Raw genomic sequence first — 229400 nt, 5'->3', positions numbered from 1 at the left:
TCGCTCCCGGCCAGCCGCTGCGCATCCTGCGCGTGGCCCGCGGTGATGAGCCGGCCGGCTATGCACTTTTCACGCGTCCGCATATCAGTGATCGGGCAGGAATAGCACCGGTCACCGACTGGAACGCGCTGGATGCGGGAGCCCAGTATGCGCTGTGGCAGGCGATGGCGGACGTGGACCTCGTCCGGATCGTGGAGGCGCAGCGAGTGCCGGTGGACTCTCCGCTCGTCTTCATGCTGCCCGATCCCAGGGCGGCCACTCCAGGGGTGCAGGACGACCTTTTCGCTCGCATCCTCGATCTGCCGGTCTGCCTCGCCAGCCGGCGGTACGAAGCCGATCTGGACCTTGTGCTGCAGATCGACGACCCCTTGTTGCCGATCAACCATGGCCTGTGGCGAATGGTGATCTCCGGCGGCAGAGCCGAGGTGAACCGGGCCGCAGCGGGGGCCGCGGCTGACGTGTCGTTATCGATTTCACAGTTGTCTGCGGCCTATCTTGGACGCCCGGTTCTCGCCGGAATGGCACGAGCGGACCAGATCGTCGAGCATGTGGCCGGGAGCGCCGATCTCTTGCATCGGGCGATGTCGTGGCCGGTGCAGCCTGCGGCCACCTGGGTGTTCTAGCCCTGACGAGGAGTGACACAACGAGTGGCGGTTTCTGTCACAACTTCTTCATCAACGACTTCGTTGGTCTCATTGTGAAAGGGATCATGACGAGGCGGAGGGATCAGGCGCCCTGGTCCCTCCGCCTTTCCGGAAGCGCAGTGAAGCGGTTACGGGACGACCGTCTTCCGCAGGACTGGACGGCTCACTTGAACAGCGCGAAACCGTTCGTCCAGCCGATCTGATTGGTGCCCGCTAGGAGCAGTTGGGTGTAGCCGAGAGATTCGAGTTCCGCTGCACGATCGAGGCCACCCAGGTCGTAAACAGCGGCGCCGGATGCGGTGACGACTTCGCCGAAAGTCTTCTTCGCGTCCGCGTCGTCGCCGGCGACCAGCACCGAGATCGGGGCAGACTCGACCTTGCCGGAAGTCAAAGTCGCGGCGAAGTTTGTGTTGAATGCCTTCAGCACCTTCGCGTTCGGGGCGGCGGCAGCCAACTCGGCCGCGGCGCTGCCTGCAGGCAACTTGATCGGCGTGAAACTCGAGAAATCCAAGACGTTGGTGATATCGACGACGATCTTGCCGTCCAGCTTGCTGCCCAAAGTGCCCGCGATCTCGGTGAGCGCGGTGTAGGGAACCGCCAAGACGACGATGTCGCCCTCAATGGCGGTGCTGGCCAAGTCACCATGGTTGACAACCTGAACCGTCGCACCCGCGCGGGTGAACAACGCCTGAAGTGCCTGAGACATATTTCCGGAACCAACGATGCTGATACTTGTCATCTGAGCTTCTTTCCTTTCAACGACCTATCTTGCACGACAGCACACGCAGCCGTCGTTATTCCGGGGCAGGCCGTGGAGCACACGATCGGGTCCGCAGCCCGTCGCCTATAGGCCCCTTAGCCGCGAGATGACCTCTGGAACCAAGGCTCGAAAGGCAGGACGCCACCCCAGAGACGCTCGCGGAGAGTTTACATACATTCATGTATGATACGTCCATGTATGATAAACGGCAGCCACCCTTCTATGGTCGTTCTGCAACCATCTCGACACTGCAGGATCACCTTGACGCTGTGACACACAGTGGTCAAGGCCGAATTCTGGCGATACATGGACGCAGGCAGATCGGAAAGTCGACCGCCGTCGAGCAATTCGTCCGGCACTGCGAGGCACCATATGTATTCACCGTCGCCACTCAAGGCGCCGGCGTTCGCACACAACTTGAAGATGCCACGCTCGCTCTGACCGAGTCGCTCAGGCCACTGCCCGGCGCAGATCTCACAGCCGAACTCAGCGTCCCGGGCTGGCGTGAATGGCTTCGCATCACGGAGGAAGCAGCACGTGATCATCCGATCGTCGTCGTGCTGGACGAATTCCCATGGGCCGTTGAAGCAGATCCATCATTAGAAGGAACGCTGCAGAATATCTGGGACCGCCGCCTGGAAAAGCTACCTATTCTCCTCATTCTCATCGGTTCTGATGTCGCAATGATGGAAAGCCTCAATGAACATGGACGTCCTCTTTTTGGCCGGGTGCGTCCGTTGGTTATCGATCCTTTGAATCCGGCTGAAATAGCACAGGCGATTCCTGATTCGAGCGCTACCGATGTCTTTGACGCATATCTGATGACCGGAGGATATCCACGACTCGTCACTGACCTGGCTCACGGCGGACAAAGCGCCATTCACTATGCGCATGAGGCGCTGCGCGACCCGTACAGCCCACTGGTGTCAACCGCGCGTTTCACGTTGGATGCCGAGTTTCCCGATTCTCGTGCGGCGTCGCGTGTGCTTGCGTCGATCGGGGCCGACGAAACCACGACCCCTCGATTCAACGACCTCGTTGCGAGTGACTTGAATGCCACAGAAACGGCCCGGATTCAGACCGCGACAACTCGTGCACTGCGCGTCCTAACCGACGAGAAACTCCTGGTCACCATGGAAGTACCCGCCTGGGCTTCGAATAAAGGGCGCCTGCGTCGATATCGAGTTACCGATCCCTATCTACGCTTCTGGTTTCGTTATATCGGTCGGGATTTTGAGCAGATCTCCCGCGGCCGCTCCGACCTGGTTATCTCCCGACTCGACAGGGACTGGCCGTCGTGGCGAGGCCGCAGCATTGAGCCGGTCGTCCGAGAGGCACTGCTCCGATTGGCCGCCCACGACGATCGCTTGGCCGCTGTCGAGCAGGTCTCGGCATGGTGGACGAGAGACGGACAAAAAGAGTTTGATGTAGTCGCAACCAGTCCAGATCACACCGTGTTACTCGGAACCATCAAGTGGCGCCCGGATGGTCGCGTATCTCGTCGAGAGATCGCCGCGCTTGCCGAGGCGCGCAAGCTGGTCCCCCGAAGCACGGACGCACGACTCGCTGCCGTCACTCCGGAATCCACCAACGCGGTCGATGTCGATCTCTCCTTCAACGCGGCAGATCTGCTGGCGTCCTGGCCGCAATAGGAAGGGGAACAGTTCCCCCGGCCCGAAGCCAGTTGAACACGGCAAGCCAGTTGAACACGGCAAGAGCAGTTAGCGAGTGCGGCGTCATTATCGACGCCGACACAATGCATTGGTATGAATGTCAGCCCCCAAGTAAAATTAAGTCTTCCGATAGGCATTTGATGATCGATCTCGCCGAATCGTGGTATCGCTGACTGATCGCCGGTCATCCGCCACGGAATTCACCCTGTTCGTCGGCTGCTTCACTTTTCAGCCAGCTGCTCGCGCCGACCTCTCCACAACGTCGCCGTGACCGCGACCAGCAGCACGCCGGCCCAGTCCGCCAACACGTCGCGCCAGTCACCGGCGCGTCCATCGATCCACAGCCACTGAATGATTTCCGATATCGGGGCGTGAACAAGGGGAATGCCCAGCGCCAGCCAGGCCGGCCAACGGGCGAGGATGCCTACGAGAGCGATGAGCGCAAACGACGACCCATGGACGATCTTGTCGAATCCGGGCTCTCCCATCGCCGTCGGCCCGGGCAGTGGACGAAGCAGGTCCCACAGCGACGCAAGTGCACCCGGCCCATCACCGACATCGGGGGTATACAGCAGGACGCACTGGATAGCGAACAGCACCACCCAGACGATCACCCACCGTTTACGCACATGCCAATTATCGGGCAGGCCGCGTCGCCCGAAAAACAGATCAGCATTCTCACGAGGCCTATGAACTCGCAACTCTGGATTTCCAATATCCAGGACGACGGCTTTGGTGCGCGAACGCAACAACCATCAGTTGGTCGTCCCTCGTGAAATAGACGACGCGATACGGAAATCCTCGCAGTTTCCGCGTCCGAACAACTGGCAGACGCGTCCAGCCAGGAAAAATCGGCCACGCCTCCGGATTCCGGGCAATATCTTCGACTGCTCCTGCAGCCGCCGCATCAAATTCAGCTCCGAGCCCGCGTTCTCTTTCCTCGTAGTAGCGGACCGCGTCAAGAAATTCGGCGTCTGCCTCGGGGTGCAGATTCCTCTGAAGAGTCACTTGTGCAACTCGTTCAGCAGCGCGCGTGCCTTGGCGCGGGTTTGCTCGAAACTGACCAGCTCAACCTTTCCTTCAAGGATCTCGTCAAGCCGGGAACCTATCTCTTCGCGCCAATCAGCATCAACTTCGGTGTGCGTAATGTGGTCTTCCGCATCAAGGCTTTCCAGCAAGCGGTGGGCAACCACGGCGCGTTCATCCAGATCGAGTTCAAGCCCCGCCCGGAACACCTCGTCAGCTCGTTGCGTCATACAACGAGTCTAGGACGAACGGCCGAGCCGATCCCATGCCCGAAGACACTTCACTTCTGTGATGCCCCAGGCGATGAACCTTCGCGAGTCCGACCGGCAAGTGTTCCCACAACGATGAATGCGAAGGCCGTTCCATAGACGGTCTCCGAAGTCTGACTCCCCGTCGTCGTCGGGCCTGTGGGCGAAGGCGACAACTATTCATGCACCGACGTGTTCACATACGCTTGACCGATGGACGACGAGATCACCGAGTTCATCGCCGGCGTCACTCCTATGAAGCGCCGCCGTGACGCCCGGACGCTGCTGGCATTGTTCGCCCGCGCCACCAGTGAACAACCCCGGCTGCAAGGAACGATCATCGGCTACGGCAAATACGACTACCGCTACGACAGCGGGCGAACAGGTACGAGCCCTGCCGCAGCGTTCTCGCCTCGCAAGGCCGCAACCTCGATCTACCTCGCTGATGGCACCTCCGCACACACAGAACGGCTCGCACGTCTCGGCCCGCATCGCGCCGCAGTGGGATGCGTCTACCTGACCGACCTCGAACAGAACGACCTGGGCGTCCTCGAAGAAATCGTGCGTGCATCGTTCAGGACGCTGACAGCGGGCACCTATACCAGTCGCGCCCGAGACGGCGAATGACGAAGACAAAGCCTCACAAGATCAGATCCGGCCGTACAACTCGGCCTGTACACCAGCGCCCTGTGATTCAGGCCCCATGGACGACGGGCCCGGCCGCCTACAGAACATCGACAACTGCGAGTGCACCGACAGCAAAGATCGAGACAGCGGAGATCAGCAAATAGACCATCGTCGGTGCGCCGTCTCTGATCCGTTTATCGGTCTCGGTGAACGAGAGATAGACCGTGGCGATCGCGATGATCATGAGGTATACGGCCTGTAGAATCCCTGCGAGGATGACCAATTGCAATGGCTCCTGAAACACGGTGGCAGTCAAACCCCAGCACACCGGCAAGATGACCATGAGCGTCCGCAGAACCCGGTTTCGCCGCTTGGCATCGGCCCAGTCGAACACACCGAACACCGCGAGCGAAGCCGCGAACTGGCGCGACAGATTGGGCGTCGCGGTGAACAGGGTCTTGGCCAAAGTGATGGCAGAAAGCAGCAAGAACACCGGACCGACCCAGGCTCCGAGGGTATCGGTGAAGATACGGGAAATGGTCTCGATTACATCGATGCCGGTCGGGCTGAGACCCTGCTTGTAGAGCACTGTCGCACCCAAGATGTAGAACGCCACGGTGGCCAACGTGTACACGAACCAGGACACCCAGGCGTCCTTCTTCATGACCGAGATCCAGCCGCGGGCGCGCCGTACCCAGTCGTCCGAGCCGTCGTTCGGGCCGGTCCAGGTGGCGTAGCCTTTTTCGACAACCCAGAAGGTGTAGCCGGAGATCTCGTTGGCATTCACACCTGTCAAGCCGAACATTGACAGTGCGATGCCCATCGCGCCAGCCGAGAGCTTGAACCTCATGCCGTCTGCCAGGTCGCCGGCCGTCCACGCGAACTCCGTCGCCTGGATGCCGAACACCATCACGATCACCGCTACGGTAACCAGAAGAACCAGGGCGGTCGAGACGGTCTCGATTACCGAGTAGCGGTTGAGTTGGTGAATAACGATCACGATGACCGTGAAGATCCACGACCAGATACCGATGGACAGGGCCGAGAACGGATCTCCTCCGATCGGCAGCAGCATCGACATCGCAACTGCAGACGCGCCCACGATGCCACCAAGGTTCGCCAAGAACTGTAGGAATTGGAGGATGACGAGGTAGGACGCCCAACTGCGCTTGCCAATCTTCGGCGGAACGTGGTCGTATCCGAAGATGCCGGGCTTGCCGGTGGAGATCGACCAGCGGGCGAGTTCGATCTGGACAGCCACCTTGACGACGGTTGAGACGAGGATCAGCCAAAGCAGCATCATCCCTGCCTTGGAGCCCAACGTTGTGGTGGTGATCAATTCGCCAGAACCGACAATACCGGCGGACGCGACCATTCCGGGCCCGAAAAAACGCAGGCTTGCAGCCCAACCCTTCGGGGGCTCCATCACCTTGGACGGATCCAATACATAGGGATCGGAATCGTCGCTCGCGGTCACCATGCCGACATGAGTGGAGGTTTCGGTGGCTTCGCTTTCAATTGCCGGGTCGTGGTCATCCGACGAGTGGAGCCTCGTAGTCATGGGTGTTTTCTCCGAACGGTTTGGTCGAGCTACCTTGCTTGATTCTGTGAGCGCCTCATCATCAAGGCGATCTTGCCGTCAGTTGATAAGGCTAGGGTTGAGCGGAAGCACTGTCAAATAGGATCTACGAATTTGTGAGTCCCCAGACCCGGCAGCGAACGAAGCAGATCCCAAAGTGGCGCGAGCACGCCCATACAGGAAGCGACACGCAGCGACAATTCGCCTGGGGTCCTGCATCACACCGCGTATCTGCGGTGAGCATCCCGCTCTCGCCTTGACTGGCTCGTCCGCGGTAGAACTGATGCATGACTTCACGACCGCAATCCCCGACCGCATCTGATGCCCTCACCGACGACGTGCTCGCCGAGTTCGCCGCGATCGATGATCCTGCCTTGCGGCTGGCGCTCAATGCCGTGACCAAATCGGGCATCGATGAGTCGTCGCTCGACCGCGCCAAGGTGGTCGCGACGCCGAGAGTGATCTCGAACCGGTTGGACGATTGGGCGATCACCTCACAGAAGAAGTCCGGACGCTGCTGGCTGTTCTCGTCCCTCAATCTGCTGCGCGCCACAACCCGAGCGAAACTCGGCGTCAAGGATTTCGAATTCTCGCAGAATTACGCGATGTTCTGGGACAAATTCGAGCGCGCCAATTTCTTTCTCACCGATATCATTGCGACCGCTTCCGAGCCGCTGGATTCGCGGCTCATTCAATTCTTGCTGGCCGATGTGCTGGGTGATGGTGGCCAGTGGGATATGGCGGTGTCGGTCTATCAGAAGCATGGGGTTATTCCGAAGGAAGCGATGCCCGAGACCCAGGCGTCGAGTTGCACTCATCGGATGAACACCCAGCTGCAAACGCTGCTCCGGCGAAGCGCCCTCGAATTGCGTGAACAGGTGAACTCGGGTGCTTCGTCCGAAGACCTGGCAGCAATCAAGAAGGCCGTGCTCGGCGAGGTCTGGCGCATTTTGGTCATCAGCTTGGGTAATCCGCCGTCCAGCTTCGAATGGGAGTGGATCGACGATGACAAGGCGTTTCATCGCGACGGCGTGCTGACTCCTGCCGAATTCTACGATCGTTACGTCGGCATCGACCTCACGAATTACGTCTGCTTGGTGGACGACCCCCGCACCGAGCACCCCAAGGGAGCTGCGCTAACCGTCGAGCATCTCGGCAACGTCGTCGGTGGGCGCGAGATTCGCTACATCAACGCACCGATGACCACCATCAAGAAGCTTGCCGCCGACGCCATCTGCTCGGGCGAACCGGTCTGGTTCGGTGCCGATGTCTCGAAGCAGGGCGATCGGGACCTCGGCCTGTTGGTCGGCAATCTGCACGATTATTCGGGTCTGTTCGGTGTCGATCTGTCGACGACCAAGGAGCAGCGGGTGAACACGGGCGAGTCGGCCATGAATCACGCCATGTTGTTCACCGGCGTCGACCTGGCCGACGCCGGCACGCCGCGCCGCTGGAGGGTCGAGAACTCGTGGGGTGATGAGCCCGGCGACAAGGGCTTTTTCACCATGGACGATGCCTGGCTCTCCGACTACGTCTTCGAAGTGGTCGTCAAGATCGACGCGTTGCCCGACGACCTGCGTCCGGCGGTGGCTTCCGACCCGATCAAACTGCCCGCCTGGGACCCGATGGGCACCCTCGCCTAATCGACCGATCATTGTGTGGGTTCAGCGCCCGTCATGGCGTCTGAACCCACACAATGACAAGTCCTCTGCCATCAATGCGCCCACTTCTCGCAGCCGCGGCCCGACCACATCTCACGCCTTTGCGAGTTGTGAGATTCGACCGCGGGAGACTCCGAGCACCGCGGCGGCATCTGTCACCGACAAGCCTGCCTCATGCAAGCGCCGCACAACATCACGCAATTTGGGGGCTGCTGCAGCGGTGGCCAGGTCACGCGTCGTAATGGAAGCGAGCTTGGAGGATGATGATCTCAGCATCACCAATTCTGTAAACAAGGCGATGTTCCTCGGTGATGCGACGCGACCACACCTCACCTAGCTGATACTTGAGCGCTTCGGGCTTGCCGATCCCGTCCTTCGGTGTGCGCATCGCAGCGTCAATTAATTTGTTCACTCTTTTGAGTGTGGCGCGATCAGTCTCTTGCCAGTGGCAGTAGTCATTCCAGCCATTGGCCGTAATTACCAACTTCACGCGCGGTCAAGGTCATGGCTATGCACATCACCGGCCGCCGCCTGAGCAAGGGATTCGAGCAGATGCTGCGCATTGGCCTTGGTCGAGAACAGATAACGAGTTGTCTGCCAGGCCTCAAACTCCGCTTCGGAGATCAGAACAGCATTCCCGGCCTTTGAGGTAATGCGTACCTCGGTATGATCTTCATTCACCTCGGCAATGAGCGGAAATAGCTCCCTGCGGGCCGTGCTCGCGGAGATCGTTGACATACAGCCTCCTACAGTACTGGTACCGGAAATTGTACCATCCGATGCACTGGTAGGCTGGCCACGTTCCGATTTCCTGACTAAGGATTTGTCATGCTGATCTACGACCGTCTGGCTGCGTCCATCACGCGCTGACGTCGTCGATCGTCCTGAATGGTTGGGACTCCGTTGTCAGCGCATCCACTGACAACTTTGGGAGCCCAACATGTCTATTACACAAAAGCCGGCCGTGACGCTGGCGAACCTTTCTTTCACGTGGTCGGACGGTGATCTCGTCTTTCGTGACCTGTCCGCTACGTTTGCCACGGGTCGGACTGGCCTGATCGGGTCGAATGGCACCGGCAAGACGACGCTGCTACGCGTCATCGCGGGCGACCTCACCGCGACATCCGGCTCCGTGATCGTGACCGGGCAGGTTGGCTACCTGCCGCAACACCTCACCTTGGACACGACCGCGACAGTCGCCGAGCTGCTCGGCGTCCATGATCGTCTGGACGCGTTGCGCGCGATCGAATCCGGTGACGCCGATCCGGCTCACTTCGAGGTGTTGGCCGACGACTGGGAGGTCGAGGCCCGGAGCCTTGCCGCCCTTGACCGAATCGGCCTGCCCGGCATCGAACTGGATCGTCTCGTCGGAACCTTGTCAGGGGGCGAAACCGTGCTGGCCGCGCTCGTCGGCCTGCAGCTTTCCGGGGACGAAGTGGTGCTGCTGGACGAGCCCACGAACAATCTCGATCGCGATTCGCGCCGCCTGCTGTATGAGGCGATCAGGTCGTGGAAGGGCTCGCTCATCGTTGTCAGCCACGACATCACCCTGTTGAACCTGATGGACGCCACAGCCGAGCTGCGCGATGGCTCGCTCACCATTTTCGGCGGCCCTTATGACGCGTATCAGGAGCACCTGGCCGCCGAGCAGGCCGCCGCCGAACAGGCGCTGCGTTCGGCCGAGCAACACCTCAAAACCGAGCAACGCCAACGCGTCGAGGCACAGACGAAACTGGCGCGCCGCCGGCGTTACGCGCGTACCGACTTCGAGAACAAGCGCAAGCCGAAGATAATCATGAACAACCGCAAGCAGGAGGCCCAGGTCTCGGCCGGCAAGCTGCGCGGTCAGCTCGACGCCTCGGTCGACGTCGCGAGGCAGCTGGTCGCCGACCAGGAGGAACGCATTCGCCGCGATGCCACGATCTCCATTGATCTGCCCGATCCGGATGTACCCGCGGGGCGCAGACTCGCCGAACTACGCGACGACCATGGGCACGGGTTCATCGTCCAGGGGCCCGAACGCGTTGCTCTGGCGGGCCGCAACGGGATCGGCAAGACCCGGCTCTTGGAGACCCTCGTGAGTCCCGACGACCGTCGACCTGTCGAGACGACGAGCGCACGAACTCCGATGTGCCACGCGCGCCGCTTCACCGATCGGATCGGCTATCTGCCGCAATGTCTCGACCATTTGGACGACAGCGCGACACTTCTGGATACCGTTCGTGCCGCCGCGCCCAGCATTCCGGACGGCGAACTGCGGGCAGGCCTGGCACGATTCCTGTTCCGCGGTGACGTCATCAACCGGCAGGTCGGTGACCTGTCAGGCGGGGAGCGATTCCGGATCGCGCTGGCCACCTTATTGTTGGCCGACCCAGCCAACCAGTTGCTCGTCCTGGACGAACCGACCAACAACCTCGACCTGCACAGCGTCGACGAACTCGTGGACGCACTGTCCGCCTACCACGGAGGCCTGATCGTCGTCAGCCACGACGATCGCTTCCTCGCCCGCCTGGGCATCGACACCTGGATCACCATGGACGAGGAAGGCCTGCATCAGGCCACATCACCGGAGCCATTCGCGGATGCGTGACCTCGCTACTCTCGCGTCCGCGACCCGAACCTAGTGGATTTCTCCACTTGAACCTAGTGGATTTTTCCACTGGTGCGTTCTTGATGCTTTGCCGCGAACGCTCTTGCCCGACCGAAAAGTAGCGTTGCCAAGGTAAACCGTCAGAATCACTCACGAGGAGACCCAATGACGCACGTCCCGGATCCTGACCAGCTCACCCCGACCACCCGGCCGAACCTCACGAATGTCGCCTTTCTCAAGAACCAGATCACCTCGACGTTCATCGAGGTCGGCGACTTCAGCTACGCCGACAGCGAGGGTGACCCAACCCCGTTCGAGCAGCGCTGCGTGAAGTACCTGTACGGGCCACAGATGCTGCGCATCGGCAGATTCACCACCATTGGACCCAAGGTCACCATCTTGATGCCCGGCGGTAACCATCCGATGGCGGGGCCCTCGACCTACCCATTCACGATGTTCGGCGGCGACTGGGCCGACGCCACCTTGGATACCTTTCTGGCGATCGAGCAGCCCGGGGACACCGTCATCGGCAACGACGTGTGGATCGGCCGCGGCGCGATGATTCTACCGGGCGTCACCATCGGCGACGGCGCCGTGATCGGTGCGGGCAGCGTCGTCACCAAGGATGTCGGCGCCTACCAGATCGTGGCAGGTAACCCGGCACGCCTGATCCGAACCAGGTTTACGGACGAAGAGACAGCGCTGCTCCAAACCGTTGCCTGGTGGGACTGGCCTGTTGAGACCATCACCCGTCACGCGGCCGTAATCATGGGCGGCAACCCACGCGAGCTCGCCGCTCTCGCGCCCGCCGAACATGAAGGACGATGAGCACCGCACCACGGGTTCCCGGCTGCACTGAGACTGCCGGAGGACAGCCAGAGCCCGCGGAAAGTGAGCGTCCACCAGCGGCGTAAACCGATCTCGAGCTGTGGCAAGAGTTTGGGCTTGACCTTGATCCTGCATCAACCCTGCACCCTTGTAGTGGAGCTTCCCGCCTCGGCGGTCCAGCTCCGCGATAAAGGAGGTAAACAATGTCGACAAACACTCCGACGATCCGGGTGCGAGGTCTGGAGAAGGCGTATGGGAAGCTCACGGTGCTTCGCGGGGTGGACTTCGACGTCGCCCGAGGCAGCATCTTCGCCCTGCTCGGGTCGAACGGCGCGGGCAAGACCACGGTGGTGCGAATCCTTTCCACCCTGCTGAAGGCCGACGCCGGCAGCGTGACCATCAATAGCTTCGACGTAGCCACCCAGCCGGCCCAAGTGCGCGAGTCGATCAGCCTCACCGGGCAGTTCGCAGCCGTGGACGAGATCCTCACCGGACGAGAGAACCTCGTCCTCGTCGCCAAACTCCGTCACCTGAAGAACCCCGGCGCGATCGTCGACACCCTGCTCAGTCGGTTCGCGCTCACCGAAGCCGGTGGCAGGAAGGTCGCCGAGTACTCCGGCGGCATGCGTCGCAGGCTGGACATCGCGATGAGCCTCATCGGCGACCCGCCGGTGATCTTCCTCGACGAACCCACGACGGGCCTCGACCCCGAACGACGTATCGAGGTCTGGCGAGCCATCAAGGAACTCGCCGCGGGAGGGACGACGGTGCTGCTGACCACGCAGTACCTCGATGAGGCCGAGGAGTTGGCCGACCGGATCGCGATTCTGCACCAAGGACGCATCCTCGTCGAGGGCACCCTCGATGAACTGAAGAAGCTGTTGCCGCCCGCCGAGATCGAATACGTCGAGAAGCAGCCGTCGCTGGAGGATGTCTTTCTCTCCCTCGTCGGCGACGGCAACGCGCGGGACACCGGCGGCGACCCCACCACCGAACCAGGAAAGGAATAGGACGATCATGGCCACGCATTTCTTCGCCGACACGGCCACGCTCACCGGGCGGTCGCTCAAACACATCACCCGCAGCCCCGACACGATCATCACGACGGCGATCCAGCCCGTAGCGATCATGCTGCTGTTCGTGTACGTCCTCGGCGGCGCCATCCAGACCGGGCCCGAGTCCGGCACCGGCAGCTACATCGACTACATGCTGCCGGGCATCCTGCTCATCACGGTCGCGATGGGCATCTCGTACACCGGCTACCGGCTCTTCACCGACCTGACCGGCGGCATCTTCGACCGGTTCCACTCGCTGCCGATCGCCCGATCAGCAGCGCTCTGGGCACACGTGCTGACCTCGCTGGTCGCCAACCTCATCTCGCTGGTCATCGTCGTGGGTGTCGCCCTGCTGATGGGCTTCCGGACGAATGCCGGCCTGCTCGACTGGCTCGCCGTCGCCGGCATCGTCGGCCTATTCGTCCTCGCGCTGACGTGGATCGCGGTGATCGCCGGGCTCTCGGCCAAGTCGATCGACGGGGCGACCGCGTACTCCTACCCGCTGATCCTTCTGCCGTTCATCAGCTCAGCGTTCGTGCCGACGGACTCCATGCCCGGGCCCGTGCGCTGGTTCGCCGAGCATCAGCCGGTGACATCCATCGTGAACACCATCCGCGATCTCTTCGCCGGACGACCCATCGGTGCAGACCTTGGGACAGCCCTGGTCTGGTGCATCGGCATTCTCGTGGTCGCGTATCTACTCGCCATCACGATCTATCGGCGAAAGATCACCTGAGGGACTGGAGGGACCTAAGGCAAAGTGGAGCCATGCTCACAATCAGCCAGCTCGCCGCCTATGCGGGCGTGACGGTCGCCACGGTGCGGCACTACCACAAGATCGGCCTGCTGCCCGAGCCCGAACGCAACCACTCCGGATATCGCAGCTACGATGCCGCAGCCGTGGTACGGCTGATCCGTATCCACGTCCTGGCCGGTGCAGGCGTGCCGCTGGCTCAGGTGGGAGACCTTCTCGACGCCGAGCCGGACGCATTCGCCGAACAGGTTCACGACATCGATGCGCGGCTGCGGGCCGAGGTGCGGCGGCTTCAGGACACCCGCAAGCGTCTCGCCCGCCTCGCCGCCGGTGAGCAACTGGCGCTTCCGGCCAGCGTGGTCGGCTACCTCGACCGGCTGCGCCGGATGGGCGTCCGGGAGTGGTACATCGAAAAAGAGCGGGACGCCTGGATCGTGATCGCCGCGCAGATGCCGGAGCGGATCGACGCGATCATGGCGAACAAGCACGAGGACCTGAATGATCCGGACGTACTGCGGCTTTACAGCCTTGTCAGCGAGGCGCTCGAATGGGCCGCTGACGATCCTCGCGTGGCCGAAATCGCCGATATTTTGGATCGCATGAACGCCCGATCCCTCAAGTCCGGCAAGCGGGACGACTTCGAGCTCGACCATAACGTGGCCGCCGTCTTGGACGCCGCATCGGCCGAGACCTCTCCCGTTGCCCAACGGCTGTTCGCCCTCTTGGAGGAACGAGGCTGGAAAGGGATCGTCCGATCTGAACCCATCAGCCCCGGCAAACGCCGATGGTGACCCTCACCGAGGACTATGCGCCGCTGAGCACGCCGCGCATCCTGACGGTGGGACACTCCACCCATCTCATCGAACTCGCAACACCCGGACAACTGCCCGTGATCATGTGCTCCGAAGCGGTGTGGTGGCGCTGCCACCGCCGCATCATCGCCGACCACCTCCTCGCTCGGAACATTCCCGTCGCCCACCTCATGCCTAGCGGACGCCTGACACCCGCCACTCTCACCAAGGGCGCTCGCATCGACGGCAACGGCATCGTCACGTATCCGATGAACAAGACCGATGGACGACCGGTTTGCTGATCGACACGAAACGGAGTGCTCTGAACGCCCGAAGCATTGCGTTTATCGCCGAGGTCGTCGGAACCGTTCACTGTGAGATTCAGGAGAGCTGGCCCCGACCGCGTATGCGGCGGAGAATCGAAGAGGAAGGAAAATGAGCATGAGCGAACGATTCAAAGTCGGCGACCACGTCAGCTGGAATTCCGAAGCCGGACGCGTCAGCGGACACATCACCAAGGTGCATACCAGCGACTTCGACTACAAAGGCCACACACACCGAGCCAGCAAAGACGATCCGCAGTACGAGATCGAGAGCGACAAGACCGATCACGTCGCTGCGCATAAGGGCAGCGCCCTACGGCGCCTCGCTGATTCCTGAGCTGTTCCACTGAGTGGGAGACATGAACCAGAGTCCCGACGCCCTCTTATCTGGTGGGACTCTTCGCGCTGACGATCGCAACCGGTGTCGTGGACGCATGGCTAAGCGTCGTGGTCGCGTGACCTCGTCGTCCGTATTTTGGTAACGCATGCATCATGCCGATATATCCGTCGTCGTTCGCGCCGGACGCCTACTGAGGAGCGCTCAGTCATGGCGGACGACCAGTGCTGCACCCGATAATTGAGCCAATCGGGAGACGAGGGGATAGGGCAATGGTTGAACGACTATTCGCGCGCGAGAAGCCTGAATACGACCGTGGTGTCGGCTTCTTCGACGCGATCTACGGGTTCGCGATCACACTACTCATCGCGAATATCGATCTGCCGCAAGCCGAGTCATGGCGCTCCATGCACGCGCTGTTGTCCGACGGCTTAGCCGACCAACTACTCGGCTTCGTCATCAGCTTCATCGTCATCGCAACGTTCTGGAAACGCAACGCCGAACTTCTCAGCCATTTCCTCGGGCTCGATGGCGCCCTTATCGTCGCGAATCTCGCACTCGTAGGGCTCATCGTCTTTCTTCCGTTCACGACTCAGGGCATCAGCGATCCGAAGGTCTCCGATTATCCGCTGGCGACGGTGCTGTACGCACTCAATATCGCACTCGCGATCCTTACCCAGCTCGTCATGTGGGAGATCGCTCGTTCACGCGGTCTGGTCGTCGACGATGTTCCCGGGGCGCGGTGGGCCGTGCGTATCGACGCTGCGGCCCAAGCGGCCGTGTTCCTCGTTTCCATACCGGTCGCCGCGGCGGCCGGCCCAACGGCCGGCCAGCTCACGTGGCTGCTGCTACCCATCGTTGCGATAGTGACAGGACGCTGGCGCCACCGCGTGACGCAACGTGCGCTGGGCGAAAACCCGACACAGGTGTCCTGATCTGCACCAGCGCCAGATCCCGACAGTGGAAACCCGCGAACTCGACGACGATGCAAATGTTGATCAGGGTGCCTGCGACCCGATCGACGATGGTGGCCCGGGCGGTATTCCCTCGGAGATCGGTGGCCTGCGTCCCTCGACCCACGCGAAGAACTCGTCCGATCGGCTGTGCGCCCACAGGGGCTCGAACCCTGGACCCGCGGATTAAAAGTCCGCTGCTCTACCAACTGAGCTATAGGCGCGTCACGCAACAGCACAAGATTAGCGGCATCGCCGAAAAGATGCACTCCGGGTAGTCTCACTCCATGGACCGCCGGATTGCCCTCGCCACCGCCCCGAATATGCGCGACCTGGGCGGGCTTCCGGTCGACGGCGGCACCGTGCGTCCGCGCCAGATCTATCGCTCCGCGACTCTTGCCAACCTTTCGGACGAAGACCTGGCTGCCTTCGAGCGACTCGGCGTCCGCACCATTTACGACATGCGAACCGCAGTCGAACGCGCCGCTGCCCCCGACACCGTGCCGGCCCACATCACCCAAATCGCACTCGATGTGCTTGCCGACAGCGCGATCGGGCTCGCCTCGCAGACCGCCGAGATCAGCCAGAATCCGACCGTGATTCTCGATCTTCTGGATAGCCCGGACGCGGCTCAGACCATGATGCGAAGCGAATACCGCGACTTTGTGTCGCTGACTTCGGCGCAACGCTCTTATCGGACGTTCTTTGAAAGCCTCGCCGATCCCAAACGCACGGGAACCGCACTCGTCCATTGCACGACCGGTAAGGACCGCACGGGTTGGGCGTCCGCAGCATTTCTGCTGCTACTCGGTGCGGACGAGCAGACGGTGCGCGACGACTACTTGCAAACCAACGCCGACCTGCTGCCTGCGCTTCAACCATTGGTCGACATGGCCGCCGCGCAAGGCATCGAGCCCGAGATGATCTTGCCGATTCTGGGCGTACGAGACAGCTATCTGGACGCAGCTCTCGACCAGGTCGCAATCGAATTCGGGACGGTCGAGGACTATTTCATCAACGGTTTAGGCCTCGGTACCGCAATGCTCGACGCATTGCGCTTGCGATTCGTTGACTAAGTGGGCTCTCCACCCGAGCAGGCAAATGGGCCGGTCACCTCTTCCATCCGAAGTAGGTGACCGGCCCATTCTTAAATGTGGGGGTCAGTTAAAACCTGTGGGCATGCTCGGACGCAACGCCGTGATTGACGCGGCCGGCAGATCGAAGCCCAGCTCAGAGACTACGGCGACGATTCAGGTACCAGGTTGCGCCGATGGACGCGGCGATTGCCGCGACGGCGAGCGAGATCGCCTGAACCTCAACACTGGCGGTGCTGATAAGACCTGCCAGCAGAAGAAGGGCAACAATTGCAATGCCGAAGTCGAGCCAGAACAGGTTCTCTGTTCCCTGCGATTTCACCGTCTGCTTCGCAGAAGTAGCCGATGTCGTCGGTTGCACTAACACTGCCATTTCAAGGCCCTCTCACAAGAAAAACGCGGCTCCAGTACGGAACCGCGTCGAACTTCGTATGTCCTAAAAGATACCTCCGGGCCGATTTTCGGACCAGAATCAGGGATCCTGTTGTGGCAACTGAGACGGCCTCATTAATGCCCCTGGGGGGTCACAAGCTCGCGACACCCTGCACCAGAGCCGCCATCCCGCCCACCATTGCGACGATGATGACGAGCGTCCGGGCAAGGGCTTCAGAAATGCTCCCGGCGAACGCTCCACCCATCACGAGCCCGCGGACGAGTCCGGTGCCCGCCGTTGCGGCGGAATCCACGCCATGCTCCCGGCGCTCGCTGGGTTACCTGACGTGATTCATTCAGCTCACCGATACGCGTTTCACCCGCGTCGAAAAGCCGTTGGGAAAAGCTCATCCAGGCCATCGGCCACGCCGCATTCGGTGCACGGGCCGACGATCTCGTCCGCAATCTCGCGCGCCTGTGGCACGGCGTTGGCGACGGCGACCGAGTGCCCCGCCGCCCTCAACATCGGAATGTCGTTGTGGTTGTCGCCAAATGCCACGACCTGCTCGATCGGTATATCGATCGCCTTGCACAGTCCTCGTAGGGCATTGCCTTTATCAACGCCTTTGGCGGTGAATTCCAATAAGAAATCTGCCGACAGCATTACCTCGGCCTGGCCCGCAAACTGGGTGCGCAGCCGCTCGCACAGCTCGGTGAGTTGTTGTTTTTCGCCTCCGACGAGCAACTTCACGGGCGTGAAATCGAGATTCTCGAAATCGGGCACCAGCACCGCCTCGAAATCGTTCGATTCGGCTTCGAACTGCACGCCATAGTTGTCGAGCCGGTCGGTCAGCAGTTGTCGTCCGCTGTGCACCATCACCGCTGCGCCCGCCTCGGCGCAGACCCGAGCCGCGCGCACCGCAAGATCTCGGTCCAGCTGGTGCGAAAATAGCGGCTCGTCGTCCCAGGCCTGGGCTGCCAGCCCTCCGTTGTAAGCGATCATGTAGAGCCCTGCATCATCGATCTCGTTGCGGCGCAATTGAACATGAATGCCATGTGGGCTGCGTCCGGAGACAATCGCCATCGTCACGCCCTCGGCCCGGATCCGGTCCAGCGCCGCCTTGGTACGTTGTGGAATCGTGTCGCCGATCGGGGTCAGTGTGTCGTCCCAATCGCTGACCACCATCGAATAGTTCACGACGTACTTCTCCTTTCACCGCGACACCGAACCACGGCGGCTGTGTGACGCGAACCTCGCCTTTTACCGGCAATCCCGCGAATGCGCCGGCCTGGGCACCATCGCTTCGGAGTCCTCCAAGAAGTCACCACCGCGTGCCGCTTCTCTGGAATCTCCTGGCGCCGCTGGCCCGCAGGCGAACCCTCACCCCATCGTTTCAGATTCTGTCGGCGCCACGCTCTAAACTCTCTTGAGTGGACACGATCCACGCAGTCTCAACCCAGTGCCGGCGTCGGAGGATTCGCCAGAAGACGCGGCAGCTGGTCGGGCTTAACCATCTCGGAGCCGCCCATCGGGCTACCGAACATAGGTTTGCAAAGGAGCACTCATGACAGACCCGGCGCTGGATGCCGCCATCGACAAACTCCGCGCTGATGGTGCGGCGCCATCGGTCATCGCCGCGTTCGTCGACCGTTTCCAGCGGTTGGCAAGTGGTGAGACGGGTTATCTGCATGAGGCCGACCTCAAGCCGCTGACCGATCCTCCGATGTTGGCCGATCAGCAGTTGGACGAGCATGCCGCGCAGGCACTCGCCCAGACCGCCGTGGTGCGGCTGAACGGTGGGCTGGGTACCTCGATGGGGCTCGCCGGGCCGAAATGCCTGATCCCGGTGCGTGACGGGTTGACCTTTCTCGACATCGTCGTCCGCCAGATCCTCGCCCTGCGCGAAGCCCACGGGGTGAGGCTGCCGCTGTTGCTGATGAACAGCTATAACACCTCGCAGGCATCGCTTGACGCCTTGGCCCGATACCCGGAGCTTCCGGTCGAAGACCTGCCGCTGGAGTTCGTCCAAAGCCGCGAGCCCAAGCTGCTGGCCGACACGCGCATGCCGGTGGAGTGGCCGGCGAATCCCGGTCTCGAATGGTGCCCGCCGGGCCACGGCGATTTTTATCCCTCGCTATATGCGAGTGGGCTGATCACCAAGCTGTTGGACGAAGGGTTCCGCTACCTGTTCGTCGCGAACATGGACAACCTCGGCGCGGTGCCCGATCCCCGGCTGGCCGGTTGGTTCGCGGCAAGTGGCGCTCCCTATGCCGCCGAGGTGACCGAACGCACCGACATGGACCGCAAGGGCGGGCACTTGGCTCACCGCATCGCGGATGGGCGGCTGGTATTACGCGACACGGCGCAGGTCAGCCCCGACGAGATGGACTCGTTCATCGACATCGTCAAACACCCCTGGACGCACACCAACAACCTGTGGCTGGACCTGCAGCAAGTGGTCGAGGTCTTGGACGCCAACCAGGGCGCTATCTCGCTGCCGCTGATCATCAACCGGAAGACGGTCGATCCTGCCGACGCCGGGTCGCCTGCGGTGGTCCAGTTGGAGGGTGCCATCGGGGCCGCGGTCGAGGTCTTCGACGGAGCGCAGGCGATCGGGGTGCCGCGCAGCCGCTTCCTGCCGGTCAAGGCTACCGCTGATCTACTTGTGCTACGTAGCGATATCTACGAGTTCACCGACGACGCCCTGTTGGTCGGACGCGAGATCAGTCCGGTCGTCCGGCTCGACCCCGACTACTACAAACTGATAGGTGACTTCGAGCAACACTTCCCGGCAGGTCCCCCGTCGCTGACCGAAGCCCATTCGCTGCAGGTGACCGGTGACTTCACCTTCGGCAAGGATGTGGTGGTGCGCGGCGACGCCGTGTTGACGACCGAGCAACCGCAAGAGATTCCTGAGGGCGCCGTCGTGGAGAACTAACCGACGACGACTCGGAGTCACAGCAGGGTGTCGATCGGCTGATGATCCATATCGTCGAAGTCCTTGTTCTCGCCGGCCATCGCCCAGATGAAGCTGTAGGCCTGGGTGCCGACGCCGGAGTGGATCGACCAACTCGGCGAAATGATCGCCTCATGGTTCGCGACCACCATGTGCCGGGTCTCGTTCGGGTCGCCGAGCAGGTGCAGCACCCGGGCGTCGTCCGGCACATCGATGTAGAGGTAGCACTCGGTGCGGCGGTCGTGGGTGTGTGCGGGCATGGTGTTCCAGATGCTGCCCGGATGCAGCGAGGTCAGGCCCATCACGATCTGGCACGACTGGATGCCGTCCTCGTGAATGTAGCGATTCAGGGTGCGCGCATTGGCATGCTCCTGGTCGCCGAGTTCCTTGTGGAATCCCTCACCCGGCATCACCGATGCCGTCGGGTAGCTGGTGTGCGCCGGGGCACTGAAGAAGTAGAACAGCGTCTTCTCGTCACCGGCAGCGGCGAAGCTGACATCGCGGACCCCGCGTCCGACATAAAGACAGGCACCCTTCGGCAGCTCATGGCGATCGCCGTCGGTGGTGACCACACCGGTGCCCTGAATGACGAACACACCCATCTCGCGGCCCTGCAGGAAGTAGTCGGCCCGGATCTCGGGCGGAGCCTGCAGCCACAGCGGCTCATCAACGGGAGCGGCACCGCCGAGGATCACGCGATCCTCATGGCTGTGCACCAAGGTGATCTCGCCATCATTGAACAGATCCGGGACGAGGAAGTTGGCGCGCAACTCCTCCGTGGTCATCGTGGCGGTCTCTGCCTTGCTGACCGTATGACGATTCTCCATAGTGAATGAGCCTTTCGTTGCTTCGTCCCGGCCGTTCGCCGGTGATCATTATCCGCAGCTACCGAGCGCGCCAGCTGCGCCGCCCGGTAAGGTGCATCCGGCACAATCAAATACCGCTCGCCAACCGGACGATCTATTAGTGCCCTAAGGGTATTCCGGCAGCGAGAACGCCCGCCACCTTGTTGCCAAGATGCCGGGCGTCCTTATGTGCGTGAACAGGTCAGCCGATACTGAAGCCGAAAACTCCCGCGATGGTGTAAAGGCCGAGAATGCCGATGGCGGCGCTGGAGATGACGAGCAACACCAGCCAGGCCTTGGATCCCTTGACCGAGTCCACCATCTCCGTCTTGCGCAGATACCAGACGCCGACCACGACCACCAGCAGGAAGATGCCGGTTGCGATGCCACCGATCTGCACCATCAGCACCGGCGACTGGACGACCAGGTACATCACCGCCCAGGCAATCGGCAGGAAGACGGTGAAAATGCGGATCCAGCGCATCCGGGCCTTCGGATCGTTCTTCCAGTCGAAGACTCCGACATTGGCAAAGAAGTTCGCCCAAAGCCTGGAGTGGCTGGGCATAGCGGCCCACAATGTCGAAATCAAAACGGTGAAGGCGCAGATCAGGAACGCATGCATGGCCCACGGACCGATCGAGTCGGTGTACATCCGGGCAAGCGTCGTGATGACGGCATTGCCTTCGGGCAAGAGACCTTGCGGATGCAGCACCGCCGCACCCATGATGTAGAAGGCCAGCGTGCTGACGGTGTAGATCACCCACGACAGCCAGGAATCCTTCTTCATGACCTTGATCCAGCCTTCGGCACGCGCCTGCCATTCGGGCGAACCATCGTTGGGGCCAGCCCACCGCGCATATCCCTTCTCCACACACCAGTAGGTGTAGAAGGTGATCTCATCAGAACCGACGCCGGTGATACCGAACATCGACACCGCTACCGCGAGAGCCGGCATTGCGAAGGTCAAACCGGACGCGATCTCGGCCCAGCCATAGGCGAATGGGGTGAATGGCAGCCCGAACGCGATCGCAACGGTGATGATCGTGAACGCGACAACGAAGACGCTACAGATGGTCTCCACCACGCCGTACTTGCTCGAGAACAAGATTGCAATGCTTACGGCGACCACGACAATTGTCCAAATCGTCAGACTTGTCTTATTGAGCGGGTCCCCACCGAAGGGGAAGAGCAGGCTCAGCGAGACAGCCGATCCACCGACTACCCCGCCCATCTGGGTGATCTTGGCGAGCGCCATCAGCAGCCAGGCCCAGGTCATCCATCCTGTCCGTCCGAGCTTCGGCGGTATCCGGTTGAAGCCGGTCAGGCCGGCCTCGCCGGTGGCGATCGTCCATTTTGCAAGTTCGATCTGGATGGCGACCTTGACGAAGGTGGACAAGATCACCAGCCACAGCAGGGCGAAGCCGACCTTCGCGCCGGCGACCGTGGTGGCGATCAGTTCGCCTGAGCCCACGATCGAGGCCGACATGATGAGGCCTGGCCCCAGGTACTTGAAGCTCGCCCGCCAGCCTTTGGGCGGCTCCATGATGTCGGCTGGATCGAGTTGATAGGGGTCGTGTTCTTCCACAACCGTCGTAGTGTCGGACACTGGCGCAACCTCCATTGGTTCGTCCGAATACTGCCGACCGCCCGCACTCATGCCGACTCACCCGCGAGTTTCCTCACGAACACAGCACCTTCAGTAGTTGCTCGCCCTGGGGCTCGCCACGTGGAGATCCTGTTGTTCACCAAGGCCGCTTGGTTGGGCTGCCCTTGTTCTGCAGCCGAGCCGGATGAGGTCTTGGTGAAGTTCATCGGCAGATCCGCGTCGGCGAGCCCCTTGCTCGCCATGCCGTCTCTGTTGCGCGAAATCGTACACGATCTACGACTGCGGTACTACCCCAACCATGCCTTGACCAGTTCCCCGGTCCGCGCCTCGACTTCGGACGCGCTGCGTCCTGCCTTGTAGAGCGAGCCTCCGAAGCCCGCGCCGGACGCTCCGGCCAGGGCCCATTCATGCACGGACGAAGCGTCCATGCCGCCGACCGGGAAGAACGATATGTCATCCGGCAGCACGTCACGCCACGCTTTCATGGACGCCGTCCCCAGCACGCTTGCCGGGAAGATCTTCAAATGCCGGGCGCCCGCATTGATCGCGTGGAAGGCCTCGGTGACCGTCGCCACTCCCGGGTAGGGTGTCATGCCCAATTGCACGGCCCGTGCGATGACCGCCGGCTCGCAGTTGGGTGCGACGATGATCTGCGCACCGGCGTCGTAACAGGCATTCACATCGTCAGCGGTGAGCACGGTGCCGGCGCCGACCGTTGCGCGATCACCCAGTTGCTCGCGCAGAGCGCTGATCGAGGTCAGCGGCGACGGTGAGTTGAGCGGCACCTCCAAGGTGGTCATGCCACCGGCCAGCACTGCCTCTCCGATCTCGGCGGCTTCGTCCGGACGCACGCCACGCAAAATTGCGATCAGTCCCTCGGTGCCCATCATCATTCCTTCCTGCCTGCTGCCTCTCATGCTCCCACGGCGTCGCCTGTGCGGGCTCGCGACCGCCCCTACTCGTGGACCACAGCGCGCGACCGATACAGATTCTGTCTCTTCGATATTGTCGTGCACACTCGAACGCGTCCTTCCAGACCAGCCGGATCACGCTTGCATGCTGTGGCGAGATGTGGTCAATCGACGGCTGCCGACAGTGCACCCGCCACGCGAGTACTCAATCGATCAGACCCGCGCCGGCCGCCGAACGCCACAGTCCCCTGACCGTCACATCATCGGGCGCGATGGACGCTTCGGCTCCGTAGCGCGCCAACGCCCGCACGTAGCGCTCGGTCAGGCTCGTGCCGCCGACCAACACGATCGGCATCTGCGTCAGGTCGGCCTTCGCCGCACGATCGGCCACCTCGGCACCGATCAGCAAACCGGAGATCGCGTCACGCACCTGGGTGGCAGGAAGTTGCCGGTCGAGCACCGAACTGCGGATGACGAAGGCAGCGAAGGCCAGCGAGTCTTTGATCTCGGCGCGATCCAAGCCCCAGTCAAAACCGACTCGCCAATCCTGATCGGGAGCGGCAGGTGCTCCTGCGCGTCCGATCATCGACTGATCGGCCAACAAGGAGAAAAGTTCACCTGACATCGCGGTGTCGAAGTCGAGCAGCACCCCGTCATGCACCCGAGCCCATTTCGTGTGGGTCCCGGGCATCACGACCAGCGTCGCCTGACCCGGATCCAGCTCTGGCACCAAGCCCGCGAGCTGCGTCTCCTCACCCCGGATCACGTCCGCGTTAGGTTGGCTCTTCTTCACCCCGCCGATGATGGGAAGCCTGCCATAGTGGGTATCCACCGTAGTCAATCCGGATCCGGCAGCCAGGGGTGTGGGTAACGGCTGGTAGCTTGCCTCGCGCCAGCCTTGTGCAGCGCCCACCATGCCGCAGGCGATCATCGGCAGTCCGGGATCACCCTGCAGCCAATCGGCGACCATGGATCCGAGAATCGCATTGAACGACCCGTCGCGGTCGGGATCATCGGCAGCGACCGACAAAATGCCGTCGCCATGCCGCTGGTCGAGCAGCCGGGGTGCATCGTGGCCGGCCGCCAGCAGATAGCTGCGGGCGTGGGTGGTGCCCCAATCGAGGGCGATCAGTTGAGCGGCTTCGTCGACGTTCGGCATACCCAAAGCCAACTCCGCCTGGGCTGTGCTGTCAAAGCCAAGGTGATGGGCTGCGATCGGACGCCACTTGATTGCCGGCGCGCGTTGGCGGCCGCCGATGGTCCTCGGCTCCTGCGCAACCAGCTATGACATGTGCTGCCGCACGCCTTGCCCGGCGCCGCCCGTACCCCGCTGCGGAGTCTCGTCCGATCCCTATGAGCGGACGGCAGGCCGGCTCCGACCGACCGGGGGCTGGCCCGATTTTAAGGAATCCCTTAGGATTGGTGTTTGAAGCGTGCGAAAGGCCGGGTCCGAACACTGCTGGATCAGGGCTTTTCCTTGAGCGAATGCCGGAAGGAGGCGTGATGGCTGACCAGAAACCTGAGAAGAACACTGAGATTCTTCCATCGGCCACGGGGAACAGCGACAGTCTCCCGCTGTTCAACTTCTTCGGCAAGAACACGTCGGCCCACCACGGCAGTGGTGGGTTCGTGGGGGCACTGATCGTCGGGTCTGTCGCGCTGGTGGTTGCGCTGGTCGCATTGACGATCGCCATAGGGCGCGCCCCACAGACGAGTTCGGCGGCAGCGGCCGAGCCCGTCGACACGAAAGCGTCGGCGGCCACCAGCTATGCCACGCCCACACCGACAGGCGAACGGTGGTCTCCCGAGCCCATCATTTTGGGCGTGCCCCAAAAGGAGATGACTCCCGAAGAGACGCCCAGTCCCACGCCGACCCCGACTCCCTCGTCGGCCACTCCCGACGCGTCGACCGATGATGATGACGATGAAGCGGATACTCGCTCGTCCGACCGTCCGGACGCCACCGTTATGCCGGGTTGGGGAGTCGAGACCGCCCGATAGCCGGTGACCCTGCGGGTCTAGATCTCAGGGTCTTGTTTCTTGGCGGGCTGCCCGGCGTCCAGATCGAGATCGGTCGCTCCCCGTGGATCAGCGACGTGCGTGTCGGCCTGATTGAACTGGTCTTCGAGTTCGGCGCGTGCTGAGTCGCCCGCTTCCTGCTTGCGGATCTCGGCGTAGCGCGCCTTGAAGCTCTTGCTGGGCATCGCGATTCCCAGGCCCAACAGCAGGCCCGCAACCAAGCCGAGCGCGGCACCCAGCATCACCCAGTTGCGAGGATTCGCGAATCCAGCGCTCCGATTAGCGATCGCAACCGCATGCAGCTGATTGATCTGGACGACGTCGTAGACCATCAACGCCACGAACGCGATGGCAACCACCACGCCGAGCACGAGCAGCAGATTCTTCGAAAAGCGCATCATGGACGATGACATTACCCGGCCGCAGCCCTCGGCGATCGAGGCGAACACAAGATGTCCCGATCACCTGGCTTGCGCCAGTGATCGGGACATCGATTCTGATATTTACTGCAGGGCCGCTATCGCTTGGCAGGAAACTGACGCGTCGAACGGCGGTCCCTGAATCCGGGAGGATCCTTGACTACAGAGCGTCGCTTTCGATGCGCTCCAGCGCGGCCGACCAGCGATCTTTTGCCCACTCGCGGTCGATATCCGGGCCGAGATTTGAGTGTTCGATCTCGATTTCGGTTTCGCCTTCGCCCGCAGGCTTGAGATTGAGCGTAACCATCGATGGTTTCGCGTCATCTTTGGAACGGTACGAGAAGCGGATCTCCTCCAGTGGATGGAAGCTGCGGATCACGCCTCCGCGTCCGCTATATGCCTGCCACGTATGTCCCTTGGCTCCCAGTTTCGCGCCCGGCCCCAGCAGGGCTTCGGCACCATCGTCGGTCATGAGCACATCCCAGACAACCTTCACAGGTTGCTTGAGCGTCCGGCTCACGACCACGGTCTTACCCTCGGTCTCGGCAGTGGCCTCACTTGTCTGTTCCATGGGCTTCTCACTTCTTCGTTGAGTTGTGATCCCGTATGAGATTGGTCCGGGTTGGCAGTTACCTTAGTGCCATCAAGCAGCCCAGGGGTAGGGATTGCACGATTGCCTCAGGCTTTTATGTCGGGCCTTGACGCTTTCGCGCTGCGCCGGTACGGGCTGACGCTCTTCTCTCCGGAAAGCCAGTAGCGCAAAGGCCAATCAGGGGCCTTCGAGATACCGGTACGTGGCCCTTTCATGACGCTGTGACTAGTGGTTTCACTCTGTCCATCAAGGTTGCGCGTGAGCTGTGACGAGGAAGTGAAACCACCTGGGCCCGCATCTGTTTGGTCGCGGCTGCCGGTCGAGCCGTGGCAATCAGAAAGTAGCGAGTGCGGGCCAGGTTCGAGGGTGAATTCGGCGCCCAGCCTGGCGCCGTCGTCCGAAAGAGTCAGACCGAGCACCGAGCCGAGGTTTCCCGGCCCGCTGGCCAATTTCGAGATGGGACGCGGCAATTCTGCCGTATCCCAGCCGCGTCGCTCGCAGGCCAGTTCGAGCCCGTCGATCACCTCGCCCGACCGCAGCAGCACGGCCGATGCCGAGCCGGCCGGCGAGCACACCAGGTTTGCCGCAAGATGAATGCCGTAGCTGAGATAGACGTAGAGGCAGCCCGGTTCGCCGAACATGGTGGCCGCGCGGCCATGGGGGCCGCGGTAGGCATGCGAAGCCGGGTCGTCCATGCCGAGATAGGCCTCGACCTCGGTGAGACGTATCGCTACCGGCCCGCGCCGCAAGACGGCTCCCAGCAGCGCGGGGGCAACCTCGTCCGCGCGGCGGCTGAGATCGATGGGGCACATAAACCCACGGTAGCCTGCACTATGTGACGGCACGCAGATTCACTCTCGCGCCGGCCATCGCCCTGGCCGGATGTTTGATGCTGTCGTCGTGCGCCATGCCCTCCCCTACGGCGCAGTCGTCGCCGACAACAGCGGCGTCCACGCCCAGTGCGTCTGCCTCGGTGCTGGCGGCCGAATCCGATCTCTATTCGCCGGGGTTGGCCCAGCAGGTGGTCTCCGAGCTGGTGGACGCGACCGGCGGCGAACCGATCGTCCGGGTAGTGATCAGCCGCACCCAGGCGCGGGTGACCTACATCGGTTCGGGCGATCGGCCGAGTTCGATGGTCTGGTCGAACGGCGTGATCACTCCGAGCGATGACGGAACCGACCTGGTGGCCGCGACCAGCTTCGACCCCAATACCTTCGATCTCTCCGATATCGCGGCGCTGTTCACCGAAGCCGCTCTGCTTTCGGGATCGAACGAGAAGCAAGAGCTGCAGATCAACGAGTACGACCACGGCCAAGTGCTGATGACCGTGACCACGACCCCCGAATCGTCCACCGTCTTCTTCGATCGTGACGGTGCGACCATCCCCCGGCTCGATCTCACCGACGACGCCGATCTTGCCGCGGGTCTCGACGATGTCTATGACACGCGATTACTCGTGCTCCAGGTGGGCGTGACCGTCTCGGCCGGCAACACCGCCGGAGTGGGCGACCAGGTCTGGGCCGATGTGGTGACGACACCCGACGTGGTCGAGCGGCGGATCCGCACCGCAACGGTGCCGATGTTCTTGACCCAGCGCCACGAGACGCCCTCGAACCAGCAGTTCGATCAGACGTTGATCGACCCCGCGGTCATCGCCCAACTTATTCGCACGGCGCCCGTGCAACTCGAGCAACCGGACGCCACCGACGTCACCATCACCGTCGATCAGCCCAATGACGCCGCCGCTCCACAGATCACCGTTGCCGCGGGTGGGCAGCAGATGATCACCGACCTCGATGGGGTGAAAATCGAGTCGTGAGCCACTTGATGGGTCATGCCATGATGGGCCTATGAGGATCATAGGAGTGCTGGCACCTGGTGCCGAGGTCTCCGTAAATGCGATCCTCGCCCACGGCGAAGACCCCCGTATGCTGCTGTGGCATCACGGATTTTTGCTCACGCGCCCGTTGAGCGCCCGGCTCGATGATGACCAGATCGTGCTGACGACCCAAGTCAGAAAGCGGACGAAGGGTTCGCGGGCGCCGCGGGTGAAGTCGCGTGGACTCGACCCGGCGTTGCAGCTCGCACCCGGCGAACGTCCCGTGCCCCATCAGCGGATCGCGGCGTATGCCATCGTCCGTTCGCGGCGTGGCGTGCTCGGCACCCAGTGCTCCGACCGGACGGCCATCCCCGGGCTGTGGCAGCTGCCCGGCGGCGGGCTGGAGGCGGGCGAGACACCCAGCGAGGGCGTCGTCCGCGAGATCACCGAAGAGAGCTCGCAGCAGGTTCGCATCAGGCGGCTGATCGATGTGCAATCCGATCATTGGGTCGGACGCTCACCCACCGGCGTGCTGGAGGACTTTCAGGCGTTGCGCATCATTTACACCGCTGTCTGCCCCGACCCGACCGACCCCGAGGTACTCGACGTCGGCGGCACCACGATGGCCGCAAGCTGGGTTCCGGTGCGCCGCTGGCGGGCGCTGCCGTGGACCTCGGGTGCCCGCTCGCTGCTCGACCGGCACCTGGATCAGATCCGGCTGCGCTGATTGCCCAGGTGGCGGGCGAGGTAGCGTCCGGTGAGCGATTCGGGGGCGTCCATGACCTGCTCGGGAGTACCGGAGGCGACGATCCGGCCGCCCTCGGCTCCGCCGCCCGGCCCCATATCGATCACGTAGTCGGCGTTGGCGATCACATCGAGATCGTGCTCGATGACGATCACGGTGGCTCCCCGGTCGGTCAGGCGCTGCAGCACCTGCAGCAGGGTGCGCACGTCGAGCGGATGCAGGCCCACGCTCGGCTCGTCGAGCACGAAGACGGCGTCGCTTTGATTGCGATGCAGCTGATTGACCAGTTTGAGGCGCTGCGCCTCGCCACCCGACAGCGCCGGGGTCGCCTCGCCGAGCGTCAGGTAGCCGAGCCCGAGATCGTCGAAGGTGCGCAGTCTGCGGCTCACGCCGGCAATGTCGGGGATGGCGTCGATCGCTTCGCGGATGGTCAACCGGAGCAGCCCCGGCAACGAGATGCCGTCGATCACGAACTCGTCTGCGGCGGGCGCGAACCGGGAACCATGACAATCCGGGCACGGAATGTCGATGTCGGGCAAGAACTGCACGTCGAGCGAGATCTCGCCGGTCCCCTGGCATCTGGGGCAGGCCAGCGAGCCCGTGTTGTACGAGAAATCGGACGTCGTTAGCCCCTTCTTGCGGGCCTTATCCGTTGCCGCATACGCCTTGCGCAACTCGTCCATCACCCCCGAGTAGGTGGCGACGGTGGAGCGCACATTGATGCCGATCGGGGTGGCGTCCACCACATGCACCTTGGTGCCGGGCGCGGCGTCGAGAGCACGCACATGCGGCGGAAGTGCGCTATCTTCCCGATCCGATCTGGCCGCCAATGCCGGCACCAGGGATTCCAGGATCATCGTCGTCTTGCCCGATCCGGAGACCCCGGTGATGGCGGTGAGACGGCCGACAGGAAAGCTCACCTCAAGCGGATGCACGGTATGCACGGCATCGGTGCTCAACCTGATGCGTCCGAGATCGAAGACGTGGTCAGCGCTCGCGCGAGACCGGACGATGACATCTTCGGTCCCGGCCAAGAATCCAGCAAGTCGCGAGCCGGAGCCGCGGCCGCCCAGCCGGGTGCCCGTGTTCGTTGCAGCTCCAGCATCCGACTCGGATTCGGAGTAGTGCTCCGCGTCGAGACTGATGCCGGTGCCTCCATTCGGGTCGGCTCCGGGCTTAGTATTCGAATCAGAAGATACTTGCGAGGCGACCAGGTCGTCCACCGTCCCTTGGGCGATCACCTGACCGCCCTCGTAGCCGGACCCAGGGCCGATCTCGATCAGCCAACCGGCCTCGCGCAGAATCTGCACATCGTGGTCGACGAAGACCACCGAATTGCCGTCGGCCAGCAGATCGCGCATCACGCCGATCAATCCGTCGACATTGGCCGGGTGCAGGCCGATCGACGGCTCGTCGAGCACATAGAGCACACCCGTCGTCCGGTTGCGAACCGCCCTGGCCAACTGGACGCGTTGCCGTTCGCCGGTGGAAAGCGTCGAACCGGCCCGGTCGAGCGACAGGTAGCCGAGCCCCAGCTCAACCAGCCGCCGGGCCATCGACTCGAACGTATCGACCAGGCCGCGCGCCATCTGCTGCATTTCTTCCGGCAAGGCCTGAGGCACGCCGGGCGCCCAGGCCAGCACCTCGTCCAAGGTGAACGCCGTGACCTGGGCAAGGTTAAGGTCGCCGATCAGCGGAGCACGCGCTGCCTCACTCAATCGGGTGCCGCCGCAATCGGGGCAGGTTCCCTCGCTCAAGAAGCGGGAGACGCGTTTCAGCCGCTTCTCGTTATCGGCCCGTTTCAGCTCCTCGGTGACCGTCAGTCGGGCGTTGCGGAAGGTGAAGTCGAGCTCGTGTACGCCCTTCTTGCTGGTGATCGTGATGTGCTTCTTCTCCTCGGGACCGTCGAGCACGATTTGACGCTCCCAGTCGCTGAGGTCACGCCACGCAACATCGGTGCGCACGCCGAATTCGCGGGCGATATCGGGTTGCACGTTGAACCCGAACATCTGCCAGGGCGCGACCGCCCCGTCGTCCAAACTCAGCGATGCATCCGGCACCAGGGCGGCATCGTTGACGGTGCGCACGACCCCTGTTCCCTCGCAGGTCGGGCAGGCTCCGGCGGAGTTGAAGGCGAGCGATTCCGCGCCGGGGGCACTCACCTCGGCGCCACAGACCGGACAGTTGATCGGACGCTCCGCAGCCACATTGATGGTGGGCGGCACATGGTGCCCGTTGGGGCAGACATGGGATGCCAGGCGCGAAAACATCAGCCGCAGCACATTCAGCAACTCGCTGGAGGTGCCGAACGTCGAGCGCACCCCGGGCACTCCCGGACGCTGCCGCAACGCCAACGCGGCGGGCACATGTTCGACCAGTTCGACCGCGGCCCTGGGGGCCTGGGCCATGCGCCGCCTGGTGTAGGTCGACAACGCTTCGAGATATCTGCGGGCACCTTCGGCATAGAGCACGCCGAGCGCCAGCGACGACTTGCCGCTGCCCGAAACCCCGGCGATACCGACCAGGGTCCGCAGCGGAACCTCGACATCGACGTTCTTCAAGTTGTTGACGTGAGCACCGTGCACCCGGATGCGATCAGGCAATTCGGCCGCCGATCCCCGCTCCCCGTCGGTCGTCGGGTTGGCTCCGAAATGAGTAATCGAGGGCATTCCGACACGGTCGCCCTGTGAGGAATCGATCACCGGCTCAGGCCCTGTCTCATTTCTTGGCAAACTGGGGTCGGCTGATTCTTTGCGTCTGGTTGGGGTGTTCGTCTCGCTCACGGCCTCCAGGCTAATGCGGGTCAAATACAAAACCACCGACCCGGGGGTGACTCCGGGTCGGTGGTGAAGGTGTAATCGGCGGTATCGGATCGTCCGCCTATGTCGTGCAAAGGGTTTATCTCAGTTCCGCCGCGCGGCGCTTACCGCGTCCCATCGGCGAAACCGGCGATGCGGCGCTACGCCCTAGTTGCGGAAGAAGCTCAGGATCCGCAGCAGCGTGGTGTACAGCCAGACCATGGTGACCAGCAGACCGAAGGCGCCGCGCCACGACTCAGAATCAGGAGCGCCGGTGCGTACACCCTGCTCGATCGCGTCGAAGTCCATCAGCAGGCTGGCCGCGGCGAGCACCACGCCGAGCCCTGCCGAGATCCAGGAGAGCGGGCCGGCGCTGGCGCCGATCGCTGCCCAGCCGAGATTCACCCCGGCGAAGATCAGCATCAGGTTGATCAGCGACATCACCGCGTAGGCGATGATCGAAACGGTCACGATCTTGGCGATGCGTCCGCGCACTCTGGCGCCCAAGAACTGGTAGGCACCCAAGACGACGAATGCCGCGATGAAGGTGCCGATCACGGCCTGCAATACGAGACCCGGGTAAAGCGATTCGAAGATCTTGCTCCATGCGCCGAGCATCAGGCCCTCGATGATCGCATAGGCGAAGACTCCTGGCACCGACACCTTGTGGCGCATCGACACGATGAAGACGGTCACGAAGGCGACCAGCGAGCCGGCGATCGCCACCGGATACAGCATGGTTGCCGGCAGCAAGATCCATGACACGCCGGCGGCGGCGACGAGCGTCAACATCAAGATGGCGGTCTTCGTGATGACATCATCGATGGTCATCCGGCCGGTCACCTGCTGAGGCTGGGGGGTGTAGCCGTTCGCGGTCTGGTACCCGTAGGCGTCGGTGGCGTAGCCGCCTTGCTGATTCGGGTTGAAGTACGTAAACGAATTGCGGCCTGTCAAAACGGGATTACTGCTCTGCACCGGGGCCTCCTGATCATCCTTCGACACCGCTTTCCGCGATGCCGCTGCCATCTTATTAGAGGAAAGTCACGTAACAAATGAGGGATTTCCCGGGCGGAGCAGGCGACGGCTTCGTCCCATGGACGCAGTGTCAGATCACCTGACGTCTGCCCGCAACGCCCCGAGCGCTACTGCAACCGCGCCGACATACCGTTATTGGGTTCGTTCTTGTGCCCGATGCGAACCAAAGCGAACCCAATGACCGAAGCAGCCTGGTCACGGCGGCGTTCTCTATCGCTGATCAGCCTCCCTGGCTACCATCGGATCATGTCGATGCAGACGCTGACCGATGCCGAGGCATTCCGCTCGGTACGCAAGCCGATCCCCAGCCGCGCCGAGTCCCGCGCCTACGGCAAGTCGCTGCGGGTGAAGGTGCCGCGCTCGACGCTCGGGTTCTGGCATCCCGCCGACAATCGTCCGGACCCCGTCACTCAGATCATGGACGCCCACCTCGGGCGGGTACCGCGCCTGATCGGCGTCCGCGTGGCCCGGATGACCGAGTCGCCGTACGGCTTTCTGCGTGGTGCAGCGAATGTCTGCGCCAGCGATTGCGCCTCACTTCCTGCCAGCGGCATCAGTGCGATCATCTGCGGGGACGCGCACCTGGGCAATTTCGGCTTCTATCGCTCCCCCGAGGGCGAGCTGGTGCTCGACCTCAATGACTTCGACGAGGCCCATCCCGGCTTGTGGGAGTGGGATATGCGGCGGCTCGTGGCGAGCGTCCACGTAGCCGGACGGCAGAACAACCTGAGCGAAGCCCAGTGTTCCGACGCGGCCAAGGCCTGCGTGACCGCCTACCGTGACGAGCTGGCACATCTCGCCCAGGTGCCGCTGCTTGCCAGGAGCTTCCTGAGAGTCGATCTCAACCGGCTCAACGAGACGGTCATCGAGCCGTCCTTGCGCGACCAGGTCGCTCGCGCCGCAGACAAGGCGAGACAGCGCACCAGTGATCGTGCGCTCCCGAAGCTCACGTCGAGCGACGGCGGAGCGCTGCAGATCAAGGCAGACGCCCCGCTGCTCACCAAGGTGTCGGATTCCCGGTTCGAGCAGATCACCCAGGCCCTCGACGACTACCTGGGCACCTTGCCGTTGCAGTGGCGACGGGTCATCGGCGGCTATCGGCTGGTCGACTGCGCACACAAGGTGGTCGGCGTGGGCTCGGTCGGATTGCGCGCGTTCCTCGTCCTCCTGGAGGGGTCGGCACCCGACGACTTGCTCTTTCTGCAGCTGAAACAGGCCGGACGATCGGTGCTGGCTCCCTTCATGCACGGCTCGCAGGCCTGGCACAAGCATCAGGGCCAGCGCGTCGTCGAGTACCAGCAGTCACTGCAGACCGTCAGCGATCCACTGCTCGGCTGGGCCACGCTGCCGGCATCCACCGATCGCTCGACCGCTACCTATCTCGGCCCTTACACCGAGATGCCGGGCTCGCCCGCCTTGCAGGTATACATCCGCCAGTACCGCAATATGAAGGGTGCCGTCGTCATCGACGGTCTGGACGCGGGAGCGGTTGCCGACTACGCCCGGGTGCTCGGCCTGCTGTTGGCGAAAAGCCATGCGCGCACCTCCGGGGCGTCCAGAATTGCCGGATATTTGGGACGATCGGACGCCGCAGCCGAGGCGTTCGCGAATTTTGCCCGGGCCTATGCCGACCAGACCGAGGCCGATCACGCTGCGCTGGTGAAGGCGGTGACCGACGGCAAGCTGCCGATCGACACCTCGGCCGCCGGCTGAGCGCTAGGCTCAGCCCATGACTTCTTCTCTGGTGTTGCTGGGCAATTCGAAAGACGGCACGATCAACACCTTTGATCTAACCGGGGACACGTTGACGCCGCTCGCGGTCAGTGAAGTCGGCGTTCCGGGGCTGCCGCTGGCGGTCGATGCCCGGCGAGATCTGGTTTTTGCGGGCACCACCAAGCCGGGTGGTGTCACCACCATGAAGCTCGATCGCGCCACCGGGACCCTCGAAGCGGTCGGCCGGGTGGAGGCACCGGGCGCGATGGTCTATCTCCGGTTGTCTGATGACGGTTCCAGGTTGTTCTGGGCGTCCTACCACGATGGCGTCGGCGGGGTTTTCACGGTCGACGAGAGCGGTGCGCTGCATCCGCTCGGCGACGAGATCCACTACCCGAACCTGCACAGCGTGCAAGTCAGCGCCGATGGCCGGTTTGCCTACTTTGTGTCACTGCACGACGATCTGATCGCCCAGTATTCGGTGACCGATGCCGGCCTGGCGCCGCTGGACCCGCCGACGGTTGCAGCGCCAGAAGGATCGGGGCCCAGGCACATCATCGTGACCCGCGATCAGGAGTCGGTGTTCGTCAACACCGAGTATTCGGGCGAGGTGCTGCACTACCGCCGCGATCCGGCGTCCGGGACACTCGACTTCATCGCCTCCCAGGTGTGCATCCCGACCGACCGGGGGCTCACCCACAGCCGCTTCGGCGCGGATCCGCGCGCCGAGGACCTGATCTGGGGTGCCGACCTTCATCTGGACGATTCGGAGACCCGGCTCTACTGCTCGGAGCGCACGCGAGCCACCATCACTGCCCTGGACATCGCGTCGCACGGCGTGCTGGGCGAGATGATCGCGCATTCGGACGTCGTTGCTCAGCCGCGCGGCTTCGCGATCCTGCCGAATGGCGATCTGTTGGTCGCCTCCGAGATCGACCGGATCGTCGGGCAGTACCGTCCGGACGGCGACTCTGCCCTGAGCTTGGTGGCGAGTTTCCCGGCCGGGCTGGGTGCCTACTGGATCGAAGTCATCGACCGTTGAAATTGGGCGGTGCCTGGTAGTCGGCCCGGGTGACATCCTGAGGACCCTTCGAGGGTCTCTCGAAAACCAGCTGAATCGCCTGGCCGTTTCCTTCATTGGATGGCACCGACACGACATGTGCGAGCCGCCAGCCCTGCTCGGCGTATTGCCTGGTCACTTCCGCGTAGTCCACCTTGGGCTTGAGCAAGAGTGTGAACGGCACCAACTCGAAAGCATATTCATACATGGTCTGACCCTATCTGCCGGTGAGGCGCAACAGGCCCGAAGGCCCGACAGACCAGCAGCACGACGACCACCACCAGCAGAACCGGCCAGCCGCCCCACCCCATGATCGTCCCGCTCATGGTGTCGACGGTGAAGTCTGCGTCCGCGAACATGAGCATGAACGATCCGGCCGCCGCGTTGAGCGAGCCGTGTGCCAGTGCCGACGGCCAGATCGAGCCACCCTTTTGCCGTAGCCACGCGAGGATTGCTCCGATGCCGATGGCGAAGACACACATCGCCAGCAGACCCAGCCCGGGGTTCGACGGATAGTTGTAGCCGAGCAAGATCAGCGGCGCATGCCACAGTCCCCAGATGACACCAGAGATCAGCAGCGCGGGCAGCGAGCCGGTCAGCTCGAGAAGCCGAGGGAAGAGATATCCCCGCCAACCGACCTCCTCGCCCGCGGCAGGGATCACGTTGATCACCGAGCCGATGACGACATTGACGAACTGCAGCGCCCAGACCAGCCGCAGCGGCATGCCCAACGATTCGACCGGCGTGCCGCCCGCGTCCAGTTGCGAGTCGAGCAGCATCCGGAACCCGGAAAGGTCCGCCAGATCGAACTTGTAAGTGCCGAACAACGCGCTGGATACCATCCCGAGCAGCACTACCGCGTAGATGACCACCATGGCGAGCGCGAGAAAACCGATCGTCCGCCCGGCCGAGGCATTCGGTTTGATGCCGAGTGCGGACCAGATTGGACGATGCTCAACGAATTTCGTCACGATCACCGCGGCAATCGTCGGGGTGAACATCATGGTCACCGAGCAGACCAGGAACGCCGGGCTGGTCAGGCCTGATCCGAGCCACAGCGGCAGCGCCGCCAACCAGGCGAGCGCGTAGGCGACCACACAGTAGATGATGACCGGACGCCAGCTCGGCGCCGACGCAGTTCCGGTTCCCGAACTCGGCCTGGTGTCAGTGCCCGGCTGCGCCTCAGAAGGCAGCACGGCCTTCGCTTGCAGGTCCTCGTCAATCTTCGGCCGCAGGTGCGCTCGTGTCCGAGGAGCTTGCGGGTCTCCATCCGGCCGCAACGCATCATCCCCGGACGCGCCCTCATCAGTCTTTCTCGGCCGCCGTGGGACTTGTGGATCCTCCTCTGATTGCATGGATGCCGGATTCTGCTGCGAGCTGGTTGCAGCGCCGTCAGATCGAACGCCCTCGGGATCCTGGATGCCATCCGATCGCGCCTCCTCGCTCCACTTTTCGTCCGGCTGCCGGGCATCGCTACTCATTTCTCGTTTCTCCTATTGACAAGCGTGTTCACCGCTGCCGCGGCGGATTCTGCGTCCTGCACGGTAATGAGGAATGCGCCCTCGTCTCCTCGGTCAAGCCTGAGCGCGGGGCCGGACGCCGTGATCACACCATGGCTGCCATCGCGTCCGAGCCGACGACCCCAGCCACCGAAATCGGCGAGCGGCCTGACCTCGGCGACCGTCGCTCCGGCGATCGAATCCAGCGGGATCGTGGCCCAGGAGATAGCGCCGAGCGAGCGTACCCGCAGACCCCGGGCGTCAACGGTCACGGTTCCCGACAGTGCAAACGCACTCAATGCGATAAACGCGGCCAGTATCAGTAGAAGGAGCCCAAGCCCGACCGAGCCTGCAAGAAGCGTCTGTATCGCCGGGATCGCCACTGCCAGCACGCCGAGCCCCAGCACCGCCCACATCACTGCGGAGGACCGAGTTCGTCCGGTCCAGGCAACACGAACCGAATCATCCACCATCAGGCGCGGCGCATCGCTGGCGGCGACTTCGTCCGCGCTCATGCCCCGCTGCATCCAGACACTGGCGTTACTCAATCCGGCGATGAACACCGCCATACCTATAGCGAATGCTGCCGTATACCGGACTTGTTGTCTCATCACCACACCGAGAAGAAGCAGCAAGCCGAGAGGTGCCAGCGCGCTGAGGAGCAGGTTTTCCACAAACACGCTGCCGAGCGGGGCGAAACTGTCGGCTTGACCGCTGCTGCCCCAGTGAGTTGCAACCGCAGCGGGCAGCTGATCACGCACACTCCAAAGCGTCACGGTCATCCCCGCCGCCACGATGATGATCACAACAGCGCTTATCGCGAGCGCCATCAGATCACCGTGATCGAGGCGGCGCTTCGAGTCGCTCCTATTACTCACCGTTGTCTCCTTTCAGAATCATCCGGACGAGTTCGTTCCGACTGACGCCCAGCCTCGCTGCCTGAGCAACCAGGTCGTCGGTCAACGTGGTGAGCTTCGACATACCGGCATCGGACGAAATCACCACCGCGCCCCGGCCGCGGCGAAGTTCGATCAGGCCTTCATCACGCAGTTCCTGATAGGCCTTGAGCACCGTGTGCAGATTAATATCCAGGCTTGTCGCAAGTTCTTTCGCAGCGGGCAACCGATCGGAAGGTTTCAAAGATTGCTCAGCGATGGCACGCCGCACGGTCTCAGCGATCTGCTCATAGATCGGCTGCGGATCTCGCGGATCAACCTGCCACAACATACTTCTATAATAACTAGAACAAGTTCATCCTAAATCTTGCTCGGCGTTGAGGTAGGCGTACCCGAGGTTCTGCGATTCCCGTCGTTTACCCGGACCCAGGCATACGGGACGCTATTCGGACGAATCGACGAACCCTGTACATACCGATGCTCAGAACCAACCCCTGCCTCGTGTCTCCTGCCCTGCGGAGTGCGAGATGCGAGGGGTCCGAGTGTCGACGCCACAGCCAAGGCGTCCACCAAGAGACCTGCCCGGATACGCAGGCTGCCCCAGACCTCCATCAATTGACGCTCACAAGGGTTCGAGCGGACATGTCAGAATACGCGGTGCCCACATCACCAGCGCGCACATAGGCTGAAACCGTGAACGATCCGATCCTGTTCTCCCCTATCACTCTTGCCGCCGCCGAAGGCCCTGGAATCCAAGTGCGCAACCGTGCATTCATCGCGCCGATGTGTCAATACAGCGTGGAAGCAAAAGACGGCGTGCCCACCGATTGGCATCTTCAGCAACTCGGCTCGTTCGCGGCAGGTGGTTTCGGACTGGTCACCACCGAGGCAACCGCCGTCGAGCCGCACGGTCGAATCTCCCCTCGTGACCTGGGCATTTGGAACGACGAGCAGCTCGATTCCCATGCCAGGATCGTCGCCTTCGAGCACTCCCAGGGGGCGATCGCTGCCGTTCAACTGGCGCATGCCGGCATGAAGGCCTCCACCTATCCCGGGTTACCGGGATTCACACCGGGCTATGTTCCCGAGGCCGAGGGTGGCTGGCAAACTCGCACCCCGGAGAACCTTAGCAAGGACGACATCGCCGAGATCGTAGGCAGGTTCGCTCAGGCGGCACAGCGGGCCGACCAGGCCGGATACGACGTCGTGCAATTACACGGCGCGCACGGCTATCTCATGCACGAGTTCTTGTCTCCGCTCACCAACAAGCGCACCGATGAGTACGGCGGTGACGAAACCGGACGCAGCCGCTTCGTCCGTGAGATTGTCTCGGCCGTGCGTGCGGTGTGGCCAGCCGGCAAGCCGCTAGGTATCAGGTTCAGCGCGACCGACTGGGTCGAGAATGGCTGGGACGTCGACGCGACCGCCCGGCTGGCGCAAGTCTTGGTAGCCGACCACGGCGTCACCTGGATCGATGCGTCGTCCGGCGGCCTCGGCAATGGCACGATTCCGGTGGGTCCGGGCTATCAAGTACCACTCGCCTCCCGCATCAAGACCGCACTCGACGGCACGAATACCGTTGTCAGCGCGGTCGGATTGATCACTAAGGCGCAGCAGGCCGAGACCATCCTCGCGACCGGGCAGTCCGACGCCATTTCCGTCGGACGCGCTGCACTGCGCGATCCGCACTGGGCTGCGGCCGCCGCTGCCGAGTTGGGCGTCCCGCGGGATCAGTTGCCCAGCGCGCCCCAGCTGCACCGCGCAAACTGGTGATTCCCGAAGGCGCCTCGTGAGCCCGCTGCATCGTTCAATCGTGCAGAATCTTCCGCAACCGGCCGACCACACCCACATCGCCCAGCGTGTCGGCGCCCTTGATCTTCGAATCGCGGAAGGTTCTGCACGCCGTCGGCCGGCAGCGTCCCTATCTGGCCACCGATCAAGCCTCCCGGGCAAAAGTGCCAGACTGGAAATCGTGAGTGATGCAGCGCCCGGGCCCCAGTCCAGGGCGCAGTGGGCGCGAGTGCTGATCGCGATCTACGGGCCCACCTTGCTGGCGTCCATCGGATTCGGTGCGATCATCCCACTGATCCCGCTGCAGGCGACCGCGCTGGGCGCGAGCCCAGGGGTCGCGGCGTTCATCACCGCGATCCCCGGCATCGGCATGCTGATCTTCGACCTGCCGGCCGGGACGATCGCCGCCCGCCTCGGGGAGCGACTCAGCATCGTGCTCGCCTGCCTGTTGGACGCCGCCATCATGGTCTGCGTCTATCTCGCCGGCTCGATCACCGTGCTCGGGCTCGCCGTGTTCATTCACGGCATGACCGGCTCCATCTTCCAGCTGGCCCGCCAGACCTATGTCACCGATGCGATACCGCTGAAGTATCGCGCCCGCGGCATGTCGAGTCTCGGCGGGGTCTTCCGGATCGGCAGCTTCATCGGTCCGCTCGCGGTCTCGGCGCTGATCAGCGGCGGTGAGATCCGCAATGCCTTCGTCTTCGCGTCCTGTACCTCGCTGGTGGCAGCTGCGGTGACCATGCTGCTGCCCAAGCTCTCCGCCGACCGCGCACAGCAGGTGAACGCGGCAGGTGAGCGCCCGCACACCTTCAAGGTGTTGGCCGACCACAGACATTCGCTGCTGACCGTCGGCATGGGATGCATGGCCCTCATGATGTTGCGCACCGCCCGGCAGACGATCATCCCGCTATGGGGTGAGGCCAACGGCCTTCCGCCACACACCGTCAGCCTGCTCTACGCGGTGTCCATGGGTTTCGAGGTGCTGCTCTTCTTCCCCGGTGGCATGATCATGGATCGCTTCGGCAGGTGGTGGGTCTGCGTGCCGACCACTTTCTTGCTGGGCATCGGGCTGGCGCTGCTGCCGGTCACACATTCCGCCGGTTCGATCGCCATCCTCGCGGCCATCTTGGGCATGGGCAACGGCATCAGTTCCGGCATCGTGCTCACCTTGGGAGCCGATGCCGCACCCCGATTCGGACGCTCCCAGTTCCTCGCGGGCTGGCGTGTGCTGTCCGATTCCGGCCAGTTCTTGGGGCCGATGGTGATCTCGGCGGCCACCGCATTGTCAGGCCTGGGTGCCGCGTCCGTTGTGATCGGCGCCCTCGGGGTGCTCGGCGGTGGTTGGCTCGCCAAGTGGGTGCCGCGCACTCCCGACCAGATCGCCGACTTCCGGCCGAAGGATTGACTCCGGTTTTGGCGACTCCCGCGCCACGGCCCCCATCTTCCACATCCATTCCACCTGGCATCCACGCGCCTTGTGCCGGGAACAACATTGATGGACACCCATCGCTGGGCTTGGCCGCGTTTGGAGCGGGCTCCTGATCGAAGGCGAACCGATTCGGGTTTCGTCCACAAAACTGGGCAGCATCTGAAACACTGCCGCCAAAGACGAAAGGAGAAACACCTTGCGAGTTCTCATCATCGGCGCCACGGGCGCCATCGGATCGCTCGTCGCTGACACCCTCGAGTCGCGTGACCACGAGGTCATTCGCGCTTCGCGCCACTCCGAGGTCACTGTCGATCTCGGCGACCCGGATTCAGTTCGCTCCCTTTTCGAGCAAGTGGGGTCGGTGGACGCGGTCGTCGTCGCTTTCGGTCCGACACCGTACAAGCAGGTAACCGAGCTTGATCGCGACGACTTTACGGCAGCTTTCAATTCGAAGGCACTCGGGCAACTCGGAGTCGCAATTGAAGCTCTTAAACACGTCAATGACGGTGGATCGATCACCCTGACCAGTGGAGTAACCGCCCGCACACCGATCGCGACCTGTGCAGCTGCTGCCTTCGTCAACGGCGGCCTGGAATCGTTCGTGATCACCGCGGCCGCCGAGGCTCCCCGGAGCATCCGCGTCAACGCGGTATCCCCGGATGTGCTGGAGCGTTCGCCACAGTTCTATTCGTCGTTCACCGGGCATCGTCCGGTCAGCGACGAAGAGGTCGGGCGAGCCTATGTGCTCGCCGTCGAGGGCATCGTGAACGGCCAGATCATCAAGGTCGGCGACCAGTACTGATCCTCCGATCGGATCAAAGAAATGCCTATCGACTGGATGAGCCACCCGAACTCGAGGCTGATTCCGCAGGACGCCCATCGGGTGGACGAGTCAATCACGCTCAAGACTGAAGGGTGATGCCTCGGGAGTCGGCCTCGGCCTGCAGAATCCGGACGGCTTTCGGGCCCACGCCATGCAATGCCAGCAGCTCCTTGCGGCCCATCGTGGCCGCCTGCTGAAGAGTCGTGACCCCGATCGCCAGCAGCGCACTGTTGGCCGGACGCCCGATAGGCGGTAGGTCGCCGATCTGCGCCGGCACGTCGCGGGTACTCATAGCCCCAGAGTAGGCCTGGCCGGCACTGTGGCAGCTTCAGGCCGAAGAACCGGGCAAGCTAGCGACGACTGGATACTGATCACGATTGGGCTGCGATATCCGCGCGACAAGGGTAAATGTTCTAGTCGATCGAGGCTCGGGTCGGCTGGCTAAAAGACCTTGTCGTCCAACCCCTCGTAGACGTCGACGAACCGTTGGAAGGCCTCATCGTAGGCGGCCGCCGTCGAAGGCTCCGGTTCGAACCGGTCGACGACGGCGACCGCCCGATCGGCAGCCTGCTCGCACGATTCGTACAGTCCCACGCCGACACCGGCATACATGGCGGCGCCCAAGCAACCGGCCTCGGACGTGCGCAGGATCTCGATCGGACGCTGGAAGATGTCGGCGAGCATCTGCGACCACATCTTCGACTTCGCGGCCCCGCCGACCAACCTGATCGTCTCGATCTCGATACCGGCCGCCGACTGAGCGTCCAGCACATCGCGCATCTCGAAACTGACGCCCTCCAGCACAGCCCTGGCCACGTCGCCCTTGGTCGTGGCGAGCGTCATTCCGTTCAGGTTGGCCCGGGCGTCCGGGTTCTGCCGGGCACCGGACGCACCACCCAGATAAGGCAAAAAGGTCACGCCATTGGCGCCGATCGGTGAACCACCGGCCTGCTTGGTGATGATGTCGTACGGATCGACGCCTGCGACCCTGCCTGCCTGGCATTCGATGTCGCAGAAGGTGTCGCGATACCAGCGGAAGGACGACGCCGAGGTGGTCGAGAACGCCTCGATCGTCCAATTGCCCATGCCGTGATTGGGTTTCACCACCAATTTGCGGGCCGGGTCACGTTTGGGTTCGTCCATCACGACGTAGCACGACCCGAAGGTGCCCATCACCATCACGCAGTCACCGCCGTGCACGGCCCCGCCGCCGAAGGTGGAGCAGTTCTGGTCGTGCGCGCCCACACACAACGCGGTGCCTTCGGCCAGGCCGGTCTGACGGGCGAGTTCGGGGCCGATTGAGCCGACGACCTTGCCTGGTTCGGCGGCGATCTTGGCCCGTTTGCTGACCGGTATCCCGATCAGCTCGTGGACCGGCTTCGACCAGCTCATGGTGTCGACGTCGAGCATGCCTTCGCGAGAGGCGGACGACAGGTCAGTCCAGTACTGGTCTGCTCCCCATTCGGCGAGCAAGAACTCCTGCTCCGACAAGAACCATTCGGTCTTCGCCCAGTTGTCAGGCTCGTTGTCTTTGAGCCACGCCCACTTCGGTGCGGCGGTGTTCGTCCCGATCGGGTCGCCGGTCTCGAGGTAGAACTTCTCGGCACCGTAGGCCTCGCGCAGCTTCGGGATGTACGGCGCGCCGCGCAGATCCTGCCACGAGACGAATGGACGAATCAGTTTGCCGTCGCCGCCGATCATCGCCAGCAGCGGCGCCTGGGACGAGAAGGCCACGGCCTTGATCTGCTCCGCCGGCACCCCGGACGCCTCGATGGCGGCGCGGCAGGAATCCATCAACGGCGGAATGATGTCGTCATAGGTCTGCTCGACCAGGCCCGGAGCCGGAAAGACGGACGGATATTCCCGGTAGTCCTGCCCGCAAATGGTGCCGTCGAGATCGAAGACGATGGTTTTGCAGCCGGTCGTCCCGGCGTCGATACCCACGAGGTAGTCGGTCATGGTTCATTCCTGCCCGAGATAGGCGGCGTACTGGTCGACGAGATCGGCGGCCGAGCGGGTGCCGATCAGCGAGACCCCGAGCTTCTCGATCATCCACAGTGTCGCGGGCAGCGTGAACGTGCGCGGCACACCGGAGACCTTGAGTTGCGTCGCGGGGTTCGTGATGTTGTCGCGCATCACCTTGACCTGGTGTTCGGTCGGGAATCCTTCGGAACCGGTCGCGGTCTTGACGTAGTCGATGCCTGCGTCGGAGCAGATCCTGGTAAGTGTGGCGATCTCGCCGTCGGTCAGAAAACAGACCTCGAATATCACCTTCGAGATCGCCTTGCCCTGAACCCGCTCGGCCAGGCCCTCGACCTCGTTACGGACGAAGTCGTTGTCGCCGGCACGCAATCGTCCGATGTTGACGACCATGTCGACCGCAGTCGCCCCGACCTCCAGCCCTTCCTCGATCTCAGCGAACTTCATCGCCGTCGATGTGCAGCCATAGGGGAAGGAGATGGCCGTTCCCACCCGCAGATCGGAGCCCTTCAATTCTTCGGCGACCACCGGCGTCCAATAAGAGCTTGTGTAGCAGGCGGCGACATTGGCCTCAACGGCGTGGCGGGCGTGCGCCCTGATGTCGTCCTCGGTCGAGCTCTGCAAGTGCAGTGCCATATCGAAGTGCTTCGCGTATTCCGCGACGGTCATTGTCATCTGATGCCTCCTGGCGTCGGTGCCCGTGGATGATCGCCGGAACCCCACTGCCCCGGCGAACACTCAGATCGTTCCTTGCTGGCTCTATCCAGTATGGCCGCCGCACCGAGATTTCTCATCCAGCTAAGGTAGACATCATGACGTCGTCCTCTGCTGATTCTGTTTCCCCTCGCCCTGCCTGGCAGCGGCCCGTTCCGACCATCGGGGATCAGACCTCTGCCGCCGAACGCGACGACGATCTCACCGGCTGGGCTTTCGATGCGGACACCCGGGCGGCCCTCGACAAGGTGATCGGCGCCCGGCGCGACATCCGGAGGTATCGTCCGGACGATGTCCCCGACGAGCTGGTTCGCGAGGTATTGAACGCGGGCCATGGAGGTCCGAGTGTCGGTCACTCGCAGCCCTGGCGTTTCATCGTCGTCCGCGATGCGCGCACCCGCGCCCGGGCCGCCTGGATGGCCGACCGGGAGCGCCTCCGCCAAGCGAACCAGCTCCCCGCCGCGCAGGCGAGCCGGCTGCTCGATCTGCAGCTGGAGGGAATCCGCGAGGCCCCGCTGGGCATCGTGGTGGCCTGCGACCGGCGCACTCCTCCCGGAGCGATTCTTGGACGCAACACCTTTCACGATGCGGATCTGTGGAGTTGTGCCTGCGCCATCGAGAACATGTGGCTGACCGCCCGGGCGGCGGGACTTGGCATGGGGTGGGTGACGCTGATGCGTCCCACGGAACTCATCGATCTGCTCGCGCTACCGCAAGGCGTGGAGACTCTCGGTTGGATGTGTCTGGGCTGGCCGGACGAGCGTCCACCCTATCCGGGGCTGGAGCGGCGGGCTTGGTCGAAGAAGGCTCCGCTCGACGACGTGGTGCTCCACGAGAGCTGGCCTACCCGTGCTCCCCAACCACCCGCATCGGCGCTGGTGGCGGTGCCTGCAGGCCACATCGAGCACGAAACCGCGCCACGGCAGACTGCAGACCCAAGCACAGCGTCCTCTGTCCGAGAAAACAATCCGGAGCCAAAACAGAACTCGATGATGGCTCAGCCGGCCGGTCATCTTCACGCCGCTTCCGACTCCGATGCCCAGGCCCGGCCGATCGTGGCGCGGTCAGCTACACCGAGCAATAAAGAAGATCTCGCAATGCCGCAGCATTCCGGCCGTTTTCCCATCGTCACCGGCCCCGATTCTCCGCTCTGGTCAGAGGTCGCGGCACCGAGCCAGCGCGACGTCGTCCGGGCGAGAGATGCCGCGGACGCGATCCTCACCCCGCCCGGCTCGCTGGGCAAACTCGATCAGGCCCTTGACCGGCTGACGGCGGTCTCGCCTGACTTGCCGCTCGGCGGCACCTTGGTGCTGGCCGGCGCCGATCATCCGATCGCTGCTCTCGGAGTGAGCGCCTTCGACCAGTCGGTCACGCGCGAGGTGATGGAGGCCGCGGTGGCCGGGCAATCGCTGGGCGCGCTTGCCGCGCACTCGGCCGGATTGCAGACCGTGATCGTCGACTGTGAGGTGCATGGCGACCCGATCGCTGATGCCCGGCAGGCCCGGCCCAGCGAAATTCGCGGCGATCTGGCGAACTCGGCCGCGCTCACCCAGCCAGACCTTGCCGATCTGATCGCACATGGACGACAGATCGGTGCCGAAGCCGCAGCCGATGGAATCGTTTGTCTCGGCGAGGTTGGGGTGGCCAACACCACCGTGGCGACTGCGCTCGCCTGCGTGTTCACCGGTTTGACCCCGGCCGAGGCCGCAGGCATCGGCGCAGGCTCGGACTCCGACATGATCGCGCACAAGGCGTCGGCCATCTCCAGTGCTCTCATGCGGGTGGACGCCGAGGCCCTGCGCCGCGATCCCGAACGCGCACTGGCCGAGTTGGGCGGCCCCGAGTTCGCGCTGCTCGCCGGCGTGGTGCTCGGCGCGACCGAATCGGGAGCGCCCGTGGTGCTCGACGGGCTGGCCACCTCGGTCGCCGCACTCGCGGTGGTCGAAGTCAACCCGGCGATCCAGCCCTACCTGATCGCCGGACACGCCAGCCGTGAGACGGCCCATGCGGCGGTGCTCACCGAGCTGGGCCTAGAGCCGCTGCTCGATCTCCGGCTGCGCGCGGGCGAGGGGGTCGGGGCCTGCCTGGCCGCGCAGCTGCTGCTGACCGGGCTCACCGTGCGCCGAGGTGCCGCACGCACTCTTCCCCGATAGCGGCAGTTCACTGTCAACTCGGCTCAGCACCGATCCACATGGGCCCTGCATCTGCGGGCGCGCGGGATCGCCCGAACCCACAACCCGCTGATTAAGAGTCAGCGGCGCATCTGCGGGCGCGCGCGGGATCGCCCCCGGACGGGGGTCTCGATCCCCTACATGCACGTGCGCGTGGGATCGCAGCAGTCGCGAAAGCCAAGACCGACTACTCGGCGCCAGCATGCACGTGCCCGCGGGGTCACCAACCAAAAAGGCGCCCGAGCATGCTCGTCCAGCAAATAGGCGGGTATCCGCAAGGCTTGGTTGAGCGCTAACATTCTGACCACGGAACTCGGATGCGGGCAATGATCGAGCCCACCGGTCAGCGCGATAAGGCCCTGGCAGCGAAAAGGCCGAATGGCCATCGGTGACAAACGGTCGGACGCCGGGCGGGTCCTTGGTCCTTACTGCACAGCTCAGGCACGACCTGCGAACCTAGAGGAGCTCGTCCATGGGCATCGAGCGAGCCGGGCGGCCGCCGTCCATGATGGATGTCGCAGCTGCTGCCGGCGTTTCGCATCAGACCGTCTCACGGGTGCTCAACGGCAGCGACAAAGTGACTGCTCAGACAAGACAGCGCGTACAACAAGCGATCGACGAGCTGGGATACCGCCGCAATTCGGTAGCGCGAGCACTCGTGACGCGCAGGTCGGGCATCATCGGCATCATCACGACGACCTCCGTGCATCATGGTCCGAGTTCGATCCTGCTGGCCATTCAGTTGGCCGCGCGCGAGGCCGGCTATTTCACCGGCGTTGCGCCGCTCGAGGTCTCGACGCCCGAGACGCTGCGCCGCGCGGTCGATCACTTCCTGGGTCAAGCCGTCGAGGGAATCGTCATCGTGGCTCCGTTGGTCGAGATGGCCGAGAATGTCGACTTACTGGACGTCCCGGTGCCGGTGGTCGCTGTTCGCTCGCCCATGGTCGCCCAGGCCGCCGGCGTGTTGTCGGTGAGCGTCGACCAGGAAGGTGGTGCCCGACAGGCCGTCCACCACCTCATCGAACTCGGCCATACCGATATCGCGCATGTACCCGGCCCACCCGATTGGTCGGAGGCCCAGGCACGAGAGTCCGAATGGCGCCGCGTGATGAGCGAGGCCGGACTGCCCGTCCGAGAGCCGGTGGCCCGGGGCTGGAACTCCCAGACCGGCTACGACATGGGCCTCCAGTTCGTCCGCGAGGGTGTGCCCACCGCGGTCTTCGCCGCCAACGACGAGCTGGCGCTCGGCCTTATTCGTGCCTTCCACGAATCCGGGCTGTCGGTGCCACGCGACGTCTCCATCGTCGGTTTCGATGACATCCCGACGGCGAAGTTCTTCATCCCGAGCCTGACCACGGTTCGCCAGGACTTTCACGAACTGGGGCATCAGGTGGTCACCACACTCATCGACGCCATCCGCGGAGATCAACCGCTCAGCCCGATATCGCTTCCGACGCAGCTCATCATCCGGGAGTCGACCGCGGCTCTGACGGACTGAGGTCACATCCCCGAGCCCCAGCTCGACTCAAGCATCCTGCCAAAGGCCACTTGTAGGCCGCTTTCATCTCCCCGGGTTCGATCTCAACCCGAGCATCCCGCAGGACCGGCGGATAGGGCCGACTCGCCATCGGTCACAACAGAGCCGAATCTCACCCGAGCACTAGACGCATCATCTGCCTCCTGACACGCCACGGCCGGTAATCCACTGCCGCTAGTGCATTCGCCCTTCGATCCCCCAATTGAGAAACTTCCTTAACAAACTGATACCAAATCGAGACCTTCTGGGCGGCAACTGGTATTGCCCTTCACAGGCAAGGATGTTAGCGTTCTCAAAAGGCGGATGAGAACGCTAACATCTGCGGGTTCATGACATAGCAGTCACAACGAAATTCAACGAGGAAGAGAACTCATGAACATGCGTCACAACTTTGGACGGCGCGCGAAGACCTTCGCAGCCGCTCTGGCCGTGGGTGCGCTCGCGCTCACCGGATGCTCCGGAGGAGGCGCCGGAAGCGGCGACGGAGGGGCCGGCAATGGCGACGACGAAATCAAGATCGGTGTCGCAATGCCCACGCAAACCTCCGAGCGCTGGATCGCCGACGGCGATGCCGTGAAGACCGCGCTGGAGGACGAGGGTTACACCGTCGATCTCCAGTTCGCCAATGACGACATCCCGACTCAAACTCAGCAGATCGACCAGATGATCACCAACGGCGCAGACATCCTTGTCATCGCCGCAATCGACGGCACCGCACTGTCCAGCCAGTTGGACGCCGCGGGCGCCGCGAACATCCCTGTGCTGTCCTACGACCGGCTGATCCGCGATAACGAGAACGTCGACTTCTACGTCTCGTTCGACAACTACAAGGTCGGCGTCGCCCAGGGCACCGCGCTGCTCCACGGACTCGGCCTTGTCGACGAGAACGGCACCGAGGTTGCCGATCGTCCGACCGGACCGTTGAATATCGAGCTGTTCGGCGGATCGCCCGACGACAACAACGCCGGCTTCTTCTTCGAAGGCGCCATGGACACCATCCAGCCCTTCATCGACGACGGCACCTTGGTCGTGCAGTCCGGCCAGACCGACTTCGACACCGTCGCCACCTTGCGCTGGTCGCAAGAAGCCGCCCAGAAGCGCATGGAGGATCTGATCACCTCCACCTACGCCGGTGGCAGCACCGAGCTGGCAGGCGTGCTCTCGCCGTTCGACGGCATCTCCCGCGGCGTCATCACCGCGCTACAGGGCGCCGGTTACGGCACTTCGCTGGAAGACGGTCTTCCGGTGGTGACCGGGCAGGACGCAGAGATCGCTTCGGTCAAACTGATCAACGACGGCGTCCAGCAGTCGACCATCTTCAAGGACACCCGGACGCTGGCGGCCCAGGCCGTCGAAGCCGTGAAGGCGATGGCCGAGGGCAATGAGCCCGAGGCGAATGACACCGAAACCTACGACAACGGCGTAAAGGTGGTTCCGTCCTATCTGCTCGAGGTCGAAACCATCTACCAGGACAACATCCAGGAGAAGATCATCGATTCGGGTTACTACACCGAAGAAGAGGTCAACTCCGGAGTTGCCGGCTGAGTGACCAATATGGGCGCGGACTTCGGTAAATGAGCCTGAAATAGCCCTCCTTCACCGGTTGCGGCCGACAGCTGTCAGGCCGGAACCGGTGAAGGAGGGATCGGGAACAGTCGTCGTCCGCGCCCCATATTGTGCCTATTCACTAACGCACTCAGAAACGGAAAGACATGACGTCAACAATCTTGGAGATGCGCGACATCAACAAGGATTTCTCCGGCGTAAAGGTACTCAAGCACGTCAATCTGGATGTTCGTACCGGCGAGATCCACGCAATCTGCGGTGAAAACGGCGCAGGAAAATCAACTCTGATGAAGGTGCTGTCCGGCGTTTACCCGCACGGCGACTATCAGGGCACGATCGCTTTCGATGGCGAAGAGGTTGAATTCGCGTCCATCAAGGATTCCGAGAACAAGGGCATAGCGATCATTCATCAAGAACTTGCCCTGGTTCCTTATCTGTCCATCGCCGAAAACCTCTTTCTCGGCACCGAGAAGCCGACCCGGGGCCCGCTCAAGCTGATCGATTGGAATGCGGTCAACCGGCAGGCAGAAGAACTGCTGGCGAAAGTCGGGCTGCGCGAGAACGTGACCACTCGCATCAACCAGATCGGCGTCGGTAAGCAGCAGCTGGTCGAAATCGGAAAGGCGATGGCCAAGGATGTCAAGCTGCTCATCCTGGACGAGCCGACCGCCGCACTCAACGACAACGACTCGGAGGTGTTGCTCGATCTGGTCCGGGAGCTGCGCGATTCCGGTGTGACGATCATCATCATCTCGCACAAGCTCAACGAGATCGCTTCGGTTGCCGACCGGACGACGATCCTGCGAGATGGCCAGACCATCCAGACGCTCGATATGGCCGATCCGGCCACCACGCAGAACAAGATCATCTCGCTGATGGTGGGTCGTGAACTCTCCCAGCGCTACCCGGACCGCGAGCCTCACATCGGCAGCGAGTTGCTGCGCGTCGAAGACTGGACGGTCCTGCACCCCACCCAGGATCGAGTCCTCATCAAGGACGCCTCCTTCAACGTCCGGCACGGCGAAGTCATCGGTATCGCGGGCCTGATGGGCGCCGGCCGCACCGAGTTGGCCATGAGTATCTTCGGACGCTCCTATGGCCGCTACCAGTCCGGCCGCATCTTCAAGGACGGTCAGGAAATTCACACTCGCACCGTCAAGGAAGCCATTCATCACGGCATCGCCTATGCCACCGAGGACCGCAAGGTCTACGGGCTGAATCTCATCGACGACGTGCGGCACAACATAGCCATGGCCGGCAAGGACAAGATCTCAAGCTCCGGCTTCGTCAATGGAAACGAGGAGCTGGCGGTCGCCGAGAGATACCGCGAGCAGATGAATATCCGCGCGCAGTCGGTGCTGCAGATCGTCGGATCGCTTTCCGGAGGAAACCAGCAAAAGGTGGTGCTCGCCAAATGGCTGTTCACCGAAGCCGACGTGCTGATCTTGGACGAGCCCACGCGCGGCATCGACGTCGGCGCCAAATATGAGATCTACACGCTGATCAATTCCATGGTCGCAGCCGGTAAGTCGGTGATCGTCATCTCTTCCGAACTCGAAGAGGTGCTCGGTATGTGCGATCGTGTCTACACACTCGCCTATGGGCGCATCACCGGCGACTTCCCGATCGCCGAAGCAAATCAGGAAAAGCTCATGGAGTACATGACCATCGAGCCGGCCAAGGAGCCAGTGAAATGAGTGGAAAATTCAATTTGAAGGAAATGCTGTCGAAGAACGTGCAGCAAAGCGGTATTCTGCTTGCCTTCGTCGTCATCGTCATCCTTTTCTCCGCGCTGAATCCCTCATTCCTCAGCCCCGGCAATATCACCAATATCGTCCTCCAGTACTCCTACGTGCTGGTGCTCGCTATCGGCATGCTCTTCGTCATCGTGCTCGGTCAGATCGACCTGTCAGTGGGTTCGGTGGTCGCGGTGACCGGAGCGCTGTCGGCGGTACTGGTCATCAGACAAGGCCTGCCGTGGTGGGTGGGAGTGCTCGCCGCCATCGTGTTCGGCCTGCTCATCGGGGCCTGGCAGGGATTCTGGGTCGCCTTCGTCGGCATCCCGGGATTCATCGTGACGCTGGCCGGCATGTTGCTCTTCCGTGGCCTGACCTACCAGATCCTCGACAACGTCTCGCTGTCGCCGTTCCCCAAGCCCTATTACAACGTGGCCAACGGCTTCTTGAACGGGCTGCTCGGCGGCCCGGGCTTCGACGTGTTCACATTGGTGATCTTCGCGATCGGTGCGGCCGGATTTGCCTATTCACAGTGGCGCACCCGGCAGGGACGGATTCGCTATAACCAGGCCGTCGAGGCCATGTGGATCTTCGTGGTGAAGATCGTCGCGGTCGCCGCCTTGGTGATGTGGTTCGGCAATCAGCTGGCCAATTCTCGCGGTCTCCCGATCATCTTGATCCTGCTGGCCGTCCTCGTGCTCATCTACGGCCTGCTGGCCGGTTCCACCACTTTCGGACGCAACGTCTATGCGATCGGCGGCAACAAGACCGCTGCGGCGTTGTCGGGCATCAACGTCAAGATGGTCTCGTTCTGGACGTACGTCAACATGGGGTTCCTGGCCGCGGTCGCCGGCGTCGCCTACTCGGCGCGCATGAACGGTGCCCAACCGGGGGCCGGCAACATGTTCGAGTTGGACGCCATCGCCGCCTGCTTCATCGGCGGCGCGTCCACCACCGGTGGTATCGGCAAGATCTCCGGCGCTCTCATCGGTGGCCTGATCATGGCCGTGCTGTCCAACGGCATGCAGTTGATGGGTGCCTCCACCTCGATGCAGCAGATCGTCAAGGGCCTCGTGCTCTTGGTGGCGGTCGCATTCGACGTCTACAACAAGCGCCGCGCCGGCGGCCAGTAGACCATCAGGAAGCTCGATCTGGTTTTCCGACTGATTACTTCCGCAAACCTCGACCGGGACGCTACCTGCAAAGGTGGCGCCCCGGTTCTGTTTGGTGCCGTTTTGTTCGGTGCCGGCGGCGTGACACGAGGCTGCGCAAGAATGGACGCATGATCAGTGATGCCAGAAGACCTTCGCTTCTCGAACATGACACCTTGGTCATGCAACAGGTCACAGCCTTCATGGCGAACGATTTCGAGATCTACGGGCCCGACGGTGTGGCCATCGGAGTGATCACGACTCAGGGCTCCGGAGCGAGCCGGTTCTTCATGGGCAGTCGCGACCTCGATGTGTGCGAGCTTGACGGCACGCCGCTGGTGCATGTCAGCGACCCTGTCGATTTCGGCCTCGATACCTTCAACCTCACGCTGCCCAGCGGCGAACCGCTCGGGACACTGACCAAGCGGCTCACCTTCCTCAAGACCAAGTTCGACATCGACGTCCTGAACGCGCCGCCGCTTCAGCTCGAAGGAGATGCGTTCGGATTCGAGTTCGAGATCCGGACGCCCACCGTCGTTGCCGCCCGGGCATCGCGGCAATGGGCCGGTATCGCTGCCAGTTTCCTTGGTCACAGCCGCTACGCGGTCGGCGTCGATCCGCAGGCACCCCGCAATATCAGGTTGGCCATCATCGGCAGTCTCGTCGCCCTGGACCTCGCCCGTGCCAAGGCGGAGCGCAGCAACAACAGTTAGGGCCTTCCGAAGAATCATCGCCTGCCCGTCACTTCCTGGTCTTGGCGCTTGGTCGCGACGCACGTTGACCATCCGCCGCGACCAAGATTTGTCACGTGCTGCACCGTCTCTTCGCGTTCCGGCACAACGGTGGAATGCGAAGAGACGGTAGGCAGCCGAGGCGAGCGAGTCGTTGCAGCATTCGCAGCGATCAGGCGTCCATGCCACCGGTCTCGCCGGTGGTTCTTTCCTGTATACGGCAAAAGGCGGTCAGCACGGCGAGGATTTCTTTAGAAAGTGAGCCGCACACTCAACCTCTTGCAACATGTAGGCCGATTCTCCGAGGCAGGCACCGCCGGCTATGCCTGCCGGGCCATGTGCCGTCCACCGCGCAGGCCGAACACCGCGGCCGGTGCGATCGTCGATCCCGGCCCGGGATAGGTGTGACCCATCACGGTGGCCGTGGTGTTGCCTGCCGCATACAGGCCTTCGATGACCGAACCGTCCTCGCGCAGCACCCGGGCATCCTTGTCCGTGATCAGTCCGCCCTTGGTGCCCAGATCGCCCGCGACGATCTTGTATGCGGTGAACGGCCCCTTTTCGAGCGGCCCCAAACAGGGGTTCGGACGCACGGTCGGGTCACCGTAGTAACGGTCGTAGGCCGAGTCCCCCTTGTGGAAGTCCTGGTCACGTCCGGTTCTCGCGAATCCATTGAAGCGCTCGACCGTCACGCGAAGATTCTCCTGGGGGACGCCGAGCTTGCGCGCCAACTCGCCGAGCGTCCTGGCCTTGTGCAGGAAGGCCTTGTCGGTCATTCCCTTGATCAGTCCGGGTTGAATCGAGAAGGTCCGGAAGTAGCGGAGGTTGTAGCGTCCCTCGGTGATCATCCAGTAGCTGCCGCCACGGTCGTGGTCATTCATGTGGTGGCCCAGATCAATGTACGACTCGGCCTCGTTCGCGAAGCGTCTGCCCTGCCCATCGACGATCATCATGTATGGCAGCGCGCGCTCCCCCACCAGGAAGCCACCTGCCGGCCCGTCGTTGAACGGCGCCAAAGTGGCACCCCACCAGGCATCGTCCATGTAGTCGACGGCCGCCCCGATCTCCTGGGCGAATTCGATCGGTTTACCGAGATTGCCGGGACTGCCCGAGGTGTATCCGATGACGTTCTGATAATTACGGCGCCAGGCCTGGTTCGACTCGAAGCCTCCGGCGCCGAGCATCACTCCACGCCGTGCCCGCAGCACACGCTCGCCCTCCGCGTCCTGGACGCGCACCCCGACGACCCGCTCACCGTCAATTTCCAGCCCGACGGCAGGCGTCGACAACAGCAGGGGCACCCGGGCCTTCACCAGCACCGCATGAGCGTATTGCGCGGCCAGCGCTCCGCCGAGCCCGACGAGCTTCTTGCCTGCGACAAGGCCACCGATCGTCCGGAAGACGAACTGTGCGCCCCGCATGAAGCCGTCCGGTGTCGACCAGGCGCGTCCCAGCAGCCAAATATCATTGGTGCGCACCGGCAGGGGGATCACGCCTCGCTGGGTCGCGGCCCAGTCACCCAGCTTCTTGATGTCGAAGTTCATGCCTTCGATCGCCCGGCCGATCTTTCCGCCCGGAAGCTCGGGATAGTAGTCGGGATAGTCGGTGTCCCGCATGAATTCCATACCGTGCCGCTCGGCTGTCAGCACGAAATCGTCAATGCTGTCGACGAATGCCTCGATCCGCTCCTTCGACGAGGCGGGACCCGGCTCCCCGATGGTGGCCAGCATGTACTCGAGGGCCTCCTCGCGAGAGTCCCCGGCGCCCTCGCGCCTCATCAGCGGATTGTTCGGCAGCCACATGCCGCCGCCCGACATGGAGGTGTTGCCACCCCACTGGTCGGTGCTTTCCACCATGATGACGCTCAACTGTTCATCGACGGCGGCCAATGCCGTGGCGAATGCCGCCGCCCCGCTTCCCACGACAACGACATCGTAGGTTTCTTGCACGTTCTCAGACATCTTCGAACCACCCCATTGTTGTCGGCCGGCGAGCTGTTGCAGTGAGGGCCGCGGGCAGTCGAGGCTGCTCGAATCAACGAGCCCGACGAAGCAACAGCAGGTGCGAAGCGCCGAGTGCCGGATCATGTTGTCGACTTCCAGTATGTCAGGTGAGTCAGCCGCGTGGCGCGCCGAGAATGCGCTTGAGCGGCCCGAGCACTGTGCCAGTCTTGAATCATGTCTGAGTCACAAACGCTGCCGGATGAGATCTCTCGGGAATTGCGGGCCGTCATCGCCGAGGCCGGTATCACGCAGAACGCAAGCCTGATCGAGCGAATGCTCGTCACGGCGCTTGGTCTGGGCTCGGATCAGACGAATAAGCTCGATCTCAAAATCGCGAGTTCCGCGCTCACCGAGATGCGGGCCGCGTTCTCGCTCTTCGCGCCGTTCGCCGATGTTCCCAAGGTCACGATCTTCGGGTCGGCACGCACCCAGCCCACCGATGTTGCCTACAAGCAGGCGAAGCGCGCTGCCGCGGCGCTGGCCGAACGCGGCTGGATGGTCGTCACCGGCGCAGGACCGGGCATCATGCAGGCCGCGGCCGAGGGCGCCGGCCCCGATCTGTCGCTGGGGGTCTCCATTCGGCTGCCCTTCGAAGAGAAGCCGAATGCGACCATCGATGTCGGACGTAACGTCGCCATGAAGTACTTCTTCACCCGAAAGCTGATGCTGGTGAAAGAATCGAGTGGTTTCGTCTACGTGCCCGGCGGCTTCGGCACCTTGGACGAACTCTTCGAACTGCTGACCCTGCAACAAACCGGCAAGTCGGAGCCGACTCCGGTTGTTCTGCTCGATGAGCCGGGAGGGGATTTCTGGCGAAGTTTCCGCGATTTCATGGACGATCATCTGGGACGGGCGGGAGTGATCTCGCCCGACGACTTCGGACGGATGCGCCTCACCGACTCGGTATCGACGGCCGCAGAAGAGATCACGGGATTCTGGCGCAACTACGATTCGCTGCGTTGGGTCGGCGATCGGCTCGTGCTGAGGCTGCGCGCCGAACCCAGCGACGATGAGGTGGCCGGCCTCAATGAACGATTCGCCGGGCTGCTCGCCCATGGCACCATTCACAAGCGCGGGCCGCTCCAGCACGAGATCCATGACGGCGACCGCTTGGAGCTGCCGCGCCTGGTCTGCCGTTTCGATCCGTTCCAGGTCGGTTCGCTGTACCGGTTGATCGGCGCGATCAACGAGCTGCCCAGCGCGCCCAAGACCCTGGCCGTCCCGCCGAGCGTCGGGCGTCCGAGTGATCTGGAGTGACCGAACGTCAGGCTTGACCGCCCAGGTAGCTCTCGATGTTTTTCAGCACCTTGGTGCTCAGGCGCTCGATTGCCTGGGCGGTGCGTCCGGCGGAAACGTTCATGCAGTTCACGTGCGGATGTGTCAGCAGCTCACCGGAGGGATCGCCGAGCGCCCCCGCGGAATCACAGAAGAACTCGTTGTCGCCATTGGCGAGCCAGTGTTCCAGGGCGGCAACGTCATGCGACGGGCCGATGGAGGTGTTGAAGAGGATCTTTCCGTTGCCGAGCCGGGCGAACTGCTCGTCGTGAAGCAGGATGACGTTCTTGTTCAAGCAGGTGCACACGACACCGACCGTAGCCAACAGCTCATTCAGCGGAAGATAGGTCAGGCCTTGCCGGGCGCCGCCGGTCCTCGTCCGATCGCCGGGGATTGATTGGCCGGCGGTCGGCTCGGCTGCCTCCAGCTCAGGCTTGCGGGTGCGGCTGTAGTAGTAGAGATCCGCGCCGAACGCCTGCAGCCCGGCGGCGATCATCATTCCCGTCGTCCCCAGGCCGATGATGCCCACCTTCAGATCCGTGAGCTCGAGCGGCTGGGCCTTCCACTGCTTGCCGCCAAACCCATGCAGGTAGCGGATGAGTTCGCTCGCCACGTACTCGACGACGCCCTGGTCGCCGTAGTCCCTGATACCGGTGACCGTGATGCCACGCCTGTTGGCCTCAGCGATATCGACATTCGCGCTCTCCGGCGCGTACAGACTGCAGCACATTCCGATGTAGCGGACGCCCGGACATGCCTGCAGAACCTCTGCGTCGACACTGCTGGTGTAGCTCAGCAGCACCGCATCCGCATCCCCGATGCGCTCCACGATCTCTCGGTTATCGGCCGGGATGTCGTCGAACAGCACGACGGATTCGGCGTAGTCATGGAGCTTCTGCTCCGCAGATTCAACCAGACTGACCGGTTCGATCGCCACCAATTTCTTGAACATGATTCCCTCTCAGAAGACGATCGGAGCCACCGCGTTCTTGAGCGCGGCCACCACGCTCCAGCCTGCGACCTTGCTGGTGCGCGAGTAGATATTGAGGTCGGTCTTCACCTCTTCGCCGATCAGTTCGATCTTGTATTCGTCGCCCTCGAAACCCGGAACCGCGCTGATCTCGACCTGCATGTTATCCGGTCCGGCGCTCGCAAGGGCAGCGGCCACCGCGACGTTCACGTGAGTCGGGAGGATCTGGATGGCTTCGGCGGCGGTCCCGCTGAACATCGTCTTGGGTTCGTCCAGCTCGCCCACACCAGGTGTCGCGAGTGGGCCCTGCGCGATGACCGCCGGCGGCTTCTGGGAGCCGAACGACACATCGACGGGCCCCATCAACGCGGCGGTGCGCAACACATCGAATCCTCCGACTGCTCCGCTGGCGATATACACCTGCCGGTCGGCGCCGGCGGCGATCAGCTTCACCGAGTCGTAGAAATTCGCGTCGGCGAACGCGCCGATCGACAAGACCACCAGGTTCGATCCGCCGGCCAGCACAAGTTGCGCATAATCCCGCACCGCCTGGACGGATGCCGCCTCCGCCGTGAAATCGGGCTTTTCGGCGAGCAGCTCGTCAATGGACGCGCATGCCTTGCAATGGTGACGTTCAGCAAATGCCGCGGCCTTGCGCGGATCGCGTCCGAGGACGCCGACCAGTTCGTACTCGGGTAACGCACCGCTCTCGCATGCGTCCGCCACGATTTCGTTCAGTTTTCCGCAGCCGATCAGCGCCAGTCTTTTCTTGCTCATTGGGCCGAGCCTAGTGGAGCGGGTCAATTGCCGCGCTTTCACTCACCCCGGCAGAACCGCATCCGTCTTGACCATGCGCATCCGTGTCGCGTAAGACGAACCGCCGTCGAAGCGCGATATGTCCTGAGCAGTCGGCCCCCAATCTGCAACGCTCATCGAGCATCTTGTCGGACATACCGATCGGCACCGGGAGCGTGGGTGATCCCTACCGCTCGCCGGGGAACCAGGATATGGCGCGTAGGCATGCCAGACATGCCGAGAAGGATGTGCAGAAACGAACGGAGCTTTCGGACAGGATCCACGATATAGCGATGACAAGGCATTATGCCCGACGGATGAGGCACCCGCTCCGCAACCCCCGAATTATTCTTTGGCAACTAGATGGCGTACCCTTGACATATAACTCGCCAGCTGCTCAGCAAGGAAGCTCGACAGCGAAGCAGGGCAGGGTCACGACGATTGCCCTGTTTGAGCGCGAAACCAAAAATGCGAAATCAAAAGGGCAAGTGCCTGAGTCAAGGAGTGGTTCCAATGCCACAGCTATCGCAATCGATAGTTGTCAGTCCCCCCGCCGGGGTTCCACAATCGGTGACCGACTGGGTCACCTCCATCGCCGAACTCACCAAACCCGATACCGTCCATTGGTGCGACGGCTCACTCGCCGAACGCGACCAGCTCTATGCGCAGATGGTCGACTCGGGAATGTTCGTCGAACTCAACCAAGACAAGCGCCCCGGCTGCTACCTCGCCCGATCGGCTCCCTCAGACGTGGCCAGGGTCGAGTCGCGGACCTTCATCTGCTCCGAGAATCCCGACGATGCCGGACCGACCAACAACTGGGCGAATCCCACGACCATGCGTGAGACCCTGCATCGGGTTTTCGAGGGCTCCATGCGTGGACGCACCATGTACGTCATCCCGTTCTCGATGGGTCCGCTGGGTGGCCCGATCTCCAAACTCGGCATCGAGATCACCGATAGCCCCTATGTTGTGGTCAGCATGCGCATGATGACACGGATGGGGACGCCGGCGCTGGAGCGCATCAACGCGGGCGAATACTGGGTTCCGGCCGTGCATTCGGTGGGCTGCCCGCTGATCGATGAAGCCGGTAATCGGCACGCCGAGGTGGCGTGGCCGTGCAACGACGACAAGTACATCTGTCATTTTCCGGAGACCCGCGAAATCTGGTCATATGGCTCTGGCTACGGCGGCAACGCGCTGCTGGGCAAGAAATGCTATGCGCTGCGAATCGCCTCGGTGCTGGCCAGGGACGAAGATTGGCTCGCCGAGCACATGCTCATCTTGCGGGTCACCCGCGAATCAGACGGACGCCAGTTCCATCTCACGGCGGCTTTCCCGTCGGCTTGCGGCAAGACGAATCTGGCGATGCTGCGTCCTACCATCCCCGGTTGGAAGGTTGAGACGATCGGTGACGACATCGCGTGGATGCGTCCGGGCAGAGATGGCAGGTTGTACGCGATCAACCCGGAGGCAGGGTTCTTCGGCGTGGCGCCCGGCACCTCCGAGAAGACCAACCCGACCGCCCTGCACGCGCTCGATCACGACACCATCTTCACCAATGTGGCGCTCACCGACGACGGCGATGTCTGGTGGGAGGGCATGACCAAGCAACCGCCCTCCCATCTGATCGACTGGCAGGGAAATGACTGGACGCCCACCTCCGGGCGCCCGGCCGCTCACCCGAATAGCCGGTTCACCGTGCATGCCGGGCAGGCCGAATCGATTGCGCCCGACTGGGAGGCCCCTCAGGGCGTGCCGGTGGACGCGATTCTGTTCGGCGGCAGGCGCTCACGCACGGTTCCGCTGATCAGCGAGGCCTACGACTGGAATCATGGCGTGTTCGTCGGCGCGACGGTGTCGTCCCGGCAAACCGCTGCCGCCGAAGGTGCGGTCGGGGCGCTGCGCCGCGACCCCTTCGCCATGCTGCCGTTCTGCGGCTACAACATGGCCGACTACTGGGCGCACTGGCTGAAGATGGGCGAATTGCTCGGCGACCAGGCGCCGCTGATCTTTCAGGTGAACTGGTTCCGCAGGGATGCCGACGATCATTTCCTGTGGCCCGGCTTCGGCGACAATTCCCGTGCCATCGAGTGGGCGCTGCGCAGAGTTGCCGGTGAAGTGCCCGCTGTCGATGCGATCTCCGGAAGATTGCCGGCGTCCGGCGATCTCAACATTGATGGCCTCGATCTGCCCGCCGAACGTCTCGCCATGCTGTTTGCCCTCGACCCCGATGCGTGGGACGAAGAAGCCGACCTCTCCGAGGAGTATTTCGCCCAGTTCGGTGACCGGGTGCCGGCGGAACTGCGGCGCCAGCTTGAGGCATTGCGGACGCGCATCACCGAGGCCCGGCAGCCAGAAAGCTCGAAGAACCTCGTAACTGCCTGATTCCTGAACGTGAGGAGTCTCACAGGAAGATCGTGTCCCGTGAGGCTCCTCATCACCGACTTTCTGTCAGGCCCACGATGCCCATGCGTTTCAAGTCGATTGCTGGCCTGTCGGCATCCGCTCGGCCGGCTTGGCAGACTGCGAGCCATGCGTTTCAAGTCGATTGCTGGCCTGTCGGCATCCAGGGATTCACGAACGGGAGTCCGAGAGGTACAAAATCCTTGACATTTCGCGTTGCCACAGTCAGACCATGAACAGCAGCGGTTGCGCCGATAAAGGTATCCCGCTCGGGGCGTGGGTCGGGTACATGCGCTTGCGCGGCCCATCGAGCGACTGTCAGATCGATCGGCAGAATTCGTCCTGCAAATTCCTCAAGCAAACCGTGATTCAGCCATGCGTCCAGCCGACTGGCCTGAGCCCGATCGTGTCGCCTTAATCGCCCGATTCCGATTTCTATCTCCATGATGCTAATCACCGAGACATAAAGATCTAATGGTGCCTGATCCGCCAGCCATGCCCGTACCTCAGGGTTAGCGCGACGGGCAGGCTTACGTATTTCACTGATGACGTTCGTATCGAGCAGATAGCTCACAATTCAGGCACTTTCAGACTCAGCTGAAGGGGTTCGAACTCAACGTCAATGTCATCTTCCATACTCAACCGCTTGAGCATGTCCTCGCCGGTCTCACCCAGCCGGCGGTAGTCCTCTATCGTGAGGAGCACGAAAGCAGGCTTGCCGCGGTCGGTGATCGTCACGGGCCCATGATGGGCCTCCCTCTTGGCAGCGCTCACATCACGACTGAATTCGCGGGCACTCATCATGGTCATCACCCTCACCCCCAATGTTAGTTACGTACCTATCATATCTGGTCCCAGTGGGGCCAACGACGTCAGAGCCAACCAACAGAGTTATGCCCCCGTAGACTCAGCGTCATGTCATCGATCCGCTTCCGCCCCACGGCAGAAGACGAACGCATCCTTCGTGAAGCAAGCCGTCCAGGAGAGAGCACTTCCGACACTTTGCATCAGGCATTGCGGCTGCTCGACCACGAACCATGGCTTGAGCAGTTTCACGCCGATGCGGAGCGGCTCAAGGATGAAGACGTCAACGCCGAACCGGAAGCTTGGTGATCGGCGGGGCCGTCTATCACGTCGATCTTGGTCAGGCGCGGGGACATGAGCAGCGCGGCCAACGATTCGGGCTGGTGGTCTCACCTATCGCAGACGGCCCTCACTGTGTTCCCAGCGGCGTCACGCTATCGCGCTCCGGACGCCTTCGGCGTCCTTGCTCGCTTCGCTCGCGCCGCTGGTCAACATTCGTCACTACGTCAGAAGCGCTCGAGCAAGCTCGGCGCTTCTTTCTCCTACTGTGCTCGGCCGCTTCGCGGCCTATCACAGACTCAATCGCCTCGGCAGCCGAGCGCAAGCGCTCGCTGCACTCAACTCAATCGTCTGTGCCCCCGATGGGACTCGAACCCATACTGGAGCGGGTTTAAGCCGCCTGCCTCTACCGTTGGGCTACGAGGGCTCGTTCAGTCCGCGAGCGGGTGGCCTTTGCCATCGCGCAAGATCGACCAAACGACGCCATCGAGAATATCGGATTCGCTGGCTTGTAGGTTCACCGGAACCCGTTTGGTCACCTCCGCCACGACCAGTGCACCCCCGGACAGCACCTTGGCTCGCTCCGGCGCGACCGGGCCGAGAGCCAAGATCTGCTCCGCGCTCATGCCGAGCAGCTTGTCAGCAAGCGATTCGACGTCAGCGGTGGTCATCTCGCAGCCGTGCACCTGCTCGCGGTCATACTCCTTGAGCCCCAGGTGCAGCGCCGCCATCGTGGTGACCGTGCCCGCAACCCCGATGAATGTCTCGATATCGCTCAACTCGACCGGGCATTCGTCCAACATCCGATTGATCTCGACGCGCGCCTGCCCGATCTGCTCGGCGGTCGGCGGATCATCGTGCAGATACCGCTCGCGGACGCGCCGCGACCCGATATTCAAGCTGATGTCCTGACTCATCTCGCCGCTCCGGTCGCCACGCACCAGTTCGGTCGATCCGCCGCCGGAGTCCATCACCAGTACTGCTCCGGTCGCGGCCTGCGAGCCTTCGCCAAGATCGATTCCCGAAATCGCCCCGCTGAAGGACAACGCCGCCTCTTCGTCCCCGCTGATCAGCTCCGGCTCGATTCCCAGCCGCTCGCGGACGCCATCGAAGAACACGTCCCGGTTTGCGGCGTCGCGGGCCGCCGACGTGGCGACGAACCGTGCCTTCGTCGCGCCGAACTTGCGGATCATCGGCACGTATTCGTCGACGATCGCCCAGCCGCGGGCCATCGCCTCGTCCGCGAACACACCCGACTGATCAACGCCCTGGCCGAGCCCGGCGAACCGCAATTCCCGGCAGAACTCCTTCAAGTTCCCGGTCTCGTCCGCCGTCGCGACGAGCAACCGCAACGTATTCGTGCCGCAATCCAGCGCGGCTACCGTCTCAGCCATCATTCTCCGTCCCGAGTGTGCCTTTCACCATCTGCCTACGCCCACCAAAGATGAACGTTGAAACCACGATAAGCCACGCACAATCTCTAACCGTTGACGCTCTCGTCCGCCGGAGCCGAGCAGAAGTCTCCCATCAGGGCCAGGGCTTCGTCCCCGATCGGGTTCACACCAAGCCCGGCGGCCAGCGAATGCGCCACCAGCGCATGCAGGCATTTCACTCTGATCGGCATGCCGCCCGCGCTGAACCCTGCGATCTCGGGCACCTCATCCCCGATCTCGGACGCCAGCGCCGCGCGGTCGGCAAGATACGCCTCGTGCGCAGCCCGGTAGCGAGCAGCGAGCTGGGTGTCCTCACCGAGCCGGGCGGTCATCTCGGCCATGATTCCGGACGCCTCCAGCCTCGAGGCGGCGAGCACCGCGTTGGGGCAGATCAGATAGTAAGTGGTCGGGAATGGCGGCCCGCCCGGCAGCCTCGGATAGGTCGCGAGCACCCCCGGATGTCCGCTCGGGCAACGGTAGGCAACCCCGGCCACACCACGCATCACCCGCCCGAGTTGTGCTTGCGCAAACTGGGCGTCCGCCTCAGTGAATGTCTCGTAGTCAACCACCAAACTCGCAACCTTCGTTTTCGTTCTGCGATGACCCAATCGCACCCAGCGAAAGGATACCGGGAGAGCCAGGGCCGTGATGCATCAGCTCGGCCGAAAGAAAACCGACGGATCTAGCCGAAGAGTCCTCGACCAGAACAGCCACCCCCAAATCCTGAACCAGCGGACTCTCCTCAGATCCTCGAAACCGAGCCAACTCCCAATGAGCACTCGAATCGGTGCACGGGATTCAGGGTCCCTCGGTCGGATCGGCAGTCACCACGGGGCCGGGATCGGGCTCGTCAGGTTCAGGATCATCGGCGGTCACCACGGATCCCCACATCCTGTCCCACCAAGTCGTGCCGTATTCGCCCTCCGGCAACTGCGCCGAACCGATCTGACTGCCGCCCGCATAGGGCTCGTTGTCGGGCCCGACCACCTGGTATCCGGTCTCACCGGGCATCACCCAGCCGAGCCTCTCGCGCGCCTGGGTCTTCACATATTCGGGGTCCTGCCAACGGGCGATCTCGTCGGTCAGATCGGTGATCGACTGCTGATGCTCGGCGATCGCCTGGCGGGCCTGCCCCATCTGATACTGCTGATTGAAATAGACCCGCAGCGTGGTCGCATAGCTGATCAGCAGCACGACCATGACCAGCACCAAAATGATCGCCCGCTGAGTGATCCGCATGCCGCTGCGCAGCCTCAGTACGACCCCGCTGACCGGGTTCTCGCCTGCGCTCTGGGTGCTGGGGGTGGACGCCGTCTTCTGCGCCGAGTCCTTGGACGCCTTTCTGTCGCGTGTCTTCGACGAACTATTGCGTCCCGATGAACGCGATGCGGTCCTGGTGCTGGGGGTATCGGCGGCCCGTGCACGTCCACCCGGACGCGAACCCGTGCGGCGATCAGCTCTGCCTGATTCCACCCACAACACCTCCCCTGCGCATCTCTCAAACCATTCCACCATCGGTCACAAAACCAGCGGCGCTACGAGAGTACCCCGTCGGGTCCCCGTCACCGGATGTGGAACGCCGCCGGAACCCAAACGCTGGCGTTCGTCCTCACGAAATGCGAGAACACTCACCGTGTTTTGTGAGGACGGTCGGCTTTCGTGAGGACGAACTTTCCGGGCTCGTGCTTGCTGGGGCCCCGGCGCCCACCGGCCAGGGGTCGGATCAACCAGCGTCGCGCCCGAGCCGGCCGGCCAGACTGTGATCTTCACGCTCCGGTCAAAGCGTTCCCGCGCCCGAAATCGACAGCCGCGCCAGATATACCTGGCGCGGCTGCCGAAATCGGGCGCGGCTGTGATGGGCAGCCGAGATGCCCGCAGCGCGCGAACGAAACGGTGTCGGCCCCGCGTCCGAAAACACGAGGCCGACACCGTTAGAGATTCAGCAATCACTCACTTGGGGGGCAGCACTTCGCGTCGCCACCCATTCTCGATCTCGCGAAGAACAAGCAACCTTGTCCTGAATCCGCCGCTTTCCGCCTACCGCGCGGCCCTCGACGGATGAAGGCTTGTTCCTCACTCGATCTTGTTCGAAGTGATGATCACCACTGTTCCGGGTTGAACCGCGGGAAGGCGGAAGCGCCGGCATAGGCGCCCGCGTCATCCAACTCCTGCTCGATACGGATCAGCTGGTTGTACTTGGCGATGCGCTCGCCACGAGCCGGGGCACCCGACTTGATCTGACCGCAGCCCAGTGCCACAGCGAGATCGGCGATCGTGGTGTCTTCGGTCTCGCCCGAACGGTGGCTCATCATCGTGGAGTAGCCGTTGCGGTGCGCCAAGGTGACGGCGTCGATGGTCTCGGTCAGCGAACCGATCTGGTTCACCTTGACCAGCAGAGCGTTGGCCGCACCGCCGTCGATGCCGCGCTGCAGGCGCTCGACATTGGTCACGAACAGGTCGTCGCCGACCAGCTGCACCTTGTCGCCGATGCGCTCGGTGATGACGGCCCAGCCATCCCAGTCTTCCTCGTTCAGCGGATCCTCGATCGACACCAGCGGATAGTCGGCAACGAGCTTCTCGTAGTACTCGATCATCTGGGCGGAATCCTTCTTCTCGCCCTCGAACAGGTACTTGTCGTCATCGAAGAATTCGCTCGCGGCGACGTCGAGAGCCAGGGCGACATCCTTGCCCGGCTGATATCCGGCGGCCTTGATGGCGTCCTCGATCAGATCGAGTGCCTCACGGTTCGAATCCAGGTTCGGGGCGAAGCCGCCCTCGTCGCCCAGACCGGTCGACAGCTTGCGCTCCTTGAGCACCGACTTGAGTGCGTGGTAAACCTCGGCGCCCATGCGAAGTGCCTCGGCGAAGCTCTGCGCACCGATCGGGGCGATCATGAACTCCTGGATGTCGACGTTGGAGTCGGCATGCGCGCCACCGTTGAGAATGTTCATCATCGGCACGGGCAGCAGGTTGGCGGTCGGGCCACCGAGGTACTTGTACAGCGGCAGCTCAGCCGACTCGGCGGCTGCGCGAGCAACAGCGAGCGATACGCCGAGAATGGCGTTCGCGCCCAGCTTGCCCTTGTTGTCGGTGCCGTCCAATGCGAGCATCGCGTCGTCCAGGCCGCGCTGGTCGGTCGCGTCCCAGCCGACGACCTCCTTGTAAATGGTCTCGTTGACGTTGTCAACGGCCTTCTGAACGCCCTTGCCGCCATAGCGGTTTTCGTCGCCATCGCGCAGTTCAACCGCCTCGAAGGCGCCGGTGGACGCACCCGACGGGACCCCTGCGACTGCGAACGAGCCGTCGTCCAGCAAGGCCTCTACCTCAACGGTGGGGTTGCCGCGCGAATCAAGAATTTCGCGGGCCTCGATGTATTCGATAAGTGCCACGGGTGTCTACCCTTTCTTTGTACAGATCGGATTGTCTAATCCATTACTTAGCGTATCGGGTGCATCACGAACCTGACGCTCGTGAGTGCAACTCGTTTTCACGCACCTGGTTTTCCAGGACGCGCAGTGCATCGCGGGTGGCCTGGTCTGCGTCCACCCCACTCGCCTGGGCCCGTTGGACGATCGCCAGGATCTCGCGCCCGGCGTCCGCGGTGATGGGCTCCGATGCCAGCTCGACCGGAACCTGCATGGCCCGGCTGCGCGAGACCACCTTTCCGGCTCTGGCCAGCGTATTCAATGATTCGGGGATGCCCTCGAGAGCGCTCGTCCTCTTCTTCTCGGCCTGCTTGGCCTGTTCCCAGGTGCCGGCCAGATCGTCCGGATCGTCGGCCTGGGAGAAAACCCAGGGGTGCCGGGCGACGAGCTTGTCGCAGATGCCGCGGGCGACGTCTTCGATATCGAAGCGGCCATCACGCCGGGCGATCTCGGCATGAAAGTAGACCTGCATCAGCAGATCACCGAGCTCTTCTCGCAGATCGGTGTCCTGGATCGGATCGGCTTCGACCGCGTCCACCACCTCGGCGGTTTCCTCGATCAGATGGGTCACCAACGACCGGTGGGTCTGCTTCGCGTCCCAAGGGCAGTCGGCACGTAGCCGCTGCATCACCCCGGCGAGCCTCTGCAGTTCGCTCAAATGTTCACCGACACCGGCAACGTCCCCGTCGGTGATGATGTCGTCGTACCGGTCCTGCTCATGCAGCTCGCTCGAAGGCCCACCAGAACTGACCAGGGGGTGTGAGGAGGGCTCATGATGCGACGCACGAGGGTACGGTTCGCTCAAAGATCCACCAGCTCCGACAGCGAACCCGAGCCGCTCACCGCGAGATTGGCTTGGTCCCAGGTGCCGTATCTGGGGTTGACCTCAACGGTGTATGCCCCGAAGTAGGAGTCCATATTCGAGCCGAGGCTCAGCGCGATCAGATCATGCCTGGCGACCCCGAGCGCCGCCTCCGCGCACTCGCCGTTCCCCAGCAGTTGGCTCAGCCCGGACTGCTCGATGTAGTCCCGCATCTGCGCATCGTCGGGCGCATTGCTGCCCATCTGCTCGGCTTGCTGACGGCTCATCTCATCGAGCACGGCCCACTTGACCATCTGCGGACGCAGCTGGTTGGGGCTTTGGGCAAGCTGAGGCGACGACGCCAAGACCGCCGAGCAGCCTTCCGCGAACGACGTGACCCGAGCATCAGGGATCGCGACGTCGTTGACGAGCGCCGCGGTTCCGCTCGCAGGCGAGCACCCGCTCAGTGCCGCAACCCCGACAACCCCCAGCGCTGCTCCGGTAAGCACCTTCATGCAAGATTTCACATCGGCGAGTCTACTCGGGTCATGTGCGGGCACTCGCCAGTTGCCTCGTATTGAAGATCGCCACCACCTGGGACGCCCATTTCAACAGGTCTTCGCCTTCGACGGCGACGCTGGGCACTCCGCTGGTGCGTGGACGCGGCACCAGCGCGACATTTGCCTGCGCCTTGATCAACGTTCCCGGATGGACGCGCTGCAGCCGCAGCTGGCGCGATTCGGGCAGCTCGGCGACCGGGGCGAAACGGATGAAATTGCCCTGGGCCATGACCTCGGTGATGCCGGCCTCGCGGCAGGCCAGCCGGAATCGGGCCACGTCGAGCAGCGCCTCGGTGGGCGCCGGCAACGGGCCGTACCGGTCACACAACTCGTCGCGAACCTGAGCGATGTCGTCCTCACTACGCACTTCTGCGAGTCTGCGATACATCTCGAGGCGTAGCCGCTCCGATTCGACGTAGTCAGTGGGTAGGTGGGCGTCCACCGGGAGTTCGATGCGCATCTCGGCTTCTTCTTCGCCGGTATCCTCGCCGCGGTAGTCGGCGACGGCTTCGCCGACCATCCTGATGTAGAGGTCGAAGCCGACATCGGCGATGTGCCCGGATTGTTCGTCGCCCAGCAGGTTGCCGGCACCGCGGATCTCCAGGTCCTTCATGGCGATCGCCATGCCCGCGCCCAGGTCGTTGTTGGCGGCCAGCGCCGACAGCCGGTCATGCGCGGTCTCGGTCAACGGCTTCTCGGGCGGATACAAGAAGTAGGCGTAGCCACGCTCGCGGCTGCGTCCGACCCGGCCGCGCAGCTGATGCAGCTGCGACAGGCCCATCCGGTCGGCCCGGTCGACGATCAAGGTGTTGGCGGTCGAAACATCGATGCCCGCCTCGACGATGGTGGTGCAGACCAGCACATCGATGCGGCGCTCCCAGAAGTCGAACATCACCTTTTCGAGTGCCCGCTCCCCCATCTTGCCGTGCGCGGTGACGATGGTCGCCTCGGGCACCGCCTGGCGGATCTCGCCGGCTACCTTCTCGATATCCTGCACCCGGTTGTGCACATAGAAGACCTGGCCCTCACGAGCCAGTTCGCGTCTGATCGCGGCGGCCACCTGACCTTGGTCATAGCCCCCGGCGAAGGTCAGCACCGGGTGGCGTTCCTCCGGCGGGGTGGCGATGGTCGACATCTCGCGGATGCCGGTGACCGCCATCTCGAGCGTCCTCGGGATGGGTGTGGCGCTCATCGACAGCACGTCGACGTTCACCCTCATCTTCTTGAGGGCCTCCTTGTGCTCGACGCCGAACCGCTGCTCCTCGTCGACGATCACCAGGCCGAGATCCTTGAAATGCACGGACTCGCTGAGCAGCCGGTGGGTGCCGATCACCACGTCGACGCGTCCGGACGCCAGGCCCTCGATGGTCTTCTTGGTCTCGGCCGCCGACTGGAAGCGGCTCAAGGACGCGATGGTCACCGGGAACCCGGCATAGCGGTCGGCGAAGGTCTGCGTGTGCTGTTGGACGAGCAGCGTGGTCGGAACCAGGATGGCGACCTGCTTGCCGTCCTGCACGGCCTTGAACGCGGCACGCACCGCGATCTCGGTCTTGCCGTAGCCGACATCGCCACAGACCAGCCGGTCCATCGGGATGATCTGCTCCATGTCGTGTTTGACGTCGTTGATACACGACAGCTGGTCGGGGGTCTCGGTGAAACTGAACGAATCCTCCAGCTCGCGCTGCCACGGGGTGTCCGGCCCGAAGGCGTGGCCCTTGGTGGCCTGCCGGGCCGCGTAGAGCTTGATCAGCCCGGCCGCGATCTCGCGAACCGCCTTGCGGGCGCGGGATTTGCGGGCCTTCCAGTCGGCCCCGCCCATCTTGTCGAGTTGCGGGGTTTCGCCGCCGACGTAGCGGGAGACTTCGTCCAGCTGATCCATCGGCACGTAGAGCCGGTCGCCGGGCTGGCCGCGCTTCGACGGCGCGTATTCGACCACCAGGTACTCCCTGGTAGCACCTGCCACCGTCCGGGTGACCATCTCGACGTAGCGTCCGACGCCATGCTGCTGATGTACCAGCGGGTCGCCCTTCTTGAGCTCCATCGGGACGACCTGGTTGCGCCTCTTGGTAGGCATCTTGCGGGCCGAGCGTTCGGCGGTCGGCAGGGCGCCCGTGATGTCGCTCGCGGCATGGACGACCAGTTTGATGCCGGGTGCCCGCCAGCCGGAATGCATGCCACTGCGAAAGATCTGCACGACCGGTTCCGGCTCCGGCAGCTGGTCGAGATCGTCCACGATGTGTGAGGGAATGTCGTTGTCACGCAGCACTTCGGCCATGCGGCTCGCCTGGCCGGAGCCCTCCACACTGAGCAGCACCCGCCAGCCGTCGGAGACATCTTGGCTGATCTGCTGCACGAAACCCGATACGTCGCCGTGCCAGCTACCGACATCTGCCAAGCCCAGCTGCTCGGTGTCTTCGGCATCTGGGGAGGAGACGAATGGCGACAGTGACCACCAGCTCTGGCCGCGCTCCAGCGCGTGCGAGCGCACATCGGCGAGCTGCTGGTAGGCGCTGGCACCCATGTCGATGGGGGCCTTGCCTCCGGACGCGGCCGATGCCCAGCCCGCGTGCAAGAACTCCAGGCTGGTGCGCACCAGATCCTCGGCGCGGGTACGCACCAGTTCCGGATCGTTCACCAGAATCAATGTGCTAGGTGGAAGCACATCGATGAGAAGCTCGAGTTTGTCGACCAGCGCCGGAATCAGGGCCTCCATGCCCTCGGTCGCCTGACCTTCGGCGATCTTCTCCAGCATCTCGGAGAGTTCGGGGTGGTCGTCGATCAGCGCGGCGGCGCGGGCCCGCACCTTCTTGGTGAGCAGGAGCTCGCGGCAGGGGGCGGCGATGATCCGGTCGACGGTGTCGTCGGTCGAGCGTTGGTCGGCGACATGAAAGTAGGTGATGGTGTCGATCTCGTCGCCGAAGAAGTCGATTCGGACCGGGTGCTCTTCGGTGGGCGGAAAGACATCGACGATGCCGCCACGGACCGCGAATTCGCCACGTCGTTCGACCAGGTCGACGCGCTGGTAGGCGGCCGCCACCAGATCGGCGGTCAGCCTGCTCATCTCGTAGTCGGCGCCGACTTTGAGAGCCACCGGACGCAGATCTGCCAGCCCTGCCACCTGAGGTTGGAGCATCGAGCGGATCGGTGCGACCACAACTTTGGGTGCGGGCTGCTCACCTTTGCCTTTGATGGCGCGCAGCACGGCGAGCCGGCGTCCGACCGTATCGGAGCGCGGGCTGAGGCGCTCGTGCGGCAAGGTCTCCCAGGCCGGGTAGTAGGTCACCTGGTCTTCGCCGAGCAGCGAACCCAGCACAGCGGTCTGCTGTTCGGCTTCCCTGAAGGTGGACGTGACAACGAGTATCGGACGATCGGTGGCAGCGGCGAGGGTGCCAATCAATGGTGGACGCCCGGCGGGCGCGCAATCCAGCTCGTTCGCGGACAGCCCCGCCTTGGCGTCACTGATGGCCTCGGCTACGCCGCGATCGGCCGCAAGTGTTGTGAAAAGTCCCCGGAAGCTCACCGGTCCAGCCTAGGTCGAGTGGTCAACTGTTGAACTTGTTCTGGGTGGCCGGGAGACCTTCGGTCATCAGGGTCTCGCAGGCGTCCGCGGCCCGCTGCACCTCGACCGCCAGATCCTCGCGCATGGACGCCGGGAATCTGTCGAGCACATAGCCCGCGGCCGCGTGATGGCCGGTTGGGCGTCCGACCCCGAACCGGACGCGGTAGAAGTCGCCGGTGCGCAGATGCGCGCGCACCGACTTCAGCCCGTTGTGGCCATTGTCTCCGCCACCGAACTTGGCGCGTAGCTGACCGAACTCGAGGTCGATCTCATCGTGCGCGATGATCACATGGTCGGGCGGCACCTTGAAGAAGGACGCGAGTTTGCCGACGGCCTGACCCGACTCGTTCATGAAGGTTCGGGGTTTCGTCAGCACCAACTTGTCGCCGGGCGGCACACCCACACCCGCTGCCGAAATCACGGTCTCGGCGACCGAGGCACGCATGCCCCGGGGTGCGGAGAAGCTCGCCCGGGCACGCCGGGCGAGCTCATCTGCGATCATGAATCCGACGTTGTGCCGGGTTCGTTCATACTCCGGGCCGGGGTTACCCAGCCCTGCGAGCAGCCAGGTGCTCACTCCTCGGATTCACCCTCGGCGGCCTCGGGCTCCTCGACGACCTCTTCCGCCTCTTCACCGGTCTCGAGCATGTCCTCGACCGAAGCCGCAGCGTTGATGCTGACGACCAGAGCCTCGGGATCATCGTCCAGCTCGGCGCCCTCGGGCAGCGCGATGTCGCCGACCATGATCTGCGATCCGACCTGCAGGCCCTCGATCGAAACCTCCACGCGAGACGGAATGTTGGTGGCCTCCGCGTTCAGGGTGATCTCGTTGCGCTCGGTGTTGACCAGGGCATCGGGCACGGCCTCACCGATGATGACGACAGGCACCTGAACGCTGACCCGCTCGCCGCGGAAGACCATCAGCAGATCAACGTGCACCAGATTGCCCGACACCGGGTGGCGGACGACCTGCTTCGGCAGCGCCAACTGCTCGGTGCCGTCGGGCAGCTTGACGTTCAGCAGCGCGTTCGCCTGGCGCAGCGCCAGCATCGACTCGTGACCCTGCAAGGTGACATGCACCGGCTCGTGGCCATTGGCATACAGCACAGCCGGCACCTTGTCGGCACGGCGGATACGGCGGGCAGCGCCCTTGCCGAACTCTTCGCGGGCTTCCGCGCTCAGATCGATGACATCAACCATCGCTATCTCCTCAACTCCGTAAGTCTTCGGGAGGAGGACGCGGCCGCAAGTGGGCCGCCAACCAGTCGATCACGGGTTCGCATACGCGTTCCCCTCGCCAAGTGCACGGCCAACGTTAGCAGTACTGGGAGCCCCCATCGAAAAGGCTGGCAACCGAGCCGTCTTCGAAGACCTCGTGAATCGCCTGGGCGAGCAACGGCGCCACCGAGAGCACCGTCATGTTCTCGACCTGCACGCCGTCGGGAACGGGCAGCGTGTTGGTGAAGATGACTTCCTCGAATGGCACGACGTTCAGCCGCTGAGCTGCAGGCCCCGACAAGATCGCGTGGGTCGCGGCCACGATGACCTTTGCCGCACCGTGCTGGAACAATGCCTCGGCCGCCTGGCAGATCGTGCCGGCGGTGTCGACCATGTCGTCCACCAGCAGACAGGTGCGTCCGGCGACTTCACCGACGACCTCGTGCACCTTGACCTCGTTGGCCACCGTCGGATCATGCCGCTTGTGGATGATCGCCAGTGGTGCGTGCAGCCGATCACTCCAGTTGTCGGCCAACCGGACGCGTCCCGCATCGGGGCTCACGATGGTCATCTTTTCGCAGTCGTACTTGGTCTTCACGTAGTCGGCCAGCACCGGCAGGGCAGTCAGGTGATCGAGCGGACCGTTGAAGAAGCCCTGAATCTGCGCGGTGTGCAGGTCGACGCTCATGATCCGGTCGGCGCCGGCCGCCCAATACAGGTCCGCGATCAGGCGGGCCGAGATGGGCTCGCGTCCGAGATGCTTCTTGTCCTGCCGCGCGTAGGGGTAGCAGGGTGCGACGACGGTGATCCGCTTGGCGGAGGCGCGCTTCAGCGCGTCCACCATGATGAGCTGCTCCATCAGCCATTCGTTGACCGGGGCCGGATGCGACTGAATGACGAACGCGTCCGAACCGCGCACCGACTCCTCGTAACGCACGTAGACCTCGGAGTTGGCGTAGGTGATCAAGCGGCTGGGCGTCAGCTCGACCCCCATGAGCTCGGCCACGGCTTGGGCGAGCTCGGGGTTGGCCCGCCCGGTGAATAGCATCAGGTGCTTGTCCGTGGGACGCTTCACACCGCTCACTGATCATCCTCCTGGTTTTCTTCACGCAACGCGGCGCGAGCTTCGGCAACCGCGGAATGGATCTCCCCGGCAGAATCGCTGGCAGCATCAGCGGCCGCTGACCCTGCACGTTTACGAAGCACCCAATCGGACGAGAGGTGCTCTCGTCCGCGGGCGATGGCCAAGGCACCGGCAGGCACATCCTCGACGATTGCCGAGCCGGCCGCCACGAATGCGCCGTCGCCGATGTCGACCGGCGCCACCAGCACCGAGTTCGAGCCGATGAACACGCAATCGCCCAGGTGGGTAGGAGTTTTGTGAGAGCCGTCATAGTTGGCGAAGATCGTGCCGGCGCCCACATTGACGCCCTCACCGATGAACGCGTCGCCGCAATAGGTCAGGTGCGGCACCTTCGAGCCGTCCCCGATCTGCGCATTCTTGGTCTCCACGAACGTTCCGATCTTGCCGTGCGCGCCGAGCACGGTTCCCGGACGCAATCTCGCGAACGGGCCGACTTCGGCGTCCGCGTTGATGACCGACAGCTCGCCGTGAGTACGGATCACGTGGGCGTTCTCGCCGACCTCGACATCGCGCAGCGTGGTGTCGGGGCCGATGACCGCGCCCGTGGCCACCGAGGTGGCGCCGAGCAGCTGGGTGTTGGGCAAGATGGTCACGTCAGGTTCGAGGTCTGCGTCCGCCTCGATCCACGTGGTGTGCGGATCGACGATGGTGACGCCTTCGAGCATCCAGTGCTCCAGGATCCGCCTGTTGACTTCGGCGTTCATTCGGGCCAACTGGACGCGATCGTTGACGCCCTCGGTCTGCCAGATGTCGTCGGTCATGTACGCGCCGACGTTGCGTTCATGCAGCCGGGCATAACCGAGCACGTCGGTCAGGTAGAGCTCGCCCTGATCGTTGTCGGGTTCGAGATTGGCGAGCCCGTCGCGCAGGACGGCGCTGTCGAACACGTAAATGCCGGAGTTGATCTCCCGGATCTGCCGCTCGGCCTCAGTGGCGTCGCGATGCTCGACGATGCGCGCGACCTGACCACCTTCGCGGACGATGCGTCCATACCCGGTCGGATCGGGCACAACCGCGGTCAGCACGGTGCAGGCGTTGCCGCCCTCGCGGTGGGTGGCCACCAACTGGGCCAATGTCTCGCCGCTCAGCATCGGCACGTCACCATAGGTCACCACAACCTCGCGGTTGATGTCGCCGAGGGCCTGCATGCCACAGGCCACCGCGCCACCGGTTCCGTTGCGCACGGGCTGCTCGACGATGGTTGCCTGCGGATAGCTCTCTTCGAGAAGCGCTTCCACCTGCTCGCGCATGTGACCGACGACCACGACCAACTTGTCGGGATTCAGGGTCTGAGCAGCGTCGAGTGAATAGCTGAGCATCGCGCGGCCTGCGACCGGATGGAGCAGCTTCGAACTCTTCGATTTCATTCGAGTACCGCCACCTGCCGCCAATACGATGACGGCAGCCACGGGGGCTTGAGCTGGAGTAGTGCTCACCAAATCTCCTTCACCACAATGCGTCCCGGCCAACGGCCGGGCAGGGGTGGCGCCGCTTGTTCTTCGGCGCGCGGTTCAACTCTAAGCCCTTGCATCGGTTGCTGCTATTCCAGCTCCCTGGGCAGGAGTCGAACCTGCGTCGCTAGTCCTGATTCAAAGATAAGTAATACCTAGTCAGGCCGTGTTTTCAGGTGTTCACACGTACCGATTCATGGTCATTTCATGCCCGCTGATGCCGTCCCGTATTCCACAATCCCCAGCAGTGTGCACACACATTGCACACACTTTCGCAGGCGGGCGACGGCGTCGGCGCTAGTCGGCGCTAGCCGTGATCAACGGGTTGGGGGCCATGGGCCGCGGTGTACTCCATCGCCTCGGCAAACAGCTTCTCGGCGGTCGGCCGGTTGACGAACTCGCCCAGGAGCGCGCCGATCAATGCCTGGCGCAGGTCCCGGACTTCCGAGCAGACGGAGGGCGGAGCGATCGCCACCCAATCAGGTTTGTTATTGGGCAGCACGTTTCCGAAGTTGCCACTGTCAACCGACACGACCGCCAGCCGCCGGCGCCAGCGTCCACGGACATCCTTCTGCCGGATGTAGATGGCTCTGAGCTTGCCCTTGACCGCCAACGCCTTGGCAGCTTTGCGCCAAGTCACCGCGTCACTGATAGCAGCTCCAGGTGGAACCACCAGCACAGGCCGATCGCCCGCCTCGTGGACGGCCCGCAGCAGTGCCTGCTGGCGTTTCCCTGGCCCTGTAGTCATGAATCCAGAATATTCACGTTGTCCTATAGAAAACCGTCTGCGAGGGTACGCCCCACACCCCACCACGTCCCGTTCAAGGTCTAGAAACGCCGACCGTTTCTTACACAAAACGAAGGAACCCCGGCCCTAGGATCAACTCCTAGGCCGGGGTTCTTCCCTCGTCAGAACACGCCTACAGCGCATCATAAGGCGCCGACACCCTGACCATCACCGGCACCACCGGCACCATCACGCCCGTGCTCCAGCTCCAGCTCCGCCACCCGTGCGGCATATTGCGCCTTGCGCTCAGCGCGCGACTTCTTGCGGGCCGCAGCAGCCGCAGCCATCTCTTCCTTGGGGACGGGCTCCGGGGCCGTGCCCGCGCCCGCACCCGCCGGCGAGGGCCGCTTGATCGGCCTGATCGGCAGTTTGACCTGCTTGGCCACTGCTGGTCGGACTGCCTCCTTCTCCTCCTTCTCCTCCTCCGCAGCCCGGCGTTCCGCCACCTCGCGGTGCCTCACGCACAGTCCGTCGGTCCCGGAGTTGTTCCGGCAAGGGTTACCGTTCGCACATGTGGCACTGCACCGGATGAACGGCGAACCTTCGGGACGGCGCTTGTTCTTGCGGTCCAGCTCCGCCACCTCGGCACATACTCTCTCGTATGCCTCGTCCTCCGCGTCACGCGCAGCTCGGGCAGCACGAGCAGCACGGGCACTGCTGCTGAACAGACCACCACCAGCACCTTGCCTTCGGGCATCGTCAGCACTCTCCCGAGCCATCCGGCGGATAGCAGGGCTCTTGCTATGCACGGCGAGGTCGTCCAGCTTCCTGAGGGCGTCCGGCACCCCAGCGTTCAGTATCCGTTCCGACATTGTTTGCATTTTGAACCTCTTATCTCTTGGTCTTCTTGTTTCTTGTAAGTGGCCGGGTCACGCATCCCCTATCTATAGATAGGGGATTTCGTGACCCCCTGGTGTGTGATGCGTGCGTGACCCTCCGTGACCCTCGCGTGACCCCGCTGACAAGGCCGTTTACATGGGAGCGTGAGCCTGCGTGAGCCCAACCGTGAGCCTCGGGAAAAAACCCTTACGTGACCCTGACCGTGACCCTGAGGGAACCCTGATAGGCACTTTGTTTAGCTGTCATGACGCGCTCCAAAGCGCCGCGCCGCTGGGCGTTCGCTCCGCCAACTGCATCAAGGTGCCGGCCTTTTCGAGATCCGAAAGTTTCCGCCTGGCCTTTTCAATCTCGGCCTTTCCGGGCTCGATCGAGCCGTAGAGCAGCTTGGCGGCATCCTTCGCTGTGATCGGTTCGTTGTGGGCCATGTCAACCAGCGAGGGTTGCGAGCACACAGACGAACGCCCGGACAAGTGGTCGTGATGAACATCGAACGGGCCGACCTCTTCGGCTGGGGTCTTGACGTGGTGAAAGTGGACGACAGGATCACCAGGATTGCCATCGAGCAAGATCACCGAACCGGCTCCCGATGTCAACCAGGTTGATCCGTAGATGTCATCGATCGTCGGTTTGGTGGCCATGCCTTGTTGCTGCTTGCGCGTGTGATGCAGTTCGATAATCTGAACGCCCGAAGCGATGGCGAGCTGCCGGGCTCTGTTGTAGCCAGCTCCGACCTTGTCATCAGACAGGCCAATGGCGGCATCCTTCAGGGAGTCGATCACGACCGCCTTGGCGTTCACTTCCGTGCACAACCGCACCAAGGTCTCAGGCACAAGCCCCAGGTCCGCCGGTGGCGGGCCGGCACGGAGCACCAAACGGCTGTCCAGCAATTCCCGATCGGCCTCGGACACCATGCGAGTGAATGATCGGCGCGCTTGGCGTGGGCGATCCATTGCAAGATAAAGAACAGGACCACCCAACTCCTTAATAGGAAGCCCGAGCAGCTCCGAATAGCTGTCCAGTCCGCATAATCCCAAGGCCAACTGCTGTGCCAAGGTCGTCTTGCCTACGCCTTGTGGGGAACCGATCAGCAATGCCTCCCCATCGGCCAGCAGAACGTTTTGACCAGATCCCCACACCGCAACTGGCAGTTCAGCAGCGTCCAGGATCGCCCCACCACCAGCCTCCATCGGCACATCGGGGATGTCCCCACGTGATTCAGAGATAGCTATACGGTGACCCTCCGAGCGGATTTGCTCATCGATAGCAGCCATGTGCTCTTCGACCACGCGCACTTGTTCGGGATCGCTCATCACATCACCGTCAAGCTGACGGCGCATGATCTCCCGTGAGGCTGGGGCCACCGCCTGGTTGAACCGCATCTGCCTATATAGCGGGATCACCCCAGGCGTGCGCCCGAGCTCCAGCAAGCGCCGTGCTGTCGGCCTGGCCAGCTCGTCCAGAGCGTCCGGATCACCTGCCCTTGCTTCGGCTTCAAGCCGATCATGGTGGTCAGCAGCATGATCCTCCGTATCGGAGCGCTGGATCATGCGGGCATAGTCATACGCGGTCGGGTCCGGCTCCACGTCCGGCACGTCGCCAGGTGCGAACGGGCCAGAGCTAGGCGAGGTACGGTTCTCACCCCAAAGCGGGATGACGTCGGCAGTCAGGCCGAAGGCCGCCATAGCACCGATTGGGGTATTATTGGCAACGTGTTCTGAACCTGAATCTGAACCTTGAGATTGCTGATTCTCTCCTGCATGCGGCCCCCGGTCTAACTCCGCCGGGGGCTGTTGCAATTCTGTGGCTGATTTCATCAGTTCACCCGCTTCGGGGTGATCAGATCCAGGACCTCGGCACGCGAGGCATAAGCCTTGCGCGAACCCTCGGCCTGATACTTGGCCAGCTTGCCGCTGGACCACCACCTGGAGACGATGACATTGGAAACTCCGGCGAGTTCCATGACCTCATCACGGCTGATCAGGTCGGACGGTTGCGCTATTACGTTGTTTAGCACCGTAATTGTTTCCCTTCTTGGTTGTTCACCCCTCTCCCTAGGCGAACTTTCGGATCTATTTGCAAGTGCGGTGCTTTCGTTCCTTGATAAGTTAATCATATACCGATCAACTTTCATGAACAAAGGTTTACTGTTCCCGCTCCCGTTCCTGTTCCTTCTGCCGTTCTCGCCCTCCGCGGAAACAGAACAGTCCCGTCGTCAGGCCGAGCCCCCAATAGGCCATGCATTCGATGCCGAGAGCAGACGCGATCAATTCCACGCCGGCCAACGCGAATAGCGCGAAAATAGGCATCCGGAAAATAGTGAGAAGTGCATCTACTTTTGATAGAATGTTTCTTGAAGGGCTGTTATTTATCATGATGGTCCTACCTCCTAGCGGGTCCCGTCCGGGCGTCGGGACCCGCTTTAATTTTGTTAGAATTGCTCCCGTAGGGAGCTACTACACTGCGGGCCTGGCAATTGCCGGGCCCGCTTCAGCTTCACGACGCGCTGGTGCCAAAGGTTTCGCGGGCGAGGGCATAGCTGCCCTTGTTCCTGGTCAGGACACGTGCCCAACCCTCCAAGCGCAGATCCTCCAGGACCTCGCGCTCATGGCCGTCCGCAGGCTTGATGACGATCTCGGCCTGGAGCCGATCGAGCAGGCCCGCCTTGTAGGTGCGTTCCCGTTCTTGCTCCAGATCACGAACCCAGGCAGCGAACGATGTGCCCTCGATGGGGTACTGCCATTCCCACTTATCCTCGGTGACCTCGACCACCTCGCCGCCCTGCATCGCAACCGGTATTTCACCCCGGAAACCGAGCAAGGTGAATCTGTTCCAAATGCCATGCCCGTGGTCCTTGCCGTCCGCAGTCGTAGTCCAGATATCGACCACCTCATTAACGGGTTTGAAGTCCGGGGATTTCTCCACCAGGCGCCAAGAGAAGCTGAACCTGCCCAGTGGTCTGCTCGGTTCAGTATGGTCCCCCAGCGGTAGGGCAATTCCGTCGTGCTGGAGTTCTTTCATCACGTCCTGCTCACGCTGTTGACGAACCGAGATCACGATGTTTTCCCGCAGCCGAGAAGCAAAGCCATTCTTGAAGTCGATGACCTTCTGCTCATTTTCCTTGGCACACTTCTGCCGGTAGTAGTCCTCGTGCCAGGCCGGATACTCGTAGCTCGGAATCCGCTCGTAGTTGCCGGTGATCTCGATCATCTCGCCTACATAGGTCACACCGATTAGCACGCCGTCCTTCTCACCAACAGGCTCGCAGAACTTGTCGGCGTCCGGGATATAGATCGTGTCACCCGAGTTCTCGGGGACGAAGTTCGGTTCCGGGTAAGTGCTTTTCTTGAGCATTTCAATTCTCATTTCTTGTTGCTGTGGTTATGCGGCAAGTAGTTCATCGATTGCCTTCAAGGGGATGACGATCCGGTGACCGATTCTCACCGAGCGGAGCTCCCCCGTACGGACGAGCCTGTAGGCCGCGCTCCGCCCGATGCCGATCATCCGGGCAGCTTCTTCAACGGTTACCGTCTTTCGCAGTGGTTCAGTGGTTGACATGACCGCTTGCGTTTCGTATTCATTCATGAGGCCTATGTTCATCCGGTTGCAAACAAACTTCAATGGTGTTAGTTTGTACCCATGCGCGGACGCTATACAAACTGGCAGGTTTCCGGATACATACGGCCGGAGCACGATGAACATGGCAATCTGATCGGCAATGACTCGGTTGTCCAGATCACCGAACCACAGAGCGGCTGGCAGTGGCATATCGTGCTGACCCCGGATCGCAAGGCGATAGCCGACTTCCGCATCCGCAACATCGGGCGCCCGCAGCTGGTGGTTGATACCGACGCTCTGGCCCAGGTTCCTTTGCGTGATCTGGTTGACATGGCCAAGGTGTACCTCTCCCGTGTGGACACGGAGTTCACCGACGGGCAGCCGGTCTTCCTGGCACTGACCCTTGCAGAGCTGGAACCCGGTGAAGCACGGATCGACGGGATGCCGACGCCCGAAGAGTACGCCGCCGCATGGCAGGAACTGGGGCCACAAACCGTCTCCGGAATCCCGAGGAGAGATGCTTTGGCTGCTCGGTACGGAGTCACCGTCTGGACCATCGACAAGTGGACGAAGAACGCCCGGCAGCGTGGTCTGATCGCCGAGGCCCGAGTCGGACGTGGCAACCGGCGCCGGCCATCACGTCATCCGCAGGACTAACCCGAGAAGAGAGAGCAGGATCAGATATGTGGATTTTCACCACGAAGGGTTTCATCTCACTGGTGCAGGATCGTAATGATCACTCCATGCTCCAAGTCCGGGCACGTGATCCCCAGGATCTCCGAGCACTGTTCCCCCATGCCGAGGTAGCCGAGACGCCCGACGCCGACTACCGGTACAGGGCTCGTGTTCCCAGACAGGAAGTGTGTGAGGTGCTCACCGATGCGATCAACGAGATCGACTATGAAAGCCACTTCAAAGAAGCGGCCATCGCCACCGCCGAACGTACCTATAAGCAGCACGCCACCAGGCTCAGGTGGGCGCTCTACCAAGTATGGGAGGCCATGCGCAACCTCCAGGGTGATGAACCCGATTATGGCGAGATGGCAAGAATGGCCCGGGTGTTCCGGGAGCATCCCGAAGGTCCCGACGAGGCTATACGGGTTGCCTACGCCGAAGCCGGTTACCCAGGATCGGGACCCAACGGGCTGGTGACTCCGAACGACGCCTGGAAGATAGCCAACAGGGCATGGCGTGGTGGCTATGACCTCGGCCCCACGGTCGGCCCTTACAAGGAAGCCTGACATGGCCAACGGTCTTTACAGGCGATGCGGCTGCCGTGACGAGAACGGCAGGCAATACGGCAACCTGCCCCAGAAGCCATCTGCCGAGCAGCGAGCCAACGCCTGCCCCAAGATGCTGACCGACCCCAAGCATGGCCGCTGGAGCTACCGCGTCTCGAACGGTTACGATCCGCAGACGGGCAAGCGCCGAGTCATCAATGGCAGGAGCTACCCCACCCTCAAGCAAGCTCAGACGGCATTGAACGCCGACAGGGTAGCCAAGGACCAAGGACGCCTCCGGAAGCCGTCTGAGACGACCCTGGCCGCATACGCGCCTATCTGGCTGGAGCGCCGCACGACGATGGGAGCACGCCCGCTCAAAGCGACGACGGCGGCACAGTACAGGGCATACCTCGTCAATGACATCATCCCCCAGCTGGGGCACGTCAAGATTGCTGAGCTTCGGCGCTCGCACGTACAGAGCTTTGTCGATGATCTGGCCAAGGACGGACGCGGAGCGGTGACGATCAAACGGATCGTGGCCACGCTGCAATCGGTGTTGACCGGCGCAGTCAAGGACGGTCTGATCGAGACGAACATCGCCCGATCGGTTGACACACCAACCGTTCAAAAGGAGACCCGTACGATCTGGAGCCCAGATGACGTGGCAAGGTTCTTCCAAGCCGTGTCAACCGATCGTCTCGGCCCGATGTACGAACTGACCTTGTACGCCGCCCTCCGGCGTGGCGAGGTGTGCGGTCTGCGTTGGGATGACGTGGACTTCACCGAACAGACCCTGACCATCCAACACAATCGGGTGAGGGTTGGAGGTGTGCCGACGGAACAGACTCCCAAGACCGCATCGAGCGCAGCCGTCGTCGCGCTATCGGCCCCGGCACTCGAAGCTCTGAAGGCATGGCGGTTCAGGCAGGATCTCGAACGTCAGGATGCCGGTGACGCCTGGGCGTCCGAAGGGCACGTCTTCACCGATGAACTTGGTGGTGCGCTTGACCCTCAACTGCCCACGTACTGGTTCGGCAAGATCGTCAAAGCTCAGGGACTTCCTCCCATGACCTTCCATGGCCTCAGGCATGTCGCCGCAACCTTGATCTGGGAATCGGGAGCTGACATCTTGCACGTCTCGAAAGCGCTTCGCCATTCCTCCATCGGAGTGACGTCAACGGTCTACACACACATGAAAGAAAGCGAGCAGCGAGCGACCTTCGAGGCCATCGCCAACCAGCTTTCGGAAGCTACTGCACACACATCGCACACACAATCGACCAACTAGCCCAAACAAGAACGCCTAGCGAGACCTTCAAACCCGGTCTCACTAGGCGTTTGAGCTCCCTGGGCAGGAGTCGAACCTGCGTCGCTAGTCCTGATTCAAAGTCAGGCGGGCCCTGCCGGCAGACCAACCAGGGATCGGTTTGGTGCGTGAATGAGACTACCCTACGGCACATCCCGAGGCACAAATCGCCACATCCGGAGGCATCGCCCTCAATAGCCATGTCGCCTTGGCATCTATCTACGACCGAGACCGAATAGCGCCAAGAAGCAGCGCGTCGGCGCGGAATCGCCACGAGCCCGGTCGCGGAAGTCGGCGTCCGAGCGCTGTGAAAGACTGGACGCATGAGTCCGGCTGATTCGCAGCGTGCGCGTCGTGGCCGCAGGCGGATGAGCAGCGCCGAGAGGCGTGAGCAGCTCATTGAGATCGCCCGCGGCCTTTTCGCCGACCGCGGATTCGATGGCACCAGCGTCGAAGAGATCGCGGCCCACGCGGAGGTCAGCAAGCCGGTCGTCTACGAGCATTTCGGTGGCAAGGAAGGTCTCTACGCGGTGGTCGTCGACCGTGAGGTGCGGGCCTTGGAGACCGCCATCCAGCGGGCCTTGGCTACGCCTAACGCCAACTATCGCGAGATCATCGAGAGGGGCACCCTCGCGCTATTGGATTACATCGATGCTTGCCCCGACGGATTCCGCATCATCTCCCGCGACTCGTCCATGGCGACGAGCAAGACCTCATCGGTCGCCAACGCGAGCCCGACTTTTGCGTCCATCTTGTCGGACATCACCGCGCATGTGGCCGATATCTTGGCGTTGCCGCTCACTCGCCGCGGCTACAATCCGCAACTCGGATCTGTGTTCGCTCAGGGTCTGGTCGGTCTGGTCGCCTCGGCGGGCCAGTCGTGGCTCGACCTGCGCGAGCCGCCCAAAGAGGAGCTGGCCGCGCAGTTGGTGAATCTGATCTGGAACGGACTATCGGGCCTACAGCACTCGCCTCGGCTGATCAGTTTGGCGCGCGATCGTCATGCCGAGAATGCCCGGCAGGCGGGCCAGGACGAATCAGACGCGAGGCCACCGGCCAAAGAACTGAGTAAATAGATCCGCACCAGGCCACTTCGCCTTTCGTGCCGTGAAGCAGGCCGACGGTGGTCTGGCATAAGGTCGCGCGGTCGCCGGGCCGACTCATGAGTGACAGGAGCGAGTACCCGACCTCAGCTCGCTGCAGGCAACAGACCGTGCAGAAGTGTGCACTATTTTGCGCACAACCGCAGTGGTCTGTTCACTGCTTCCAACCAGGCCGGCTAAGCCCGGGTCGCGGGGCAGATCGCCGCTATTGCTGGGCGGCCAGTAGGAGGCTCCGCAGTGCGAGCGCCAGATCGTCCTGGTTTCGGCTGTCCAGGTCTGCGAGGATGCGGGCCTCGGCCGACACCAGATCCGCGAGGGCGGCGTCCACCTTTTCGCGGCCGTCATCGGTCAATTGGACGAGCACGCCGCGTCCATCATGCGGGTTCGCCGTCCTGTTCACCAGCCCGCGCGCGTAGAGCCGGTCGACGCGGTTGGTCATGGTCCCCGACGTGACATGGGTCTTGTCGAGCAATTGCCCGGGCGTCAGCTGATAGGGCCTCCCCGAACGCCGAAGCGCCGCGAGCACATCGAACTCCCAGGCCTGCAAACTATGGGCAGCGAACGACTCCGCACGGACGCGGTTCTGCAGCTGGGCAAGGCGGGTTATCCGCGACCAGATCTGCATCGGCTCGACATCCAGATCGGGGCGCTCACGTTGCCAGGCCGCAACCAATTCGTCGACTTCGTCCACATAGGGATTGAATCACAGATAGCCGCGGCCGGACAGATCTCATCCGTCCACTCGCGCCTGGGGGCCGGGCACCGGGCCATGCGCCCGACGCACGTCACGTACCTCGGACGACAAACCCGGCAGCTGCTCGGCCAAACGGTCGGCGGCTGCTGCATCGGTGGCCAAGAACGCGCAGGTCGGGCCCGATCCGCTGACGATTGCCGCGAGGGCACCGGCCGATCGTCCGGCCTCCAACGTGGTAGCCAATTCGGGATAGAGCTCCAAGGCGGCGGCCTGCAGATCGTTGCGCAGCCAGGGTGCGACCCGTTGAGCTTCGCCGGAGCACAAGTCGCGAAGGGCCTCATCGGGAAGCTCGACGTTCGGCCTGATCCGCCCCTGAGCGGCCATGTCATCGAATGTCCGGTAGACCAGCGGGGTCGACAATCCCCGTGGGGCCGTTGCGAAGACCCACTCCAACTGTCCGCCTGCGGGTTGCGGTGCGAGCTTCTCTCCCCGTCCGGTACCCAAGGCGTTGCCGCCATAGACCAGAAACGAGACATCGCTGCCGAGCTCGGCACCGAGTGCCGCAAGCTGATCCAGCGACAGACCCAGCCCCCACAATGCGTTGCAGCCCACCAGCACGGCTGCGGCATCGGCCGATCCCCCGGCCATCCCGCCGGCCATCGGAACATGCTTGTCAATCCGAATATCGGCCCCCAGCCCCGGGGGAGCCTCGGCTCGCTCACGCATCAGCACTGCGGCGCGCATCGCCAGGTTGGTCTGGTCACAGGCAAGAGTTTCGCTGCCCTCGCCGGTCATGGCCAGTCGAATCTGCCCGTCATCTCGGGCGGACAGAGCGACCTCGTCATAGAGCGAGACCGCCTGAAACAGCGTGGCCAGCTCGTGATATCCATCCGCCCGGCGCGGCCCGACACACAACGCGAGGTTCACCTTCGCCGGTACCTCGACAACCAGATCGCTCCTGTCAGGCATCGTCAGCCTCCACCGATTCCCGGGTATCACGGCCTTCGCAGCAGTGAGGGCATTCCAGCAAAGACGAGCTGTCGGGCCCGCTCATCGCTCGTCCTCCCGCAACTGCTCGGCGATCCGGACGAAGTCTTCGATCGGCAGCATCTCTCCGCGAACGGTCGGATCCAGGCCGGCGGCGACGATGGCCTCGGACGCGGCAGCCGACGACCCGAACAGCCCCGACAAGGCCGAACGCAGCATCTTGCGGCGCTGCGCGAACGCCTTGTCGATCACCCGAAAGACCTGCTCACGGGTTGCGGTAGTCGCCGGGGCCGGACGCCTGACAATGCGCACCAGCCCGGAATCCACATTGGGCGCCGGCCAGAACACGGTCGGAGGCACGGTGCCCACGCGCTCAGCCGAGGCATACCACGCGAGTTTGGCGCTCGGCACCCCATAGACCTTCGACCCGGGCGCAGCGACCAGCCGGTCAGCGACCTCGAGTTGCACCATGACCAACCCGGTCCGCCAATCCGGAAAGGTCTCGAGCAGGTGCAGCACCACCGGAACCGCCACGTTGTAGGGCAGATTCGCCACGACAGCCGTCGGGGCCGGGCCGGGCACTTCGCGCACCTGGAGGGCGTCCGCGCTTACCACCCGTAATCGTTCGGCGGCAGCAGGCTGCAGACTCCGCACGGTCTCGGGCAACAGGCGAGCCAGCGCGTCCTCGATCTCAATGACCGTCACCTGGGCCCCGGTTTCCAGCAACCCCAAGGTGAGCGAACCCAGCCCCGGCCCGACCTCGAGCACGACGTCGTCCGAAGTGATACCGGATTTCGCGACGATTCTGCGCACCGTGTTGGCGTCAACCACGAAGTTCTGCCCGCGTTGCTTGGTGGGACGCAGCCCGATCTGATCGGCGAGCCGGCGGATCGTCCGGGGGTCGAGCAACTCAGCCACGAATGCTCACACCCCAGCGTCCACCGAAAGCTGCGGTCGCGTTAACGTCAAGTTGAGTGCAGAACTCGGCGAGATCGGCACCTTTCTGCTCGGCCAGAAATCGAACCGTGTGCGCCATCAGATAGGGCGCGTTCGCCTTGCCCCGGTGCGGGATCGGCGTCAGATAAGGCGCATCGGTCTCGGCGAGGATCCTGTCGAGGGGGACGATCGCGAGCCCCTCGCGCATCTGGTGATTCGCCTTGTAGGTGACGTTTCCAGCAAAGCTCAGCCAGGCGCCGTGGTCGAGGCATCGGCGGGCAAACTCGGCGTCCCCGCTGAAGCAGTGCATGACCACGCGTTCGGGCCAGCCTTCCGCGTCCAGAATGTCGGCGATGTCACCGTGCGCGTCCCGGTCGTGGATGACCAGGGTGAGCCCATATTGTTTGGCGGTGGCGATATGCCGGACGAACATCACTTTCTGGCGCGCGATACCGGACGCGTCACGGGTGCGGAAATAGTCGAGTCCGGTCTCACCCACCGCCCGCACGTGGCGTCCGGCGGATGCGAGAGAGTCGATCACTCGCCAGGCCTGTTCGGCGTCGGCGTCGGACATCCGCGCGGCATCGTTGGGGTGAATGGCCACGGCCGCGACCACCTGTGGGCAGTTCGCGGCGAGGTTCACCGCCCACTGCGAGCTCTGCACGTCACAGCCGATCTGGACGATCCGGTGCACGCCGATCGAAGCGGCGGCCTCGATATTGTCCGCCGTGCGCAGGCCGGAGAACTCCTGCGTGGAGTCGAGATGCGTATGCGAGTCGGTGGTCGGACGCGGCAGTGCCTCCGGCAACTCGGGCAGGCCGAGCCGTTCAATGACAGATTCGCTCACTTCGTCCCCATCTCAGACTCGATCGTCCTGGCTGCGAGCGCCCTCGAATACAGTTCCCGGCGCCTGAGCCCCGTCACCTGAGCAACCTCCGCAACCGCGGCAGAAAGCTTGGTGCCGCCGGCCATCAAGATGTCGACCTGGCCGAGAGCATCGTCCCAACTGGTTGCAATCTCGGGAGCGCCTTGGATGACGAGGGTGATCTCACCCCGCGCCGATTCCCGGGCCCAGGTCACCAACTCCGAAAGCGGCCCGCGGATCACTTCCTCGTAAGGCTTCGTCAACTCACGGCAGATGGCGCCCGGACGATCGGCCCCGAAGGCCGCGCTTGCGTCGGCGAGAAAATCCGCCAACCTGTGCGGAGCTTCGAAGAAGACCATGGTGCGCTGCTCGGCTGCGAGAGTAGCGAGTCGGCGGCGGCGCTCGCCGGGTTTGCGGGGCAGAAAGCCTTCGAAGCAGAACCTGTCGACCGGCAGCCCGCTGATGGCGAGCGCGGTCAGCACCGCAGAGGGCCCCGGAACCGCGGTCACAGGGATACCTGCCTCGATCGCCGCAGTCACCAACCGGTATCCCGGGTCGCTCACCGACGGCATTCCGGCATCGGTCGCCACCAGCACGACCTTGCCGTCCGCCATATCGGCAATCAAGCCGGGCACCCGGGACGCCTCGTTGCCCTCGAAAAAACTGATCACCGAAGCTTCGGTAGTGATGCCGAGTCGCAGGAGCAACGTATGCAGCAACCGGGTGTCCTCCGCGGCGATCACGTCGGCTTCACCCAAGGCCCGAACCAGCGCAGGAGACGCGTCCTGCGCGTCCCCGATCGGAGTGCCGGCCAGCACTAGCCGCCCTTGACCTGGCTGGAACTCGGCTCTGCTCATGCCTGTCAGGGTAGCGGACCTAAGATGGCCGGGTGAGTCTTCCCCTGCCTGACCGGCTGCTCGGTGCGCTGACCCGACTGCCTCAGACGCTGGCCGGGCTGCCCAAGGTGCTGACCGGGCGGGTGCGCGGCACTCATGCCGATCCGCTGCTGCCGACCATCGAACGACTGGACGATGCCGCGATCCTGCGCAAGGACCGGGCGCTCAGCTGGCTGGTGACCATTCTCCTCGGAGCGTTCGCGTTCGCGATCCGCATCGTCAACCTGGCGCGTCCGAACAACCTCGTCTTCGACGAGACCTACTACGCCAAGGATGCCTGGACGCTGCTGCAACTCGGCTACGAGGCAGACTGGCCCAAGGACGCGAACGACCAAGTCGCGGCCGGAATCACCGACATCTACACCAACACCGCATCGTTCGTCGTCCACCCGCAATTGGGTAAGTGGCTGATCGCCGCCGGTGAAGACATCTTCGGCATGAACAGTTTCGGCTGGCGGATCTCGGCGGTGGTCTTCGGCACGATTTTGGTGATGGCGACCATCCGGATGGCCCGCAGGCTCTCCCGCTCCACCCTGGTCGGCGGCATGGCCGGGCTGTTCATCACCGTCGACGGGCTGAGTTTCACGATGAGCCGCATCGCCCTGCTCGACATCTTCGAGGCCACCTTCACGGTGCTGGCGGTGGCCTGTCTGGTAGCAGACCGCGACTGGTTCAGACACAAACTCGCCGACTATCTGCGAAAGCACGACCTGCAAGATCTCGGCGGGTCGTACGGACCCCTATTGCTGTGGCGTCCGTGGCGCTGGGCCGCCGGTTTGATGTTCGGGCTGGCCATCGCCTGCAAATGGAATGCCGTCTATGTGCTGGCGGCGATGGGCATCATGGCCGTCGTCTACGACATCACCTCGCGGCACACCGCCGGGGCGTCCAAGAAAGCGTTCAAGTCGATGCTTCTGGACGCACCACTCGCCTTCATTTCGATGGTCGTCACCGCAGGGCTGGTCTACGTCGCCAGTTGGTGGTCATGGCTGACCACGCCGGGCGGCTGGGGGCGCGACTACGGCGAAAGCCATCCGGACGACTTCTGGGTGCGTCATTTTGGGGACGCGCTGGGCTCGCTTGCCTACTATCACCGCGAAATCTACGGCTTTCATACCGGCGAGTGGATCGCCGAGCAGACACACACTTATGAGGCACATCCGGCGACCTGGTTGTGGATGGGCCGGGTGATCGGCATCGACGCGGTCAACGACATCCAGCCCGGGGTCGACGGCTGCTCTGCCACCGGAGGCGACACCTGCCTGCGGGTCATCTCGGGCGCAGGGACGCCGCTGTTGTGGTGGTTCGCGCTCATTGCCCTGGTGATCGGCCTGGGTTTGTGGTGGCTGGGACGCGACTGGCGGTTCGCGATGCCGATCGTCGCCGGGCTCACTCCGTGGCTGATGTGGTTTCCGAATGCCGATCGTCCGTTGTTCTTCTTCTACGCGATCATGATCATCCCGTTCACCGCGACGGTGCTGGCTATGGTGCTCGGCAAGATCCTCGGCCCCACCGACGGCGGACCAAGACGCAGAAAGGGCGCAATCATCGTCGGGGTGATCGTGCTGGCGATCGTCGCCGACTTCTGGTTCATCTACCCGATCCTCACCGATCAGTTGATGACCAGAACCATGTGGAGCCTGCGCATGTGGTTGCCCGGTTGGATCTAGCCGGATAGGCCTCTTTTTCGTTATACAATAACCTCATGGGAGCAAAAGAGACTATCAATGGCATCCCCGTTACCGAAGAACAAATTGAGGCATGGGCAGCAGAAGCCGAACAGGGCATTGATGTAGCCGCTCTCAAGAAGCGGGGGCGAGGCCGCCCAGGCCGAGGTGCTGAGCCTTCCCAGGTTGTAGCAGTCCGGCTGACATCAGACGAATTGACACTCATTGACGCGCGCGCCCGCGAAGAGAACAAAACTCGTTCCGAGATCATGCGAGAAGCCCTAGCCACATATGCGGCATGAAAGTCCATAAGTCCGCGTTGAAGCACGGTATCAACGCAGAGGACTCCACTTACGCCGCGACTTGGGCATTGTGGATCGACGAGCTCGATGAGGAGTCGCCGGCGCGTCAACTTCGCCTCGGCTTCGACGCTCATGGCCGCCTCCTTGAGACGATCGTCCTCGTCTTTGACAGCGGCAATGAACTTGTTATTCACGCCATGAAGGCCAGGCCTCAAATGCTCGATCTTCTGCCCTGACCTTCTCGCACGTACGGCACCGTGAGCGGCCCCTCGGGCAAGACGCAGACCCGGGCGTCCGGACCGATTCGGGCGCAGAGCTCGCGTACCGTGGCGCCGATGTCCTGAGTCTGGGTCAGGTGGGCCAGCGCGAGCTGCTCGTCCGAGAGATACGAGGTGTGCATGATCACGTTCGCGCCGGACTGGATCTTCGCCTGAATCTGCACCTGCCATTGATCCGGCTCGGTCTCCTCCCGCTCCGAGATATCCGCGAACAATTCCTCCGGCGAGGACGCCGAAGCCAGCACGCCTTTGTACGACCCATGCTCGGGGAATCCGTCGCGGCATTCGGCGGCGCAGATGATCGTGCCGCCCGGTTTCACCACCGAGAATGCGGCCGACATGCCCTTCACTGCCTGGTAGAGATTCTGGTCGAGCGGGTACCCGGAGTTGGTGGTGACGACGATGTCGAAAAGACCATCGACCGGTTCCATCGCGATCTCGCGGGCCACTCTCCGCGCCGCCTCATGCATCGGCAGCAGATCTCCGCAAAACGCCTGGACGATCTTCTTTTCCCGGTTCAAGATCACGTCGAATCCGAAGGTGACGCCGGTTCCGGTGGCGATGGCGCGCACATCCCGGTGTACGGGATTGTCGTCGATGACGCCCCAGGTGGCCTTCGGGTCACCGATCCGGGCCGCGTTGTGCAGGGTCAGCACCGTCTCCAAGGATGCCAGCCCCGGAGCCACCAGCTTCGGCCCGCCACTGAACCCGGCGAAGAAGTGCGGCTCCACAAACCCCGTCGTCACCCGCACGTCGGCCTCGGCCCACAAGGTGTTCAGCCAGACCGGCACGCCGTCACCGAAGGTGCCCATCCAGGTCATCGAATCCGGATTGCGAGCGTCATGGTTGACCACCCGGATATCGGCAGGAAAATCGTCACCGAGCATCTGCCGGATCTCGTCGTCCGTATTGCCGCGATGGGTGCCGGTCGCGACCAGCACCACGATGTCCTCGGGGGCGATGATGCCCTCGACCTCTTCGAGAACCGCCGGGATCATCAGGTCGCGGGGCTGCGGCCTGGTCAGATCGCACATCGAGATCGCCATCGTTTGGCCGGGCCTCACCCTGTCCCGCAACCTGGGCCCAGCAACGGGGTTCGCCAGAACGTCGCGAAGATAGGCCGCCTCGTCACAGACCGCCGCATGGTAGGTCGGCTCGACGACGGTGACGTCCACATCGCCGGGAAGACTGACCGGTAGCCACCCTTGGCCGTAGGCAAGTTCAACATCCACAGTTGATTCCATGAATCCATCCCACCATTGATCGGCAAGAGGCGCGCGATACGGCAACAATCTCGCGTCCGATCGCAGCTGAGTTCGCAGCTTGTAACAAACGCCCCTTAGACTGCCCTGCTGGAAAGGGACGCGAATGGCCATCTGGAAGCTGCACAACAACGGGGTCCTCGGGCCCACCGACGTCGTCAAACCGGACGAGCGGTTGACCTGGGGCAAGACCATCGGGCTGGGCGCCCAGCACGTGGTCGCCATGTTCGGCGCCACCTTCGTCTTCCCGCTGCTGATGGGGCTGAACCCACAGCTCGCGGTGATGATGAGCGGTGTGGCCACCTTGATCTTCCTGGTCGTGGTGAAGAACAAGGTGCCCAGCTATCTGGGCAGCTCGGCCTCGTTCGTGGGTGTCGCCACCGCCATCTACGCCCAGGGCGGCAAACCCGACTCAGTCTCAGGCGCAATGTTCTGGTGCGGTGTCGGCCTGTTCATCGTCGGCCTGATCATCCACTTCATGGGCTCGGGCGTCATTCACAAGGCGCTGCCCCCGGCGGTGACCGGCGCCGTCGTGATGCTGATCGGCTTCAACCTGGCTCCGGTGGTCGCGAAAACCTACTGGCCGCAAGACCAGTGGATCGCACTGATCGTCATGGTTGTGGTGATTTGCCTGTCGGTGGGGCTCAGGGGCTTCGCCGGACGCATCGCCATCTTCCTTTCCCTGATCATCGGCTACATCCTCAGCTGGGTCGCCGACCTGTTGTTCGGGCCGCGCAGCATGGTCGCCGACGACGGCACCATCACCCAGGCACTGCGCGTCGATTGGACGAAGGTCGCCCAGGCCGATTGGATCGGCCTTCCCCCGGTGACCGACCTGGCCAACTGGCAGTACGGCAGCGCCGACAACGTGGTGGGTTTTCACCTTCCCGACTTCAATTTCGCTTTCGCGTTGATCGCGATCCCGGTGCTGATCGCTCTGATCGCCGAGAACACCGGGCACGTCAAGGCCGTCGCCGAGATGACCGACACCAACCTCGACGCCTACATGGGACGCGCGCTCGGCGCCGATGGCGTCACCTCGATGCTGGCCACCTTCGCCGGTGCCGGACCAACCACCACCTATGCGGAGAACATCGGCGTGATGGCCTCCAGCAGGGTTTATTCGACGGCCGCCTACGCGGTGGCGTCGGTAGTGGCAATCCTGTTCGGCTTCTCACCCAAGTTCGGGGCGATCATCTCGGCCACGCCGGGCGGCGTGCTCGGCGGCATCACGGTCGTGCTGTACGGCATGATCGGCCTGCTGGGCGCGAAGATCTGGAAGGAGAATCAGGTCGACTTCGGTAATCCGTTGAACTTGGTGCCGGTGGCAGCGGGCATCATCATCGGCATCGGTGACGTCAGCATCCACTTCACCGAAGACTTCACGCTCGGCGGCATCGCTCTGGGCACCATCGTCACCGTCGTCATGTACCACATCGCCAGGGCATTCGCACCTAAGGAGATGGTCGAGTCGGCCGAGGGCGCGGTGCTGATCGTGGACGCTCCGGGAGCCTACGAATCCGGCAGCATTCCGGCGGTCGGCGGGCCCACAAAGAAGGCGCGTGCGCAGAAGTAGCAAACCTCAAGGGCGCCTCTAGACTCCGGTGATCAGGTGCATGGCGCCAGGTGTTTTCTGGTTAAGATCAACCTCGTGAGTAGTCGGCACCGAGCATTGAACCTGTCGTTGACTGGGTTGGTTGTGCTTGCAGTGGTCACCGCGGTCGTGGCGGTGCTCGCTTTGCTGCAGTATCGGGGCAGCGCCCAGAGCGCCACTCCCGTCACCTCGTCGGCACCGGCGTCCACCGAATCGGAGCCCGCCGATACCCCTGTCTCTCCTCAGGAGACCGAAGCGTCCGAGACCGCTGAACCGACGGCCGCTGAAACCGTCTCGCCCGAGCTCGCCCAGTTCGCCGCAGCGCTCACCGGGGGCGATTCGGTGATGGTCTTCGGCGACGGCACCGGCAATGACGATGGCGAGTGGGTCTCCCTGTGGGCGCAGGATTATCTGGCGAAATCACGCGCCACTGACTATGTGGTTTGGGATCGTGACGCCGCCGTGTGGGGTGCCCCGATGCAGATGAGTTCGTCCGGCAATCCACTGACCGTGTGGAATGCCAGCGTCCGCAGCCCCGAGATCACCACCGAACCTGACCGCGTGGTGCAGGCCTGGCAGCCCGCGAATGCCGTGATACTCAGCTACGGACACGTGCAAACCGCCGATACCATCGCGGGCTACATGCAGTCCATCCTGGACGCCGTCCGCCTGCAGTCACCCGAAGTGCCGGTCGCAGTCGTTTTGCAGAACCCTGACCCGTCGGCGACCGCAGCCCAGCAGGACGCCACAGTCGCCGCCATTGCCGCTTGGGCCGAAGGCCAAGGCCTGGCGATCATCGACGTGCATTCCGGGTTCCCGCAAGACCAGGCGTCCCGCGACAACCTGCTGGAAATCGACGGCACCCCCAACGCCCAAGGCTCCGGAGTTTTCGCCAGCGTCGTGGCCAATTCCATTCCCCTCGGCTAGACAACACATTCCGGAAACAACGAGATACAGCGGAGTCATCGACACGTCTGTCCCTCAGACGGTGAGCCGTCACGGGTTGCGGAGTGCCGGGACGCGGGTCTATTAAAGGATATGCGCATAATCTTTTATAGATCCGCGGTCTGCTAAAGGTTAAGAGCGACTCAGAACGAGCGCGGCGTATCGATGAGACACGCTTCGGCACGATCGGCGAAGCGCTTCACTGTCTGGGAACCGATCGCATCAGCGAAGGTAGGACCCAATTAGAATCACCAGCCGACGGACATGGTGATCACGTTGGCCCTCACCTGCGCCAATATTCGCTGAGGCGCAGCAGGAGTGACCCTCTCCCACAATCGACGGGTAAAGCATATAATCGACTTTGTCACACAAGGAGGGTACAAATGGCAACAATTACTGTACGGGTCGATGAAGAAACGAAGGATCAGGCGACACGCATCGTAGAAGATTGCGGCCTTGACCTGTCCTCCGTCACGCGAGCTTTCTACCGTCAGATGGTCCGAGAAAACCGAATCCCGCTGAACCTCAGTTATCAGGAGCCGAACCCGCAATCTGTCCAGGCGTTGAAGGAGGCGGCGGAAATCCTTGCGTCCGGCAAGTCTCGCTTTGCTGACGCGGACGAAGTATTCGACGCTCTGGGAATCTCGGCATAATCGTGCTGCTCTTGACTGCACGCCGATCGCCAATTCAACTACGCGCCACCGCGACGATCACGTCGACTGCATTGCGGATCATCTCGAACGAGGACGCGTAAACCTCCGCCGACCTGCCGATAGGGTCCGGGATGTCATCGTCGACCACGCCGGCACCCAGCATCCGCCGGGGCGCGGCAAGTGTGATCATCTCCCGCAACCGGTCGGCCACACCAACAGCTTGTATTTCAGGAAAGTCCGGCGAACCCACGATCCGCGCGAACTCCATCAGAGTAAACGCGCGCAGCACTTTCGCCGGCGCCAGCTGCACGGCCTTGGCACGATGATCAACGGTCAATGCCAAGATCAAATCCGCAGCCTTCACCATCGCCGGCGTAATCTGCCGCGCCTCGAACCCGTCCACGGAGGCCCCCGCGCTCTCCACCAGCGGCGCCATCAGTTCAGCGACCGAATGGCCGACGACGGCACCGGTGCCCGCACTCGTGGCGTCAACAGCCGGACCCAACCGCGCAGCAAGCAGTCGCTCGACTGCGGGCGACCGGCAGATATTGCCTGTGCAAACAGCCAGGATACGAACGGGCTCCATCGCCATCACTGCACCGGCTGGGCTTCGCGCTCCGCCCGGCGTCCTGTTTTATGCTCGGCACCGGACGAATACGTACCGCCCGGATTCTTCGTCCGCGTCTTTATCTTGGTCTGGCCGGCCTTCGGCGAATCGGGGCCGTAGGTGTATTCGTACGTGTAGGTCGACGAGTCGCGCTGATTCACCCGGGTGAGCAGCAAGCCCAGTATGCGCGCGTCCACCATGTCCAGCTTCTCCAAGGCGGCATCAAGTTCCGGACGCTTGGCAACCCCGGCTCCCACCACAACCAGGGTGCCGTCCGCAATCCTCGACAGCACGGTGGCATCGGTCACCGGCAGCAGCGGCGGAGCGTCGACGATGACCGTGTCGTAGCGCTTGGACGCGTTCTCGATCAGCTGCTGCATGTGCGGAAGACCGAGCAGCTCGGCAGGGTTCGGCGGCACCGGCCCGGAGGCCAGCACGTCCATCAGCGAATCGCTGGTCGGCTGAATCACCTCGCCGAGTTCTGCCTCGCCGATCAGCACGGTCGTCAGCCCGACGCTCGGCTCGGCATGCAGATATTTAGCAACTGCCGGACGCCGCAAGTCCGCGTCGATCACCAGCACGCGTTCGCCTGCGGCAGCGATCGTGGACGCCACATTGATCGCGGTGGTCGTCTTGCCCTCGCCGGGCACCGACGAGGTGACGACTACCGCTCGCTTGCCCTTATCCAGCCCGAGGAATTGCAGATTCGTGCGGAGGCTGCGGTACGCCTCTGCCCGCGCCGAATGCGGATCGGAGTTGAGAATCAGCGGATAGGCGGCGGCGTTGTCGTCATTGGGCACCTGCCCGATGACGGGAACATCGGTGACACGCTCGATGTCGCGATCGCCGCGAATGCTCTGATTCAGCATGTCGCGCAGGATCGCCTGCCCGGCCCCGATGAGCAGCCCCAGAAGCAGCCCGAGCGCGATGTTCTGCATCGTCTTCGGCGTGGTGGGCGAGGTGGGGATCTGCGCCGGACGAATGATCGTGGCAACGACCGGCTTGGTACCGTCCGCCCCGGGCGGCGTCAGCGCGTCGATCGTCGCGACGAGCTGCTTGCCGATAGCGGTGGCTATTTGAGCTGCCGATTCAGGCGTATCGCCCACTACTGCCATGTCGAGGGTGGCCGTCTTGGTCGGAGCGGTGACCGTCAGATCGTCTGCGAGCGAAGTGGGAGTCGTTTGCAGGCCGAGTTCGTCGATGACCGGCTGCAAGACGATGTCGGTCTTCGCCACTTTCGCGAACGACTGCACCTGACTCTCGGCGTAGGTGGATCCTGAGTTCAAGTCGCCGACCGTCGACACCGAGCTCACCGAGATGAAAATCGAGGTGTTAGATGTGTAGGTGGGCTTCGTAAGCATCGAGAACACCGCAGTGACTAGGACGCCAACAAGCGTGATGGCCGTGATGCTGCGCCAGTATTTGCGCAGAATCCGGAGATAATCGGTCAACTCCATGCCAGGTACTCTCTCCACGACGTAGTGATGACAGAAGCTTATGCGAAGTCAACTGTTCTCACAGAATCGTCCGGCGTTGTGAGCTGTGCTCCACAAGCCGAAATTCCATGCCATAGCCGAGAGCGTCCGGCCTTGACCCAACCTCGCGGACGCTCATGTTGGCCCGCCCATCGAATCCCCCTGAATCTCAGCTACCAGGAACCCAACGCACGATCGGTGGAGGCATTGAACGAGGCAGCTGAAATCCGCAGAGCCGGACAAGGCCGCTTCGAAGATGCCGACGAGGTGTTCGACGCCCTGGAGATTCAGGCCTCGCAGCACTGTCACTTGAATACAGCAGGCACAATTCGTCCCGTTGCGTATTGCCTAGCGCTTGTTATGTGTGACACAATTGCCATATGGGGCCGGTACGGATCACGAGCACCGCCCGCAAACACAAATTATCGAACCGCCGGATCCGCGAAGCCCTTGCAACATCCGTATTCATCGAAATGGACGGCGACATGGCCATCTATCAAGGAACCGACATCACCGGCCTCGACATCGAACTCGGGATCGTCAAAGACGATCGAGGCCCCGGATACGCCGTTGTTCACGCAATGCCCATGAAATGGAGGAACCGATGACCAGCAAGCGGCTCCCCGAAGGATGGCCCACCACATTTGGGCCCGAAGTAACCGTGCAGGATATCGACCTCGACAAAGAAGAATTCGTTGTCGGTGGCCGTCGGCTGACCACCGAACGTGCCAATGAGCTAGCCGAACACGCAGAGCGCCGCAGCGGACGGCCCTCACTGAGTGGAGGCCGCAGACACTCACCCGCCCTGAACCTGCGCGTCTCCCAAACCGACCGGGACCGGCTGGACGAGGTAGCAGCAGCACAAGGCCGACGAGCCTCAGATGTCGCCCGAGATGCGCTGCGGGAATACCTGGAACGCCATGCGTCATGAAACGAGTCGCTGTAGCCGGCACGAGGACCTGCTGGGCACAGATGTCGACCTCGTACCCCGAGACTCGATCAAGCCGAGAGTCCGCGAGCATGCACGACCAGACCTGATCCCACTATGGGCCGTTCCGGATGACGATGCCCAATCATCTGCACTTCACGCTCAGGCCACGTTGCCCACTTGCGGATCAGCCCGATGATGACGTAGTGTCATCTGTGACATTTGTGCCACCTATGACGTTTGGGACATGCTATGAAGACCCTCGACACTGCGAACGTACCCAGCGACCAGTTGGACGACCTTGAGCGCTACGCGGCATCCATCGCTCCTGAACTAGGTGACTTTTTGCGAGAACTCTTGGGGCCCATGCGTAGCGGAGACGAAATCATCATCAGTGATGACTCCGCAACCCTCACTCCTAATCAGGCCGCTGAACGCCTTGGCATGAGCCGAACTCATATCTACAAGCTACTCGACCGAGGACAAATTGCTTTCGATCGAGTCGGGCGCGACCGCCGCATTCCCATAAACGAACTCATCAAGTTCGAGGAACAACGCCAACACGATCGCCGCGAACTCGCCGAGCGCTTCGCACACCAGAATCAGACGACTGCTTCTGCAACCGACGAACTTGCAGATCTGCTCTAACCTTTTCGCGTCTGGCCAGGCAGACCACTCACGCATCAGGCAGGATTGGCCCAGTTAATGCCCACCTGCCCGGAATGCGAACAAAGACTCGCAAGATTGCCAGCATTATGACGCTTGTCCGGTGAGGGAGGGCTTCCTCAATAGCGCGTAGCGCATGTCTGCGCCGGGCGACCGCCCCGTCTGCCGGTATCGTCACGATCTACTCCCCAACCGCCTCTGACCTTGTCGACCGTGAACTCGTACGGTTACAGGTCGATGTCTCCAGCTGAGTCAGTAATTCCGGCTCTCTGACGAAGATGCTCTCTGGCGCTGCCCCGGGGCAAAGCGGCTGGCCCCCTCACTCTTGGCGTCCGACGACCCCGGCCAGCTCTTGACGCACATAGTCCACCGTGAGCAGCTTGTCGATCGTGCCTTGAAGATCCAACCGCTCTGTGTTCTCGGACGTATACGAGACCCGCTCGACGATGTGTTCCCCTTCTTCGACGTACTTCCCGTAGTTGAGATCACGATTATCCGCCGGCACCCGGAAGTAATGCCCCATGTCCTCGGCCTTGGCCAACTCTTCCTCGGTCATCAAGGTCTCGTGCATCTTCTCCCCATGGCGATGCCCGATCACCCGCACCTCGCCCTCCGGTGCGAACAACTGCTTCACAGCCTCAGCCAGCGTCCCAATCGTGCTCGCCGGCGCCTTCTGCACGAACAGATCCCCCGTGTTCCCGTGCTCAAACGCGAACACCACCAGATCGACTGCCTCGTCCAGGTTCATCAAGAACCGAGTCATCTCGGGATCGGTCACCGTCAACGGCTCGCCGGCCCGCAACTGATCAACGAACAACGGAATCACCGAGCCCCGCGAAGCCATCACGTTGCCATAACGCGTGCAACAAATCACCGTCCGCTTCGGATCAGCGGTACGCGACTTCGCCGTGATCACGTGCTCCATCATCGCCTTCGAAATACCCATCGCATTGATCGGGTAGGCCGCCTTATCCGTCGACAGACAGACCACGCGTCCGACCCCTTCGTCGATCGCAGCCGTCAGCAGATTGTCGGTGCCGATCACATTCGTGCGCACAGCCTCCATCGGGAAGAACTCGCACGACGGCACCTGCTTGAGCGCCGCAGCATGAAAGACAAAATCGACTCCACGCACAGCCTCACGCACCGCCTGCAGATTCCGCACGTCACCGATATAGAACTTCAGCTTGTCGCTCGCGTAATGCTTACGCATGTCGTCCTGCTTCTTCTCGTCACGAGAGAAGATCCGGATCTCCGCGATGTCAGATTCCAAGAAACGGCGCAAGACCGCGTTCCCGAATGATCCTGTTCCCCCGGTAATCAGCAGTTTCTTGTTCTCGAACACGCGAATCACTTTCTTCGATTGATGCTGGGGTAGGCCAGCTCTTAGCCGCTCCGCTCATATCCTGCCATGCCGTCTCCCCTGGTAAACCCCGGCACTGCGTTGGTGATATATCCGGTCTTCCCATCGTTTACCGACGACCGACAGCTCATGTCCTACGGAAGAAGCCCCTGCTCATATGCCCATGTGAAGAGGCTCTCGCCTGAGGAGATGGGAAGATACATTCCGGTGCTGACCAGATCATCCACGACCATCGCCGCGCGGCTTCGACACCAGCACCCCGCAAGGATGGCCCACCACACCTGGACCGCTACGCGTCCTGAAGAAGAACGGGACCGTGCTAGCCGTTGTGCTAGCCACGGACGCGGCGACCCTGCTACCTACACAAAACAGATCCTGCTAACTGATCAGCAGAATGCCTGCTATTTGTCTAGTAGCCCTCCGGCTATTTGTACAGTAGAGGGGCGTTTCCGGGTATGCTCGTGACCAGCAAAAGACCGGCGAAGATCCTCGACAGAACCGCCACTACGCTCGGGAAGCTGATCAGCATTGAGCGTGCCGCGCAACAGCTCGATCGATCGATCGGCTGTCAACCGCTCACTCAAGTAGGCGTTGATAACCGCAGCCGTGAACGCAGGCGAAAGATAGGGCGCGCCCAGCTCTTCTGTCCATGCAAGCCCAAGCCGCAGATACTCCCCGCGTCGCGGCTCATGTTCGCTCAGATTTCGATGCTGGTCACCGTCAATCAACTCAAGATTTCGCAGCTGGCTGACGGCAGCCGACCAACTCAGTCGAAATTCTGCTCCTACCGCCAGCGCTCGATCACGAATCCCCCACTCCTGATGCTCGTTCCAGACCAGAGTTACACCCGCCCGAGGGGCGAGGAAATGGATAGCAAAAGAGTTGATCATCTGCTCGCTATTTACCGATACTTCAGAATCGTACGCATCCCCGAAGATCCAATGCCCAAGCTCGTGCGCCAACGTCATACGCCGACGACCGGACGGAACATCGCCATTCACGACCGCCGCACCGACCGCACCCGATGCAGATTCGACCTCCACGCAGCCACCGTCCGCGCCTTGTTCACCGAGCGCCGCCGCATAGGTGTACAGGCCCAATTCCTCGGACGCTTGGCCTAGATCGATAATCGACCCCGACCCCAGAGAGGTAAGAGACCGGGCCTTGATGGCTGCATTCTCTGCATCAGCATGACTCTGCGGAGAATGCAGAACTATTCGTTCTCGCGCCGACAACAAGCTCTGTGCCAGCAACGCCCGAACATCCGAAGCGAACTGCTCCAGCTCCACGTCAACCTGCCGAGTAGTCGCGTGAGCATGCACCATGTCCCTGCGACGACTCACCACTGCGGGCACCGGATCGGCAACGAAGTACGCCACCGGGTGGCCCAAGACTTCTGCGATCTGCACCAATTCAGAGACATTGAGCTTTCGGTCACCGTTCTCCAGCCGCGAAATTGCCGAGCGATCAAGCCCAACGGCTCTGCCCAGCCCCTCTTGCGTCATCCCACAGTCATCCCGGGCCTGGGCAATCCGCTGACCGAGCAACACCTTGTCCATGCGTGTGATTATCACACACTTACATGTATTAGCGAATAGTTCCGAGCGGGCAAGACTAGCGAGAGCCCTCCTGCCCAAAGCAGCTGTCGTCTCTCGCCCGATCCCTAACCAGGCAGATCAGAGATCAGGTATTGCGCGAAGCACAGCCGTCTCCCCTGGTAAACCCCGGTCCGGCAAGCGTGATATTCACAGCTAGTATGAGCGCATGCACCTCCTGATCACGGGAGGTGCCGGCTTCTTGGGTTGGCACCTCCGCGCACGGTTGCGCGCCACGACCAAGCACACCTTCACCGTGCTTGATCAGGCGAATTGGTCCGATCTCGACAAAGAGATCGCTCGCGCCGATGCCGTCATTCATCTCGCCGGCATCAATCGCGCGTCCGATACCGAACTTATCCAAGGCAATCGCGCACTCGCCGAGGCGGTGATCGAAGCAGCCGACCGTCAAGGCGTGCGGCCTCGTATCGTCTACGCGAATTCGATTCAGGCCGGCAACGAGACTCCCTACGGCACGGGCAAGCTTGCCGCCGCCGAGGCGTTCGAATCTGCGTCCAACCGCTGGGGCAGCCCATTCGTCAACGTCATGCTGCCGAATCTTTTCGGCGAGTACGGACGCCCCGGTTACAACTCGTTCGTCGCCACGTTTGTCGCGCGCGTCATCGACGGCGACGCCCCTACCATCGACGATCGTCCGATCAGTCTCTTGCATGCTCAGCTGGCAGCCCAGGTGTTCATCGATGCTCTCGAGGGCCCCGCTCGCACCGAGCGTCCCGAAGGTGCGGCGACAAGCGTGCAAACGATCTGGGACGATCTGTGCCGCTTCCACCAGACCTACAGCCAGGCCGGCGAGATACCCGAACTGAACACCCCATTCGAGATCGCTTTGTTCAACACTTACCGGTCAGCACTGTTTCCCGATCACTACCCCATTACTCTCGCCCGGCATAGCGACGAGAGAGGCTGGCTCGTCGAAGTCGCCCGCTGGGCGTCCGGGCAGGGCCAGACCTTTGTCTCGTCGACCAATCCTGGCTTCACCCGCGGCGAGCATTATCATCTGCGCAAGATCGAGCGCTTTGTCGTCATCCGTGGTCAAGCCCGCATCGCGCTGCGCAAGGTGGATACCGACGAGATCGTGGCGTTCGATGTGAATGGGGACGAGCCGCAGATCATCGACATGCCGACGGGTTGGATTCACAACATCACGAACACCGGCGACAGCGAAGTGATCACGCAGTTTTGGGTCAACGAGACCTTCAACCCTGATGACCCGGACACCTTCTGGGAGCCCGTCAACCTCGATAAGGAACGTGCATGACGAAGATCATGACGGTGGTCGGCACCCGGCCCGAGATCATCCGCCTATCCGAAGTGATCAAGCGCCTCGACGCCACTGTCGATCACGTGTTGGTGCACACCGGGCAGAACTACGACTACGAGCTCAACGAGGTCTTCTTCAAAGATCTGGGCCTGCGCAAACCCGACCACTTTCTCAACGTTGACACCAGCAGTCTCGGAGCGGTGCTCGGTGGTGTGCTCAGCGGAGTGGAGAAAGTGCTCATCGCCGAAAGGCCGGACGCCGTAGTCGTGCTGGGCGACACCAATAGCTGCATCGCAGCACTGATGGCTCGCCGTATGCGGATTCCCGTCTACCACATGGAGGCCGGCAACCGCTGCTTCGACCAGAACGTGCCCGAAGAGACCAACCGGCGCATGGTCGATCACATTTCCGATTTCAACCTCGTCTACACCGAGCACGCCCGGCGCAATCTACTGCGCGAAGGCATTCACCCCAGGACGATCCTGCTCACCGGGTCCCCGATGTTCGAGGTGCTCCAGGCACAGCGTGCCGCGATCGATGCCTCAACCGTGGTCGCAGATCTCGGCCTGGAATCGGGCAAGTTCTTCCTGGTCAGTGCGCATCGCGAAGAGAACGTGGACAGTCCTGAGCGGCTGCACGCGTTGTTGGACTGCCTCACCGCCGTCGTCGAGCAATTCGGCCTGCCAGTGCTGGTATCCACGCATCCTCGCACCCGCAAGCGTCTCGAGGCACTTGGACGCGAGATCCCCGGCGTCACCTTCCACAAACCACTTGGCTTTCACGATTACAACAAGCTGCAGCTCGAATCATTCTGCGTGCTGTCAGATTCCGGCACCATCGCCGAGGAATCAACCATGCTTGGCTTCCACGCAGTCACATTGCGGGATTCCATCGAACGCCCCGAAGCCCTGGATGCCGGCACCACCATGATGACCGGGCTCGATCCCGAAAACGTAGTTGAAGGTGTCCGATACGTCACCTCGCAGCCACTTTCGCAGACGCATTTGCCACAGGAATACTTCATTCCGGATTGCAGTCATCGCGCAGTTTCGTTCATTCTCGGGACGCATCGCCGCTATGAACAGTGGGGAGGATTGCGGAACCAACGATAACCGACCGAAAACCACAAATGGCGCGAACCTGAACGCTTCAAATCGTCACCCTATCCCGACTCCTTAATCCGGCAACATCACCCAGCAAAACTGAATACAGTAATTCGACGTAAATCTCATCGACCCACCAATGCGTACTAAGCGCCGACAGGCCAAGGCCTCCTAAGACACTCTCATCATGATCACTCAGTGAAGCGGGCTTCCCGCAGAATCATCCCCTCCGACGACCCGAGACAACAAACAGGTAGCCTATCTTCGAGAACCCTCACGTAACACGATAGTGCGTCCTTTCCTAACCGACACGGTATACATGATAAAGATAGCGAGAACGCCAACGCTGTTACCGAAGGTGTGAAAAAGTTGGTTATTCGCAGGAATGTACGCCGCAAATATCATGATTTGGCCGAGCGCGAGCAAAGCGAATGGATTGTCGAAACGCACCCCCTCCGACCAGAGCTTCTTGGACAAGACCCCCACAAATAACATCAATACTGGGACACTCCAAAAGGTCAGATCTGAAGCAATCCAAGGGAATGCCGTAGACCACACCTGAAGAGCACTCCAGCCGAAAGCCTCCTCACTTCTCCCAAGGTAGCTATGAGCGAACCAACTAGAATCAGTTGACAAAGTAGTTGAGAAACCATAAAACAAGGTGCGCCCACCCGTAGGCTCAAACGGCAGATCCAGGCAGTGAGCAAGCCCTTCATACCCGTGCGAAACGTAGAAGAGAAGACCCTTCGCTCCGGAACGGATCGTCTCACCGAAATCTGCATTGCCTCCGAATTCTCCTCGCGATCCCACGAAATACATCATCGTCGCCAGCCCCGCACCGAGTACGATCAACATAAACAGCCTTGAGCCTCCGGAAGGAACACCCGCCCTTGAGCGAACGCGATAGAGAAAGAAGGGGAATGCGCTTGCTAACAACGAACCAATATTGACCATCGCCCCAATAAGAAAACACTGACCTAGATACACAACAAGAGCAAATAAGACCAGTAATCGTATCTGTCGACTAAGTCGATTCCAGAACATGATCGCAAAGCCGACCAACATGTAACGAGAGAAGCTCAAAGAAGTGAGCAGGACACCCGCGAACGACGAAAGACCTACGCTATTAAAATCCTCATTACGTCTGCGTAACTTCACATACTCATAGGCAGCAGACGGATCTAGCAAATACTTCGTGACCGACGACCAATCGCTATAAAACGTAGCGATATTCACCAACGATATGAGGACGACAGCGACCACAGAGGCCGTCACCAACGCCTGAATTCTCCTAGTAGTGACCGAAGACACCGGATCACGCAATCTCAAAGCCAAGCGTCCGTGAGCGCCAAAGGCGAGAACCACGAAGCAAGCGGTAACATAAAACACGACTCTGACGGAAAGATCCGCGCCGTAGGACACCAGGTATGCGGCCAACGTGAAGAACAAATACATCACCACATAACGCATCGGCATGTTTGACATAGCGAAACCTACCTATCGTTGTCCCAAGCTATTACCAGCCAGTACACTAGTTCTTGCCTAACTCGTGTCGATATCTCCATATTAGGAAAACGGCGTAACTTGCGCTAGACAACACCCGGGACGCCACCAGACCCCAAATCCCGAAGGCGGGCATCAATACCACGGCAAACAGCACCTGAACGCCGCCTGCGACAAACGCGGCGTATTTCAGCTCCCGACCACGACCATGAGACAACAGAAACTGATTCAAATAGTCCCCGAACCCGTGCAACAGAAAACCAACTGCCATTACAATCGCATAAGCTGTCGTCGCCTGGTATCGACCTCCGTACACAACAGGGAATACGTATCTCATTCCTGCCGAGAAGACCACCATAACAAGGAAACTAAGTACGACAGTAAAGCGCAGGTCTGACGCAGATATTCTCCGCTGGCTAGCGCCCTCCACAAACCTAACGGTACCCATGGCGGAAGGGATCATTACCAAAGGCCCCGCAAATGACAACGCAAGCGAATAGGAGCCGAACTCAGAGGGGTCGGAAAGTGCACCTGCTACAACGACCACCGCCTCCGAAGCACCGACCGAAGCCAGCGACCCCCAGTACACGGGCAGGCCGGTCTTCCGTTGCTCCTGGAGGAGTTGGGTCAGGTGCGCGTGCCAATCGGGTAAGGGGCGGACGCGAAGTCGTACAGACGTCGCGACGTGCGTCACACAGAACGCCCCTCCGTAGATGACTAGCGCCCACAGGTATCCAATTGACTCGCTCCCCCTCCAGTACAAAGCCGCATAGCACACAAACATCGTCACAGGAGGGAGAACCGTTTGCACAGCGATATCCGCGATCCGGCCTGATCCCCGCAACATGTACTGAAAGGTGCGCTGGAGAAGGACCGTCCAGCTCAGTGCTGCAACCGCCAGCAGGACTGGCTCAGAACGATCAAAAAAGGAACCGATCACGAAGTAAGCGCCAATCAGTCCTATCGACACCAGAAAGGACGCGACCAGCATCATACCCACAGTTGTCGAGTAGACGGCTGGGCGATCGGAGGGTTCACACGCTACCAGTATCCTTGATGCTGAATAGAAGGCCCCGAAGTTCGCAACGGACGCAACCATGTTCAGGACAGCGAGAACATATCTGTATGTGCCGAACGCATCTTCGGAAAGTAGCCCCGCCAGTACGAGGCTGTTTCCGAGCCCGAAGCCCAGAGCTGCGTAATTCGCAACCGAGATCAGGAGATACTTTCGCGAAGCCAATGAATTGCCTTTCCGCAAGCTATCTTTTTAGCATCGAATCATACAAGCTCGCTAGCTGCTCATATATCACGCTCTGGGAAAATTTCTCGAAAATGATCGCCTTGCTTTCCTGCGAAAACCTTGATCTCAATTCAGGCTCACTAACCAGGACATTAATCCGTTCCGCCATCGCCAGATGGTCGTCAACATCAATTAGGAAGCCGTTTCGTCCATCTTCGACTACTTCGACATTACCTCCCACTCGAGTGGCTACTATCGGCAGCCCCACTGACATAGCTTCAAGCAGCGCATTTGATAGGTTCTCGTGCAAGGTAGCAAAGAGAAACAGGTCGCTACCTGCTGCGACCTGCACCGCGTCGGCCCTCTTGCCCAACAAGAATAGCTTCCCTGAGTCGATTAAATCGTGATGGCGATCGCAAATGATATCGTAGTACGGCCCGTCCCCGACAAATACTACCCTAATCCTCGGATTCGTCAGTAGCGGTATCGCCCGCAGGATTGTCTCTATTCCCTTATCTCTCACCATTCTGCCGCTTACGACAACAAGAAAGTCCCGATCTTCCAAATGTAATTCAGACCTCAAGCGCTCACGGGCAGCCATCTCCGAGAAGTCAATTTGTGGAGCTGCATTATGGATCACTCCCGCGAATTTGGCTCGATAGCGTTCGACAATTTTCCTGTCAGCTGCATCTGCGCAGACTGTATAGAACCTCGTACACAGAGCCAGGGTAATCGGCTCAACTACCCTATTAAATATGAATCGCTTAGCCCGCCCAAGCCCAACTTGATCGCCGGAGTAGCCGCGGATCGTGATAAGCACCGTACGACAACCCGCGAGACGCGCAGCAACAGCCGCATGGAAAGCCGCACCCTGAAGCCCCGAAAGGTGTACGAGGTCCGGGTCAATCTCTTTAAACTGAGTAACAAGATCTCTTATTAGGGCGACATTTATCTTCGAATTAGCGTGAAAACGCTGGACCGCGAAACGGAAATCGTATCGATCCTTGAGAAACGATTCAGATATTCTACGGTTTGCGGTGTTTGGCCCGCTCACCTGATTCGGCATGATGATATGTAGTGCGACACGTGCACGCCTTTCGGTCCTGTGCGTCTCCTTCTGAGGACGCCACCGATGCATCGAAAGACTATCGAAGAACTTTTCAAACTGCGGGAGATAATTCCTATAGTCGAAAAGGCGCGTATCGACCGTCACGGAGTCATGAGACGTGATGAGGTGCTCTAATTCCGTCCCGAGAGAATCCTGATTGACTACTACACCGTTCCTGCCGCGGCTAAGCAGCGGACTAATATCGGGATGCGCTGTAGCAATGACGGCAGTTCCGCATGTTATGCTTTCTACACATTTGGTCGGAAACCCCGCTTCTGTCACTCGATTAGAATCTCGAATTACGAGGCTAAAGTTCGCGGACTTCACCGCATCCAACGCCTCAGCGTGAGAAACTTTACCCCAGAAGCTAATGACTGCCGGATCATAATTGGACTCTTTTTCACCGTAAATCGTCCTGAATTCATCTTCGTCTATTCCGATGATATTCAACCGGATCGGATAATCTTCGGACAAGTCGCTCACGGCCGCAACAATAGCGTCGAGTCGTTCTTTCTCTGCACTGGGCGATCCGGCATAAACCAACGTTTTAACGCCCGCGTTTCGCGAACGCTTACGATTCCATTTCTCGTCTCGGATATCGACTAATGGAGGAACACGAAGGACATTTTTTCCGTGATAGTAATTTTCAAGATACGAGCTCACGACCAGGAGACCGTCGATACATTTATGCGCAAAACGCATTCTAACGGCTGTATCGAATCCCTTCACTATCTTGTATACGATAGATTTGTTCCGCGTGCCATACCACTCCGTAACATCGGCGACACACGTCGCACCGACCTTGTGGCAGTAGCGACGCATTCGCAGCATTGCAATAGATGGAAAGTTATACAGTACTACATGTCGAACATTTGTATAGTTCCGGAATACCTTGGCTATCCCGGAAATACCCAATAAGGAGGCTGCTGCGCCTACTGGTGTAGCTGCCGTCGCCACCTCCCAGCATTCGAATCCGAAATGCTCGGCCATACGAGTGGTCTCGTCTTTACTGGATGAGTTGCGCAGCGTCTGGACGAGGACAACCTTGTATCCTAGTTCTCGTAGTGCTTTCGCGTTATTTATAACGCGATGAGCTGCGGCATTACAATCAGGCAGTTTAAATGCACCAACATACAGTATGGTCTCGGCTTCCATGCAAACTTTCCTTCTAGCGTCCGGAGTGCCACAGGAACCTGGTTGCCCACGTTGTGGTGCTCTTATCGAGTGTATGCAGCCTCAGTCCGCGCCGCATGGGTATGCCGTGACCACTCTCCAAGTCACAGTTCGTTATGTCTTCTCGCATGGCACTCAACTCATAGCCGTGCATCAGATTCGCTGGCGCTTAAAGCATGCTTCAGATCGTATAGAACTTGTCTGTCCTCACGTCCGTATGCGCGGAGTGCCTTGCCGCCCGCGCTGGCAAATTGCTTATGCGCAACCGCGAGCACGATTGCATCGTAAGCGCCTCGCTCTGGCGATTCGATGAGAGAGACGCCGTACTCGTTTGCCGCTTCCCTTGGGTCAGCCCAGGGGTCATAGACATCGACGCAGACGCCATATTCTTCGAGTTCCCGAATGATGTCGATTACACGAGAATTACGCAGATCCGGCGTATTCTCCTTAAATGTCAAACCCAAAATCAGCGCCTTAGCCCCCCGGACCGGGATTCCTTGCTTCACCATCTGTTTGATTAGTTGTGATACAACATATGTTCCCATCGAGTCATTCAGCCGACGGCCAGCGAGAATGATCTCTGGGTGGTAACCAGCCTCCTGCGCCTTATACGTTAAATAGTAGGGGTCAACACCAATGCAATGTCCTCCTACCAATCCCGGACGGAACGGAAGGAAGTTCCACTTTGAACCGGCTGCTTGGAGTACGTCCTCGGTGTCTATATCCAGGCGGTTGAATAATATCGCCAACTCATTCATGAGGGCGATATTGACGTCCCGCTGTGTGTTCTCGATAACTTTGGCCGCCTCAGCAACCTTGATGGATGGGGCACGATGTGTGCCAACTCGGACGATCGAGCGATAGAGCGCATCAACGAGTTCAGAAGTCTCCGGAGTCGATCCCGACGTTATTTTTACAATGTTGTACACTCGGTGCTCCTTGTCACCGGGATTAATTCGCTCCGGGCTATAACCGACAAAGAAATCCTGATTGAATTTTAGCCCACTCGTCCGCTCAAGGACTGGGACACATCTCTCCTCAGTCGCTCCCGGGTAGACAGTCGACTCATAGACAACAATGTCACCCGCTACAAGATGGCGACCGATAGTCTCCGTCGCAGAAAGAACGGGATTAAGATCTGGTTGCTTATGATCATCAATAGGCGTTGGGGTCGTCACGATATAAAAGTTTGCGTCATCAAGGGCAGCTTCATCGACGGTGAAATGAACGTCAACGAAGCCCAGCTCATCATCGTCAATCTCGAGCGTGCGATCGTGACCAGAACACAACTCTTCGATTCGCTGAGGATTGATGTCGAATCCGATGACCGGTCTTTGCTTGCCAAATTCCACTGCGAGCGGCAACCCAACATAGCCTAAGCCGACAACGGCCACCTGAACGTCTTCGAGCTTCATGCTTGGTCCGCCTCCTGCTTGAACCAGGCGATGGTCGCCGCAAGACCGTCATGAAGACCAACCGGTTTTACGGCCGGAAAGAGCTCCTTGACACGCGAGTTATCAGCTTGCGATGCGCGAACGTCGCCGGTGCGCGGTTCAGTGTGCTGGCGCGCGACAGAGTGCCCAAGCTGATCTTCGATCTCAGTTAGCAGCGCGGTCAAGGTGGTGTTCGTGCCATAAGCGAGATTGACTGGGTCTTGTGAATGGATCTGGAGTCGCACGGCCTCATGAATCACGGAACAGACAGTATCGACATAGGTGAAGTCTCGTGACTGCTCACCATCACCGTGTACCTGCGCTGGCCGATCATTGAGCGCGGCATCCAAGAACTTGGGAATTACTGCCGCGTAGGGGTGATTAGCTGGCTGGAGCGGGCCATACACGTTGAAGAAGCGGAACGCCAGTGTCTTCAGCCCGTACGAGAACTGATAAGCCAACGCATAGCCCTCAGTGGCCTGCTTACTGACCGCGTACGGGCTCATGGGACGAGTCCAGTCATACTCGCTCTTTGGCAATTTGGGATTCGACCCGTAGACCGAGCTTGAGGAAGCAACCACAACATGGTCGACACCAACTTCACGTGCAGCCTCAAGCACGTTCAAAGTGCCTGTTGTGTTGGCCTCGTGGGATGCCCGGGGGTTCGCAATTGACCGCGGCACACTGGGGATTGCGCCGAGGTGAACGATGGAATCCATCCCTCGGGCTGCTTCCTTGACGGCCTCATAGTCAAGGATGCTTCCTTCGACGAAGTCTGCTGCTACCCCTTGCAGATTTTCTCGGCGGCCGGTGCTCAGGTCATCCAAGACCCGAACTGAGCAGTCGCCCTGCTCGCCCAGGTATCGAACAAGGTTCGAACCTATAAACCCCGCGCCTCCGGTGATTAATACCTTCACTATGTTTCCTTCTGACTATTTTTCTGTACAAACCTAGATGTGGAATGAAGATCACTTGATCCATAGTCATTACTCAAGATCGCGAGCAAACCTGTCCATATTCGCGTGGGACTAAAATCTCTTACAGCGCGCTCATAACCGTTGTTCCCCATTGTTCGAGCTCTATTCGGATCGTCCGCTACGGCTCGCAGAGTTCGCAGAAGACCCCCGTCATCATCGATTTCAACTAGCAGCCCTGTCTCACCATCCACCACAGCATCTACAGTTCCGGTGGCACGTGTCGCCACGACAGGTATCCGCATCACGCCCGCTTCAAGTACGACATTTGGGAAACCCTCGCGTCTAGTGGGAAGGCAAAGAACATCCATCTTGGCCATGTATCCCGAGACATTGTTCACCCGACCCGTCACGTGTAAGCGGCTGCCGAGGGCCGACAATCGGGCGCTGAGCTCAGCATCTTCTGTCGCTCCTACAACGAGCAGCTTGAAGTTCTTAGGTAAAGCCGGGCTCTGAAATACTCGGATCAACATGTCGATCCCTTTGTCAGGTGCTATACGACCAACGAACCCGACTACGAAATCGCTATTCGAGAAGCCAAGGCATTCTCGAGTGACAAATTCGGCATCTGCAATTGCAGATACCTCTAGACGCGCGGCGTCTACCCCGTTACTGCTCCCAGCACCAATAACCCATCCTTTATCGTTCGCGCTGAGTCCGAGATCTGCGGCCGCCAACGCCAAGGACGGGCTCACAAAAATGACATCCGTTGCACAGGCTATGGTGATACGTTCCATTACCCAAAGCAACCGCGCCATGGCTCCTTGCGAACCTTCTAATCTCAGTCCCCGCATAACATAGATCCGTTTAGGAACTCGCAGCAGAAACGCGGCGATCGATCCCAGAAGACCAGCTTTAGGAGTACTGACATTCACAGCGTCTGGTCTTACTCTCCATATCAGTCGGAGCCAGTGAAACAGCGCTAAAACATCGGATAGAGGTGCTACCGGCCTCGACATCCGCAACGGACAAAGAATGGCGCCCTCGGACTTCGCCGCGAGGATAGCCTGAGAATCTGGGGTCGTAGCGAGAGAACACGACCACCCTTGCGATTGCAGCCAACGCAACTGCCCTTTGAGAAGGGTGTATGCACTGGTTCCTACGGTTACGCCGTAAATAATGTGCTTTTTAGCAGCAGCGTTTACCGAAGCCTGCTTCATCATCTCCCGCATCTACTTTTTCTCAATTGCTGTCGTCGGCTCATAGCCGGACACCTCCTCCGGCCAAGACATCCCGTATAGATGTCAAGCCTGTCTCGCGTAATCCCTCAGGGCCACAATCTGCCTGACCTTGCCCGAACCACATAAGCTCCACTCGCCTAACGAGACCGGCCAGCACCGGAAATAGTTTTCCGGCTGCCATTCCTATCAGAATCGCCGCTCTACACATCGCTGCAGGAAGGACAATGGGTTCGCGACCACTTGCAGCCTTAAGAACATCACCGACAGTCAGGTGCTCCCAAGGCTGCAGCAAGATCGCAGGAAGAGGATCACTGTAGGTCCCAACTCGTCGTACAAAAGTTGTGAGGCCATCAAGACTGCTGACAACTGTGGGCTGGGTTCCTGGCGCCGCGACGCTAGCTAGCGGCGAACGAGCAATACGCCTCAGAGACTCAGTCGTCCGCCGCCCTTGACCCTGCACGGATGTCGCTCGGATTACGACGAAGTCGGAGCCGCTATCCGCTGCTTGCGTTGCGAGTAGGAACGCCCGCTCTCCGAGGGCTTTAGATCGCGAATATGGCGAGAAAGGAGAGACATCTACAGAGTCATCAAGCATCGGCCTATCGCCTTGCACAGCGGCCGAACTCAGATGGATCAGCCTCTGAGCTCCCGCCTTGTCAGTGGCGATAGCGATAACGGCGGGAAGCAAGGAGTTCGCGCCGTAAAGACTCGCGGACGCTTCCGCATCTGGGCTTGCCATTCCTGCAGCGTTGATGACAACATCTGCGCCTGCTAATTGCGCAGCAAGCATATCCACTTCAGATAGTGACGCTGCGATATCCACGACTGACTGACCGTCGTAAGTGTCGGGGTCAAGCTCCACCCGAGGTGCGCTCACCTTAATCACACCAAGCCCCTGTGCTTCAAGGTCTCTTACTAGAGCGCTACCTATAAAGCCAGTGGCTCCGACCACTACCCAGCACGTCGGAGACCATCCCAACCGCGCCGGATTAGGGCTTGGTTTTGAGATCGGGGAGAGATGACTGGTCACTCTGTCAGGAGAGATCCTATTTCCTCGCCACCTTGCACTAGATAAATAGCATAGAGCGACCACTATGATCGCGAGCACGCTCGTCCAGACCAAGAATGGCCGCCATTCGCTCAAGAGACCTAACGCGCTCGTTGCCAACGTAAATGCGGACACCAAAAGAGCAACAGTGACGTGAGACAAGCCAGTACTGGTAAGCCGCTGGAAAACGTGACTCCGGTGGGCCTTGAAGATCGGCTCGCCTCGGAGGGTCCGCCGAACAAGAACAGAAACAGTGTCCGCCCAGTAAATCGTCAATGGCGCAAGAGCAGCAATCGGATGGACTCCCTCAATGATCGCCGCTGTTGCGATCGTTGCTACAAGTCCACCCAGAAGATAGCTTCCGACATCTCCCAAGAACATTCCGGATGAAACTAAGTTCCAGGGCAGAAATGCTATAAAAGCCATCCCGAGAATTAGCCCTAGGCTCGCCAACCAAGTCAACCCGGTTACGAGGCCGAGTGCGCAGAATGCGAACCCCACGACAAGCCCCTGCAAGCTCGAGATGCCGTTAACGCCATCCATAAAGTTCGCGAAATTGACGTTTGCAGCAAAGAAGAGAGCAGCGAGGGGAAGCCACGCCAGGTTGACACCAGCGTTCAGCAATAACAGTCCCGAACTCAGCGCTCCAATCACCAATTGGAGCGCTGCTCTGATCGAGACAGGGACGCCTCGTATGTCCTCGATCAATCCTAGAATGCTCACCGCTGCGGCCGCGAACACTACCACCACAACTAAGAAGGATGATCCCGAATCTGGCGCCAACATAATTAGCAATATGCCGCCTATTAGGACGCCCAGCAGGGGCGCTACACCCCCGCCTCGCAGAGTGGGACGTGAATGCAAGGAGCGTTCATTAGGCACATCAAAAACAGCCAACTTCCGCAAAACAGGAACAACCGCGAACGGTAACAGCAGGCTAACGACCAGCGCTGTCAACGATGGAAAGACTACGTCGCGCATCAACGAACCCCGCATGGATTCGCACGCAATGGAAAGTTGATATGTTTCGTCATGCGTGCGTCACGCGCTTCTTTTCAACGCTTGCACTTTCAACTCCCGTTTCGTTCATGACGGGCAGATAATCAGCCGGTTCCAGCAGACGCTCCGGGTCGAGCGGGGGAACGGAGACGTGGCTGATCAGCGGGTGCTCGCTGGCACTACCTTCTTCGACGTGGCTGAACAGCACCTCATTCAGCTTCTCGCCATGCCGCAGCCCGGTATAGCGAATGTCAATGTCCTTGCCCGACTCGGCGATCAACCGCTTCGCGACATCGACGATCTTCACCGGCTCGCCCATATCGAGCACCATCACATCGCCGGCGGTGCCGATGGCGCCTGCCTGCAGCACCAGCTGGCAGGCCTCCGGAATGGTCATGAAGAAACGAGTGACGTCGGGGTGCGTGACGGTGAGCGCCTCACCCCGCTCGATCTGAGCCTTGAATGTGTACAGCACCGATCCGCGCGAGCCGAGAACGTTGCCGAACCGCACCGACACATAGGGCATCTGAAATGCGTCGGCAAACCAAGCGGTCAACTGCTCGGCGAGCCGTTTCGTCTGCCCCAGCACGCTGGATGCGTCCGCCGCCTTGTCGGTGGAGATATTGACGTAACGCTGCACGCCGGTCTCATGCGCGCAGCGCAGCACATTGAGGCTGCCGAGCACGTTGGTCTTCCATCCTTCAAGCGGAAAACGCTCCAGCATCGGAAGGTGCTTGAGCGCCGCAGCATGGAAGACCACATCGGGGCGGTGTTTGCGGAACACCTCGCTCAATGCCTCGTAGTCGCGAATGTCGCACAACACCATATCGTCGGTGTCGAGCAATCCGCTGCCATAAAGACTGAGCTGCACGCCATGCAACTCTGATTCGTCCCGGTCGAGCAGAATCAGTTTGCTCGGCCCGAGCTTGAAAACCTGACGAGCCAATTCAGAACCGATGGAGCCGCCGGCACCGGTAACCAAGACAACCTTGCCGTTGATATAGCCGGCCACCTGACTGAGATCAGTTTCGATCGGTCTGCGCCCCAACAGGTCGGTGACATTGAACGGACGCAGACTGCCCAGCGACACGCGTCCACCGATGATCTCCTTCACCGGGGGCAGCACGATCAGCTTGACCTGTGCGGCGTCACAAGCCTCTGACACGCTCTGGAGTAGTTGCTGGCTGGCATCGGTGACCGCGAGAATCACCGCGTCGGCCTTCAGTGCCTCCACTCGGGAGACGAGGTCGGCTCCGGTGCCCACCACGCGATGGCCCTCGACCCGCAGATAGCGTTTATTCGGGTCGTCGTCGAGCACACCCGCGATCACGTACGGAGGTTTGGGAGATAACCGCAGCAGCTTTGCTACTTGATGACCTGCGTCTCCGGCACCGTAAAGCAACACCCGGACAGCGGAATGCGAATCCTGCTGGCGACACAGCTGAGCTGCGGCCCGCACCAGCCATCGTCCCGTGGCCATAATCATCAGCGCCAGTCCTGGAACCGTGAGCACCATGCTCCTGGGGAATTCGGGCACCACGAGACTGAACGCGACACCCAGCGGAATACTCGCGCCGAACACCAACGCACCGATCGTGGTGGCCTCCATAAAGCTGCCGACCCGGTTGCGTCCGAGATAGATGTGACTGGTCAGGCCGCCGACGATCTGAAGAGCGATCACTATGACCACGTAGATGGCGACGCTGAGCCACTGCTCGCTGTTCAGATCCAAATCGAACCGGACAAGGCTAAATGTCACTGCGGCGATTACCCAGGCCAGGCAATCCCAGGCCACCAATACGAGACGCTTGTATGAGGCGGGCAAGGAGCGTACCCATAAGATCGGGCGCAGCAGCACAGGCATAGATGAAGCATCATCAGACTCCACGACGGGCACAACGTCTTCTGGTGCGGTGCCTCGTCCGGCTTCTTGGGGTGGCATCCCTTACCTCTTTTGCGAAGTTTTGGCGTCAGGTTCCTGGTCTTCCGCGCCCCGCAACAAGGCCAGCTTGAACTCCAACGCTTACCCGCGATCGTTACGGGCCTGCTCAGGCTAACCCCATTCACAGGTTGTAATCCAGCCCGTCCATCACGTAGCCATTGAGACTTTCGATACCCGATTCGACCCTGATGATCCTTAACTCGCTGCGCTGCCGCGTACTCGTCGGGCGTTGACGAGGGCCGCGCATCCTCCGAGGCCCGAGAAAACTTCATCTATCAGCGCAAAATCTGACCGACCGGCAGCCCTGCCCCATCGTCAAGGCGCACCCACTGCCGACACCCGCACGACCTTCGGAACTTGGAAAAATTTCCCTCACCAGCACAAATATCTATCATCCGGCGGACCCGCGGGCCACGAAGGCGGCCATCAACGTAAACTGTCGAAAGTCCAATTCCCTCAGAAAGGTGCTCACCTATGACGGATGAGCCGTTGCCTCCTGATGACGAGAGCCCGGAGACCTCCGAGCCGGGTAAGTCTCCCAAGCACGAGCGCCGCCGCAACCGCCGTCTGCTCTTCGGGGTGCTCATCGTGCTGCTGGCCCTGCTGCTGGGTGGCGCGGGGATTGCGATCTATTACGGCTCGTCGACGCTGAGCGCGCTCAATGAGGTGCAGCGCGACCCGAGCATGATGCCCAGCGGTACTCGTCCGCCTTCGGTGGAGCCGTCGGGTGATGCCGAGGCGCCGATCAACATCGTCTTGATGGGCTCGGATACCCGTGGCGACGAGCAAGGACGCTCCGACGTGCTGCAACTGCTGCATATCTCTGGCGACCGGCAAAACGTCTATCTGATGAGCATCCCCCGAGACTCTTATGTCTCGATTCCCGGCCACGGGATGGCGAAGGTCAACGCGGCCTACTCGTGGGGTGGCGCACCGTTGGCTGTCGAGACGATGGAAGGAATGCTCGGCGTCCCGATGGATCACACCGCGATCATCGACTTCGAGGGCTTCGTGAAGGTGATCGACGCCGTCGGCGGAGTGACGGTCTACAACAAAGAGGCGTCGTCCACCAGCAGCTATGACTTTCCCGCGGGCGAGATCACTCTCACCGGAGATTCCGCGCTCGCCTATGTGCGCGAACGCTACGACCTTTCCGGCGGCGACTTCAGCCGGGCCGAGCGGCAACGCGACGTCATCAAGGCGGTCTTGTCGAAGCTGACCTCCACCGGCGTGCTGACCGATCCAGGAAAGTTCAAAGAGGCGATCGGTGTGCTCGGCACCAACTTCACCGTCGACTCCGGGCTGACGAACGACGCGATTTTCGATCTCGGCTGGAGCATGCGAGACATCAGGGGGGACGACATCAACTCGTTCCAGCTGCCCACCTCCGGGGTGTCCACCACCGAAGACGGCCAATCGATCGTGCTGGTCGATGGCGACAAACTCCTCGAACTACAGAAGGCGCTGCGCGGCGACGAGATGGCAACGTTCTACGAATCGCTCGGGTGAGAGGCTACTTCCCAAGCGCGATCCTGCAGGGCTAACCGCTCGCATTACCGCCCAACGAAGAGGCGAGGTGACTCTCCTGGGTATACGGATTTGGTTACGTACGCTTATCTTTATATTTCGTTATACCTCGATGAGGTATAACGACGAACCAAGCATGCCGATGAGGCGCTCTAGGCGGTCGACCGACGCCTGCCAACGAAGTCAAGTAGGCTTACGAACCGAGTTCATGCTTGCCCGCAAATGAGGCGTACGGCGAGTTGAGATCGTCCCCGTTAAGGAGTCATCAGTGAAGATCGTCGTCGTCGGCACTGGCTATGTCGGGCTTTCCAACGCTGTTATCTTGGCCCAACACCATGACGTGGTGGCCGTCGACATCGATGCGGCGAAGGTCGATCTGATCAATGCCCGCACCTCGCCGATCGAGGACGCCGAACTCGAGGACTATCTCGCTCATGCGTCCTTGTCACTGAGCGCGACCACCGACGCAGCACCCGCCTATCGGGACGCACAGTTTATCGTGGTCGCCACCCCCACCGACTACGACCCCGACAAGAACTTCTTCAACACCTCGTCGGTCGAATCCACGATCTCGGACGCGCTCGCGGTCAACCCCGAGGTGACCATCGTCGTGAAATCGACGGTGCCGGTGGGCTTCACCGCCCGGATGCGCGAAGAGCACGCCGGGGCGTCCATCATCTTCTCGCCGGAGTTCTTACGCGAAGGGCACGCGCTCTACGACAATCTGCATCCTTCACGCATCGTGGTGGGCGACCGCACAGAGGCCGGGCAGGCCTTCGCCGACCTGCTGCTCGAGGGCAGCGTCGAGCACAACGCGTCCGTGCTGCTGACCGACCCGACCGAAGCCGAGGCGATCAAGCTTTTCTCGAACACCTACCTGGCGCTGCGGGTGGCGTACTTCAACGAGCTCGACACCTATGCCGCCACCCGCGGCTTGAATTCTGCGCAGATCATCGAGGGCGTCGGGCTCGACCCCCGGATCGGCTCGCACTACAACAATCCCTCGTTCGGCTACGGCGGATACTGCCTACCCAAAGACACCAAGCAGTTGCTCGCCAACTACTCGGAGGTGCCGCAAAACCTGATCGCGGCGGTGGTGGACGCCAACCGCACCCGCAAGGACTTCATCGCGGACGACATTCTGCGCCGAAAGCCGTCGGTGGTGGGCATCTACCGGCTGACCATGAAGAGCGGCTCCGACAACTTCCGGGCGTCCTCGGTGCAAGGTGTGATGAAGCGCGTCAAGGCCAAGGGCGTGCCGGTCATCGTCTACGAGCCCTACCTCGACACCGACGAGTTCTTCCACTCCGAAGTGGTGCGCGACCTCGACGAGTTCAAGCGGCGCTCCGACGTGATCGTCTCGAACCGCGTGGTCGACGAACTGCGCGACGTCGAAGACAAGATCTACACCCGCGACATCTACCAGCGCGACTGAGCGCACTCTCTATTCAGAGTCCCTGCCTACTTACCACTTAACTTCCCACTTACTTATCACCCTGGGAAGCTATGTGGTAAGTAGGTGGGAAGCTGCTCCGAGCCACGGCCAAAACTGACAGCGGACGCCACCGTCAACTAGTGTCGTGAATCAACCAGTGCCGCCCCGCACCCGGGCGCGCAGATTGCGTCCGCCGCATACCTCGATCCAGGACGGACGCAACAAAGTCGGCAGATCAATAGATCAAGGTTGAAGGAGCACCAGCGTGGCGAACTCGGAATCCAGGTTCCGGGGCGATATTCAAGGGCTGCGCGCCATAGCGGCGGGCGCAGTCCTGATTTATCACGCAGGTGTGCCGTTCGCCACCGGCGGCTACGTGGGTGTCGATATCTTCTTCGTCATCTCCGGTTTCTTGATCACGTCGCTGTTGCTCAGAGAACTCGACGGCACCGGCAAGGTGAGCTTCGGGCAGTTCTATGCGCGGCGGGTTCGGCGCATTCTTCCCGCATCGTTAGTCGTGCTCGTGCTCTCGGTCGTCGCCGCCATGATCTGGTATCCCCCGCTGCTGATTCCAGGGATGCGCAGGGACGCGGTGGCGACCGCGTTGTACGTGCCGAACTATCTGTTCGCCAACGACGGGACGCTGTACCTGGCCGACAAGACGCCGTCGCTTTTTCAGCACTATTGGTCGTTGGGTGTCGAGGAGCAGTTCTATCTGGCGTGGCCGCTGTTGTTGTTCCTGGGTTACAAGCTGTTCCGGCACGTCCGAGGCACGCGTCTACTGGCCGGCGCGCTCGCGGTGATCGTGGCCGCATCTTTCGTCAGCTCGCTCTGGTACACGCAGGCCTCCCAACCGTGGGCGTTCTTCTCGCTCCCGACCAGGGCGTGGGAGCTCGGCATCGGTGGACTGTCGGCCTTTTGGCTGACCTATCGTCCCAAGCCCTTGACCGGGACCCGCGCGGCCGTCGTTGGCTGGATCGGAGTGGCCGGACTCGCCGTGTCGATCTTCTTGTTCGGCGCCGAAACCACGTTTCCCGGATTCGCCGCCACCGTTCCGGTGGTCTCGACCGCGTTGGTCATCATCGCCGGGGACGCCGCGGCGCCGCGTTCACCGACCGCGATGCTGTCGACGCGTCCCATGTTGTGGCTGGGGCTGATCTCGTACTCGCTTTACCTGGTGCACTGGCCGATTCTGCGCATTCCGCAGATGGCTGCCGGGCTCGACAATCCGCTGCCGACGTGGGGGACGTTGTTGCTCGGTGCGACCTCGGTGCCGGCCGCCTATCTGATGTACCGGTTCGTCGAGAATCCCATGCGCCACGCAAGCTTTCTCACCCGCGCCAAGGCTCGCCGCTCGCTGCTCTGCGCACTGGCCGGATCGCTGGCCGCCTGCCTGCTGGCCAATGCCGCGTTCACCTATTCGGCCGGCAAGTCGCTGTACAGCAACCGGGAGGCGCCGCTCACCGTGTTGCAGTCGCCGCCGCAGTTCACCGACTACGTGCCCCGCAATCTGCAGCCCGACTTGCGTGAGGCGCAGGACGACACCGCGCTGCCCTTCCAAGACGGCTGTCATCTCGACTTCACCACCACCGAACCCGCGGACTGTGTCTACGGTGATGCGGCTGCGCCCCGGCTCGTCCTGTTCGGTGACTCACATGCGGCGCACTGGTTCCCCGCCGTGCTGAATTACGCGCAGACGCACGGCTATGCACTCGAGTTGCACACCAAGAGTTCGTGCCCGTCGGCCGAGGTGGAGGTGCTGCGCGATGGGCTGCCCTATGACGAATGCGATCAGTGGCGGGACGCGGTCGTCGAGCAGGTCAACGCCGAGCATCCCGCAGCAGTCATCTTGTCGAATTACGATTCGACCGCTGTTGATGTCGGCAATGATGGCTACGCCAGCACCTGGGAAGATGCGCTGCGAACGACAGTCGAAAACTTGGACGTCCCCTCGATCCTCATCGCGGACACCCCCGATCTGGGCACCGGACCGTCCATCTGCCTGTCCGTTCATTTGGAGGACGTCACCACCTGCTCGCTGCCGCCCGAGCAGGCATTACGGGCGTCTACCCGACGGGCCGAGCAGCAGCTGAGCACGGATCTCGGCGTCCCCTATATCGATCTGACCGACCTGATGTGCTCCGACGACCTGTGCGCCCCGATCATCGGCAACACCCTGCTGTATCTTGACTCCGACCACATGACCGCCACGTTCTCCGCCCAGCTTTCGGCGCCCCTGGCCAAAGAGTTGGACGCAGCCCTGGGCACGGTGGAGCAGTAAGAAGCTACTGATCCGGGAGCGAGTCGCCACAGCCGTCGTCATCCAGGTACCGAGCAAAGCTACCCAGGTAGACCGTGTCACCCGCAGAAGCCTGCGCCAGACCTCGTTCGAGCGACTCGCGAAGTGCCTGCTCGTCCCGGTTGAGGATCTGATCTACGTCTGGTTCGTCATTCAGGTCCATGCCTCACCTCCGAATGCCTTGCAAACCTCTATCGCACTTATTGATTACGAGTATCTCCCATGTGTGCAGCGGGCGTGAGGAGCGCATTCCCATACTCGGATATCATCGTGAGCGGTTCTTTGGGTTCCGAGACGATGGACAAGTAGGTGCAGTGTGACCCGGATCGCGTTTGTGCGGCACGGCCAAACCCCGTGGAATGCGACCGACCGCTTTCAGGGGTCGACCGATATCGAGCTCAACGATCATGGACGCGAGCAGGCTCGGGCGGCAGCCGCCTGGATTCGTGACCATCTGCCGGACGCCGAGTGGGACTTCTTGCGGTATTCGCCGTTGCACCGGGCGGCCGAGACCGGGCATGTCATCGCCGATCTGCTGGGCATTGAGCGCCGCTGGCCGTTGCCGACGCTCACCGAACGCGACTGGGCTGCGGGCGAAGGACTGACATTCGAGCAGTTGGTCGCCAAGTGGCCCACCATAGGTGAGGTCGCCGCGGTGGACGAGTTCGAAGCGCGCAACTTCATTCCGGGGGTCGAGCCAGCAGAACTCGTCGTCGCCCGCGGACGCTATGCCATCACCACCCTGGTCGATCAATTTCCGGACGCCCAAGTGGTTTGCGCCACCCACGGCACCCTGCTGCGGATGACCATGAATGACCTGTTCGGCGGCCAGATCGGTTTCATCCCGAACACCGGAGTCGTCGTCCTGGACGCCTGGCGCGACGCCGGCGAGCTGCAGGTCGAGCTGGTCAAGAAGAGCTGGAATTAAACGGCCTATCCGCGGCGCGCCCAGGTGGCGTCCGTCGTCGTGGTGCGAATGCTCAGGAATTTGTCGGTCGCGCACATGTAGAGCGTGTGACCATCATCGCCGCCCCAGGCCAGGTTCGCTACCCGCATCGGGGTGGTGATGCGTCCGATTTCGGTGCCGTCGGGTTCGAAAACTCGTACTCCATCGCCTGCCGACGACCAGATATGGCCCTCGGCATCGACCTTGATGCCGTCGGGCACCTCGTTGTCGATCTCGAAGAGCATCCGCCCCCACTTCGCCAAGCGTCCATCGATGATGTCGTAGGCGCGGACATGGCGTCCAGGCCCCTCTTCACCACCGGAATTCGATGAATCGCACACATAGAGCACCGAATCGTCCGGGGAGAATGCCAGACCGTTCGGCGCAATGATGTCGGTTACCACCGGCCAGATCTGCATGGTTTTCTCGTCGAAACGGAAGACCCAGCGGTCGCCGTACTCGCGTTCGCCCGGATGCCCCTCACCTGGTAGATCGATCCCGTAGGAAGGGTCGGTGAACCAGATGGCTCCGTCAGATGCAACGACAACGTCGTTCGGGGAGTTGAGCGATACGCCAGCGAAATGATCCACCAGCATGGTGACTTCGCCGGTGCTGGCATTACGACGCTGGATACCGCGGCGACCATGGCTGCATTCGATGATGTCACCGTTCAGATCGAGCGTGCGTCCGTTCGTGAAGTCAACATTGCCAGCGAAAACCGAAAGCGCTTGCTCCGGCTCAGACCAGGCCCTGATCGAGTTGGTGTGGATGTCGCTGAAGATGCACGCCTGCCGGTCGGCAAGCCAAACCGGGCCTTCCGTCCACGTCAGACCTTCAGCGAGCACCTTGACCTCAGCGCCGGGTTCCAGCAAATCAGAGAACTTCGTCATCAGCGGTAGCTTCCTTCCAGTTCCCATCTTCGGGAACAGTCTCGGTGATCTTCGCGAGTGGGATCAGACCAATCAAGCAAATCACGGCCAGCACGATGTAGTGCACAGTGAAGCCGAAGTGATCGATGATGGCTCCTTGCACCATTGCTGCGAACACACCGGAAACACCCAGAGCGATACCGATCATCAGGCCCATCGCGGTGCCGGCCGAGCGAGGCAGCGAATCGATCAGCAACGCATAAACGACCGGGAACGGCGCGTTGCGCACCAAGCCCCAGATGATCAGCACGATCCAGGCCATCGTCAGCGAACTGAGCGGGATGAAGCACAACATCAACACTGCCCAGCCCACCGTCAAGAACTTGAGTGCGAATTTGCGTCCGGTGTGGTCAGAGGCCCAACCCCAGCCGACCTGGCCGATCCAGCCGGTTAGTCCGGAGGCGCCAGAGACCAGCGCAGCCTCCGTCAGCGAGACGCCATGCTGGGTCAACTGCGTGGTCAAGAACGTGACAGCACCGGTCTCCGCCCACAGGAAGACGAAGATCAAGGCCATACACAAAAGTGCGTTCTTGCTCTGCAGAACTTGTTTGACTGGCCCCATGATGCTGCCGGGTGCCTTGATGGAAAGCTCGTGGGTCGGACGAGTCATCCCATGCTCGTCGATCCAGTCATAGACCTTCTGCTGATGCTTCTTGGTGCCGATTACCGCCTGAGCGATCATGATCGGGATTCCAATCAGCGGAATCACCAGGAATGCTTCGCGCCAGCCACCCACGCCCAATACCAATGCGATGAGGGCTCCTGTGGCGAATTGCCCCAGAGGAAAACCTGTGTGGTGGACGCCCACGGCGAAGCCGCGGTGTTCGCGAGGCCACCACTCACCGACCAATGCGACATTGACCGGCTCGGACCCGCCGCGACTCACGCCCATCGGGATTCGCAACAGCAAGAACGATAAGAACGCCCCTGAGAACCCGAACGTCAGTGCGCCGCCAAGGGTACCGAGCATCATGGCGATGATCCATGTCCAAGTCCGCCGGTAACCGGACCCGATACGGTCAGCGATCCATCCGAAGAAGATTGCCCCGAGAATCGTGCCACCGAAGAACACCGAGTTGATCATGCCGGCCTCGGCATTGTTCAACCCGAATTCGTCGACGATCGCCGGCAATACCGCCGGCAGGATGCCGCCATCGATCGCGGTCATCAAAATGGCCAAGGTGGTTATCAGGAGCACCCACCAGCTTGTGGCCGGAGCGTGTGGGAGTATCGATTTCTTGAGTGGCTTGCCGGTAGGCTGCCCGAACTCGTCCTGCGGTTGTGTTGAAGATGTGCTTGCGCTCACTACGGCCTCCGGGTCGGGGCCCTTGGCATCGTCACCTCGGGCGGATCCTGCGTGGTCGCCGATCACCCACGATCGACGCTTCAGCACACTAAACCTGGCCTATCAGACCGTCAAGAGGGCTCCCACCGCGTCGCGAGGCGAAAGTACTAAGCGGACCTCAGAATGAGACGAGGACGACTTGCTCGAGGGGCAGGCGTCTGCGATCGGCGAGGTCGCGCTGCGCGATCTCGGCTGGAACCGAATCCGAATCGTCGTAGGCACCGATCGCCATCACGGTGAGCGGGTTCACATCGTCCGAAAGCTCAAGGCCCTCGCGGATGACGTTGGCATCGAAACCACCCATCTGGTGCACGCGCAGGCCCAGGTACTCGGCCTGCACCGTGGCGCTCGCGGCAGCCTGACCGAGGTCATATTCGTTCCAGCGGGCCATCTTCTGGCCGCGCGCGGGAATCGTGGCGAAGACGATGAGCGCTGATGCGCGTCCGGCCCAGGCCGAATTGAATCCGGCGAGCGAGCCGGCGATCGTGTTGAATTCGGGGGTGCCACGGCGGGCAGCGATGAACGCCCACGGCTGGGTGTTACCGGCGGACGGAGCCCAACGAGCGGCTTCGACGATGCTCAGCAAGTCGTCACGGCTGATCTCATGCGAGGCGTCGAAACCGCGCGGGCTCCAGCGGTCGGCCAGGATCGGCGCGATGGGCGTGCCGGTGATGTTTCGGATCTGCGTCTCAGCAATCTGAGTCATTAGTTTTCCTTTCAACTACCGTGCATGGACGCTAACACCGTCACCCAATCCAGCTATTCCGATCGGCGGCAATCGGCGGGCAGGATGGTTGCATGGATCTGGTCACCGGCGAAGACGGACGTGCGCGTCCGGCATGGGCAACGTCAAGCCACGCCTATCTGGAGTATTACGACACCGAGTGGGGCATGCCGGTGCGCGATGAGCGAGGGCTTTTCGAACGGATCAGCCTCGAAGGCTTTCAGGCCGGACTGAGCTGGTCGACCATCTTGGCGAAGCGGGAGAACTTCCGTGACGCGTTCGCGAACTTCGATCCGGACGCAGTCGCAGGCTTCGGCCCCGCCAAGATCGAAGAGCTCATGAACAATGTGGGCATCATTCGCAATCGCCGCAAGATTGAGGCGACGATCTCGAATGCTCAGGCCACGATCGATCTTCGCCCCGACGGCGGTCTGCCGCTATTGATCTGGTCTCACTTGCCGAAGACCACCCCGCTTCCCCAAACCATGGACGAGATCCGAGCCGTTTCGGGCGAATCGGTCGCGCTCAGCAAGACACTCAAGAAACACGGCTTCACATTCGTCGGACCCACCACCGTTTATGCGCTCATGCAAGCGATCGGCATGGTGGACGATCACCTGATCGGCTCTTGGCGGCGCGGCTCGTCCGGAATCTTCGGCCCGGACGGAAGGGTGCTGCCTCAACCCTGACCGGTGTGAAGACATCCGCTATCTTGGGTGGTGTTTACCCTGGTTTCCTGAGTGGTTCGATGTTATCTTAGGTATATGAGCACAGTCATCGAATCGGCAGGACTGAAGGCATACAACGACTCGATCCGCTCCTCTGTGCCGAATGTTGTCGACGACCTTCGACGCGCGCTGGGGGCCAAGCTCGTCGCATATATTGCCGGCGTTTCAGAAACGAGGACGGTGCGCGAGTGGGTCGAGGCACTGCGGCGTCCGTCACCGGGGGCTGAGGAGCGTTTGCGTCTAACACATCGGGTGGTGACTCTGATCAGCCAGAGCGAAGGGACGGCCGTGGTGCAAACCTGGTTCCAAGGCATGAACCCATATCTCGGCGATCGATCTCCGGCACGGGTGTTGCACGAGGACAGCTTCGAGAAAGCAGGCCCGAGCGTGCTGGCAGCAGCCAATGCCTTCGTCGGTGCCTGATGGCGGGTCCTCATTTCACTATTGCTGAGGCGCGCGGAGCGCATTATGCAGCGGTTTTGGCGATGGACTCTTCGATCTGGTCGGGGCTGAGCACACCGACCCGGGCCTCCTGCACGACTCCTTGCGAATCGAGGAAGTAGTGGGCCGGCACACCCATCACTCCGTACGCGGCTGACAAGGACGTTTGGGCGTCCGGAAGCTGGGTGAACGACAGCCCGAGGCGATCCACGTACGGCTGGACGACCGACGGCTCCTCCCCCACGTAGACCGCGATGACCTCCACATCGTCGCCGGCCTTCTCGTGAAAAGCCTCCACATCGGGGATCTCCACTCGACAGGCCGTGCACCAGGTGGCCATGAAGACCAGCCAGACCGGGCGTCCGCGCAAGTCATCAAGCGCGATCGGGCTGCCGTCGAGCGTGGACGCCGAGAACCCCGGCGCTGCATCGCCGACCACGGGAGCAGCCCCCACCCCCTGGACTTCGACCGCTGACACGCCAGACCCGCCTTCACCTTCCGCATCATCGGGGCGCATCACCAGCCAGGCGCCGATGATCACCGCGAGCAGGGTGACACCGATCACGATCAGGTTGCCGACGCCGCTGCCGCGAATCTTGGCGCGCCAATCCGATGCTGCCGGTGCTTCCCGATCCACTATCGGCATGCGAGTTGCCAATTCGTCCGCATCGGTTGAGGCCGGCTTCGTTGGGTCCGGTGCGGCGTCCCCGGAAGAGACCGGATGCTGCACTCCAGGTGAGATCGACGACTCCCGGGCCGTCGTGTCCGAGACCGCAGAATTACTTGAGACAACCTCACCCCACGCATCCGGCGCGTCGCCGGTTGTCTGCCGCGCGCTGTGATCTGGCTCAGGCATAGGCGTGCATGCCTCCGAAGAACAGGTTGCCGAAGTAGGTGAAAATGATCGCCGCAAACCCCAGCACGAGCAGCCAGGCGGCCCTGCTGCCACGCCAACCGGCAACCACGCGCGCATGCAGATAGGCGCCGTAAATCAACCACGTCACCAGTGCCGCGGTCTCCTTCGGATCCCACGACCAATAGCGTCCCCAGGCGACGTTCGCCCAGATCGAACCCAGCACGATCATGATCGTCAGCATCGGGAAGGTGATGATGACCGCTTTGTAGCCCAACTCATCCAACGTGTCGGGCTTCGGCCAGCCGCTCCACTTGATGCGTCCGCCCAGCAGGTACATCACGGCAGCGCCGAACGCGATGACCGCCGCCCCGTAGGCCAGCGCCGCGGTGAAGACGTGCAAGGTCAGCAGCGGGCTGTTCTGCAGTGCGGGCATCAGCGGGTCGGCCTCATACGACAAGGTGGACGCGTAGACGAGCATCGCCAAGATCACCGGCAGCACCACCGTGGTCAGCGTCCGCACGTGGTAGCGCCATTCGAAGTAGATCAGCGCCAGAATCATGCCCCAGGCGAAGGAAACCGCGAATTCGTACTGGTTCGCGAAGGGCGCATGCCCGGTGGCGAAGACCCTTGTCACCAGCGATCCGGTCAACAAAATGAGGGCCAATTGAACGAACTTGCCGCCGTACCAGGCGACTCCTCGCCGGTTTGGGGCACCCGGACGCGTCTGCGTGGTGGTCGAAGTGCCGCGCGTCCCGGCCGCACTCGCAGCCCCGGACGCACCGCGATCGGTGCCTTGCCCGGCGACCGTACCGCCGTCACTCGAGGTCACAAGGTCGGACGCACCGGCTGCCCCGACGGCGACCTTCGCCTTCGGACGCCCGGTGGGTGCCTTCGCGGCTCGCGCGCCAACGAGAGCCATGACGTAGGCCACCAGCGCGAAGATGACCAGTACGGTGGTCGCGACCAGCAGCGCCTGGGAGATCTCAAGCATCGGGGTCATCCCCTTCTATCTCGGAGTTCGTCGTTGTTGCGGTTTGCAGTTGCTGAGCAGCGCGGGACTCGGCGGAAGTGGCTGACTCGGTCACCGGATATGGAGGTCGCGCCCCCTCCGACTCGCGTTGCTCCTCGGATAATTTCAGCGCCAGGCTGTCGGAGACCTGGCCGAATTGGCGGGCGAAGGTGGCGTCCTGCCGATCGGGCGACGCGAGTTGGACGACAGACCCGCCGCCATCGCCCGGGGTGACCCGAATCCAGATCCGGTGGTGCCGGAAGAACATCGTGATGCAGGTGCCGATGATCAGCAGCAGGAAGCCGAACCACACGACTCCGGTGCCAGGGTCATGTTTGACGAGCAAGCCGGTGAACTGCTGCTCGCGGTCGAACGTGTAGGTAAAGCCGTCGACCTCGATCGACCCGGATTGATCGAGCACGGCGGTGCCGACGGGGGTGTCGGAATCGGTCGGATAGACCTCGATCCGCATCTGGCCAGGGTCGATGCCGGTTCCGGTCTGTCCGGATGCCGAACCGACGACAAAGAGTTCCTGGTCGCGTCCGGGGACCTCGACGACGCCGTAATTCAGCATTCCGCCGCCGGTCGTCCATTCCAGAGGTACGCCGCCGTCGAAGACGACCTCGCCCGAGTCGTCGGTGATCTGCACGACTGCCGCGATACCGAAATAGGCCTGATGGAACATCACGCCGTCGTAGCGCAGCGGTTCGTTGACCCGCACGTTTTGCTGCGCGACCTGCTGGCCGTCGGAGTAGATGACCAGATCGGTCACGTAATCCTTGGGGCTGCCGTCCTCGTAGTAGGAGTCACTGAACGACCTGGCCTCGGCGGTCAGTCCGGTGCCGTACCCCACCTCTGCCGGGCGTCCGACAGTGAGAGTGAACTGGTCGTTGCGGAAGCCGGTCAGCGAACTCACCACGAACCCGGCCATGATCACCACGAATGCGGTGTGCGCGACCACCGTGCCGAACGGCGCCAGATGCCACTTGTCGGTGTACAGATTCTCGCCCGGCCCGCGGTCGTCTTCGATGACTCGGACGCGCGCCGCCTTGGTGTCCGCCTTGATCAATTGCACAGCCTCGGCGGGCGCATAAGAGGTGGTGAAACTCTGATTGAGGCGGGCCCTGCGGAAGAAATCGGCCGTCACCTTGGTGTGCGGGTGGAAGACCGTCTGCCTCAGCACCGGGATGCGATGGGTGGTGCAGGCGATGATGCTGAGCGCCAGAAGCGCCATCACGGCGATGAAGACCGGCGAGCTGAAGACGTTGAAGCCGCCGATGACGTTCACGATGTCGGTCCAGCCGCCGTAGGTCGGACGCACGGAGGTGAGCCAGGCATCGAGCGATGCCGGATCGTCGCGAACCCCGGCCGGCATCTGCGGCAGCAGCACGCCGAACAGCGCGAGCAGCCCGGATGCCAGAATCAACGCCAGCCCGAACTTCTTGTTGTAAAAGAACGCATAGATAGCGTGGAAGGCCTGGCCGAGCGTGAAGTCGGTGCCGCCGTCCAGCGCGTCGACCGGCTCATCATTTTGAACCGGACGCGTGGCAACGTTGCGATTGCGGGTATCGACACTCATCGGTTGCTCCTTCAGATTCCGAGACCAGGGATGATGCCGGCCAGCTTCGCGAACAGGTTGGTGATCATCAAGAACCCGATCACCACCAGCAATCCACCGCTGACAAGCGAAATAGCTGCCTCGTGCCGGGTGAACCACAAGATGCGTCCGTTGATCCGGACGACGCCCAGCCCGACCAGCACCAACGGCAGGCCGAGGCCCAGGCAGTAGGCGAACATCAAGGCGATGCCGCGTCCGCTGGTGGAGCTGACGGTGGCGAGCGCGAGAATCCCACCGAGCACCGGGCCGATGCAGGGCGTCCAACCCGCACCGAAGATGACACCCATCAAGGCGGAGCGCAGCACGCCGGCGCCAGGTTTCGGCGTCCCCATCCCCACTCGGTCCCGGTGGGATTCGGGCGAATGGGCCGACGCGCCAAGGTCAGGGTTTCCGTCGATTCTTTCCGCAGCCGTTGGAGGGGCTGGCACAAGCTCGCGGGCTGATACCTGTGCTGCTGTAGACCGAGCGGACACCGGCATCGGCAGTCTGAGCATCCGGTTTAGCAGGCCGATATCGATCAGGCCGGCGACATGCAGCCCCATCACGATCAGCACGGCACCCCCGATCACCCTGGCCACACCCATCTGAGGGCCCAGTGAGCGGCCGATCAACCCGATGGACGCCCAGACCGCGATGAAGACCAGGCTGAATCCCGCGACGAAACTGCAGGTCGTGGCCAGCGCGGTCCTCTTCGAGACGGACGCCCCGGGCACCGCGCCGATCAGTTGCCCGACGAACGCCGGCACGATCGGCAAGAAGCAGGGGGACGCGAACGACACGACACCGGCGAGCAGGGCCAGGGGAAGGGTGATCTCCATCTCACGGCCCCGTGCTTGCCGTCGGGGAGGCCGCGCGGATCTGCTCGAGGTGGGCTTGAGCAGTGGCCGCCAGTTCGGAATCGGGGTCGATCTCGATGACCTTGCCCCAGGCCTGTTCGACCTTGTCGTAGTCGGGTGGGTCTTGCGCCATGTAGAGAAAACCGAGGTTGTACCAGGACTCGACCTGGTCGGGTGCGACCTCGGTTGCGCGGGTCCAGTGCTGCTCGGCCTGCTCGTCCTGGCTCAGATTGAACTCGGCGACGCCGATCGCCAGCAGGGCGTCCAGATCATCGGGAACCAGCTGCAAGACGCCATTCAGTTGCTCGATCGCATCCTGATACAGCCCCGAACTCAGATAGACCTCGGCCAGCTGCTGTTTGAGATCGGCGTTCTCGGGGTCGGCCTCGATCTGCTCCTTCAGCGCGTTGATCTGTTCTTCGTCGACCTGGTCATAGCTGCTGAGATCGCTGGGCATCGCAGAACTCGTGCCGCCGCCCATCGCCGAGGACGAATCGCTGCCGCCCAGCCCGGACTGCTGGACGATGATCACCACGGCCGCGGTCAGCAGGGTCACCAGAACGAGCGTGATCTTGCGGACGCCGCCGACCTTGCCGTCCTTGTTCGCCTTGGCCTTGGATGCCTTGGATTTGCCAGAAACTCTCGGTCGGCCTGATTTTGAATCGTCCGGATCTTCATCGGAAAGGTCGTCGAAATCGTCGGCGAACGCCTCCAGGCCAACCGCGTCGGGATCTTCTGCCGCCTCGGCCTGTTCGCCCAGTTGCGCGAGCTGTTCGTCCGCCCAGCCCTTCAGGTCATCGGGAGCCGACTCCAGGAAACGTGCCAGAACACCTGCGTCGGGTTGGGCAGGTGTTCTGGCGGGTAGGTCATGCGATGTGGGCACTCCGAACAACTCCTGGTGTGAGATAGGTCAGCGTTCCGGGCTCGGTGTCGCGGAACTCACCGGTCCGGTAGCAGGATCGACATCGACGCCGCGCAGCACCAGCTGGCCCTTGCGGGAGTAGTCGGTCGCCTGATTCAGGATCGAGATCGAATACGCGGGAGCGTGGAACCCCTTCGAGTTCTCCGAGATCGTGTAGTCGATCAAGAAGGACGCGCGACGCTGGTAGTCGCGTGCGATCTCCAGTTGCTCGTCGGTCGCCGTGCCCTCGTCGACCGCGGTGCTCAGATCGGCGATGAACTCATCGAAGGCCGCGAACGAGATGTCCTGAGCCTCATACCAACGATTCTGAATGGTGTCGACCCGCTCCTGCATCTCGGCGGCAGTCGAGTGATGGCAGGTCAGACAGCTCGCGTTGATGGACTCTTCGCTTGACATCGGGCTGGTGACGTCGTGATCGCTGACCTTCGCGGCCCCGTCACGGTTGTACGCCATATGGCAGTCGGCGCAGGTCACGCCGTTGTCGGCATGGATGCCCTGGCTCCAGGTCTCGAAATCGGGATGCTGAGCCTTCAACACCGGCGCCCCGGTATCGGCATGAGTGAAATCGGTCCAGCCGATCTCGTCATAGTACTGAATGGCATCCTGCGCTGTCAGACCGTGATCCCACGGGAAGGTGAGGGTCTTCTCGTCGCCGGCGAAGTAGTACTCGACGTGGCACTGGGCGCAGACGTAGGCGCGCATGTCCTGGGTGCTGGCGTCCTCATTGACGTCGTAATCCTCGACACCCTGCGAGGCCATGTATTCCTTGATGCCCTCGATGAATGCCGGACGAGTCACTCGCAGCTCCATCGTCTGCGGATCGTGACAGTCGATGCAGGCGATCGGGCCGGACGCATGCTGCACGGCTTCTGAATACGGCATCTTGTTCATCGCCGCCCAACCGGCCATCTGATCGCCGTCACCCAGGTCGTCCATCACCTCGGGCAGGGACGCGTGACAGTTCAGGCAGGCACCGGGCTGATCGAACTCCAGCATGCGGCGGGTGTACTGCTGATCGGTGAGCATGTATTCGTGTCCACGCGGCTCCCGGTAATCAACCGAGAAGGCATAGCCCTGCCACATGTTCACCAGCCGGGGGTAGGTCTCCAGCTTGGAATGCGTGACGAACAGCCGCGGATCCTGGTCGGTCGGCTCATGAGCGACCTTGTCGGCCTCGTCCATCTCGGAGGTCTGCAGATACGACTCGTACTGCAGGGGATAGTTCTGCCCCCAGACGGCCGGGTCATAGGTGGTGTCGGTGATCTCGACCACCTGTGTGAACGGTTGCTTGGATTCTTGCTTGTGTGTGAAGATCGTTGTCAGCAGCCAGGTCAGGCCTGCTGCTGCCACCACGCAGGCGATGAGCACGACGATCGGGACCCAGCGTTTACCGGGCCCCGTCCACCGGGTCGCTCCGCTCGGCTTGTCGTCGGCCGAAGCGTTGGAATTGGTCTTGTCGGTACTCATCGGTTCACCTCGTGTGTCCCACGCCGTCGTGGCAACGGATGCATGACACGGTTTCACCCGTGTGGTTTGAACTGTTGGTGATCTGATCGACGAAATCACCGTGGCAATAGATACAGGCCGCCTCGGTAACTTCTCGATTGTGCTCGCGGATCTGAATATTCTCGGGGTAATTGCCGAGCGTGAACTTCAGCGAATGCATGAAGCCGTTCTCGGCCTTGTTCGCATATTTGTGAATGAGATTGTCGTGCGGGGCGTGACAGTCGTTGCAGGTAGCCACATCGGCATGGCTGCCCTTTTGCCAGCCCTCGTATTCCTCATTCATCGCGTGACAGCCGGCGCAAGTCTCGGGATCATTGCCGAAGTAATCCGTGAAACCCGAGTAATAGACGGTGAACAGGCCGACTCCGAGAATCACGCCAATAAGCGCGGCCAGGCCGATGCCGGTCCAGCCGGTGAAAGCTCCCGTAAAGCCGCGCCACAGACGTTTCACCAGCGCCACCGTCACACCTCCTCCGCCGCGTCATCGTTGACTGGTTACGCTCACCCGGGTTGTGCGGCCATGCACCCGCCGGGTAAGAACACCCGAGCCCTCCGATTCCGGCTTTTCTGCGACTGCGCAACTGCGCAGTTTGAGCGTGCACCGGAAGACTCAAGTTCAGGTTGTCCGTCCATCCTGACATCACAGATTTTTCACAGGGGGAGGTAGAAAATATAAATTTAGGTAAGGGTCACCTATCCTCTGAGGTACTACAGGTGCGTCAACACGTCCCGCAGCACGACGCCTTGACTATGTTCCGGGTCTTTCGCCCCGATCAGCAAGGTCACCTTGGGTTTGTCGGCCAGCCGCTTAGCGAATTTCGCCGCTTCCTGAGAGCTCGCCAATTCGATTCGGTAGCGTTCGGCGAACTCCTCGAATCTTTCCGGACGATGCCCGAACCAGGTGCGAAGCTCCGAGCTGGGGGCAACATCCTTGCACCATTCGTCCAAGTCAGCGCGCGCCTTGGAGATCCCTCGCGGCCACAGGCGGTCGACCAGCACCCGATAGCCGTCACCTTCGGCGGGCTCATCGTAGATGCGCTTCAGCTGGTAATCAGTCATTGTTCTCCTCCATCCCGTTCTCCCATCCTCCACTTGTTCTTCGCGCAATTCCACCGATAGCGCCCTATTGCGCCAACACCTGATCGGACTCCTTCGCTGTCGCCGTTACCGGTCCTGGCGGCCGTTCGCCAGATCCACTCCCCGTCGCCAAGTCTGGGAGCATCGGCTCGTCGCCCCCAGACCCCATCACGCCGTGACATGGACGAAGCCGTGAGCGCCCGCCTCCGCATCGCTCATGGCGTGCGTAACGATCGGATAGTTGCCGGGCTCGGTGAAGACGATCTCGACGAAGCCGCCCTGCGCGGGCTGCAGGCCGAGGGCTTGCGCGCCGCCCCCTGATTGCCCGAACGCATCGACGCCCTGTTTCAGGTGGTAGGCGCCCTCATAGTAGACAGTGTCGAATTGGCCACCCACGATATGGAAACTGGCGGCACGGTTGGGGCCTGCGTCCAACACCCAGAACCGGATCCGCTCACCGACCTTGGCCTCGAGCGGGAACTGGTCGTATTGGAAGGCGACGCCGTTGAAGCTCATCAGATCGGGGTCGCCCGCCGCAATCTTGTCGGCGTTCACCTCTTGGGCCTGATCGGCGGTGGTTGCGGCCGACGACAGGTAGATCTCTGACTGCACCATCGCGTAGCTGCGGTCGGCGGGCTCCAGATCGTCCGGTTCGATGACCACCGCTCCGTGCATTCCGGCAGCGATGTGACTGCTCATCGGCACGGACGAACAGTGGTACATCCACATGCCCGCCCGCACCGCGGTGAACCGATAGACCAGCGATTCGCCGGGCGCTATCGTCCGCATCGGCTCATCCGGCGCGAGTTCGCCGGCGTGGAAGTCGATCGAATGGCCGATGGTTCCGTCATTCACCAGAGTGATCTCGAAAACATCGCCGACCCGGCCGTGCAGGGTCGGCCCGACCGGCGAGCCGTTATAGGTCCACCGGGTCTGCCAGATTCCCGGTGCCACTTCGAGGGGAACCTCGGTGACAGTCAGGGTGAGCTGGTGCACGCGTTCATCGTCCAGGGCCGGAAGAGCCGGGTCGACGCTGCCGGTCAGCTGGGCGTCCGGGTCGATCGTCACCGGTTGGCCACTGTCATCGCCTGGCTGCCCTGTGCCCGCATGGTCGCCATGAGCCGTTTGCCCGCCGACGATCAGGTCGAAGGTCATCCCCATCTGCTTGTGGCCCGCGATCGTGCACCAGCCCTCGGCGGACGATGTGACCACGCCGAGATCGAGCTCCTCGCTTTGTCCGGGTGTCAGGCGCGAGGTCGAGTGGCCGTCGATCCACAGGTCGTGCGCCGTGGCGGGATCATCGTTGACCACCGTGATGATGACCCGGTCGCCTTCATCGACCTGCACTTGGTTAGGGGTGAAGCGCATGTCGTTGGCGCTGACCGTGATCTCGACCAGGTCACCCGTCGGCTTCGGGCCGAACTCGACGTGATCTGCCGCAATGCCTGAAGCAATCGCCAGCGCCAGGACGACCAGCCCGGCAAGAAGTTGGCGAAGCGACCACGGATTCGGTTGCTCAATGCCGGGGGATCGTCCGTTGGTCTTCGGCGGGGCGTCCGCCGACTCGGTTCGCGCCCTCTTGTTCGCACCTATGCCCCAGAACATCAGCGGCAAAAAGGACGCCAGGCCGGCCAATCCGGGGATCGCGACGGCGATGTGCACGGCCGCCGGCAAAGGCAGCAGGAAGACCGCGAGACCGATGTTGATCAGCACCAGCCGCACCGTGGTGCCGCGGTTGAAAGGAACCATCGTTGCCCGCACGGCGGCGGGCCCGCCGCCCAGCACCGACGGAATCAGGTAGCTGAGCGCGCCCGTCAGGATCTGCGCGCCGACACCGACGGCGAAGACCGCCGCGAGCGGCGAGAATCCTGCCGTGATGCCCGACCAGTCGTCCGACCGCAGAATCAGCACGCCTACCCAGAGCAGGCCGACGACCGCCCAGGGCACCGCGGCTCCGACGGAGGCGGAACAGAACTCTCTCGGCGGCTTCTTGACGAGCGGATGGAGCAGTGCTCTGCCCCACCAGATCGCGCCCGCAAGGTAGATTGCCAGGCCGACGACTGCGACCGGACGCAGACCGCTCAATGCGCTGGTGAGCAGCACGACGAGTCCGCCGATCAGCACCGGAAGCGCCTGTTTGGCGAGGCGGTCGGCGCGAGCGTCCATGACGGTGCGCAGCAGGGTCGGCCAAAAGGTGATCAGCGTGCCCATGATGGTGAAGCCGACCCAGCCGAGCAGATTGGCCATGGTGTGCGCGAGCAGCAGACGCCCGTGCCACGGGTCGCTCGGCACATTCGCCAGGATCGCTCCGAAAGTGACGCCGGTCACCAGGCTCACGGCAGCAGCGAGATAGTAGCGGACGCTGACCCGGAAGCGTCCGGGCAATGCGTGACGCAGCATCTGCCACAACGCCACCCCATGCCAGCCGACGGCCACCGCCACCAGGGTGGCGCCCGCGAGTGTCAGCGTCCAGATATCGGTCGGCACACCGACGAATACCACCGTCGCCCCGATCAGCAGCAGGCCGATTCTGCGCGATTGGCCCCGCCGTGAACTGGCACCATCGGCGACTCGCAGCAGCGCTTCGCAGAAGTAGTAGCTCCACACCATGATGGCGTGGCTGAGCGCCCCCAACAGCACCAGGTGAACCATCAGCCATTCGGACGACGGCACCCAGCGATGAATAAGGGCCACAATGACGGCCGCCAACAGCCAGAAGACGGAGGGGTAATCACGCAACGGCCAATGACGGCCGGTCGTTTTCGGGATCTTGGCCACTAGTTAGTGGCGTGAGTCTTCAGCAGACGCACGCCGACGCCGTCGCCGGCCCGGTCGACGTAGCTGGTTTCGATAGCCTCACCAAACAGATCTGAGATCTGAGCGAGCAGCGGCTTGGGGTCGTGCGGCGCGATCAGCAACATCGCCGAGCCGACTTCGAGACTCGCCAGAGCACCCAAAATCGCTCCATGACGAATGGCGTGCGGAATCTGGCGGGCGTCCAGCTCGTAGTCAGACACGGGTTCGCAGCCACATCCACAGCTGTGCTGGGTCGTGGTCTCGGTCAGCGGAATCTGCTGGGTCATGTCGCTCCTTGTTCGCAGCGGGCGCGGCGGCCTGCACTGTCGTGGATAGTTGAAGGAATTATTTACAATAATGTTCTGTATTTAATCTAGTAACGTTGACGCATGGTTGGCAAGCAGGAGCTTGGTCCATCGCTGCCGGCCCCCAGCGGCCGACAGCTCAGCCCAGCACGCAAGAAAGTGCTCGCGCTCCTCAATGAAAGCGGGCATGACGGCGTCGTCGTCTCGCAGGCCGCCGACCGGCTCGGGGGCCATCCCAACAGGGCTCGCGCCCATCTGGACGGCCTGGTCGCAGACGGGCTGGCGTCCAGCGGTGCCGATCGTCCCAGCGGGCGCGGACGCCCCGCTCTGCGGTACTGGATCAGTGCCTCGGGGCGTACCCTTCTCGAAGGCGAGGCCGATGCCGACAATCAGAGCCTGAGCAGGGCATTCACCGAATACCTCGCCTGCTCGGAGGACGACGAGATGGCGTTTCAGGTCGGACGCGTGTGGGCGCGGTCGGTGCCGATCGCCAACAATGCGACCTCCGCGCAGAACACCACCGACCGGTTGACGGCGTTGCTTGCCACAGCCAGTTTCAATCCGGTGGCCGACGACACCAGTCACGTCATCCGGCTGCGCACCTGCCCGTTCGTCGATCAGGCACGCGCCAATCAACAGGGCATCTGTGGCGTCCATCGGCAGTTGATCGATGGGGCGATGGACGCCTGGGGGCTCGCCGGCGATGCAGACCTGCGTCCATTCAGCGAGCCGGGAGCGTGCTGCGTAGAGATCGACGAGCAAGAGGAAGAGCCTTCGGAATAGTTGGCCTTGCGACGTCGTGCAGGGCGCGGTTCCTCAGCAAAACGAATGCCGCACGGGCGAGAGCAATAATGCCGTCGACTTGTGCCGCAATGAAGAGTGATCTGACACCGGCTCGCCGTGCGGTCGAGATACTGCGGCCACGCTGTTCGCTTGGGTTACAACGAAAAGCAATTCGGCACCGGCTTGCTACGGCACACGCTCGTGTCTCCTGAGTCAGAGAATCGGCAACTGTTTGCGGGCGGCGTCCACCTTCGACATGTCGAGGTCGACGATCAGCATTCCCTGGTCCGCGTCGAGAGAATCGACCAGGTGACCATAGGGGTCGGCGACTCTGCTGTGTCCGATCCCCAACGCGGCCGAACCGCGCGGCTGCACCCAGGCCTGATCACACGCGGCCAGCAAGGCCTGCGCGTCCATCGCCCGGGCACGGGTCACGACGTCCCACTGCTCGTACTTGCCCGGACCGTCCGCCCAGGATGCGGGGACGACGATCAACTTCGCGCCGCGGCGTCCGAGTTCGGTGAACTGATCGGCGAAGCGAAGGTCGTAGCAGGTGGAGAAGCCGATCCGTGTGCCGAGCGCATCGATCACCGGCACCGAGCCACCCGGGGCCACTGTCTCGGACTCGCGTCCGTTGAAGGCGTCGAAGAGATGCACCTTGTCGTAGTGGGTTTCCACGCCCGGTCCGGTGATCAGGAGGGTGTTGTGGACGCGTCCGTCATCGGCAGGGGTGAACATGCCGACGACCGCGATCAGTTCTGCTTGCTGGGCTGCCGCGCGAATCTCGGAGGCGAACCGGCCATCGAGAGGCTCGGCGATCGGCGCCAGCTTGGTGCCAAAGCACGCCATCGTCGCCTCGGGAAAGACGACCAGCTTCGCCCCGGCCGTGCTTGCCTCGGAGATCCGCGCCTTCACCTCCGTGAGATTCACGTCAGGATCAGAGCTCGCGCTGATTTGCGCGAGCGCGATCCGCAGCGGGCTGGAGGACTGGTCACGATCCGACATGTGTCTATTGTGGACGACATAGCGTGGAGTTATGGCTAGTGATGAGATGAATCCCCGTCATGAACATCACGAGACGCATGACGCGATAAACGACGACATAGGCGAGAGGCAAATGTCGGGCCACGACATGAGCAGTATGTCCGGCGGGCATATGGGCCACATGGATCATGTCGCGAAGTTCCGCAAGCTCTTCTGGATCATGCTGGTGATCGCGATCCCCACCACGGCGCTCGACCCGATGTTCGCCGACCTCATCGGCTACGGGCTGCCCCACACCGGCGTGATCACCTGGGTCGCGCCGGTGCTCGGCACGGTCATCTTCTTCTGGGGCGGCTGGCCCTTCTTGACCGGGGCGATCTCGGAGATCCGCTCCCGCAAACCCGGCATGATGCTGCTGATCGGGTTGGCGATCACCGTGGCATTCGTCGCCTCCTGGGGCGCGACGCTGACGCTTCTCGACCACGAACTCAGCTTCTGGTGGGAACTCGCGCTGCTGGTCGTGATCATGTTGCTCGGCCATTGGCTCGAGATGCGCTCGCTGGCCCAGACCTCCTCGGCGCTGGATTCGCTGGCTGCGCTGCTGCCCGATGAGGCAGAGAAGATCGAAGGAGACCAGACGGTCAAGGTCTCCCCCAGCGATCTGCAGATGGACGACATCGTCGTCGTCCGGCCGGGCGGGTCGGTGCCTGCCGACGGCACCATCGTCGACGGCCAAGCGGCCATGGACGAGTCGATGATCACCGGCGAGTCGAGGACGGTCTCCCGCAGCAAAGGCGACCATGTGGTGGCCGGAACCATCGCCACCGACTCCGGACTGCGCGTCCAGGTGACCGCGACCGGGGACGACACGACGTTGGCCGGCATTCAGAAATTGGTCGCTGAAGCGCAGTCGTCATCGTCCAAGACCCAGCGGCTGGCCGATCGCGCCGCGGGCTGGCTGTTCTGGTATGCGCTGGTGTCCGCGCTGATCACCGCGACCGTGTGGTCGCTCGTCGGGTCGCCCGATCAGGCGGTGGTACGGGCCATCACGGTGCTGGTCATCGCCTGCCCGCATGCATTGGGCCTTGCCATTCCGCTGGTGGTGTCGATCGCGACCGAACGTGCCGCCAAGGCGGGCGTGCTGATCACCGACCGGCTGGCGCTGGAGTCGATGCGCAATGTTGGCGTGGTGGTCTTCGACAAGACCGGGACGCTGACCAAGGGCGAACCGGCCGTCACGGCGGTCGAGGCGGCAGGCGGCCACGACGAGGACGAGGTGCTGCACCTCGCGGCCGCAGCTGAGCAGCCCAGCGAGCACCCGCTGGCCAAGGCAATTGTTACCGCAGCTCACGACAAGCGGCTGGACCTGCCTTCGGCTACCGATTTCACTTCGTCTCCGGCTGTCGGGGTAACGGCAACCATCGACGGCACGAAGGTCGAGGCGGGCGGCCCGCATCTGTTGGACGAGCATTCTCTCGATGCGCTCGACGGCACCGCCGAGTGGGACCAACAGGGCGCGACCGTCGTCCATGTCGTCGTCGACGGTCAGGTTATCGGAGCGCTCCGGCTGGCGGACGAGATCCGCCCCGAATCTCGCGACGCCGTGCAGGCGTTGCACAAGGCGGGCGTCGAAGTCGTCATGCTGACCGGCGACTCCCAGGCGGTGGCCGACGCGGTGGCCAAGGATCTGGGCATCGACCAGGCGGTCGCGGGGGTGCGTCCGGAAGACAAGTCGGACAAGATCTCCGAGCTGCAGTCGTCCGGACGCAAGGTCGCGATGGTCGGCGACGGCGTCAACGACGCACCCGCGCTCGCGCAGGCCGATGTCGGAATCGCGATCGGCGCCGGCACCGATGTGGCGATCGGGTCTGCCGGTGTGGTGCTGGCAAGCTCCGATCCCCGCTCGGTGCTGTCGGTCATCGAGTTGTCGAACGCCACCTACCGCAAGATGCAGCAGAACCTGTGGTGGGCGGCAGGCTACAACCTGATCGCGGTGCCGCTGGCCGCAGGCGTGCTCGCCCCGATCGGATTCGTGCTGCCGATGAGCATCGGCGCCATCCTGATGTCGGCGTCCACCGTCGTAGTCGCGCTCAACGCTCAGCTGCTGCGCCGAATCGACCTCGACCCCGAGGCCAGCACCGCCGGCTACCTCAGATGAGGCCCTGCTCGGTCAGCCAGTCTTCGGCCACGTCGCGCGGCTCTTCGCCGTCGTTGTCGACGCGTCCGTTCAACTCGGTGACGACGTCACTGGTCAGCGCCTCGCTGATCGGGGCGATGATGTCGGCGATCTCGGGATACTGATCGAGAGTCTCCTGACGCAGCGTGAATGCCCCCTGGTAGGGGACGAAGAAGCTCTGGTCGTCGTCCAGCACCAGCAGATCGTTGGAGACGATCCGGGCGTCGGTGGACAAGACCTCGCCGAACTCGCACGAGCTGCCCACCTGGGGATAGATCAGGTTGAGGTCGAGTTCCACGATCGGATCAAACTTGAAGCCGTAGTCCTACTCCAGGCCGGGCAGCCCGTCGTCCCTGTTGATGAACTCGCTGGCGGCGCAGATGCTTGCCTGATCGGGATTCGCGTTGATGAACTCCGCGGCATCCGACATTGTCGCGATGTTGTTGGCCTGTGCGAAATCACTCTTCACGGCGACCCGGTAGGTGTTCTCGAATGGTGCCGGATCAAGCCAGGCGATACCGTTCTCGGCATCTTCTTGGGCCACTTGGTCGAACAGGTCGGCGGGAACGTCCTCGGTGGTGTGCCCGAGAAGCTGCACCCAGGCGGTGCCGGTGTACTCCCAGTAGAAGTCGATCTGGCTGGTCTCCAAGGCCGAGCGGACGGTCGCGGTGCCGGAGATACCTGTCTCATCGGCGACCTCGGCCCCGGCGTTCTCGAATGCCAGCGTCGCGATGTTCGACAAAATGATCTGTTCGGTGAACTCTTTCGACCCGGCCGTCAGTTGTGCTCCGGCGAGTGGTCCGTCGCCTGATCCGCCGCCCGATCCCCCACTACAGCCGCTCGCCGCGAGTAGCAGTGCCACGCTCGCGGCCGTCCATCTGATTCGTTTCTTCATCGTTTGTCTCCTCATCGGTGCGTCATTGCATCGTGCCGGTCGCGTGCCGTGAGAGTCATTCTTCACGTCGGACGCGGCCCGTGCCTGCTCTTCTTCTTTTTTCGTGCTATTCCCGTCGAAATCGTCGTCATGTGCCTTCCATGTTGGCGGTCGTGGCTTGCGGCGTCGCGTCTATGACCTACCGACTCATCTGACCGACGTCATGGGTGTGCACCTGCCATGTCAAGAGCACGGTTCGAATCATCTCTGTGGGGCCGCGGACTCCCTTCTCGCGCTCCATGACCGACTCACAGCCCTCGTGGACGCAGCAGATCCTCAGCGATACCGGCCACATAGTCGACGGCCAGCGCGAGGACGGCCGTCAGACCGGCCCCGATGATCTGCAGAGTCACCCGGTTGGTCGACAGCCCGGCGACGATGATGTCGCCCAGGCCGCCGGCGTTGATGTAGGTGACCAGGGCCGCTGTGCCGACGTTGATGACCAGCGCCGTGCGGATGCCCGCCAGAATCACCGGCACCGCGAGCGGCAGCTCGAGGCGCCACAAGACGGTGAGCTTCGACATGCCCATTCCGCGTCCGGCCTCGAGCACCGCGTCGTCGACCTGATCGAGGCCGACCATGGTGTTCAACAAGACGGGCACGATCGCGTAGGCGACAAGCCCGACGATGGCGGCCTTGAAACCCAGGAAGAGGAACGCCACCGCGAGCAGCACCAGGATGGCGATCGTCGGTATCGCCTGCCCGAGCGTGAGGATCGTGATGAGTACGGGCTGGACGCGCCGCATGAAGCTGCGGGTCAGCAGCACACCCAGCGGCAGGGCGATGATCAGAGTGAGCACCGTCGACACCAGGGTCAACACGATGTGCTGCCCCAGAGCGGTGCCCAGCCGGTCGGCGCTCAGCGCACGGGCTTCGATCGAGTCGAGGTTCCTGCTGGAGACATAGACATACATCACCAGGCAGACCGCCGCCAAGATCAACGGCATCGTCAGATAACCGGCCAGCGACCGTCGTCTGCCGGATTCTCGTGCCGGTTGGGTCAGGACGACCTGACCACCCGCGCTCATGATTCATCCTCCAAACCCACGCGGGCCTGCCGCACCGCTGCCACGCGCATCGCGCGAATGGCCTCGTTGATCTGGTCGATGTCGACCACGCCCTGAAAGACGCCACGGTCGTCGACCACGATCGTGACCGCAAATCTGGCGGTGATCAGCTCATTCAGCGCGTCGCTCAGCGTCGCCCGGAGTCCTACGGCCGGGCTGGTTGGTAGACCGAGCTGATTGAGCGGACGCCCGCCCGCGCGCCTCAAGTCGTCCGCCCCGACCCATCTGGTTGGGCTGCCGTGCGAGTCCAGAACGAGCAGCGCGCTTTCGGGGACGCCCCGCAGCGTTTCGAGCGCGGCCTGGGCATCCGTGTCGTGGCTCACCGTGGGCCAGGCCCGAAGTTCGATGTCGGAGACCCGGGAGAGATTGAGCCGTTTCAGCGAGGCCCCGCGTCCGATGAAATGGGAGACGAAGTCGTTGGCGGGCGCGGCGAGAATCTGCTCGGGTGTGTCATTGGGCGATATGTGAGCCCTCGCGGAGGATTGCGATGCGGTCACCGAGCTTGATGGCTTCGTCGATGTCGTGGGTGACGAAGACGATGGTCTTGTGCACCTCGTCCTGCAGCCGGAGCAGTTCGTTCTGCAGGCGGTCACGGGTGATCGGGTCGATCGCGCCGAACGGCTCGTCCATCAGGAGGACTTCTGGGTCGGCACCCAGCGCCCGGGCGACGCCGATGCGCTGTTGCTGACCGCCGGACAGTTGCTTGGGATAGCGATCGCGGAAATCGGCCGGCGGCATGCCCACTAGTTCGAGCAGTTCATCGACCCGGTCCGAGATCTGCTTCTTGTCCCAGCCGAGCAGCCGCGGGACGGTGGCGACGTTCTCACCGATCGTCATATGCGGGAAGAGCCCGATCTGCTGGATCACGTAGCCGATGCGGCGGCGCAAGTGATCCGGGTTGGCGGTCGTGACGTCGTCCCCGGCGAGCAGGATGCGTCCGGATGTGGGTTCGATGATGCGGTTGATCATCTTCATAGTGGTCGTCTTGCCGCAGCCGGATGGGCCGACCAAGATCACGATCTCGCCGGTGTGAATATCGAGGTCGAGTGCGTCGACGGCATTGCCGGGCTGGCCGGGATAGCGCTTGGTCAGCCCCTCGAGACGGATCGTGACGTCGCGTGATTCATCTGAGGTGGTCATGATCGGATTCCTTTAGATGTCGTCAGCCGGCCGAGGAGCCGGAAGAGCAGGTCGAAGATGATCGCCAGGCAGGTGACGCCGAGAGTGCCGGCCAATACCAGGTTGACGGCGACCGGCGTGCCCACGCGGTAGAGGCCGGTGAAGATGAACGCGCCATAGCCCGGCCCGTTGACGATGTCACCGACTGCGGCGATGCCGAGCAGCACCAGCGTGGTCACCCGGATGCCGGTGAGGATCACCGGCCAGGCGAGCGGGAACTCGATACGCATCAGCCGTTGTCGACGGGTGAGACCCATGCCCTGGGCGGATTCGACGATCGCCGGGTCGACACCGGCGAGACCGGTCACCGTATTGCGGACGACCGGCATCAGCCCGTACATGGTCAGCGCGACGATCACCGGACGCGACCCCAGACCGAACGGAGCCATCAGCAGGATAAAAAGCGCGAACTACGGGACGGTCAGCATCGCTCCGGTGAGGGCGAGCACGAAGTCACGTGCCCGCGGACGCTGATAGGTCGACACACCCAGAGCTATCCCGATGATGGTGGTCAACAACACTGAGACGGCAACCACCGCCGCATGCGCGAGCCCGAGCTCGACGAAATCGTCGCCCCGCTTGATCAAGAATTCGGCAAAGTCCACTTCGACCTCACTGTTGGTTCGTCAGGGTTCGAGTGCGCAGGCTCCTCTCCGGTGATCTTCCACTACGTTGCTCATCCATCGATTCGCGCGTCCCGTGTTTGGCAGGAAACGGCGGTTGGTGAGAGACGATACAACAAAAACACCCGATTGTTCGAAAACCGAGCACCGGAGCCAAGCCTTCGGCGCTCGCCGATCGCCCGCCGGATTCCGTTTGAGCTTTATGCTGTCCGGCGCACCGATGCCTGCGAAAACGGACCGAATTTGTGCTCCATACGATCGGAGCAGCCCCACGCGGCCGGGCCCACGCGGCAACTGGCCTGCGCCCGGGGCGACGAGGCCCGACTCCGCGGACTCTGGCTCATGAATCAAGATCACAGGTGGGTTCTCGTCCAGATGAGCTACGATGCCGCACATGAGCGAGGTCGGAATCCGAGCGTTGAAACAGAATGCGTCCGCGGTCGTCGCGCAGGCTGCTGCCGGAGACACCCAGACGATCACCGATCGTGGACGACCAGTGGCCCAGATCACGCCCTTGCCGGCGTCCCCGCTTCAGGGGCTGCTGGACAGCGGGCAGGCGAGGCCGCCCAAGCTCGACATCAACGACCTGCCGAACCCGAGCCCCGGCCCCGATCTCGCACCCGAGCTCGCCGGCATGCGCAACGCCGAAAGGTACTGATTGATGGCGCACTACATCGACACCTCCGCACTGGTGAAAATGGTTGTGACCAAGACCGAGACACCGGCGCTTCGTTCGTGGATTGCCGCCGAGCGTCCGACTTTGATCTCGTCCGACCTGACGCGGACCGAACTGCTGCGCGTGGTCAGGCGGACGCTGCCCGACCGCGTGGAGCAGGCCCGGCGCGTCCTCGACTCGATCACGTTGATGAAGGTGTCGACCGCCATCTTCGAAGCCGCAGGCCTGGTGGACCCCGACATTTTGAGGTCAAGTGATGCGCTGCATCTGGCGTCCGCGCTCGAGCTTGGCGACGATCTGGACGCGGTCGTCAGCTACGACGACCGGATGATTGATGCCGCGCGCCAGCACGGGATCGCGGTCGTGACTCCTCGCTGATGTCCAAGACCGTATTTCTCGACTTCGATGGCACCCTCGCCGATCACGGCCGGGTTCCTGCCGCACACATCGACGCCATCCAGCGTGCCCGGGGCAATGGGAATCACGTGCTGTTGTGCACGGGCCGCCCCAAATCGCTGGTGCCCAGGCTGCTGCGTGACTCGATCTTCGACGGCCTGGTGTGCGCTGCGGGCGGCTATATCGAGGTGGACGATCAGGTGCTCTGCGACATCAGATTTCCGGCCGACGTCGCCGAGCGCACGGTCGACGTGCTGAACGAGAACGATGTCACCTACGTTCTGGAGGCTCCCGAGGCAGTCTTCGGCCCGGCCGGTATGCATGGCCGCATCCGAAAACTGCTGAACGGCACGGTGTGGTCGACCAATCCTCGCGACGAATCCAGCGATCTGCTGTCGGCCCTGCATACGATGTCAGATATGGCGGACCCGTCTTTCGGAAAGGCGGTCGTGTTGGAATCTCCGACGGCGACTGTCGATGAATTGGCGGCAGAAATCGGGGATCCCGTTGCACCGATCGCTATTTCGGTGCAGGACATCACCGGGAATGCCGGCGAACTTTATTTACGTAATGTCAACAAATCTTCGGGAATTGCTCTGGTCGCGGAGCATTACGGTATTTCTCTGCCGGATATCATCGCGATCGGCGATGGCCATAATGACATCGATATGGTCGGCTATGCGGGTATCGGGGTCGCCATTCAAGGGGCGCCCGCCGAGTTACTCGTCCGGGCCCAATTGACGATCCCCGGCCCCGAGCACAACGGTCTGGTTGAAGGGTTCACCCGGCTCGGGCTGATCTGAGCATCGAGGCGGCAACGCTTCAAGCTCGTCGCGGTCGCACTCGAATCCCTGGTCGCGTCCCTCGCGAATGATGATGTCCGGGTGCATATGTTAAGCCCAACCTAAGTAGCCGGGACACCCCGCGCCCAGGTCCCGGAGGTTCTCGCTCGCGCTACAGCAGTTGCTCGCGTTGTACCACGAGCCCGAATCCACAACACGAGCGAGGGTGCCCCCGGTCGTCCACAACACAAGCCGGAGGCCGGGCCCTCAAACCAACCCCGCCTCCGATCAGAAGTGGACGATCGTCCGCGGTGAGCTCACACCTGTGGCAGTAGCCTCTCCAACCGGGCGTAGGACTGCTCCATGCCGTCGGCCATGCCGGTGCCGAGGATCATGTCACGCGCCTGTTTGTCGGGATATTCGATGACGGTGGTGACCAGCGTCGCCCCGTCTTCCTCGTGCAGCTGCAGGTCGTTGACGGTCGCCGGGCCGTCCATGCCGGTCATGCGCTCGGTGGTGACAGCGCGCACCGGGGCGTCCACCAGCAGCAGTTCACCGTCGAAACCGAACGGTTCACCCTCGGTATCGCCGACCGGCGACCATGCGTACTGGTAGCGATCACCTGCCGAGCTGGCCACGTCGCAGGTAAACATCTCCCAACCATCGGGCCCGAGCATCCATTGCCTGATCAGGTCGGGATCATTGTGCGCCCGCCAGACCAGCTCGCGCGGCCCTTCGATCAGCCGGGTGAAGCGGACGAGGGTGTCGCTCAGCAATTCGACGCGAGTGCCCTTGCCCTGTGCGTATTCGCGGAGCCCTTCCAGAACGGCATCGATCTGACCCATGGCTTGGGTGGTGCCCTCGATGACGCCCATCTCGAGAACCTGTTCGAGCGATTCGAGGGTCGGGAACTTCGACACCGCGGTCATCCGGGTGCCCTGCTCGGTCGGCTCGAAGTTCAGCTCCATCCGAGCGGCCGGGAACGCTTCCACTTCATTGCCGTTCTCGTCGGCGAAAAAGTCGAGGACGACGAACCGGGTCTCGGGCGATATTTCCAAGAACTCCCACCCGGCATACGACTTCTCGCCCTTGGGGCCGGTCATGTGGTAGAGCGAGCGTCCACCGACCGTGTGATCCCAGGTGGTGAAGGTGGCGGGCCAGGTCGGCGGCCCCCAGAACCGTTCCAGCTGGCGCGGATCGGTGTGGGCCTGCCACACCCGGTGAACCGGGTGGGCGAAATCGGCAACGATTCGGATGGTGAGATCTTCTGGACTGGTGGTGACATCGGTGACAGGCATCTCAGACTCCCTAGTGAATTGTCGGTTGGTCTTCGGCGAGCAGCGCGTCGAGTTGGTCGACGCGCGTCCTCCAGATTTCTTCGTATTGATCCAACAGCGCCCGGGCTTGGGCAATGCGGCGCGGGTCCGCCCGGATGCGGCGTTCGCGTCCGGCTGCCCGCTTGACGATGAGCTGAGCCTCTTCGAGCACGGAGACGTGCTTTTGCACCGCCGCGAATGACATCTGGTATTCGCGTGCCAGCTCGGAGACGGTGACCTCCTGGGTCATCGTCCGGCGCAGAATGTCTCGCCTCGTCGACGCAGCCAGTGCGTGGAAGAGGCGGTCCTGCTCGAATTCACTCAACTCAACATGTACAACCATTTGGTTGTATGTTACTTGACTTGAGCGCCGGACGGAACCCCCTTGTTTACCCCTCAGGAATCCTCCGTGCTTCACATCGTGTAGGTTGAGCGCCCGTGACGGGCTCCGAACCTACACACTGTCGTTTTCGCGACAGCTAGCCCGACCGACACAGCCGATTGCCCGCATGCGCCTGCCTCGGATGCAACAACCGGGCACCCTAATGCGTGGTATAAGGGGCAAACCAGGTAAGTTTGGGCGGTGACCCAAGATGAAAACCCCACGCCCGAGCCCGATCTGACCCCTGGATTCGAGGAACTCGGCATCTCCGGGCCCGTTCTTTCAGCTGTCCGGGATCTCGGCTACGAGACCCCCTCCCCCATTCAGGCCGCGACGATTCCGCCGCTGCTGGCGGGCCGCGACGTGGTCGGCCAGGCGCAGACCGGCACCGGCAAGACGGCGGCTTTCGCGCTGCCAATTCTGGAGCGCCTCGATTTCGATCAGAAGAACCCGCAGGCGCTCGTGCTCGCCCCCACCCGCGAACTGGCCTTGCAGGTGTGCGAGGCATTCGAGTCATATGCCGCCCACATGCGCGGCGTGCGCGTGCTGCCCGTCTACGGCGGGCAGGGCTACGGCGTCCAATTGTCGGCGCTGCGCCGGGGCGTCCATGTTGTAGTAGGTACGCCCGGACGCATCATGGATCACCTTGATAAGGGAACGCTCGACCTGTCGCAGTTGAAGTACCTGGTGCTCGACGAGGCCGACGAGATGCTGCAGATGGGCTTCGTCGAGGATGTCGAGACGATTCTCGCCCAGACTCCGGACGACAAGCAGTCCGCGCTGTTCTCGGCGACCATGCCCAATCAGATCCGGCGGCTCGCCCAGAAGTATCTTGATGATCCGCAAGAGATCATGATCAAGTCGAAGACGGCGACCGCGACCAATATCCACCAGCGGTATCTGGTCGTCTCGTATCAGCAGAAGGTGGACGCGCTCACCCGCATTCTCGAGGTGGAGGATTTCGAAGGCGTGATCGTCTTCGTCCGCACCAAGAACGAGACCGAGACGGTGGCCGAGAAACTGCGCGCCCGCGGCTTTTCGGCGTCCGCGATCAACGGCGACATTCCGCAGGCCGGACGCGAACGGACGATCGGTCAACTCAAGGACGGCACCCTCGACATCTTGGTGGCCACCGATGTCGCGGCCCGCGGGCTGGATGTCGACCGCATCAGTCACGTCGTCAACTTCGACATTCCGACCGACACCGAGTCGTACGTGCACCGCATCGGACGCACCGGGCGGGCCGGGCGCAGCGGCGAGGCGATCAGCTTCATGACCCCGCGCGAGCGCTACATGCTCAAGCACATCGAGAAGGCGACCCGCCAGCAGCCCGAGCAGATGCAACTGCCGAGTCTCGAAGACGTGAACACCACCCGGCTGGCGCGTTTCGATGATGCGATCACCACGGCGCTGGACGAGACCTCGCGCATCGAGGCCTTCCGCGACATCATCGACCACTACGTGCGCCACCACGATGTGCCCGAATCCGATGTGGCGGCGGCGCTGGCGGTGGTTGCTCAGGGTGAGACCCCGTTGCTGCTGGATCCGAGCAATGATCCGTTGGCCAAGGCCAATCGTAGGCAGCGCGATGACCGGGACGACCGCGGTGGACGCGACCGTGATCGTGGCCGAGGCGAGCGGGGCGATCGCCCGGGTGGCCGCCGTGACCGCGGCGATTTCACTCCGTACCGCATCGAGGTCGGACATCACCACCGGGTGAGCCCGGGCCAGATCGTCGGTGCGCTGGCGAACGAGGGTGGGCTGAATCGTCACGATTTCGGTGCGATCACCATTCGTCCGGACTTCTCGATCGTGGAGCTACCTGCCAATCTGGACCGCGCGGTGCTCGACCGGCTGCGCGACACTCAGATCGCCGGCCAGTACATCGAGATCAAGCCCGACCGCTTCGCCCAGAACCACAACAAGGGCTATCGCAAGGGTGGTGGACGCGACCGCCGCGGCGATGATCGTGGTGGCTACGGCAGCGGTTATAAGGGTGGCAAGAAGCCCTACCGCAAGCCGCGCTACTGAGACCGACGCTTGACGGCGGCGGGACAGCAGAGCGCCGCGGCTCGATCGATTCAACACATACTTCGACGGAATTCATCGTGCGCGCTTCTTCGTGAGGCTGGCGGCGCGCAGTCCGCCAATGTCGCTATCCAGCGGATCGATCGCCTTGACGGTTTGATCGAGCACGACGAGTGCGCGCAGCACCTGAGCGACGTTGCGAAAACTCACGCCCGCGTCCCCGGTCTCGATCTTCCGTAGTGTGGCGCGCGTGATGCCTGCACGCTCGGAAAGCCAGCGCCCCAGAGACGCTCGGCCAAGCAGACGAGAAGCGCACGGGCGAGGTCACTGACCTCATCTGGATAGGGCCAAGAAGTCCCGCAGCCAGGCGTCCACTTCACGCATGGTGGTGGCATCAACCTTCCCAATTCTGCCGACTAGTCGCTCCCTACTCACAGTGCGCGGCTGCTCGGTCATCGCGAATGTGGGTTTGTTCAAACTGATTTCCACGCCGCGTAGCAGTACGTGATTGGGCCAGCCTCGGTTCACCGTCGTCGCGGGCAAAATGATGGCGAGGGTATCCGCTTGCTCGAGATACAGATCGCTCGCCACGACAAGCGCGGGCCGTCGTCCGGCCTGCTCGCGGCCGCGTAGCGGATCGAGCTCGGCCCACACGATGTCGCCGCGATGAAGCTCACTCATCGATGCTGCCGTCGTCGAGAGTCACGTCCCAGGCGTGAAATTCGTCCCAATATCCCGTATCGGCACTCCGGAACGCCCGCCCGAACGCCTCCATGCGCTGCCGACGCTCGTGTGCATCAAGCAGTCGCTCGATGAGTCCCGCTGCTGTGACACCGTGTTCCTGCGCATCGCGATTGATCCGGTCACGCAGTTCTTCGCTCACCTTGATCGTTGTCGCCATGACACAATGATACCCATCGGGCTACCTCTTGGACTACCGAGATTTCTTCGGCAGACGGACGACGTCGATTGGCGGCAACAGATCGCCGACGCCTCGGAGGCGACGGCTACGCATCCGGAACCATTGCATTGCCTGTCCATCACGAAGCCAGACGCAAAGCCTCGGCTAGCTGACGGAAATAGTTGTATTTGGCCCAGGCATCGCGATCTCCGACGACATAGAGCCGGCGCTTGGCTCGGCTGGCGGCGACATTGACGAGGTTGACCGTCTCGGACGCCCACGCTTTGGCGCCGGGTTTGTCCGGATCGCCGCCCAGCACCAAGAAGACGACATCACCCTCGCGCCCTTGAGCCGTGTGAATCGTGCCCGCCGCAAGCCCTCGGTACGCGCGCTGAAGTGTCTTGAGTCTGTCGGAAACGGCTCGGAAAGGCGAGATCGCGATCACGTCGTCCATGGACACGCCCCGATGCTTAAGCTCGATAAGCTCTCGCTCCAGCCGGGCGATCTGGTTCTGCTGAAGATGTGTTCCTGGAGTCAGGGCAGGTTCATCCAGCCATTGACTGGGCTTGATCTTCGGCCCGGCGGCGACGTCGAACAGATCCGGCTTTTCGGGGCTATCTGAGCGTCCGTGTACGCCGTTGACCATGATGCCGTTGTAGGCGATCTCGTTACACAGCGTGAACATCGGGTCGTCGCAGCGGCGGTGCACCGTCAGCGGCGCACTCACCCAGACTTCCTGCTCGCCTTGGTGAAGAGTGGTGCCACATCGCGAGATCCGATCGGCGAGCGTTTGCACAGACGCTTCCGGCGGGATCCAGGTTGCCGAGGCGCCGTAGAACGTCGCGACATCACGCTGCACCTTGTGCGGGATAGTGACGATGGGCTGAAGTTGGAGCGGATCACCGACCACAACCGTCCGTTGAGAACGCCAGATCGCACCGGCGGCATATTGGGGTGATGCCTGTCCGGCCTCATCGATCAGTAGCCAGCCGATGGCCTCAGGACCGATATTGCCGAACATTCGTCCAAATGAGGCGAAGGTTGTCGAGACCATCGGCACCACAAGAAAGAAGAGCTGCCAGGCCGCCCGCAGTTTCTCTTCCTCAAGCTTGTAGGGCTCCTTCCCAGCAACGACGTCGAGGGCGGCGCGGAGTCCATCGATCATCGTGCTGGCCATGTTGGCAAGGAAGTCTTGGTGAAGTTGGAGTGCCGCAAGAAAGAGGTCGGAGCGGGCGGCGTCCAGTTCGGCATCGAGCCACGGACTGTGCAGTTCACGGGTTTCGCCTATCCAGGAGTCGTCCGGGTACGCAGGTTTGAGGTCCGCTGCGTCGGCGGCGCATCGCCCGCGGAGCTTCGCCACATCTTCCGACACTCGGGCGCGTTCCGCCTGCGTGGACGATAGGTCGCGATGGAGTCCATCCACCTGATCGCGCAGATCGTGGGCCTGCCGGTCGAGCTGCTGTCGATATTCCTCGGCCGCACGCAAACGCTCGTCCAAAGGCTGCAGGTCTTGACGCCATTCTCGGATCGCACGACCGAACGTGAAGATCGTTTCGAGGACGCCGGGTTTGATCTCTAGACACCTGTCGCGGGCAGCAGCCGCCTCTGCCGCCTCCAACTCGGCGCGCTCCAAATGCGGACGATGCTCTTCGAGCCGGGATGTGGTGGCCTGGAGGTGACTGTTGAGTTGAGCAACGTGTTCAGTGAGTCGGCGCTCGTCGTTGATGGCACGCGGCAGATCGCGCAGGCTCTGCTGAGCCTGCCGTCGTGATTCGATGAGGCGATCGACGTCTCGCTCTGCCTCGTCGAAGTCGGCAACGGCGTTCGTCCAGGTCTTGTGTGAGGCAGGGCCGTTCTTCCATTCGGTGAGGCGCGCAAGCATGCGGGGAGCAGTGCCTGGCACGCGCTCCTTCGTTCCGTCGATCGTCTTGTCGAACCAGAACGACGAGCGGAATGAGTCACGGTTACCTTTGTTGCCCAACCGGGCAGCGACCAGTCCCCAAGCCGGGCCTGCATCTGATGGGCCGCCGTCCGTGTCCTTTGCCTCTGCAAGCACAGCGGTGGCTATGTCAGCGAAGTAGTCGGCCTTCCCTTGCCATCGTTCATCGATCGCGGCGAGCGCGGGAATCTCGTCCGTCACGTTCTGCACGGCCGAATTGTTCGCGGACGCCACAACCATCTCGAATCCGGTCAGCTCGGGGCGAAGCTCAGGGACAATTCGCTCGTGTTTCCCTGAAGTCCACCTGTGTCTGGCCTCGGTGAACGCGTCCTCAGGATGAGGCAGCCTGGCCAGGCGCCGGGCACGCTCAACGACGTTGCCGGCAAGAATGTCACGCAGCATGGTCGTCTTCCCGGTACCGGGCGGGCCGTTGACCCCCATCAGACCGCGGTAAGGAGCCAAGTCGTCGAGCGCCTGGTTGACCGCGAACTGTTGTCTGAGCGCCAGACCGTACTCGGGCTTGGAGGGCCATCGTCCTTTCGGGAGGCGTTCGATGGCAACGCTTGAGTCGACCAAGGCGTGATCGGACATGACATCGCTCCGCTGCCGCGTGTCGAGCAACTCGTCGGGCGTGAGATAGGAGGCCAATGCCGCTCCGCACCCGTTGTGTCTTGCAATGCCCAAACGGACGGTGGTGAGGTCATCGAGATAGAAGCTGTTGAGGAAGTCATCATCTGGGGTGTCGCTGCCACGGAGAGCGGATACAGCTTTGGATTTGATGACGATCCGGTTGGACGCAAGGTCGGGCGTCCCGGAGACACCCGCCGCTTTATGGGCGATTTGAAGCAGGCGCAGTAACGAGGCGACAGTGTGGGCAGGAGCCGAGTCGAGGTCGTCCGCTTCGCGCCTGCGCCCCTCGAACTTGTCGACCTCAACCGCGAACTCTCTGTTGGCAGCTGGAAATCCGAGTGCCCAATCAGGGCCAACCGGTCGGCTTTCTCCGATGCGACCTACCGCCCAAAGCGCCGAAGACAACACGGCCGAGTCGGGCATCATGACTCCCCGGTTATCGACCGTCACGCTCGCGCAGGCGCTCTGCCCGCCCGGGCGCTCGTCGTAGGCGTCGGGGTCTTCGCCGAAGACTCGGTGCAAACGTTCATACGTGGCGTCCAATTCGTAGACGCCCAGATATATGGTGTGTTGCCACTTCATAGGTGTCGTGCCCACCGGCTTCGGCCGTTGAAGGACGCCCGGCTCCCACGGCAGGCGATCAGATGGCGTCCATTCGATGACCTGCTCACGTTCCGGACGTATCCACTGAGGTGTCGGTGCCGGGACCTTCTGCGGGCTGAGAAGCTCCAGCATCCACCAGTAACTCAGGATCCTTTGATAGTGATCGCTCAGCTGTGAGGGGCTCATGGTTTCATTGTGCTGGGTGGCACGGACAGAAAAAGGCATTGCAGAACGATTGGAGTATCTAGCGTAAGATCCTCCATACGCTCTGACACAGGAGATGAACCGTGGCACCGACCTTTGCAGAGGGGCAGCACCACCGTTCGGGTATCGCTGGAATCGGCTTCTGAGGTTCGAGGAGGCAACGTGATACCCGAGTTCTATTCGTCGAATCCGGCCTGGCGGGATCAGATCGAAAAAATTGTAGAGCTGCTCGGCCGCATCAGCGCCGTGGAAGAGCTTTCGGGGCGGATCCCCGAGTTGCGGCGATCCAACAGGATTGGCTCGGTGCATTCGTCGACGGCGATCGAAGGCAATCAACTGAGCCTCGCTCAGGTCACAGACCTGGCGAATGGCGAAGCGGTGTATGCCCCGCACAGAGATGTGCAAGAGGCGGAGAACGCCCTCGCCGCATATGAGCTACTCGACGAGCTCAGTCCCTGGAGCGTGACTGACATGCTTCGGGCGCACGGTCTGCTTACAGCAGGGTTGGTGGATGAATCGGGACAGTTCCGCACCGTCGACGTCGAGATCGTGGGCGCCGAAGGGAAAGTGCTGCACACCGGATCCCGAGCCACGAAAGTGCCTCGGCTCGTCACGGAGCTGTTGGAATGGGCCAAGACGAGCACCGACCATCCGCTGATCGTGTCGAGCGCGACACACTTTATGATCGAGCACATTCACCCGTTCCGCGATGGAAACGGCCGTATTGGCAGACTCTGGCAGACGCTGATTCTCAGCCGGTGGCGTCCGGTGTTCGCCTGGATGCCGACCGAGACCCTGATTCGTCAGCACCAGGCGGGGTACTACGCAGCGCTTCAAGCCTCCCGCGTGCCTGAAATTGATGCGGCACCTTTTATCGAATACATGCTTGAGGTGGTCGTCGGTTCTCTGGAGACCTACGAGAGACGTGCGCTCGCGGAGGTGTCGAATGTCGGAGTAAACGTCGGGGTAAATGTCGGAGTAAGCGAGGCGATTCTCGCCGCCCTCCGTGCGAATCCGGCTCTCAGTGCGGCTACGATCGCCACTCAACTAGGAAAAACGCCCCGGACGATTGAGCGCCATCTGCGCGACCTACGAGCGGCTGGACGCCTTCGCCGCGTTGGCCCCCCGAAGACCGGGCACTGGGTCGTCCTGGACGAGTAGGCGCGGTCCGGCCTTTCCGGCAAGCTACACCGTCACAACAACGTCGTCAGCGTGTGAACCGTCGCTCGTAGATCTTCCAGATGCTGCGCAAACTTGCTCCGTCACTCAATCGCTTCCACACGTCGAGCGCCTGCGCTCTCGAGCCTGCCACTGCTTCACAGGCGGCAGAGGGAGAGCTGACCCTCATGCCGTCTTTCAATTCCAATTGCCCATCGCCGGTGACCGTAACCCGAAACTCATCGCCCTTGTTACGTCGTTCCCAAACAAGCCTGTCGCCCGGCGACAGCAGACCTGTCGCGACGACATCAGAGAGTCGAGTGCGCCGCGACCTGGCAAGGCTCTTGCCGCCGGCCGTCTGAACCAGATCACCTTCGGGCAAAACCGTGAGATCAATGCCGTCGCTATCCCGGACGATGTCCCAGAACTCCGCAATTCGGCACACGATCTGCTGCTGACGACTTGCCAACGATTCGGGAGTCAGCTCGTCCATGCCTGAAAGGTCGGTGGCAATGGTGGACGCGAACCCGGCGCGGCCCACGACCCGCTGCCGGATCTGCTGCCACGATGCCGCGGTGTCCGGCGAACCCGGCTTCCCGCGGACCAGCGCGAGCGTCCCCAATCGTCCGCTCCATTGCTCATGTTCGATGGTGGACGCCACACCCGGGATCGCGTGTTTGGGCAGCAATTGGGCGACACCGACCTGCCTCGGCAGCAGTTCCAGCGCATCAAGTTCGGCATAGTGGGCACGCAGCAGCAGGATTCGCCGCAGCGCGCTCACCGGCAGATTCCCCTTGGCACGAAGGATTGCCCGCTGCCGGATATTGTCGGGGATCCGGAAGACCCTGGCGAGAGAATCGTCGTCATGCCCGTCGTCGGCGAGCGCGTCCTGCAGATCGCGGAGCAGCTGAACGATCCGCGTGCTTCGCTGATCCGCGGAGACACCCGCAGCCGTGTACACACCGAAAACACGTTCCAGACCGCTGAGGATCTCGTTGCGCTTGGCTTCGCTCAGCGAGTGGTTGAGCACCCACATCGCCACCGGCATCCAGTCTTCCGACGGGTACTGGCGCAGCAGATCGAGAATCCTTTCGGTCTGTGGCGAGACGTCAGAGCCGCTCTCGCTCGCCTGCATGTAGGCGAGCGCCAAGGGCGCCAGAATCTCGTCGATGAACCGCTCCGCACCGTTGTCGGAGAGATACTTGTCGAGGACGCGCTCGTTGAACTCTTCGATAAGGGTGCGTTTCGCGCTACTGCGCGTGATGAGCACGAGCAGATGCTGAAAGAACGGGTCGGGGCCACCTGAGATCGGTTCGATGCGCTGGTCCCAAAGCTCCGCGTAGGCGTCTCTATGTGTCTCGTCGATCGAGCCCAGCACTCTGGCTTTGAAAACATCGGACGCAGTCAGCGGCACACCACGGGTGTTGAGGACGCCGAAGATCCGGTGTGCACTCTCAACCCCGTCGGTCTCGACGACGACCAGGGACACCGACGTCACCACATACTGGACGAAGGACCAGGGGTCATCTGCGCTGAGAACATCGTCCAGGGCTTCGATGATCGCCTGTACGTTGTCGCGGATATTGCGTTGCCCTTGGGATGGCAGGTCGGCCGATACGAGTTCACGCAGCCCGATCACATCGTCGTTGATGATGTATTGCTCGAAGAAGGCCCGATCGAGATTCCTGACCTGAACCCTGGGCTCGGCGGCGATGGAACGGATCGAGTTCGCGGTCGTCTTCAGCAGATCCGTCAGCTCGTTCTGGCGAGCCTCGTCCTCGGTGTAGTTACGCAGCACAGCGAATAACAAGGCCAGCGTCGTCAGCCGCTGCTGGCCGTCGATCACCTCCATGGTCGAGGACTCCGGCTCACCCATCAGCACGATCGAGCCGAGAAAGAAGTCTTCGTCGCCACGCCGCCACGCGGATTTGAGGTCTTCGACGAGCTGGAACGCATCGTCGAACCTCCATACATAGGGACGTTGATAGTCCGGGATGACATATCGGCGATCGAGAGAGAACACCTTGACGAGCGTTCGCTGCTCAGCATTAATTGCCACGGCAGGTCCATTCCCCATTCACGAGCACGTGATCGGATCCCCCGCCGGCGCGCTCTCGTTCTTACCTAGCCGCTGTCGATCGAGTATCTCCGCGACTGCTCAAGCGGCCACTCATTACCGTATCGTGAACAGATCGTCGAGTTTCTGCATCCCACGGATGGCTACTCCATCAGGTCAAGATACTTGTCAGCCTGGGCTTGGAGTCGGTTACAAGGTACTCCGTTAGTTGTCGAATCGCTCGCGCCCAAAGGCGCGGTCAGAGGTCTAATCCGCGCTTGAGATGAGCCATCAGTTGCTTGGTTCGACGTTTACGTCCGAAAGTCTGGAGCGCTGCGGATTCGAGTTCAACTTGGCCAATGTCCGGTCGGGTAGCACGGAGGAACTTTGCGGCGTTCGATATCTCTACTGGACTTATCAGCAAGAACGATCGTTCGCAGGTCGAGTCATTAGGTCGGAATTCGGTCCACGTACCTCGATCGATCGCACTTGGCCAAACGAATTTGTCCCTATCTATGACGAGATCGGTTTGCCTGATTTGGTAGGTGATTTTGTCCATGCGTTTAGGGGCGACGCGGTGCATTCCGAACGATTGAGCGACAAGATTCGCAAGTCGTTCGATATGGATCGGGCCTTCAAACTCGGTGATTTCGATTGCCGCAGCGCGGACCTTCTCTTTGGCTGCCTTTTTTGGGAGAGCGTCGAGCACGCTTTTGTCGCCGACCTTGACGATTTCCCATGGCGAGAACTCTGCTCGACCATTTCCGATGAGCGGCGTGGCCGCCGAATCTGAGCGCACCATCATGGAAGGATCGGGCGACACTAGTTCTTCTTCCCCTGCGCCTTCCGTGTCCTCAAGAGGCTCTTCGACGTCTGCATCATCGACCTCTGCTTTATCAAGGACAGTTGTGGTGGCGACGCCTTCGGCGGCCGCGGCAGCAGCCAGCGCCTCAAGGCGGGGATCTTCAAGCTGCACGAGCCCGGCATGATCGTCGAAACAGTGCAGGAGCCGAGCGGAGAAGTCATACGCCCGCCACGCATCGAGCGCTGTGAACTCGTCGTTATGTGCCCAGCGATTCCGCATAATGCGCAGCTCGCTACCGAGTGTGGAAACAGTCCGGTTACTGTCTCTCTCGAAAGGGTACCCGAGCCCACCCAGCTTTTCCGTTAGCATCCGAAGCTGCGCCTGCAGATCAGAGGATGAGTATGTCTTAGGGTTATAGCCTCGCACGTGATCAAGCTGCTCCAGCACTGCGGTCCACGGGAGTCCGCCAAGTTCTTCTCGCAAGCGCTTGGCAATAATCGGATCGAGTCGGCCTGACAGTAAGGTGAACGCAGTCTGGACGGAGTGGTTCGGATTGGATTCTGTGGTCACGCTATGCCTACCCCGTGATACGCGCTCAGAGTACGGCGTGGATACCTATCAAAGCGTCGGCGATTTATCATCATTCGTGCTTTCTTATGCGGTTACGAGCTGCATCAGCTCGGTGTAATCGGTAACGACGTTGTACGTGACGTCGCCGTCGTTCTTCTTGTTGAGGGACGCGAAGAACTTGCGAGCGCATTCGATCTTCGCATCCTCCATGCCCTTCAATTGGAGGGTTGAGAGTGAGCCCTTGGTCTCCGCGACGAAGTAGACGTGCTTGACGCTGCCTTCCTTGAACGCGATCGCCCAGTCTGGGTTGTAGTCCCCGACCGGAGTCGGGATGAAGAACCCACGTGGGAGCTTCGCGTACACGGCGACCTCGGTGCTGGTGTCCAGCTCGTTGACGAAAGCACGCTCGATCTTGGAGTCAGTCACGACATAGTCGTAGATGTGCTTCGTGAGCTTGTCACCGGCGTGGGTGAGGTCTTGCTTGGTCTGGTTCTCCGTGAAGATGGCCGAGTCGAAGCTCTCGTCCAGAGCGTCGTACGCGAGGTGTTCCACGATGACGGTGGCCTTCTGCTCGTTGATCAGCCGCGCAGACTCGGTGATGAACTGCTCCGGGTTCAGTCTGAACTTCCCGAACGTGTCCGGTCGGACGCCCTTGAGGATCGCGGCGACCGTACGGCGGGTCAGCTTCGTCTTTTCGGCAATCTCACCCAGCAGGTCGTATTTCACCTGGGAGCCAGCCGTCTCCGTCTCGGTTACGGTCTCCGTGGTGGATACCGCGAATCCCGAGCCCTTCGACAGGTCGTCAGCTTCCAGCTCATCGCGTTGCTTACCTGATTGGATGACGTACTGCATGGATGCAACGTTGAGGTGCTTGTCCATGTGGTCTATGGCCTTGCGGATCAGTTCGTCTGAGTCGAACTCGACTTGGTAGACCGCTTTGTGGTTGATCCGACCCCACAGGCTCTGGAACTCCTTGCGCGCGAAGTTTGCCTCGTTGAGGGGAACCTTCTTCGGTTTACGGTCATCGGTGGGCTTCGGCACGTCGATGTACAGCGAGTCCACGAGGGGCCAAATGAAGTCCACCACTGGCAATAAGACCTCGGACGTTGGGACGGCGAGCGTCCCTTCAGCCTTGGCTTCCTCGTAGACGGTGGTGATCAGATGATTGTCGTCAATATATGCATTTATGAGTAGATAGTCATAAATAGCATTGGCCAATTGTTCTTCGATTATCGACTCGCCTGCGGTGGTTTGGATCGTCTTGCCCTTGAAGAAGTCGATGCTCGCCTTGCGTGGGCGGGCGGCCAGAGAGTCGGAGATTTCCTTCTGGAGTCCGTCAACGAAGTCCGTGTAGGACTCGTCGGTCACGACGGTCAGCTCATTGATGTCATGGACGCTGGCGCCAACAGTCGCTTCATCCATGCGCTCGCCCCGCTGGTCCACAGCCAGTCGTAGTCCGCGTCCGACCTCTTGACGGCGGGACACCGTGTTGTCACTCTTCTTCAGCATGCCCATAACGAACACGTTCGGGTTGTCCCACCCCTCGCGAAGCGCTGAGTGAGAGAAGATAAACCGTACCGGCTCATCAAAGGAGAGAAGCCGTTCCTTTTTCTTAAGGATAAGATCATAGGCCTCAAAATCGGTGGACTGGCCTTTGTCATCCCCACGGGCGGAGACCCTGCCGTCAATTTGGTGTTTGGTCTTCTTGTCAATCGAGAAGTAGCCCTGATGAATCTTGCGGACCTCGTCGCGGCGCAGGTAGGACTGGTAAGCGGCGGTCGCGTCGTTGAGGACTAGCTCGCCAAGGACCTCGTCGCGGATCAGCGTGTATTCCTCCTCGAATATGCGCGCGTATTCGCCGAGCGTGTCCTCTCGGGAGTAGTCGCGGTACTTCGCCACCTCGTCGATAAAGAACAAGGACAGTACCTTGATGCCTTGGTTGAACAGTTCACGTTCCTTGTCCAGATGGGCGCGGATGACCTCCCGGATCTGGATGCGGCGCTTGGTGTCCTCCGTGACGTCACGATCCGCGAGCTGACCGGCGAACACGACGTCCCCATTGCTCAGCTCGATGACATCACGGCTGGCATCAATATCGATGACGACGAGGGACTTGCCGTGGGCCCGGTAGGCCTCCAGCCCGTTGGAGAGGTCATGGAGGTTAGTGCCCTTCTCCACGCGCTTGACCTGACGCTTGATCCCCGTCTTGGTATGGACCTCGATCTCCACCCGAGCACGAGGCAACACGCCCTTCGCGATCTCGATTGCCTCAAGGTACAGGTAGGCCGTGGACCCAGCCAAACCTTTCACGGTGATGCCTCGGACTGCGATCTTCTTAACCAGCTTCTGGTTGTAAGCGTCCAGTGCGTCGAGGCGATGCACTTTGGTGTGCTCTACCTTGTGGGTTGCTGAGTATCGCAGCATCATCAGCGCGTTGAAGTTCGACAGAGCCTTGAGGGACTTCTCCGCGCCGATTTTCTGCGGCTCATCGATGATCACGATCGGCCGGTTCGCCGCGATCACATCGATCGGCTTACGGGACTGGAAATCATCCAGAACGTCGTAGATTCGGCGATTGTCCTTACCCGTTGCGTTGAACGCCTGGATATTAATGATCATCACCTGCACCCCCGCATCCGAGCTGAACCGCTCCAGTTCATGTAGTTGCGAAGAGTTGTAGACGAACGTTCGAGGCTTGGTATGGAAGTCGTGCTGGAAGTGGTCTGCTGTGACGTCAAAGGACTTCTTGACGCCCTCCCGGATCGCAATTGACGGCACGACGATGATGTATTTCGACCAGCCGTACCGCTTGTGAAGCTCCATGATCGTCTTGATGTAGACGTAGGTCTTCCCTGTACCGGTCTCCATCTCCACGTCCAGGTTAGGTGCATGTGGGGCAGCTTTGCTGTCCTTCAACACAGAAGAGAACGGCAGGTTCCGCGTCTGCTGCACCTTGTTCACATTCCCCAAGAGCTGAGCATCAGACAACGCAATTTCAGCATTGCGCAAACCCGAATCCGAGTACAGCGGGGCCATACCCGCTTGAGGTCTTCCCGGGTCGACACGATACGAAATGCCGTCATGCTTTGGCTGGCCTTCAAAGACCTCGACCACCGAATCAACAGCATCTGTCTGGTACTGCTGAACCTTAAACTGAAGCTTCATCGTGATCAGATTGCCTTCACTTCTGTGGAGGGAGATATCTCACGGAAGATCTGCTCGGCATTGATCCGTGCAGAGTCTGACGGAAACGCATCATCCCGGAACACTGCGCGCATTGGCCGGAGGCGTGCCATCTCTTGGACAATACTTGGCGTAATCGATTCACTAAGGCATGCAACAAGTGCCCCGTCCTCGACATTGAAGATCTCATGACCTGAGACTGTCTGTGCGTCAACCCTCATCGTGAGTTCAAGGCCCCAGTCCAGAAGAACTTGAAATAGCAAATCTTCGCTCGACCGGCCACTCTTGATGCTTGACTCAAGCTGACCTAGGTCGAGTTGGTTTGTCTTGTCAGGTTCCTGAGCGACGTCCGTCATACTCGTTGTGCCGATCAGCAGTGCGCGAAAACCTTGATCCTGACCCTCAGCATTCGAACCCCCCTTGAGAACCGACGCCACCTTTCTAATTCGCTCTCTCGTGATGGCCGATATTGTTCGGTACCCTTGTCGATTCGCAACCGAACGGGTGTCAGTGGACTCAGGCAGCTGGACCATAAGGAATCGTCGGTGAGAGCCGGTTTCCGCATTTAGTTCCAGCACGGCCTGGGCCATGCTTCCTGATCCGGCAAAGAAATCTAAAACGATCGAATCATCTGTTGTCGAGTGTTCAAGTATCCGTTTCATGAGTTTGACTGGTTTGGGATTGTCGAAAACCTTGGCGCCGAACAGGTCTGCCAAGTCCTTCGTTCCCTCATCTGTGTTTCCGGCGTAGTCATGGGTCCACAGGTTGATCGGTGTGAGTCCTCTGGCCTCGCTAAGGAACATCTTTATTGAGGGAATCGGAGCAGTGCCGTCTGATCCCCAGTACAAGAGGCCCTCTCGCTGAAGTCGATCAAATTCTTGTTTTGAACGGCGCCATGCGTTACTCGTGGGTTGGGTGACGTTTCCAGTATTCGGATTCAGGATTGGGTATGCGAGATTTGGTCGCTGCGCTGGTGTAGCAGGGTTTAGGAACGATGCCCCCTTCCAGGGGCCTCTCGGATCACGGTCGGGATTAGTGTAGCGGTCGTCAGCTTCTCCGGTGCGCGGCAATAGATTGACCTTAAACTTGTCAGAACGCGCGAAGACAATTATGTGCTCGACGACGGTCGTGAAATCTTGCGTATTGTTACTTCTGGTGTACCGCTTCTGCCACGAAATATCGGCCCTGAAGTTCTGAGCGCCAAAAATCTCGTCAAGGAGCCGTCGAAGGTTCGCTGCCTCACCGTCATCGATGGAGACGAATATTGCGCCGTCGTCGGCCAAGAGATTTCTGGCGAGCTTTAGCCGGGGAAACATCATGCTCAGCCACTCAGAATGGAATCGACCGTTTGATTCTGGGTTGGCGACGAGGCGATACCCGGAGCTTGAAGTTTGACCAGATCGCTCAAGATACACCTCGCGAGACTCGGCATAGTCATCTGAATATACGAAGTCGTTACCCGTGTTGTAAGGAGGGTCGATATAAATCAGTTTGATCTTGCCGAGGTAGGGCTCCTGAAGAAGCTTAAGCGCGTCGAGGTTGTCGCCTTCGATGAAGAGGTTCTTCGTCGTGTCGAAGTCGACGGACTCCTCACGGACCGGACGTAGCGTCTTGGCGATAGGAGCGTTGGCTGCGAACGCCGCTGTGCGCTTGCCGGGCCAGTCGAGTCGGTATCGCTCTTGGGGGCCCTCGACGATGTGGTCGGAGAGTTCTTGTCGGAGGAGATCGAAGTCGACTGCACGCTGTGGGTTGCCGTCAGGGTCGAGGGTCTCGGTGATGACGGTTGGGAATAGTTCGGCGAGCTTGTCGATGTTCGCCTCGGTGAGGTCAGGCGATGTCATGCGCAGTTTCTCAATCATGCTGCACCACCAAACGGCGAGCAGAATGACTTGTTTGACTGCTGTACCGCGACGTCGTTCCGTTGCCACAGTGTGCATCTACAGTGCCTTGACCTCGCTCGATGGCGATTTCTCGCGGAAGATTTGCTCGACGTTGATGCGTTCTGCATCGTCCGCGAAGTCCTCGTCGAGGAAGACTGCGCGTACCGGGTGTTGTTCCGCGATAGCCGCGGCAGCCCGAGAGAGAGAGAGAGAGAGAGAGAGAGAGAGAGGAATTGCGTGCGTCACGCGGGTGCATGCAGAGGATCAATGCGCCCTCCTCAACGTTGTAGATGTCGAAGCCATCGGTGTACTCCTTTCGGATGGGCATCGTAAGTTCAAGACCCCAGTCGAGCAGAACTTGGAAGAGGAGGTCTTCGCCAGACCGACCGCTCTTGATGCTGGGCTCAAGTTCATCAAGCGCGAGTTGGTCAGTCTTGTCAGGTTCTCGGGTGACGCTGGTCATGTTGGTGGTGTCGATCTTCACTAGGCGGTACCCAAGATCGAGCGGGTTCAACTCCGCACAGAGTTCTGTGGCCACGTTCTTGAGACGTTCAAGACTCATTCCGAGGATGGAATCGAACGTCGGCTCGGGCTTATCCAGTGGTTCTTGGATCTGGACAGCGATGTATCGACGGTTTCCGCCGTCGATAGAGTTCTGGACCATTACCGCGTGCGGTGTCGTCCCACTTCCGCTGAAGAAGTCGAGGACGACGTCGCTGTCGTTCGGGTTGGTGGCGAGCTGGAGAATGCGCTGGATGAGCTGAACAGGTTTGACCGAGTTGAGCACGTTCTCCGTGTGCTCGAATGGCACGTATTTCAACAGCGTCTTCTTAGCATCCTGGGTATGACCGACCTCCGAGTATGGCCAGAAGGTCTGGGGAGTGCGTCCGTCAGAGACTTCGGACAAAAACCGTTTGACTGCCGGAGTATTTGAGCCATCGCTGCCCCACCAGATCCGATCATCAGCGTCTAGTTGCTTGAATTTTTCCTCACTGAATCTCCAATAGCTTCCACGAGGCGGCCCAGGTATCACGCGGCCAGATGGTGTCGTGATCGAGTACACGCCTGCGTCGTAGCGGTTGCGGGCCGCGAGGTCGCTTGACTTCCAGGGCCCGCGAGAGTCACGGTCGGGGTTCTTGTATCGAGCTTCCATCTCGGGGGTGCGCGGCAACTTGTTGGGACGCCATTCCTGTTTGTCCCGTGCGTAGCAGACGATGTAGTCGTGATCCTCGGAAAACCACTGGGCGGAATTCTTGGGTGAGTAGACCTTCTGCCAAATGATCTGGGCAACGAAGTTCTGTGCGCCGAAAACCTCGTCGCAAAGCTCGCGAAGGTTGTCGATCTCATGATCGTCAATTGAGATGAAGATGACGCCATCCTCCTTGAGGAGGTTGCGTGCAAGCTTGAGGCGGGGATACATCATGCTCAGCCAGTCGGAGTGGTAGCGACCGTTGGCATCACTGTTCGCCACCAGACGCGCTCCCTCGTCATCAACCTGGCCAGAACGCTCAAGGAACGAAGCGGTTGATTCGGCGAAGTCGTCGTCGTAGATGAAGTCACGACCCGTGTTGTACGGCGGGTCAATGTAGATGAGTTTCACTTTACCGAGATAGGACCCCTGGAGAAGCTTGAGCGCGTCGAGATTGTCGCCCTCGATGAAGAGGTTCTTGGTGGCGTCGAAGTCGACGGACTCCTCACGTACGGGGCGGAGGGTCTTGGCGATCGGTGCGTTGGCCGCGAAGGCGGCTGCGCGTTTCCCGGGCCAGTCGAGTCGGTACCGCTCCTGGGGGCCCTCGACGACGTGGCTAGAGAGTTCCTGGCGTAGGAGGTCGAAGTCGACGGACCGTTGTGGGTTGCCGTCGGCGTCGAGGGTCTCGGTGACAACGGTTGGGAACAGCTTGGCGAGCTTGTCAATGTTCGCCTCGGTGAGGTCGGGCGATGTCATGCGCAGTTTCTCCATGGGGTCTTACCTTTGCTGTTCCAGCTGTGCTTGTTTGGTCTTGAGGATGCGGCGCAGTTCGATCTTCCGGTTGAACTGTTTCTCGGTGCGGAGCTTTCGCTCCAGTGTCTTGATCTCGCGTTCGAGCTTGCCGACGTTCTTCAGTCTGTCAGCGACCTCTGACATTCCTTCGCCTGGACGGATGTCGACGTCGGTGAGCGGCTCTAGCAAGGCCGCGTAGAGGGCCGACAGGGTGATCGCGGTGGGCAGTAGCTGACGCTCGGTGTCGGCAGGCTGCCAGCCTGTGGTCAAGTACTGGCTGATCTTCGGCGCACCAGCACCGAGCTGCTTATGTGCCGCCACCATGCGGACCTGTTTCCCATCTACGGCTTCGCGGGTGACTTCAAAAATGATCGGAGTAGGGATCGCCTTGTCGATCGCCGCAAGCACTGGCTCCGACACATCGATGCCTTTTGCTTCGACCCGGAAGACCTGGATCTCGGGGACCTCGTCGCTGTCAGGCAGGTTGATCGTTGCTTCGGCGAGCTTGTACTCCCAGGTCACGCGAGCGACCTCCGAGACGAACTTCTCTCGCAGAGCAGCGCTGACGGTGGCGTGTTCGTAGAACTTCTCTTTGGGAATTCGCTTCCCGAAGTGAGCGGCCGTCGGCCACTGGTAGAGCAGGTCAGTCACCAACGCTCACCCGTTTCGCGGGGTTGACGACGGCGATAAATGCGGTTAGCTCGAAGTCGTCCAGCCCGGCGATGGTCTGCGTCAGGGCGGTGGTGTGGCCGGGGGTGAACAGGCTATCGATGTCGCGTTCTTCGCTGACGTCGATCATCGAGTGGATCGCGTCCGTGAGTAGCTGGGAATACTTGCTCATATCGGCACCGTCCCGAGTCACGGCGTTGAAGGTGCGCACGGCCGCGGGAACCGGCTGGCTGAACGGTCGGCATCCAGTACGCAGAAGATCTAGCAGATGCTTGGCCTCCGTGTGATCGGCGACAAGCTCACCATCCTGGTCGAGATAGACGAGGTAGTGCGGGTGGAGTCGGTTGCCGCGGTTCATGTGCTCGTCCGCGTTGACGTTGCGCAACGCGAAGATCACCCCAGGGACGAGTCCCTTGGCGGGATCGGCAGGGACGACGGCATGCAGGCCCTTCGGAACTGTGGCGAGGTCGCCGTACTGCTTGATGTAGCCGAGGAGGTCCATGCGGAAGTCGTTGAGTCCGAGGTCGGTGATGGAGACACCGGTGCGGACGTCTTCCAGCTCAATGACTTCGTCTTGGAGCTTGCGGAGCTGTTCCTTACGGAAGGCCGTGTCCGGGTCTTCTTGGGTGAGGACGTTGTCGTCGGCAGTGCCCGCGATGTCGGCGATGACCATCCGGTTCTCGACGCGTTCCTTGAGGTTGATGTATTCGTCCAGGGAGATGTCGGGCCAGAAGTTCACCAGCTGAATGACCTGGTTGGTGGACCCGATGCGGTCGATGCGTCCGAACCGCTGGATGATACGCACCGGGTTCCAGTGGATGTCGTAGTTGATCAGGTAGTCGCAGTCCTGGAGGTTCTGTCCCTCGCTGATGACGTCGGTGCCGATCAACACGTCCAGCTCGCGGGTCTCTCCGGGCATGGTCAGCTCACGCTGCTTGGAGCGCGGGGAGAACAGGGACATGATCTGCTGGAAGTCGTAGCCCTTCCCCAGCGTGGTGTGCGCACGGTTGCCGCCGGTGATGACCGCGGTCTCCAACCCCGCGGTGGCGAGCGCAGGTGCGAGGTTCTTGTAGAGGTAGTCGGTAGTGTCCGCGAAGGCGGAGAACACCAGCACCTTGCGGTTGCCGGGGTTGATTGGATGCTGCTCTTTGGAGCGGATGATGTCCTTGAGCTTGCGGAGCTTCAAGTCGTGGTCGGGGGTGACCTTGTTCATCTCGTCGAGGAGTTCACGCAGGGTCTCGCGATCGTTCCACAGGTCGCGTTGCCAGGACTCGATGTCGAGGTCATCTAGGTCGATGCGGATCTTGTCTCCGAAGGAGAGTGCCTCGATGTTGGCGTCGTCCTCGTCGTCAATATCAAAGTCGTGCCCCGCCATGTCCGGGACAAGGTCGGCAAGGTTTCCAGCGTGGTTGCTGATCCGGGACAAGGTCTGTGTGACAGAGCCTTGGACCTTACCCAGCGTCAGGCGGAACGCCTCAACCGAGCTCTCCAGACGCTTGAGGAGGTTGACGGTCATCAGCTGCTTGAGGCCTTGCTCGCGGCCCGCCTGCCCCAGATTCGACCGGGCGTTCCCGGCGGTGACGTCGTACAGGTCCTCGTACTTGCTGCGACGGGACTTAAACACGTAGGCCAACGGGGTGTAGACGGCCAAGGTGAGGGCCTGAAGCTGTTCGAAGATGTCATTGAATCCGGGCACGTCTGGGAGATCGGTGAGCGGTTCACGCACGGAGATGGGCGTGAGGCGTTCTGGGAAGGCACCGATCTCGGTGGTGTCGTAGAAGGCCTGGATGTGCTTGCGCGACCGGGCGATCGTCACCGAGTCCAGAAGTTCGAAGAAGTCGAAGTCCAGCATCTTCAATATCTGGTCCGTCGTGCGCTGCTCGGCGTCGAGCTTGGACCATTCGTTGAAGACCCGCTGTGCGTCGGAGAACACTTTCTCCACGCTGGTGGAAATGTTCAGGTGCTTGGAGAGATTCTCCGACTCGCCCTCGTAAGCGAGCTGGAGCTGGTTCTTCAGGTCGTTGAACCGGTTGTTCACCGGGGTAGCCGACAGCATGAGTACCTTCGTCTTCACACCCTCCTTGATGACCTGGCGCATGAGGCGCTGGTAGCGAGACTCTTTCTCTTCCGCGTAGTCGGCATTGCGGAAGTTATGAGACTCGTCAATCACCACCAGATCGAAATTGCCCCAATTAAGCCGAGACAAATCCAGGCCAAGGGACTGACCTTTCGTCCTCGATAAATCCGTATGAGCCAAGACCTTGTAATTGAAACGATCTTCACGAAAAAGATTTGTAGTGTAGGGCGAGTTGTAGTTCGTCCAGTTCTCCGCGAGCTTTTTCGGGCAAAGTACCAGTACGGACTTGTTGCGCAGCTCGTAGTACTTGATGACGGCCAGCGCGGTGAAGGTCTTCCCCAGACCGACGGAGTCCGCGAGGATGCAGCCGTTGTAGGTTTCCAGCTTGTTGATGATGCCGGTCGCTGCATCGTGCTGGAAGTTATACAGCCTTTTCCAGACCTTGGTCTCCTGGTAGCCAGTGCGATCGTTCGGGAGCACGTCTTCATTGACGTCATCGAGGAAATCGGCGAACAGGTTGTACAGGATCAAGAAATAGATGCGCTCCGGGGAGTTCTCCGTATACACGGTGGCGATGTGATCGCACACTGCCTGGGTGACGTCGTCGAGTTGGTCGGGATCATTCCAGATCTGGTCAAATAGCACGAGAAACGACTGGGTCTCAGTTGAGCCTTCAAATTTGGTGACGACGTTGGAGACGGCAGGACCCTTCTCATACCCCAAGTCTGTGGTCGTGAAACCCTGAATCGGGAAATATGCGGCCCGGTCGTCCACTCCAGCCAGTGCCTGCATCGGGTTGCCTGTCGCGTTGGAGCGGAAGGTGACTTTGCGGCGCACCCAGTCCGCACACTCCCGGGCGATGGCCTTCTGGGTGAGCTTGTTACGCAGCCGAATCTCGAACTCTGACCCAGCGATCGCCGACTCAGCGTGCCCGGCAGGGATGAAGAACTGACGACGCTCCTTGCGAACCTTGTCAGTCACATCCTCGGTCACAAACGATGGAGACGTGAAGATGAACTCCAGTTCGCTGACCTTCTCCAGCTCCTTCTTCAATGATTCGAAAGCGAAGATCGAGAACGCGGAGGCTGCGATCCGGACCTTGGAGCCGGGGGTGAGTACGGCCTTGAGGTCGTCACCCAAAAGGTCGGTGACGTTGTTGATGATACGCAAGCTACTAGTCACCTTTGCTTTGTTTGGGTGCCGAGCGCCGAAAGCATCCCGGCTAGCCAGCCACGAAGTCCTGCTACTTCGCACTCTAGCGAACAGCCAACTCGTCGAGGAGAGATGTCCGCGCTTGTGAACATGCCGCCAAGAACCCACTTAACTACGTAAGAGGTGCCGGAGACATCATTCGCCGGCGGCCACGGCCTAATCACGCTGACACGCTTTCTGCTTAAACGGCCCGATGAACAGGACCAACCGCCATGATCTTATCGGCGAAGCCCGTCCTGCGCAGGCAGCAGCGTACAACCCAATACCTCGTCCAGGATTGGGCCGTATTCAATAGCTCAGCTCGTCGAGAATTTCTCGGATCTCAGTTAGCGTTCACGGATCCGCAACGGCCCTCCGTTACATGCAACCAGCCCCTCGGCAGTCTGAACCAGTCCAGAGTTCATGAGATGACTCGCTGGCCCATAGCACACGGCATCGGACGGGTCGGGGCTCAACTCGGTTGGAATCCCCGACTTCATTACACTGAGGATCGAGTTCGCACACCACCCGGGCTTCGGACCTGCGCTGAGGAATACGCGACAGACTTGGAGGGCACCTGCTCATGACGGACATGCCAACTTGGGAGGAATTCATGCTCCCCACCTTGTGCGTGATGAGCGATGGTGTCATACGTCATTGGCGAGAGTTCCAGCCTCTCGTCGCTGACAAAGCAAATCTCACTGAGGAGCAAAAGACCGAAATGCTCCCGTCGGGCAGTCAGCTCAAGTACGAGAATCGCATCGGTTGGGGTGTGTCGTATCTCACGAATGTCGGTGCTCTCCTGCGTCCAAAACGGGGGCACTACCAGATCACTGATGCCGGTAGACAGCTCGTGCAATTGTTCCCGAACGGCGTGAAGGTACGCGATATCGAAATACTGGGCGCGGATCCCGAGTCGCCAATCCGGGTCTACGAGTCCTCCGGCCCTCGTACGAAGCATGCTGAGACAACAGCTGACGCAGACGCCACCTCAATGACGCCAATCGAACAAGTTCAAAGCGGCATCGCACGTATTCAGCAAGAAATAGCAGCTGAGTTACTTGAAAGACTTCAAGGCAAGGAACCCGGCTTCTTTGAGCAGGCGGTAGTACAGCTCCTACTTGCGATGGGTTACGGCGGCACGACTGGTACCGGAACCACCACGCAGCTAAGCAATGACGGAGGCATTGATGGAGTTATCGACCAAGATGTCTTGGGGCTCAGCCGCGTCTATATCCAGGCGAAGCGGTACGCAGATGGCAACGTCGTCGGTCGTCCTGATCTTCAGGCTTTCGTCGGTGCTCTGAGCGGCAAGGCCGATAGCGGAGTTTTCATCACAACTAGCCGATTCTCGGACGGCGCGAAGTTCTACGCTCAGACCGTTCCGACTCGGATCGTTCTCATTGACGGAAAATTACTGACTCGCCTCATGATTCGCTACGGCGTAGGTGTGCAGGTTCGCGAGACGTTTGAAGCCGTGGAGATTGACGAAGATTTCTTCGCCTGATGCCGAGGCGAGGACAATGAATCTCACCTAGCCAACCCACCGTGACTCTCGACATAACTACGCCATGCCTACCATGCGTGGTCAATCCCTTGCACGTTGTCGATCCCCAGTCTCGCATCACTCGCGGGGTCAGTTATGAGACTGTGAACCTCCGCTCGCTCGAATAGCTCGGTATTCAACGCGAAGGCCGGACGTACTCCTGCTGCAGCTCGGTGACGGACGCAATGTATTCGTAATCGTGGTCTGCGCTCAGCACAGTCGCATCGTTGGCGATCGCGTATCCGGCGATGAGAATGTCTACCGGCCCTGCCGCGCGTACAAGACCCGCGTGCCACAGTGCAGACTGAATTCCGAGCACCAGCGACTCGGTCGGCGCGTTCTCCAGAGGGAACCCGAGCGTGATCAGTTCCTTGTAACGTTCGTGCTCCTCGGGCGTCCGCGCACTGTGGCAAAACTCGAGCACTTGTGGCGGGCAGGTGACGAAAAGATCGGACGGCGTCCGCTCGATTCGTCGTAGTCTCGCACTGATTCGCTCATCTCCTGAGGCCAGTCGGGCCCATACCGAGGTATCGACCAGGTAGTCGGTCATGGCAGTTGACTAGGAGTGACCGTAGGCGCACCAAGCTCGGCTTCGAGATCCGTCAGTTCAGCGATTCCATCGACCATCGCGCCTTTCTGTTTGGACGCAATAAGCCGACGCAAGGCCATGTCGATGACTCCACGATTCGACTTTTCTCCGGTCAGCTCCCGAGCTCGCTCAATCAACTGCGGGTCAATATCAACACTCGTTACCGCCATGCATCCTCCTTAGTTATATAACCAATTATATAAGTGGAACCGCCGAACCTAGGACGATGTTCGGACACATTCGATAGCCGGACAGGCGATACAGCCGAAAGCCGCTGGCCCAGCACGATGGTGCCGCGTAGCCTTCATGGAAGGCCTTTGCAGGTGATTGCGAGGACGCGCATGACTACGCCGATTGATGTGGACTATCCCTTCGCCGGAGACTGGCTCGTCCAAAACAGTCCGGCTGACCGCATCCCGAGCCACGGAACTGAGCTGTTCGCTTCGTCCTATGCGATTGATTTCGTGCCCGTGGTCGGTGGACGCTCCGCACCGTTCACGGTTCGTTCGCTCTTTCGCCCCGAAGAAGCTGAACGCTTCCCCGGCTTCGGACGATCGGTCCTGGCGCCCGCCAACGCCATCGTCCTCGCCACTCACGATCACGAGCCGGACCACGCGGCCTATCTCGGGATCCCATCAATCGGCTACGCACTCACCCAGCGGAGCCGCATTGCCCAGGGCTGGCAGGCCCTCGCAGGTAACCATGTCATCCTTCAATCGGGCTCCAGCTACATCGCCCTGTGCCACCTGCAGCGAGCCTCGATCCTGGTTCGCCCCGGCCAGCACATGCGTAGCGGCGACCAAATCGGACGATGCGGCAATTCCGGCAACAGCACCGAACCCCACCTACATGTGCAGGCATTCGACAATCCGAACGTCGAACTCGCGCACCCCGTCGCCCTGACCTTCAACGGATCAATTCCCCACAACGGGGAGATCGTCCACAGTCAACTGCACGAGTGATCGGCAGCCTGACAACGTGGTTACAACAGCACATGAGTTCACGCACCCGCCTTAGCCACCCGGTCTGCCGCGACTCATGATGCTGCAAGGTCCTGAATTTTGAAGCTGCCGCCACAAACGCGACGTGACATCTGTCACCTATCCCCTATGAGGACCCCACACAACCCCGTGATCCGTGGCACTGACCACTCGGCGAGACCGCCGAAAGACTTGAGTCATGACCACGACACAGCATCGTCCCGATTCCCGGAAACCCACAACTGAGGACGCGATCGTCGTCCGCGGATTGCGCCGCAGCTATAGCCAGTCCCGCACGTCACTGATGCCGGGCCGCAAGGCACCCGAACCATTCGAGGCGGTCAAAGGGATCGACCTGACCGTGCGCCACGGCGAAGTGTTCGCGCTGCTCGGCACCAACGGCGCGGGCAAAACCTCCACCGTCGAACTGATCGAGGGCCTGGGCGCACCCACCGCAGGCACCATCGAGGTGCTCGGCCACGATCCGATCCGCGACCGCAACGTGATTCGTCCGCGTACCGGTGTCGTCCTGCAGAACTCCGGATTTCCTCCGGCTCTCACCGCCCGCGAGATCGCCAAGATGTGGCACGGCACGCTCTCGCGTCCGCTACCCATCGACGACATCCTCGCCGCCGTCGATCTCGCCGACCGCACCGATGTGGAATCGTCCAAGCTCTCCGGAGGCGAACGCCGGCGACTCGACATCGCGCTGGCGATCATGGGCCAGCCCGACGTTCTGATTCTCGACGAGCCGACCACCGGCCTCGACCCCGAATCGCGCCGCAACGTCTGGACTCTCATCGAATCGCTCGTCGGCCTGGGCACCTCCGTGCTGCTGACCACCCACTACCTCGAAGAGGCCGAACGCCTCGCCGACCGGATCGCCATCATGCACCGCGGCCTCATCGCCCGCGACGGTACCCTCGCCGAGATCGTCGCCGACGCACCCGCACACATCAGCTTCGCTCGACCCGAATCGCTCTCACTGACCGATCTCACACTGCCCGGCGCAACCATCAACGCGGACGACATCGTCCGCATCGAAACCCACACGTTGCAAGACAGCCTGCGCCTGGTACTCGACTGGGCCGGCCCCACCGAACTCGTCGGCCTGGACGCCCGCTCGGCCTCGCTGGAGCAGGTCTTCCTGGCCATCGCCGACAGACGATGAGGCCGATCTGACCGTCCACATGTACCGGGAAGAACCGGCCACCAGAACCATTCCGGTACAGATGCATATTTCTATCGCTACTCCGCAAACAAAACGATCCAGACAATCAAAGGAGCCGAACACAGCCTATGCCGGAAGCCATCAAAGCTCCGAGCACTCACGCAAACCCCGGCCCGAAATCCACGAAAGGCAGCAACCATCATGACCACCTTCACCGCGAATCCGACAACCGACCGGACGCGCAGCACCCGCGCCCGCCGATTCAGCTCCCTCGTCCGCGCCGAAACCACCATCTTGTTGCGCAACCGGACCGCCGTCTTCACCGCGGTCGCGCTGCCCTTCGTGATGGCGTTCGCCTTTTCCACCATCACCCTCGAGGGCATCAGCCTCGGCGCCATGCTCACCATGATGCTGACCTGCACCTCACTGCTCTTCGTCATCTACTTCACGCTGGTCACCTCACTGGTCGCCCGGCGCGAACAGCACACACTCAAGCGCCTTTATGCCGGTGAACCCACTCCGCTCGAAATCCTGCTGGCGCCGGCCGTGCCGCTGTGGGCCCTGTTGGTCGTGCAATCCGGCATCGGCGCGATCGGCGCCGCCCTGCTGGGCACGCCACTCGTCCATCCGCTGGCATTGGTGCTCGCCATCATCGGCGGCGCGACCGCGTGGACGGCGCTCGCCATCATCAGCGCCGTCTGGACGCGCACCGTCGAGTCCGCGCAGCTGACCACCCTGCCGCTGATGTTCATCTCGCTGCTGTTCTCCGGATTCTCGATCCCACTGGAAGTGCTCCCCAATTTCCTGCAGACGGTCGCCCATTGGCTGCCGATGACCCCGGTGATCGACCTGATCACACTCGCCTACACCGGCACCGGCATCAACGGCCGGGCGGTGACCGGCTTCGCCGATCTGGGCCTGGCCATGACTCAAATGCTGCTCCCGTTGCTGGCCTGGACGCTCATCTCGACCTGGCTGGGCGTGCGCAACTTCCGCTGGGATACCCGCGCCTAGGCTGAAGCCTCAAGGAGGAACCATGAGCACCACCGAGCAGGGCGTCCGGCGCGCCGAAGGCTACCTGTACAGCTCGCTGCACCAGGGATTCCCGATTCTGCCGGCCTTGGTGCTGCTGGTCGGGTTGGACGGCATATCGAGGCCCATAAGTTGGCTGATCGGTTGGGGCGTGCTCGTCGCGGCGTCCGGGTGGACGGCGCTCACCGTCTTACACACCAGGCTGCGCGATCTCGCGTTGCTGCCGCCCAGCGGCTGGGATCGCTGGTTCCGCTCCGAACACAAGACGGCGTTCCTGGTCGCCTGGATCGTCCTCAGCCTCGCCGCCACCGGCACCGCCGCCCTTTTCGCGCCATCGAGTCCGCTCCTTCTTGGCGCAGTGGACGGGACCTTGGGCGGCATCCTCGCCACACCCGCTCTGGTCGTCCGCGTCGCCGGCGTCGACAGCTTCCCAGCTCGCAAACTCCGCACCGGTATCGCCATCGCCTTCGGCATCGCGCTATCGCTCATCGCGGTCTGGACGATACCTCCCGCCGACATCGAGACCTTGCAGATCCGCTTCGGCACGACCTTCTGGTCCTCCCTCATGTCCGTATTCATCGTGGGCTTCGCGTCGATGTTCATCAACGTGATCGCCACCACCCGGGCGCTCGAACAAGCCCGCGTCGACGAGGCCAGGCTCGCCGTCGCCGAAGAACGCGTCCGTTTCGCCCGTGACCTGCACGACGTCTTCGGACGCACGCTCTCCGCGGTCGCGCTCAAGTCCGAGCTCGCGGCCGCCCTTGCCGAACGCGGACGGCCCGAGGCCGCCACTACCATGCGCGAGGTGCAGGCCATCGCCACCGATGCTCTGACTGAGGTCCGCGAAGTGGTGCGCGGCTACCGTGAGGCCGACCTGGCTACCGAGATCTCCGGGGCTAAGGCCCTTCTTGAGGCGGCCGGAATCCAGGTGAGCACCATCCACGAAGGATCAGCAGCGCTGCCCGCTCCGGTGGCGCGTGCCTTCGCCTGGACGGTCCGCGAGGCAGCGACCAATGTCTTGCGGCATGCGGACGCCAGCATCGTCCGGGTCTTCGTCCGGGCGGACGAGCAGCTGGCTCAGCTGACTATCATCAACGACCACCCGCATCCGGCCGGTAACGCCGCAGGTTCGGGGCTCTCCGGTCTTTCCGAACGGCTCGCCGAGGTGGGTGGCACGCTGGCCTGGGACCAGCAGGCGGACGCCTTCACACTGACCGCCACCGTGGAAGGCGCCGCATTGCGCAGCCTGCGGCAGGCCCTGGACGAGGAGTCCGCATGATCCGCATCATCATCGCCGCGGACGAGAACCTGACTGCCGAAATCTCAATCCTCGATGAGCGGGACGAACACGAAGAGGCCGTGCTCGGTGATCGTGGTGTCCGAACCCGTCCGCACGACTCGAAGCATGACGCCGTTGACCGGGATGACCATGACGCCGCCGTCGGCGAGTTGATCAACCAGCACGTCGGGCAGCCGCCGAGCACCAGCGGAAACGAGGATCCGATCGAACGGACCGTCGCCGGGCAGCCCGAGGATTCCCTGCTGGGCGAGACGGATCTCGGCCGAGTCGTTCGCGTACTTCGCGAGGGCGGCACGCGCCGACTCGACCAGGTTCGGCTGCCGTTCCACCCCGATCACCCGGCCACCGGTACCGACGAGCGTCGCCAGAAGCGCTGTCGTCCAACCCGAACCGGAACCGACATCGAGGACGAGCTGCCCGGGCTGCGGATCAAGCAACATCAGCATGATGGCCACCGTGCTGGGCTGCGAGTTCGTCTGCCCGTCGCCGACCGGGATGGGGGCGTCTATCGAGGCTTGGCTGCGGGCATCGGCAGGCAGAAAGTCCTCCCTCCGGACCTGCTTCATCGCACGGGTGACCGCGCCCTTGATGTCTCCCATGGCCCGAACTTACCCCGAGTATCCGCCGTCCGGACGCAGCAGCAGGATTCCAGCACGCTGACCGCTACCGTGGAAGGCGCCGCATTGCGCAGCCTGCGGCAGGCCATGGACGAGGAGTCCGCATGATCCGCATCATCATCGCCGAGGACGAGAATCTGATCCGCGAGGCGCTCGTCTCGCTGCTCGGGTTCGAGGACGACCTCGAGGTGGTCGGCCAAGCGGCCTCCGGCGATGAGGCGCTGGCGGCCGCGCTGCATCACCGTCCTGATGTGGCGGTGCTCGACCTGCAGATGCCCGGACGCTCCGGCATCAATGTGGCGACCGAACTCGCGACCGAGCTGCCCGACTGTGCGTCCATCATCGTCACCAGCCACGGCCTGCCCGGGCACCTCAAGCAGGCCCTCGCCCACGGCGTCAGGGGTTTCGTCCCGAAGACCATCACCGGAGCAGCGCTCGCAGAGGTGATCCGCACCGTGCACCAAGGCGGCAGGTATGTCGATCCTCAACTTGCCGCGGACGCCATCGCCGCGGGCGACTCTCCACTCACTCCGCGCGAAGCCGACGTGTTGCTCGCCGCAGACGGCGGCGCGCCCATCGAAGACATCGCAACCAGAGTCAGCCTCTCCCCCGGCACCGTACGTAACTATCTCAGCTCCGCGATGACCAAGCTCGGTGCCTCCAACCGCCACGAAGCAGCCGAGATCGCCCGCTCCCGCGGCTGGATCTAGCAGGTCTGTTCTAAGGTGGGTGACAAGAACGATGGAGGTCTGCAATGGAGCCCGATTTCTTGAAGCTCAAACTGACAAGCCCTGACTTTGATCCCGAAGGACGTATCCCCGACGAGTTCACTCAGTTCGGCAAAAACCTCGCGCCGCGGCTTCACGTCAGCGGTCTGCCGAGCGACGCGGTGGAGTTGGTGCTCATCGTCCACGACCCTGATGCGCCGAGCCCACATGGCTTCACTCACTGGACGCTATACGGACTGCCCGCCACCAACGGGCCGATTGATGCCAGCTTGGGGCGTCCGGGCCCCAACGATGCGAACAGCCTCGGATACGTCGGCCCCAAACCACCGGCCGGGCATGGAGACCACCACTATTTCTTCTTCATCTACGCGCTATCCCAGCCCACCACGGGGGAACCTTCCCGACATGACTTCCTTGAGCAGTATTCGGACGCGGTGCTTGTGACCAGTCGACTCGTCGGACTCTATTCCCGGTAGTTGATCTTCGGCCTGCGGCACATCCCTGATTCTGCCGAGCAGATCCATCGCTCAGGCCCGCGAACAGTACGAATTGCAGCGACTGAGAGAGTTTGGTTCGACGTTCACTGATCCGATTCAGTACTCAGCAGCACCGAGGTCGGCTAGGCATCCTAAAGCAGCTCTGACCACTGACCACGAGGAGCTTTGATGACAGACGACAACGTGCTTCCGTTCCCCGGAGCCAGAGGCCCGTCAGGCTCTGGACCATTGGAAGGCGGCCTACAGCCCGATCCTACGGACATGCTGGCATTCCTGGCCTCGCTGGCCCCAGATGCTTCCAGCTTCGATCAATTCAGGTCGCCGGCACCGAAGCTATTACGCAAGCGCTCCACTAGAGTGGCATACGTCGTCCGGCTCGGCCTCGACGATGTGAGGCCTCCGGTCTGGCGGCGGCTGCGGCTCGCCAGCGACATCACCTTGCCCCGACTACACGAAGTAATCCAGGCCGTCATGGGATGGTACGACTGTCATCTGCATCACTTCGTCATGGGTCCCGACAATCGTGATCTGCGCAAGCAGCCATTCCTCGGGCTTTACGACATCGAAGAAGGCGAGCAGGGAATTGCAGAAACGGCTGTCCGCCTTGACCAGGTACTCTCAAAACCCGGCCAGCGCCTCTTCTACGAATACGACTTCGGCGACAGCTGGTGGCACACCATCAAACTCGAGAAGGTCGAGCCGTGGGACGACGACTATCCCGACGCATTCTGTCTGACCGGCAAGCGAGCCTGCCCACCCGAGGACGTCGGTGGCGTATGGGGCTACATGGAAGTTCTTGATTGGTTTGCCGGACGTATCGAAGGCTACGACCCCGAGGAGGTTCAGCAGAAACTGGACTGGCTTCCGCCCAACTTTGATCCGGACGCCTTCTCAGCAGATGAGACCAACGATGTACTCGCGGACGGCCCATCGTCCATGTTCGGCGATCTGAGCAAACTTCATCCGATGGTGACCGACCTGTTGAACAAGACCGCTGCCCCACCACCGTTAGACCTCACAGGCATTATCGCCGCTGTCATGGACGGCATGGGTGACGAAGGTGCCCGCATGACACCGGCCGATATCACCGAGGCCGTGCGAGGTTACCAATTGCTGATCCAGCTCGTCGGCGAGGGTCTGGCCCTCACTCAGGCGGGCTATCTGCCGCCGCGGATCGTCCAACAGCTCTACACGGAGCTCAAGCTCGACAGTCAATGGATCGGGAAAGGCAATCGAGAGGATCAGACCCTTCCGGTCCTGGAACTGCGGGAATCCGCGACGGAGCTGGGCTTGATACGCAAGAGCCGTGGACGACTCACCGTCACCGCCAACGGACGCAAAACCGCCGATCATCCAATGGAGCTGCTGCGCTTCATCTCATCTCGGCTGCCTCTCGGCAAGCCGTATGAGAAGGACGCAGGGGTGCTTGCCCTGCTGTTCATGGCTGCCGGTGACGAATTGCATCCCTCCGATAATCGGGCAGCGGAACTGATGGAGTGGCTCGGCTGGGTGGTTCACAGCGGACTGACGGCCGTTGATGTCATGGAGTGGAGCCGGCCGACCCGCGATGTGCTGTATGCCCTCGGTGCGCGGCTGGCACCGAAAAGCCACAAGCAGGCGATCGCCCAGGAGTTGCTCCGTGCCGAAGAGTAACCATGTTGGCCGCCACGTCGACGACGTCTGGAACTCACCCGCACGATAGCCGCAACGGCTGCCCAGCGCACCGCTTGATCAGGCAACTGACAAGTTGCCCGAGCAGCGCTTCATCGGCGCGTCCAACCTCCTCAACCGGCCAGTAGCTTCAGGACCTTCTTGTCGGTGACCTTGCCTTGCACCACGACGCCCTTCTCGAAGAGCTCGGTGACCAGCGGATTGATGTACGAGTCGCGGGCCACCGCAGGCGTGTTGTGCAGATACTCCGCTGTCGCCCGCACCGAGCTGGTTACTGCACCGGGCGCGGTCTCACCGGCCTCGGCGGCACGAGCCAGCTGGCCGGCCATCACAACCGTGCCCTGCCAGGTGCGGAAGTCCTTCGCCGTGAAGTGTCCGCCCGCGATCTCTCCAAGATAGGCGTTGATATCGGACGCCGAGATGCCGTGCCAGCTGCGCCGGCGTCCCCGCCGCTGCGACCAGCAAAGAGCGGGACCACCGGGCGGCGTCTTGGGACGAGTCTCGAAGAAGTGGGCAAGCTGCGCGTCCCTGGCATGCACATCCCAATCGCCCCCGGACTTGCCGCGGAAGGTCAAGCGGACGGTGGCGTCCAGCACCATTACATGGCGTCGCCGCAGCGTGCTCGCCCCGAATGAGCCGTTTTCCTCGGCATACTGTTCGCCGCCCACCCGCAAGGCCATCGAGTCGATCATTCGGATCGCAGCCGCCAGGGCCTGCGTCCGCTCGTCAGAACTGTTCAGGTCGCGGGTGACTCGTCCACGAACTTTCGGCAGCACTCCGGCGAACGCCAACGACCGCGCGTACTTCTCCTCGTCTTGCTGCTCGCGCCAGGCCGGATGGTAGATGTATTGCGTCCGGCCGGCATTGTCCGATCCAACCGCTTGAATATGCGCGTCGGCCTCTCCCGAGACCCAGACATCGTGCCAACCGGGCGGAATCACCAGTTCCTTGATTCGTGCGAGTTCGGCCGGATCGCTGAGCCGGACGCCGTCGGCGCTCCAATAGGTAAAGCCCCTACCCGTACGGCGTCGCCAGTATCCACCAACGCGAGGCTCAACGTGGCGGACGCTCATACGCAGCTCCCCCTCGGGGGCCGGCGGAAGGCGTACTTCGGATTCAATTGCTCGCCCACTTCTGCATCATCTCGGCCTCCTCAGCTGCCTCACCCTCGAAGGCACTTGGGGAAAGTGTTCAGCATCAGGTCTCTCGAATGCCACACGACTCTAGAACGGCCGGCCCACGCCGGCTTCACCCTTGCGGGTAAAAATGGCACGCCGACCGTAACGACGATCACCAGGCAGAAGCTTTTCCCTTGCCAGACCTCCTTCAATCGTGCGTCTGCACCCGAGATTGGCCGAGGATGTTCCCGCCGCGAGGATGCGCACCAAACACAAGAACGGTCGGCTGCCCGGACTCAACAGCATCAGGAGCCGTACACGACCGCGTAACTCCCTACGCTTTACTCATGACCATCGCGCGAGGACGACCCGGCAGGCCGCGAGTCGGCTTTGCGCGCTGGCGCGCAGACGCGGCCAGCGGAGGAAACAAGTATGACGGCGAGCTGGCCTCGGGATTGCAGAAGCTCGGAGTCGATCTGCGTGAGTATCCGGTGATCGGATCATGGCCGCTCCCCACTCAGCAGGACAGGCGACGCTTCGACGCGCTGCTGGACGCGGAAGAGCATTGGTTGATCGGTAATATCCTGGGCTCCGCCGCCCCTGAAGCACTGAGGTCGGCAGCCACAGCGGGCAAGCACATCACTCTGCTGCTGCACTACTTCCCGGCCGACGACCCCGCCCTGCCCATTGACGACCGGGCAGGGCTCGCTGTAAGCGAGGCAAAGGCTGTGCAAGCGGCGAGCGCGATCGTCGTGACCAGCGCGTGGGCGGCCCGGGAGGTTTTCGAGCGTTATGCACGGGGCGATGCCGTGATCGCGACTCCCGGCGTGACACCGGCGCCGCTCGCCGCAGGGTCGGCTCGGCTCGGCGAACCGCCGATGCTGCTCTGGTTAGGCAGAATCAGCCAGACCAAGGATCCGCTGACGTTTATCGAAGCACTCATCCGGGTGCGCGGTCTCGACTGGACGGCACAGCTGGTCGGTCCGGGCTCCGTCGGCAACGACCTCAGCGCGCAGTTGCGCGCCTGTATAGCTCGGGCTCATCTCGACGACCGGGTCGAGTTGACGGGCGAACGACGTGGGAACGCGCTGGACGCGATCTGGCAGCGCACCGACCTACTCGTCCACACTTCGAGGGCTGAGACCTACGGCATGGTGGTTGCCGAGGCGCTCTCCCGAGGCATCCCCTCCATCATCTCGTCCGGCACCGGCGCCGAAGAGGCGCAGCGGGCCGGCGCCACGTTTACGTCGGGCGACGCCGACGCGTTGGCTCTGGCACTGCGGTGCTGGCTGACCCGGCCCGCACTGCGGGAACGCTGGCGGGCCGAAGCCGCCAGATCCCGGAACGCGCAAACCGGTTGGGACGAAACCGCCCGCCGGGTGCTGGCTGCGCTCGAAGACTAAGCCGCCCTCCCGAAGCTCACCACCGCGTCTGTTCGGGGGCGACCACGGCGAGCACCCGTTGCTCGACCAGCTCGATCAACGCGTAGGCCACCAGCGCGATCACGGTGACGACTACGACGGTTGCCCACAGCGAGGCGTAGCGGCTGGTCGCCGCATCCACCGCCATCATGTTGCCCAGGCCAGTGCCCGTGGCCAACCATTCCGCGACGGTCGCAGCCAGCAGCGAGGTGGGAGCAGCGATCCGAGCGGAGGCGAAGAAGGACGGCATCATGGCGGGCAGTCGTCCCAGCAGCAGCATTCGCGGTGCGGGCGTGGCGTAGGTAGCGAAAACATCGGCCACCTGGCCGGGCAACCGACCAAGCCCATAAAGGCAGGAGACCAGCGTGGGGAAGAAGGTCATGATTGCGACCACCACGGCGGTGCCCACCGGGCCGCGGCCGAGGGCTGCCACCAGCAACGGCGCGATCGCGATGATCGGCACGCATCGCAAAGCCACCGCGACCGGTGTCAAGGCTTGCCGGATTCGGATCGACAACGAGAAGACGGCTGCCATCACCACGCCGGCCAGTAGCCCGGCGAAGTATCCGGGTATAGCGACGGCCGCGGTCTGGCCGCTCGCGGCGATGATCTCCCGTCGGTGGTCTGCCGCGGCAGGCGAGGTGATCAGCCATTCCCAGACGTCCCATGGACGTTTCGCGAAGTAAGGATCGAGTCCCAGCAGCTCGAACAACCCTGCCCAGGCTGCGAGCACGACGGCACCGGTCAGCAGCACGCCGGCACAGCCGCGCAGCCAGCGGTGCCACCGCGGAGACTGCGCATCGAACGCCCCCGGTGAGAGCAGCACCGCCGGCTGCTCGCCGGTCAGGCGCTGAGCAAGCCAAGCAACTATCTGGTAGCCGATCAGTGAGACGACTGTGCTGAGCAACATCAGCGCCCACAAGCCATCCGTGTCCAGACTGCGCAGTGCGAGAATTGACAGGACCCCCAGCCCTCGCTCGGCACCGGTGAACTCCCCCACCAACGCACCCAAGAAGGCGGCCGGCACCGACGCCTGCAGCCCCGCCATTAGGTAGGGCACGGCTGCCCGGGCGCGAACAGTGATCAGGGTCATCCAGCGTCCTCGTCCGTACGAGGCGGTCAGTTCAAGCCATGAGCGGGGCAGCGCGCGAAGCCCGACCAGCAGCGGGACAAGCGACAAATAGTAGACGGCGAGGGCTGCCAAGGTGACCTGCGGCCCATCGCCGAATCCGAACAGCAGCCGCAGCAAAGGGCCCAGAGCGACCAACGGCAGGCAATAGACGATCAGCGCGAGCCGCAGCACCAACCGTTCCAGTCCGGGCAACAGGACGACCACCAAGGCCAGCACCACGGCAGCGAGATTGCCGATCACGTAGCCCATGAACGCTTCCGAGGTGGTGAACCACAGCCCGCGCAAATAGGTCTCGGCGTTGTCGACGAGCTTGAGGACGATGCCCGACGGCACTCCGATGAGGTGACGGCCTTGGAGGAGAGTACGGCCGACCAGTTCCCACAAGGCGAGCACTAAGAGCCAACTCGCTGTTGTTCGAGCCAGCGAACCCAGCCGGGAGTCCGCCTGACGGTGCACGTCTTCAATCGGACGCGTAGCAGGCGCGGGGGTCACCGTCATCTGCTAGCCTCCCGCGGTGAGTTCGTCCACACCGAGGAGCGCACCGATCTGGTCTACCAGCTGAGTGAATCGCGCGTCGTGCAGCTGCCTCATCTGACGGGGACGCTCGAGGTCGACCGGCAGATCGGCGATCACCGTTCCGGGTCGCGCCGACATCACGAGCACCCTGTCGGCGAGCAGCACGGCTTCCGATATCGAGTGTGTGACCAAGATGGTGGTCGTGGCGGTTCCCGACCACAACGGCGGTAGCTCGATGTTCAGCCGTTTGCGGGTGAGTTCGTCCACGGCACCGAACGGCTCGTCGAGCAGTAGCAGCCTTGGCCGGGTGATCAGGCAGCGCGCTATCGCGGCCCGCTGCCGCATGCCGCCGGATAGTTGAGCCGGACGGGCATTCTCGAATCCCTTGAGCCCGACCGTCTCCAGCAGGCCGGCGATCCGCTCGTGGTCGACCGGCTGCCGGGCCAGTCGCTGAGCGAGCGCGACGTTGGAGGCAGCCGTCCGCCACGGCAGCAAGGACGCGTCCTGGAAGGCGATCGCCAATTCGCCACGCCGCCGCACCGCAAGCGGCTCATCGCCACCGATACTCACCGATCCGCCCGTATCGGGTTGCTCGAGTCCGGCGATGATCCGCAACAGCGTCGATTTTCCGCAACCCGATGGGCCGACCAACGCGGTCACCGAACCAGCTTCGAGAGTCAGGTCGAGTGGTTCGAGCACCGGCAGCGGCCCATCGGCACCGGGAAAGTGTTTGGCGAGCGAGGTGCAGATGACAGGTGGCGCTGTGGTCGGATGGTCAATGGCGAGGCTCACGCTGTCGGGCCGTCCCGGTATACCTCGTCGAGGATCGATCGATCCCACAGTTGCTCATCGCTGCCCTCGATACCGAGCAGCTCGAACAGCTTCAGATTCTCCTCGATCTGCTCATCGGTGAACCAGCCGAATCCGTGCTGGTCGGTGAGCTCGGAGAACATGATGTCGAGTTGGACGTCGGCCTGCTCTTGCTGGGTCTCCAGATCGAGCCCGGCGTCCGGATTCATCCTGATGGTCAGCTCCGCGGCGGCCCCGGGATCTTCGCGGTACTGCTGCCATCCCCGTGCGTCCCCACGGATGAGCCGAAGAATCTGATCTCTCTCAACGTCGTCGGCCAGGCTTGAGCGCCGCACGGTATACGTCTGGCTCATCGGGTTATAGCCGAAGTCGGCGAGCAACATCGAATAGCCAGCAATGCCTTGGACGGCCAGCGCGACCGGCAGATCGTTATAGAAACAGAAGATACCGTCGACCTGCCCGGCGGTGAGAATAGCCGGATCGTACTGACTCGGCACGAACTGCACTTGATCCTGCTCGAGACCATTGGTCGCCAAGAACGCCGTCAATCCCGGCGTGTCCGTGCCGGCAACTCCGATCTGCTTGCCGATCAAGTCCTGAGGGTGTTCCAGCGGCGCTTCGGCCAACGAGAGAATGGTTGCCGGGCTCTTTTGGTATTGCGCCCCGATGATGACCAAGTCGGCCCCCTCGGCGTTGGAGCGGGCGACGCCATCGCTCGACGAGATGTTGAGCAGCGCGGCGCCGCTGACCGTGTTGGCGTCACCGGCCACGTTCGGGCCACCAGCGGCAAGCTTGACGTTCAGCCCTTCGAACAGCCCCTGGTCTTGTGCGACATAGGTGCCGCCGAACTGCACGGAATGCGTCCAGGACAGCTGGTACGTGACATTGGACGACCCGCCCGATGCTGCCGGTTGGCGATCACAGGCCGCCAGGAAACTGGCCATGGCCAAGGTGCTAAGCCCACCGAAAGTGCGGCGCGTCATTTTGGTTGGAGTCATCGCATCTTCCTGGAAGAGGGCGGCCGCCGAACTACCTGCTGACCTGGTGAATGAGCTTATCGCCTCAAGTACGCCCAAACCGGAAAGCCCAGGCCTGATCTCAGTTGCCCGGCCACTCCCCGGTGAGCCGCTGGAAGAGCCTCGCCCCGCCACGGTTCACAAGCGCCTGGACCGTGGCATAGATCGCACCCTGCAGAGCGGCCGCGATCAGTACTTCTCGCAGACCGAACTCGGACTCCAGGGGATCCGGAGTGTCCTGGCTGCTCGACGGCGATGCCCTCTTCCACAGCTTCTTGAAGATGACACCGGCAACAGCGCCGCTGACCACGCTTCCGATCAGGCCAAGCGGCCGGTAAAGGATCTTCGCCGGCTTGCTGCCCGTCTGCTTCTTTGCCATTCCGGTCTCCTAACCTGCTCCGAGCTCCGAGGGATTCGCGGGTTCTTTAGGCGTGCAACGACAGATCCCTCACCTGCCACAAAACTCTAGGGATGGCCGGCCAGCCGTGGCTCCACCCCTGTGGGTGAAAGCCGCGCCCTCCGCTGCGATGGCTCGATTGGACGATCGCGATCACCTCGGGGCCAGTGCGGCCTGGTCCGTCAGGCAGTCTTCTCCTTCTTGGACGCCTCCTTCTTGCGTCCGCCGGACGGGCTCTTCTTGGCCGATGCGCTCTTCTTGCCTGTCTCGCTCGAATCGTCTCCGCTCGCGGATGCGCTCTTCTCGGTGTTCTTCTTTGAAGCACCATTCTCGCCGCGGCGCTTCTCGACCGAACGCTTGAGCGCGGCCATCAGGTCGATGACCTCGCCGCCCTCTTCTTCGCCCTCGCCCTGCTGCTCGGTCTCGCCGAAGGTCTCCTCGGTGCTGACCGTGTCACCCTTCTTGATCTTCTCGTCGATCAGAATCCGCAGCTCACGCTGGTAGTCGTCCTCATAGTCCTCGGGTGTGAAATCGGACGAGAATTCGTCCACCAGCGACTTGGCCATTTTGAGTTCTGCACTGGAGATCTTCGCCTCCTGATGGATGGACGGGAAATCCGGCTCGCGGACCTCGTCCGCCCACAACAGCGACTGAAGCACCAGCGCCGCGTCCCGCACACGCAGGGCGCCGAGCCTGGTCTTCTGCCGCATCGCGAACTTCACGATCGCCGTCCGATCGGTGTTCTGCAATGTAGTACGAAGCAGGATGTAGGCCTTGGCCGACTTCGAATCGGGCTCAAGATAGTACGAACGCTCGAACATCATCGGCTCGACCTGCTCGGTCGGCACGAACTCGACGACCTCAATCTCCCGCGATGCCTCGGCCGGCAGCGACTTGAGGTCTTTGTCGGTCAGGATGACCGTGTTCTCGCCATCGTCATAGGCCTTGTCGATCTCTTCGTAGGGCACGACCTGCCCGCAGATCTCGCACTTGCGCTGGTAACGAATGCGTCCACCGTCTTTGGCATGCACCTGATGCAACGGCACGTCGTGGTCCTCGGTCGCCGAATACGCCTTCACAGGCACGTTCACGAGCCCGAAACTGATCGTCCCCGTCCAAATAGCCCTCATATAACAAGTGAACCACAGTGTGCCCAGGCTTAATCTTGAACGAAGCGCGCGATCTGCACCCGAGGCGGGAGGACCCATGGCCACCAAGCGACAAACGATCGAAGTCGGAGGCTTGAAGCTCGCGGTATCCAACCTTGACAAGGTGATGTACCCAGAAACCGGCACCACCAAGGGTGACGTGCTCGACTACTACCTGCAGATCGCGCCGGTGCTGGTGCCGCAGGCGGCCTGGCGTCCGGCGACCCGTAAACGGTGGGTGAACGGCGTCGGCACCGCAGACGATCCGGGCGAGGTCTTCTTCCGCAAAGACTTGGAAGATGGTACGCCCGGCTGGGTTCCGACCGGAAAGATCGTCCACAAAGAGCGGACGAATGTGTATCCGCTGGCCAATAACGCCGCGGTGCTCGCCTGGTTCGCCCAGCTGGCCGCACTCGAGGTCCACGTGCCGCAATGGCGGTTCGGCTCCGATGGAGCACCCCGTAATCCGGATAGATTGGTCCTGGATCTCGACCCCGGCGAGGGCGCCGGGCTGAAGGAGTGCGTCGCCGTAGCACATATGATCCGCGACATTCTGACCGATATGAAGCTGGACGCGGTGCCGGTGACATCGGGTTCGAAGGGCATTCATTTGTATGCCCCGCTCGACGGCCGGACGACCAGCGATCAGGTCGCCGCGGTGGCCAAGCAGCTCGCCGAGTCACTGGAAAAGGAAGCGCCCAAGCAGGTCATCGCAATCCAGAAGCGGGCCGAGCGCGCGGGCAAGGTGCTGGTCGACTGGTCGCAGAACAATGCGGCGAAGACGACGGTCTGTCCGTATTCACTGCGCGGACGCATGCGTCCGACCGTTGCCTGCCCCAGAACCTGGGACGAACTCGATGACCCGAAGCTCGCCCAGTTGGACTATCGCGAGGTGCTGAAACGGGTCGCCGATGGCCTCGACCCGATTGCCGACCAGGGCTGGCCCTTTGATCAGGCACCCGAGGCGCCCAAGAAGTCGCGCTCCGCGGATTCGGGGACGACCGACAAGTTGACCCGCTATCGCGAGAAGCGCGATGCCAATCTGACGCCCGAACCGGTGCCGGAGGCCTCGGGCAAGAGCACGGGCGGCAAGAGCAAAGCCAGGGAAACCCACAAGCAAGGTACATCCAGCACCTCTAAGCAAGAGGATTCCGCCGACTCCTCCTCCGGCAACGTCCCGACCGACGACGCAGGCGACGAGGCGTTGACCTTCGTCATTCAGGAGCACCATGCCCGCCGGCTGCACTGGGATTTCCGGCTCGAACACGATGGCGTCCTTGCGTCGTGGGCGGTGCCGAAGGGCCCTCCATTGTCGAGCGACGAGCACCGGCTCGCCGTGCAGGTCGAGGATCACCCGCTTGACTACGGCAGTTTCGAGGGCGTGATTCCGAAAGGCCAGTACGGCGGCGGCACGGTCACGATCTGGGACGCCGGCACCATCGAGGTCGAGAAATGGCGTTCCGATGAGATCATCGTGGTCCTGCATGGACGCAAAACAGGTGGGCTCGGTGGTCTCCCCCGTCGCTACGTGCTGGTGCGCACCAGCGGCGGGGGCGAGAAGGCGCAGTGGTTGCTGATATTCAAGAAGGATCAGCCAGCTGCCGCCCAATCGAGGGTCGGCAAGGGAGAAGACGGGTCTGATCGGCACATGGGTCAGCGTGGCTCTGGACACAAAGCGGATGATTCACCGCCGGACTCCGCGCATGGCGACGGCTTGCGCGAGGGTGACGACAAAAGCAAGAAGAGCGAACCCGACGACGCAAAAGTCGTATCGGATTTGGGTAAAGAGCCCGAGCTCGAACTCCCCGATGAGGCCCCGGCCCCAATGCTTGCCACTCTTGGTTCGCCGGACGACTTGGACGACGGCCAAGACTGGGCGCTGGAGATGAAGTGGGACGGCGTACGCGCGATCTGCCTGGTCGCGGGCAACCGCGTCCGCTTGGTTTCGCGCAATGGCAACGACGTCACCGAGCGCTATCCCGAGCTCGCCGAGTTGGCATCAGCGTTGAACGCCGACGCTGCGATTCTGGACGGCGAGATCGTCGCTCTGGACCAGGACGGTCGTCCGGACTTCGAGTTGCTGCAGCCCCGCATGCACTTGGACGGACGGCGTGCAGCCCGCTTGGCCCGCGAGAATCCCGTGACTCTGATGCTCTTTGACGTTCTTTCGCTGACCGTCGAAGGATCGGAGCGGCGGCTGATGCGCACCGGCTACCGCCAACGTCGCGAACTGCTTGAAGCCGCGGTTGAACCGACCGAGCGAATCCGGGTGCCGTCGCAGTTCGATGGCTCGTTGCCCAAGGCCTTGGAGCATGCAAAGGCCGAGCGGTTGGAAGGCGTGATGGCCAAACGGCAGGACTCGGTCTACGTACCCGGACGCAGGTCGCGGCAGTGGATCAAGATCAAGCATCGTCGCGACCAGTCAGCGGTCATCGTCGGCTGGCGGGTGGACGCCGAAGACCGGCTCCGCTCGCTCCTGCTTGCCGTGCCCGACGACGATGGGACGCTGCACTATGCCGGACGCGTCGGCTCTGGCATCTCCCCTAATCAGATACATGATCTTGAGCAGAAGCTGCAACCTATCGAGCGGAAGACTCCTCCGTTGGGCGACGTGCCGGCCGCAGATCGGCATGACGCTCGTTGGGTGAGGCCGAGCCTGGTGGGCGAGGTCGCCTACGCCGAGGTCACCCATGAAGGCAAACTGAGATCACCGGTGTGGCGCGGTTGGCGTGACGATGTCATCCCGGACGATGTCCGCTGGGAGAAAACCCGGTGAGCGCGGATGACGAGCGCGGAGACGCGGACTGCTCGCGGCTCAGCAGGCGCTGTAGACGGCGCGATAGCCCACGTCCCGCTCCAGATCGCTGCATCCGTCGGCGGAACGAGCACCACGATCAGGGGTTTGTTTACATTGTAAGGCGACCGCGTTAGGGTGATGACACCCGAAGACATCGGGAGGTACGCCGCCCGACCCACGGGCAGCAATGAGCTAGGACGGGAGACACCATATGGTCGACGACCAGAATGATTTCCGGGCGCTCGAGAACGCCACCGTGTACGACAACGAGAACAAGAGGATCGGCACCGTCGGGCAGATCTATGTCGACAACCAGACGGGCCGGCCGAAGTTCGTGACCGTCAATCTGGGACTCTTCGGAACTCGGGAGACCTTCCTCCCGGTTGACGCCGCGCGTCAGAACAATGGCGATCTCACCGTGCCATTCTCGAAGGACTTCATCAAGGGCGCGCCCAGTATCGAGGCCGATGGGGAGCTCACACCCAAGGAGGAGAGCGAGTTGTTCCGCTATTACGCGGACGGCATGACCTCCGGCGAGCACGGCACCCCGGCCGCAGGTCGCGGAACGAACACTGTGCGTGGTCGGGCCGAAGGCGATCGCGCACGCGTCGGCGATGAGGAGACACTGGTCGCCCACGAGGAGCGCCTGCGGGTGAACACGCAGCAGCAGGAGGCGGGGCGGGCACGCCTGCGCAAGCGCGTCCGGACCGAGAAGGAGAATATCGAGGTCCCGGTTCAGCGAGAGGAGCTCGTTGTCGACCGCGAGGCGATCGATCCGAACTCGGCCGAGGCGCGAGCCGCCGGACCGATCGGTGAGACCGCGAATGAGGACGAAGTCGTCACCCTCAAGGAGGAGCGACCCGTCGTCGACAAGGAGACCGTCGCCACCGAGAAGGTGAACGTCGGCAAGCGCACCGTGCAGGACAGCGAGACCGTCAGCGCGGACCTGCGCAAGGAGGAGATCGACGTCGATCAGGACGACGCTCGGCGGCGCTGATAAGGGCATGACGAAGAATGAGCGCGTCGAGCGGCGGTTTCTGGATCCAGGAAGCGACACTCAGCGGTAATTCTTTGGCGGGTCGTCAATAGTCGATCCGATGATTCCCGGGGCCGGATGGTCCCGGGAATCCTATTTTTCGCGTGATGGTCGATCGGCATCTCGTCCGGGTTGCGAAACTAGGGATTGCCTTGGACGATAGATGCATGAGTGAAACCCCGACCACCGTGGACGCAGCCGAAAACGACACCTTTACGCTGTTTGCAGTCTTCGGTTTGAAGAACTCCTCGCATGGCAACGAGATGACCATGGACGCCGCTTCTGATGGAGTCCACGAGCTCGAAGAATGCGTCGACACCCTCGTCGGCAGGGATGTCACGGTGCGCGGCTGGTATGACGTGAGCGGGCTGCGCGCGGGTGCCGATTTGATGGTGTGGCTACACGGTCCGGTTCCCGAAAACCTTCAGCAGGCCGTACGCGAGCTTCGACGCACTTCGCTGCTCGCACCGCTGGTCCGGGTATGGAGCGCGCTGGGGGTGCACCGTGATGCCGAGTTCAACCAGGCCCACGTGCCGGGGTTCGTGCGTGGCGTGGCGCCGAAGGCCTGGCTCACGGTGTACCCGTTCGTCCGCACGCCTGAGTGGTACCTGCTGGATCCGGCCGACCGTGGCCGGATGCTCGCCGATCATGGACGCAGAGGTGCCGCGTTCAAAGGTGTCACCGCGAATACGGTAGCCGCATTCGCGTTGGGCGACTATGAGTGGTTGCTGCCGATGGAGGCGGACGATCCGGTTGAGCTGGTCGACCTGCTGCGCGACCTGCGCTACACCGAAGCACGTCATTACACGAAGGTCGAAGTTCCGTTCTTCACCGGACGCCACATTTCCCCCGCCGAGATCGTCGAGGTCTTGCAGTAGCACGACGCCGCGGGGTCGCAGAGATGTCGTCCGGCTCGGGGCGTCGGCTCAGCGTTCTCGTCCTTGGGATGGCGGCTCGCCCATATTCGGTGGCGCAGCATCCGGGCCGCCATAGCGAATTGGTGACAAGAAAAAGAGGACGCAGCCGAGCAGCGCGATCAGCGTCCCCGCGACACAAAAGCGGGTGATGATCCCAGGAGTCCGGTCGCCGAGCCGAGAACCAACCACCGTGGTGATGATCGGCAGTCCGGTATCGGACGCCACGATCTGCCGGGCGACCTCATCGCCGTTCGGGCCGGGTACGTCGCGATCGAGCACCGCGATGTCATACGAATTCACCGAGAGCAGCTCGAGTGCGGTATCACCGTCAGCGGCAATATCGGACGCGATCGCCTCCAGACGCAGGCCGTCGCGGACTGCCTCGGCCGTGAACGGTTCGCCCTGCTGATCGGCGCGGGCGTGCAGCTGCTCTCGACCACGTTTTCTCCGTGGGCCGACGGCCGGCAACCCGGCTCGCACAGTGACCAGCGTCCGAGCCAAGCGAACGATAGCGCTGCAGCAGACTTGGCCGGATTCATCCCCGATGAGTCGGATGGGGTCGTTCCGGAGCACACCTCTGGATTCGTTGCCCTGGCGGTGCTTGACTAGCTCACATGAAGGTCGAACGTATCGCTCCGATCCTGACCGTCGACGATGTGCCACGCGCAATCGACGAGCACACCCGCATACTCGGGATGCACGTCGTGATGGACATGGGATGGATTGCCTTCATCGCGGACGAGGCAGGCCGGCAGATCGGCCTGATGACCACGGACGCTTCCGCCCCGGTCAATCCAGATATCTCCGTTTTCGTCGAGAGCGTCGATGATGTCGAGGCCACTCACGCTGCAGCGCTCGCAGCGGGCGTCGAGATCGTCCACCCGCTCTCGGACGAGCAGTGGGGCGTCCGACGGTTCTTCTACCGCGACTCGTCCGGACGCGTGATCAACGTGGGCACCCACATCTGAACCGGGACGAGCCTATATGTGTTGGCCGCGCTGCGTGCAACCCGTCCGACAACGGCATGTGGGGGTCCATCACCCTGAGCCGGCCGATTCCCGTCCGCTGCGTTCATCGGTGGACTCAGGTCATTCGTCCGGAACGAAGATTTCCTCAATGGCAAGGTCGAACACCTTGGCGATCTTGAAGGCGAGCGGCAGGCTCGGGTCGTAGCGTCCCTTTTCTATCGAGATCACGGTTTGCCTGCTGACCTCGAGAGCTCGCGCGAGATCGGCCTGGGTCATCCGCCGTTCGTCCCGCAGAAGAGCGACCCGATTGTGCATGCTCAATACCGTCGATTCACGATGAGGCTGGCGACCAGCCAGCATCCCATGTATACCGGCATCGCCCAGATGATCGGCAGGGTGGGTGCCCCAACATGCTCCAGCATTCCCCAGGTGAACGTCAGGATCGAACCACCGGCGAAAGCGATCGCCAAGGACTCCACGATCTTGCGGGACTGCAGTTCATCAGCCTCGGCCACATACCGCCACACCGCGCGAGCAATCAGGATCAGCGACGGCAACACCAGCAGATACGCCGCAAACCGCCACCATGAATCGCCGGCCAGGGAGCTGAGCCACAGGGTCAATGGCAACGTGACCAGATACAGCCCCATGGCGACGATGAAGCGGATCGTGTATTGCCTGGTGGACGGCAACATGTCGGGTCTCCGTTCAGGCGAGGGCAAGCGTCAGCGTGGGGATGCCGAGACCGACGATATCGAGTAGGACGTGGGCGATCACCAGCGGCATGAGCCGTTTGCGCCACCAGTAGAGCAGACCGAACATGACACCGGCCAGCGCCGTGGCGACCACCTTCGCGACGATCGCCGCCGGAGAAACGAGGGCGAAGCCGATGTGCTGCAGGCCGAAGAAGAGCGCCACCACCAGCATGCCGGGCCAGCGTCCCAACCGCGCTTCGAATCGTGGCTGCAGATAGCCGCGGTAGATCAACTCCTCGGCGATGCCGATGGTCACGGCCGCGACGATGGCGAGGACGCCCACGACCAGCGGAACATGGGGAACGTCCGTGGCGGCCGGGGGTGGCCCCTGGTAGGCGATCAGATTGCCGATGTAAGTGAACATGAAGAACCCGATGAAGACGATCGGAGTCAGCAGCAATCCCCAACCGATATCGGACGCTCGGAAGTTCAGGATGTCGCGAATCCGCAGGCCTTCTCGTCTCAGAAGCATCCCCACCACAAGGATCGTTATCACGTCGACCACGATCACGGTGGCATTGCCGTAGTAGCCGGCTTCGGAGTCGGTGGTGCCCGGAGACGACAAACGTAACGCAATCGGTGTGATGATCCCCAAGGCGAGAATCAGCAGCAGGCGCAACACCAGCGCACCCCCGAGCGTCGCCAGGCTCGGACGGTTCTCAGTTGTCGGGGTCAGGAACTGATCATCTAAAGTGGACATGCTTCAACGTAAAGGCCTCTTTACATGCATGTCAAGGTTAGTTTACATTCTTTCGGCGGCGAAGAAATCCCTCAGCCCTCATGCGATCGTTAGCTACTCACAGCACTTCCAGGTCGTATTGACCGATCCGCCTGTCGACCGAAAGCAGGGCCAGACCGTCTGCTATCGCCTGGGCTATCAGCATCCGATCAAATGGGTCGCGATGATGCCAGGGCAACCTTCGCAGCAGTTCGGCATGAACCTCGCTGAACGGCAGGTGCTCGAACCCACTATCAGTGACGGCATCGGAGATCATCTGCGGGGCATCAAGCTTGCCCAGGGATGCCTTCACCGAAACCTCGGCGATCGAGATGCTCGAGACCAGAACGTCGTTCTCACCGTCCGAGATGAGTTCACGATGCTGCCCGCTGAGCTTCGGGTCGTCCGCGAGCCACCACAGCAGCACATGCGTATCAAGGAGCAGTCTCACGCTTGTTCCCCGTACCAATCCCGGTCGTCTTGCTCGTCGAAGCTATCGAAATCATCGGCAACGCGGACGCGCCCCTTCCACATGCCGGGAATCCGGTCAGGCCGGGGCGTCCACTTCACCAGACGCACCGCCGGCTTTCCGGCCCGCGCGATGATCACTTCCTCGCCTTTAAGCGCGCTCTCGATCAATTTTGAAAGTTGCGCCTTCGCCTCGTAGACGTTGACTTGATGAACGCTCATACACCAATAGTGCGTTAGTTAGTCAACCTAGTCAACGGCCTCATCTCGATGTGAACATTCGCGCTCAAGCAGAGAACGTTTGACGTCGAGTCCCCAGGCAAAACCACCCAAGGTGCCGTCCGATCTCAGCACGCGATGGCAGGGCACGAAAAGTGCCGCCGCGTTGCGGGCGCAGATGGACGCCGCCGCGCGAACGGCTGCCGGTCGTCCGAGCAGGGCGGCGAAGGCCGTGTAGTCGAGCGGCGATCCCGGCGTGATTTCGCGGAGCGCTGCCCACCCGCGTTCTTGCAATTCTGTGCCCCGTTGCCTGACCGGGATGGACGCGACCGTATCGACATCGCCCGCGTAATAGGCGGCGACCGCCTGTGCCGCCTCGGCCGCGGGTTCGGTGTCGCCCCGGACGAGCTCAGCCGGGCGAAGCGCCGGATGAATGCGCTCCCACACGGCGCGTTCGTCCGCACTCCAACCGGATGCCAGCATCCGGCCTTGTGCGTCCACGATGAGCGTGAATGGGCCGTCCGGGGTGTCGACGGTCCGCGCGATCCCCACTGTTCCCACTGTCCGGTGTTCTCCTCTGGTCAATCTGTCAGTCATCGCCCCTCCTCAGTTCGTGTTTGCCCAGCCGCCCGCCATAGGTGGGCGGTCAGATAACTTCGCCAGGGCGACAGCTGCGCCGCCCAGATTTCCAACCCTCGGGCGGTCGACGGGATACCTGCTCGCGCTGCGCCACTGCGGGCGGCGCCGTCGCCGGGGAGCAACACGTCAGGGTCGCCGAGCACCCGCATCCGCACGTAGTCGGCTGTCCACGGCCCAATTCCTTTCCTGGCAAGCAGAGCTGACCGTTGCTCGGCTCCATCGTCCGCGGCGGTGAGCACCAGGGAGCCGTCCGCGAGCGCGGCGGCAGTTTGGACGATCGCGTCAACGCGCGCGACAGGCCCTCGGAGCACCTCGCGCCCGTGCTCTGCGATCGCATCCATCGTCGGGAACAGCTGCCGGGGCTCCGCTGTTTCGTCGCGGCTCAGATCGGTGGTGGCTCCCAAGGCCTGCACCAGCCGTCCGAGCGCGGTTCGGGCGGACGCCACCGACACCTGCTGTCCGATCATGGCGCGGATCAGCATCTCGTGCGGATCTGCCGCTCCCGGGACCCTGATGCCGGGCGTGGCCGCGACCAGTAGCGCCAGCTCGGGCTCTCGGGCAAGCGCCGAATCAATCGCTTGCGGGTCCGCGTCCAGATCGAACAACCGCCTGACCCGGCTCACCAAAGGCCCGAGATCGGAGAGTTCGGTGACCCTCGCACGCAACCGGATTCGTCCAGGCACGTCTTCGCGAAGCTCGAACCAGGTCACCCCACCCGGCAGCTGCAGCGTGCGGGCATAACCGGTCTGTGATGCAACCTCTATGCCGGGCAACGCGCGGGCCGCCATCCACCCGAAAAGTCCCGCGGCATCGAAGGGTTCCCGGACCGGCAGCACCAGATCAATCGCTCCGGGAACCGGAGCCACACCTCGGCGACGCGAACGAAGCTCGGTCGGCGACATGCCGAACACCTCGCGAACGGTGTCATTGCATTGCCGCACGCTCCCGAAACCGGACGAGAAGGCGACCTCGGCGACCGCCAGATCGGTACCGATCAACAGCATGCGGGCGGTGTGGGCACGCTGCGCCCGGGCGAGAGCCAACGGTCCCGCTCCGACTTCAGCGACGAGCAGGCGGCTGAGCTGCCGCGACGAATAGCCGAGACGAGCTGCGAGCCCTGGCACGCACTCACGCTCCACCACCCCGTCCGCGATGAGTCGCATGGCGCGGCCCACCGTGTCCTGCCGGAGATTCCACTGCGGAGATCCCGGGGCTGCCTCGGGCAGGCATCGTTTGCATGCTCGGAAACCTGCCTCGTGCGCCGCCGCGCTGGTCGGATAGAAGGTCACGTTCGACCGCTTCGGCGTCCGCGCCGGGCAGGACGGGCGACAGTAGATACCGGTGGTGCGCACGGCCATCACGAACTGCCCGTCGAAGCGGACATCGCGCGCCTCGACGGCGCGATAGCGCTCATCGAAGCGTGCCGATGCGATTGCCATGAAGCCAGCATGACACGGGCCGTGCGTGCAGACGAGCGGAAAACGGACATGGCTTTTTCAGATCGCAACTAGCATCGATAAGCGTGGCCGGGCGAAATCCCGGCACCGAGGACGAGAGGACGCACGGTGGGTTGCACAACCATTCTGGTGGGTAAGGACGCGAGCTACGACGGGTCGACGTTGGTCGCCCGCAATGAGGATTCGGCCAACGGCGAGTGGAATCCGAAGCGGGTCACCGTCGTCCGGCCCGAGGATCAGCCGCGGCACTACACGTCGGTGATCGGCCATCTCACGATCGATCTGCCGAATGACCCGATGCGCTACACGGCTACACCGAACGCGGTTGACACGGAGGGGATCTGGGGCGCGGCGGGCATCAACGCCGCGAACGTCGCCATGAGCGCGACCGAGACGCTCACCACGAACCAGCGAGTGCGCGGGGCCGATCCGTTCGTCGAGCGGCAGGGCGATCAGCCTGGTGGCATCGGCGAGGAGGATTTCCTCACGCTGGTGCTCCCCTACATCCGTTCCGCCCGCGAGGGCGTGCTGCGGCTGGGCGCCCTGCTCGAGCGATACGGCACCTACGAGATGAACGGTGTCGCGTTTTCCGATGTGGACGAGATCTGGTGGCTGGAGACGGTCGGCGGGCACCATTGGATCGCTCGCCGGGTTCCCGACGATCGATATGTCACCATGCCTAACCAGTTGGGCATCGACAGCTTCGATCTGGACGACGCCGAGGGCGCGGGCCGCGAATATCTTGCGTCCGCCGATCTGCGTTCTTTCATCAACGAGCACCATCTGGATCTGGCGCTGGCTCCGTCGTCGGTCATCAACCCACGTGAGGTTTTCGGCTCGCACACCGACTCCGACCATGTTTACAACACGCCGCGCGCCTGGGATATGCAGCGCCGCCTCAACCCCTCGTCCGCCGATTTCACCGGGACAGCGCCCAGGCTCTCCCCGACCTCGGATGACATTCCGTGGTCGCGAATTCCCGAGCGCAAGCTGACGATCGAGGATGTCAAGGATGTGCTGAGCGCCCACTATCAGGGCACCGGCTACGACCCGTATTCGCCGCTCGGCACCGAGGCACAGCGCCATCTGTATCGTCCGATCGGCATCAACCGGCACTCTCAGCTGTCGGTGCTGCAGATCCGGCCCTACCGTCCGGAGGCGTCGCGGGCCATTCAGTGGGTGGCGTTCGCGTCCAACCCCTTCAACACGCTGGTGCCGCTGTTCACCAACGTCGAGACCGTGCCCGGCTACCTGGAATCGACCACCGGGCGAGTGACCACCGACACCTTGTACTGGTCGTCGCGGATCATCGCAGCACTTGCGGACGCCCACTTCGCCGACGCGATCCCCGAGGTCGAGCGTTACCAGGAGAAGACCGGCGCGATCGGTCACTTCGCGGTGGCAAGGGCGGACGACCAAGTCTCGGCTCTCGAGGGCTCCGCGGTATCCGAAGCGTTGGCGACAGCGAATGAGAGGCTTGCCGAACAGATCCGTACCGAAACGGACGCCCTGCTGAGTGCGGTGCTGGTCGTCGCGAGCAATGGCATGCACAACCGATTCTCCCGCTCGGACAACTGACACAGAAATTGTCAGTAGGCACTGCCAAACTGACGATCATGACGCCCATCGACGCTCCTGACACCGCTCTTACGGATGATGGCAGGCCCGCATCACGCGAGCCGTTACGGATCGAGACCCTCGAGGCTTTGCACGCCCTGACCGGCAACGCGGACGCGGACTTTCGCCCCGGCCAATTCGAGGCGATCGAGGCGCTCGTGGCGGACCACCGGCGGACGCTCGTCGTCCAGCGGACCGGCTGGGGAAAGTCCGCGGTGTATTTTCTGGCCGCTCTGCTGCAGCGCCGGCGAGGCAGCGGCCCGGCCCTGATCATCTCGCCGCTCATCGCGCTGATGCGCGACCAGGTCGCCGCGGCCCGCCGGGTGGGGGTGCGGGCGGAGGCCATCAGCTCCGCCAACCCCACCGAGTGGCAGCAGATCGAGCAGTCGCTCGCGGACGACACGATCGATGTGCTCCTGGTTTCCCCGGAACGCCTGGTGAATCCGCGGTTCCGCGAGCAGCAGCTGCCCCGGCTGGTCGAACGCTGTGGGCTGCTGGTGATCGACGAGGCGCACTGCATCTCGGATTGGGGCCACGATTTCCGGCCGGACTATCGCCGGCTGCGAGATCTGATTGCCGGACTCGACCCGGCCGTCCCGGTACTCGCGACCACGGCGACGGCGAACCGGCGGGTGGTCGCCGATGTCGAGGAGCAACTAGGCGTCCATGCCGGCCATGAGATGCCGGACTCCGGCGTCCTCACCTTGCGCGGCCCGCTCACCCGCACCTCGCTGCGGTTGGGCTGTCTGACGCTGCCGGACGACCTCGATCGCCTCAGCTACCTGGCCACTCACATCGACGAATTGCCCGGCTCCGGCATCATCTACACGCTCACCGTCTCCGCCGCCGAGGATCTCGCCGAGTTGCTCGACCGGCCCGGGCGTCCGGTGAAGGCCTATACAGGGCGCACCGACGCCGAGGAGCGGGCCGAGCTCGAACAGGCACTCAAGAACAACGAGGTCAAGGCGCTGGCGGCGACCAGCGCTCTGGGCATGGGCTTCGACAAGCCCGATCTCGGGTTCGTGGTTCATCTGGGCGCCCCGAGCTCGCCTATCGCCTACTACCAGCAGGTCGGACGCGCGGGTCGCGCCACCGACAGCGCAGACGTGTTGCTGCTCCCGGGGCGGGAAGACCGTGCGATCTGGGACTATTTCGCCACGGCATCCATGCCCACCGAAGACGCGGCCGACCAGGTGATCGCCGCGCTGTCGGACGCCGACGCCCCGCTGTCCATCCCGGCGTTGGAGACGCGCGTCGAGGTGCGCCGCTCGCAACTCGAGTTGCTGCTCAAAGTGCTCGCGGTCGAAGGCGCCGGCGAGAACGTCAGGGGCGGCTGGGCCGCGACGGGTCGTCCGTGGACCTACGACGCGGCGCGCTACGCAACGGTGGCGAAGGCCCGGCAATCCGAGCAGGAGGCGATGCTCGCCTACGAACACCTTGCTCCCGGAGATCCGCAACAATGCCGGATGCTGTTCCTGGCACATCAGCTGGACGACGAGACCGCCCAGCCGTGCGGACGATGCGATGTGTGCCAGGATCCCTGGTATCCCGAACCCGGATCACCGGGATCGGGCAGCACTGATCGGGTCGGCGCCGAGGTGAGCGCCCTGCTGGGGCGGGTCGGCGTACCGGTCGAGCCGCGCAAGCAGTGGCCGCAGGGGTTGGAACGTCTCGGGATCATCGACGAAGACGGCGCGACCCCGAAGGGCAACATCGCCGCCGGCGAGCGCGCCGAACCCGGACGGGTGATCGCCCGGATGTCCGACCTCGGCTGGGCGACACAATTGCGGGCATTGCTGGGCACCGATGAGAACGGGATCAGAATCGACCAGGAGCTACCGGCGAAGATCGGCAACCGCGCTGTCGAAGTGCTGGCTGCCTGGGGCTGGGAGCAGCGTCCGGGTGCCGTCATCGCCATCCCGTCGACGACCAGGCCGCGGCTCGTCGGCTCATTCGCCGCAGGGCTGGCGCGCATCGGCCGGCTCAAGGACCTCGGAACCCTCGCGCTTGCTCCCGGGGCAGCACCCCTGCACGGTGCACGTAACAGCGCCTTCCGGATCAAGGCCCTGTGGAACCGGTTCGTGATTCCCGACGAACTCGCCGAGCAGCTCGCGGTACTGAATGGCGCACCGGTCCTGCTGGTCGACGACGTGATCGACACCCGCTGGACGATGACGATCGCCGCCCGCCTGCTGCGCCGTGCCGGGTCCGGCCCCGTATTGCCCTTTGCCCTCGCCCAAGAAGGCTGAGTCTCCTCCGCAGCTATCAGCTATTGGGCGAGCTCTCAATGGCGCGCACGACGGCGAACGCTACCGGGCTAAAGCGCCGGGACGTTTGTGAGCAGCTCCTGGGTGTAGTCGTGCTGCGGATGATCCAGTACGGAATCGACCGGACCCTCCTCGACGATCACGCCACGGTTCAACACCGCGACACGCGACGCGATATGCCTGGCGAGCGCAATGTTGTGGGTCACGAACAGCATCGACAGGCCGAGCTCCTCCTGGATGGTGTGCAGCAGCGAGATGATGCTGGCCTGCACGGAGACGTCGAGAGCCGACGTGATCTCATCGCAGACGAGCACCGAGGGCATGTCCACCAGCGCACGCGCGATCGCGGCGCGTTGCCGTTCGCCTCCCGACAGATCGCCCGGCCGCCGGTCATAGAACTGCCGTCCCAGCCGGACCGCATCGAGCGCATCTCGGACGCGTTCGTGCCGGCCATGCGCGTCCAGATCCCCTGCCATCTCGAGGGGAACCACCAGCGACTGCCCCAGCGTGCGGCGTGGATTCAACGAGGAGAACGGCGACTGAAAGATGTACTGGATCTTCTTGCGCTGTTCGAGCGTGCGATCGCGGGTCGAAATCGCGAGCTGTTCGCCCTCGTATTCGATCACACCGGTAAAATCGGCGTCCAGGATTCCCGCGATCGCCCGCGCCAGGGTCGTCTTTCCCGAACCCGACTCGCCGAGCAGCAGCGTGCACTGGCCCTCGTCGACCTTGAGGCCGACGCCGCGCAGCACCTGGTTGTTGCCGTAGCTGACGTTCAGGTCACGCACCGTCAATGCGATGCTCGGCTCTTCGGGTGACGATGAGGTAGCCGACATATCCGGCTTGGCGGTGACACCGTCCGAGGCAGCCAATTCCGCGATCTCGTCGGCCATCGTCTCGTCCGTCACAGCATCGACCTCGCCGGTGATGAACGCCGACGTCTGTTCGTCGATTTTGGCGACCGAGCCGAGCTGGTTCCGGCCGGCCAGATCCGGCACGGCAGCAAGAAGCCGCTTCGTGTAGTCGTGTTGCGGGTGGTGCAAGATCTGCGCGGCATCGCCGACCTCCACGATCTGGCCACGTAACATCACGGCGACGCGGTCGGCAATCTCGGAGACGACCGCGAGGTCGTGGGTGATGTAAAGCCCGGCGGCATTGTGCTTCACCGTCATCTCGCGGATTGTCTCGAGCACCTGCTCCTGCGTGGTGACATCAAGGCCGGTGGTCGGCTCGTCGAGCACGATCACATCGGGATACATGGCGAACGCCATCGCGATGCCGATGCGCTGCTGTTGACCGCCCGAAAGCTGGTGTGGCCAGCGGCGTTGGTAGGTGTCGTCGTCGGGCAGGCCCACCTCGCGCAGCACCGAGCGCACCCGGTCGGCGCGGTCCGCGTCGGAGGCACCGTAGCCGTGAATGTCGAGCACCTCGCGGATCTGCCTGCCGACCCTGATGCCCGGGTTCAATGACAGTGCCGGATCTTGCGGGATGTAGCTGACGCGGGCACCGCGCAGTTCGCGCCTGGACGCCTCGTCCAAGGTCATCATCTCGACCGGTTGGTCGCTGTGCGAGGCGTAGAGATTGACGGTTCCACCGGAATGTTCCAGCCCGCGGCGGATGTGACCGAGCAGGGCCAGCCCGACCGTCGTCTTGCCCGACCCCGATTCCCCGACGAGCGCGAGAATCTCGCCCGCCATCAGATCGAGGTCAACATTTTTCACGACCGCGTTGCCTGTGGCAGTCGCCGAAATCGTCAGGTCGTCGACCTCGAGGATGTGCTCGCCCGCCTCCACGCGCGCATGCCATGCGGTGCCCTCGTCACGGGTGTTGACCGCCGGACGAAGATCTGGCTGCTGTTTGGTTTTCGCCATCATCGCTCCCCTGCGTTCGAGCTGGCGGACGCCCGGGCTATCGAGTCCGCGATGAGGTTCGTGCCGATCGTCAGCACGGCAATCGCGAGCACCGGCAGCAACACACCGGCCGGCTCCAGCGACAACGCGATGCGGTTCTCGTTGATCATCAGGCCCCAATCGGCGGCGGGCGGCTGAATGCCGAGCCCGAGGAACGACAGCGACGCGATCGCGCCGATCGAATAGGTGAGCCTGAGCCCAGCCTCGACCGCCATCGGACCGGTGATGTTCGGCATGATCTCGCGCATCAGGATGCGCCCGCGCGGCATGGCATACATTTCTGCGACGCGGATGTAGTCCTCGTTGATGACACCGAGGGTGGCCGAGCGCGCCACCCGTGCGATGCGCGGGGCGTGCGTGAGGCCGATCACGCTCACCAGCACCCAGCCGCGCGGCCCGAGCACGGTGACCGCGAGCAGGGCGACCACGAGCTGCGGCACCGCGAGCAGTACATCGTTGGCCCGCATGATCAGCGAATCCAGCCAGCCGCCCGCGTAGGCGGCGAGCATCCCGAGGACGACTCCCAGCACCAGCCCGAGCAGGGTCGCGAGCACCGCGAAAACGATCAGGTTGAGACCACCGGCGAGGAATCTCGACCAGACATCGCGTCCGAGATTGTCGGTGCCGAACATGCCATCGGGTTGGAATGGACGCCCCGCGAACTCGGTGGTCGAGTATCCGGTCGCCCACGGCAACAACAGCGGCCCGAACAAGGCGAGGAGCAGCACGAGCCCGGTGAGGACGGCACCAACCTTCGCCTGGCGCTGGCTCCAGAACCGGGTCAGCACGGTGTTGCGGCGCTTGGTCCCGGCGTCCTTGCTTTGCATCATGCTCGCCGGAGAGGTTAGCTGTGAGTTCGTCATCTACTTGCCTCCTCCGGTGCGAAGTTTCGGGTTCGTCAAGATGCCGACGATGTCGGCGAGCAGGTTCACCACAATGTAGACGACGGCGATGATCATGGTGATCGCCACGACGACCATGACGTCGCGGTAGTTGACCGCATCGATGAGCGCCTGCCCGAGCCCCGGGTAGCGGAACAAGAACTCGACGACCACCACGCCACCGGCCATCCAGGCGAGCTGAATCGCAATGACCTGGGCGACCGGCCCGATCGCGTGCGGCAGCGCGTGGCGCAAGATGACGCGCCGTTCGGGGACCCCTTTGAGCCGGGCCATCTCGACATAGCCGGAGTCGAGCACCTCCAGCATGGTGGCCCGCATCATGCGCGCGATGTAGGGAGTGACGACGAGCACCAGCACCGCCACGGGCAAAATGAGCTGTGCCGGGAAGTCCCACACTCTGGTGCCGGGTGGTTGCATGGTGACCGCCGGAAGCACCCGGAACACCGAGGTCGAGAACAATGTGACGAGCGCGATGCCGATGACGAACTCGGGCAGTGCCGCCAGCACCAGTGAGATACCGGTGACCGCCGAATCGGCCGGGCGTCCGCGATGCAGGGCCGAGAAGATACCAATGAGAATCCCGGCGGGAATCGAGATGACGGCGGCAGAGATCATCAGCACCAGTGAGGCGCCGACCCGTTCGCCGATGAGCGCCGAAACCGGTTGCGACGTGGCGACCGAGACTCCGAAATCGCCGTGGAAGATGCCGGCCAGCCAGAGCAGATAGCGCTGCCAGGCGGGGTCATCGAGATTCATCTGTTCATGAATGGCGGCTATCCGCTCGGGAGTGGCCTGTTGGCCGAGTATCGCCTGCGCCGGGTCACCCGGCAGCAGCAAGGTCGCGAAGAAGATCAGCATCGAGACGACGAAGAGAATGATGATGCTGACGCCCAGGCGTTTGGCAATCAGTCGGACGATCATGAGATGTCTCCGATCCATACCCGATGGAGTTGGAATCCGGACAGCGGCAGCCCCGTCTTGTTCGGCACGAACCCGCCGACGTAGGACTGGTAGGCGTCCAACTGATCGCCGAATCCCCAGATGATGAGCCCGCCCCGCTCGTACAGAATCTGCTGCGCTTGTTCGATGAGCTGGACGCGGGCCGCCTGGTCGGTTTCGCTGCGCGCCTGCCCGACCAGATTCGCGAATTCTTCATCGGTCCAGTGAGTTTCGTTGAACGGGGAATCGGGCATCGTCCCGTTGTTGGCCTGCGGCAAGAAGTTGCGGGTGTACCAGAAGCTCTGCGAGAACGGGTATTCGAGGTAGCCGCCCCAATAGGTTGTGAGATCCATCCGGTTGATCGTGACCGTGATGCCTGCCTGCGCGGCCTGTTCGGCGTACACCTGTGCGGCCTCGACAACACCCGCCTGGATCGGCGCGGTGACGAGTTCGACCTCCAGGCCGTCGGGGTATCCGGCCTCGGCAAGCAAGCGTTTGGCTTCGGCGATGTCCTGCGTCCGTTGCGGGAAATCGGGGTAGGCCGGATCGTAGGGCCCGAACATGTCGTTGGCCACGCGTCCATGCCCGGAGAACACCTGGTTGACCATCTGGTCGCGGTCGATCGCCAGCCGGAAAGCCTGCCGCACCCGTTCATCGTCGAAGGGGGCGACGTCGGTGCGCATCGTGAACGGCAGCCACATGCCGGTCTCCGAATCGAGCACGCGCATCCGCTGATCGGCGGCGATCACCTCGGACAGCGCCGCGGGAATCTGGGCGACCACATCGACCTGGGTCGACAACAAAGCATTGATCAGTGCGTCCGTGTCGTTGAAATTCAGCAGCTCGACCGAGTCGAGATAGGGGCCCTCGTCGCCCCAGTAATACGGGTTGGCCTGCAGAACGGTCATCTGCGCGGCAACGAAACGGTCGAGCATGAACGGCCCGGTGCCGACAGGATTCTCGATATCGAAATCTGCGGGCACGATGGTGATGTCGTAATTGCTGAGCACGTCGTCGAGCGCCGAATCGGGTGTCGCAAGGTGAAATTCGACCGTGTGCTCATCGATCGCGATGACGGTATCGACGGACGCGAGACCTGCGCCGCCGTTCTTGGGATCGTCCGGGTCGATGATCCGCTCGATGCTGGCCACCACATCGTCCGCGGTCATCGGCCGGCCGTCGCAGAACTTGATGTCGGCGCGCAGGCTGGCCGTCCACACAGTTGCGTCCGCGTTTGAGGTCACCGAGGTCGCGAGCATAGGACGCAACTCGTAGTCGTCGTCGTGGTACATCAGGGTGTTGTACATGAGGATGGCGCGGGCGACGTCGCCGATGTTTGTGGCAACCGCTCCGTCAAGCGTGTCGGCCGCTCCCCCGCCGACGAACCCGACCCGCAAAGTGCCGCCCTTTTGTGGCGGACCGGTGAGTTCGGACGCAGGCCCCGTGCCCGGGGTTCCGCCGCATGCAGCCAGCAGCGCTCCCAGGCCGGTCATCGTCGCCCCGCCCAAGAACGCGCGCCGGGTTGGCGTCCATTTTGAATCTGACAAGCGCGTTGCGCTACCCATGTGGCTTCCCTTTCGGAACACGGATCCCACAGCCACGCCGCCAAGCCGCAGACTACAAAGTAACGACTCCAGAACACCCAGAGGTGTCAGCGGCGATCATCGCGCGAAGCCGCATGTCATTTCTGTCAGATCCCCGCCTTCCTCATCGAAGAGCCACCTTGCTCCAACGATTATGCACTGACGATAGGCGGGTGATACCCCGTTGGCAACTATCGATGGACGATCCGGAGCCTGTTGCGCCGGGAAACTTGAGTCCACCAGCCTCCGATATCGGCTGTCATTTTCGGGTTGTCGGGACTAGGCCGCGGTGTGAGATGATCGAACAGCAGCCCGTCAAATCGCATCTGTTGTGGTTGGAGGACGAAGTGCGAAACCTCACCTACTACGTCGCCGTCAGCCTTGACGGCTATATCGCTGGCCCACATGGAGAATTCGACTCCTTCCTCGTCGAGGGCGACCATATGGAACCGATCTGGGAGCGATATCGGGGCACGGCTCCGACGCAGATAGCCGAAGCCGCCGGTCTGTCGGTCGCCGATGGTCCATTCGACACCGTGCTCATGGGATGGAACACCTACGCCGTCGGCCTTCCCGACCATCACCTGCCCAGCCCCTATCAGCATCTGCGGCAGATCGTCTTCACCCGCAGCCATGAGGGGCCAGCAGGCAGCGAGGCGGTGCACTTCACGTCGGCCGACCCGGTAGCGACCGTTCGCGCCCTGAAGAAAGAGGACGGAAAAGATATCTGGCTGTGCGGTGGCGGCACACTCGCAGCGGTCCTCGCGGACGAGATCGACCGGCTCGCGCTGAAGATCAACCCGGTGCTCTTCGGTAACGGGATACCACTGTTCGGGGCGCGCGAATACGCCCCCGCAATGTTGGAGCGAGCCGGCACGCACGCGTTCGACTCCGGCGTACTACTCGCCGAATATCGCCGCTCCTGAGAGGAGGGGCTCACGCCGCGAGCCACCTTGCTCGCATACCAAGTCGTCGCGATGCAAGGTGGCTACTCGTGCTCCATTGCGCAGGTATCTACCTGCATATGTGCAATTACGAGACGCCGACAGTGGCTTCGGCGTGCGGCAGCCCGCGTCGTCGCCCATCACCGAATTGGCTTGTCACTGGGGTAACAACTGCCTTGGCATGGCGTTGCAGCCGCATCGCATTGGCTATCACCACGAGCACGGAGGCCTCGTGAATGAGCATGCCTATCGACATCGTCACCCCGCCGGCGAAGACCCCGGCGAGCAGCGCCAGCACCGTGATCAGCGCGACGGCCATGTTTTGCCGCATCACCCTGGTCGTCCGCTTGGCCAGGCCGATCGCCTCCGGCAGCTTGAGCAGGTTATCGCCCATCAAAGCGATGTCTGCCGTCTCGACGGCCACAGCCGAACCGGCGGCTCCCATGGCCACGCCGACATCGGCACTCGCCAGCGCCGGAGCGTCGTTCACGCCATCGCCGACCATCGCGACCGTATGACCCTGCCGCTGCAGTTCGGTGACGACATCCAGCTTGTCTTCGGGAAGAAGGGAAGCGTGAATCTCGTCGATTCCGGCGGTCTTCCCCACGGCTTCGGCGACCGGCTGCGCGTCCCCGGTGAGCATGACGACCTTCTGCACTCCGGCGCGGTGCAGCCGCGCAACCATTTCCGGAGCGTCCGCACGAATCTGATCGGCGACTGCAACCACGCCGATCACCATGCGGTCGAGGACGACGATCATGGCGGTCTTGCCGCCCGCGGCCAGATCCTGCACGATCCGAGCGGCGTGGACGCCGGCATCACCCCCGACGCCATACTGCTCAAGGAGGGCGGTGTTGCCGATCAGCACTTGCCGGCCCCGATAGTTGGACGCGATCCCCTTGCCGGGGATGGGCAGCACGCTGTCGGCGAGCTCCGTCGGCGCGACCGCCCGCTCGCGTGCCGCGTCCACGATCGGACGAGCAAGTGGGTGCTCAGAACCGGCCTCGGCGGCGGCTGCCCAAGTCAGGACTTCGTCGCGGGTCATCGTCCGGTCGAGGGCGATCACATCGGTCAGTTGAGGATGACCGGCCGTGAGCGTACCGGTCTTGTCCAGGGCAACAGCCGAGATCTTCGCCGAGTCCTCCAAGAATTCGCCGCCCTTGATCAAGATGCCGTCGCGTGCCGCGCGGCCGATGCCGGCGACGATCGCCACCGGGATCGAGATCACCAGGGCACCCGGGCAGCCGATGACAAGCAACGTCAACCCCAGCACGACATCGCCGCTGGCCAGGCCGGCGACCAGGGCCAGCATCATCACCCCGGGTGTGTACCACTTCGAGAACCGGTCGATGAAACTTTGCGTTCTCGCCTTGGCGTCCTGAGCCTCCTCCACCCGGTGGATGATGCGGGCCAAGGTGGTGTCCGTTCCCACGCCGGTGGCCTTTACCTGCAGGAAGCCGCCCCGGGAGATGGTGCCGGCGAACACCGGGTCGTCCATACTTTTCTCCGCCGGAACAGACTCGCCGGTGATGGAGGCCTCGTCGATGGCGCCGTTGCCCGCCACCACCTGGCCGTCCACAGGGACCTTGGCCCCGTTCTTGACCAGGACGATCTCGCCGACTCGCACCTGACCGGCCGGGATCTCACGTTGTTCGCCGTCGCGTATCACGATCGCGGAATCGGGCGCGACGGCCACCAGCTCGGCCAGCGCCGAGCGTGTCTTGTTCAAGGTGGCAGCCTCCAGGGCGTGGCCGATCGCGAAGAGGAATGTGACGGCCGCCGCCTCCCAGAAGTTGCCGATGACTATGGCTCCGATTGCCGCGACCGAGACCAGCAGGTCGATGCCGATCACCCGAGCGAGCAGCGCCCGCGTGGCCTTGACCACGATCGGGAAACCTGCGATCGCGGCCGCCGCGAGCATGAAGGCATCCGCCAGGGTGAATTCACCGACCGAATGCGTGGCGTGCGCACCGGCATCGAGCCACCACTGGGCGCTGAGGGTGAGGTTCGCGACGCCTGCGATCAACCGGCGGATGGCGAATGAGACGACGATGAGGACGCCGGACACCACTGGAACCAGCCAGTTGCCGCGTGCCCATCTCTGCAATCTGTTCATTTTCGATCCTGACCTTTCTGGTGGACGATCGGACGCCCCGCCGACGTGATTAAGGAAGTGAGGAAGTGGACCGCCCGAGCGTTTTGTCCGGGCGGTCCGTTTGGCTCAGAACGCCGCCGGGGTGGCCTGGTAGCCGGCCTTGCCGACTGCGGCGACCAGGTCGTCCACCGAGACGCGGGCGGGGTCATGGTCGATCTCGATGCGGGCGGACGCGAAGTGAACCTGCACGTTCTCGACGCCGTCGAGGCGGCCGAGCTGCTTCTCGATCTTGGCCACGCATGATGGGCAGGAGAAGCCCTCGGCGCGCAGAACGGTGTGGGTCATGGCGGTTGTGGATGCAGTCATCAGACGATCCCTTTCTACTGGTATTTCGTGTTGACGGCTTCACCGTAGGTTCGCGGTCGCCACGTTTCCTTGACGCAGATCAAGTTCGCGTCATGGCCGTAATGGACGCCGCATCGAGCGGTGCCGGACGAGTGGAGAGGTGCGGGGTCTCAGTAGGGTGGGATACATGGCCGACGACGATTTGTGCGTAACCCGCGTCCCGATCTTTCAGGGACTGTCGCGTCCAGAACAGTTGCGCGTCGCGGAGTTTGCTCGTCCCGCCCATGTCAAAAAGGGCGAGACCGTCTACTCGCCCGGACGGGCAGCGTCGAGTCTGTTGGTGATGCACAGCGGGCAGCTCAAGGTCGTCCACCCGTCATTGAGTGGGCAGGAGCAGATTCTGCGCACGGTCGGCGAAGGCGACGTCGTCGGAGAGCGTGCTTTTCTGACCGGCAGGCAGCCGAATGATCTCGCCGTCGCGCTGGAAGACAGCCAGATGTGCGTCTTCGATCACTCCGATCTCGCCTCCTTGGTGCACCGGTATCCCGATATCGGTCTGCGGATGCTGCGCACCGTGTCAGATCGGCTGTCGTCGGTCGAGCGGCTGCTGACGGCCATCACCTCCAGTGACGTCAGCGCCCGCATCTCCGCCTACCTGCTGGATCTGCCCACCCGAATGCGAGACGGTCTACCGGAGGTGCATCTGCCGATGGCGAAGCAAGAAATCGCCTCCTACCTCGGCACCACTCCGGAAACCCTGAGCAGGCGTCTCTCGGCGCTGGTCACCGCGGGCATCATCGAAGTTCACCGGCGCGACATCACGATCTTGGACGCCGATGCACTCGAGGGCATGGCCACTCCCGATTAGGACAGGATTTCATCGGCAAGGCCGGATCGCGGCGAGGGAAAGTCGTGATGGCGCGGTGTGGAAGGCGCGCGTGAAGGCGTAGGAGAACGCCGCGGGAGTCGCGTATCCGAGTCGACCGGCCACCTCGGTGACGCTCTGGTGCCGTAACAGTGGGATCGCAGCGAGGAGCCTGGCGCGGGAACGCCATGCCGCCGGGCTCATCCCGGTCTCCTCCCGGAACCGGCGGGTCAGCGTCCGCTCGCTCATACCGGCTTCTCGCGACCATTGTGCGTTCCCGATGGCGAGATCGGGGGCAGCAAGGTACCGGCGGCACAGGCGTCCGAACGGCACCTCGGGCGGAATCGGAATGTGCAGAGGGACGTCGGCGAGCCGGGACAGCTCGTGCAGGATCAGTGCCAGCACCGTGTTGTCACGCTCGTCCATCCCGTCACGGGGGTCGATGTCGGACGCAGTCAGCAGCAGTTCACGCGTGAGCGCCCCGACTTCGACGACGCGGCAGACGCCCGGCCACCAGGGGACGGCCGCGGCGTTGATGTAAAGACTGTTCGTCTCAACGTCGAGCATCCGGGCTTGGTGTCGCACATTCGGCGGGATCAGCACCGCCCGCTCACCCGGCACCGTCCAGGCACCATCGTCCGTCTCCACCAGCATCGTCCCGGTAGCCGCGTAGAGGAACTGCGCACGGCGATGCTCGTGCCAGACCAGCAGATGATCGGGCGGGTAGACGGTCGCAATCGGCAACACCGCCACCGGCAGCGAGTCCACCTCCTCGAGCGTCACATTTCTCACCCGATCAGGATACTGGCCGAATCTCGATAGTAATTGCCCGACAACCGAATGTGTGCGCCCTCGCCTGGCGCTGGAATAGGTGAGTGATGATCCTCGCGCTTGTTTTCATCGGCATCCTGACCGGGCTTACCACCGTGCTGTTCGGGTTCGGCGGCGGGTTCGTCACCGTTCCCGTGATCGTCTGGGCCGATGCCGCCGTCGGCAGTGCGGCAGGCACGGTTGCGGTGGCTACCTCGGCGATCGTCATGGTGATCAACGCCGCCATCGCCACGTCGGCCACGCCCAACACGACACTCGGACGGCTACGCGGGCGGTCGCCCCTTCTCGTGCTACTCGCCGTCGGCGGGCTTCTCGGCGCGGTAGTCGCGCTGGCCGTTCCTTCCACGATCATCTCCTGGGGATTCGTGGTCTATGTTGCGGCTACCATTCTCGACGTGCTCGTCCGTCCGGGTTTCCTCCGTCCGGCCGTCGGCGCGCACGGCACCTCGAGAGGAGCTGCTATCCCGACCGTGCTGGGTGCACCGATCGGAGCCGTCGCGGCATTCCTCGGTGTCGGGGGCAGTGTCATGACCGTCCCGCTCCTGCGCCGCTCCGGCCTTCCCATGAGCCAGGCAACCGCACTGGCGAATCCGCTCACTCTCGCGATCAGCGTCCCCGCCGGCCTGGTATTCCTCACTGCTCGTCACACCGAGGACGTCCATGGAGCCGTGCTTGCGGTCGGCATCGTCGACCTGGGCGCCGCGGCATTTCTCCTTGTCGGCGCCATCCCGGTGATCGTGGCGCTACGCCGTCGTCCGCCCCACATTCCTGATCGAATGCATGCGTGGACCTATATAGGTCTGCTCTTCGTGGTACTGGTGGCGATGCTTCTCCCATTGATCTGAGGAGTGGCGCCGCCCGGGTCGAAAGGCTGAGTTTGGCTGGAGGGCGTCAAGTCATCTGCCACCGCTCGCGTTGAGGCCACGGTCATCGATGAGCCGCTTCGTCACCTCGCGTGCGCGTCTCAGTAGCCGGTCATCGCCATCGATACCGCGATGGGCAATGGCGCCCTCAAGCAGCAGGTAGATCTCCTGCGCGACCGCCACCGTATCCTCATGGTCCGCGGCAGATCCGGTACCGAGCAGCTGGACCAAGCGGTCCAGCACGGCTTGTTTGTGGGCGCGGATCACCCGGTAGGCGGGGTGATCCACGCTCAGCTCAGCGGCGGCGTTGATGAACGCGCAGCCTCGATCCGAGGTCTCGGAGTCCTCGGCGTAGGAGTCGAACAGGGCCAGCACCGGGGCCTCCGGCTCATGGGTAAGACGCCGTTCCATCCGATCCCACCACCGCTGGTGACGGACCTGGAGATAGACCGCGACGAGCTGATCTTTCGATCCGAACCGGTCATAGAGCGTGCGCTTGGTGATACCGGACGCCGCGGCGATCGTATCGACGCCGACCGCATGGATGCCGTGCCGGTAGAACAGCTGGGAAGCCACGTCCACGATGCGCTGCGCCCCAGGGGTCAACCGCGGCACCTGCAGCACCGCCGACGGGTCGTCTTCAAACTTCAACCGGGCTCCTCGACATTGACTTCACAGACCAGTGTACCTAGCGTGGAGTGAGGTTCACAGACCTGTGAGATAGGAGTAGGGGTGCCAGAGCAGAACACCGTGATCGAGGGCAACCCCACCGGCTTGCTCAGTCGACGTCAAACACTGTGGCTGACTGGCGCGGGCCTGTCGTTGATCGCGGTCTGCTACGGGCTGGCCCGGTTCGCATACGGGCTGTTCGTGCCGGTCTTCCGCACAGAGTTCGCCCTCGATGCCGGCACAGCCGGAGTGATCGCCTCTGGCTCATACGTCTCGTACTGCATCGCGATCATCGCCTCCACGATCCTCACTCCACGGTTCGGCGGACGCACCGTCGCCGCCGCAGCGGGCATCATCGCGACCGTAGGCGTGGTCATCGTCGCGATCGCACCGACATCCGGCGTGCTGGCAGTCGGGGTGCTCATCGCTGGATCGAGTACCGGGGTGGCATCCCCGCCCTTGGCGCACGCTGTCGCTCACACCGTGCAAGCGCCGATACGCGATCGGACGCAGACGGTGATCAACGCAGGCACCGGCGTCGGTGTCGCCATCGCCGGCCCGATCGCGCTGCTGACCCATGAGCACTGGCGGGCCGCCTGGGTCGTGTTCGCGATTGTCTGCGCCCTTGTCACCATGTGGGTCGTGTTCACGGTTCCCTCCGGGCCGACGAAGCGCTCCGGCACAGGCCGGGTCGAGGCCCAGCTCCCGCAGCCCCTCCTGCCGACCGGCAGCGGACGCCTGATCACCGCTGCGCTGCTGATGGGAATGGCAAGCTCTGCCGTATGGACTTTCGGACGCGACGTACTCATCAACACCGGAGGAATGAGTGAATCCGGCTCGTCCATCGCATGGATCTTCCTCGGCGCCTTCGGCATGCTCGGCGCAGCAACCGGCGACCTGACCCACCGGTTCGGCATCAGACCCAGCTGGATGACGGCCATGCTCGTCCTCGCCGCCGCGACGATCCTGCTAATCGCATACCCAGGCACCCTTGCTGTCGCGTGGCTGGCATCGGCGGCGTTCGGCGCCACCTACATCGCGTTGACCGGACTGCTGCTGATCTGGGGGACCGAGGTCTACCCCCAGACCCCCGCAGCCGGCGTCGGACTCGCATTCCTCATCATCGCCCTCGGCCAGGCCGTTGGTGCTGCCACGCTCGGTGTTGTCTCCGAGGGCACTGGCCCGCGCGCTGCCTTCATCGCCGCAGCCGCGATCGCCGTGACCGGTGCGTTCATCCGTGGTGGACTCCAGGGGTCGGATGGTGCGTTCACTTGGGATGGCTCAAACCCTTCTCCCTCCCGACCAAGTGAATGAGCTGGTTACGATGTACCGCAACGGAAAGACCATGCGGGAGGTCGCCGAGCACTTCCGTATACACCGCGCCACGGTGGCGATCCATCTACGATGCCGGGCGGTCACGGAGGCAGGCGGGACGACCCGCGGACCCGGCCAGCGAGCCCAGGCAGTCATCGCATCAGCACGCGGACTTGAGGCGTCGTAGCTCTGAATCGTGAGCTGCAGGTCTCGCCCCAGTACAGCTCGATACGCCCGAGCAATCCGGATTGGTTCGGTTGACATGGCCGTTCTGGACCGACCCGGCTGAGCGATAAGGATTCGCTGGTCAGGGCACGTCAGTTGACCCACTGCACGAGCTGCCAGATGAGCCCGTTCGGGTCCGCGAACTGGCAGTAGCGTTCGCCCCACGGCTCGGTCTCTGGCGGTGTCACAACGCGGGCTCCAGCCTTCTCGATCCGCTTGAACTGCTCGTCGAGATCGTCCACCACGAAAACGAGTAGCAGGCCCTGGCCAGCCGGTCCGGCGATCTCGCTCGGCTTGAAGGTAGGCATTCCGGTCGCCAGGAAGATCAGGTTGGGGCCAGCCGTGGCGTGCTGGAGCGACACGAACCCGTCTGACGCCATTGCTTCCTCGTAGCCGAAGTGCGTCTTGGCGAACGACGCCGATGCGTCGATGTCGGAGACGTTGAGCGAGATTGCGGTCTGAGTGATGTTCACGGGAGGCTCCTAGGCTAATGTTTCCTGTGCCTTTGCCCATTGCTCGACTCGTTGCGCACTTTCTTCATCGCTGAGGTCTTCAACGCGGGTCATGATCGACCAACGAACCCCGAATGGATCACGGATTGACGCGTAACGGTCGCCAGAGACAAACGTCGTGAGCGCTTCCCGAATCGTCGCGCCTGCTAGTTCTGCACGCTCGACAACAGCGTCAACATCCGCACAGTACAGGCCGATCGAATAGCAATCGCCGTCTCCCTCGGGAGGCGGCACTAACCCGAAGGCAGCGTTCGGTTCGCCGATCTGCAGGTGCCCGTTGCCGAAATCGAGCTCCGCGTGCACGACGACGCCGCCCATCTCGGTGATATCCAAAACACGGGCACCAAAGACCGAATGGTAAAACTCTGCGGCCTCAGCGGCGCGAGGAATGGCCAGGAAGGGTGTCAGGCTGGTGAAACCGTGCGGTACACCGGCGGTCGTGTGCTCACCGGTGACGCCTGTCCGAGCTGAGTTATTGTCGTTCATAGCCTTCACGCTATTGACGGGCTGGGCATAGTGTCTTGAAGATTTGCGACCAGTCCGAAGGGAGAGCGGATGCCGCAGGTAATCAGCGGACGTGGCGTGCTCTATCCGACGCGGCTGCCGACGTTCCAACGTGTCGCGGCGCCGGCCGAGCTGGCTGACTTCATCCGATGGTTCTGGATTCCGCGTTGGGACATCCCGCTAGGGCGCTCGTCGCGGCAGCATGTGCTGCCTTTCCCCGCATCCAATCTCGTGGTCGAGCCGAACGGTGTGACCCTCCAGGGGCCAACAACGCGGGCCTCGTATCGCGACCTGCGCGGGAAAGGTTGGGCTGTCGGAGCATTGCTGCGCCCCGCAGCGGTTGCGTCACTGTGCGACGAGCCCAGCGGCATCCGCGACAGCACAATCACCATCGACGCGCCTGAGCTGCACGGTGCGGTTGTCACCGCAATGCAGAGCGAGCGCGAGACCGATGCCACCGCACACGCGGCTGCGGCATTTGCCAGCTGGGCAGAGGCTCGGCTGACTCCGGCCGACGAGGGCGGACTGCTGGCAAACGCCATTGAAGACCTGATTGCGTCAGATTCGGAGATCATACGAATCGACCAGATCGCGAAGCTCGTCAACATCACCGCGCGACACGTTCAGCGCGTGACCCATCGCTACGTCGGAGTCCCGCCCTTAGCAATCATCCGTCGCTACCGCCTGCAAGAAGCCGCCGAGCGGATACGCGAGGACAGCTCACTGACGATCGGCCAGGTAGCCGCCGAACTTGGCTATGCCGATCATGCGCACCTCACGCGCGACTTTCGTCAGGTTCTTGGCCTTGCACCCGCTGACTACCGCCGCGGACTCCGTGCCGATGCGCAGAGCGACGCAGTCGACCTTCGGCTCGCGCCGTAAGCATGCCGAAGCTAGACGCGCAGCGCTCGGCGAGCGCCATGGCTTGGCGCTCCCGGGCGTGTCTTAGTGTGAGAGCCAGACCCACCACGGTCGCAATACCACGATCCGATGCTGCCCTTCCGTCTGAGGCTCATCGAGTTCATCCGGCATTCTTCACGAAGGTCCTCATCGACGAGGACAACGAGCTGCGCGTCGAATGCTCCGTCGAACTCCGCTTGGATCGAGTCGGAGTATCCGATGTCGATGCGTGGCGAGTACGCACTGTCGTGATTATCGCCATAAGCGGCGAGCACATGGTCGAGTACTGGGTCGCGGTACTGTGCGGCCGTGAGCTTCGAGTTGGCACGCAGCTCGTCGGCTGCGGCCCATAACGTAGCGCGACCCTCAGCAAGATTCTTCGTTCTCAACCCTGATTTCGTTCTCTGAGTTCTTTGCGCATCGCGCGGCGGATCATGCTGTGCGACTGCGGATTCTTCAACATTTCTTGGTAGGTCGTTCCGTCGCGGTCGGTTCGCAGCCATTCCAGGCAGGCGAGCGTCTCGCCTCGTAGGTCATCGTTGGGTGCCTCGTCGCACCATTCTTCGATGAGGTCGGCTTCCTCGTAGAAAGCGACGGTCTGTTCGTGAAAGATCTGCGTAGGAACGACGACACGGGAGCTGTAATGCACCCAACGCTGAAGGAGCAGGTTCACGCCGAAGGGCGAGAGCGTAGCAATCCGCGTGACCAGCTGGCCGGGCTCAACGGTGTAGATGTTGTCGAAGTTTGCCGCCTGATCGCGCGCCTGGCTCGTGACGTCCGGGCGCAAGTCAGGGAAGGGCATCAGATTGAAGTTCCCGCCCGTCCAGCCCGGCTCTTCGATGATCTTCCGGTTGCTGACCTCAACAACGAGGATGTGCCAAGCGAGGTCGACCCCATTGCTGCGCATGGAGCACGGGTGCTGGAGGACCACCACAGATCGTGCTTTCACCCTTCCTGACGAGCCCGGCAACTGCACACCCGTGAAGACATCGCCCGTGAAGATGGGACGCGTTCTGGACACCTCGTCTCCGCGCGCACGATAGAGGGCATCCCAGTCCGGGACACCCCCTACGTACGGTGATTCGAGATCCTTGCCCAACGGTCAACCCTTCATACGGATCGAGCGATTGCCGTCGCCCGCTTCGAACACCTCAAAGTCGGACCGGTAACGCTCACGCCACTCCGGGTCGAACTCCGTCAACAGCACCTCCGGATCGGTATGCCCACTGGCGAACTCGAACACAAGGTCAGCCCGGTTCGCGGCATACAGCGTGATCGGAGTGACCGGAACCGACGGCGACAACGGCATCTCAAACCAAGACGCAATCTCGTCCACCATGTAGTGGGAGGCGATCAAGTCACACGCGGCAAGCAGACTCGCAAGCCGAGCGCGGCTGTCACCAGATGCTTTCTCACCCTTCCGCCACTTCTGGACCGCAGGGACACTCACGCCGACCATCTGCGCGATGTCACGCCAGGCGAAACCAAGATCAGCAAGCTCTCCCAGCATGGAGGTCACGCTGGCCTTGCCGCGCTCCGCGGCGACCGTACGCCACTCCACATCGTGAATGCGCTTGTGCAGGGTCGTGTAGTCCTCGTTCAGGGCGCTCATCACGCTCCGGTTGCCGCCGATCTCGGAGGTAAGGCCCGCGGCCATCAGACGCGTTTCCGTCAGCGCCGAGGTCGCACCCGCATTGCTGGCCGTGGCCCGCGTCTCCAAGGCCGAGGTTACGGCCGGGTTTCTCGTCAGCACGTCAGTCATTGCGCAACACTTCCTCTCTCAACCGGTCGGTGATCAGGTCTTCGAAGACGCCTCGTACGGGCTCATGGAGCGAATCTGCCCGTGCAAGAACTCGGTCCGTATCGAACTCGGGAATCTCATCACCCGCCTGCCAGAAGCTGTCGATATCCAGCTTGAACAACGGCCCCGGAGGAGGCAGTGGACGGCGAAGCTCCGGGGTCGACTGGACCGCATAATCGTTCTGCGCACCGTAACGCAATACCAAGGCGCTGCTTGTTCCATGGGAGAAGACGATTGCTCCCTCATTCACGGCAGGTACAAGACCCAGATCGCCGCCGATATTCAACGGCCCCAGCAGTGCAGAGTCGACCCACTCCTTCCAGTCTGGTATGTCGTCGACTAATGGAACCCGGATCTCGTCGATGTAACGCAAGCCGATACGTTCCACTCCACCAGGGACCTCCACCACTTGCCGTAGCCGAAGCGCCACCTCAAGTAGTTCGCGCATTCGGTCGTAGCTGCCGTAGTTCGTCGTCTCAATGACAAGGCTGTCTTGGCGCATCGTCAGTGCGGTCCGCTTGTCGCGGCTCGTCCACCGTGGGAACGTCGCCACAACCTGCTGCACGGGTTGCTCACCTGGCGCTGCCTGGACGGTGATCGAGACTTCGTTCAGCTCACTCGGCAGCGGCAACAGCTGCATTACCTCGGCGGACACCTGCGCCACCTGCTTGCGTTCGAGTGGCTGGCATAGCGAGTGCCGCACCTCGACTGCCATCAGGATGATCGGCGCGTTCGGGTAAATCTCTCGCTCCCTCACGCCCGCGATCATACCTGAGATGAAACCGAAACAGAAACAGAAACCAAACGACTCAGCGAAAGATCCAGGCGTCCACGCGTGCCTCAGATGAGAATGTCCGCGTAACTGATCGGGGTTGCCTGGCCGCGTAAGCAAGGAGTTTGTCGATGGCTGCTCACCGCGAGATCACGAAGAAGTACAAGTAGGCCAGTAACTATGCAAGAGCCGACAGGGTGGAAAAGGCAACGCCCGAACCCCCATCCCGCATTGAAGCGGGGCAAGGTTCGAACGTTGCCGATTACGTGGAGGTAGCGCGACAGTGCTCGAACCTTGCCCCATCGCTCCAGTTGGCGGTCTCGTCGCATCGTGCGATCCGTCGGCGGCGCAAGAAGTTCACGGTATCGCCGACCTCCACGCGGGCGCTCCCGAGTCCGGTTCCGCGGTTGACCTTGGCGATGCTGGATGAGGCACAGCGCCGTTACATGGGTGGTGAGATCCTGCGGTTGATCGCAGGTGATCTGGGTGTAAGCCGTCAACGCCTCGCTGACCGGTTGCGTGAGCGAGGCGTGCGGCCGACACCCTCGGCTTCATCGCCGCGGGGATCGTCCTCATCGTCCTCTTCGCGCTGGTGGAACGACGCAGTTCACATCCGCTCCTGCCGCTGGGAATCCTCACCCACCGGGCTCGCGCCGGCGCGTTCCTGCTCCAGGCCATCGGTGGCTCCGTGACTATCGGCGCCACCGTGTTCCTGGCCTTCCACCTGCAGCTCGTCCTCGGATTCACACCGCTGGTCGCGGGGCTGGCTACCCTGCCCATGCCGCTCGCCTCCACCCTGCTCGCACCAATCGTGGCCAGGCTCCTCGGACGCTTCGGCCCTCGCTGGCTCATGATCACCGGGCCCCTGATCGCACCCGCGGGCATGGCACTGCTGACGTTCATCAGTCCCCAGGGCAGCTACTTCGCCGAAGTCCTCCCCGGTCTACTCCTCGCCGGAGCCGGCCTCGCCTTTCTCCTCGTCCCCCTGCAGAACGTCGCCCTGCTCGGAGTCCCCACACACGACGCAGGAGCGGCCGGAGCCACAGTGAACGCCTCCGCTCAGGTCGGCGGATCGCTCGGACTGGCCATCTTCTCCGCCGTGGGCGCCGCCGCCCAGCGCGGCACCGGAACGAGCGAGGGATCGCTGGCCTCGCTCGTGAACGGCTACTCCGCAGCCTTCGCCGCCGCCGCCATCGCGCTTCTCGTCGGAGCAGCGCTCGCGTTCCTCCTCATCCGCCCCAAGAACGACGACTCTTCAACATTGTCTGACCACGGCCCGGCACAAGTCACCGACTGAGCACGACGGCGGCGAGCGAGTGACCAGCAGGTACCCACCCGCACCCGAAAGGAGTGGCTTGCGCAGCACGAACACCCGTGAGCGGGCACGTCAGCACTCCGGTCGACCGGAGCGGTTCTCCGAGTCGGATCGATGCTGCAACAGAAAAGACCCCGCCTTGACTGTCGGCTATCGACCGATGATCAGATTCGCAGCCGCACCGCGAACCTGACCATGCCCGCCTCGTCGCCAGTACTCAGTCCGCGGTTCACACTCGAAGACGTTCGGCTGCGGTCGTGCGCGCGACCGCTACTGCTCGCCCGTGACGGTGTCGCGCGCGGTGGCGAGGGTGTGGATGGCCACGTCTGGGGCGACGCGCACGAGGGCGAAGGCGGCGATGACGAGGTCGGTCACGGTGTCGGTGAGGCGCTCCATGTCGGCGGGGTCGTCGCCTGCGAGGTGCGCGCTCACGCCGTTGCCGATCGCTGTGCGCAGTTCGAGCCGGTAGTCGGTGATGATCCGGGCGACCTCGCTGTCGGCGGCCAGGGTGGTTCCGGCGGTGTTGACGAGGAGGCATCCGGGCAGGCCCGCGGCCCGCGAGAACGCGTCTCGGAGTCCGTCCAGGTAGTCCAGGATCGCGGATCGGTCGACGGACTCCTGCTGGAGCGGGCGCAGGCGGGGGCGGATGACCTCGTTCAGATAGCTCTGCACGGCGGCGTCGAAGAGGCCGCGTTTCGAGCCGAACGAGTTGTAGATGCTTGACCGGCTGAGTCCCGTGGCCTCCTCGAGCGCGGGGAGGGAGGCTTCGGCGTAGCCGTCGCGCCAGAACACCTCGCGGGCTGAGCGCACGGCGGCGTCGCGGTCGAAGGCCAGGGTTCGCGCCATGCCGACTACCTCTTTCTGTTCCGTTCGATCCAGTATATACTAGACTGACCGATACAGAATGGTTCGCGGCTGCCGCCGCGCTCATCGAAAGGGAACCGCCATGGTCATCGCTGGACTCATCCTCGCCGGCGTCGCCGCGCTCATCCACGTCTACATCTTCGTCCTGGAGTCGCTGGGCTGGACCGGCCAGCGCGCGCAGGCCACCTTCGGCCACACCGCCGAGCAGGCCGCTCCCACGAAGGCCCTCGCGTTCAACCAGGGCTTCTACAACCTCTTCCTCGCCATCGCCGTGTTCCTCGGGATCGTGTTCGTCGCGATCGGCCAGACCGCGATCGGCGCGACGCTCGTATTCACCGGTGCGGGCTCGATGGCCGCCGCCGCTCTCGTGTTGCTGCTGTCCAGCCCCGACAAGGCCGCCGCAGCGCTCAAGCAGGGCGTGATCCCCGCGCTGGGCGTCGTCGCCCTCGCCATCGGCCTCGCTCTCTGACCCCGATCCCCCGTTCCACCCGAGAGAAAGAGCACCTCCGCATGTCTGCGTTCACCAGCACCCAGATTCAGCTCGCCCGTCGCCCCGAGGGCTGGCCGACCCACGACGACTTCCGCGCCGTCACCGTCAAGCACGGCGACCTCCAGCCGGGCCAGGTACGGGTGCGCAACGAGTTCGTCTCCGTCGACCCCTATATGCGCGGGCGAATGAACGACGTGCGCAGCTACGTCGCCCCCTACGCCCTCGGCGAGACGATCACCGGCGGCGCGATCGGCCGCGTCGTCGCCTCGGCAGCGGACGAGGTGCCCGTGGGGGCCGTCGTGCTGCACCAGCACGGCTGGAGTGACACGGTGCAGGCCGACGCCGCGACCTTCCGCGTCGTGCCGGAGGTGCCGGGTCTGCCGCTGTCGCTGCGCCTCCATATCCTGGGCATGACCGGGCTGACGGCCTACGTGGGCCTCACCGCGATCGCGGGGCTGAAGGAGGGTGACACGGTGTTCGTCTCCGGTGCGGCCGGGGCCGTCGGCACCGCCGTCGGGCAGATCGCCAAGCTCCTCGGTGCGCGCCGCGTCATCGGCTCGGCAGGATCGGCCGAGAAGGTCGCGCTGCTGACCGAGAAGTACGGCTACGACGCGGCCTTCAACTACAAGGACGACCCCGTGCGCGAACAGCTCGCCGCCATCGCCCCCGAGGGCATCGACGTGTTCTTCGACAACGTCGGCGGCGACCACCTCGAAGCCGCCCTCGACGCCTTCAACGACGGCGGCCGAGCCGCCCTGTGCGGGGCGATCGCCGGCTACAACACGACCGAGCGCGCCCCCGGGCCCGACAACCTCGCCAACGTCATCACCCGCGCCCTCACCCTCCGCGGCTTCACCCTCGCGGCCTGGCTGCACCTCGCCCCGGAGTTCCAGGAGAGGATGACCGCCTGGTTCGCCGCCGGGAAGATCGCCTACGACGAGACCATCGTCGACGGCATCGAGCACACCGTCGACGCCTTCCTCGACATGATGCGCGGCGCCAACACCGGCAAGATGCTCGTGCGCATCGCCCCGGAGCAGGCATGAGCGACGAGACCGACCTGATCGTCTCGACACCGGGCGGGCGCCTGCGCGGCGCCCGTCTGGGCTCGGTCGACACCTGGCGCGGCATCCCGTTCGCGGCCCCGCCCACGGGACCGTTGCGGTTCCGGGCCCCGCAGCCGACCGCAGACTGGGATGGTGTGCGGGACGCGACCGCGTTCGGCCCCGCACCGATCCAGCGGGTCGGCCTCGGGGCCGTCGCCGGGCAGATCAGCGAGGACGCGCTGACCGTCAACGTCACCCGGCGCGCCCAGACCGCTCCGGGCCTCAAGCCGGTGCTGGTGTTCCTCTACGGCGGATCGAACATCGGCGGGACCAGCTCCTACCCCCTCTTCGGCGGGCTGCCCCTCCTCGCTGCGGAAGACATCGTCTACGTCACCGGCAACTACCGAGTCGGACCGTTCGGCTTCATCGACTTCAGCCAATACTCCACCCCCGCCCACCCCATCGACGGGAACCTGGGTCTCCGCGACCAGCTCGCGATCCTCCAGTGGGTCAAGCGCAACATCGCCGCGTTCGGCGGAGACCCGGACAACGTCACCCTCGCCGGTCAGTCCGCCGGCGCGCTCGGCGTGACGACGCTCATGGCGACACCGGCCGCGGCGGGCCTCTTCCACGCGGCCATCGCCCAATCCTCGCCCGTCGCATCCATCACCGGTCACGAGCGAGCCGACGCCCGCGCCCGAGCCGTGGCCGAAGCCCTCGGAGCGGACGAGGACTCCGCCGCCCAGGCGTTGCGTGACGTCGACCCGTTTCGGCTGCTCGACGCGGCCGATCAGGCACTGGCTGCCGAACAGGTCGAACGGCCAGGCGTTCTCAGCTACGCCTCGACCATCGACGGAGACCTCCTGCCCGAGCACCCGCTGGACGTGCTCTCCACCGGCCGCGGACACTCGGTGCCGCTGCTGATCGTCACGACCGATAACGAAGGCACGCTGTTCGCCCGGCTCACGAAGACCCGGGACTGATGCGCGGGTAGGTGTCACATGATCTGTGGCGCTGGAGAGCGTCGCAGGGAAGGATGTGCACCATGCCCGCTCCCTATCCCCAGGAGTTCCGTGACGACGTCGTGTGTGTTGCGAGGAACCGTGAACCTGGCCAGAAGCTCTCGGTGATCGCGAAGGACTTCGGGATCTCGGAGTCCTGCTTGACGAACTGGATGCGCCAGGCCGATGTCGAGGACGGTGCCCGGCCCGGCAAGACCCGAGAGGAATCTTCCGAGCTATGTGATGCGCGCAAGCGGATCCGGCTGCTGGAGCAGGAGAACGAGGTCCTGCGCCGCGCTGCCGCCTACCTCTCGCAGGCGAATCTGCCGGGAAAGGCTCTACCCGCTCGTGAGTGAGCTCGCCGCCGACGGGGTCCCTGTCGCGGTGTCCTTGCGGGTGTTGAAGCTCTCCCGCCAGCCCTACTACCGCTGGCGGAAACAGCAGGTCACCGAGTCCGAGCTGGTCGAGGCCTACCGGGCGAACGCGCTGTTCGACGCCCACCGTGACGATCCCGAGTTCGGCTACCGGTTCCTCGCCGGGGAAGCGGAAGCCGCTGGTGAGTCGATGTGTGAGCGGACCGCGTGGCGGATCTGCCGGGACAATCAGTGGTGGTCGGTGTTCGGGAAGAAGCGCGGCAAGAACGGCAAGCGCCCCGGACCGCCCGTGCACGACGACCTGATCAAGCGCGACTTCACCGCCGATGACGTCAACGAGATATGGCTGACTGACATTCCCCCGCTGCGCGCTCCGCGCATGATCGCAGCGGGAGGTGCCCCCTCCGAGCACTGGACCGACGAGGGGAAGCTCTACCTCTGCGCGATCAAGGACGTGTTCTCCGGCCGGATCGTCGGCTACTCCATCAGCGACCGGATGAAGGCCCGCCTCGCGGTGAACGCCCTGAACAACGCGGTCACGCGTCGTGATGCGGCTGGTTGCATCGTGCATTCGGACCGAGGATCCCAGTTTCGAGCGCGGAGCTTTGTGCACGCCCTGAACCGCCATCACCTCATCGGATCGATGGGCAAAGTCGGTGCTGCCGGGGACAACGCCGCGATGGAGTCCTTCTTCGCCCTGCTCCAGAAGAACGTCCTGGACCGCAAGCGCTGTCGAACTCGAGAAGATCTCCGGATCGCGATCATCACCTGGATCGAGCGGACCTACCATCGACGCCGCCGGCAGGCCCGCCTGGGCCGATTGACCCCCATCGAATACGAGACCATCATGAACCCGACCGTCAGCCTGGCGGCCTAACCCCAGCTGACACCTGATCGCGCATCAGTCCCGGATGCTGCACCACGAGTTCGACCGGCTCATGGCCGCCGAAACCGCAGAACTCGAACGGCTCACCGCGAACCGCGACCGGCTCGAAGGCGAGCAAGACCGGCTCATGCAAGCCCACTACGCCGACGCCATCCCGCTGAGCGTCCTCAAACGCGAGCAGGACCGCATCACGGGCGAGCTCGACAAGGTGACCCGGCGCATCGACGCCCACTATGGTGACTACGCCGACGCCCGCGCACACCTCGACGACGCGCTCGGGCTCCTCGCGAACTGCGCCGACATCTACGCCCGCTGCGACGACACGAACCGGCGGCTCTGCAACCGGGCCTTCTTCACCAAGGTCTTCATCGACGAGGACAACGAGCTGCGCGTCGAGCACAACCGGCCCTTCGAAATGCTGCTCGACCCCCAGGTCAACGCCAACGCGCTGACCTGGGCCGCAGATGCCGACAAGGCTCGAACCTCTACCAACATTGACGTTGGCAAGGGTTCGAGCCTTGTGCGTGGAGTGGAGCATAGGGGATTCGAACCCCTGACCTTCTCATTGCGAACGAGACGCGCTACCAACTGCGCCAATGCCCCATGTCCGTTTTCGCGGTACCCGATGATGGTACACGAACCATCCGTTCCACCCCAAAACTCTGTCGTCGAGGATGGCAAGACCTCCGCCACGAGGGCGCGCATTCGTCCTGCGGCGAATTTCAGACGCTCGCCCGCGGCGATCTCAAAGCCCAGGGATCAACGTGACCGTTGACAGCAACGCTCCCATCGCTCGGGGTAAACCCGCGGCGCCGGAGCCGCCGAGCTACTCGCCGACGGCGCGCGGCAACTCGTCTTGCGCGCTCGAATCGTCCGACTGCGCAACCGGACGCTCCGCGGTAACGGGCATGCCCAATTCGCTGGACGACACCGGGGCGGACAGGTCGATCGTCCGGACAGAACGCGGCAGCAACGGCTTCGACACATATGTGGTGGGGGTCACCGGAATCGGGTCCCACAATGATCCGAGGTTATCGGCGAGCGGGCCGTCCAGATCGATCGACCGCTCGGTCTCGGTCGTGTGCTCGTCTTCATGACTCATCGCGGAGCCTCCGATGACGACGGTCATCTCTTCGTTGCCGAATTCGAGTTCCTCGCGTTCGGCCGCGAGCATGCGGTCGATGGTCACCACGCTGATCCGGCTCAGGACGATCCACCCGATCAGCAGACCAATCGGCAGCGCCGTCCACCAATGCGAGATCGGCAATACGAACGGCAGCGCCACACCTACCGCAACCATCACGAGATGCACGAGCAATCCAACCTTGCGGCGGCGCATCGAGGTATGCGAAATGGCATGCAGATCACGCCTGGCGGCACGCCGGGTGCACGGGGTCGAAACCGGCGCGCCCGAATCACTCAGAAAATCTGCATCCGCCTCGCCACTACGGCGAATAACCCGCATCGAGTCCGCGAACTCATCAATCGTGCGCTCATCTATCCGGCCCTGCTGATCATGCTGGCCCAAGTATTGCGGCACAAGAATGATCAGCCACACGACAACGATTGCCCCGAAGATCACTCCTGTCATCACGCGACCAAAACTAGGGCCCACCGCTCGCACCGTCACCAAGGCGCGCCGCGGATACCGAACTTAGGCCCCGGAGGATTGTCGCTGCGCGCCGCTTCCCGGGTCGTGCGCCTGACTGGCCTGTTGCTGGCAAACCGGGTGAAGAACGGAGCGCACGAGCGCAGCCTCCGTCAGTTTCTCAGGACGCCAGGCCCGGCACCTCGCCCTTCGCCAGCAAACGGTTCAGCAGACCGCCGGGCACCTCACCGCGATTCAGCGAGAACACCCGGTGGTCACGCCATTCGCCATTGATGTGCAGATAAGCCGGACGCATTCCCTCGTCACGGAAGCCGAGTTTCTCAG

218 protein-coding genes, 4 tRNA genes and 2 pseudogenes (2 of these 224 running past the window's edge) are annotated in these 229400 nt (G+C 62.4%); 85 read left to right on the top strand and 139 right to left on the bottom strand.

Features of this window, described 5'->3' with window-relative positions:
* A protein-coding gene (locus tag QQ658_RS01650; RefSeq protein ID WP_286025952.1) for a GNAT family N-acetyltransferase crosses the window boundary here: on the top strand, positions 1–623 show its 3' portion. It extends 601 nt beyond the left edge of the window; 623 of the gene's 1224 nt are visible here — the last part of the coding sequence; its start codon lies beyond the left edge, outside the window; the stop codon is at positions 621–623.
* A gap of 184 nt (positions 624–807) precedes the next feature.
* On the opposite strand, the gene QQ658_RS01645 is transcribed toward QQ658_RS01650, so the two are convergent.
* Complete coding sequence (locus QQ658_RS01645; protein ID WP_286025951.1) at positions 808–1383, bottom strand: NADPH-dependent F420 reductase; 576 nt, start codon at positions 1381–1383, stop codon at positions 808–810.
* 200 nt (positions 1384–1583) lie between these two features.
* Here QQ658_RS01645 and QQ658_RS01640 point away from each other — a divergent pair, with 200 nt between their 5' ends.
* Positions 1584–3056: an ATP-binding protein gene (locus tag QQ658_RS01640; RefSeq protein ID WP_286025950.1), complete on the top strand. Its 1473-nt coding sequence runs from the start codon at positions 1584–1586 to the stop codon at positions 3054–3056.
* 242 nt (positions 3057–3298) lie between these two features.
* Here the strand turns inward: QQ658_RS01640 and QQ658_RS01635 are convergent, their stop codons facing one another.
* Genes QQ658_RS01635 through QQ658_RS01625 form a run of 3 tightly spaced genes read right to left on the bottom strand, consistent with a single transcriptional unit; the run spans position 3299 to position 4333 of the window.
* The gene (locus QQ658_RS01635; RefSeq protein ID WP_286025949.1) at positions 3299–3706 is read right to left on the bottom strand and encodes a VanZ family protein; all 408 of its coding nucleotides are present in this window, start codon (positions 3704–3706) and stop codon (positions 3299–3301) included.
* A 58-nt stretch (positions 3707–3764) separates the two neighbouring features.
* Positions 3765–4085 carry a type II toxin-antitoxin system RelE/ParE family toxin gene (locus QQ658_RS01630; RefSeq protein ID WP_286025948.1) on the bottom strand — a complete coding sequence of 107 codons (321 nt, stop codon included), beginning with the start codon at positions 4083–4085 and terminating at the stop codon, positions 3765–3767.
* The gene (locus QQ658_RS01625; protein WP_286025947.1) at positions 4082–4333 is read right to left on the bottom strand and encodes an addiction module protein; all 252 of its coding nucleotides are present in this window, start codon (positions 4331–4333) and stop codon (positions 4082–4084) included. The genes QQ658_RS01630 and QQ658_RS01625 overlap by 4 nt, the downstream gene beginning before the upstream one ends.
* 231 nt (positions 4334–4564) lie before the next feature.
* On the opposite strand from QQ658_RS01625, the gene QQ658_RS01620 reads away from it, so the two are divergent.
* Positions 4565–4978: a DUF1801 domain-containing protein gene (locus tag QQ658_RS01620; RefSeq protein WP_286025946.1), complete on the top strand. Its 414-nt coding sequence runs from the start codon at positions 4565–4567 to the stop codon at positions 4976–4978.
* Between the two features lie 97 nt (positions 4979–5075).
* On the opposite strand, the gene QQ658_RS01615 is transcribed toward QQ658_RS01620, so the two are convergent.
* Positions 5076–6539: an Nramp family divalent metal transporter gene (locus QQ658_RS01615; RefSeq protein WP_286025945.1), complete on the bottom strand. Its 1464-nt coding sequence runs from the start codon at positions 6537–6539 to the stop codon at positions 5076–5078.
* A 305-nt stretch (positions 6540–6844) separates the two neighbouring features.
* Between QQ658_RS01615 and QQ658_RS01610 the strand changes: the two genes are divergently transcribed.
* A complete protein-coding gene (locus QQ658_RS01610; protein ID WP_286025944.1) occupies positions 6845–8200 on the top strand; it encodes a C1 family peptidase in 1356 nt (451 codons plus the stop codon).
* A gap of 111 nt (positions 8201–8311) precedes the next feature.
* Here QQ658_RS01610 and QQ658_RS15325 read toward each other — a convergent pair whose 3' ends face one another.
* The 3 genes from QQ658_RS15325 to QQ658_RS01600 are packed head-to-tail and all read right to left on the bottom strand — an operon-like array spanning position 8312 to position 8956.
* Positions 8312–8494, bottom strand: a complete 183-nt coding sequence (locus tag QQ658_RS15325) for a sigma factor-like helix-turn-helix DNA-binding protein (protein WP_353057934.1) — start codon at positions 8492–8494, stop codon at positions 8312–8314.
* A complete protein-coding gene (locus tag QQ658_RS01605) occupies positions 8448–8708 on the bottom strand; it encodes a Txe/YoeB family addiction module toxin (protein ID WP_286025943.1) in 261 nt (86 codons plus the stop codon). Before QQ658_RS01605 ends, QQ658_RS15325 begins: the two co-directional genes overlap by 47 nt.
* Positions 8705–8956, bottom strand: a complete 252-nt coding sequence (locus QQ658_RS01600) for a type II toxin-antitoxin system Phd/YefM family antitoxin (protein WP_286025942.1) — start codon at positions 8954–8956, stop codon at positions 8705–8707. Before QQ658_RS01600 ends, QQ658_RS01605 begins: the two co-directional genes overlap by 4 nt.
* Positions 8957–9158: 202 nt before the next feature.
* Between QQ658_RS01600 and QQ658_RS01595 the strand changes: the two genes are divergently transcribed.
* From QQ658_RS01595 to QQ658_RS01560, 8 genes are all read left to right on the top strand, one after another.
* Positions 9159–10808: an ABC-F family ATP-binding cassette domain-containing protein gene (locus QQ658_RS01595; protein WP_286025941.1), complete on the top strand. Its 1650-nt coding sequence runs from the start codon at positions 9159–9161 to the stop codon at positions 10806–10808.
* Positions 10809–10973: 165 nt separating this feature from the next.
* On the top strand, positions 10974–11636 hold the full coding sequence (locus tag QQ658_RS01590) for a CatB-related O-acetyltransferase (protein WP_286025940.1): 663 nt from the start codon (positions 10974–10976) through the stop codon (positions 11634–11636).
* 203 nt (positions 11637–11839) lie between these two features.
* A complete protein-coding gene (locus QQ658_RS01585) occupies positions 11840–12646 on the top strand; it encodes an ABC transporter ATP-binding protein (RefSeq protein WP_286025939.1) in 807 nt (268 codons plus the stop codon).
* Positions 12647–12653: 7 nt separating this feature from the next.
* Positions 12654–13427 carry an ABC transporter permease gene (locus QQ658_RS01580; protein ID WP_286025938.1) on the top strand — a complete coding sequence of 258 codons (774 nt, stop codon included), beginning with the start codon at positions 12654–12656 and terminating at the stop codon, positions 13425–13427.
* 32 nt (positions 13428–13459) lie between these two features.
* Entirely contained in the window at positions 13460–14236 is a 777-nt protein-coding gene (locus QQ658_RS01575; RefSeq protein WP_286025937.1) for a MerR family transcriptional regulator, read from the top strand.
* Positions 14230–14538: a DUF488 domain-containing protein gene (locus tag QQ658_RS01570; protein WP_286025936.1), complete on the top strand. Its 309-nt coding sequence runs from the start codon at positions 14230–14232 to the stop codon at positions 14536–14538. Before QQ658_RS01575 ends, QQ658_RS01570 begins: the two co-directional genes overlap by 7 nt.
* Before the next feature lie 139 nt (positions 14539–14677).
* Complete coding sequence (locus QQ658_RS01565; RefSeq protein ID WP_286025935.1) at positions 14678–14896, top strand: hypervirulence associated TUDOR domain-containing protein; 219 nt, start codon at positions 14678–14680, stop codon at positions 14894–14896.
* 272 nt (positions 14897–15168) lie between these two features.
* A complete protein-coding gene (locus QQ658_RS01560) occupies positions 15169–15831 on the top strand; it encodes a TMEM175 family protein (RefSeq protein WP_286025934.1) in 663 nt (220 codons plus the stop codon).
* 169 nt (positions 15832–16000) lie between these two features.
* Here QQ658_RS01560 and QQ658_RS01555 read toward each other — a convergent pair.
* Positions 16001–16073: transfer RNA gene (locus tag QQ658_RS01555), tRNA-Lys, on the bottom strand.
* 63 nt (positions 16074–16136) lie between these two features.
* Here QQ658_RS01555 and QQ658_RS01550 point away from each other — a divergent pair.
* Complete coding sequence (locus QQ658_RS01550) at positions 16137–16925, top strand: tyrosine-protein phosphatase (protein ID WP_286025933.1); 789 nt, start codon at positions 16137–16139, stop codon at positions 16923–16925.
* 154 nt (positions 16926–17079) lie between these two features.
* Here the strand turns inward: QQ658_RS01550 and QQ658_RS01545 are convergent, their stop codons facing one another.
* From QQ658_RS01545 to QQ658_RS01535, 3 genes are all read right to left on the bottom strand, one after another.
* The gene (locus QQ658_RS01545; RefSeq protein ID WP_286025932.1) at positions 17080–17265 is read right to left on the bottom strand and encodes a hypothetical protein; all 186 of its coding nucleotides are present in this window, start codon (positions 17263–17265) and stop codon (positions 17080–17082) included.
* Between the two features lie 202 nt (positions 17266–17467).
* A complete protein-coding gene (locus QQ658_RS01540) occupies positions 17468–17629 on the bottom strand; it encodes a hypothetical protein (RefSeq protein ID WP_286025931.1) in 162 nt (53 codons plus the stop codon).
* A 62-nt stretch (positions 17630–17691) separates the two neighbouring features.
* The gene (locus QQ658_RS01535) at positions 17692–18513 is read right to left on the bottom strand and encodes a Cof-type HAD-IIB family hydrolase (RefSeq protein WP_286025930.1); all 822 of its coding nucleotides are present in this window, start codon (positions 18511–18513) and stop codon (positions 17692–17694) included.
* A gap of 367 nt (positions 18514–18880) precedes the next feature.
* Here QQ658_RS01535 and QQ658_RS01530 point away from each other — a divergent pair, with 367 nt between their 5' ends.
* Positions 18881–20254 (top strand): UTP--glucose-1-phosphate uridylyltransferase, encoded by a 1374-nt coding sequence (locus tag QQ658_RS01530; protein WP_286025929.1) that lies wholly within the window; start codon positions 18881–18883, stop codon positions 20252–20254.
* 17 nt (positions 20255–20271) lie between these two features.
* Here the strand turns inward: QQ658_RS01530 and kduI are convergent, their stop codons facing one another.
* The 4 genes from kduI to QQ658_RS01510 form a co-directional block, all read right to left on the bottom strand.
* The gene (gene kduI, locus QQ658_RS01525; RefSeq protein WP_286025928.1) at positions 20272–21099 is read right to left on the bottom strand and encodes a 5-dehydro-4-deoxy-D-glucuronate isomerase; all 828 of its coding nucleotides are present in this window, start codon (positions 21097–21099) and stop codon (positions 20272–20274) included.
* A 220-nt stretch (positions 21100–21319) separates the two neighbouring features.
* Complete coding sequence (locus QQ658_RS01520) at positions 21320–22723, bottom strand: Nramp family divalent metal transporter (protein WP_286025927.1); 1404 nt, start codon at positions 22721–22723, stop codon at positions 21320–21322.
* 287 nt (positions 22724–23010) lie between these two features.
* Positions 23011–23640, bottom strand: a complete 630-nt coding sequence (locus tag QQ658_RS01515; RefSeq protein ID WP_286025926.1) for a 2-dehydro-3-deoxy-6-phosphogalactonate aldolase — start codon at positions 23638–23640, stop codon at positions 23011–23013.
* A gap of 199 nt (positions 23641–23839) precedes the next feature.
* Positions 23840–24793: a 2-dehydro-3-deoxygalactonokinase gene (locus tag QQ658_RS01510; protein WP_286025925.1), complete on the bottom strand. Its 954-nt coding sequence runs from the start codon at positions 24791–24793 to the stop codon at positions 23840–23842.
* A 344-nt stretch (positions 24794–25137) separates the two neighbouring features.
* Here QQ658_RS01510 and QQ658_RS01505 point away from each other — a divergent pair, with 344 nt between their 5' ends.
* Positions 25138–25635, top strand: coding sequence for a hypothetical protein (locus QQ658_RS01505; protein ID WP_286025924.1), 498 nt, complete (start codon positions 25138–25140; stop codon positions 25633–25635).
* A 17-nt stretch (positions 25636–25652) separates the two neighbouring features.
* Here the strand turns inward: QQ658_RS01505 and QQ658_RS01500 are convergent, their stop codons facing one another.
* The 3 genes from QQ658_RS01500 to QQ658_RS01490 all read right to left on the bottom strand — a co-directional run bounded on the left by QQ658_RS01500 (position 25653) and on the right by QQ658_RS01490 (position 27476).
* Positions 25653–26054 carry a hypothetical protein gene (locus QQ658_RS01500; protein ID WP_286025923.1) on the bottom strand — a complete coding sequence of 134 codons (402 nt, stop codon included), beginning with the start codon at positions 26052–26054 and terminating at the stop codon, positions 25653–25655.
* Positions 26055–26232: 178 nt separating this feature from the next.
* Positions 26233–26643, bottom strand: a complete 411-nt coding sequence (locus QQ658_RS01495; RefSeq protein ID WP_286025922.1) for an SRPBCC domain-containing protein — start codon at positions 26641–26643, stop codon at positions 26233–26235.
* A gap of 107 nt (positions 26644–26750) precedes the next feature.
* Positions 26751–27476, bottom strand: a complete 726-nt coding sequence (locus QQ658_RS01490) for a DNA-3-methyladenine glycosylase (protein WP_286025921.1) — start codon at positions 27474–27476, stop codon at positions 26751–26753.
* Between the two features lie 23 nt (positions 27477–27499).
* Between QQ658_RS01490 and QQ658_RS01485 the strand changes: the two genes are divergently transcribed.
* On the top strand, positions 27500–28483 hold the full coding sequence (locus QQ658_RS01485) for a hypothetical protein (protein WP_286025920.1): 984 nt from the start codon (positions 27500–27502) through the stop codon (positions 28481–28483).
* A 31-nt stretch (positions 28484–28514) separates the two neighbouring features.
* Positions 28515–29210 carry an NUDIX hydrolase gene (locus tag QQ658_RS01480; RefSeq protein ID WP_502928925.1) on the top strand — a complete coding sequence of 232 codons (696 nt, stop codon included), beginning with the start codon at positions 28515–28517 and terminating at the stop codon, positions 29208–29210.
* Here QQ658_RS01480 and QQ658_RS01475 read toward each other — a convergent pair.
* Positions 29192–31897 (bottom strand): excinuclease ABC subunit UvrA, encoded by a 2706-nt coding sequence (locus QQ658_RS01475; RefSeq protein ID WP_286025919.1) that lies wholly within the window; start codon positions 31895–31897, stop codon positions 29192–29194. The genes QQ658_RS01480 and QQ658_RS01475 overlap by 19 nt on opposite strands.
* Positions 31898–32194: 297 nt before the next feature.
* A complete protein-coding gene (locus tag QQ658_RS01470; RefSeq protein WP_286025918.1) occupies positions 32195–33001 on the bottom strand; it encodes a Bax inhibitor-1/YccA family protein in 807 nt (268 codons plus the stop codon).
* 306 nt (positions 33002–33307) lie between these two features.
* Between QQ658_RS01470 and QQ658_RS01465 the strand changes: the two genes are divergently transcribed.
* Together QQ658_RS01465 and QQ658_RS01460 are read left to right on the top strand one after the other, a co-directional pair.
* A complete protein-coding gene (locus tag QQ658_RS01465) occupies positions 33308–34774 on the top strand; it encodes a DUF2252 domain-containing protein (protein ID WP_286025917.1) in 1467 nt (488 codons plus the stop codon).
* Positions 34775–34790: 16 nt separating this feature from the next.
* Positions 34791–35816, top strand: coding sequence for a lactonase family protein (locus tag QQ658_RS01460; protein ID WP_286025916.1), 1026 nt, complete (start codon positions 34791–34793; stop codon positions 35814–35816).
* Here QQ658_RS01460 and QQ658_RS01455 read toward each other — a convergent pair.
* From QQ658_RS01455 to QQ658_RS01440, 4 genes are read right to left on the bottom strand one after another with little or no spacing between them, the layout of a single operon-like run.
* Complete coding sequence (locus QQ658_RS01455) at positions 35803–36042, bottom strand: DUF4177 domain-containing protein (protein ID WP_286025915.1); 240 nt, start codon at positions 36040–36042, stop codon at positions 35803–35805. The two genes, QQ658_RS01460 and QQ658_RS01455, sit on opposite strands and share 14 nt — an antisense overlap.
* A complete protein-coding gene (locus tag QQ658_RS01450; protein WP_286025914.1) occupies positions 36035–37315 on the bottom strand; it encodes a CPBP family intramembrane glutamic endopeptidase in 1281 nt (426 codons plus the stop codon). Before QQ658_RS01450 ends, QQ658_RS01455 begins: the two co-directional genes overlap by 8 nt.
* Complete coding sequence (locus QQ658_RS01445) at positions 37312–38211, bottom strand: DUF1648 domain-containing protein (RefSeq protein ID WP_286025913.1); 900 nt, start codon at positions 38209–38211, stop codon at positions 37312–37314. Before QQ658_RS01445 ends, QQ658_RS01450 begins: the two co-directional genes overlap by 4 nt.
* On the bottom strand, positions 38204–38560 hold the full coding sequence (locus tag QQ658_RS01440) for a GntR family transcriptional regulator (protein ID WP_286025912.1): 357 nt from the start codon (positions 38558–38560) through the stop codon (positions 38204–38206). The genes QQ658_RS01445 and QQ658_RS01440 overlap by 8 nt, the downstream gene beginning before the upstream one ends.
* 362 nt (positions 38561–38922) lie before the next feature.
* On the opposite strand from QQ658_RS01440, the gene QQ658_RS01435 reads away from it, so the two are divergent.
* The 3 genes from QQ658_RS01435 to QQ658_RS01425 all read left to right on the top strand — a co-directional run bounded on the left by QQ658_RS01435 (position 38923) and on the right by QQ658_RS01425 (position 42254).
* Entirely contained in the window at positions 38923–40002 is a 1080-nt protein-coding gene (locus QQ658_RS01435) for an NADH:flavin oxidoreductase/NADH oxidase (protein WP_286025911.1), read from the top strand.
* 199 nt (positions 40003–40201) lie between these two features.
* Entirely contained in the window at positions 40202–41428 is a 1227-nt protein-coding gene (locus tag QQ658_RS01430) for an MFS transporter (RefSeq protein ID WP_286025910.1), read from the top strand.
* Positions 41429–41648: 220 nt separating this feature from the next.
* Complete coding sequence (locus QQ658_RS01425; RefSeq protein WP_286025909.1) at positions 41649–42254, top strand: short chain dehydrogenase; 606 nt, start codon at positions 41649–41651, stop codon at positions 42252–42254.
* Between the two features lie 100 nt (positions 42255–42354).
* On the opposite strand, the gene QQ658_RS01420 is transcribed toward QQ658_RS01425, so the two are convergent.
* From QQ658_RS01420 to deoC, 3 genes are all read right to left on the bottom strand, one after another.
* Complete coding sequence (locus QQ658_RS01420; RefSeq protein WP_286025908.1) at positions 42355–42567, bottom strand: helix-hairpin-helix domain-containing protein; 213 nt, start codon at positions 42565–42567, stop codon at positions 42355–42357.
* Positions 42568–42716: 149 nt separating this feature from the next.
* On the bottom strand, positions 42717–44234 hold the full coding sequence (locus tag QQ658_RS01415) for a xylulokinase (RefSeq protein ID WP_286025907.1): 1518 nt from the start codon (positions 44232–44234) through the stop codon (positions 42717–42719).
* A 3-nt stretch (positions 44235–44237) separates the two neighbouring features.
* Entirely contained in the window at positions 44238–44930 is a 693-nt protein-coding gene (gene deoC, locus QQ658_RS01410) for a deoxyribose-phosphate aldolase (RefSeq protein ID WP_286025906.1), read from the bottom strand.
* Positions 44931–45067: 137 nt separating this feature from the next.
* On the opposite strand from deoC, the gene bluB reads away from it, so the two are divergent.
* The 6 genes from bluB (at position 45068) to QQ658_RS01380 (ending at position 53843) form a co-directional block, all read left to right on the top strand.
* Positions 45068–47122 (top strand): 5,6-dimethylbenzimidazole synthase, encoded by a 2055-nt coding sequence (bluB, locus tag QQ658_RS01405; protein ID WP_286025905.1) that lies wholly within the window; start codon positions 45068–45070, stop codon positions 47120–47122.
* A gap of 490 nt (positions 47123–47612) precedes the next feature.
* The gene (locus QQ658_RS01400; protein ID WP_286025904.1) at positions 47613–48638 is read left to right on the top strand and encodes a LacI family DNA-binding transcriptional regulator; all 1026 of its coding nucleotides are present in this window, start codon (positions 47613–47615) and stop codon (positions 48636–48638) included.
* A gap of 411 nt (positions 48639–49049) precedes the next feature.
* On the top strand, positions 49050–50222 hold the full coding sequence (gene chvE, locus QQ658_RS01395; RefSeq protein WP_286025903.1) for a multiple monosaccharide ABC transporter substrate-binding protein: 1173 nt from the start codon (positions 49050–49052) through the stop codon (positions 50220–50222).
* Positions 50223–50389: 167 nt separating this feature from the next.
* Positions 50390–51940 (top strand): multiple monosaccharide ABC transporter ATP-binding protein, encoded by a 1551-nt coding sequence (gene mmsA, locus QQ658_RS01390; RefSeq protein ID WP_286025902.1) that lies wholly within the window; start codon positions 50390–50392, stop codon positions 51938–51940.
* A complete protein-coding gene (gene mmsB, locus QQ658_RS01385) occupies positions 51937–53112 on the top strand; it encodes a multiple monosaccharide ABC transporter permease (RefSeq protein WP_286025901.1) in 1176 nt (391 codons plus the stop codon). The genes mmsA and mmsB overlap by 4 nt, the downstream gene beginning before the upstream one ends.
* Before the next feature lie 149 nt (positions 53113–53261).
* Positions 53262–53843: an LURP-one-related/scramblase family protein gene (locus tag QQ658_RS01380; protein WP_286025900.1), complete on the top strand. Its 582-nt coding sequence runs from the start codon at positions 53262–53264 to the stop codon at positions 53841–53843.
* A gap of 338 nt (positions 53844–54181) precedes the next feature.
* On the opposite strand, the gene QQ658_RS01375 is transcribed toward QQ658_RS01380, so the two are convergent.
* Positions 54182–55822 (bottom strand): FAD-binding protein, encoded by a 1641-nt coding sequence (locus tag QQ658_RS01375; RefSeq protein WP_286025899.1) that lies wholly within the window; start codon positions 55820–55822, stop codon positions 54182–54184.
* 216 nt (positions 55823–56038) lie between these two features.
* Between QQ658_RS01375 and QQ658_RS01370 the strand changes: the two genes are divergently transcribed.
* Complete coding sequence (locus QQ658_RS01370) at positions 56039–57121, top strand: LOG family protein (RefSeq protein WP_286025898.1); 1083 nt, start codon at positions 56039–56041, stop codon at positions 57119–57121.
* A 7-nt stretch (positions 57122–57128) separates the two neighbouring features.
* Here the strand turns inward: QQ658_RS01370 and QQ658_RS01365 are convergent, their stop codons facing one another.
* Positions 57129–58091, bottom strand: a complete 963-nt coding sequence (locus QQ658_RS01365; protein ID WP_286025897.1) for a D-isomer specific 2-hydroxyacid dehydrogenase family protein — start codon at positions 58089–58091, stop codon at positions 57129–57131.
* A gap of 9 nt (positions 58092–58100) precedes the next feature.
* On the bottom strand, positions 58101–58886 hold the full coding sequence (locus QQ658_RS01360) for an aspartate dehydrogenase domain-containing protein (protein ID WP_286025896.1): 786 nt from the start codon (positions 58884–58886) through the stop codon (positions 58101–58103).
* 531 nt (positions 58887–59417) lie between these two features.
* Between QQ658_RS01360 and QQ658_RS01355 the strand changes: the two genes are divergently transcribed.
* Positions 59418–61292 (top strand): phosphoenolpyruvate carboxykinase (GTP), encoded by a 1875-nt coding sequence (locus QQ658_RS01355; protein WP_286025895.1) that lies wholly within the window; start codon positions 59418–59420, stop codon positions 61290–61292.
* A 154-nt stretch (positions 61293–61446) separates the two neighbouring features.
* Here the strand turns inward: QQ658_RS01355 and QQ658_RS01350 are convergent, their stop codons facing one another.
* Both QQ658_RS01350 and QQ658_RS01345 read right to left on the bottom strand, forming a co-directional pair.
* Positions 61447–61884 carry a type II toxin-antitoxin system VapC family toxin gene (locus QQ658_RS01350; RefSeq protein WP_286025894.1) on the bottom strand — a complete coding sequence of 146 codons (438 nt, stop codon included), beginning with the start codon at positions 61882–61884 and terminating at the stop codon, positions 61447–61449.
* Positions 61881–62111: a type II toxin-antitoxin system prevent-host-death family antitoxin gene (locus tag QQ658_RS01345; protein ID WP_286027144.1), complete on the bottom strand. Its 231-nt coding sequence runs from the start codon at positions 62109–62111 to the stop codon at positions 61881–61883. The genes QQ658_RS01350 and QQ658_RS01345 overlap by 4 nt, the downstream gene beginning before the upstream one ends.
* A 114-nt stretch (positions 62112–62225) precedes the next feature.
* On the opposite strand from QQ658_RS01345, the gene QQ658_RS01340 reads away from it, so the two are divergent.
* The gene (locus QQ658_RS01340) at positions 62226–62423 is read left to right on the top strand and encodes a hypothetical protein (RefSeq protein WP_286025893.1); all 198 of its coding nucleotides are present in this window, start codon (positions 62226–62228) and stop codon (positions 62421–62423) included.
* Positions 62424–62747: 324 nt separating this feature from the next.
* Here the strand turns inward: QQ658_RS01340 and QQ658_RS01335 are convergent.
* The 18 genes from QQ658_RS01335 to QQ658_RS15320 form a co-directional block, all read right to left on the bottom strand.
* Positions 62748–62820 (bottom strand) — tRNA-Leu (locus QQ658_RS01335).
* A 4-nt stretch (positions 62821–62824) separates the two neighbouring features.
* Positions 62825–63787 carry a Ppx/GppA phosphatase family protein gene (locus QQ658_RS01330; protein WP_286025892.1) on the bottom strand — a complete coding sequence of 321 codons (963 nt, stop codon included), beginning with the start codon at positions 63785–63787 and terminating at the stop codon, positions 62825–62827.
* Between the two features lie 86 nt (positions 63788–63873).
* Positions 63874–64329 (bottom strand): DUF501 domain-containing protein, encoded by a 456-nt coding sequence (locus tag QQ658_RS01325; RefSeq protein WP_286027143.1) that lies wholly within the window; start codon positions 64327–64329, stop codon positions 63874–63876.
* A gap of 295 nt (positions 64330–64624) precedes the next feature.
* Complete coding sequence (locus QQ658_RS01320) at positions 64625–65299, bottom strand: FtsB family cell division protein (RefSeq protein WP_286025891.1); 675 nt, start codon at positions 65297–65299, stop codon at positions 64625–64627.
* Positions 65300–65925: 626 nt separating this feature from the next.
* Complete coding sequence (gene eno / locus QQ658_RS01315) at positions 65926–67215, bottom strand: phosphopyruvate hydratase (RefSeq protein ID WP_286025890.1); 1290 nt, start codon at positions 67213–67215, stop codon at positions 65926–65928.
* 64 nt (positions 67216–67279) lie between these two features.
* Entirely contained in the window at positions 67280–67879 is a 600-nt protein-coding gene (locus QQ658_RS01310; RefSeq protein WP_286027142.1) for a nucleoside triphosphate pyrophosphohydrolase, read from the bottom strand.
* Between the two features lie 173 nt (positions 67880–68052).
* Positions 68053–68580: a hypothetical protein gene (locus tag QQ658_RS01305; protein ID WP_286025889.1), complete on the bottom strand. Its 528-nt coding sequence runs from the start codon at positions 68578–68580 to the stop codon at positions 68053–68055.
* Between the two features lie 19 nt (positions 68581–68599).
* Positions 68600–72133 carry a transcription-repair coupling factor gene (gene mfd, locus QQ658_RS01300; protein ID WP_286025888.1) on the bottom strand — a complete coding sequence of 1178 codons (3534 nt, stop codon included), beginning with the start codon at positions 72131–72133 and terminating at the stop codon, positions 68600–68602.
* A gap of 22 nt (positions 72134–72155) precedes the next feature.
* Positions 72156–72749 (bottom strand): aminoacyl-tRNA hydrolase, encoded by a 594-nt coding sequence (gene pth, locus QQ658_RS01295; RefSeq protein ID WP_286025887.1) that lies wholly within the window; start codon positions 72747–72749, stop codon positions 72156–72158.
* Positions 72746–73372, bottom strand: coding sequence for a 50S ribosomal protein L25/general stress protein Ctc (locus QQ658_RS01290; protein WP_286025886.1), 627 nt, complete (start codon positions 73370–73372; stop codon positions 72746–72748). The genes pth and QQ658_RS01290 overlap by 4 nt, the downstream gene beginning before the upstream one ends.
* A gap of 115 nt (positions 73373–73487) precedes the next feature.
* The gene (locus QQ658_RS01285) at positions 73488–74474 is read right to left on the bottom strand and encodes a ribose-phosphate diphosphokinase (protein ID WP_286025885.1); all 987 of its coding nucleotides are present in this window, start codon (positions 74472–74474) and stop codon (positions 73488–73490) included.
* A complete protein-coding gene (gene glmU / locus QQ658_RS01280) occupies positions 74471–75970 on the bottom strand; it encodes a bifunctional UDP-N-acetylglucosamine diphosphorylase/glucosamine-1-phosphate N-acetyltransferase GlmU (RefSeq protein WP_286025884.1) in 1500 nt (499 codons plus the stop codon). Before glmU ends, QQ658_RS01285 begins: the two co-directional genes overlap by 4 nt.
* Positions 75971–76292: 322 nt before the next feature.
* On the bottom strand, positions 76293–76733 hold the full coding sequence (locus QQ658_RS01275; RefSeq protein WP_286025883.1) for a hypothetical protein: 441 nt from the start codon (positions 76731–76733) through the stop codon (positions 76293–76295).
* Positions 76734–76915: 182 nt separating this feature from the next.
* Positions 76916–77233, bottom strand: a complete 318-nt coding sequence (locus QQ658_RS01270) for a hypothetical protein (RefSeq protein ID WP_286025882.1) — start codon at positions 77231–77233, stop codon at positions 76916–76918.
* A gap of 621 nt (positions 77234–77854) precedes the next feature.
* Positions 77855–79534, bottom strand: coding sequence for an AAA family ATPase (locus tag QQ658_RS01265; protein ID WP_286025881.1), 1680 nt, complete (start codon positions 79532–79534; stop codon positions 77855–77857).
* A gap of 219 nt (positions 79535–79753) precedes the next feature.
* On the bottom strand, positions 79754–79918 hold the full coding sequence (locus tag QQ658_RS01260; protein WP_286025880.1) for a hypothetical protein: 165 nt from the start codon (positions 79916–79918) through the stop codon (positions 79754–79756).
* A gap of 187 nt (positions 79919–80105) precedes the next feature.
* Positions 80106–80963 carry a hypothetical protein gene (locus tag QQ658_RS01255; protein WP_286025879.1) on the bottom strand — a complete coding sequence of 286 codons (858 nt, stop codon included), beginning with the start codon at positions 80961–80963 and terminating at the stop codon, positions 80106–80108.
* A 27-nt stretch (positions 80964–80990) separates the two neighbouring features.
* Positions 80991–81167 (bottom strand): helix-turn-helix domain-containing protein, encoded by a 177-nt coding sequence (locus QQ658_RS15320; protein WP_353057971.1) that lies wholly within the window; start codon positions 81165–81167, stop codon positions 80991–80993.
* Between the two features lie 81 nt (positions 81168–81248).
* Here QQ658_RS15320 and QQ658_RS01250 point away from each other — a divergent pair, with 81 nt between their 5' ends.
* Genes QQ658_RS01250 through QQ658_RS01240 form a run of 3 tightly spaced genes read left to right on the top strand, consistent with a single transcriptional unit; the run spans position 81249 to position 83678 of the window.
* A complete protein-coding gene (locus QQ658_RS01250) occupies positions 81249–81824 on the top strand; it encodes a hypothetical protein (protein ID WP_286025878.1) in 576 nt (191 codons plus the stop codon).
* Between the two features lie 26 nt (positions 81825–81850).
* Positions 81851–82408, top strand: a complete 558-nt coding sequence (locus tag QQ658_RS01245; protein WP_286025877.1) for a hypothetical protein — start codon at positions 81851–81853, stop codon at positions 82406–82408.
* A 1-nt stretch (position 82409) separates the two neighbouring features.
* A complete protein-coding gene (locus tag QQ658_RS01240; protein WP_286025876.1) occupies positions 82410–83678 on the top strand; it encodes a tyrosine-type recombinase/integrase in 1269 nt (422 codons plus the stop codon).
* A gap of 55 nt (positions 83679–83733) precedes the next feature.
* Here QQ658_RS01240 and QQ658_RS01235 read toward each other — a convergent pair.
* Positions 83734–83812, bottom strand: a tRNA-Gln gene (locus QQ658_RS01235).
* 207 nt (positions 83813–84019) lie between these two features.
* Here QQ658_RS01235 and QQ658_RS01230 point away from each other — a divergent pair.
* On the top strand, positions 84020–84772 hold the full coding sequence (locus QQ658_RS01230) for a TetR/AcrR family transcriptional regulator (protein WP_286025875.1): 753 nt from the start codon (positions 84020–84022) through the stop codon (positions 84770–84772).
* Between the two features lie 232 nt (positions 84773–85004).
* On the opposite strand, the gene QQ658_RS01225 is transcribed toward QQ658_RS01230, so the two are convergent.
* From QQ658_RS01225 to rsmI, 5 genes are all read right to left on the bottom strand, one after another.
* Complete coding sequence (locus tag QQ658_RS01225) at positions 85005–85490, bottom strand: MarR family winged helix-turn-helix transcriptional regulator (RefSeq protein WP_286025874.1); 486 nt, start codon at positions 85488–85490, stop codon at positions 85005–85007.
* Between the two features lie 39 nt (positions 85491–85529).
* On the bottom strand, positions 85530–86462 hold the full coding sequence (locus tag QQ658_RS01220) for a 4-(cytidine 5'-diphospho)-2-C-methyl-D-erythritol kinase (protein ID WP_286025873.1): 933 nt from the start codon (positions 86460–86462) through the stop codon (positions 85530–85532).
* Positions 86463–86543: 81 nt separating this feature from the next.
* Complete coding sequence (rsmA, locus tag QQ658_RS01215; RefSeq protein WP_286025872.1) at positions 86544–87398, bottom strand: 16S rRNA (adenine(1518)-N(6)/adenine(1519)-N(6))-dimethyltransferase RsmA; 855 nt, start codon at positions 87396–87398, stop codon at positions 86544–86546.
* Positions 87391–88263, bottom strand: coding sequence for a TatD family hydrolase (locus QQ658_RS01210; protein ID WP_286025871.1), 873 nt, complete (start codon positions 88261–88263; stop codon positions 87391–87393). Before QQ658_RS01210 ends, rsmA begins: the two co-directional genes overlap by 8 nt.
* Entirely contained in the window at positions 88260–89138 is an 879-nt protein-coding gene (gene rsmI, locus QQ658_RS01205; protein ID WP_286025870.1) for a 16S rRNA (cytidine(1402)-2'-O)-methyltransferase, read from the bottom strand. Before rsmI ends, QQ658_RS01210 begins: the two co-directional genes overlap by 4 nt.
* A gap of 149 nt (positions 89139–89287) precedes the next feature.
* Between rsmI and QQ658_RS01200 the strand changes: the two genes are divergently transcribed.
* Genes QQ658_RS01200 through QQ658_RS01190 form a run of 3 tightly spaced genes read left to right on the top strand, consistent with a single transcriptional unit; the run spans position 89288 to position 91382 of the window.
* The gene (locus QQ658_RS01200; RefSeq protein WP_286027141.1) at positions 89288–90847 is read left to right on the top strand and encodes a dolichyl-phosphate-mannose--protein mannosyltransferase; all 1560 of its coding nucleotides are present in this window, start codon (positions 89288–89290) and stop codon (positions 90845–90847) included.
* 35 nt (positions 90848–90882) lie between these two features.
* Positions 90883–91146, top strand: a complete 264-nt coding sequence (locus QQ658_RS01195; RefSeq protein ID WP_286025869.1) for a ribbon-helix-helix domain-containing protein — start codon at positions 90883–90885, stop codon at positions 91144–91146.
* On the top strand, positions 91143–91382 hold the full coding sequence (locus QQ658_RS01190; protein ID WP_286025868.1) for a hypothetical protein: 240 nt from the start codon (positions 91143–91145) through the stop codon (positions 91380–91382). The genes QQ658_RS01195 and QQ658_RS01190 overlap by 4 nt, the downstream gene beginning before the upstream one ends.
* Here QQ658_RS01190 and larA read toward each other — a convergent pair.
* On the bottom strand, positions 91358–92668 hold the full coding sequence (gene larA / locus QQ658_RS01185; protein WP_286025867.1) for a nickel-dependent lactate racemase: 1311 nt from the start codon (positions 92666–92668) through the stop codon (positions 91358–91360). The genes QQ658_RS01190 and larA overlap by 25 nt on opposite strands.
* A 124-nt stretch (positions 92669–92792) precedes the next feature.
* Here larA and QQ658_RS01180 point away from each other — a divergent pair, with 124 nt between their 5' ends.
* The 3 genes from QQ658_RS01180 (at position 92793) to QQ658_RS01170 (ending at position 95878) form a co-directional block, all read left to right on the top strand.
* A complete protein-coding gene (locus QQ658_RS01180; RefSeq protein WP_286025866.1) occupies positions 92793–94262 on the top strand; it encodes a uracil-xanthine permease family protein in 1470 nt (489 codons plus the stop codon).
* Between the two features lie 75 nt (positions 94263–94337).
* Positions 94338–95207: an SGNH/GDSL hydrolase family protein gene (locus QQ658_RS01175; protein ID WP_286025865.1), complete on the top strand. Its 870-nt coding sequence runs from the start codon at positions 94338–94340 to the stop codon at positions 95205–95207.
* 401 nt (positions 95208–95608) lie between these two features.
* Positions 95609–95878: a type II toxin-antitoxin system RelB/DinJ family antitoxin gene (locus tag QQ658_RS01170; RefSeq protein ID WP_286025864.1), complete on the top strand. Its 270-nt coding sequence runs from the start codon at positions 95609–95611 to the stop codon at positions 95876–95878.
* Positions 95879–95912: 34 nt separating this feature from the next.
* Here QQ658_RS01170 and QQ658_RS01165 read toward each other — a convergent pair whose 3' ends face one another.
* Together QQ658_RS01165 and QQ658_RS01160 are read right to left on the bottom strand one after the other, a co-directional pair.
* A complete protein-coding gene (locus QQ658_RS01165; protein WP_286025863.1) occupies positions 95913–96470 on the bottom strand; it encodes an arsenate reductase/protein-tyrosine-phosphatase family protein in 558 nt (185 codons plus the stop codon).
* The gene (locus tag QQ658_RS01160) at positions 96470–97942 is read right to left on the bottom strand and encodes a tyrosine-protein kinase domain-containing protein (RefSeq protein ID WP_286025862.1); all 1473 of its coding nucleotides are present in this window, start codon (positions 97940–97942) and stop codon (positions 96470–96472) included. The genes QQ658_RS01165 and QQ658_RS01160 overlap by 1 nt, the downstream gene beginning before the upstream one ends.
* A 398-nt stretch (positions 97943–98340) precedes the next feature.
* On the opposite strand from QQ658_RS01160, the gene QQ658_RS01155 reads away from it, so the two are divergent.
* From QQ658_RS01155 to QQ658_RS01145, 3 genes are all read left to right on the top strand, one after another.
* Complete coding sequence (locus QQ658_RS01155; RefSeq protein ID WP_286025861.1) at positions 98341–98568, top strand: hypothetical protein; 228 nt, start codon at positions 98341–98343, stop codon at positions 98566–98568.
* Positions 98565–98891, top strand: coding sequence for a ribbon-helix-helix domain-containing protein (locus QQ658_RS01150; protein ID WP_286025860.1), 327 nt, complete (start codon positions 98565–98567; stop codon positions 98889–98891). The genes QQ658_RS01155 and QQ658_RS01150 overlap by 4 nt, the downstream gene beginning before the upstream one ends.
* Positions 98892–99140: 249 nt before the next feature.
* Positions 99141–99536, top strand: a complete 396-nt coding sequence (locus QQ658_RS01145) for a helix-turn-helix domain-containing protein (RefSeq protein ID WP_286025859.1) — start codon at positions 99141–99143, stop codon at positions 99534–99536.
* 337 nt (positions 99537–99873) lie between these two features.
* On the opposite strand, the gene QQ658_RS01140 is transcribed toward QQ658_RS01145, so the two are convergent.
* Together QQ658_RS01140 and QQ658_RS01135 are read right to left on the bottom strand one after the other, a co-directional pair.
* Entirely contained in the window at positions 99874–100899 is a 1026-nt protein-coding gene (locus tag QQ658_RS01140) for a polysaccharide biosynthesis protein (protein ID WP_286025858.1), read from the bottom strand.
* Positions 100900–101318: 419 nt separating this feature from the next.
* Positions 101319–102476: a helix-turn-helix domain-containing protein gene (locus tag QQ658_RS01135; RefSeq protein WP_286025857.1), complete on the bottom strand. Its 1158-nt coding sequence runs from the start codon at positions 102474–102476 to the stop codon at positions 101319–101321.
* A 205-nt stretch (positions 102477–102681) separates the two neighbouring features.
* On the opposite strand from QQ658_RS01135, the gene QQ658_RS01130 reads away from it, so the two are divergent.
* A complete protein-coding gene (locus QQ658_RS01130; protein ID WP_286025856.1) occupies positions 102682–103791 on the top strand; it encodes a polysaccharide biosynthesis C-terminal domain-containing protein in 1110 nt (369 codons plus the stop codon).
* Positions 103788–104906, top strand: coding sequence for a non-hydrolyzing UDP-N-acetylglucosamine 2-epimerase (wecB, locus tag QQ658_RS01125; RefSeq protein WP_286025855.1), 1119 nt, complete (start codon positions 103788–103790; stop codon positions 104904–104906). Before QQ658_RS01130 ends, wecB begins: the two co-directional genes overlap by 4 nt.
* 249 nt (positions 104907–105155) lie before the next feature.
* On the opposite strand, the gene QQ658_RS01120 is transcribed toward wecB, so the two are convergent.
* The 8 genes from QQ658_RS01120 to QQ658_RS01090 all read right to left on the bottom strand — a co-directional run bounded on the left by QQ658_RS01120 (position 105156) and on the right by QQ658_RS01090 (position 117498).
* Positions 105156–106382: a hypothetical protein gene (locus QQ658_RS01120; protein ID WP_286025854.1), complete on the bottom strand. Its 1227-nt coding sequence runs from the start codon at positions 106380–106382 to the stop codon at positions 105156–105158.
* Positions 106383–106428: 46 nt separating this feature from the next.
* On the bottom strand, positions 106429–107640 hold the full coding sequence (locus QQ658_RS01115) for a lipopolysaccharide biosynthesis protein (protein ID WP_286025853.1): 1212 nt from the start codon (positions 107638–107640) through the stop codon (positions 106429–106431).
* A gap of 19 nt (positions 107641–107659) precedes the next feature.
* Entirely contained in the window at positions 107660–109903 is a 2244-nt protein-coding gene (locus QQ658_RS01110) for a glycosyltransferase (protein ID WP_286025852.1), read from the bottom strand.
* 158 nt (positions 109904–110061) lie between these two features.
* Positions 110062–111336 (bottom strand): Vi polysaccharide biosynthesis UDP-N-acetylglucosamine C-6 dehydrogenase TviB, encoded by a 1275-nt coding sequence (tviB, locus tag QQ658_RS01105; protein ID WP_286025851.1) that lies wholly within the window; start codon positions 111334–111336, stop codon positions 110062–110064.
* Complete coding sequence (locus tag QQ658_RS01100) at positions 111333–112271, bottom strand: NAD-dependent epimerase/dehydratase family protein (protein WP_286025850.1); 939 nt, start codon at positions 112269–112271, stop codon at positions 111333–111335. Before QQ658_RS01100 ends, tviB begins: the two co-directional genes overlap by 4 nt.
* Entirely contained in the window at positions 112271–113488 is a 1218-nt protein-coding gene (locus tag QQ658_RS01095; protein ID WP_286027140.1) for a glycosyltransferase family 4 protein, read from the bottom strand. The genes QQ658_RS01100 and QQ658_RS01095 overlap by 1 nt, the downstream gene beginning before the upstream one ends.
* Positions 113489–113528: 40 nt before the next feature.
* Positions 113529–115343, bottom strand: a complete 1815-nt coding sequence (locus QQ658_RS15315; protein WP_353057970.1) for an NAD-dependent epimerase/dehydratase family protein — start codon at positions 115341–115343, stop codon at positions 113529–113531.
* 244 nt (positions 115344–115587) lie between these two features.
* On the bottom strand, positions 115588–117498 hold the full coding sequence (locus tag QQ658_RS01090; protein WP_286025849.1) for a polysaccharide biosynthesis protein: 1911 nt from the start codon (positions 117496–117498) through the stop codon (positions 115588–115590).
* A 474-nt stretch (positions 117499–117972) separates the two neighbouring features.
* On the opposite strand from QQ658_RS01090, the gene QQ658_RS01085 reads away from it, so the two are divergent.
* From QQ658_RS01085 to QQ658_RS01075, 3 genes are all read left to right on the top strand, one after another.
* Positions 117973–119007, top strand: coding sequence for an LCP family protein (locus QQ658_RS01085; RefSeq protein WP_286025848.1), 1035 nt, complete (start codon positions 117973–117975; stop codon positions 119005–119007).
* A 286-nt stretch (positions 119008–119293) separates the two neighbouring features.
* Positions 119294–120460 (top strand): nucleotide sugar dehydrogenase, encoded by a 1167-nt coding sequence (locus QQ658_RS01080; RefSeq protein WP_286025847.1) that lies wholly within the window; start codon positions 119294–119296, stop codon positions 120458–120460.
* A 265-nt stretch (positions 120461–120725) separates the two neighbouring features.
* Positions 120726–122741: an acyltransferase family protein gene (locus QQ658_RS01075; RefSeq protein WP_286025846.1), complete on the top strand. Its 2016-nt coding sequence runs from the start codon at positions 120726–120728 to the stop codon at positions 122739–122741.
* A 4-nt stretch (positions 122742–122745) separates the two neighbouring features.
* Here QQ658_RS01075 and QQ658_RS01070 read toward each other — a convergent pair whose 3' ends face one another.
* A complete protein-coding gene (locus QQ658_RS01070; RefSeq protein WP_286025845.1) occupies positions 122746–122922 on the bottom strand; it encodes a hypothetical protein in 177 nt (58 codons plus the stop codon).
* Positions 122923–123075: 153 nt separating this feature from the next.
* Here QQ658_RS01070 and QQ658_RS01065 point away from each other — a divergent pair, with 153 nt between their 5' ends.
* Positions 123076–123687, top strand: coding sequence for a histidine phosphatase family protein (locus QQ658_RS01065; RefSeq protein WP_286025844.1), 612 nt, complete (start codon positions 123076–123078; stop codon positions 123685–123687).
* 5 nt (positions 123688–123692) lie between these two features.
* On the opposite strand, the gene QQ658_RS01060 is transcribed toward QQ658_RS01065, so the two are convergent.
* The 3 genes from QQ658_RS01060 to QQ658_RS01050 form a co-directional block, all read right to left on the bottom strand.
* Positions 123693–124595 (bottom strand): SMP-30/gluconolactonase/LRE family protein, encoded by a 903-nt coding sequence (locus QQ658_RS01060; RefSeq protein ID WP_286025843.1) that lies wholly within the window; start codon positions 124593–124595, stop codon positions 123693–123695.
* A complete protein-coding gene (locus QQ658_RS01055) occupies positions 124579–125940 on the bottom strand; it encodes an MFS transporter (protein WP_286025842.1) in 1362 nt (453 codons plus the stop codon). Before QQ658_RS01055 ends, QQ658_RS01060 begins: the two co-directional genes overlap by 17 nt.
* A 157-nt stretch (positions 125941–126097) precedes the next feature.
* Positions 126098–126685 (bottom strand): nitroreductase family protein, encoded by a 588-nt coding sequence (locus tag QQ658_RS01050; RefSeq protein WP_286025841.1) that lies wholly within the window; start codon positions 126683–126685, stop codon positions 126098–126100.
* Between the two features lie 92 nt (positions 126686–126777).
* Here QQ658_RS01050 and QQ658_RS01045 point away from each other — a divergent pair, with 92 nt between their 5' ends.
* Complete coding sequence (locus tag QQ658_RS01045; protein WP_286025840.1) at positions 126778–127392, top strand: DNA-3-methyladenine glycosylase I; 615 nt, start codon at positions 126778–126780, stop codon at positions 127390–127392.
* Positions 127393–127467: 75 nt separating this feature from the next.
* Positions 127468–127854, top strand: a complete 387-nt coding sequence (locus QQ658_RS01040) for a hypothetical protein (protein ID WP_286025839.1) — start codon at positions 127468–127470, stop codon at positions 127852–127854.
* Between the two features lie 43 nt (positions 127855–127897).
* Here QQ658_RS01040 and QQ658_RS01035 read toward each other — a convergent pair whose 3' ends face one another.
* Positions 127898–128518: a TlpA family protein disulfide reductase gene (locus tag QQ658_RS01035; RefSeq protein WP_286025838.1), complete on the bottom strand. Its 621-nt coding sequence runs from the start codon at positions 128516–128518 to the stop codon at positions 127898–127900.
* On the opposite strand from QQ658_RS01035, the gene QQ658_RS01030 reads away from it, so the two are divergent.
* Entirely contained in the window at positions 128517–128714 is a 198-nt protein-coding gene (locus QQ658_RS01030; RefSeq protein WP_286025837.1) for a hypothetical protein, read from the top strand. The two genes, QQ658_RS01035 and QQ658_RS01030, sit on opposite strands and share 2 nt — an antisense overlap.
* 6 nt (positions 128715–128720) lie before the next feature.
* Here QQ658_RS01030 and ccsB read toward each other — a convergent pair whose 3' ends face one another.
* The 9 genes from ccsB to QQ658_RS00985 form a co-directional block, all read right to left on the bottom strand.
* A complete protein-coding gene (gene ccsB / locus QQ658_RS01025; RefSeq protein WP_286025836.1) occupies positions 128721–129719 on the bottom strand; it encodes a c-type cytochrome biogenesis protein CcsB in 999 nt (332 codons plus the stop codon).
* Positions 129712–131316, bottom strand: a complete 1605-nt coding sequence (locus QQ658_RS01020) for a cytochrome c biogenesis ResB family protein (RefSeq protein WP_286025835.1) — start codon at positions 131314–131316, stop codon at positions 129712–129714. The genes ccsB and QQ658_RS01020 overlap by 8 nt, the downstream gene beginning before the upstream one ends.
* A gap of 11 nt (positions 131317–131327) precedes the next feature.
* Positions 131328–132173 carry a cytochrome c biogenesis CcdA family protein gene (locus QQ658_RS01015; RefSeq protein WP_286025834.1) on the bottom strand — a complete coding sequence of 282 codons (846 nt, stop codon included), beginning with the start codon at positions 132171–132173 and terminating at the stop codon, positions 131328–131330.
* A 1-nt stretch (position 132174) separates the two neighbouring features.
* Positions 132175–133074 carry a tetratricopeptide repeat protein gene (locus QQ658_RS01010; RefSeq protein ID WP_286025833.1) on the bottom strand — a complete coding sequence of 300 codons (900 nt, stop codon included), beginning with the start codon at positions 133072–133074 and terminating at the stop codon, positions 132175–132177.
* A 27-nt stretch (positions 133075–133101) separates the two neighbouring features.
* On the bottom strand, positions 133102–134580 hold the full coding sequence (locus QQ658_RS01005) for an ammonia-forming cytochrome c nitrite reductase subunit c552 (protein ID WP_286025832.1): 1479 nt from the start codon (positions 134578–134580) through the stop codon (positions 133102–133104).
* Between the two features lie 4 nt (positions 134581–134584).
* A complete protein-coding gene (nrfH, locus tag QQ658_RS01000) occupies positions 134585–135079 on the bottom strand; it encodes a cytochrome c nitrite reductase small subunit (protein WP_286025831.1) in 495 nt (164 codons plus the stop codon).
* Positions 135080–135327: 248 nt separating this feature from the next.
* Positions 135328–135678, bottom strand: coding sequence for a DUF488 domain-containing protein (locus tag QQ658_RS00995; protein ID WP_286025830.1), 351 nt, complete (start codon positions 135676–135678; stop codon positions 135328–135330).
* 186 nt (positions 135679–135864) lie between these two features.
* Positions 135865–138435: a multicopper oxidase domain-containing protein gene (locus tag QQ658_RS00990; RefSeq protein WP_286025829.1), complete on the bottom strand. Its 2571-nt coding sequence runs from the start codon at positions 138433–138435 to the stop codon at positions 135865–135867.
* Positions 138436–138473: 38 nt separating this feature from the next.
* Positions 138474–138779, bottom strand: coding sequence for a DUF2249 domain-containing protein (locus tag QQ658_RS00985; RefSeq protein WP_286025828.1), 306 nt, complete (start codon positions 138777–138779; stop codon positions 138474–138476).
* 102 nt (positions 138780–138881) lie between these two features.
* Between QQ658_RS00985 and QQ658_RS00980 the strand changes: the two genes are divergently transcribed.
* Positions 138882–139580, top strand: coding sequence for a helix-turn-helix transcriptional regulator (locus QQ658_RS00980; protein WP_286025827.1), 699 nt, complete (start codon positions 138882–138884; stop codon positions 139578–139580).
* 213 nt (positions 139581–139793) lie between these two features.
* Here the strand turns inward: QQ658_RS00980 and QQ658_RS00975 are convergent, their stop codons facing one another.
* Complete coding sequence (locus tag QQ658_RS00975) at positions 139794–140585, bottom strand: carbon-nitrogen hydrolase family protein (protein ID WP_286025826.1); 792 nt, start codon at positions 140583–140585, stop codon at positions 139794–139796.
* 31 nt (positions 140586–140616) lie between these two features.
* On the opposite strand from QQ658_RS00975, the gene QQ658_RS00970 reads away from it, so the two are divergent.
* Positions 140617–142722: a heavy metal translocating P-type ATPase gene (locus QQ658_RS00970; RefSeq protein WP_286025825.1), complete on the top strand. Its 2106-nt coding sequence runs from the start codon at positions 140617–140619 to the stop codon at positions 142720–142722.
* On the opposite strand, the pseudogene QQ658_RS00965 reads toward QQ658_RS00970, so the two are convergent.
* The 6 genes and pseudogenes from QQ658_RS00965 to QQ658_RS00940 form a co-directional block, all read right to left on the bottom strand.
* Positions 142715–143635 (bottom strand): annotated as a pseudogene (locus QQ658_RS00965) (glycine betaine ABC transporter substrate-binding protein). The gene QQ658_RS00970 and the pseudogene QQ658_RS00965 overlap by 8 nt on opposite strands.
* Before the next feature lie 287 nt (positions 143636–143922).
* The gene (locus tag QQ658_RS00960) at positions 143923–144702 is read right to left on the bottom strand and encodes an ABC transporter permease (protein WP_286025824.1); all 780 of its coding nucleotides are present in this window, start codon (positions 144700–144702) and stop codon (positions 143923–143925) included.
* A complete protein-coding gene (locus QQ658_RS00955) occupies positions 144699–145238 on the bottom strand; it encodes a CBS domain-containing protein (protein WP_286025823.1) in 540 nt (179 codons plus the stop codon). The genes QQ658_RS00960 and QQ658_RS00955 overlap by 4 nt, the downstream gene beginning before the upstream one ends.
* Positions 145192–145881: an ABC transporter ATP-binding protein gene (locus tag QQ658_RS00950; protein WP_286025822.1), complete on the bottom strand. Its 690-nt coding sequence runs from the start codon at positions 145879–145881 to the stop codon at positions 145192–145194. The genes QQ658_RS00955 and QQ658_RS00950 overlap by 47 nt, the downstream gene beginning before the upstream one ends.
* On the bottom strand, positions 145878–146318 hold the full coding sequence (locus tag QQ658_RS00945; protein WP_353057969.1) for an ABC transporter permease: 441 nt from the start codon (positions 146316–146318) through the stop codon (positions 145878–145880). Before QQ658_RS00945 ends, QQ658_RS00950 begins: the two co-directional genes overlap by 4 nt.
* Before the next feature lie 12 nt (positions 146319–146330).
* Positions 146331–146525: a hypothetical protein gene (locus tag QQ658_RS00940; RefSeq protein WP_286025821.1), complete on the bottom strand. Its 195-nt coding sequence runs from the start codon at positions 146523–146525 to the stop codon at positions 146331–146333.
* 412 nt (positions 146526–146937) lie between these two features.
* Here QQ658_RS00940 and QQ658_RS00935 point away from each other — a divergent pair, with 412 nt between their 5' ends.
* Genes QQ658_RS00935 through QQ658_RS00925 form a run of 3 tightly spaced genes read left to right on the top strand, consistent with a single transcriptional unit; the run spans position 146938 to position 148418 of the window.
* Positions 146938–147201 carry a type II toxin-antitoxin system Phd/YefM family antitoxin gene (locus tag QQ658_RS00935; protein WP_286025820.1) on the top strand — a complete coding sequence of 88 codons (264 nt, stop codon included), beginning with the start codon at positions 146938–146940 and terminating at the stop codon, positions 147199–147201.
* Between the two features lie 3 nt (positions 147202–147204).
* Positions 147205–147597, top strand: coding sequence for a type II toxin-antitoxin system VapC family toxin (locus QQ658_RS00930; protein WP_286025819.1), 393 nt, complete (start codon positions 147205–147207; stop codon positions 147595–147597).
* Positions 147597–148418, top strand: coding sequence for an HAD hydrolase family protein (locus QQ658_RS00925; RefSeq protein WP_286025818.1), 822 nt, complete (start codon positions 147597–147599; stop codon positions 148416–148418). Before QQ658_RS00930 ends, QQ658_RS00925 begins: the two co-directional genes overlap by 1 nt.
* 296 nt (positions 148419–148714) lie before the next feature.
* Here the strand turns inward: QQ658_RS00925 and QQ658_RS00920 are convergent, their stop codons facing one another.
* Complete coding sequence (locus tag QQ658_RS00920) at positions 148715–149695, bottom strand: SRPBCC family protein (protein WP_286025817.1); 981 nt, start codon at positions 149693–149695, stop codon at positions 148715–148717.
* 10 nt (positions 149696–149705) lie between these two features.
* Positions 149706–150056 (bottom strand): ArsR/SmtB family transcription factor, encoded by a 351-nt coding sequence (locus QQ658_RS00915; RefSeq protein ID WP_286025816.1) that lies wholly within the window; start codon positions 150054–150056, stop codon positions 149706–149708.
* A gap of 240 nt (positions 150057–150296) precedes the next feature.
* Between QQ658_RS00915 and QQ658_RS00910 the strand changes: the two genes are divergently transcribed.
* Positions 150297–152126, top strand: a complete 1830-nt coding sequence (locus QQ658_RS00910) for a DEAD/DEAH box helicase (RefSeq protein ID WP_286025815.1) — start codon at positions 150297–150299, stop codon at positions 152124–152126.
* Positions 152127–152198: 72 nt separating this feature from the next.
* On the opposite strand, the gene QQ658_RS15310 is transcribed toward QQ658_RS00910, so the two are convergent.
* The 4 genes from QQ658_RS15310 to QQ658_RS00890 all read right to left on the bottom strand — a co-directional run bounded on the left by QQ658_RS15310 (position 152199) and on the right by QQ658_RS00890 (position 156382).
* Positions 152199–152408, bottom strand: coding sequence for a helix-turn-helix domain-containing protein (locus QQ658_RS15310; RefSeq protein WP_353057968.1), 210 nt, complete (start codon positions 152406–152408; stop codon positions 152199–152201).
* Between the two features lie 48 nt (positions 152409–152456).
* Positions 152457–152804, bottom strand: a complete 348-nt coding sequence (locus tag QQ658_RS00900; RefSeq protein ID WP_286025813.1) for a type II toxin-antitoxin system PemK/MazF family toxin — start codon at positions 152802–152804, stop codon at positions 152457–152459.
* A complete protein-coding gene (locus tag QQ658_RS00895; RefSeq protein WP_286025812.1) occupies positions 152797–153024 on the bottom strand; it encodes a ribbon-helix-helix protein in 228 nt (75 codons plus the stop codon). The genes QQ658_RS00900 and QQ658_RS00895 overlap by 8 nt, the downstream gene beginning before the upstream one ends.
* Positions 153025–153163: 139 nt before the next feature.
* Entirely contained in the window at positions 153164–156382 is a 3219-nt protein-coding gene (locus QQ658_RS00890) for a DEAD/DEAH box helicase (RefSeq protein WP_286025811.1), read from the bottom strand.
* Between the two features lie 180 nt (positions 156383–156562).
* On the opposite strand from QQ658_RS00890, the gene QQ658_RS00885 reads away from it, so the two are divergent.
* Complete coding sequence (locus QQ658_RS00885) at positions 156563–157561, top strand: Fic family protein (RefSeq protein WP_286025810.1); 999 nt, start codon at positions 156563–156565, stop codon at positions 157559–157561.
* Positions 157562–157607: 46 nt separating this feature from the next.
* On the opposite strand, the gene QQ658_RS00880 is transcribed toward QQ658_RS00885, so the two are convergent.
* The 7 genes from QQ658_RS00880 to QQ658_RS00850 form a co-directional block, all read right to left on the bottom strand.
* The gene (locus QQ658_RS00880; protein ID WP_286025809.1) at positions 157608–159617 is read right to left on the bottom strand and encodes a GmrSD restriction endonuclease domain-containing protein; all 2010 of its coding nucleotides are present in this window, start codon (positions 159615–159617) and stop codon (positions 157608–157610) included.
* A 256-nt stretch (positions 159618–159873) separates the two neighbouring features.
* Positions 159874–160989, bottom strand: a complete 1116-nt coding sequence (locus tag QQ658_RS00875; protein WP_286025808.1) for a DUF3320 domain-containing protein — start codon at positions 160987–160989, stop codon at positions 159874–159876.
* Between the two features lie 84 nt (positions 160990–161073).
* Positions 161074–164154, bottom strand: coding sequence for a type III restriction-modification system endonuclease (locus tag QQ658_RS00870; RefSeq protein WP_286025807.1), 3081 nt, complete (start codon positions 164152–164154; stop codon positions 161074–161076).
* 5 nt (positions 164155–164159) lie between these two features.
* On the bottom strand, positions 164160–166031 hold the full coding sequence (locus tag QQ658_RS00865) for a site-specific DNA-methyltransferase (protein ID WP_286025806.1): 1872 nt from the start codon (positions 166029–166031) through the stop codon (positions 164160–164162).
* On the bottom strand, positions 166024–168012 hold the full coding sequence (locus QQ658_RS00860; RefSeq protein ID WP_286025805.1) for a site-specific DNA-methyltransferase: 1989 nt from the start codon (positions 168010–168012) through the stop codon (positions 166024–166026). Before QQ658_RS00860 ends, QQ658_RS00865 begins: the two co-directional genes overlap by 8 nt.
* Positions 168013–168018: 6 nt before the next feature.
* On the bottom strand, positions 168019–168684 hold the full coding sequence (locus tag QQ658_RS00855; protein WP_286025804.1) for a DUF4391 domain-containing protein: 666 nt from the start codon (positions 168682–168684) through the stop codon (positions 168019–168021).
* Complete coding sequence (locus tag QQ658_RS00850; RefSeq protein WP_286025803.1) at positions 168677–171949, bottom strand: helicase-related protein; 3273 nt, start codon at positions 171947–171949, stop codon at positions 168677–168679. The genes QQ658_RS00855 and QQ658_RS00850 overlap by 8 nt, the downstream gene beginning before the upstream one ends.
* Positions 171950–172553: 604 nt before the next feature.
* Between QQ658_RS00850 and QQ658_RS00845 the strand changes: the two genes are divergently transcribed.
* Positions 172554–173477 (top strand): restriction endonuclease, encoded by a 924-nt coding sequence (locus QQ658_RS00845; RefSeq protein ID WP_286025802.1) that lies wholly within the window; start codon positions 172554–172556, stop codon positions 173475–173477.
* 175 nt (positions 173478–173652) lie between these two features.
* Here the strand turns inward: QQ658_RS00845 and QQ658_RS00840 are convergent, their stop codons facing one another.
* On the bottom strand, positions 173653–174066 hold the full coding sequence (locus QQ658_RS00840; protein ID WP_286025801.1) for a PIN domain-containing protein: 414 nt from the start codon (positions 174064–174066) through the stop codon (positions 173653–173655).
* Positions 174063–174275 carry a type II toxin-antitoxin system VapB family antitoxin gene (locus QQ658_RS00835; protein ID WP_286025800.1) on the bottom strand — a complete coding sequence of 71 codons (213 nt, stop codon included), beginning with the start codon at positions 174273–174275 and terminating at the stop codon, positions 174063–174065. Before QQ658_RS00835 ends, QQ658_RS00840 begins: the two co-directional genes overlap by 4 nt.
* A 171-nt stretch (positions 174276–174446) precedes the next feature.
* Here QQ658_RS00835 and QQ658_RS00830 point away from each other — a divergent pair, with 171 nt between their 5' ends.
* The 4 genes from QQ658_RS00830 (at position 174447) to QQ658_RS00815 (ending at position 178567) form a co-directional block, all read left to right on the top strand.
* Positions 174447–175067, top strand: a complete 621-nt coding sequence (locus tag QQ658_RS00830) for a M23 family metallopeptidase (RefSeq protein ID WP_286025799.1) — start codon at positions 174447–174449, stop codon at positions 175065–175067.
* A gap of 217 nt (positions 175068–175284) precedes the next feature.
* Complete coding sequence (locus tag QQ658_RS00825; protein ID WP_286025798.1) at positions 175285–176256, top strand: ABC transporter ATP-binding protein; 972 nt, start codon at positions 175285–175287, stop codon at positions 176254–176256.
* A gap of 201 nt (positions 176257–176457) precedes the next feature.
* Positions 176458–177270: an ABC transporter permease gene (locus QQ658_RS00820; RefSeq protein WP_286025797.1), complete on the top strand. Its 813-nt coding sequence runs from the start codon at positions 176458–176460 to the stop codon at positions 177268–177270.
* A gap of 22 nt (positions 177271–177292) precedes the next feature.
* Positions 177293–178567 carry a sensor histidine kinase gene (locus QQ658_RS00815; protein WP_286025796.1) on the top strand — a complete coding sequence of 425 codons (1275 nt, stop codon included), beginning with the start codon at positions 177293–177295 and terminating at the stop codon, positions 178565–178567.
* Between the two features lie 44 nt (positions 178568–178611).
* Here the strand turns inward: QQ658_RS00815 and QQ658_RS00810 are convergent, their stop codons facing one another.
* Positions 178612–179187 carry a protein-L-isoaspartate O-methyltransferase family protein gene (locus QQ658_RS00810; RefSeq protein WP_286025795.1) on the bottom strand — a complete coding sequence of 192 codons (576 nt, stop codon included), beginning with the start codon at positions 179185–179187 and terminating at the stop codon, positions 178612–178614.
* 122 nt (positions 179188–179309) lie between these two features.
* Between QQ658_RS00810 and QQ658_RS00805 the strand changes: the two genes are divergently transcribed.
* The 3 genes from QQ658_RS00805 (at position 179310) to QQ658_RS00795 (ending at position 182083) form a co-directional block, all read left to right on the top strand.
* On the top strand, positions 179310–179915 hold the full coding sequence (locus QQ658_RS00805) for a response regulator transcription factor (protein ID WP_286025794.1): 606 nt from the start codon (positions 179310–179312) through the stop codon (positions 179913–179915).
* Positions 179916–179959: 44 nt separating this feature from the next.
* On the top strand, positions 179960–180409 hold the full coding sequence (locus QQ658_RS00800; protein ID WP_286025793.1) for a YbhB/YbcL family Raf kinase inhibitor-like protein: 450 nt from the start codon (positions 179960–179962) through the stop codon (positions 180407–180409).
* A gap of 189 nt (positions 180410–180598) precedes the next feature.
* The gene (locus QQ658_RS00795; RefSeq protein WP_286025792.1) at positions 180599–182083 is read left to right on the top strand and encodes a plasmid pRiA4b ORF-3 family protein; all 1485 of its coding nucleotides are present in this window, start codon (positions 180599–180601) and stop codon (positions 182081–182083) included.
* A gap of 131 nt (positions 182084–182214) precedes the next feature.
* Here the strand turns inward: QQ658_RS00795 and QQ658_RS00790 are convergent, their stop codons facing one another.
* On the bottom strand, positions 182215–183174 hold the full coding sequence (locus QQ658_RS00790; RefSeq protein WP_286025791.1) for a DNA topoisomerase IB: 960 nt from the start codon (positions 183172–183174) through the stop codon (positions 182215–182217).
* A 392-nt stretch (positions 183175–183566) separates the two neighbouring features.
* On the opposite strand from QQ658_RS00790, the gene QQ658_RS00785 reads away from it, so the two are divergent.
* The gene (locus QQ658_RS00785) at positions 183567–184622 is read left to right on the top strand and encodes a glycosyltransferase family 4 protein (RefSeq protein ID WP_286025790.1); all 1056 of its coding nucleotides are present in this window, start codon (positions 183567–183569) and stop codon (positions 184620–184622) included.
* A gap of 16 nt (positions 184623–184638) precedes the next feature.
* On the opposite strand, the gene QQ658_RS00780 is transcribed toward QQ658_RS00785, so the two are convergent.
* The 5 genes from QQ658_RS00780 to ku form a co-directional block, all read right to left on the bottom strand.
* Positions 184639–186270, bottom strand: coding sequence for an ABC transporter permease (locus QQ658_RS00780; protein ID WP_286025789.1), 1632 nt, complete (start codon positions 186268–186270; stop codon positions 184639–184641).
* A 3-nt stretch (positions 186271–186273) separates the two neighbouring features.
* Positions 186274–187080, bottom strand: coding sequence for an ABC transporter ATP-binding protein (locus QQ658_RS00775; protein WP_286025788.1), 807 nt, complete (start codon positions 187078–187080; stop codon positions 186274–186276).
* On the bottom strand, positions 187077–188096 hold the full coding sequence (locus QQ658_RS00770; protein ID WP_286025787.1) for an ABC transporter substrate-binding protein: 1020 nt from the start codon (positions 188094–188096) through the stop codon (positions 187077–187079). Before QQ658_RS00770 ends, QQ658_RS00775 begins: the two co-directional genes overlap by 4 nt.
* Before the next feature lie 100 nt (positions 188097–188196).
* Entirely contained in the window at positions 188197–188493 is a 297-nt protein-coding gene (locus tag QQ658_RS00765; protein ID WP_286025786.1) for a DUF4235 domain-containing protein, read from the bottom strand.
* A 200-nt stretch (positions 188494–188693) separates the two neighbouring features.
* A complete protein-coding gene (gene ku, locus QQ658_RS00760) occupies positions 188694–189641 on the bottom strand; it encodes a non-homologous end joining protein Ku (RefSeq protein ID WP_286025785.1) in 948 nt (315 codons plus the stop codon).
* Between the two features lie 76 nt (positions 189642–189717).
* Between ku and QQ658_RS00755 the strand changes: the two genes are divergently transcribed.
* The 3 genes from QQ658_RS00755 (at position 189718) to hemQ (ending at position 194370) form a co-directional block, all read left to right on the top strand.
* Positions 189718–192435 carry an ATP-dependent DNA ligase gene (locus QQ658_RS00755; protein ID WP_286025784.1) on the top strand — a complete coding sequence of 906 codons (2718 nt, stop codon included), beginning with the start codon at positions 189718–189720 and terminating at the stop codon, positions 192433–192435.
* 232 nt (positions 192436–192667) lie between these two features.
* Positions 192668–193453 (top strand): DUF2382 domain-containing protein, encoded by a 786-nt coding sequence (locus QQ658_RS00750; protein ID WP_286025783.1) that lies wholly within the window; start codon positions 192668–192670, stop codon positions 193451–193453.
* 206 nt (positions 193454–193659) lie between these two features.
* Positions 193660–194370, top strand: coding sequence for a hydrogen peroxide-dependent heme synthase (gene hemQ, locus QQ658_RS00745; RefSeq protein ID WP_286025782.1), 711 nt, complete (start codon positions 193660–193662; stop codon positions 194368–194370).
* Between the two features lie 192 nt (positions 194371–194562).
* On the opposite strand, the pseudogene QQ658_RS15305 reads toward hemQ, so the two are convergent.
* Positions 194563–194835 (bottom strand): annotated as a pseudogene (locus QQ658_RS15305) (response regulator); the annotation flags it as partial.
* A 188-nt stretch (positions 194836–195023) separates the two neighbouring features.
* Between QQ658_RS15305 and QQ658_RS00735 the strand changes: the two are divergent.
* Positions 195024–195377 carry a VOC family protein gene (locus QQ658_RS00735; protein ID WP_286025780.1) on the top strand — a complete coding sequence of 118 codons (354 nt, stop codon included), beginning with the start codon at positions 195024–195026 and terminating at the stop codon, positions 195375–195377.
* Positions 195378–195497: 120 nt separating this feature from the next.
* Here the strand turns inward: QQ658_RS00735 and QQ658_RS00730 are convergent, their stop codons facing one another.
* The 7 genes from QQ658_RS00730 to QQ658_RS00700 all read right to left on the bottom strand — a co-directional run bounded on the left by QQ658_RS00730 (position 195498) and on the right by QQ658_RS00700 (position 199615).
* Positions 195498–195692 (bottom strand): helix-turn-helix transcriptional regulator, encoded by a 195-nt coding sequence (locus QQ658_RS00730; RefSeq protein ID WP_286025779.1) that lies wholly within the window; start codon positions 195690–195692, stop codon positions 195498–195500.
* 2 nt (positions 195693–195694) lie between these two features.
* Positions 195695–196072 carry a hypothetical protein gene (locus QQ658_RS00725; RefSeq protein ID WP_286025778.1) on the bottom strand — a complete coding sequence of 126 codons (378 nt, stop codon included), beginning with the start codon at positions 196070–196072 and terminating at the stop codon, positions 195695–195697.
* 13 nt (positions 196073–196085) lie between these two features.
* Entirely contained in the window at positions 196086–196832 is a 747-nt protein-coding gene (locus tag QQ658_RS00720; protein WP_286025777.1) for a CPBP family intramembrane glutamic endopeptidase, read from the bottom strand.
* Positions 196833–196929: 97 nt separating this feature from the next.
* Complete coding sequence (locus QQ658_RS00715) at positions 196930–197301, bottom strand: type II toxin-antitoxin system VapC family toxin (RefSeq protein ID WP_286025776.1); 372 nt, start codon at positions 197299–197301, stop codon at positions 196930–196932.
* Complete coding sequence (locus QQ658_RS00710) at positions 197298–197540, bottom strand: type II toxin-antitoxin system Phd/YefM family antitoxin (RefSeq protein WP_286025775.1); 243 nt, start codon at positions 197538–197540, stop codon at positions 197298–197300. The genes QQ658_RS00715 and QQ658_RS00710 overlap by 4 nt, the downstream gene beginning before the upstream one ends.
* Before the next feature lie 27 nt (positions 197541–197567).
* A complete protein-coding gene (locus QQ658_RS00705) occupies positions 197568–198134 on the bottom strand; it encodes a methylated-DNA--[protein]-cysteine S-methyltransferase (RefSeq protein WP_286025774.1) in 567 nt (188 codons plus the stop codon).
* The gene (locus QQ658_RS00700) at positions 198131–199615 is read right to left on the bottom strand and encodes a DNA-3-methyladenine glycosylase 2 family protein (RefSeq protein WP_286025773.1); all 1485 of its coding nucleotides are present in this window, start codon (positions 199613–199615) and stop codon (positions 198131–198133) included. The genes QQ658_RS00705 and QQ658_RS00700 overlap by 4 nt, the downstream gene beginning before the upstream one ends.
* Before the next feature lie 126 nt (positions 199616–199741).
* Between QQ658_RS00700 and QQ658_RS00695 the strand changes: the two genes are divergently transcribed.
* Both QQ658_RS00695 and QQ658_RS00690 read left to right on the top strand, forming a co-directional pair.
* A complete protein-coding gene (locus tag QQ658_RS00695; protein ID WP_286025772.1) occupies positions 199742–201211 on the top strand; it encodes a C69 family dipeptidase in 1470 nt (489 codons plus the stop codon).
* A 38-nt stretch (positions 201212–201249) separates the two neighbouring features.
* Positions 201250–203499, top strand: coding sequence for a RecQ family ATP-dependent DNA helicase (locus QQ658_RS00690; protein WP_286025771.1), 2250 nt, complete (start codon positions 201250–201252; stop codon positions 203497–203499).
* A 68-nt stretch (positions 203500–203567) separates the two neighbouring features.
* Here the strand turns inward: QQ658_RS00690 and QQ658_RS00685 are convergent, their stop codons facing one another.
* From QQ658_RS00685 to QQ658_RS00670, 4 genes are read right to left on the bottom strand one after another with little or no spacing between them, the layout of a single operon-like run.
* Positions 203568–205388 carry an ABC transporter ATP-binding protein gene (locus QQ658_RS00685; RefSeq protein WP_286025770.1) on the bottom strand — a complete coding sequence of 607 codons (1821 nt, stop codon included), beginning with the start codon at positions 205386–205388 and terminating at the stop codon, positions 203568–203570.
* Positions 205388–206290 (bottom strand): ABC transporter permease, encoded by a 903-nt coding sequence (locus QQ658_RS00680; RefSeq protein ID WP_286025769.1) that lies wholly within the window; start codon positions 206288–206290, stop codon positions 205388–205390. Before QQ658_RS00680 ends, QQ658_RS00685 begins: the two co-directional genes overlap by 1 nt.
* A complete protein-coding gene (locus QQ658_RS00675; protein WP_286025768.1) occupies positions 206291–207250 on the bottom strand; it encodes an ABC transporter permease in 960 nt (319 codons plus the stop codon). It lies immediately after the preceding gene.
* Positions 207247–208833 (bottom strand): ABC transporter substrate-binding protein, encoded by a 1587-nt coding sequence (locus QQ658_RS00670; protein ID WP_286025767.1) that lies wholly within the window; start codon positions 208831–208833, stop codon positions 207247–207249. Before QQ658_RS00670 ends, QQ658_RS00675 begins: the two co-directional genes overlap by 4 nt.
* 314 nt (positions 208834–209147) lie before the next feature.
* Here QQ658_RS00670 and QQ658_RS00665 point away from each other — a divergent pair, with 314 nt between their 5' ends.
* The gene (locus QQ658_RS00665; RefSeq protein ID WP_286025766.1) at positions 209148–209777 is read left to right on the top strand and encodes a dihydrofolate reductase family protein; all 630 of its coding nucleotides are present in this window, start codon (positions 209148–209150) and stop codon (positions 209775–209777) included.
* A gap of 106 nt (positions 209778–209883) precedes the next feature.
* Here the strand turns inward: QQ658_RS00665 and QQ658_RS00660 are convergent, their stop codons facing one another.
* A complete protein-coding gene (locus QQ658_RS00660; protein ID WP_286025765.1) occupies positions 209884–211911 on the bottom strand; it encodes a heavy metal translocating P-type ATPase in 2028 nt (675 codons plus the stop codon).
* A 105-nt stretch (positions 211912–212016) separates the two neighbouring features.
* A complete protein-coding gene (locus tag QQ658_RS00655) occupies positions 212017–212256 on the bottom strand; it encodes a heavy-metal-associated domain-containing protein (RefSeq protein ID WP_286025764.1) in 240 nt (79 codons plus the stop codon).
* A 166-nt stretch (positions 212257–212422) separates the two neighbouring features.
* Between QQ658_RS00655 and QQ658_RS00650 the strand changes: the two genes are divergently transcribed.
* A complete protein-coding gene (locus tag QQ658_RS00650) occupies positions 212423–213103 on the top strand; it encodes a Crp/Fnr family transcriptional regulator (protein WP_286025763.1) in 681 nt (226 codons plus the stop codon).
* Between the two features lie 9 nt (positions 213104–213112).
* Here QQ658_RS00650 and QQ658_RS00645 read toward each other — a convergent pair whose 3' ends face one another.
* Entirely contained in the window at positions 213113–213892 is a 780-nt protein-coding gene (locus QQ658_RS00645; protein ID WP_286025762.1) for an AraC family transcriptional regulator, read from the bottom strand.
* A gap of 86 nt (positions 213893–213978) precedes the next feature.
* Between QQ658_RS00645 and QQ658_RS00640 the strand changes: the two genes are divergently transcribed.
* Positions 213979–214776, top strand: a complete 798-nt coding sequence (locus tag QQ658_RS00640) for a sulfite exporter TauE/SafE family protein (RefSeq protein ID WP_286025761.1) — start codon at positions 213979–213981, stop codon at positions 214774–214776.
* A 51-nt stretch (positions 214777–214827) separates the two neighbouring features.
* On the opposite strand, the gene QQ658_RS00635 is transcribed toward QQ658_RS00640, so the two are convergent.
* Positions 214828–215445 (bottom strand): TetR/AcrR family transcriptional regulator, encoded by a 618-nt coding sequence (locus QQ658_RS00635; protein WP_286025760.1) that lies wholly within the window; start codon positions 215443–215445, stop codon positions 214828–214830.
* Positions 215446–215526: 81 nt separating this feature from the next.
* Here QQ658_RS00635 and QQ658_RS00630 point away from each other — a divergent pair, with 81 nt between their 5' ends.
* A complete protein-coding gene (locus QQ658_RS00630) occupies positions 215527–216777 on the top strand; it encodes an MFS transporter (protein WP_286025759.1) in 1251 nt (416 codons plus the stop codon).
* 317 nt (positions 216778–217094) lie between these two features.
* Here the strand turns inward: QQ658_RS00630 and QQ658_RS00625 are convergent, their stop codons facing one another.
* Complete coding sequence (locus QQ658_RS00625) at positions 217095–217475, bottom strand: VOC family protein (protein ID WP_286025758.1); 381 nt, start codon at positions 217473–217475, stop codon at positions 217095–217097.
* Positions 217476–217484: 9 nt separating this feature from the next.
* A complete protein-coding gene (locus QQ658_RS00620) occupies positions 217485–218000 on the bottom strand; it encodes a VOC family protein (RefSeq protein ID WP_286025757.1) in 516 nt (171 codons plus the stop codon).
* Between the two features lie 69 nt (positions 218001–218069).
* Between QQ658_RS00620 and QQ658_RS00615 the strand changes: the two genes are divergently transcribed.
* Positions 218070–218900 carry a helix-turn-helix domain-containing protein gene (locus tag QQ658_RS00615; protein WP_286025756.1) on the top strand — a complete coding sequence of 277 codons (831 nt, stop codon included), beginning with the start codon at positions 218070–218072 and terminating at the stop codon, positions 218898–218900.
* A gap of 403 nt (positions 218901–219303) precedes the next feature.
* On the opposite strand, the gene QQ658_RS00610 is transcribed toward QQ658_RS00615, so the two are convergent.
* From QQ658_RS00610 to QQ658_RS00600, 3 genes are read right to left on the bottom strand one after another with little or no spacing between them, the layout of a single operon-like run.
* Complete coding sequence (locus QQ658_RS00610; RefSeq protein ID WP_286025755.1) at positions 219304–220017, bottom strand: hypothetical protein; 714 nt, start codon at positions 220015–220017, stop codon at positions 219304–219306.
* A gap of 3 nt (positions 220018–220020) precedes the next feature.
* Positions 220021–220680: a hypothetical protein gene (locus tag QQ658_RS00605; protein ID WP_286025754.1), complete on the bottom strand. Its 660-nt coding sequence runs from the start codon at positions 220678–220680 to the stop codon at positions 220021–220023.
* Positions 220673–221476: a TIGR04255 family protein gene (locus QQ658_RS00600; protein ID WP_286025753.1), complete on the bottom strand. Its 804-nt coding sequence runs from the start codon at positions 221474–221476 to the stop codon at positions 220673–220675. The genes QQ658_RS00605 and QQ658_RS00600 overlap by 8 nt, the downstream gene beginning before the upstream one ends.
* Positions 221477–222044: 568 nt before the next feature.
* On the opposite strand from QQ658_RS00600, the gene QQ658_RS00595 reads away from it, so the two are divergent.
* Positions 222045–222788: an MFS transporter gene (locus tag QQ658_RS00595; RefSeq protein ID WP_353057967.1), complete on the top strand. Its 744-nt coding sequence runs from the start codon at positions 222045–222047 to the stop codon at positions 222786–222788.
* A 288-nt stretch (positions 222789–223076) separates the two neighbouring features.
* Here QQ658_RS00595 and QQ658_RS00590 read toward each other — a convergent pair whose 3' ends face one another.
* Positions 223077–223652 (bottom strand): TetR/AcrR family transcriptional regulator, encoded by a 576-nt coding sequence (locus tag QQ658_RS00590; protein WP_286025751.1) that lies wholly within the window; start codon positions 223650–223652, stop codon positions 223077–223079.
* Positions 223653–223752: 100 nt separating this feature from the next.
* Between QQ658_RS00590 and QQ658_RS00585 the strand changes: the two genes are divergently transcribed.
* From QQ658_RS00585 to QQ658_RS00570, 4 genes are all read left to right on the top strand, one after another.
* Positions 223753–224139: a DUF1304 domain-containing protein gene (locus QQ658_RS00585; protein ID WP_286025750.1), complete on the top strand. Its 387-nt coding sequence runs from the start codon at positions 223753–223755 to the stop codon at positions 224137–224139.
* A 41-nt stretch (positions 224140–224180) separates the two neighbouring features.
* The gene (locus QQ658_RS00580; protein ID WP_286025749.1) at positions 224181–225206 is read left to right on the top strand and encodes an NADP-dependent oxidoreductase; all 1026 of its coding nucleotides are present in this window, start codon (positions 224181–224183) and stop codon (positions 225204–225206) included.
* Positions 225203–226189, top strand: a complete 987-nt coding sequence (locus QQ658_RS00575; RefSeq protein WP_286025748.1) for a carboxylesterase family protein — start codon at positions 225203–225205, stop codon at positions 226187–226189. The genes QQ658_RS00580 and QQ658_RS00575 overlap by 4 nt, the downstream gene beginning before the upstream one ends.
* A gap of 62 nt (positions 226190–226251) precedes the next feature.
* Positions 226252–227458 (top strand): IS3 family transposase gene (locus QQ658_RS00570; protein WP_286025747.1). Its coding sequence is split into 2 segments (ribosomal slippage): positions 226252–226536 and positions 226538–227458, totalling 1206 coding nucleotides; the frame shifts between segments, so codons are not numbered across the junction.
* Here the strand turns inward: QQ658_RS00570 and QQ658_RS00565 are convergent.
* The 4 genes from QQ658_RS00565 to QQ658_RS00550 form a co-directional block, all read right to left on the bottom strand.
* Entirely contained in the window at positions 227442–227867 is a 426-nt protein-coding gene (locus tag QQ658_RS00565; RefSeq protein ID WP_286025746.1) for a hypothetical protein, read from the bottom strand. The two genes, QQ658_RS00570 and QQ658_RS00565, sit on opposite strands and share 17 nt — an antisense overlap.
* Positions 227868–227997: 130 nt before the next feature.
* Positions 227998–228070, bottom strand: a tRNA-Ala gene (locus tag QQ658_RS00560).
* A gap of 223 nt (positions 228071–228293) precedes the next feature.
* Positions 228294–229061, bottom strand: a complete 768-nt coding sequence (locus tag QQ658_RS00555) for a hypothetical protein (protein WP_286025745.1) — start codon at positions 229059–229061, stop codon at positions 228294–228296.
* Positions 229062–229236: 175 nt separating this feature from the next.
* On the bottom strand, positions 229237–229400 hold the 3' end of the coding sequence (locus QQ658_RS00550) for a GNAT family N-acetyltransferase (protein WP_286025744.1). The gene runs 550 nt beyond the window's last position; only the last 164 of its 714 coding nucleotides appear in the window; its start codon lies off the right edge, out of view; it ends in the stop codon at positions 229237–229239.

Origin of the sequence: Propionimicrobium sp. PCR01-08-3 (genome assembly GCF_030286045.1) — a bacterium.
Taxonomy (GTDB): domain Bacteria; phylum Actinomycetota; class Actinomycetes; order Propionibacteriales; family Propionibacteriaceae; genus Brooklawnia.
The sequence above is the reverse complement of the archived record's forward strand: the minus strand, read 5'-3'. Positions and strand labels throughout refer to the sequence as shown.

What these genes read in the sequence shown, in the direction of transcription:
- QQ658_RS01110 (WP_286025852.1), bottom strand. Translation starts at nt 109,903, where the DNA reads ATGGAAGCCGAGACCATACTGTATGTTGGTGCATTTAAACTGCCTGAT.
- QQ658_RS01060 (WP_286025843.1), bottom strand. Translation starts at nt 124,595, where the DNA reads ATGACGAAGTTCTCTGATTTGCTGGAACCCGGCGCTGAGGTCAAGGTG.
- hemQ (WP_286025782.1), top strand. Translation starts at nt 193,660, where the DNA reads ATGAGTGAAACCCCGACCACCGTGGACGCAGCCGAAAACGACACCTTT.
- QQ658_RS00730 (WP_286025779.1), bottom strand. Translation starts at nt 195,692, where the DNA reads ATGCACAATCGGGTCGCTCTTCTGCGGGACGAACGGCGGATGACCCAG.
- QQ658_RS00710 (WP_286025775.1), bottom strand. Translation starts at nt 197,540, where the DNA reads ATGAGCGTTCATCAAGTCAACGTCTACGAGGCGAAGGCGCAACTTTCA.
- mmsA (WP_286025902.1), top strand. Translation starts at nt 50,390, where the DNA reads ATGACGTCAACAATCTTGGAGATGCGCGACATCAACAAGGATTTCTCC.
- QQ658_RS00665 (WP_286025766.1), top strand. Translation starts at nt 209,148, where the DNA reads ATGATCGAACAGCAGCCCGTCAAATCGCATCTGTTGTGGTTGGAGGAC.
- QQ658_RS01415 (WP_286025907.1), bottom strand. Translation starts at nt 44,234, where the DNA reads ATGACCGACTACCTCGTGGGTATCGACGCCGGGACGACCGGCTGCAAA.
- QQ658_RS00705 (WP_286025774.1), bottom strand. Translation starts at nt 198,134, where the DNA reads ATGACTGACAGATTGACCAGAGGAGAACACCGGACAGTGGGAACAGTG.
- QQ658_RS00900 (WP_286025813.1), bottom strand. Translation starts at nt 152,804, where the DNA reads ATGAGTGAGCTTCATCGCGGCGACATCGTGTGGGCCGAGCTCGATCCG.
- QQ658_RS00720 (WP_286025777.1), bottom strand. Translation starts at nt 196,832, where the DNA reads ATGTCCACTTTAGATGATCAGTTCCTGACCCCGACAACTGAGAACCGT.
- QQ658_RS15320 (WP_353057971.1), bottom strand. Translation starts at nt 81,167, where the DNA reads ATGTCAACCACTGAACCACTGCGAAAGACGGTAACCGTTGAAGAAGCT.
- QQ658_RS01345 (WP_286027144.1), bottom strand. Translation starts at nt 62,111, where the DNA reads ATGAGTGCCCGCGAATTCAGTCGTGATGTGAGCGCTGCCAAGAGGGAG.
- QQ658_RS00815 (WP_286025796.1), top strand. Translation starts at nt 177,293, where the DNA reads ATGAGCACCACCGAGCAGGGCGTCCGGCGCGCCGAAGGCTACCTGTAC.
- rsmI (WP_286025870.1), bottom strand. Translation starts at nt 89,138, where the DNA reads ATGAGCAGAGCCGAGTTCCAGCCAGGTCAAGGGCGGCTAGTGCTGGCC.
- QQ658_RS01085 (WP_286025848.1), top strand. Translation starts at nt 117,973, where the DNA reads ATGACGGATGAGCCGTTGCCTCCTGATGACGAGAGCCCGGAGACCTCC.
- QQ658_RS01515 (WP_286025926.1), bottom strand. Translation starts at nt 23,640, where the DNA reads ATGAGAGGCAGCAGGCAGGAAGGAATGATGATGGGCACCGAGGGACTG.
- QQ658_RS00650 (WP_286025763.1), top strand. Translation starts at nt 212,423, where the DNA reads ATGGCCGACGACGATTTGTGCGTAACCCGCGTCCCGATCTTTCAGGGA.
- QQ658_RS01400 (WP_286025904.1), top strand. Translation starts at nt 47,613, where the DNA reads ATGGGCATCGAGCGAGCCGGGCGGCCGCCGTCCATGATGGATGTCGCA.
- QQ658_RS01600 (WP_286025942.1), bottom strand. Translation starts at nt 8,956, where the DNA reads ATGTCAACGATCTCCGCGAGCACGGCCCGCAGGGAGCTATTTCCGCTC.
- QQ658_RS15325 (WP_353057934.1), bottom strand. Translation starts at nt 8,494, where the DNA reads ATGCTGAGATCATCATCCTCCAAGCTCGCTTCCATTACGACGCGTGAC.
- QQ658_RS00790 (WP_286025791.1), bottom strand. Translation starts at nt 183,174, where the DNA reads ATGAGCGTCCGCCACGTTGAGCCTCGCGTTGGTGGATACTGGCGACGC.
- QQ658_RS01150 (WP_286025860.1), top strand. Translation starts at nt 98,565, where the DNA reads ATGACCAGCAAGCGGCTCCCCGAAGGATGGCCCACCACATTTGGGCCC.
- QQ658_RS01610 (WP_286025944.1), top strand. Translation starts at nt 6,845, where the DNA reads ATGACTTCACGACCGCAATCCCCGACCGCATCTGATGCCCTCACCGAC.
- QQ658_RS01095 (WP_286027140.1), bottom strand. Translation starts at nt 113,488, where the DNA reads ATGAAGCAGGCTTCGGTAAACGCTGCTGCTAAAAAGCACATTATTTAC.
- QQ658_RS00800 (WP_286025793.1), top strand. Translation starts at nt 179,960, where the DNA reads ATGGAGCCCGATTTCTTGAAGCTCAAACTGACAAGCCCTGACTTTGAT.
- QQ658_RS01070 (WP_286025845.1), bottom strand. Translation starts at nt 122,922, where the DNA reads ATGGACCTGAATGACGAACCAGACGTAGATCAGATCCTCAACCGGGAC.
- QQ658_RS01230 (WP_286025875.1), top strand. Translation starts at nt 84,020, where the DNA reads ATGAGTCCGGCTGATTCGCAGCGTGCGCGTCGTGGCCGCAGGCGGATG.
- QQ658_RS01045 (WP_286025840.1), top strand. Translation starts at nt 126,778, where the DNA reads ATGGATCTGGTCACCGGCGAAGACGGACGTGCGCGTCCGGCATGGGCA.
- QQ658_RS01575 (WP_286025937.1), top strand. Translation starts at nt 13,460, where the DNA reads ATGCTCACAATCAGCCAGCTCGCCGCCTATGCGGGCGTGACGGTCGCC.
- QQ658_RS01260 (WP_286025880.1), bottom strand. Translation starts at nt 79,918, where the DNA reads ATGCCTATTTTCGCGCTATTCGCGTTGGCCGGCGTGGAATTGATCGCG.
- QQ658_RS00820 (WP_286025797.1), top strand. Translation starts at nt 176,458, where the DNA reads ATGACCACCTTCACCGCGAATCCGACAACCGACCGGACGCGCAGCACC.
- QQ658_RS01250 (WP_286025878.1), top strand. Translation starts at nt 81,249, where the DNA reads ATGCGCGGACGCTATACAAACTGGCAGGTTTCCGGATACATACGGCCG.
- QQ658_RS01360 (WP_286025896.1), bottom strand. Translation starts at nt 58,886, where the DNA reads ATGAGCAAGAAAAGACTGGCGCTGATCGGCTGCGGAAAACTGAACGAA.
- QQ658_RS01565 (WP_286025935.1), top strand. Translation starts at nt 14,678, where the DNA reads ATGAGCGAACGATTCAAAGTCGGCGACCACGTCAGCTGGAATTCCGAA.
- QQ658_RS01570 (WP_286025936.1), top strand. Translation starts at nt 14,230, where the DNA reads ATGGTGACCCTCACCGAGGACTATGCGCCGCTGAGCACGCCGCGCATC.
- QQ658_RS01365 (WP_286025897.1), bottom strand. Translation starts at nt 58,091, where the DNA reads ATGTTCAAGAAATTGGTGGCGATCGAACCGGTCAGTCTGGTTGAATCT.
- QQ658_RS00795 (WP_286025792.1), top strand. Translation starts at nt 180,599, where the DNA reads ATGACAGACGACAACGTGCTTCCGTTCCCCGGAGCCAGAGGCCCGTCA.
- QQ658_RS01475 (WP_286025919.1), bottom strand. Translation starts at nt 31,897, where the DNA reads ATGCCCTCGATTACTCATTTCGGAGCCAACCCGACGACCGACGGGGAG.
- QQ658_RS00590 (WP_286025751.1), bottom strand. Translation starts at nt 223,652, where the DNA reads ATGGCGCGAACCCTGGCCTTCGACCGCGACGCCGCCGTGCGCTCAGCC.
- QQ658_RS01625 (WP_286025947.1), bottom strand. Translation starts at nt 4,333, where the DNA reads ATGACGCAACGAGCTGACGAGGTGTTCCGGGCGGGGCTTGAACTCGAT.
- QQ658_RS01130 (WP_286025856.1), top strand. Translation starts at nt 102,682, where the DNA reads ATGCACCTCCTGATCACGGGAGGTGCCGGCTTCTTGGGTTGGCACCTC.
- QQ658_RS15315 (WP_353057970.1), bottom strand. Translation starts at nt 115,343, where the DNA reads ATGTTGGCGCCAGATTCGGGATCATCCTTCTTAGTTGTGGTGGTAGTG.
- QQ658_RS00735 (WP_286025780.1), top strand. Translation starts at nt 195,024, where the DNA reads ATGAAGGTCGAACGTATCGCTCCGATCCTGACCGTCGACGATGTGCCA.
- QQ658_RS01005 (WP_286025832.1), bottom strand. Translation starts at nt 134,580, where the DNA reads ATGAGTACCGACAAGACCAATTCCAACGCTTCGGCCGACGACAAGCCG.
- QQ658_RS00960 (WP_286025824.1), bottom strand. Translation starts at nt 144,702, where the DNA reads ATGAGCGCGGGTGGTCAGGTCGTCCTGACCCAACCGGCACGAGAATCC.
- QQ658_RS01505 (WP_286025924.1), top strand. Translation starts at nt 25,138, where the DNA reads ATGGCTGACCAGAAACCTGAGAAGAACACTGAGATTCTTCCATCGGCC.
- QQ658_RS00825 (WP_286025798.1), top strand. Translation starts at nt 175,285, where the DNA reads ATGACCACGACACAGCATCGTCCCGATTCCCGGAAACCCACAACTGAG.
- QQ658_RS00865 (WP_286025806.1), bottom strand. Translation starts at nt 166,031, where the DNA reads ATGATTGAGAAACTGCGCATGACATCGCCTGACCTCACCGAGGCGAAC.
- QQ658_RS01615 (WP_286025945.1), bottom strand. Translation starts at nt 6,539, where the DNA reads ATGACTACGAGGCTCCACTCGTCGGATGACCACGACCCGGCAATTGAA.
- QQ658_RS01620 (WP_286025946.1), top strand. Translation starts at nt 4,565, where the DNA reads ATGGACGACGAGATCACCGAGTTCATCGCCGGCGTCACTCCTATGAAG.
- QQ658_RS01220 (WP_286025873.1), bottom strand. Translation starts at nt 86,462, where the DNA reads ATGCCTGACAGGAGCGATCTGGTTGTCGAGGTACCGGCGAAGGTGAAC.
- QQ658_RS01170 (WP_286025864.1), top strand. Translation starts at nt 95,609, where the DNA reads ATGGCAACAATTACTGTACGGGTCGATGAAGAAACGAAGGATCAGGCG.
- QQ658_RS00890 (WP_286025811.1), bottom strand. Translation starts at nt 156,382, where the DNA reads ATGAGCCCCTCACAGCTGAGCGATCACTATCAAAGGATCCTGAGTTAC.
- QQ658_RS01180 (WP_286025866.1), top strand. Translation starts at nt 92,793, where the DNA reads ATGGCCATCTGGAAGCTGCACAACAACGGGGTCCTCGGGCCCACCGAC.
- QQ658_RS01145 (WP_286025859.1), top strand. Translation starts at nt 99,141, where the DNA reads ATGAAGACCCTCGACACTGCGAACGTACCCAGCGACCAGTTGGACGAC.
- QQ658_RS00835 (WP_286025800.1), bottom strand. Translation starts at nt 174,275, where the DNA reads ATGGCGGTAACGAGTGTTGATATTGACCCGCAGTTGATTGAGCGAGCT.
- QQ658_RS00785 (WP_286025790.1), top strand. Translation starts at nt 183,567, where the DNA reads ATGACCATCGCGCGAGGACGACCCGGCAGGCCGCGAGTCGGCTTTGCG.
- QQ658_RS01480 (WP_502928925.1), top strand. Translation starts at nt 28,515, where the DNA reads ATGAGGATCATAGGAGTGCTGGCACCTGGTGCCGAGGTCTCCGTAAAT.
- QQ658_RS01375 (WP_286025899.1), bottom strand. Translation starts at nt 55,822, where the DNA reads ATGTCTGAGAACGTGCAAGAAACCTACGATGTCGTTGTCGTGGGAAGC.
- QQ658_RS01290 (WP_286025886.1), bottom strand. Translation starts at nt 73,372, where the DNA reads ATGGTTGATGTCATCGATCTGAGCGCGGAAGCCCGCGAAGAGTTCGGC.
- QQ658_RS00975 (WP_286025826.1), bottom strand. Translation starts at nt 140,585, where the DNA reads ATGTCGGATCGTGACCAGTCCTCCAGCCCGCTGCGGATCGCGCTCGCG.
- QQ658_RS01500 (WP_286025923.1), bottom strand. Translation starts at nt 26,054, where the DNA reads ATGATGCGCTTTTCGAAGAATCTGCTGCTCGTGCTCGGCGTGGTGGTT.
- QQ658_RS01580 (WP_286025938.1), top strand. Translation starts at nt 12,654, where the DNA reads ATGGCCACGCATTTCTTCGCCGACACGGCCACGCTCACCGGGCGGTCG.
- QQ658_RS00925 (WP_286025818.1), top strand. Translation starts at nt 147,597, where the DNA reads ATGTCCAAGACCGTATTTCTCGACTTCGATGGCACCCTCGCCGATCAC.
- QQ658_RS00675 (WP_286025768.1), bottom strand. Translation starts at nt 207,250, where the DNA reads ATGATCGTCCGACTGATTGCCAAACGCCTGGGCGTCAGCATCATCATT.
- QQ658_RS01595 (WP_286025941.1), top strand. Translation starts at nt 9,159, where the DNA reads ATGTCTATTACACAAAAGCCGGCCGTGACGCTGGCGAACCTTTCTTTC.
- QQ658_RS00770 (WP_286025787.1), bottom strand. Translation starts at nt 188,096, where the DNA reads ATGACTCCAACCAAAATGACGCGCCGCACTTTCGGTGGGCTTAGCACC.
- QQ658_RS00840 (WP_286025801.1), bottom strand. Translation starts at nt 174,066, where the DNA reads ATGACCGACTACCTGGTCGATACCTCGGTATGGGCCCGACTGGCCTCA.
- QQ658_RS00680 (WP_286025769.1), bottom strand. Translation starts at nt 206,290, where the DNA reads ATGACGAACTCACAGCTAACCTCTCCGGCGAGCATGATGCAAAGCAAG.
- QQ658_RS01330 (WP_286025892.1), bottom strand. Translation starts at nt 63,787, where the DNA reads ATGGCTGAGACGGTAGCCGCGCTGGATTGCGGCACGAATACGTTGCGG.
- QQ658_RS01325 (WP_286027143.1), bottom strand. Translation starts at nt 64,329, where the DNA reads ATGCGTGGTGTGGCCGGGGTTGCCTACCGTTGCCCGAGCGGACATCCG.
- QQ658_RS00870 (WP_286025807.1), bottom strand. Translation starts at nt 164,154, where the DNA reads ATGAAGCTTCAGTTTAAGGTTCAGCAGTACCAGACAGATGCTGTTGAT.
- QQ658_RS00980 (WP_286025827.1), top strand. Translation starts at nt 138,882, where the DNA reads ATGGTTGGCAAGCAGGAGCTTGGTCCATCGCTGCCGGCCCCCAGCGGC.
- QQ658_RS00845 (WP_286025802.1), top strand. Translation starts at nt 172,554, where the DNA reads ATGACGGACATGCCAACTTGGGAGGAATTCATGCTCCCCACCTTGTGC.
- QQ658_RS01340 (WP_286025893.1), top strand. Translation starts at nt 62,226, where the DNA reads ATGTCATCGATCCGCTTCCGCCCCACGGCAGAAGACGAACGCATCCTT.
- QQ658_RS01275 (WP_286025883.1), bottom strand. Translation starts at nt 76,733, where the DNA reads ATGACTACAGGGCCAGGGAAACGCCAGCAGGCACTGCTGCGGGCCGTC.
- QQ658_RS00930 (WP_286025819.1), top strand. Translation starts at nt 147,205, where the DNA reads ATGGCGCACTACATCGACACCTCCGCACTGGTGAAAATGGTTGTGACC.
- QQ658_RS00750 (WP_286025783.1), top strand. Translation starts at nt 192,668, where the DNA reads ATGGTCGACGACCAGAATGATTTCCGGGCGCTCGAGAACGCCACCGTG.
- QQ658_RS01190 (WP_286025868.1), top strand. Translation starts at nt 91,143, where the DNA reads ATGAAAGTCCATAAGTCCGCGTTGAAGCACGGTATCAACGCAGAGGAC.
- QQ658_RS00655 (WP_286025764.1), bottom strand. Translation starts at nt 212,256, where the DNA reads ATGACTGCATCCACAACCGCCATGACCCACACCGTTCTGCGCGCCGAG.
- deoC (WP_286025906.1), bottom strand. Translation starts at nt 44,930, where the DNA reads ATGACAATGACCGTCGCGGAATACGCGAAGCACTTCGATATGGCACTG.
- chvE (WP_286025903.1), top strand. Translation starts at nt 49,050, where the DNA reads ATGAACATGCGTCACAACTTTGGACGGCGCGCGAAGACCTTCGCAGCC.
- QQ658_RS00605 (WP_286025754.1), bottom strand. Translation starts at nt 220,680, where the DNA reads ATGACTGACGTGCTGACGAGAAACCCGGCCGTAACCTCGGCCTTGGAG.
- QQ658_RS00950 (WP_286025822.1), bottom strand. Translation starts at nt 145,881, where the DNA reads ATGACCACCTCAGATGAATCACGCGACGTCACGATCCGTCTCGAGGGG.
- QQ658_RS01490 (WP_286025921.1), bottom strand. Translation starts at nt 27,476, where the DNA reads ATGTGCCCCATCGATCTCAGCCGCCGCGCGGACGAGGTTGCCCCCGCG.
- QQ658_RS01135 (WP_286025857.1), bottom strand. Translation starts at nt 102,476, where the DNA reads ATGGACAAGGTGTTGCTCGGTCAGCGGATTGCCCAGGCCCGGGATGAC.
- QQ658_RS01380 (WP_286025900.1), top strand. Translation starts at nt 53,262, where the DNA reads ATGATCAGTGATGCCAGAAGACCTTCGCTTCTCGAACATGACACCTTG.
- ccsB (WP_286025836.1), bottom strand. Translation starts at nt 129,719, where the DNA reads ATGCTTGAGATCTCCCAGGCGCTGCTGGTCGCGACCACCGTACTGGTC.
- QQ658_RS00765 (WP_286025786.1), bottom strand. Translation starts at nt 188,493, where the DNA reads ATGGCAAAGAAGCAGACGGGCAGCAAGCCGGCGAAGATCCTTTACCGG.
- QQ658_RS01585 (WP_286025939.1), top strand. Translation starts at nt 11,840, where the DNA reads ATGTCGACAAACACTCCGACGATCCGGGTGCGAGGTCTGGAGAAGGCG.
- larA (WP_286025867.1), bottom strand. Translation starts at nt 92,668, where the DNA reads ATGGAATCAACTGTGGATGTTGAACTTGCCTACGGCCAAGGGTGGCTA.
- QQ658_RS00935 (WP_286025820.1), top strand. Translation starts at nt 146,938, where the DNA reads ATGAGCGAGGTCGGAATCCGAGCGTTGAAACAGAATGCGTCCGCGGTC.
- QQ658_RS01640 (WP_286025950.1), top strand. Translation starts at nt 1,584, where the DNA reads ATGTATGATACGTCCATGTATGATAAACGGCAGCCACCCTTCTATGGT.
- QQ658_RS01255 (WP_286025879.1), bottom strand. Translation starts at nt 80,963, where the DNA reads ATGCTCAAGAAAAGCACTTACCCGGAACCGAACTTCGTCCCCGAGAAC.
- kduI (WP_286025928.1), bottom strand. Translation starts at nt 21,099, where the DNA reads ATGGAGAATCGTCATACGGTCAGCAAGGCAGAGACCGCCACGATGACC.
- QQ658_RS01440 (WP_286025912.1), bottom strand. Translation starts at nt 38,560, where the DNA reads ATGTTGTGGCAGGTTGATCCGCGAGATCCGCAGCCGATCTATGAGCAG.
- QQ658_RS01020 (WP_286025835.1), bottom strand. Translation starts at nt 131,316, where the DNA reads ATGAGTGTCGATACCCGCAATCGCAACGTTGCCACGCGTCCGGTTCAA.
- QQ658_RS01550 (WP_286025933.1), top strand. Translation starts at nt 16,137, where the DNA reads ATGGACCGCCGGATTGCCCTCGCCACCGCCCCGAATATGCGCGACCTG.
- wecB (WP_286025855.1), top strand. Translation starts at nt 103,788, where the DNA reads ATGACGAAGATCATGACGGTGGTCGGCACCCGGCCCGAGATCATCCGC.
- QQ658_RS01645 (WP_286025951.1), bottom strand. Translation starts at nt 1,383, where the DNA reads ATGACAAGTATCAGCATCGTTGGTTCCGGAAATATGTCTCAGGCACTT.
- QQ658_RS00860 (WP_286025805.1), bottom strand. Translation starts at nt 168,012, where the DNA reads ATGGAGAAACTGCGCATGACATCGCCCGACCTCACCGAGGCGAACATT.
- QQ658_RS01245 (WP_286025877.1), top strand. Translation starts at nt 81,851, where the DNA reads ATGTGGATTTTCACCACGAAGGGTTTCATCTCACTGGTGCAGGATCGT.
- QQ658_RS01590 (WP_286025940.1), top strand. Translation starts at nt 10,974, where the DNA reads ATGACGCACGTCCCGGATCCTGACCAGCTCACCCCGACCACCCGGCCG.
- QQ658_RS01030 (WP_286025837.1), top strand. Translation starts at nt 128,517, where the DNA reads ATGCGAGTTGCCAATTCGTCCGCATCGGTTGAGGCCGGCTTCGTTGGG.
- QQ658_RS00970 (WP_286025825.1), top strand. Translation starts at nt 140,617, where the DNA reads ATGGCTAGTGATGAGATGAATCCCCGTCATGAACATCACGAGACGCAT.
- QQ658_RS01455 (WP_286025915.1), bottom strand. Translation starts at nt 36,042, where the DNA reads ATGTATGAATATGCTTTCGAGTTGGTGCCGTTCACACTCTTGCTCAAG.
- QQ658_RS00780 (WP_286025789.1), bottom strand. Translation starts at nt 186,270, where the DNA reads ATGACGGTGACCCCCGCGCCTGCTACGCGTCCGATTGAAGACGTGCAC.
- QQ658_RS01240 (WP_286025876.1), top strand. Translation starts at nt 82,410, where the DNA reads ATGGCCAACGGTCTTTACAGGCGATGCGGCTGCCGTGACGAGAACGGC.
- QQ658_RS00690 (WP_286025771.1), top strand. Translation starts at nt 201,250, where the DNA reads ATGACGCCCATCGACGCTCCTGACACCGCTCTTACGGATGATGGCAGG.
- ku (WP_286025785.1), bottom strand. Translation starts at nt 189,641, where the DNA reads ATGAGGGCTATTTGGACGGGGACGATCAGTTTCGGGCTCGTGAACGTG.
- QQ658_RS00575 (WP_286025748.1), top strand. Translation starts at nt 225,203, where the DNA reads ATGAGCGACGAGACCGACCTGATCGTCTCGACACCGGGCGGGCGCCTG.
- QQ658_RS01015 (WP_286025834.1), bottom strand. Translation starts at nt 132,173, where the DNA reads ATGGAGATCACCCTTCCCCTGGCCCTGCTCGCCGGTGTCGTGTCGTTC.
- QQ658_RS01195 (WP_286025869.1), top strand. Translation starts at nt 90,883, where the DNA reads ATGGGAGCAAAAGAGACTATCAATGGCATCCCCGTTACCGAAGAACAA.
- QQ658_RS00755 (WP_286025784.1), top strand. Translation starts at nt 189,718, where the DNA reads ATGGCCACCAAGCGACAAACGATCGAAGTCGGAGGCTTGAAGCTCGCG.
- QQ658_RS01465 (WP_286025917.1), top strand. Translation starts at nt 33,308, where the DNA reads ATGTCGATGCAGACGCTGACCGATGCCGAGGCATTCCGCTCGGTACGC.
- QQ658_RS00805 (WP_286025794.1), top strand. Translation starts at nt 179,310, where the DNA reads ATGATCCGCATCATCATCGCCGAGGACGAGAATCTGATCCGCGAGGCG.
- QQ658_RS00810 (WP_286025795.1), bottom strand. Translation starts at nt 179,187, where the DNA reads ATGGGAGACATCAAGGGCGCGGTCACCCGTGCGATGAAGCAGGTCCGG.
- QQ658_RS00830 (WP_286025799.1), top strand. Translation starts at nt 174,447, where the DNA reads ATGACTACGCCGATTGATGTGGACTATCCCTTCGCCGGAGACTGGCTC.
- QQ658_RS00895 (WP_286025812.1), bottom strand. Translation starts at nt 153,024, where the DNA reads ATGGCGACAACGATCAAGGTGAGCGAAGAACTGCGTGACCGGATCAAT.
- QQ658_RS01370 (WP_286025898.1), top strand. Translation starts at nt 56,039, where the DNA reads ATGTCTGAGTCACAAACGCTGCCGGATGAGATCTCTCGGGAATTGCGG.
- QQ658_RS01310 (WP_286027142.1), bottom strand. Translation starts at nt 67,879, where the DNA reads ATGCAGCGGCTACGTGCCGACTGCCCTTGGGACGCGAAGCAGACCCAC.
- QQ658_RS01090 (WP_286025849.1), bottom strand. Translation starts at nt 117,498, where the DNA reads ATGCCACCCCAAGAAGCCGGACGAGGCACCGCACCAGAAGACGTTGTG.
- QQ658_RS00620 (WP_286025757.1), bottom strand. Translation starts at nt 218,000, where the DNA reads ATGAACGACAATAACTCAGCTCGGACAGGCGTCACCGGTGAGCACACG.
- QQ658_RS01050 (WP_286025841.1), bottom strand. Translation starts at nt 126,685, where the DNA reads ATGACTCAGATTGCTGAGACGCAGATCCGAAACATCACCGGCACGCCC.
- mmsB (WP_286025901.1), top strand. Translation starts at nt 51,937, where the DNA reads ATGAGTGGAAAATTCAATTTGAAGGAAATGCTGTCGAAGAACGTGCAG.
- QQ658_RS00580 (WP_286025749.1), top strand. Translation starts at nt 224,181, where the DNA reads ATGTCTGCGTTCACCAGCACCCAGATTCAGCTCGCCCGTCGCCCCGAG.
- QQ658_RS00685 (WP_286025770.1), bottom strand. Translation starts at nt 205,388, where the DNA reads ATGGCGAAAACCAAACAGCAGCCAGATCTTCGTCCGGCGGTCAACACC.
- QQ658_RS01530 (WP_286025929.1), top strand. Translation starts at nt 18,881, where the DNA reads ATGACAGACCCGGCGCTGGATGCCGCCATCGACAAACTCCGCGCTGAT.
- QQ658_RS01120 (WP_286025854.1), bottom strand. Translation starts at nt 106,382, where the DNA reads ATGTCAAACATGCCGATGCGTTATGTGGTGATGTATTTGTTCTTCACG.
- QQ658_RS01040 (WP_286025839.1), top strand. Translation starts at nt 127,468, where the DNA reads ATGAGCACAGTCATCGAATCGGCAGGACTGAAGGCATACAACGACTCG.
- QQ658_RS01495 (WP_286025922.1), bottom strand. Translation starts at nt 26,643, where the DNA reads ATGGAACAGACAAGTGAGGCCACTGCCGAGACCGAGGGTAAGACCGTG.
- QQ658_RS01560 (WP_286025934.1), top strand. Translation starts at nt 15,169, where the DNA reads ATGGTTGAACGACTATTCGCGCGCGAGAAGCCTGAATACGACCGTGGT.
- QQ658_RS01460 (WP_286025916.1), top strand. Translation starts at nt 34,791, where the DNA reads ATGACTTCTTCTCTGGTGTTGCTGGGCAATTCGAAAGACGGCACGATC.
- QQ658_RS01450 (WP_286025914.1), bottom strand. Translation starts at nt 37,315, where the DNA reads ATGAGTAGCGATGCCCGGCAGCCGGACGAAAAGTGGAGCGAGGAGGCG.
- QQ658_RS00915 (WP_286025816.1), bottom strand. Translation starts at nt 150,056, where the DNA reads ATGGTTGTACATGTTGAGTTGAGTGAATTCGAGCAGGACCGCCTCTTC.
- QQ658_RS00995 (WP_286025830.1), bottom strand. Translation starts at nt 135,678, where the DNA reads ATGACTGATTACCAGCTGAAGCGCATCTACGATGAGCCCGCCGAAGGT.
- QQ658_RS00660 (WP_286025765.1), bottom strand. Translation starts at nt 211,911, where the DNA reads ATGAACAGATTGCAGAGATGGGCACGCGGCAACTGGCTGGTTCCAGTG.
- QQ658_RS01160 (WP_286025862.1), bottom strand. Translation starts at nt 97,942, where the DNA reads ATGGAGTTGACCGATTATCTCCGGATTCTGCGCAAATACTGGCGCAGC.
- QQ658_RS01165 (WP_286025863.1), bottom strand. Translation starts at nt 96,470, where the DNA reads ATGGCGATGGAGCCCGTTCGTATCCTGGCTGTTTGCACAGGCAATATC.
- QQ658_RS00700 (WP_286025773.1), bottom strand. Translation starts at nt 199,615, where the DNA reads ATGGCAATCGCATCGGCACGCTTCGATGAGCGCTATCGCGCCGTCGAG.
- QQ658_RS01155 (WP_286025861.1), top strand. Translation starts at nt 98,341, where the DNA reads ATGGGGCCGGTACGGATCACGAGCACCGCCCGCAAACACAAATTATCG.
- QQ658_RS01355 (WP_286025895.1), top strand. Translation starts at nt 59,418, where the DNA reads ATGCCACAGCTATCGCAATCGATAGTTGTCAGTCCCCCCGCCGGGGTT.
- bluB (WP_286025905.1), top strand. Translation starts at nt 45,068, where the DNA reads ATGACGTCGTCCTCTGCTGATTCTGTTTCCCCTCGCCCTGCCTGGCAG.
- QQ658_RS00920 (WP_286025817.1), bottom strand. Translation starts at nt 149,695, where the DNA reads ATGCCTGTCACCGATGTCACCACCAGTCCAGAAGATCTCACCATCCGA.
- QQ658_RS00585 (WP_286025750.1), top strand. Translation starts at nt 223,753, where the DNA reads ATGGTCATCGCTGGACTCATCCTCGCCGGCGTCGCCGCGCTCATCCAC.
- QQ658_RS00640 (WP_286025761.1), top strand. Translation starts at nt 213,979, where the DNA reads ATGATCCTCGCGCTTGTTTTCATCGGCATCCTGACCGGGCTTACCACC.
- QQ658_RS01510 (WP_286025925.1), bottom strand. Translation starts at nt 24,793, where the DNA reads ATGCCGAACGTCGACGAAGCCGCTCAACTGATCGCCCTCGATTGGGGC.
- QQ658_RS00725 (WP_286025778.1), bottom strand. Translation starts at nt 196,072, where the DNA reads ATGTTGCCGTCCACCAGGCAATACACGATCCGCTTCATCGTCGCCATG.
- QQ658_RS00985 (WP_286025828.1), bottom strand. Translation starts at nt 138,779, where the DNA reads ATGACCCAGCAGATTCCGCTGACCGAGACCACGACCCAGCACAGCTGT.
- QQ658_RS01035 (WP_286025838.1), bottom strand. Translation starts at nt 128,518, where the DNA reads ATGCCGATAGTGGATCGGGAAGCACCGGCAGCATCGGATTGGCGCGCC.
- QQ658_RS01420 (WP_286025908.1), bottom strand. Translation starts at nt 42,567, where the DNA reads ATGAGTACCCGCGACGTGCCGGCGCAGATCGGCGACCTACCGCCTATC.
- tviB (WP_286025851.1), bottom strand. Translation starts at nt 111,336, where the DNA reads ATGAAGCTCGAAGACGTTCAGGTGGCCGTTGTCGGCTTAGGCTATGTT.
- QQ658_RS00615 (WP_286025756.1), top strand. Translation starts at nt 218,070, where the DNA reads ATGCCGCAGGTAATCAGCGGACGTGGCGTGCTCTATCCGACGCGGCTG.
- QQ658_RS00670 (WP_286025767.1), bottom strand. Translation starts at nt 208,833, where the DNA reads ATGGGTAGCGCAACGCGCTTGTCAGATTCAAAATGGACGCCAACCCGG.